The organism is Glutamicibacter sp. FR1 (assembly GCF_047300825.1).
In the GTDB taxonomy this organism is placed as follows: domain Bacteria; phylum Actinomycetota; class Actinomycetes; order Actinomycetales; family Micrococcaceae; genus Glutamicibacter; species Glutamicibacter nicotianae.
This window is the reverse complement of the sequence record NZ_CP178602.1, coordinates 279705-510390: the sequence shown is the minus strand read 5'-3', so window position 1 is coordinate 510390 and position 230686 is coordinate 279705. Positions and strand designations below refer to the sequence as shown.

202 protein-coding genes, 7 tRNA genes, 3 rRNA genes, 1 other RNA gene and 4 pseudogenes (2 of these 217 only partly in view) are annotated in these 230686 nt (G+C 61.4%); 110 read left to right on the top strand and 107 right to left on the bottom strand.

What is annotated here, in order from left to right; all coding sequences use genetic code 11:
- The 8 genes and pseudogenes from ACLQ8T_RS02495 to ACLQ8T_RS02460 all read right to left on the bottom strand — a co-directional run.
- Positions 1–751, bottom strand: a pseudogene (locus ACLQ8T_RS02495) (amino acid permease) (it extends 563 nt beyond the left edge of the window).
- 1071 nt (positions 752–1822) lie between these two features.
- A 5S ribosomal RNA gene (rrf, locus tag ACLQ8T_RS02490) occupies positions 1823–1939 on the bottom strand.
- Positions 1940–2102: 163 nt separating this feature from the next.
- Positions 2103–5237, bottom strand: a 23S ribosomal RNA gene (locus tag ACLQ8T_RS02485).
- A 596-nt stretch (positions 5238–5833) separates the two neighbouring features.
- A 16S ribosomal RNA gene (locus ACLQ8T_RS02480) occupies positions 5834–7359 on the bottom strand.
- The 16S, 23S and 5S rRNA genes sit together here, the layout of an rRNA operon.
- A 560-nt stretch (positions 7360–7919) precedes the next feature.
- The gene (gene rlmB, locus ACLQ8T_RS02475; RefSeq protein WP_128471618.1) at positions 7920–8867 is read right to left on the bottom strand and encodes a 23S rRNA (guanosine(2251)-2'-O)-methyltransferase RlmB; all 948 of its coding nucleotides are present in this window, start codon (positions 8865–8867) and stop codon (positions 7920–7922) included.
- Positions 8868–8918: 51 nt separating this feature from the next.
- Positions 8919–10370, bottom strand: coding sequence for a cysteine--tRNA ligase (cysS, locus tag ACLQ8T_RS02470; RefSeq protein WP_413455586.1), 1452 nt, complete (start codon positions 10368–10370; stop codon positions 8919–8921).
- 87 nt (positions 10371–10457) lie between these two features.
- Positions 10458–11726: a 2-C-methyl-D-erythritol 4-phosphate cytidylyltransferase gene (ispD, locus tag ACLQ8T_RS02465; RefSeq protein ID WP_413455585.1), complete on the bottom strand. Its 1269-nt coding sequence runs from the start codon at positions 11724–11726 to the stop codon at positions 10458–10460.
- A gap of 77 nt (positions 11727–11803) precedes the next feature.
- Positions 11804–12289 (bottom strand): CarD family transcriptional regulator, encoded by a 486-nt coding sequence (locus ACLQ8T_RS02460; RefSeq protein ID WP_038993823.1) that lies wholly within the window; start codon positions 12287–12289, stop codon positions 11804–11806.
- Between the two features lie 353 nt (positions 12290–12642).
- Between ACLQ8T_RS02460 and ACLQ8T_RS02455 the strand changes: the two genes are divergently transcribed.
- Positions 12643–13182, top strand: a complete 540-nt coding sequence (locus ACLQ8T_RS02455) for a hypothetical protein (RefSeq protein WP_413455584.1) — start codon at positions 12643–12645, stop codon at positions 13180–13182.
- 80 nt (positions 13183–13262) lie between these two features.
- Here ACLQ8T_RS02455 and ACLQ8T_RS02450 read toward each other — a convergent pair whose 3' ends face one another.
- Together ACLQ8T_RS02450 and ACLQ8T_RS02445 are read right to left on the bottom strand one after the other, a co-directional pair.
- Positions 13263–13943, bottom strand: coding sequence for a response regulator transcription factor (locus tag ACLQ8T_RS02450; protein WP_204720544.1), 681 nt, complete (start codon positions 13941–13943; stop codon positions 13263–13265).
- Positions 13940–15154 (bottom strand): sensor histidine kinase, encoded by a 1215-nt coding sequence (locus tag ACLQ8T_RS02445; protein ID WP_338085740.1) that lies wholly within the window; start codon positions 15152–15154, stop codon positions 13940–13942. Before ACLQ8T_RS02445 ends, ACLQ8T_RS02450 begins: the two co-directional genes overlap by 4 nt.
- Positions 15155–15382: 228 nt before the next feature.
- Here ACLQ8T_RS02445 and phoU point away from each other — a divergent pair, with 228 nt between their 5' ends.
- A complete protein-coding gene (gene phoU / locus ACLQ8T_RS02440) occupies positions 15383–16036 on the top strand; it encodes a phosphate signaling complex protein PhoU (protein ID WP_038993819.1) in 654 nt (217 codons plus the stop codon).
- 281 nt (positions 16037–16317) lie between these two features.
- On the opposite strand, the gene ACLQ8T_RS02435 is transcribed toward phoU, so the two are convergent.
- The 4 genes from ACLQ8T_RS02435 to ACLQ8T_RS02420 form a co-directional block, all read right to left on the bottom strand.
- Complete coding sequence (locus ACLQ8T_RS02435) at positions 16318–16620, bottom strand: DUF4193 domain-containing protein (protein ID WP_022877094.1); 303 nt, start codon at positions 16618–16620, stop codon at positions 16318–16320.
- 197 nt (positions 16621–16817) lie between these two features.
- Positions 16818–17564: a phosphoglyceromutase gene (locus tag ACLQ8T_RS02430; protein WP_413455583.1), complete on the bottom strand. Its 747-nt coding sequence runs from the start codon at positions 17562–17564 to the stop codon at positions 16818–16820.
- A gap of 130 nt (positions 17565–17694) precedes the next feature.
- Entirely contained in the window at positions 17695–18012 is a 318-nt protein-coding gene (locus ACLQ8T_RS02425; protein ID WP_128471623.1) for a DUF2516 family protein, read from the bottom strand.
- Positions 18013–18081: 69 nt separating this feature from the next.
- Positions 18082–19239 carry a trans-sulfuration enzyme family protein gene (locus tag ACLQ8T_RS02420; RefSeq protein WP_204720542.1) on the bottom strand — a complete coding sequence of 386 codons (1158 nt, stop codon included), beginning with the start codon at positions 19237–19239 and terminating at the stop codon, positions 18082–18084.
- 147 nt (positions 19240–19386) lie between these two features.
- On the opposite strand from ACLQ8T_RS02420, the gene tmk reads away from it, so the two are divergent.
- The 4 genes from tmk to ACLQ8T_RS02400 all read left to right on the top strand — a co-directional run bounded on the left by tmk (position 19387) and on the right by ACLQ8T_RS02400 (position 22907).
- Positions 19387–20040, top strand: coding sequence for a dTMP kinase (gene tmk, locus ACLQ8T_RS02415; protein WP_413455582.1), 654 nt, complete (start codon positions 19387–19389; stop codon positions 20038–20040).
- Complete coding sequence (locus ACLQ8T_RS02410; protein WP_413455581.1) at positions 20037–21191, top strand: DNA polymerase III subunit delta'; 1155 nt, start codon at positions 20037–20039, stop codon at positions 21189–21191. The genes tmk and ACLQ8T_RS02410 overlap by 4 nt, the downstream gene beginning before the upstream one ends.
- Positions 21192–21214: 23 nt before the next feature.
- Complete coding sequence (locus ACLQ8T_RS02405) at positions 21215–22750, top strand: alpha/beta hydrolase (protein WP_413455580.1); 1536 nt, start codon at positions 21215–21217, stop codon at positions 22748–22750.
- Between the two features lie 82 nt (positions 22751–22832).
- A tRNA-Thr gene (locus ACLQ8T_RS02400) sits at positions 22833–22907 on the top strand.
- 202 nt (positions 22908–23109) lie between these two features.
- Here ACLQ8T_RS02400 and ACLQ8T_RS02395 read toward each other — a convergent pair.
- The 5 genes from ACLQ8T_RS02395 to ACLQ8T_RS02375 form a co-directional block, all read right to left on the bottom strand.
- Positions 23110–23952, bottom strand: coding sequence for an aldo/keto reductase (locus ACLQ8T_RS02395; protein ID WP_204720536.1), 843 nt, complete (start codon positions 23950–23952; stop codon positions 23110–23112).
- 68 nt (positions 23953–24020) lie between these two features.
- Positions 24021–24470 (bottom strand): hypothetical protein, encoded by a 450-nt coding sequence (locus ACLQ8T_RS02390; RefSeq protein WP_066144082.1) that lies wholly within the window; start codon positions 24468–24470, stop codon positions 24021–24023.
- Positions 24471–24623: 153 nt separating this feature from the next.
- Positions 24624–24815: a YbdD/YjiX family protein gene (locus ACLQ8T_RS02385; RefSeq protein WP_413455579.1), complete on the bottom strand. Its 192-nt coding sequence runs from the start codon at positions 24813–24815 to the stop codon at positions 24624–24626.
- 2 nt (positions 24816–24817) lie between these two features.
- Complete coding sequence (locus ACLQ8T_RS02380; protein WP_246857115.1) at positions 24818–27052, bottom strand: carbon starvation CstA family protein; 2235 nt, start codon at positions 27050–27052, stop codon at positions 24818–24820.
- Positions 27053–27162: 110 nt separating this feature from the next.
- Complete coding sequence (locus tag ACLQ8T_RS02375; RefSeq protein WP_413456364.1) at positions 27163–28140, bottom strand: NAD(P)H-quinone oxidoreductase; 978 nt, start codon at positions 28138–28140, stop codon at positions 27163–27165.
- Between the two features lie 62 nt (positions 28141–28202).
- On the opposite strand from ACLQ8T_RS02375, the gene ACLQ8T_RS02370 reads away from it, so the two are divergent.
- Positions 28203–28290: transfer RNA gene (locus tag ACLQ8T_RS02370), tRNA-Ser, on the top strand.
- Positions 28291–28338: 48 nt separating this feature from the next.
- On the opposite strand, the gene ACLQ8T_RS02365 is transcribed toward ACLQ8T_RS02370, so the two are convergent.
- A complete protein-coding gene (locus ACLQ8T_RS02365) occupies positions 28339–30354 on the bottom strand; it encodes an FAD/NAD(P)-binding protein (RefSeq protein WP_413455578.1) in 2016 nt (671 codons plus the stop codon).
- 56 nt (positions 30355–30410) lie between these two features.
- On the opposite strand from ACLQ8T_RS02365, the gene ACLQ8T_RS02360 reads away from it, so the two are divergent.
- Positions 30411–32498 carry a prolyl oligopeptidase family serine peptidase gene (locus ACLQ8T_RS02360; RefSeq protein WP_204720529.1) on the top strand — a complete coding sequence of 696 codons (2088 nt, stop codon included), beginning with the start codon at positions 30411–30413 and terminating at the stop codon, positions 32496–32498.
- Positions 32499–32561: 63 nt separating this feature from the next.
- Positions 32562–32653 (top strand) — tRNA-Ser (locus ACLQ8T_RS02355).
- Positions 32654–33608: 955 nt separating this feature from the next.
- On the opposite strand, the gene ACLQ8T_RS02350 is transcribed toward ACLQ8T_RS02355, so the two are convergent.
- Positions 33609–34523, bottom strand: a complete 915-nt coding sequence (locus ACLQ8T_RS02350) for a hypothetical protein (RefSeq protein WP_038993809.1) — start codon at positions 34521–34523, stop codon at positions 33609–33611.
- A gap of 30 nt (positions 34524–34553) precedes the next feature.
- The gene (locus ACLQ8T_RS02345) at positions 34554–36674 is read right to left on the bottom strand and encodes a RecQ family ATP-dependent DNA helicase (protein ID WP_413455577.1); all 2121 of its coding nucleotides are present in this window, start codon (positions 36672–36674) and stop codon (positions 34554–34556) included.
- 176 nt (positions 36675–36850) lie between these two features.
- Between ACLQ8T_RS02345 and ACLQ8T_RS02340 the strand changes: the two genes are divergently transcribed.
- From ACLQ8T_RS02340 to ACLQ8T_RS02325, 4 genes are all read left to right on the top strand, one after another.
- The gene (locus ACLQ8T_RS02340; RefSeq protein ID WP_413455576.1) at positions 36851–38275 is read left to right on the top strand and encodes a phosphomannomutase/phosphoglucomutase; all 1425 of its coding nucleotides are present in this window, start codon (positions 36851–36853) and stop codon (positions 38273–38275) included.
- 12 nt (positions 38276–38287) lie between these two features.
- On the top strand, positions 38288–38758 hold the full coding sequence (locus tag ACLQ8T_RS02335) for a hypothetical protein (protein ID WP_038993806.1): 471 nt from the start codon (positions 38288–38290) through the stop codon (positions 38756–38758).
- A gap of 77 nt (positions 38759–38835) precedes the next feature.
- Positions 38836–39294 (top strand): RrF2 family transcriptional regulator, encoded by a 459-nt coding sequence (locus tag ACLQ8T_RS02330; protein WP_413455575.1) that lies wholly within the window; start codon positions 38836–38838, stop codon positions 39292–39294.
- A gap of 144 nt (positions 39295–39438) precedes the next feature.
- On the top strand, positions 39439–40614 hold the full coding sequence (locus tag ACLQ8T_RS02325) for a globin domain-containing protein (protein WP_204720411.1): 1176 nt from the start codon (positions 39439–39441) through the stop codon (positions 40612–40614).
- A gap of 67 nt (positions 40615–40681) precedes the next feature.
- Here ACLQ8T_RS02325 and ACLQ8T_RS02320 read toward each other — a convergent pair whose 3' ends face one another.
- The 3 genes from ACLQ8T_RS02320 to ACLQ8T_RS02310 all read right to left on the bottom strand — a co-directional run bounded on the left by ACLQ8T_RS02320 (position 40682) and on the right by ACLQ8T_RS02310 (position 44289).
- On the bottom strand, positions 40682–41764 hold the full coding sequence (locus tag ACLQ8T_RS02320) for an alpha/beta fold hydrolase (protein WP_413455574.1): 1083 nt from the start codon (positions 41762–41764) through the stop codon (positions 40682–40684).
- Complete coding sequence (locus ACLQ8T_RS02315; RefSeq protein WP_038993803.1) at positions 41761–42288, bottom strand: PadR family transcriptional regulator; 528 nt, start codon at positions 42286–42288, stop codon at positions 41761–41763. The genes ACLQ8T_RS02320 and ACLQ8T_RS02315 overlap by 4 nt, the downstream gene beginning before the upstream one ends.
- Before the next feature lie 168 nt (positions 42289–42456).
- The gene (locus ACLQ8T_RS02310; protein WP_204720407.1) at positions 42457–44289 is read right to left on the bottom strand and encodes a phosphoenolpyruvate carboxykinase (GTP); all 1833 of its coding nucleotides are present in this window, start codon (positions 44287–44289) and stop codon (positions 42457–42459) included.
- Between the two features lie 317 nt (positions 44290–44606).
- Here ACLQ8T_RS02310 and ACLQ8T_RS02305 point away from each other — a divergent pair.
- The 3 genes from ACLQ8T_RS02305 to ACLQ8T_RS02295 all read left to right on the top strand — a co-directional run bounded on the left by ACLQ8T_RS02305 (position 44607) and on the right by ACLQ8T_RS02295 (position 45491).
- Positions 44607–44680, top strand: a tRNA-Arg gene (locus ACLQ8T_RS02305).
- 60 nt (positions 44681–44740) lie between these two features.
- Entirely contained in the window at positions 44741–45280 is a 540-nt protein-coding gene (locus ACLQ8T_RS02300; protein ID WP_413455573.1) for a GNAT family N-acetyltransferase, read from the top strand.
- Positions 45281–45417: 137 nt separating this feature from the next.
- Positions 45418–45491, top strand: a tRNA-Arg gene (locus tag ACLQ8T_RS02295).
- Positions 45492–45567: 76 nt separating this feature from the next.
- Here ACLQ8T_RS02295 and ACLQ8T_RS02290 read toward each other — a convergent pair.
- The 6 genes from ACLQ8T_RS02290 to ACLQ8T_RS02265 all read right to left on the bottom strand — a co-directional run bounded on the left by ACLQ8T_RS02290 (position 45568) and on the right by ACLQ8T_RS02265 (position 53526).
- On the bottom strand, positions 45568–46587 hold the full coding sequence (locus tag ACLQ8T_RS02290) for a LacI family DNA-binding transcriptional regulator (protein ID WP_413455572.1): 1020 nt from the start codon (positions 46585–46587) through the stop codon (positions 45568–45570).
- A gap of 94 nt (positions 46588–46681) precedes the next feature.
- Complete coding sequence (locus tag ACLQ8T_RS02285; RefSeq protein WP_413455571.1) at positions 46682–48100, bottom strand: GH1 family beta-glucosidase; 1419 nt, start codon at positions 48098–48100, stop codon at positions 46682–46684.
- Complete coding sequence (locus tag ACLQ8T_RS02280) at positions 48100–48945, bottom strand: carbohydrate ABC transporter permease (RefSeq protein WP_073707469.1); 846 nt, start codon at positions 48943–48945, stop codon at positions 48100–48102. The genes ACLQ8T_RS02285 and ACLQ8T_RS02280 overlap by 1 nt, the downstream gene beginning before the upstream one ends.
- A gap of 34 nt (positions 48946–48979) precedes the next feature.
- A complete protein-coding gene (locus tag ACLQ8T_RS02275; protein ID WP_121866123.1) occupies positions 48980–50080 on the bottom strand; it encodes a carbohydrate ABC transporter permease in 1101 nt (366 codons plus the stop codon).
- Between the two features lie 90 nt (positions 50081–50170).
- Entirely contained in the window at positions 50171–51502 is a 1332-nt protein-coding gene (locus ACLQ8T_RS02270; RefSeq protein WP_413455570.1) for an ABC transporter substrate-binding protein, read from the bottom strand.
- A 269-nt stretch (positions 51503–51771) separates the two neighbouring features.
- Positions 51772–53526 carry an ExeM/NucH family extracellular endonuclease gene (locus ACLQ8T_RS02265; RefSeq protein ID WP_413455569.1) on the bottom strand — a complete coding sequence of 585 codons (1755 nt, stop codon included), beginning with the start codon at positions 53524–53526 and terminating at the stop codon, positions 51772–51774.
- Positions 53527–54057: 531 nt separating this feature from the next.
- Here ACLQ8T_RS02265 and ACLQ8T_RS02260 point away from each other — a divergent pair.
- The 3 genes from ACLQ8T_RS02260 to ACLQ8T_RS02250 are packed head-to-tail and all read left to right on the top strand — an operon-like array spanning position 54058 to position 57766.
- Positions 54058–54831, top strand: coding sequence for an ABC transporter ATP-binding protein (locus ACLQ8T_RS02260; RefSeq protein ID WP_413455568.1), 774 nt, complete (start codon positions 54058–54060; stop codon positions 54829–54831).
- Positions 54828–57158 (top strand): YhgE/Pip family protein, encoded by a 2331-nt coding sequence (locus ACLQ8T_RS02255; RefSeq protein WP_413455567.1) that lies wholly within the window; start codon positions 54828–54830, stop codon positions 57156–57158. The genes ACLQ8T_RS02260 and ACLQ8T_RS02255 overlap by 4 nt, the downstream gene beginning before the upstream one ends.
- Positions 57155–57766 carry a TetR/AcrR family transcriptional regulator gene (locus tag ACLQ8T_RS02250; RefSeq protein ID WP_413455566.1) on the top strand — a complete coding sequence of 204 codons (612 nt, stop codon included), beginning with the start codon at positions 57155–57157 and terminating at the stop codon, positions 57764–57766. Before ACLQ8T_RS02255 ends, ACLQ8T_RS02250 begins: the two co-directional genes overlap by 4 nt.
- Here ACLQ8T_RS02250 and ACLQ8T_RS02245 read toward each other — a convergent pair.
- The 4 genes from ACLQ8T_RS02245 to ACLQ8T_RS02230 all read right to left on the bottom strand — a co-directional run bounded on the left by ACLQ8T_RS02245 (position 57763) and on the right by ACLQ8T_RS02230 (position 62122).
- Entirely contained in the window at positions 57763–59376 is a 1614-nt protein-coding gene (locus tag ACLQ8T_RS02245) for an ABC transporter transmembrane domain-containing protein (protein ID WP_413455565.1), read from the bottom strand. The genes ACLQ8T_RS02250 and ACLQ8T_RS02245 overlap by 4 nt on opposite strands.
- An 8-nt stretch (positions 59377–59384) precedes the next feature.
- On the bottom strand, positions 59385–60512 hold the full coding sequence (locus ACLQ8T_RS02240; protein WP_413455564.1) for a DUF1611 domain-containing protein: 1128 nt from the start codon (positions 60510–60512) through the stop codon (positions 59385–59387).
- 227 nt (positions 60513–60739) lie between these two features.
- On the bottom strand, positions 60740–61267 hold the full coding sequence (locus ACLQ8T_RS02235) for a SixA phosphatase family protein (protein WP_141358849.1): 528 nt from the start codon (positions 61265–61267) through the stop codon (positions 60740–60742).
- A gap of 69 nt (positions 61268–61336) precedes the next feature.
- The gene (locus tag ACLQ8T_RS02230; RefSeq protein ID WP_204720385.1) at positions 61337–62122 is read right to left on the bottom strand and encodes a winged helix-turn-helix domain-containing protein; all 786 of its coding nucleotides are present in this window, start codon (positions 62120–62122) and stop codon (positions 61337–61339) included.
- Positions 62123–62738: 616 nt separating this feature from the next.
- Between ACLQ8T_RS02230 and ACLQ8T_RS02225 the strand changes: the two genes are divergently transcribed.
- Both ACLQ8T_RS02225 and ACLQ8T_RS02220 read left to right on the top strand, forming a co-directional pair.
- The gene (locus ACLQ8T_RS02225) at positions 62739–63479 is read left to right on the top strand and encodes a response regulator transcription factor (RefSeq protein ID WP_038992352.1); all 741 of its coding nucleotides are present in this window, start codon (positions 62739–62741) and stop codon (positions 63477–63479) included.
- Positions 63476–64987, top strand: a complete 1512-nt coding sequence (locus tag ACLQ8T_RS02220; RefSeq protein WP_413455563.1) for a sensor histidine kinase — start codon at positions 63476–63478, stop codon at positions 64985–64987. Before ACLQ8T_RS02225 ends, ACLQ8T_RS02220 begins: the two co-directional genes overlap by 4 nt.
- Before the next feature lie 34 nt (positions 64988–65021).
- Here the strand turns inward: ACLQ8T_RS02220 and upp are convergent, their stop codons facing one another.
- Positions 65022–65669, bottom strand: a complete 648-nt coding sequence (gene upp, locus ACLQ8T_RS02215; RefSeq protein WP_066144007.1) for a uracil phosphoribosyltransferase — start codon at positions 65667–65669, stop codon at positions 65022–65024.
- A 169-nt stretch (positions 65670–65838) separates the two neighbouring features.
- Here upp and tadA point away from each other — a divergent pair, with 169 nt between their 5' ends.
- Together tadA and ACLQ8T_RS02205 are read left to right on the top strand one after the other, a co-directional pair.
- Positions 65839–66315 carry a tRNA adenosine(34) deaminase TadA gene (tadA, locus tag ACLQ8T_RS02210; protein WP_413455562.1) on the top strand — a complete coding sequence of 159 codons (477 nt, stop codon included), beginning with the start codon at positions 65839–65841 and terminating at the stop codon, positions 66313–66315.
- Positions 66316–66409: 94 nt separating this feature from the next.
- A tRNA-Ser gene (locus tag ACLQ8T_RS02205) sits at positions 66410–66500 on the top strand.
- Between the two features lie 330 nt (positions 66501–66830).
- Here the strand turns inward: ACLQ8T_RS02205 and ACLQ8T_RS02200 are convergent.
- Positions 66831–70391 (bottom strand): SIR2 family protein, encoded by a 3561-nt coding sequence (locus tag ACLQ8T_RS02200; protein ID WP_413455561.1) that lies wholly within the window; start codon positions 70389–70391, stop codon positions 66831–66833.
- 752 nt (positions 70392–71143) lie between these two features.
- Between ACLQ8T_RS02200 and ACLQ8T_RS02195 the strand changes: the two genes are divergently transcribed.
- Positions 71144–72053 (top strand): IS5 family transposase gene (locus tag ACLQ8T_RS02195; protein WP_239464072.1). Its coding sequence is split into 2 segments (ribosomal slippage): positions 71144–71512 and positions 71514–72053, totalling 909 coding nucleotides; the frame shifts between segments, so codons are not numbered across the junction.
- A gap of 10 nt (positions 72054–72063) precedes the next feature.
- Here ACLQ8T_RS02195 and ACLQ8T_RS02190 read toward each other — a convergent pair.
- The 5 genes from ACLQ8T_RS02190 to ACLQ8T_RS02170 all read right to left on the bottom strand — a co-directional run bounded on the left by ACLQ8T_RS02190 (position 72064) and on the right by ACLQ8T_RS02170 (position 75908).
- On the bottom strand, positions 72064–73266 hold the full coding sequence (locus ACLQ8T_RS02190) for a glycerophosphodiester phosphodiesterase family protein (RefSeq protein WP_413455560.1): 1203 nt from the start codon (positions 73264–73266) through the stop codon (positions 72064–72066).
- Between the two features lie 97 nt (positions 73267–73363).
- Positions 73364–73906 carry a YaeQ family protein gene (locus ACLQ8T_RS02185; protein WP_413456363.1) on the bottom strand — a complete coding sequence of 181 codons (543 nt, stop codon included), beginning with the start codon at positions 73904–73906 and terminating at the stop codon, positions 73364–73366.
- Positions 73907–73959: 53 nt separating this feature from the next.
- A complete protein-coding gene (locus tag ACLQ8T_RS02180; RefSeq protein WP_158024695.1) occupies positions 73960–74115 on the bottom strand; it encodes a hypothetical protein in 156 nt (51 codons plus the stop codon).
- A gap of 38 nt (positions 74116–74153) precedes the next feature.
- Positions 74154–74672, bottom strand: a complete 519-nt coding sequence (locus tag ACLQ8T_RS02175) for an NUDIX domain-containing protein (protein WP_413455559.1) — start codon at positions 74670–74672, stop codon at positions 74154–74156.
- 3 nt (positions 74673–74675) lie between these two features.
- On the bottom strand, positions 74676–75908 hold the full coding sequence (locus ACLQ8T_RS02170) for an MFS transporter (protein WP_083586853.1): 1233 nt from the start codon (positions 75906–75908) through the stop codon (positions 74676–74678).
- A gap of 215 nt (positions 75909–76123) precedes the next feature.
- On the opposite strand from ACLQ8T_RS02170, the gene ACLQ8T_RS02165 reads away from it, so the two are divergent.
- Genes ACLQ8T_RS02165 through narI form a run of 4 tightly spaced genes read left to right on the top strand, consistent with a single transcriptional unit; the run spans position 76124 to position 82939 of the window.
- Entirely contained in the window at positions 76124–79843 is a 3720-nt protein-coding gene (locus ACLQ8T_RS02165) for a nitrate reductase subunit alpha (RefSeq protein WP_413455558.1), read from the top strand.
- Positions 79840–81477 carry a nitrate reductase subunit beta gene (narH, locus tag ACLQ8T_RS02160; RefSeq protein ID WP_413455557.1) on the top strand — a complete coding sequence of 546 codons (1638 nt, stop codon included), beginning with the start codon at positions 79840–79842 and terminating at the stop codon, positions 81475–81477. Before ACLQ8T_RS02165 ends, narH begins: the two co-directional genes overlap by 4 nt.
- Entirely contained in the window at positions 81474–82172 is a 699-nt protein-coding gene (narJ, locus tag ACLQ8T_RS02155; protein WP_193057927.1) for a nitrate reductase molybdenum cofactor assembly chaperone, read from the top strand. Before narH ends, narJ begins: the two co-directional genes overlap by 4 nt.
- A complete protein-coding gene (gene narI / locus ACLQ8T_RS02150) occupies positions 82169–82939 on the top strand; it encodes a respiratory nitrate reductase subunit gamma (RefSeq protein ID WP_013347857.1) in 771 nt (256 codons plus the stop codon). The genes narJ and narI overlap by 4 nt, the downstream gene beginning before the upstream one ends.
- A 173-nt stretch (positions 82940–83112) precedes the next feature.
- Here narI and ACLQ8T_RS02145 read toward each other — a convergent pair whose 3' ends face one another.
- The gene (locus ACLQ8T_RS02145) at positions 83113–84006 is read right to left on the bottom strand and encodes a LysR family transcriptional regulator (RefSeq protein WP_413455556.1); all 894 of its coding nucleotides are present in this window, start codon (positions 84004–84006) and stop codon (positions 83113–83115) included.
- Positions 84007–84170: 164 nt separating this feature from the next.
- Between ACLQ8T_RS02145 and ACLQ8T_RS02140 the strand changes: the two genes are divergently transcribed.
- The 3 genes from ACLQ8T_RS02140 (at position 84171) to ACLQ8T_RS02130 (ending at position 87161) form a co-directional block, all read left to right on the top strand.
- Complete coding sequence (locus ACLQ8T_RS02140) at positions 84171–85184, top strand: TDT family transporter (protein WP_413455555.1); 1014 nt, start codon at positions 84171–84173, stop codon at positions 85182–85184.
- Between the two features lie 328 nt (positions 85185–85512).
- On the top strand, positions 85513–86262 hold the full coding sequence (locus ACLQ8T_RS02135; protein ID WP_013347854.1) for a DsbA family protein: 750 nt from the start codon (positions 85513–85515) through the stop codon (positions 86260–86262).
- Complete coding sequence (locus ACLQ8T_RS02130) at positions 86262–87161, top strand: cytochrome c biogenesis CcdA family protein (protein WP_013347853.1); 900 nt, start codon at positions 86262–86264, stop codon at positions 87159–87161. Before ACLQ8T_RS02135 ends, ACLQ8T_RS02130 begins: the two co-directional genes overlap by 1 nt.
- Before the next feature lie 88 nt (positions 87162–87249).
- On the opposite strand, the gene ACLQ8T_RS02125 is transcribed toward ACLQ8T_RS02130, so the two are convergent.
- The 5 genes from ACLQ8T_RS02125 to modA are packed head-to-tail and all read right to left on the bottom strand — an operon-like array spanning position 87250 to position 91696.
- The gene (locus tag ACLQ8T_RS02125) at positions 87250–88128 is read right to left on the bottom strand and encodes an NTP transferase domain-containing protein (RefSeq protein WP_413455554.1); all 879 of its coding nucleotides are present in this window, start codon (positions 88126–88128) and stop codon (positions 87250–87252) included.
- The gene (gene glp, locus ACLQ8T_RS02120; protein ID WP_413455553.1) at positions 88125–89372 is read right to left on the bottom strand and encodes a gephyrin-like molybdotransferase Glp; all 1248 of its coding nucleotides are present in this window, start codon (positions 89370–89372) and stop codon (positions 88125–88127) included. The genes ACLQ8T_RS02125 and glp (ACLQ8T_RS02120) overlap by 4 nt, the downstream gene beginning before the upstream one ends.
- Positions 89369–90121 carry an ATP-binding cassette domain-containing protein gene (locus tag ACLQ8T_RS02115; protein WP_413455552.1) on the bottom strand — a complete coding sequence of 251 codons (753 nt, stop codon included), beginning with the start codon at positions 90119–90121 and terminating at the stop codon, positions 89369–89371. Before ACLQ8T_RS02115 ends, glp (ACLQ8T_RS02120) begins: the two co-directional genes overlap by 4 nt.
- The gene (locus ACLQ8T_RS02110) at positions 90118–90924 is read right to left on the bottom strand and encodes an ABC transporter permease (protein ID WP_413455551.1); all 807 of its coding nucleotides are present in this window, start codon (positions 90922–90924) and stop codon (positions 90118–90120) included. The genes ACLQ8T_RS02115 and ACLQ8T_RS02110 overlap by 4 nt, the downstream gene beginning before the upstream one ends.
- Positions 90917–91696 carry a molybdate ABC transporter substrate-binding protein gene (gene modA / locus ACLQ8T_RS02105; RefSeq protein ID WP_413455550.1) on the bottom strand — a complete coding sequence of 260 codons (780 nt, stop codon included), beginning with the start codon at positions 91694–91696 and terminating at the stop codon, positions 90917–90919. Before modA ends, ACLQ8T_RS02110 begins: the two co-directional genes overlap by 8 nt.
- Before the next feature lie 137 nt (positions 91697–91833).
- Between modA and moaA the strand changes: the two genes are divergently transcribed.
- Entirely contained in the window at positions 91834–92874 is a 1041-nt protein-coding gene (moaA, locus tag ACLQ8T_RS02100) for a GTP 3',8-cyclase MoaA (RefSeq protein WP_413455549.1), read from the top strand.
- Here moaA and ACLQ8T_RS02095 read toward each other — a convergent pair.
- On the bottom strand, positions 92871–93416 hold the full coding sequence (locus ACLQ8T_RS02095) for a DinB family protein (RefSeq protein ID WP_413455548.1): 546 nt from the start codon (positions 93414–93416) through the stop codon (positions 92871–92873). The genes moaA and ACLQ8T_RS02095 overlap by 4 nt on opposite strands.
- A 104-nt stretch (positions 93417–93520) precedes the next feature.
- Between ACLQ8T_RS02095 and ACLQ8T_RS02090 the strand changes: the two genes are divergently transcribed.
- Positions 93521–94477, top strand: coding sequence for a helix-turn-helix transcriptional regulator (locus ACLQ8T_RS02090; RefSeq protein WP_413455547.1), 957 nt, complete (start codon positions 93521–93523; stop codon positions 94475–94477).
- 263 nt (positions 94478–94740) lie between these two features.
- Here ACLQ8T_RS02090 and ACLQ8T_RS02085 read toward each other — a convergent pair whose 3' ends face one another.
- Positions 94741–95148 carry a molybdenum cofactor biosynthesis protein MoaE gene (locus tag ACLQ8T_RS02085; RefSeq protein ID WP_223308871.1) on the bottom strand — a complete coding sequence of 136 codons (408 nt, stop codon included), beginning with the start codon at positions 95146–95148 and terminating at the stop codon, positions 94741–94743.
- 2 nt (positions 95149–95150) lie between these two features.
- Positions 95151–96323 carry a ThiF family adenylyltransferase gene (locus tag ACLQ8T_RS02080; protein WP_413455546.1) on the bottom strand — a complete coding sequence of 391 codons (1173 nt, stop codon included), beginning with the start codon at positions 96321–96323 and terminating at the stop codon, positions 95151–95153.
- Between the two features lie 39 nt (positions 96324–96362).
- Between ACLQ8T_RS02080 and ACLQ8T_RS02075 the strand changes: the two genes are divergently transcribed.
- From ACLQ8T_RS02075 to ACLQ8T_RS02055, 5 genes are read left to right on the top strand one after another with little or no spacing between them, the layout of a single operon-like run.
- Positions 96363–96614 carry a MoaD/ThiS family protein gene (locus tag ACLQ8T_RS02075; protein ID WP_073707444.1) on the top strand — a complete coding sequence of 84 codons (252 nt, stop codon included), beginning with the start codon at positions 96363–96365 and terminating at the stop codon, positions 96612–96614.
- Between the two features lie 3 nt (positions 96615–96617).
- On the top strand, positions 96618–97850 hold the full coding sequence (gene glp, locus ACLQ8T_RS02070; protein ID WP_413455545.1) for a gephyrin-like molybdotransferase Glp: 1233 nt from the start codon (positions 96618–96620) through the stop codon (positions 97848–97850).
- Positions 97843–98319, top strand: a complete 477-nt coding sequence (moaC, locus tag ACLQ8T_RS02065; protein WP_038992427.1) for a cyclic pyranopterin monophosphate synthase MoaC — start codon at positions 97843–97845, stop codon at positions 98317–98319. Before glp (ACLQ8T_RS02070) ends, moaC begins: the two co-directional genes overlap by 8 nt.
- Positions 98309–98800 (top strand): MogA/MoaB family molybdenum cofactor biosynthesis protein, encoded by a 492-nt coding sequence (locus ACLQ8T_RS02060; RefSeq protein ID WP_413455544.1) that lies wholly within the window; start codon positions 98309–98311, stop codon positions 98798–98800. Before moaC ends, ACLQ8T_RS02060 begins: the two co-directional genes overlap by 11 nt.
- Positions 98801–98839: 39 nt before the next feature.
- The gene (locus tag ACLQ8T_RS02055) at positions 98840–99049 is read left to right on the top strand and encodes a DUF1653 domain-containing protein (protein ID WP_038992430.1); all 210 of its coding nucleotides are present in this window, start codon (positions 98840–98842) and stop codon (positions 99047–99049) included.
- A gap of 24 nt (positions 99050–99073) precedes the next feature.
- Here the strand turns inward: ACLQ8T_RS02055 and ACLQ8T_RS02050 are convergent, their stop codons facing one another.
- On the bottom strand, positions 99074–99505 hold the full coding sequence (locus ACLQ8T_RS02050) for a MarR family winged helix-turn-helix transcriptional regulator (protein ID WP_013347837.1): 432 nt from the start codon (positions 99503–99505) through the stop codon (positions 99074–99076).
- 72 nt (positions 99506–99577) lie between these two features.
- On the opposite strand from ACLQ8T_RS02050, the gene ACLQ8T_RS02045 reads away from it, so the two are divergent.
- Positions 99578–100684 (top strand): hypothetical protein, encoded by a 1107-nt coding sequence (locus tag ACLQ8T_RS02045; protein ID WP_413455543.1) that lies wholly within the window; start codon positions 99578–99580, stop codon positions 100682–100684.
- A 41-nt stretch (positions 100685–100725) separates the two neighbouring features.
- Here ACLQ8T_RS02045 and ACLQ8T_RS02040 read toward each other — a convergent pair whose 3' ends face one another.
- Positions 100726–101019 (bottom strand): DUF6966 domain-containing protein, encoded by a 294-nt coding sequence (locus ACLQ8T_RS02040; RefSeq protein ID WP_413455542.1) that lies wholly within the window; start codon positions 101017–101019, stop codon positions 100726–100728.
- 49 nt (positions 101020–101068) lie between these two features.
- On the bottom strand, positions 101069–101719 hold the full coding sequence (locus tag ACLQ8T_RS02035) for an alpha/beta hydrolase (RefSeq protein ID WP_413455541.1): 651 nt from the start codon (positions 101717–101719) through the stop codon (positions 101069–101071).
- A 464-nt stretch (positions 101720–102183) separates the two neighbouring features.
- Here ACLQ8T_RS02035 and ACLQ8T_RS02030 point away from each other — a divergent pair, with 464 nt between their 5' ends.
- From ACLQ8T_RS02030 to ACLQ8T_RS02020, 3 genes are all read left to right on the top strand, one after another.
- A complete protein-coding gene (locus tag ACLQ8T_RS02030) occupies positions 102184–103065 on the top strand; it encodes a lipase family alpha/beta hydrolase (RefSeq protein ID WP_413455540.1) in 882 nt (293 codons plus the stop codon).
- Between the two features lie 95 nt (positions 103066–103160).
- Positions 103161–103559, top strand: a complete 399-nt coding sequence (locus ACLQ8T_RS02025) for a VOC family protein (protein ID WP_038992538.1) — start codon at positions 103161–103163, stop codon at positions 103557–103559.
- 84 nt (positions 103560–103643) lie between these two features.
- Complete coding sequence (locus ACLQ8T_RS02020) at positions 103644–104234, top strand: cysteine hydrolase family protein (protein WP_413455539.1); 591 nt, start codon at positions 103644–103646, stop codon at positions 104232–104234.
- 13 nt (positions 104235–104247) lie between these two features.
- Here the strand turns inward: ACLQ8T_RS02020 and ACLQ8T_RS02015 are convergent, their stop codons facing one another.
- From ACLQ8T_RS02015 to ACLQ8T_RS02000, 4 genes are all read right to left on the bottom strand, one after another.
- On the bottom strand, positions 104248–105030 hold the full coding sequence (locus tag ACLQ8T_RS02015) for an IclR family transcriptional regulator C-terminal domain-containing protein (protein WP_413455538.1): 783 nt from the start codon (positions 105028–105030) through the stop codon (positions 104248–104250).
- Between the two features lie 82 nt (positions 105031–105112).
- The gene (locus ACLQ8T_RS02010) at positions 105113–105769 is read right to left on the bottom strand and encodes a 3-oxoacid CoA-transferase subunit B (protein WP_204720318.1); all 657 of its coding nucleotides are present in this window, start codon (positions 105767–105769) and stop codon (positions 105113–105115) included.
- Positions 105769–106440, bottom strand: a complete 672-nt coding sequence (locus ACLQ8T_RS02005; RefSeq protein ID WP_413455537.1) for a 3-oxoacid CoA-transferase subunit A — start codon at positions 106438–106440, stop codon at positions 105769–105771. The genes ACLQ8T_RS02010 and ACLQ8T_RS02005 overlap by 1 nt, the downstream gene beginning before the upstream one ends.
- 19 nt (positions 106441–106459) lie before the next feature.
- On the bottom strand, positions 106460–107671 hold the full coding sequence (locus ACLQ8T_RS02000; RefSeq protein ID WP_413455536.1) for a thiolase family protein: 1212 nt from the start codon (positions 107669–107671) through the stop codon (positions 106460–106462).
- Positions 107672–107889: 218 nt separating this feature from the next.
- On the opposite strand from ACLQ8T_RS02000, the gene ACLQ8T_RS01995 reads away from it, so the two are divergent.
- The gene (locus ACLQ8T_RS01995) at positions 107890–109077 is read left to right on the top strand and encodes an MFS transporter (RefSeq protein WP_413455535.1); all 1188 of its coding nucleotides are present in this window, start codon (positions 107890–107892) and stop codon (positions 109075–109077) included.
- A 101-nt stretch (positions 109078–109178) separates the two neighbouring features.
- Here ACLQ8T_RS01995 and ACLQ8T_RS01990 read toward each other — a convergent pair whose 3' ends face one another.
- The 3 genes and pseudogenes from ACLQ8T_RS01990 to ACLQ8T_RS01980 all read right to left on the bottom strand — a co-directional run.
- Positions 109179–109847 (bottom strand): DUF6318 family protein, encoded by a 669-nt coding sequence (locus tag ACLQ8T_RS01990; protein ID WP_413455534.1) that lies wholly within the window; start codon positions 109845–109847, stop codon positions 109179–109181.
- Between the two features lie 346 nt (positions 109848–110193).
- Positions 110194–110919: pseudogene (locus ACLQ8T_RS01985) on the bottom strand (BCCT family transporter); the annotation flags it as partial.
- A gap of 73 nt (positions 110920–110992) precedes the next feature.
- Positions 110993–111900, bottom strand: a pseudogene (locus ACLQ8T_RS01980) (BCCT family transporter); the annotation flags it as partial.
- Between the two features lie 470 nt (positions 111901–112370).
- On the opposite strand from ACLQ8T_RS01980, the gene ACLQ8T_RS01975 reads away from it, so the two are divergent.
- From ACLQ8T_RS01975 to pcaC, 7 genes are all read left to right on the top strand, one after another.
- Positions 112371–113117 carry an IclR family transcriptional regulator gene (locus ACLQ8T_RS01975; RefSeq protein ID WP_413455533.1) on the top strand — a complete coding sequence of 249 codons (747 nt, stop codon included), beginning with the start codon at positions 112371–112373 and terminating at the stop codon, positions 113115–113117.
- A 218-nt stretch (positions 113118–113335) separates the two neighbouring features.
- On the top strand, positions 113336–114532 hold the full coding sequence (locus ACLQ8T_RS01970) for a 4-hydroxybenzoate 3-monooxygenase (RefSeq protein ID WP_413455532.1): 1197 nt from the start codon (positions 113336–113338) through the stop codon (positions 114530–114532).
- Between the two features lie 40 nt (positions 114533–114572).
- Positions 114573–115421, top strand: coding sequence for a protocatechuate 3,4-dioxygenase subunit beta (pcaH, locus tag ACLQ8T_RS01965; protein ID WP_413455531.1), 849 nt, complete (start codon positions 114573–114575; stop codon positions 115419–115421).
- Positions 115422–116000 (top strand): protocatechuate 3,4-dioxygenase subunit alpha, encoded by a 579-nt coding sequence (gene pcaG, locus ACLQ8T_RS01960; RefSeq protein WP_128471338.1) that lies wholly within the window; start codon positions 115422–115424, stop codon positions 115998–116000.
- A 144-nt stretch (positions 116001–116144) separates the two neighbouring features.
- Positions 116145–117551, top strand: a complete 1407-nt coding sequence (locus ACLQ8T_RS01955; RefSeq protein WP_413455530.1) for a lyase family protein — start codon at positions 116145–116147, stop codon at positions 117549–117551.
- Complete coding sequence (locus ACLQ8T_RS01950) at positions 117533–118330, top strand: alpha/beta fold hydrolase (protein WP_413455529.1); 798 nt, start codon at positions 117533–117535, stop codon at positions 118328–118330. The genes ACLQ8T_RS01955 and ACLQ8T_RS01950 overlap by 19 nt, the downstream gene beginning before the upstream one ends.
- Before the next feature lie 20 nt (positions 118331–118350).
- Positions 118351–118758: a 4-carboxymuconolactone decarboxylase gene (gene pcaC, locus ACLQ8T_RS01945; protein ID WP_128471336.1), complete on the top strand. Its 408-nt coding sequence runs from the start codon at positions 118351–118353 to the stop codon at positions 118756–118758.
- A gap of 3 nt (positions 118759–118761) precedes the next feature.
- Here the strand turns inward: pcaC and ACLQ8T_RS01940 are convergent, their stop codons facing one another.
- The 3 genes from ACLQ8T_RS01940 to ACLQ8T_RS01930 all read right to left on the bottom strand — a co-directional run bounded on the left by ACLQ8T_RS01940 (position 118762) and on the right by ACLQ8T_RS01930 (position 120980).
- Entirely contained in the window at positions 118762–119097 is a 336-nt protein-coding gene (locus ACLQ8T_RS01940; RefSeq protein ID WP_413455528.1) for an aspartate dehydrogenase domain-containing protein, read from the bottom strand.
- A 6-nt stretch (positions 119098–119103) separates the two neighbouring features.
- Entirely contained in the window at positions 119104–119553 is a 450-nt protein-coding gene (locus ACLQ8T_RS01935) for a hypothetical protein (protein ID WP_413455527.1), read from the bottom strand.
- Positions 119554–119654: 101 nt separating this feature from the next.
- Positions 119655–120980 carry a benzoate/H(+) symporter BenE family transporter gene (locus tag ACLQ8T_RS01930; protein WP_413455526.1) on the bottom strand — a complete coding sequence of 442 codons (1326 nt, stop codon included), beginning with the start codon at positions 120978–120980 and terminating at the stop codon, positions 119655–119657.
- Positions 120981–121140: 160 nt separating this feature from the next.
- On the opposite strand from ACLQ8T_RS01930, the gene ACLQ8T_RS01925 reads away from it, so the two are divergent.
- Both ACLQ8T_RS01925 and ACLQ8T_RS01920 read left to right on the top strand, forming a co-directional pair.
- Positions 121141–121284 (top strand): hypothetical protein, encoded by a 144-nt coding sequence (locus ACLQ8T_RS01925; RefSeq protein WP_413455525.1) that lies wholly within the window; start codon positions 121141–121143, stop codon positions 121282–121284.
- Between the two features lie 45 nt (positions 121285–121329).
- The gene (locus ACLQ8T_RS01920; protein WP_413455524.1) at positions 121330–122019 is read left to right on the top strand and encodes a transcriptional regulator; all 690 of its coding nucleotides are present in this window, start codon (positions 121330–121332) and stop codon (positions 122017–122019) included.
- Here the strand turns inward: ACLQ8T_RS01920 and ACLQ8T_RS01915 are convergent.
- Together ACLQ8T_RS01915 and ACLQ8T_RS01910 are read right to left on the bottom strand one after the other, a co-directional pair.
- Entirely contained in the window at positions 121988–122419 is a 432-nt protein-coding gene (locus ACLQ8T_RS01915; protein WP_413455523.1) for an acyl-CoA thioesterase, read from the bottom strand. The genes ACLQ8T_RS01920 and ACLQ8T_RS01915 overlap by 32 nt on opposite strands.
- A gap of 49 nt (positions 122420–122468) precedes the next feature.
- Positions 122469–123596, bottom strand: coding sequence for a hypothetical protein (locus ACLQ8T_RS01910; RefSeq protein WP_413455522.1), 1128 nt, complete (start codon positions 123594–123596; stop codon positions 122469–122471).
- Between the two features lie 179 nt (positions 123597–123775).
- Here ACLQ8T_RS01910 and ACLQ8T_RS01905 point away from each other — a divergent pair, with 179 nt between their 5' ends.
- Entirely contained in the window at positions 123776–125623 is a 1848-nt protein-coding gene (locus tag ACLQ8T_RS01905; protein ID WP_413455521.1) for a calcineurin-like phosphoesterase C-terminal domain-containing protein, read from the top strand.
- Between the two features lie 98 nt (positions 125624–125721).
- Entirely contained in the window at positions 125722–126693 is a 972-nt protein-coding gene (locus ACLQ8T_RS01900) for a D-2-hydroxyacid dehydrogenase family protein (protein ID WP_413455520.1), read from the top strand.
- Here ACLQ8T_RS01900 and ACLQ8T_RS01895 read toward each other — a convergent pair.
- A complete protein-coding gene (locus tag ACLQ8T_RS01895) occupies positions 126662–127375 on the bottom strand; it encodes a phosphatase PAP2 family protein (RefSeq protein WP_413455519.1) in 714 nt (237 codons plus the stop codon). The two genes, ACLQ8T_RS01900 and ACLQ8T_RS01895, sit on opposite strands and share 32 nt — an antisense overlap.
- 63 nt (positions 127376–127438) lie before the next feature.
- Here ACLQ8T_RS01895 and ACLQ8T_RS01890 point away from each other — a divergent pair, with 63 nt between their 5' ends.
- From ACLQ8T_RS01890 to ACLQ8T_RS01880, 3 genes are all read left to right on the top strand, one after another.
- Positions 127439–127897, top strand: a complete 459-nt coding sequence (locus tag ACLQ8T_RS01890; protein ID WP_413455518.1) for a 23S rRNA (pseudouridine(1915)-N(3))-methyltransferase RlmH — start codon at positions 127439–127441, stop codon at positions 127895–127897.
- A gap of 63 nt (positions 127898–127960) precedes the next feature.
- The gene (locus ACLQ8T_RS01885) at positions 127961–128434 is read left to right on the top strand and encodes a hypothetical protein (protein ID WP_413455517.1); all 474 of its coding nucleotides are present in this window, start codon (positions 127961–127963) and stop codon (positions 128432–128434) included.
- Positions 128418–128717 (top strand): transcriptional regulator, encoded by a 300-nt coding sequence (locus ACLQ8T_RS01880; protein WP_413455516.1) that lies wholly within the window; start codon positions 128418–128420, stop codon positions 128715–128717. Before ACLQ8T_RS01885 ends, ACLQ8T_RS01880 begins: the two co-directional genes overlap by 17 nt.
- Before the next feature lie 813 nt (positions 128718–129530).
- Here ACLQ8T_RS01880 and ACLQ8T_RS01875 read toward each other — a convergent pair.
- Together ACLQ8T_RS01875 and ACLQ8T_RS01870 are read right to left on the bottom strand one after the other, a co-directional pair.
- Positions 129531–129962 (bottom strand): hypothetical protein, encoded by a 432-nt coding sequence (locus ACLQ8T_RS01875; RefSeq protein ID WP_204720276.1) that lies wholly within the window; start codon positions 129960–129962, stop codon positions 129531–129533.
- A 5-nt stretch (positions 129963–129967) separates the two neighbouring features.
- On the bottom strand, positions 129968–130612 hold the full coding sequence (locus ACLQ8T_RS01870; RefSeq protein WP_413455515.1) for a hypothetical protein: 645 nt from the start codon (positions 130610–130612) through the stop codon (positions 129968–129970).
- A 379-nt stretch (positions 130613–130991) separates the two neighbouring features.
- Between ACLQ8T_RS01870 and ACLQ8T_RS01865 the strand changes: the two genes are divergently transcribed.
- Entirely contained in the window at positions 130992–135659 is a 4668-nt protein-coding gene (locus tag ACLQ8T_RS01865; RefSeq protein ID WP_413455514.1) for an ATP-dependent helicase, read from the top strand.
- Here the strand turns inward: ACLQ8T_RS01865 and ACLQ8T_RS01860 are convergent.
- Complete coding sequence (locus ACLQ8T_RS01860) at positions 135656–136051, bottom strand: MaoC/PaaZ C-terminal domain-containing protein (RefSeq protein WP_413456362.1); 396 nt, start codon at positions 136049–136051, stop codon at positions 135656–135658. The two genes, ACLQ8T_RS01865 and ACLQ8T_RS01860, sit on opposite strands and share 4 nt — an antisense overlap.
- On the opposite strand from ACLQ8T_RS01860, the gene ACLQ8T_RS01855 reads away from it, so the two are divergent.
- From ACLQ8T_RS01855 to ACLQ8T_RS01840, 4 genes are all read left to right on the top strand, one after another.
- Positions 135950–136177 (top strand): hypothetical protein, encoded by a 228-nt coding sequence (locus tag ACLQ8T_RS01855; RefSeq protein WP_413456434.1) that lies wholly within the window; start codon positions 135950–135952, stop codon positions 136175–136177. The two genes, ACLQ8T_RS01860 and ACLQ8T_RS01855, sit on opposite strands and share 102 nt — an antisense overlap.
- A 77-nt stretch (positions 136178–136254) precedes the next feature.
- Complete coding sequence (locus ACLQ8T_RS01850; protein ID WP_413455513.1) at positions 136255–137085, top strand: DNA-formamidopyrimidine glycosylase family protein; 831 nt, start codon at positions 136255–136257, stop codon at positions 137083–137085.
- Between the two features lie 52 nt (positions 137086–137137).
- Complete coding sequence (locus ACLQ8T_RS01845; protein WP_413456361.1) at positions 137138–138154, top strand: pseudouridine synthase; 1017 nt, start codon at positions 137138–137140, stop codon at positions 138152–138154.
- Positions 138155–138226: 72 nt separating this feature from the next.
- Positions 138227–139126 (top strand): hypothetical protein, encoded by a 900-nt coding sequence (locus tag ACLQ8T_RS01840; protein WP_413455512.1) that lies wholly within the window; start codon positions 138227–138229, stop codon positions 139124–139126.
- A gap of 25 nt (positions 139127–139151) precedes the next feature.
- Here ACLQ8T_RS01840 and ACLQ8T_RS01835 read toward each other — a convergent pair whose 3' ends face one another.
- Both ACLQ8T_RS01835 and ACLQ8T_RS01830 read right to left on the bottom strand, forming a co-directional pair.
- Positions 139152–139928 (bottom strand): 3-hydroxyacyl-CoA dehydrogenase, encoded by a 777-nt coding sequence (locus ACLQ8T_RS01835; RefSeq protein WP_413455511.1) that lies wholly within the window; start codon positions 139926–139928, stop codon positions 139152–139154.
- 138 nt (positions 139929–140066) lie between these two features.
- Positions 140067–141560, bottom strand: coding sequence for an MDR family MFS transporter (locus ACLQ8T_RS01830; protein WP_413455510.1), 1494 nt, complete (start codon positions 141558–141560; stop codon positions 140067–140069).
- Positions 141561–141724: 164 nt separating this feature from the next.
- On the opposite strand from ACLQ8T_RS01830, the gene ACLQ8T_RS01825 reads away from it, so the two are divergent.
- Positions 141725–142264 carry an NUDIX hydrolase family protein gene (locus ACLQ8T_RS01825; protein WP_038992495.1) on the top strand — a complete coding sequence of 180 codons (540 nt, stop codon included), beginning with the start codon at positions 141725–141727 and terminating at the stop codon, positions 142262–142264.
- Here the strand turns inward: ACLQ8T_RS01825 and ACLQ8T_RS01820 are convergent.
- Positions 142261–143358 (bottom strand): FUSC family protein, encoded by a 1098-nt coding sequence (locus ACLQ8T_RS01820; protein ID WP_413455509.1) that lies wholly within the window; start codon positions 143356–143358, stop codon positions 142261–142263. The two genes, ACLQ8T_RS01825 and ACLQ8T_RS01820, sit on opposite strands and share 4 nt — an antisense overlap.
- Positions 143359–143491: 133 nt before the next feature.
- Here ACLQ8T_RS01820 and tgt point away from each other — a divergent pair, with 133 nt between their 5' ends.
- On the top strand, positions 143492–144790 hold the full coding sequence (gene tgt / locus ACLQ8T_RS01815; RefSeq protein WP_038992496.1) for a tRNA guanosine(34) transglycosylase Tgt: 1299 nt from the start codon (positions 143492–143494) through the stop codon (positions 144788–144790).
- Between the two features lie 79 nt (positions 144791–144869).
- Here the strand turns inward: tgt and ACLQ8T_RS01810 are convergent, their stop codons facing one another.
- The 4 genes from ACLQ8T_RS01810 to ACLQ8T_RS01795 form a co-directional block, all read right to left on the bottom strand.
- Positions 144870–145325, bottom strand: coding sequence for a GNAT family N-acetyltransferase (locus tag ACLQ8T_RS01810; RefSeq protein WP_204720258.1), 456 nt, complete (start codon positions 145323–145325; stop codon positions 144870–144872).
- 13 nt (positions 145326–145338) lie between these two features.
- Complete coding sequence (locus ACLQ8T_RS01805; protein WP_413455508.1) at positions 145339–146937, bottom strand: DUF6297 family protein; 1599 nt, start codon at positions 146935–146937, stop codon at positions 145339–145341.
- Positions 146927–147622, bottom strand: a complete 696-nt coding sequence (locus ACLQ8T_RS01800; RefSeq protein WP_204720254.1) for an ABC transporter ATP-binding protein — start codon at positions 147620–147622, stop codon at positions 146927–146929. The genes ACLQ8T_RS01805 and ACLQ8T_RS01800 overlap by 11 nt, the downstream gene beginning before the upstream one ends.
- A gap of 66 nt (positions 147623–147688) precedes the next feature.
- A complete protein-coding gene (locus tag ACLQ8T_RS01795; protein ID WP_149596214.1) occupies positions 147689–148399 on the bottom strand; it encodes a queuosine precursor transporter in 711 nt (236 codons plus the stop codon).
- Between the two features lie 356 nt (positions 148400–148755).
- Between ACLQ8T_RS01795 and ACLQ8T_RS01790 the strand changes: the two genes are divergently transcribed.
- The 5 genes from ACLQ8T_RS01790 (at position 148756) to ACLQ8T_RS01770 (ending at position 155547) form a co-directional block, all read left to right on the top strand.
- The gene (locus ACLQ8T_RS01790) at positions 148756–149463 is read left to right on the top strand and encodes a TetR/AcrR family transcriptional regulator (RefSeq protein WP_413455507.1); all 708 of its coding nucleotides are present in this window, start codon (positions 148756–148758) and stop codon (positions 149461–149463) included.
- A 124-nt stretch (positions 149464–149587) separates the two neighbouring features.
- Positions 149588–150202 carry a hypothetical protein gene (locus ACLQ8T_RS01785; protein ID WP_149596212.1) on the top strand — a complete coding sequence of 205 codons (615 nt, stop codon included), beginning with the start codon at positions 149588–149590 and terminating at the stop codon, positions 150200–150202.
- A gap of 36 nt (positions 150203–150238) precedes the next feature.
- Complete coding sequence (locus ACLQ8T_RS01780) at positions 150239–151060, top strand: hydroxymethylpyrimidine/phosphomethylpyrimidine kinase (protein ID WP_413455506.1); 822 nt, start codon at positions 150239–150241, stop codon at positions 151058–151060.
- 362 nt (positions 151061–151422) lie between these two features.
- Positions 151423–151911: an FBP domain-containing protein gene (locus ACLQ8T_RS01775; protein WP_038992504.1), complete on the top strand. Its 489-nt coding sequence runs from the start codon at positions 151423–151425 to the stop codon at positions 151909–151911.
- A 564-nt stretch (positions 151912–152475) separates the two neighbouring features.
- A complete protein-coding gene (locus tag ACLQ8T_RS01770) occupies positions 152476–155547 on the top strand; it encodes a S8 family serine peptidase (RefSeq protein ID WP_413455505.1) in 3072 nt (1023 codons plus the stop codon).
- 91 nt (positions 155548–155638) lie between these two features.
- Here the strand turns inward: ACLQ8T_RS01770 and ACLQ8T_RS01765 are convergent, their stop codons facing one another.
- From ACLQ8T_RS01765 to ACLQ8T_RS01730, 8 genes and pseudogenes are all read right to left on the bottom strand, one after another.
- Positions 155639–156889, bottom strand: a complete 1251-nt coding sequence (locus ACLQ8T_RS01765) for a glycoside hydrolase family 3 N-terminal domain-containing protein (RefSeq protein WP_413455504.1) — start codon at positions 156887–156889, stop codon at positions 155639–155641.
- 81 nt (positions 156890–156970) lie between these two features.
- Positions 156971–157963 (bottom strand): DUF4113 domain-containing protein, encoded by a 993-nt coding sequence (locus tag ACLQ8T_RS01760; protein WP_413455503.1) that lies wholly within the window; start codon positions 157961–157963, stop codon positions 156971–156973.
- A gap of 209 nt (positions 157964–158172) precedes the next feature.
- Entirely contained in the window at positions 158173–159582 is a 1410-nt protein-coding gene (locus tag ACLQ8T_RS01755) for an MFS transporter (protein WP_413455502.1), read from the bottom strand.
- Positions 159583–161747: 2165 nt separating this feature from the next.
- The gene (locus ACLQ8T_RS01750) at positions 161748–162077 is read right to left on the bottom strand and encodes a helix-turn-helix domain-containing protein (protein WP_413455501.1); all 330 of its coding nucleotides are present in this window, start codon (positions 162075–162077) and stop codon (positions 161748–161750) included.
- The gene (locus tag ACLQ8T_RS01745) at positions 162074–163225 is read right to left on the bottom strand and encodes a tyrosine-type recombinase/integrase (RefSeq protein WP_413455500.1); all 1152 of its coding nucleotides are present in this window, start codon (positions 163223–163225) and stop codon (positions 162074–162076) included. Before ACLQ8T_RS01745 ends, ACLQ8T_RS01750 begins: the two co-directional genes overlap by 4 nt.
- A gap of 119 nt (positions 163226–163344) precedes the next feature.
- A pseudogene (locus ACLQ8T_RS01740) lies at positions 163345–163611 on the bottom strand (DNA polymerase V subunit UmuC); the annotation flags it as partial.
- The gene (locus ACLQ8T_RS01735; RefSeq protein WP_204720241.1) at positions 163601–164017 is read right to left on the bottom strand and encodes a translesion error-prone DNA polymerase V autoproteolytic subunit; all 417 of its coding nucleotides are present in this window, start codon (positions 164015–164017) and stop codon (positions 163601–163603) included. The pseudogene ACLQ8T_RS01740 and the gene ACLQ8T_RS01735, both read right to left, overlap by 11 nt.
- Before the next feature lie 78 nt (positions 164018–164095).
- Complete coding sequence (locus ACLQ8T_RS01730; RefSeq protein ID WP_413455499.1) at positions 164096–165322, bottom strand: MFS transporter; 1227 nt, start codon at positions 165320–165322, stop codon at positions 164096–164098.
- 90 nt (positions 165323–165412) lie between these two features.
- Here ACLQ8T_RS01730 and ACLQ8T_RS01725 point away from each other — a divergent pair, with 90 nt between their 5' ends.
- Entirely contained in the window at positions 165413–166267 is an 855-nt protein-coding gene (locus tag ACLQ8T_RS01725; RefSeq protein ID WP_413455498.1) for an NAD-dependent epimerase/dehydratase family protein, read from the top strand.
- A 104-nt stretch (positions 166268–166371) separates the two neighbouring features.
- Here ACLQ8T_RS01725 and ACLQ8T_RS01720 read toward each other — a convergent pair whose 3' ends face one another.
- On the bottom strand, positions 166372–167649 hold the full coding sequence (locus ACLQ8T_RS01720; protein WP_413455497.1) for an NAD(P)/FAD-dependent oxidoreductase: 1278 nt from the start codon (positions 167647–167649) through the stop codon (positions 166372–166374).
- 323 nt (positions 167650–167972) lie between these two features.
- On the opposite strand from ACLQ8T_RS01720, the gene ACLQ8T_RS01715 reads away from it, so the two are divergent.
- Positions 167973–169178, top strand: a complete 1206-nt coding sequence (locus ACLQ8T_RS01715) for a hypothetical protein (RefSeq protein ID WP_413455496.1) — start codon at positions 167973–167975, stop codon at positions 169176–169178.
- A 66-nt stretch (positions 169179–169244) separates the two neighbouring features.
- Here ACLQ8T_RS01715 and ACLQ8T_RS01710 read toward each other — a convergent pair whose 3' ends face one another.
- Positions 169245–169865 (bottom strand): malonic semialdehyde reductase, encoded by a 621-nt coding sequence (locus tag ACLQ8T_RS01710; RefSeq protein WP_204720229.1) that lies wholly within the window; start codon positions 169863–169865, stop codon positions 169245–169247.
- A 350-nt stretch (positions 169866–170215) separates the two neighbouring features.
- Positions 170216–171400 (bottom strand): sensor histidine kinase, encoded by a 1185-nt coding sequence (locus ACLQ8T_RS01705; RefSeq protein WP_413455495.1) that lies wholly within the window; start codon positions 171398–171400, stop codon positions 170216–170218.
- 312 nt (positions 171401–171712) lie between these two features.
- Here ACLQ8T_RS01705 and ACLQ8T_RS01700 point away from each other — a divergent pair, with 312 nt between their 5' ends.
- From ACLQ8T_RS01700 to ACLQ8T_RS01670, 7 genes are all read left to right on the top strand, one after another.
- On the top strand, positions 171713–172387 hold the full coding sequence (locus tag ACLQ8T_RS01700) for a response regulator (RefSeq protein WP_204720226.1): 675 nt from the start codon (positions 171713–171715) through the stop codon (positions 172385–172387).
- Between the two features lie 129 nt (positions 172388–172516).
- Positions 172517–175075: an ATP-dependent Clp protease ATP-binding subunit gene (locus tag ACLQ8T_RS01695; protein WP_413455494.1), complete on the top strand. Its 2559-nt coding sequence runs from the start codon at positions 172517–172519 to the stop codon at positions 175073–175075.
- A gap of 164 nt (positions 175076–175239) precedes the next feature.
- Positions 175240–175581, top strand: coding sequence for a VOC family protein (locus ACLQ8T_RS01690; protein ID WP_052253912.1), 342 nt, complete (start codon positions 175240–175242; stop codon positions 175579–175581).
- 4 nt (positions 175582–175585) lie between these two features.
- Entirely contained in the window at positions 175586–176173 is a 588-nt protein-coding gene (locus ACLQ8T_RS01685; protein WP_413455493.1) for a hypothetical protein, read from the top strand.
- Between the two features lie 9 nt (positions 176174–176182).
- Positions 176183–176599 (top strand): GNAT family N-acetyltransferase, encoded by a 417-nt coding sequence (locus ACLQ8T_RS01680; RefSeq protein ID WP_413455492.1) that lies wholly within the window; start codon positions 176183–176185, stop codon positions 176597–176599.
- A 63-nt stretch (positions 176600–176662) separates the two neighbouring features.
- The gene (locus tag ACLQ8T_RS01675) at positions 176663–177577 is read left to right on the top strand and encodes a hypothetical protein (RefSeq protein WP_413455491.1); all 915 of its coding nucleotides are present in this window, start codon (positions 176663–176665) and stop codon (positions 177575–177577) included.
- A gap of 56 nt (positions 177578–177633) precedes the next feature.
- Positions 177634–178296, top strand: a complete 663-nt coding sequence (locus ACLQ8T_RS01670) for an alpha/beta family hydrolase (protein ID WP_413455490.1) — start codon at positions 177634–177636, stop codon at positions 178294–178296.
- 10 nt (positions 178297–178306) lie between these two features.
- Here ACLQ8T_RS01670 and ACLQ8T_RS01665 read toward each other — a convergent pair whose 3' ends face one another.
- Complete coding sequence (locus tag ACLQ8T_RS01665) at positions 178307–179770, bottom strand: helix-turn-helix domain-containing protein (RefSeq protein WP_413455489.1); 1464 nt, start codon at positions 179768–179770, stop codon at positions 178307–178309.
- Between the two features lie 236 nt (positions 179771–180006).
- On the opposite strand from ACLQ8T_RS01665, the gene ACLQ8T_RS01660 reads away from it, so the two are divergent.
- The 5 genes from ACLQ8T_RS01660 to ACLQ8T_RS01640 all read left to right on the top strand — a co-directional run bounded on the left by ACLQ8T_RS01660 (position 180007) and on the right by ACLQ8T_RS01640 (position 185999).
- Positions 180007–180627 carry an AAA family ATPase gene (locus tag ACLQ8T_RS01660; RefSeq protein WP_204720217.1) on the top strand — a complete coding sequence of 207 codons (621 nt, stop codon included), beginning with the start codon at positions 180007–180009 and terminating at the stop codon, positions 180625–180627.
- Positions 180628–180636: 9 nt separating this feature from the next.
- Positions 180637–181239, top strand: coding sequence for a HutD family protein (locus ACLQ8T_RS01655; RefSeq protein ID WP_413455488.1), 603 nt, complete (start codon positions 180637–180639; stop codon positions 181237–181239).
- Positions 181240–181769: 530 nt separating this feature from the next.
- Complete coding sequence (aceA, locus tag ACLQ8T_RS01650) at positions 181770–183083, top strand: isocitrate lyase (protein ID WP_413455487.1); 1314 nt, start codon at positions 181770–181772, stop codon at positions 183081–183083.
- Between the two features lie 80 nt (positions 183084–183163).
- Positions 183164–184801: a malate synthase A gene (aceB, locus tag ACLQ8T_RS01645; protein ID WP_413455486.1), complete on the top strand. Its 1638-nt coding sequence runs from the start codon at positions 183164–183166 to the stop codon at positions 184799–184801.
- A gap of 133 nt (positions 184802–184934) precedes the next feature.
- Entirely contained in the window at positions 184935–185999 is a 1065-nt protein-coding gene (locus tag ACLQ8T_RS01640; protein WP_204720213.1) for an alpha/beta hydrolase, read from the top strand.
- 6 nt (positions 186000–186005) lie between these two features.
- Here ACLQ8T_RS01640 and ACLQ8T_RS01635 read toward each other — a convergent pair whose 3' ends face one another.
- Positions 186006–186572 (bottom strand): histidine phosphatase family protein, encoded by a 567-nt coding sequence (locus tag ACLQ8T_RS01635; protein ID WP_413455485.1) that lies wholly within the window; start codon positions 186570–186572, stop codon positions 186006–186008.
- A 186-nt stretch (positions 186573–186758) separates the two neighbouring features.
- Between ACLQ8T_RS01635 and ACLQ8T_RS01630 the strand changes: the two genes are divergently transcribed.
- Positions 186759–188165, top strand: a complete 1407-nt coding sequence (locus ACLQ8T_RS01630) for an amino acid permease (protein ID WP_413455484.1) — start codon at positions 186759–186761, stop codon at positions 188163–188165.
- A 62-nt stretch (positions 188166–188227) separates the two neighbouring features.
- Here the strand turns inward: ACLQ8T_RS01630 and ACLQ8T_RS01625 are convergent, their stop codons facing one another.
- Positions 188228–188950 (bottom strand): YoaK family protein, encoded by a 723-nt coding sequence (locus ACLQ8T_RS01625; RefSeq protein ID WP_413455483.1) that lies wholly within the window; start codon positions 188948–188950, stop codon positions 188228–188230.
- A 123-nt stretch (positions 188951–189073) separates the two neighbouring features.
- On the opposite strand from ACLQ8T_RS01625, the gene ACLQ8T_RS01620 reads away from it, so the two are divergent.
- Complete coding sequence (locus tag ACLQ8T_RS01620; protein WP_413455482.1) at positions 189074–189763, top strand: DsbA family protein; 690 nt, start codon at positions 189074–189076, stop codon at positions 189761–189763.
- Positions 189764–189767: 4 nt separating this feature from the next.
- Here the strand turns inward: ACLQ8T_RS01620 and ACLQ8T_RS01615 are convergent, their stop codons facing one another.
- Together ACLQ8T_RS01615 and ACLQ8T_RS01610 are read right to left on the bottom strand one after the other, a co-directional pair.
- Positions 189768–190391, bottom strand: coding sequence for a LytR C-terminal domain-containing protein (locus ACLQ8T_RS01615; protein ID WP_413455481.1), 624 nt, complete (start codon positions 190389–190391; stop codon positions 189768–189770).
- 78 nt (positions 190392–190469) lie between these two features.
- Positions 190470–190772, bottom strand: coding sequence for a type II toxin-antitoxin system VapB family antitoxin (locus ACLQ8T_RS01610; RefSeq protein WP_413455480.1), 303 nt, complete (start codon positions 190770–190772; stop codon positions 190470–190472).
- A gap of 271 nt (positions 190773–191043) precedes the next feature.
- On the opposite strand from ACLQ8T_RS01610, the gene ACLQ8T_RS01605 reads away from it, so the two are divergent.
- Complete coding sequence (locus ACLQ8T_RS01605; protein ID WP_413455479.1) at positions 191044–192084, top strand: isopenicillin N synthase family dioxygenase; 1041 nt, start codon at positions 191044–191046, stop codon at positions 192082–192084.
- Positions 192085–192188: 104 nt separating this feature from the next.
- Here the strand turns inward: ACLQ8T_RS01605 and ACLQ8T_RS01600 are convergent, their stop codons facing one another.
- On the bottom strand, positions 192189–192554 hold the full coding sequence (locus ACLQ8T_RS01600) for a VOC family protein (protein WP_413455478.1): 366 nt from the start codon (positions 192552–192554) through the stop codon (positions 192189–192191).
- Positions 192555–192684: 130 nt separating this feature from the next.
- A tRNA-Ser gene (locus ACLQ8T_RS01595) sits at positions 192685–192772 on the bottom strand.
- Between the two features lie 188 nt (positions 192773–192960).
- Between ACLQ8T_RS01595 and ACLQ8T_RS01590 the strand changes: the two genes are divergently transcribed.
- The 10 genes from ACLQ8T_RS01590 to ACLQ8T_RS01545 all read left to right on the top strand — a co-directional run bounded on the left by ACLQ8T_RS01590 (position 192961) and on the right by ACLQ8T_RS01545 (position 204792).
- Positions 192961–194502 (top strand): DUF222 domain-containing protein, encoded by a 1542-nt coding sequence (locus ACLQ8T_RS01590; protein ID WP_413455477.1) that lies wholly within the window; start codon positions 192961–192963, stop codon positions 194500–194502.
- 92 nt (positions 194503–194594) lie between these two features.
- Positions 194595–194691: signal recognition particle sRNA small type (gene ffs, locus ACLQ8T_RS01585), an RNA gene on the top strand.
- A gap of 28 nt (positions 194692–194719) precedes the next feature.
- On the top strand, positions 194720–195637 hold the full coding sequence (gene gluQRS / locus ACLQ8T_RS01580; RefSeq protein ID WP_413455476.1) for a tRNA glutamyl-Q(34) synthetase GluQRS: 918 nt from the start codon (positions 194720–194722) through the stop codon (positions 195635–195637).
- Between the two features lie 12 nt (positions 195638–195649).
- A complete protein-coding gene (locus ACLQ8T_RS01575) occupies positions 195650–199210 on the top strand; it encodes a DNA polymerase III subunit gamma and tau (protein WP_413455475.1) in 3561 nt (1186 codons plus the stop codon).
- Positions 199211–199300: 90 nt separating this feature from the next.
- Positions 199301–200104, top strand: a complete 804-nt coding sequence (recR, locus tag ACLQ8T_RS01570) for a recombination mediator RecR (RefSeq protein WP_413455474.1) — start codon at positions 199301–199303, stop codon at positions 200102–200104.
- 186 nt (positions 200105–200290) lie between these two features.
- Complete coding sequence (locus tag ACLQ8T_RS01565; protein ID WP_413455473.1) at positions 200291–201913, top strand: MFS transporter; 1623 nt, start codon at positions 200291–200293, stop codon at positions 201911–201913.
- 8 nt (positions 201914–201921) lie between these two features.
- On the top strand, positions 201922–202398 hold the full coding sequence (locus ACLQ8T_RS01560) for a MarR family transcriptional regulator (RefSeq protein ID WP_204720186.1): 477 nt from the start codon (positions 201922–201924) through the stop codon (positions 202396–202398).
- Between the two features lie 156 nt (positions 202399–202554).
- On the top strand, positions 202555–202752 hold the full coding sequence (locus tag ACLQ8T_RS01555) for a hypothetical protein (RefSeq protein WP_413455472.1): 198 nt from the start codon (positions 202555–202557) through the stop codon (positions 202750–202752).
- A gap of 20 nt (positions 202753–202772) precedes the next feature.
- Positions 202773–203324, top strand: a complete 552-nt coding sequence (locus ACLQ8T_RS01550; RefSeq protein ID WP_413455471.1) for a hypothetical protein — start codon at positions 202773–202775, stop codon at positions 203322–203324.
- A gap of 181 nt (positions 203325–203505) precedes the next feature.
- Positions 203506–204792 carry an aspartate kinase gene (locus ACLQ8T_RS01545; RefSeq protein ID WP_204720180.1) on the top strand — a complete coding sequence of 429 codons (1287 nt, stop codon included), beginning with the start codon at positions 203506–203508 and terminating at the stop codon, positions 204790–204792.
- A gap of 70 nt (positions 204793–204862) precedes the next feature.
- On the opposite strand, the gene ACLQ8T_RS01540 is transcribed toward ACLQ8T_RS01545, so the two are convergent.
- The gene (locus ACLQ8T_RS01540) at positions 204863–206470 is read right to left on the bottom strand and encodes an alkaline phosphatase D family protein (protein ID WP_413455470.1); all 1608 of its coding nucleotides are present in this window, start codon (positions 206468–206470) and stop codon (positions 204863–204865) included.
- A gap of 178 nt (positions 206471–206648) precedes the next feature.
- On the opposite strand from ACLQ8T_RS01540, the gene ACLQ8T_RS01535 reads away from it, so the two are divergent.
- On the top strand, positions 206649–207404 hold the full coding sequence (locus ACLQ8T_RS01535) for a phosphotransferase (RefSeq protein WP_413455469.1): 756 nt from the start codon (positions 206649–206651) through the stop codon (positions 207402–207404).
- 10 nt (positions 207405–207414) lie between these two features.
- Here ACLQ8T_RS01535 and ACLQ8T_RS01530 read toward each other — a convergent pair whose 3' ends face one another.
- Together ACLQ8T_RS01530 and ACLQ8T_RS01525 are read right to left on the bottom strand one after the other, a co-directional pair.
- Positions 207415–208086 (bottom strand): response regulator, encoded by a 672-nt coding sequence (locus ACLQ8T_RS01530; protein ID WP_413455468.1) that lies wholly within the window; start codon positions 208084–208086, stop codon positions 207415–207417.
- Entirely contained in the window at positions 208083–209789 is a 1707-nt protein-coding gene (locus ACLQ8T_RS01525; RefSeq protein WP_413455467.1) for an ATP-binding protein, read from the bottom strand. The genes ACLQ8T_RS01530 and ACLQ8T_RS01525 overlap by 4 nt, the downstream gene beginning before the upstream one ends.
- Before the next feature lie 174 nt (positions 209790–209963).
- Here ACLQ8T_RS01525 and ACLQ8T_RS01520 point away from each other — a divergent pair, with 174 nt between their 5' ends.
- The 3 genes from ACLQ8T_RS01520 (at position 209964) to ACLQ8T_RS01510 (ending at position 212574) form a co-directional block, all read left to right on the top strand.
- Positions 209964–211388 (top strand): CitMHS family transporter, encoded by a 1425-nt coding sequence (locus tag ACLQ8T_RS01520; protein ID WP_413455466.1) that lies wholly within the window; start codon positions 209964–209966, stop codon positions 211386–211388.
- Positions 211369–212121 (top strand): LytR C-terminal domain-containing protein, encoded by a 753-nt coding sequence (locus tag ACLQ8T_RS01515; RefSeq protein ID WP_413455465.1) that lies wholly within the window; start codon positions 211369–211371, stop codon positions 212119–212121. The genes ACLQ8T_RS01520 and ACLQ8T_RS01515 overlap by 20 nt, the downstream gene beginning before the upstream one ends.
- A 78-nt stretch (positions 212122–212199) precedes the next feature.
- On the top strand, positions 212200–212574 hold the full coding sequence (locus ACLQ8T_RS01510; protein WP_413455464.1) for a Sec-independent protein translocase TatB: 375 nt from the start codon (positions 212200–212202) through the stop codon (positions 212572–212574).
- Between the two features lie 228 nt (positions 212575–212802).
- Here ACLQ8T_RS01510 and ACLQ8T_RS01505 read toward each other — a convergent pair whose 3' ends face one another.
- The 3 genes from ACLQ8T_RS01505 to ACLQ8T_RS01495 all read right to left on the bottom strand — a co-directional run bounded on the left by ACLQ8T_RS01505 (position 212803) and on the right by ACLQ8T_RS01495 (position 216215).
- Positions 212803–213933, bottom strand: a complete 1131-nt coding sequence (locus tag ACLQ8T_RS01505; protein ID WP_204720164.1) for a ferrochelatase — start codon at positions 213931–213933, stop codon at positions 212803–212805.
- 223 nt (positions 213934–214156) lie between these two features.
- Positions 214157–215506 carry a TIGR01777 family oxidoreductase gene (locus tag ACLQ8T_RS01500; protein WP_413455463.1) on the bottom strand — a complete coding sequence of 450 codons (1350 nt, stop codon included), beginning with the start codon at positions 215504–215506 and terminating at the stop codon, positions 214157–214159.
- Between the two features lie 151 nt (positions 215507–215657).
- Positions 215658–216215, bottom strand: coding sequence for a DUF664 domain-containing protein (locus ACLQ8T_RS01495; protein WP_413455462.1), 558 nt, complete (start codon positions 216213–216215; stop codon positions 215658–215660).
- Positions 216216–216293: 78 nt separating this feature from the next.
- On the opposite strand from ACLQ8T_RS01495, the gene ACLQ8T_RS01490 reads away from it, so the two are divergent.
- From ACLQ8T_RS01490 to ACLQ8T_RS01480, 3 genes are read left to right on the top strand one after another with little or no spacing between them, the layout of a single operon-like run.
- Positions 216294–217193: a 3-methyladenine DNA glycosylase gene (locus tag ACLQ8T_RS01490; protein ID WP_413455461.1), complete on the top strand. Its 900-nt coding sequence runs from the start codon at positions 216294–216296 to the stop codon at positions 217191–217193.
- A 32-nt stretch (positions 217194–217225) separates the two neighbouring features.
- A complete protein-coding gene (locus ACLQ8T_RS01485; RefSeq protein WP_413455460.1) occupies positions 217226–217657 on the top strand; it encodes a hypothetical protein in 432 nt (143 codons plus the stop codon).
- 47 nt (positions 217658–217704) lie between these two features.
- Complete coding sequence (locus ACLQ8T_RS01480; RefSeq protein WP_413455459.1) at positions 217705–219282, top strand: cation:proton antiporter; 1578 nt, start codon at positions 217705–217707, stop codon at positions 219280–219282.
- On the opposite strand, the gene rlmC is transcribed toward ACLQ8T_RS01480, so the two are convergent.
- On the bottom strand, positions 219279–220409 hold the full coding sequence (rlmC, locus tag ACLQ8T_RS01475; protein ID WP_413455458.1) for a 23S rRNA (uracil(747)-C(5))-methyltransferase RlmC: 1131 nt from the start codon (positions 220407–220409) through the stop codon (positions 219279–219281). The genes ACLQ8T_RS01480 and rlmC overlap by 4 nt on opposite strands.
- Before the next feature lie 179 nt (positions 220410–220588).
- On the opposite strand from rlmC, the gene ACLQ8T_RS01470 reads away from it, so the two are divergent.
- On the top strand, positions 220589–221578 hold the full coding sequence (locus tag ACLQ8T_RS01470) for an ankyrin repeat domain-containing protein (RefSeq protein WP_413455457.1): 990 nt from the start codon (positions 220589–220591) through the stop codon (positions 221576–221578).
- Between the two features lie 18 nt (positions 221579–221596).
- On the opposite strand, the gene ACLQ8T_RS01465 is transcribed toward ACLQ8T_RS01470, so the two are convergent.
- The gene (locus tag ACLQ8T_RS01465) at positions 221597–222007 is read right to left on the bottom strand and encodes a YchJ family protein (RefSeq protein WP_413455456.1); all 411 of its coding nucleotides are present in this window, start codon (positions 222005–222007) and stop codon (positions 221597–221599) included.
- 220 nt (positions 222008–222227) lie between these two features.
- Between ACLQ8T_RS01465 and purS the strand changes: the two genes are divergently transcribed.
- From purS to purL, 3 genes are read left to right on the top strand one after another with little or no spacing between them, the layout of a single operon-like run.
- Positions 222228–222479, top strand: a complete 252-nt coding sequence (gene purS / locus ACLQ8T_RS01460; protein WP_038991933.1) for a phosphoribosylformylglycinamidine synthase subunit PurS — start codon at positions 222228–222230, stop codon at positions 222477–222479.
- On the top strand, positions 222479–223231 hold the full coding sequence (gene purQ / locus ACLQ8T_RS01455) for a phosphoribosylformylglycinamidine synthase subunit PurQ (RefSeq protein WP_038991934.1): 753 nt from the start codon (positions 222479–222481) through the stop codon (positions 223229–223231). Before purS ends, purQ begins: the two co-directional genes overlap by 1 nt.
- On the top strand, positions 223228–225543 hold the full coding sequence (gene purL / locus ACLQ8T_RS01450; protein WP_413455455.1) for a phosphoribosylformylglycinamidine synthase subunit PurL: 2316 nt from the start codon (positions 223228–223230) through the stop codon (positions 225541–225543). The genes purQ and purL overlap by 4 nt, the downstream gene beginning before the upstream one ends.
- 65 nt (positions 225544–225608) lie before the next feature.
- Here purL and ACLQ8T_RS01445 read toward each other — a convergent pair whose 3' ends face one another.
- Positions 225609–226229: a GerMN domain-containing protein gene (locus ACLQ8T_RS01445; protein ID WP_239543155.1), complete on the bottom strand. Its 621-nt coding sequence runs from the start codon at positions 226227–226229 to the stop codon at positions 225609–225611.
- A 209-nt stretch (positions 226230–226438) separates the two neighbouring features.
- Here ACLQ8T_RS01445 and ACLQ8T_RS01440 point away from each other — a divergent pair, with 209 nt between their 5' ends.
- Positions 226439–227482 (top strand): LLM class flavin-dependent oxidoreductase, encoded by a 1044-nt coding sequence (locus tag ACLQ8T_RS01440; RefSeq protein WP_413455454.1) that lies wholly within the window; start codon positions 226439–226441, stop codon positions 227480–227482.
- Positions 227483–227516: 34 nt separating this feature from the next.
- The gene (locus ACLQ8T_RS01435; protein WP_413455453.1) at positions 227517–228170 is read left to right on the top strand and encodes an NADPH-dependent F420 reductase; all 654 of its coding nucleotides are present in this window, start codon (positions 227517–227519) and stop codon (positions 228168–228170) included.
- On the opposite strand, the gene ACLQ8T_RS01430 is transcribed toward ACLQ8T_RS01435, so the two are convergent.
- From ACLQ8T_RS01430 to ACLQ8T_RS01420, 3 genes are all read right to left on the bottom strand, one after another.
- The gene (locus ACLQ8T_RS01430; protein ID WP_413455452.1) at positions 228162–229412 is read right to left on the bottom strand and encodes an FAD-dependent oxidoreductase; all 1251 of its coding nucleotides are present in this window, start codon (positions 229410–229412) and stop codon (positions 228162–228164) included. The two genes, ACLQ8T_RS01435 and ACLQ8T_RS01430, sit on opposite strands and share 9 nt — an antisense overlap.
- A complete protein-coding gene (locus tag ACLQ8T_RS01425; RefSeq protein ID WP_413455451.1) occupies positions 229357–229545 on the bottom strand; it encodes an FAD-binding protein in 189 nt (62 codons plus the stop codon). Before ACLQ8T_RS01425 ends, ACLQ8T_RS01430 begins: the two co-directional genes overlap by 56 nt.
- A gap of 201 nt (positions 229546–229746) precedes the next feature.
- Positions 229747–230094 (bottom strand): zinc ribbon domain-containing protein YjdM, encoded by a 348-nt coding sequence (locus tag ACLQ8T_RS01420; RefSeq protein ID WP_413455450.1) that lies wholly within the window; start codon positions 230092–230094, stop codon positions 229747–229749.
- A gap of 206 nt (positions 230095–230300) precedes the next feature.
- Here ACLQ8T_RS01420 and ACLQ8T_RS01415 point away from each other — a divergent pair, with 206 nt between their 5' ends.
- Positions 230301–230686, top strand: partial view of a siderophore-interacting protein gene (locus ACLQ8T_RS01415; RefSeq protein ID WP_413455449.1) — the start only. Its footprint extends 808 nt past the window's final position; only the first 386 of its 1194 coding nucleotides appear in the window; it begins with the start codon at positions 230301–230303; the stop codon falls past the right edge of the window.

The following is a 230686-nucleotide window of genomic DNA, read 5'->3' as shown; positions in this document are numbered from 1 at the left end:
AGAACAATAGGATGCGCACTGGAACAGAGTTGATCGCCTGCGGTATGACCTTTCGGGGGTTTTGTGCTTCGCCGGCAGTAATGCCGATTACCTCGGTACCACTGAGTGCAAACAAGACGATCGTCAGCGAGGCGATAACTCACCAAATGCCGTGCGGCATGAAACCCTCGTTAGCGAAGAGATTGGATAGACCAGCAGCGCCTTCGCTTTGATTTCCCAGACCGAAGACAATTACGAGAACTCCACCGGCGATCATTCCAACGATGGCGACGACCTTGACCAGCGAGAACCAGAACTCCAGTTCCCCGAAGACTTTGACCGAAAGCAGGTTCACGGCAGCGATGAAGAAAACAACCGCCAAGATCCAGATCCATCGTTCAACGTTAGGGAACCAGAAGCCCATATACACGCCAAAAGCTGTCACATCTGCCAGAGCCACCAGAAACATTTCGAAGGTGTAAGTCCACCCTGTGGCGAAGCCAGCGAAACGGCCGACAAATTCAGTGGCATAGTTGCCGAATGAGCCGGAGGTCGGATTGCGGACGGCCATTTCTCCCAACGCACGCATCACCATGAACACCACTGCGCCACCGAGTATGTAGGCCAGCAGCACGGCTGGACCAGCCATTTGAATGGCGCTTGCAGAACCGTAGAATAAGCCAGTGCTGATGGCAGGCCCTAGGGCGATAAATCTGATATGCCGTGTACTCAAGCCGCATTTCAAGTTTTGGCTTGTCTGGCTAGTTCGCATATTGCTCCTCCGAGATTCCTATATGCTCAGTGGGCTCCTACTCACCTTTGCTGGTGCGCTTCAACCCCCGCCACCTATGTAATGGCAGTCACAAGCATGTCGTATCAGCGAAATGGTCAAGAGAGTCCGGATCCTCAGACTAGTGATAATTTGAAGCTGAGATACCGGACTGCAATTCTTTCAAGGGCTTTAATGAATCGTCATGATAAGCCTCTTGGAGCTTCGCCCACTAGAGCTGGCATGGAAATGTTTATCTAGTCTGGCTCCGTGCGCATTGCTGCCGCAGTCTCCTGAACTAGCCAACCGACAAAGTGGTGCACTCCGGAAAACTGACAGCAGGAACACGCATCTGTGGACCACAGGCGATCTATTGGAGGCCGAGGCTTCTGCTGTGCGCCCATATCAGTGCTTTCGTAAAAAGAGGTGAGAAGCCTCGCAATTGCGGATTCGGTGCCCAGTCGTCGGAAAAACCGAACTAAGTGATTGCTCGTGGACTTGAGAACAGGTCAAAACAGCCAATGACGCTGGCGCTCAGTCGAGAGTCACGTGACTCAACGTGGCTGCTACTTTTGCTTGGACGTCGCGTCCTGCACTGCTCGACATGCCTCGATCTAGCAGTGTTATTTCGCCGGGCGATCGAACTCGGCGAAGAACTGGACGGAGCTAATCGATAGCGTCAAGCAGGATAACAAAGTTGAGAGTAGGGGAGCGTTTTAGCTTGGCGCGGGCAGTTTTCAATTGGCTATGACACCGTCTCATGCCTGGCAACCACCCGTCAGTGGAAACAATTGAAACTAGAAAACAATCCTCTGCTCCATACCCGGTTGCACTCGAACATCGGCTATCGGACTAAGTTGAAGTTCAATCCTTTAAGGTTGCCAGTCATCACAGCTGGCACCGCAACCCAATGCCGGCCTGATCCATTGCGGGCCGCGGCAGCGGCCAGCGACCGAATCCCCTTAAACAAAAACAGGCCAAGCACTCATGCCTGACCCCCAAGCCCTCCACGGGTTAAACAGGTGAGGCTCCAACCATCACTGGTTAGAGCCTCAAACCCATTATTTAGGTTAAGTCCGGCGGTGACCTACTCTCCCACACCCTCACGAGTGCAGTACCATCGGCGCAATGGGCCTTAGCTTCCGGGTTCGGTATGGGACCGGGCGTTTCCCCCACGCTATGACCGCCGTAACAATCACGAAGCACACAAACCCTACGGTTTGGTGTTGCCTTCGGTGGCATGCAGCAAAGCACGCACAAAGCCAAGTATTCTCGGTTTGAGGTTGTTGTCTCGTAACCGTATAGTGAACGCGAACAGCATTGAAATCATCAGTTCAAATCATTGTTTTATTGTGTGTTGTAAGTCATCGGCCTATTAGTACAGGTCAGCTGCACAAGTCTTCAGTTCTTGCTTCCACATCCTGCCTATCAACCCAGTGGTCTAGCTGGGGGCCTCTCACACACAATGGTGCATGGAAATCTCATCTCGAAGCAGGCTTCCCGCTTAGATGCTTTCAGCGGTTATCCCTTCCAAACGTAGCTAATCAGCGATGCACTTGGCAGTACAACTGACACACCAGAGGTTCGTCCGTCCCGGTCCTCTCGTACTAAGGACAGCCCTTCTCAAATTTCCAACGCGCGCAGCGGATAGGGACCGAACTGTCTCACGACGTTCTAAACCCAGCTCGCGTACCGCTTTAATGGGCGAACAGCCCAACCCTTGGGACCTACTCCAGCCCCAGGATGCGACGAGCCGACATCGAGGTGCCAAACCATGCCGTCGATATGGACTCTTGGGCAAGATCAGCCTGTTATCCCCGAGGTACCTTTTATCCGTTGAGCGACGGCCCTTCCACGAGGTGCCGCCGGATCACTAGTCCCGACTTTCGTCCCTGCTCGAGCTGTCACTCTCACAGTCAAGCTCCCTTGTGCACTTACACTCGACACCTGATTGCCAACCAGGCTGAGGGAACCTTTGGGCGCCTCCGTTACATTTTAGGAGGCAACCGCCCCAGTTAAACTACCCATCAGGCACTGTCCCTGAACCAGATCATGGTCCGAAGTTAGGTGACCGGTACAGCCAGAGTGGTATTTCAACGATGACTCCACCTGAACTAGCGTCCAAGCTTCACAGTCTCCCACCTATCCTACACAAGCTGCACCGAACACCAATACCAAACTATAGTAAAGGTCTCGGGGTCTTTCCGTCCTGCTGCGCGTAACGAGCATCTTTACTCGTACTGCAATTTCGCCGAGTTCATGGTTGAGACAGCGGGGAAGTCGTTACTCCATTCGTGCAGGTCGGAACTTACCCGACAAGGAATTTCGCTACCTTAGGATGGTTATAGTTACCACCGCCGTTTACTGGGGCTTAAATTCTCAGCTTCGCCACAAGGGCTAACCAGTCCTCTTAACCTTCCAGCACCGGGCAGGAGTCAGTCCGTATACATCGTCTTGCGACTTCGCACGGACCTGTGTTTTTAGTAAACAGTCGCTTCCCCCTGGTCTCTGCGGCCCACACCCGCCTCCGGAGAGCACGTCTCCATCACGGGGCAGGCCCCCCTTCTTCCGAAGTTACGGGGGCATTTTGCCGAGTTCCTTAACCATGATTCTCTCGATCGCCTTAGTATTCTCTACCTGATCACCTGTGTCGGTTTGGGGTACGGGCGGACTGGGACCTCGCGCCGATGCTTTTCTAGGCAGCATAGGATCACCGAATCACCCCATAAACGGGGCGCCTATCAGGTCTCAGAACATATGAGCGGCGGATTTGCCAACCACTCTTCCTACACCCTTGGACCAGGTCAATTCCATTGCCTGGCTCGGCTACCTTCCTGCGTCACACCTGTTAATACGCTGACCTCACTGCATCGGTTCCCACCACATCACACAACCAGCAACCCGAAGGCCGCAACAGCCATGATCCGTCATGGTTAGCATCCACAGCTTGGTATGGGCGGTCCTTCGCCGGTACGGGAATATCAACCCGTTGTCCATCGACTACGCCTGTCGGCCTCGCCTTAGGTCCCGACTAACCCAGGGCAGATTAGCTTAACCCTGGAACCCTTGATCATTCGGCGGACGGGTTTCTCACCCGTCATTCGCTACTCATGCCTGCATTCTCACTCGTGTGGCCTCCACCGCTGGTTTCCACCGCGACTTCACCGTCCACACGACGCTCCCCTACCCATCCAAGCACCCAATCGAAACCAGGCTAATACTTGAATGACGCAACTTCGGCGGTGTGCTTGAGCCCCGCTACATTATCGGCGCGGAATCACTTGACCAGTGAGCTATTACGCACTCTTTCAAGGGTGGCTGCTTCTAAGCCAACCTCCTGGTTGTCACAGCAACTCCACATCCTTTTCCACTTAGCACACGCTTAGGGGCCTTAGTTGGCGTTCTGGGCTGTTTCCCTCTCGACTATGAAGCTTATCCCCCACAGTCTCACTGCTGCGCTCTCACTTGCCGGCATTCGGAGTTTGGCTAAGGTCAGTAACCTTGTAGGGCCCATCGCCTATCCAGTAGCTCTACCTCCAGCAAGAAACACGCAACGCTGCACCTAAATGCATTTCGGGGAGAACCAGCTATCACGAAGTTTGATTGGCCTTTCACCCCTACCCACAGCTCATCCCCTCCATTTTCAACTGAAGTGGGTTCGGTCCTCCACACGCTCTTACACGCGCTTCAACCTGGCCATGGGTAGATCACTTCGCTTCGGGTCTAGATCACGCCACTCAAACGCCCTATTCAGACTCGCTTTCGCTACGGCTTCCCCACACGGGTTAACCTCGCGACGTAACACTAACTCGCAGGCTCATTCTTCAAAAGGCACGCCATCACCCAGGAACAAGTCCCAGGCTCTAACGGATTGTAAGCGCACGGTTTCAGGTACTATTTCACTCCCCTCCCGGGGTACTTTTCACCATTCCCTCACGGTACTGATTCACTATCGGTCATCAAGTAGTATTCAGGCTTACCAGGTGGTCCTGGCAGATTCACACAAGGTTTCACGGGCCCCGTGCTACTCGGGTATCAACACTAGAACGGCAGACACGCATTACACCTACGGGACTATCACCCTCTCTGGTCCGGCATTCCAACCGATTCACCTATACGCCTGCACCTCATCCCACCAGCAAGATAGCGCTGGTACATGTCAACCCCACAACCCCGGTGATGCAACGCCTATCCGCTATCACACACCAACCGGTTTAGCCCCATCCGCGTTCGCTCGCCACTACTAACGGAATCACTGTTGTTTTCTCTTCCTGCGGGTACTGAGATGTTTCACTTCCCCGCGTTCCCTCCACACAGCCTATACATTCAGCTGCAGGTCACACCACATAACATGGTGCGGGGTTCCCCCATTCGGAAATCCTGGTCTCAACGTCCGGTTATCGACTCCACCAGGCTTATCGCAGATTCCCACGTCCTTCATCGGCTCTTGATGCCAAGGCATCCACCGTGCGCCCTTAAAAACTTCAACACAAATCAAAGTCTCAGAATTGAGCAATAAAACAATCTAACAAAATCACGCAGACAAGACTCCAACACCAGGCAATCCCAGGAAAAGGACTACCCAGCTCATCTCATCTGCAAGATGCTCGCGTTCACTATACAGTTCCCAAACAACAACCCCGCACCCCCGCAACAACACCCCAAAACCAACACCAACCAAAGGCCAGCATCAATCCAACAGGACATCCTTGCAGCAAACACAGGACAAACACCGAAACACCAAGAACCCCTCACCCAAGCGAACACCACCAGGACCCTCCCCACAGGAAGAACCCCGGCAACCATTCACCAGGAAAGGAGGCTTGTTGCCTCAAAACCCAACAGCATGCCAAACCATACAAACCACACAACACCCACACACCGCATTCCAGCACCGCAAGAAGAAAACCCCCTGCAATGCGTACTAGCAGATGCCCAAGCACCACGCAGCCACAGCCAATACCCCGCACCAGCATCAGCCAGCACGTTTTCCAGTATTGAGTCCATTGATATTCCACCCATGAGCAACCCACCCGGACAACACTCGTGTCCAGCATGGGCAACCAATAATGGTTAGCTCCTTAGAAAGGAGGTGATCCAGCCGCACCTTCCGGTACGGCTACCTTGTTACGACTTAGTCCCAATCGCCAGTCCCACCTTCGACGACTCCCCCCACACAAGGTGGTTAGGCCATCGGCTTCGGGTGTTACCAACTTTCGTGACTTGACGGGCGGTGTGTACAAGGCCCGGGAACGTATTCACCGCAGCGTTGCTGATCTGCGATTACTAGCGACTCCGACTTCATGGGGTCGAGTTGCAGACCCCAATCCGAACTGAGACCGGCTTTTAGGGATTAGCTCCACCTCACAGTATCGCAACCCATTGTACCGGCCATTGTAGCATGCGTGAAGCCCAAGACATAAGGGGCATGATGATTTGACGTCATCCCCACCTTCCTCCGAGTTGACCCCGGCAGTCTCCCATGAGTCCCCACCACTACGTGCTGGCAACATGGAACGAGGGTTGCGCTCGTTGCGGGACTTAACCCAACATCTCACGACACGAGCTGACGACAACCATGCACCACCTGTGAACCAGCCCCGAAGGGAAACCCCATCTCTGGAGCGGTCTGGCACATGTCAAGCCTTGGTAAGGTTCTTCGCGTTGCATCGAATTAATCCGCATGCTCCGCCGCTTGTGCGGGCCCCCGTCAATTCCTTTGAGTTTTAGCCTTGCGGCCGTACTCCCCAGGCGGGGCACTTAATGCGTTAGCTACGGCGCGGAAAACGTGGAATGTCCCCCACACCTAGTGCCCAACGTTTACGGCATGGACTACCAGGGTATCTAATCCTGTTCGCTCCCCATGCTTTCGCTCCTCAGCGTCAGTAAATGCCCAGAGACCTGCCTTCGCCATCGGTGTTCCTCCTGATATCTGCGCATTTCACCGCTACACCAGGAATTCCAGTCTCCCCTACATCACTCTAGTCTGCCCGTACCCACCGCAGATCCGAGGTTGAGCCTCGGACTTTCACGGCAGACGCGACAAACCGCCTACGAGCTCTTTACGCCCAATAAATCCGGATAACGCTTGCGCCCTACGTATTACCGCGGCTGCTGGCACGTAGTTAGCCGGCGCTTCTTCTGCAGGTACCGTCACTTTCGCTTCTTCCCTACTGAAAGAGGTTTACAACCCGAAGGCCGTCATCCCTCACGCGGCGTCGCTGCATCAGGCTTTCGCCCATTGTGCAATATTCCCCACTGCTGCCTCCCGTAGGAGTCTGGGCCGTGTCTCAGTCCCAGTGTGGCCGGTCACCCTCTCAGGCCGGCTACCCGTCGTCGCCTTGGTGAGCCATTACCTCACCAACAAGCTGATAGGCCGCGAGTCCATCCCCCACCGATAAATCTTTCCACCACAAAACATGCGTTCCATGGTCATATCCGGTATTAGACCCAGTTTCCCGGGCTTATCCCAGAGTCGGGGGCAGGTTACTCACGTGTTACTCACCCGTTCGCCACTAATCCACCCAGCAAGCTGGGCTTCATCGTTCGACTTGCATGTGTTAAGCACGCCGCCAGCGTTCATCCTGAGCCAGGATCAAACTCTCCATAAAAAAATAAAAAGCCACCAGCAACCCCTTGGAAAAGAAGGGCGAAGCCGATGAAGTCCTGGCGAATAATAAAACACTCAAGAACACTGCACGGGGGTGCAATGCCTCAAGCAAATGTTATGTATTCACCAAATAAAAATATTCGGTATCAACAAACTTGGCACACTATTGAGTTCTCAAACAACAAACACTCTCGACAACACACCAGCCACTCTTGGTGGCCACTGCTTCGCTCCGGAGCAACTTTTCCAGCTTACCACCGCGTTGACCATTGTCAACTCGGCGTTTCAGGCTGGTTCACCCCGCTGTTTCCGACTCGCCTTTTCAGGCCCTCCGGATCAGCGGCGCGAGATAAAACTCTACACGCATCCCACCACGAAGCAAAATCGGCCAGTTTCCGGAAACTGCCGCCCAGAACGCCCGGAATCATGCGGATTCTGCGCGCTCCAAGATGAATAACAGCTGAAAACAACGGAAATTTGTTGTTATGAAGCGGATCACCTTAACGACAGTGGGCCATAACTTGCCTTGGCAAGTTATGGCCCACTTATGGTGCTTGGAAGCTACTTCGCCTTCTCGGCACGCAAACGCGATACCTCGTAGAGCGAGATGCCGACAGCCATCGAAGCGTTCAGCGATTCCATTGCAGAGTCGATTGGAATCGAAACGATGGCGTCGCAGTTTTCGCGAACCAGACGGGACAGGCCCTTGCCCTCGGAACCAACCACGATGCACAGCGGGCCGGTTGCCAATTCGAAGTTCGGCAGCTGCATATCGCCACCGGCGTCGAGGCCGATCACGAAGATGCCGGCAGCCTTGATTTCCTTCAGCGCGCTGGTCAGGTTGCTGCACTTGGCAACAGGTACGCGGACCGCTGCACCGGCGCTGGTCTTCCATGCCGAGGCGGTCATCCCGACGCTGCGGCGTTCTGGAATGATCACGCCGTCTGCGCCGAAGGCCGATGCCGAACGGACAATCGCGCCCAGGTTACGCGGGTCGGTGATGCCATCCAGTGCCAAGAACAGCGGCTGGGTCTTGGTGTAGCCCTTGTCGAAGTCCTTGATGGTCTTGGTAGCCAGCTGGACTGCGTCCTTGTACTCGTATGGCGGGATCTGCAGGGCCAGGCCCTGGTGGATCGCGTCATCGGTCATGCGGTCCAGCTCAGGCTTGGATGCTTCCATCAGCGGGATGCCCAGCTCGGCAGCCAGCTTCAGGGATTCGCGGACGCGGTCATCGACGTCGATGCGGATGGCAACATGCAGCGCCTTGGCAGGGATGCCGGCGCGCAGCGCCTCCACGACGGAGTTGCGTCCGGTGACGAATTCGGCGTTGACCTTGATGCGTTCGGTGCGGCGGCCGGTGCTGCGCTTGGCAGCCGAGCGCTCGGCAAGTTGCTTGGCACGGTACGCCTTGTGGTACGGGCGGTCCTCCGCCTTGGGGGTCGGGCCCTTGCCCTCGAGGGATCGACGTCCCTTGCCACCACTACCCTTGGTTGGGCCCTTTTTGCTCATTGGTAATTGTCCTTTGGTTTTTGAGTTCGTTGGCGTCGCGTTGATTCGCGACTAGTTGTCCAGAGTCCAGCGGGCGCCATCGGCCGAATCCACCACGGTAATTCCGGCGGATGCCAGCGCATCGCGGATCGCATCGGAGCGTGCCCAGTCCTTGGCCGCCCGCGCTTCAGCGCGTTCGGCCAGCTGCGCCTGGATCAGCTGGTCCAGGACCTCGTGCTCTGCGGAAGAATCAGACTCTTCATTGCTGCCGGCATCATCCAGGCCCAGCACCTGGGTCATGGCCAGGACCTGGCCCAGGGCCTTGGCGGCGGCAGCGTCATCACGCTGGTCCAGGGAAGCATTGCCGAGCCGAACGGTTTCATGCAGTGCGGCCAGCGCCATGGGAACGTTCAGGTCATCATCCATCGCGGTGCCGAAGGCTTCTGGCACCTCCGTGGCGGCGATGGCCTCGGCGGCGGCACCCAATCGGTAGCGCGCATTGGAGATGAAAGTGTCGACGCGATCCACCGCTGCCCCGGCCTCGGTCAGCGAGTCCGGACGGTAGTCGAGCATCGAACGGTAGTGCGCCTGGCCCAGGAAGTAGCGCACCACGCGGGCATCGGCCAGTGCGAGCATTTCTTCCGGAGAGATGGTGTTGCCGATGGACTTGGACATCTTCTCACCCTCGTAGGTGACCATGCCGTTGTGCATCCAGTAGTTGGCGAAGCCGTGGCCTGCAGCATTGGACTGGGCCATCTCGTTCTCGTGGTGCGGGAAGCGCAGATCCAGTCCGCCGCCGTGGATGTCGAATGCGCTGCCCAGGTACTTGCCGGCCATCGCCGAGCACTCGAGGTGCCAGCCTGGGCGGCCGCGTCCCCAGGGGCTCGGCCAGGAAGCGGTCAGCGGATCGGTGTCCTTGTGCCCCTTCCACAGCGCGAAGTCGCGTGGGTCCTTCTTGCCGCGCGGATCCGAATCCGGCGCATCCTGCATGTCGTCGACCTTCTGGCGGGTCAACGCGCCGTACTGCTCGTAGGAGCGCACGTCGAAGTAGACATCTCCGGAGCCGTCGGCTGCCGGGTAGGCGTGGCCGCGATCGATGAGCTGCTCAATCAGCTCATGCATTTCGGTGATGTGCCCGGTCGCGCGCGGCTCATAGGTCGGCCTGCGCACGCCCAGCGCCTCGTAGGCAAGCGAGAATTCCTGCTCGAAGCGGTACGCCAGGGCGAACCATTCTTCGCGCGGCTTGTAATGGGCATCGGCTTCGAAGTCCGCGGCGAAGGAGTTCGCCGACTTTTCCAGGATCTTGTCATCGATGTCGGTGACGTTGCGGACCGTCGTGACGGCGAAGCCGCGGTATTCGAGCCAGCGCACCAGGATGTCGAAGACAATGGCACTGCGAACATGGCCCACGTGCGGCATGCCCTGCACGGTGGCGCCGCAGTAGTACAGCTTCACTTCGCCTTCCGCCAGTGGCTGGAAGTCGCGTACGGATGCTGTTTTGGTGTCATAGAATCGCAGGCTCACGCCTTTAAGGTTATCCGATGGATGCACGCTTTGTGCTTCACTTGTGACGCTCTCGATGCGCGATGCCCCGCGGCAGCGCCGACGGGCCTAATGCGAAACCGGATAGACCAGTGCGGTGGCATAGGCGGTCACGCCCTTGCCCTCCCCCTCGTACCCCAGCCCGTCGCTGGTAGTCGCAATGACGCTGACTGGGGCGCCGATCGCCTCGCTGAGCACCGCGTTGGCCTCCTCGCGGCGCGCGGCGAAGCGCGGGCGGCGGCCAACGAACTGCACAGAGACGTTGCCGATCTCGAATCCTGCCTCGCGCACCAGGCGGGCGGCTTCTGCAATCAGGCTCACACCGCTGGCACCGGCGAATTCCGGGCGGTCCACCCCGAAGTGCGTGCCCAGATCGCCAATGCCCGCTGCGGAGAACAGCGCATCGCAGGCAGCGTGCGCTACCGCGTCGCCATCGGAGTGGCCGGACAGCCCGATGTCCTCCGGGAAGTGCAGTCCTGCCAGCCACATTTCGCGGGCCGGGTCGTCGCTGACCGCGTGGACATCGATGCCGTTGCCGACTCGTGGCAGGATCATGGCTTCTTCCTTTGCACTGGGGTTGCTGGCTGGGCGGCTTGCCGCGAGCTTGCCGGCGGCGTCGAGGTCTTCGGGGTAGGTGATCTTCAGTGCTTGCTGAGATCCGGGCAGCACCTGGACTTCGGCGCCGAAAGCCCGCACGATCGACGCGTCATCGGTGACCAGCTCCAGTTCGGCTTCGGTGCAGGAATCCAGCCGGGCGTGGGCCGCGCGCAGCAGTGCCGCGTCAAAGCCCTGCGGGGTCTGCACCGCGCGCAGGGTGGAACGCGCCGGGGTTTCCTTGATGATCTCCTGCTCGCCGGAGGCATCGGGCTGAACCACGCAGATGGTGTCGGTGACATCCAATGCCGGAATCACCGCGTTGCACTGCTCATCGGCGAGGGCGACCAGCACCCTTTCATGCAGCTCGGCCGGGGCGAAAGCGCGGGCTGCGTCATGGACCAGGATATTCGCGGCCTCGGAACTGGCGACGGCTAGTCCTGCGCGAACCGATGCGGCGCGGCTTGCGCCACCGGGCACGGTGCGGACCCGTTCCCCGTATTGGGCCATGGCCGCGGCCAGTCGCTCGTCCTTCGGCGGGGTCACCACAATGATTTCGGTGATCTGCTCAACCCCGAGGATCCGGTCCACTGCATGTTCTGCCAGGGACTTCCCTGCCACCTGAACCATCGCCTTGGGAATTCCTGCGCCGAGGCGGGTTCCCATTCCGCCGGCCACGAGGATCAGGCTTGAATTTTGCGCTTCGCTTTGCTTCACAGCGCCCAGCTTATCGTGCCGCGTCATCCTGATTCGGATGCTTTAACGCCAAAAGCCGTGAAACGCTTGGGAGCGTTTCACGGCGATGCGTTACCGGTACTGGGTTAGGCCGAAGCCAGAACCTCGTCCAAGAGGCCTTCCGCCTTGGCCTCGTCCAGATCCTTGGCCAAGGCCAATTCACTGATCAATACCTGGCGAGCCTTGGCCAGCATGCGCTTTTCGCCTGCCGACAGACCACGGTCGTTTTCTCGGCGCCACAGGTCGCGAACTACTTCTGCAACCTTGATGACATCGCCGGAAGCGAGCTTCTCGACATTTGCCTTGTAGCGGCGCGACCAGTTGGTCGGCTCTTCGGTAAATTCAGCACGAAGGACGTCGAACACATGGTCCAAGCCTTCCTGACCTACCACGTCACGTACGCCAACAAGATCAACGTTCTCGGCTGGAACCTCGATGGTCAGGTCGCCCTGAGCCACCTTGAGCTTGAGATACATTTTCTCTTCGCCCTTGATCTTGCGCATCTTGATCTCTTCGATCATTGCGGCACCGTGGTGCGGGTAGACAACAGTCTCGCCAACCTCAAAAACCATGTGGATAAACCCCTTTCCCACGTCCTAGTCTACCATGTTTGCTATTCATGGCCTCGCGACTGTGCCCCATATAACCGCGAATTCATGCGGAATTGCCTCTTCCACTTGCAAGAGAAACATGCTATGAAGAAGGTAGGGCAGTCGATTGCACACCACCCCCTTCCCAGAAACGGTTGTCTACAACTTGTCGAAAAGCGTGTGTTGCACGTCGCTAAATCGCGTCTTTGCGTGAAAAACAGCTAGGCTTAGAGGTAATCGTGGTCCTTTTCGCGGCTGCCCCTGCCCCAGGTGCAGCCGATTCAACCGGCCACGAACCCGAAGCAACTCATTATTCTCACCGAGGAGTTAGTGTCGTGATCACCGCACGCATGACCGCTGGACGTCGCATCGCCGCGTCCCTCGCTGTGGCTGCCCTGGCATTCGGTGTCACCAGCTGTGGCGCCATCAACGAGCAGGCCACCAACATGGACTACGCCGCCAGCGATGGCATCAACGTCGATGTCGCAGACGCCAAGGTTCGCAACCTGATGTTCGTCACCAACAGCGACGACACTGAAGCCCGCCTGATCGGCTCCGTAGTCAACGCCGGCGATTCCGCGCTGACCCTGTCGGTCAAGGCCGAGAACACTGCACCTGTCTCCATCCAGGTTCCTGCCGATGGCACTATCAAGCTTGAAGATGACAAGAACGAGCAGATCATCAAGAACTTGGGCATCCCTGCTGGCCAGCACGCATCTTCGGTCTTCACCGTCGCCGGCGAGAACGTGGAATTCAGCGTTCCAGTAGTCGATGGCACCCTTGCCGAATACCGCGACTTCGTCCCGGGCGGTGCCGATGCGTCGGTCACCGAGCACCTGACCCCGGAAGAGACCCAATCGACTTCGGGCCACTAAGCTCCGCAAGCCGAAACAGCAGCCCCGGACAGAATCACTGATTCTGTCCGGGGCTGCTGCCGTATCCGGGCTATTAGGCCCTAGACCACGAACTTGTAGCCCAGTCCGCGCACAGTCACCAGGCGTTCGGGGACTGCCGGGTCGACCTCGATCTTGGAACGCAGGCGCTTGACGTGCACATCCAAGGTCTTGGTGTCGCCCACATAGTCGCTGCCCCAGACGCGATCGATCAGCTGCCCGCGGGTGAGCACGCGTCCGGCATTGCGCAGCAGCATTTCCAGCAGTTCGAATTCCTTCAGCGGCATGGACACCTCGGTGTTGTCGACCGAAACCACATGGCGTTCCACGTCCATGCGCACCGGACCAGCGGTGACCACGTTGCTGATCAGCTCCTCGCCCTCGCCCTGGCGGCGCAGCACGGCGCGGATGCGGGCCAGCAATTCGCGGGAGGAATACGGCTTGGTGACGTAGTCGTCGGCGCCGAGTTCCAGGCCCACCACCTTGTCGATCTCCGAGTCCTTCGCCGTGAGCATGATGACCGGGACCTGGCTGTTCAGGCGGATCTGGCGGATCACCTCGGTGCCCGGCTGACCCGGAAGCATCAGGTCCAGCAGCACCAGGTCTGCGCCATGGCGTTCGAACTCGCTGACTGCCTTCAGGCCGTCGTCGGCGATCCGCACTTCGAAGCCTTCGCGTTCCAGCAGGAAGGACAACGGGTCGGAGAGCGACTCCTCGTCCTCAACGATCAATATGCGGGTCATCGGCGTCCTCCTTCACGATCGGACGCACTCGCCTCGATCGTTCGTTCCTTCATCGTCTGGCCGGCAAGCGCATTGCTGGTCGCCGGTTCTTCGTCCGCTAGGGGAAGTCTTAGGGTAAATGTTGATCCGTGGCCGGGCTGCGACCACAGCGACACTTCGCCGCCGTGGTTGGCCAGCACGTGCTTGACGATGCTCAGCCCCAGCCCGGTGCCGCCGGTCTGCCGCGAGCGTGCGGAGTCCACGCGGTAGAAGCGCTCGAACACGCGCTCCTGATCCTCGGGCGAGATGCCCGGTCCCTGGTCGGTCACCGAAATCTGGGCGTAGCCATCGCGCTGGCGGATCCCGACGCCGACCGTGGTGTGCTCCGGCGAATAGCGGATGGCATTGTCGATCAGGTTGCGAACGGCGGTCATCAGCAGGTCCGCGTCGCCCAGGATCGGCTCTTCGAGATGGCCGCCCACAGTAATGGTGATGCCCTTTTCCTCGGCAATCAGGTGGCTGCGGTCCACGGCTTCTGCCACGACGCTGTCGATATTCACTTCCTGGCCCTGCACGATCGCATCGGATGCCTGCAGCCGGGAGAGTTCGATGATGTCCTGCACCAGGGCCGCCAGGCGCCTCGATTCCTTGTCCATCCGGGTGGAGAAGCGGCGCACCGCCTTCGGGTCGTCGGCGGCTTCGGTGATGGCTTCGGCCAGCAGGCCGATGGCGCCGACCGGGGTCTTCAGCTCGTGGGAAACGTTGGCCACGAAATCGTTGCGCATCGCTTCGGTTCGGGTGATTTCGGTGCGGTCGTCGGCGAGCAGAAGGATGTATTCGTCTCCCAGCGGAGCGACGCGCACGTGGACAATCAGCTGCCCGGCGCCAAGCGTGGAGCGCTGCAGCTCGTACTGGCTTTCGGCGATCACGCCATCGGCGCGCACCTGGCGCACCAGCGAGAGCAGCTCGTTGTGGACCAGCGTGTGCCCGCGCACCAGCCCGTAGGCATAGGAGGCAGGGTTGGCCCGGACCACTCCGTCAACGTCGTCGAGGATCACGAAGGCTCGCCCGATAACCGACAGGACGGCGGCCGCCCCCTCGGGGAGCACTGGCTCGTCGACTTGCGGCAGCTTCGAAGAGCGGGCCTGGGAGAGCCGGAAGGCGATGACGCCAACGATCCCCAGAGCCAGGCCGAGGACGCCGGCTATAAGAGTCGAGATCACTTCGTTCACATCTTTAGACTAGCTTCACCTGTAAGCGGCTCCAGCCCTAAATGACGTGTTTTAGTCGATTTCGGCGCGCTGTTCACCAAACGTTCACTTTTCGTGGCATATTCGTTAATCACCCGCTGACAAGCTGGAGCAAGACCCTCCACCATGCCACAAAACTGTCTCGTGGCGGGTGGCTGCCACGGCAGTCCACCATCCGGCATGGATACCGAACACTCGAAAGGAACTGCTGTGCGTAAGGTATTTCAGGCAGACCTGCAGCAAATTGGCGAAGAACTCATTGAGATGGCCAACCAGGTAGCAACCGCAATGGACCGCGCTTGGGAATCGCTAGCCAACGTGGACGTCGATCTGGCACAGGAAGTCATTGCGGCTGACGCGAAGATCGACTTCCTGCAGAACCAGCTCGACGAACGGGCCATAGACACCTTGGCCCTGCAGGGGCCGGTAGCCAGCGACCTGCGCATGATTGTCGGTTCGCTGCGCATGAGCGCTTCGCTGGAGCGCATGGGCGATTTGGCCCGCCATCTGGCGCAGCTGACTCGTCTGCGTTTCCCCAACCCGGCGATCCCGGCCAAGATTTCCGACACCTTTGCCCAGATGGCAAAGATCGATATCGACATCGCCAAGGCCGTCGCGCGCCTGCTGGACACCCGCGATTTGAAGATCGCCACGGAAATCATCGAACTGAACCACGAACTGGATCGTTTGCACTCCAGCGTCTTCACCCAGGTCGCTGCCGAGGACTGGGACGCCAACGCGCCAACCACCGTGGATGTGTCGCTGACCAGCCGCTACCTCGAGCGCTTCGGCGATCACGGCGTGTCCGTAGCCCGCAAGGTCACCTACCTGGTGACCGGCGAATGGGATCCAACCGAAATCTAGCTTCTCGGAGCATCGGCGCGATTGCATGGCCATGGCGCCTGCCATCCGGTACCACCGGATGGCAGGCGCCATTTTTGTTCTTCAATTTTCTTTGAACGCAGACCGGGGCATCCGGCTGGGCGCTCCGGAGAGCACGCTGTGCGTCCTAGTTGGGCCCCGATGAGGAAGCTGGCCCAGCCAAGGATTCCAGCTCGTTAAATGGGCAGAGGGCGGCCCACCGCTCGGTGGGCTACCCTCTGCCGGTTTTCGGCGCACGAATGGCGCCAGCGTCTAGCGGGTTTCTAGCCTTCGCACTCGACGCAGAAGCCTACGTTGCCTTCTTCGCGCACCAGCTGCGAACGGTGGCGAATCAAGAAGCACGAGCCGCAAATGAACTCGTCGTCTTTCTGCGGAATGACCGTAACAGTCAATTCCTCGTTGGAGAGATCCGCGCCTGGCAGATCCATGCCATCGGTGTGATCGGCCTCGTCGAGCTCGCGCACCACCGACTTGGCATCCGGTGCGTTAGCGGACTTCACCGCATCCAGAGAAGCCTTGCGTGCCTCAGCAACGTCTGGGCGGACTTCATCGTAATCAGTTGCCACGAATTGCATTCCTAACGTGAGCCATTGAGCCTATTCGAAATAGGAGATTACAGCATACTAATGCCAAAAATACAATCGTGCGCAGTTGTTTCGCTCACAGCCGGATACCTGGCATTGTTCCGGCCTTAATAAGCAGATGGCGGCTTCGCGGTCACCGGCCCAAGGCCGGTGACCGCGAAGCCGCCGAAAAGCGTATCCTACTTGCGACCTTGGTTGGCGACGGCCTTGATGGCGTCGGCCGCGGCCTCTGGATCCAAGTAGGTTCCCCCCTTGGTGATTGGCTGGAAGTTGTCATCCAGTTCATAGACCAGCGGGATGCCGGTCGGGATGTTCAGGCCGGCGATGTCTTCATCGCTGATGCCATCCAGATGCTTGACCAGCGCACGCAGGGAGTTGCCGTGGGCAGTGACCATGACGGTCTTGCCTGCCGACAGGTCGGCCTTGATGTTGTTCTCCCAGTACGGAAGCATGCGCTCCAGCACGTCCTTGAGGCACTCGGTGCGTGGGGCGGAGTCGCCCAGTTCCGCGTAGCGCTCGTCATTGATCTGGCTGAATTCCGAGGAATCGTCGAGTGCTGGTGGCGGAGTATCGTAGCTGCGGCGCCATTCCATGAACTGCTCTTCGCCGAACTCGGCCAAGGTCTGTGCCTTGTCCTTGCCCTGCAGCGCACCGTAGTGGCGTTCGTTCAGGCGCCAGTCGCGGTTCACCGGGATCCAGGAGCGGCCGGCGGATTCCAGAGCCAGGTTCGCGGTGACAATCGCGCGGGTCAGCAGCGAGGTGTGCAGCACCTCCGGCTTGTAGCCTGCGTCGGCCAGCAGCTGGCCGCCGCGGGCTGCTTCAGCACGGCCCTTTTCGGTCAGCGAGACGTCGTACCAACCGGTGAACAGGTTCTTTTCGTTCCATTCGCTCTGTCCGTGGCGAAGCAAAATCAAAGTGTGGCTCATGGAATCTATCCTAACCAATGTGCAAGCCCATTCGCGCGAAAGTTAAGGCCCGTGGTTAAAATGCGAAGACCTGCGCTCCGCCTTCAAGCGGATACGGGTCTTCGTGAAAACTTGGGCGCCTTGGCGCCGCCTAGTAGTTGTACCAGCCGCCGCCCTTGCCGCTCACGGCAGGCTTGACGTCCGCCAGGTACACGCAGGCGATGCAGGCGCCGATCAGCTGCAGGAAGCCGATTCCGCCCTGGCTGAGCATGCCCAGCAAGGCTACAGCGGTGCTGGCAACGGTCAGGCCGAGCCAGAAGCCCTTGGTGCGCTTGCCCTCCTGGGCGAAGCGATCCGCGCCATGGCGCAGGCAATCAACCAGCGCCCAGACGGCGAGTGCCACGATGACAACGCTCAAGGCGATCATCATGTAGTACTCGATCAGTCGGGCCAAGTGCATCATGTTCATGCTTTCACTCTACCTTTGCGACGCATTTGATGGGTGGTGTGCCACGCGCGGACATCGGCACCTGCGGCATCAGAGCCGGTCCAGGGCCTGCTTCAGATCTGCCCAGAGGTCTTCGGCTTCTTCGATGCCTACCGACAGGCGGATCAGGCTGGCAGGGACGCTGGCCGGTTCGGAAGCGTGGCGCGCCCGCCGCTCGGCCAGAGACTCCACGCCTCCCAGCGAGGTGGCGCCGGTGATGAGCTTGAAGGCATCCAGCACCCGGTCGGCTTCTTCGGCAGAGCTGCCCGCTTCGAAGGCGATCACCGAGCCGAACCCGCCCATGAGTTCTGCGGCACGGGCGTGGCCCGGGTCATCAGGTAGTCCCGGGTAGCGTACTGCCTGCACCTTGGGATGCGCGGCAAGCCGTTCGGCCAGCAGCTGGCTGTTGGACTGCGAGCGCTCAAGGCGCACGGCCATGGTGCGCACCCCGCGCAGGGCGAGGAAGGTATCCATCGGCCCGGCGATCGCGCCATGCAAGGTCCGGTATCCGTGCAAGCGGCTGTGCAGCTGCTCGTCGCTGGTGACCAGCGCGCCCATGATCACATCCGAGTGGCCCGATAGGTATTTGGTCACCGAGTGCACGACAAGGTCGGCGCCGTGGACCAGCGGCTGCTGGAGCAGCGGGGTGGCAAAGGTGTTATCCACGATGCTCAGCACATTCTGCGTCTTCGCGGCAGCCAGCAGGGCTGGCAGGTCGGCGACTTCGAGCATGGGGTTGGTCGGTGATTCCACCCAGAGCGCGTCGGCCCCGTCCAACGCGGCAAGCACTTCGCCGGTGTTGGCGATGTCCACCGGGCGGATGGTCAGCCGGCCAGCTTCTTGCAGTTCCGCGCCCAGCGCCAGTGAACCGTTATAGGAATGCTTCGGCATTACCAGCACGCCGGCCTCTGGAACGAGGCTCAATGCCGCGGCAATGGCCGCCATGCCGGAGGAGAAGACCAGGGCCGGCAGGGTTGCCGCTTCGAGCTGGCCCAACACTTCCTCGAAGGGATCCCAGGTGGGGTTGGAGAACCGCGCATAGACGCGTTCGCCGGGCGCCGCCTGCCCCTTGGAATGGTAGGTGGAGGTGAAGGTGACCGGGTGGTTGACTGGAACGTCGTAGCCATGGGCCGGACGCCCGCCGGCAACGAGCAATGTCTTCGGGTCCCATGGCGGGTTGGAGCCTTGTTCTGCGGTGCGGGGGTTCATGGAAAAAACTCTACGCTTGATCCGGCACCGCCAGCCGGTGGATTTCACTACATTTCATGTGACTGATCCACCACACTGGGCGCATTTCCAATGCACAAGCAGCCGTCGCAGCGCGCATCTTTAAAAGTCCTTGGATAGGCTAGTGGGGTGAGTAGAGAATCGAGTTCCCCCACCCGTGGCTTGTTCATCGTTTTCGAAGGCGGCGACGGCGCCGGCAAGTCCACGCAGGTTGCGCTGGCCAAGCAGTGGCTGGAGTCCCGTGGAGCCAAGGTCACCACGACCCGCGAACCAGGTGGAACCCAGATCAGCGAAGAGCTGCGTTCCCTGGTGCTTGACCACGGCCACGGCGACATCGATGCGCGTACTGAGGCTCTGATCTACTCGGCTGCGCGTGCCGCCCATGTCCAGCAGGTCATCTCCCCCGCGCTGGAGGCCGGAACCCACATCATCTGCGACCGGTTCGTCGATTCCTCGCTGGCCTACCAGGGCATGGGCCGTGCCCTGGGATTCGATGCCGTCGCATCGATCAACGACTTCGCAACCGGCGGGTTGAAGCCGGATGCCACCATCATTCTCGACATCTCCGCCGAGCAGGGACGAGCCCGGCGCATTGCGGCCAGCGGCGGGGTGGAGCAGTCGGATCGCCTGGAATCCGAACCGGATGATTTCCATGAACGCATCCGCAACGCCTTCCTCGATTTGGCTGCCCGTGATCCGCGGCGCTACCTGGTCCTGGACGCCACCGCCAGCGTGGAGCAGCTGCACCAGTCGGTTGTGCAGCATCTGGCAGGCCTGCTGTGACCCGGCCGGTCTTCGCGGACCTCGCCGGGCAGGAACGCGTCATTGACACGTTGACCGCCGAGGTTGATCGCGGCAACCCCACCCATGCCTGGCTGGTAACCGGTCCGCCGGGTTCTGGCCGCACCACCGCGGCACGCGCTTTCGCGGCGGCATTGCAGTGCACCCAGACTCCGGCCGGCTGCGGCGAGTGCGCCAATTGCAAAATGGTGATGAATTCGGAGCACCCTGATGTGTCCTTCGTTTCCACCGACAAGTTCGAGTACCAGATTGCCGATGTCCGCCACCTGATTACCCGTGCGCAGGAAAGCGCTGGCACCGGCCGCTGGCGCATCATCATCATCGAAGATGCAGACCGCATGTCCGAGCGCAGCACCAACGTGCTGCTCAAGGCCATCGAAGAGCCTCCAGCCAAGATGATCTGGATCCTCAGCGCCCCATCCCCCGCCGATGTGCTGGTGACCATCCGGTCGCGTTGCCGGGCGGTAAACCTCTCCGTGCCTTCCACCCAGGACGTTGCAGATCTGCTGGTGCGCCGCGATGGGCTGGAACCGGATCAAGCGTTGTTCGCTGCCCGGGTTTCGCAGTCGCATATCGGTGTGGCCCGCTTGCTGGCCCGTGACGAGCAGGCACGAATCCAGCGCGAGAAAGTCGTTACGCTGCCGCTGCGCACCACGACCTTGCCGCAGGCGATGGCGGCGGCCGCAGAAATCTCCAAGCTGGCCAGCGAGCGTGCCGAAAACATCACCGGCACCGACCTGCAGAACAAGATTGCCCAGCTGCGCCATGCCAATGGCTTGGGTCCGGAAGAGAGCATCCCGCCTGGATTGCGCGGGCAGTTCAAGGCGCTGGAGGATGATGCCAAGCGATTTGCCCGGCGTGCGGCGTTCGACGCCCTGGACCGGACGCTGACGGATCTGACCACGTTCTTCCGGGATGTCTTGAGCATCCAGCTGAAAACCGGTACCGAGCTGATCAATGAGCACCTGCGCGAGAAGCTGGAGCGGTTCGCTGCGGAACAGTCTTGTGAGAAGTCCTTGGCCCAGCTTGATTCCATCAATGAAACCCGCAGCCGCCTGGCCGCCAACGTCAACCAGCTCATGGCGCTGGAAGCGCTCATGACCCGTCTGCTGCCACAGCCCGGACGCCGCTAACCCATCCCAAGGAGACACGAACAGTGCCTGCACGCTCACCGATGAAGCGCTTGGCCGCAGTAGGGACTGCTATGGCTTTGGGCCTGGCAGGTTGCTCTTCCCCCACAGCGGATTCGCCATCCAGCGCATCGAATGCCCCGCAGCCCGCGCCGAACACCAGTGCGCCTGATGGATTGGAATCCTTCTATACCCAAAGCCTCGACTGGGAAAAGTGCGGCAGCGTCATCGAATGCGCCACCATCCAGGTTCCGATGGATTACGACTATCCAGAAGGCGAGAGCATCGAGCTGGCCCTGAACCGCCGCGCCGTGGACGGGGCGACGCGCAATATCCTGGTCAACCCCGGTGGCCCCGGTGGATCTGGACTGGACATGGTGTCCTCCACCGTGCCGAGCATGTTCAGCGATGACCTGCAGCGGGCCTACAACGTCATCGGCTTCGACCCGCGAGGGGTGGGCGAAAGCTCCCCGATCACGTGCCAAAGCGCTGCCGAAACCGATAAGGGGCGCCAGGAAAACCTGCGGGCGTGGGTTCCCGAGGACCAGCACGAGATCATCGAGAGCGCCGAGGACTACGCGGCTGACTGCGCGTCCAATACCGGCGAGCTGCTGGATCATGTCGATACCGAATCGGCAGCCAGGGACATGGACGTGATCCGTGCTGTGCTCGGTGATGCGCAGCTGGACTACCTCGGTGTCTCCTACGGAACGTTCCTAGGCGCCACCTATGCTGACCTGTTCGCGCAGAATGTGGGGCGTTTCGTGCTGGACGGAGCCATGGACCCTTCGTTGCCAGCTGCCGAAGTGACCTTGGCCCAGGCTGTGGGGTTCGAGATGGAAATCGACGCTTGGCTCGCCAGCTGCCTTGAAAGCGGCAATTGCCCGTTCACCGGAACCGTTGAAGAGGCCAAGGTGCAGCTGCAGCAGTTCTTTGCGCAGGTGGAGAACGAGCCGATGACCGCCAGCGATGGGCGCGTCGTTCCGATCATCGATTTCGTCAACGGCTTCATTTTGCCGCTCTACGATGATGCCAGCTGGTCCTATTTGACCGACGCCATGAACGCCGCGGTCAACGACGGGAATGTAGACATCATCCTCAGCCTGGCGGATCTCTCGGCAGACCGCCAGAGCGACGGCACCTATGCATCGAATTCGAGCGACGCCTACGTAGCCATTGATTGCCTGGATCGTCCAACGGACAGCAGCCAAGAAGCCATGCAGTCCGAAGCGACCGAGCTGATGCGTGCGGCCCCGACGTTGGGCAAGTATCTGGCCTACAGCGGCATCGCCTGCGAGGCCCTGGACTTCGAATCCACTGGCAAGCCTGAGGTGCTCGACGCGGAAGGCTCGAATGAGATCCTCGTCATTGGCACCGTCGGTGATCCAGCCACCCCCTATAAGTGGTCCGAGGCCCTTGCCAAGCAGCTGGACAACGCCACCCTGCTGACCTATGAAGGCCATGGCCACACCGCCTATGGGCGTTCCAACGAGTGCATTACCAAGGCGGTGGATGAGTACCTGATCGCAGGCAAAGTCCCCGAAGCCGGCACCCGCTGCTGATTGGGCCTGATGATGTCATCGCCGTTTTGACGTTCAGACAATTCCTCGGATAAAGTGACGTGGTGTCTGTTTGCAGGCACAGGCCTCCTTAGCTCAGGGGTAGAGCAGCTCCCTCGTAAAGAGCAGGTCGCCGGTTCAAATCCGGCAGGGGGCTCCATGTGAAGAAAACCCCGGAATCGCGAGCAACTCGTGATTCCGGGGTTTTCGCTATCGTCAGCAGATCTTTTCAACTGGACCCACGGTCTCAGCACCTCACGGAGGTCATTCTTCTCCCATATGTTTCCCAACGACGCCTAGGGATATGCCAGCAGGCCCTTGGTTCAAGATGAAACCAAGGGCCCGTTGTCGGGGTCGGTGTTCTACTCGAAGTCGGCGGTGGCCGGGTCAGCCGAGATGCGGCCTTCCGCACCGCGATCCAGGGTAGCGATGGCTGCCAGATCTTCTTCGTCCAGCTTCACATTCAATGATTCGAAGTTCTCGACGATGCGCGATTCGGTGGTCGACTTCGGGATGACCACATTGCCTACGGCCAGATGCCAGGCGATGACTACCTGCGCCGCCGATGCGCCATGCTTCTTGGCGATGTCCGCCAGCACTGGGTCGCTCAGCAGTTCACCGCCGTGGCCCAGCGGGGACCACGACTCATGCAGGATACCGTGCTCGGCTTCGTAGGCGCGCAGCTCGGTCTGGGGGAAGTACGGGTGGGTTTCAACCTGGTTGATGACCGGGCGGACTCCGGTTTCGGTGTAGAGCTCTTCAAGTGCTTCCTTGGTGAAGTTGCAAACGCCAATGGACTTGGCCTTGCCGTCCTTCTGCAACTGGATCAGCGCCTTCCAGGTGTCCACGTAGGTGCCGCGCTTCGGCTGCAGCCAGTGGATCAGGTACAGGTCGACGTACTCCAGGCCAAGGCGCTGAAGCGAAGCATCCGCTGCGGCCATGGTCTTCTCATAACCTTGGTCCGAGTTCCAGACCTTGGTGGTGATGAACAGTTCTTCGCGCGGCACGCTGCTGGCGGCAACTGCACGGCCGACTCCAGCTTCGTTCCCGTAGATGCGCGCGGTGTCGATGTGGCGGTAGCCAGCGTCGATGGCCTTGCCAACGACCACTTCCGCGTCGGCGTCGGCGACCTTCCAGACGCCGTAGCCAAGCTGGTCGATGGTGTTTCCGTCAAGGAACTTCAGTTCAGGGATTGTTTGGGTCATGCAACTAATTTAGTTCACCCATGCGTCCTGCACGGCGAAAAACCACGCCAGCGATCGGGAAAACCCAATTATTCGCTGGAAGCGAGATTTTGCGCGGCCCGGCTGACGTCTTCTTCCACCAGCTTGGCCCGATGGCGCACCGCCTCGATGTCGATCGGCTGGCCGGCTTCCGCCTGCATCCGCATCATCGCGATCACCTGCGCGGTCGTCGCCAAATCGTTGGCCGCTTTGGTCAGCGAACGGTGCGCCGCCGAGGTCAACTGCGGGATCGTGTCGTCATTGCTCGGGGTGATCCGCTGTGCCGCGCAGCATAGCTGGCGCACGGTCGGCAGCAGCACTGCCATCTCGTTGGCTTCCTTCACGAGCTCGTTGTACACCTGGTCATCAGTGATGCCTTCAACCACCTGGAAGACCCGGTCCAATGACCGCTGGAAACGGTCATGTGCGCGACGCCAGACGCCCTCGCCAAGTTCGCGAGTAGCAGCACGCTCAGCGCGCAGTCGTGAAAAGAACGCCATTACACTTCTCTGCCGGTGGTTTCCGATGGATTACTGGTTCTAGCCTACCGGGATCCCCGCAGTGTTCCCGGCAACGCAGTCGACATAAAACGAAACCGGCTGCAAGTCCCATCCGCTGTCGCGGATGGCCCTTACGGCCGGTTCCAGTCCGGTTCAGCAGCAACGCCCCTCGGGGTTCTTTTCCTGCCAGTCGGTGTAGTCCTTCCAGAACTCACGCTCGGTCATCGACTTTGCGCCGGGATGATTGCGTTCGTGGTGTTCCAGGTAGTGCTGGTACTTGTCGGCACCGAGCACTCCGTCGACAAACTTCTTGGCTTGCCCCAGGCGTTCCCAAAGCGTAGCCACGGCTAGTGGCCTCCGCGTTGGACTTGGGCTTCGGCAGGGACCTGCTTCCAGGCCTTTTCAAGCTCCTTTTCAGCAGGCGAGGAGATCAAGCCGGCAGGTGCGTACATCTTCGATGGCACGGCCGGATCCTCGGTGCTGGTGCCGCCGCCGTTGCGCTTGGCCTTGATGGTTGCGACGACAGCCGAGACCAGCACGATTGCGGTCAGCAGCAGGAAGACCACGGACAGCCAGCCCTGGACACCGGTGTTGCGCACCACGGCCTCCATTGCTTCAACGCTGCCCGCCGAGCCGAGGGAAGTCTCGCCATTGGCCAACGCTTCCTTGTAGGCGTTGTGGTTCGCGAAGTAGCCGACTTTGGTGTCTGCGGAGAAGATCTTCTGCCAGCTGGCCACGAAAGTGATCACCACAGTGAAGGCCAGCGGCAGGGCGACAACCCACAGGTACTTGAAGTTGTTCTGCTTGGCGATGATGGTCATCACCACTGCCAGTGCGATCGCTGCCAGCAGCTGGTTGGCGATGCCGAACAGCGGGAAGAAGGTGTTGATGCCGCCCAGCGGATCGGTTACACCGAGGATCAGGATGTAGCCCCAGCCGGCGACCATGATCAACGTGCACAGCCACACGCCCGGACGCCACGAGGTGTCCTTGAACTTCGGGATGAAGTTGCCGATGGTGTCCTGCAGCATGAAGCGTGCAACACGGGTACCGGCGTCAACCGCGGTCAGGATGAACAGCGCTTCGAACATGATCGCGAAGTGGTACCAGAAGCCCATCATCGCGGTGCCGCCGAACCACTGGTGCATGATGTGAGCAATGCCCACAGCCAGGGTCGGTGCGCCACCGGTACGCGAGACCACCGAGTTCTCGCCGACGTTATTAGCCAGTTCGGTCAGCTGGTTCGGATCCAGGCTGACGCCGGCCAAGCCCAGCGAGTTCACGAACACCGCGGCGGTTTCCACCGTGCCGCCGGTGGCGGCAGCCGAGGAGTTCATCGCGAAGTAGATACCGCGGTCGATGGAGATCGCTGCAACCAGCGCCATGATGGCCACCATGGATTCCATCAGCATGCCGCCGTAGCCCAGGAAACGGGTCTGCTTTTCCTTCTCGACCAGCTTCGGGGTGGTGCCCGAGGAGATCAGCGCGTGGAAGCCGGAGAGCGCGCCGCAGGCGATGGTCACGAACAAGAACGGGAAGATATGCCCGGCAACGACCGGGCCATCAGCCCGTCCGGCGAACTCGGAGAAGGCAGGAACATCGATTTCCGGGCGAACGACGATGATCGCCACGGCCAGCAGGGCGATGACGCCGATCTTCATGAAGGTCGACAGGTAGTCGCGCGGAGCGAGCAGCAGCCAGACCGGAAGCACCGCGGCGATGATTCCGTAGATGATGATCGCCCAGGCTATGGTGGTGCGCTCGAGGTGGAAGAACTCGGCACCCCACGCGGATTCGGCAATCCAGCGGCCGGAGATGATTGCGAACATCAGCAGCACGAAACCGATGACGGAGATTTCCAGGACCTTGCCCGGGCGGATGAACCGCAGGTAGATGCCCATGAACAAGGCGATTGGAATAGTCAGGCCCACCGAGTAGACGCCCCAAGCGGACTCGCCCAGCGCATTGACGACCACCAGCGCCAAGATGGCGGTAATGATGATCATGATGGTCAGGGTGGCGATCAAAGCGGCGGTGCCGCCGATCAAGCCCAGTTCCTCGCGAGCCATCTGGCCCAGCGAGCGTCCACCGCGGCGCATGGAGAAGAACATGACCAGGTAGTCTTGGACCGCACCGGCCAGCACCACGCCCACGATGATCCAGATGGTTCCGGGCAGGTAGCCCATCTGGGCTGCGAGGATCGGGCCAACCAGCGGACCGGCGCCGGCGATGGCCGCGAAGTGGTGGCCGAAGAGGACCCGGCGGTCGGTAGGTACGAAGTCGCGGCCATTATTGACCGATTCTGCCGGGGTAGCGCGGAAATCATCCGGCTTGGCGATCTTGCGCTCGATGAACTTCGAATAGAAGCGGTAGGCAATCAGGTAGGTCGCGACAGCGGCAAAGACGAACCAGATGGCATTGATGGTTTCCCCGCGTGAGAAGGCGAGGATCGACCATGCGATGCCGCCGACCAGTGCAATGGCAACCCAGATGCCGATCTTGGCCGGAGTCCAGCGCTTTTCTTCGCGTTCGGCAACCTCAGGATCGACACCCGCTGGTGGCAAGGTATTTTGGGTCCTCAATTTGAGCAACCTCCTAGGAACGGTGCAAGTGATGTGAGTGACCAGTGGTTATTAAACAAGTCACGTATTTTATTACTACGCAGTCACCCTACAACCGGTTCCCCGTTGCATTAAACCTTTATGACAACTTTTCCGGTGTGTTCGCCAGAATCAAAGTATTCATGGGCGGCGGCCAGCTCCGCGAAGTCCATCGTCTTGGTGACGTTCAGGGCCAGTTTTCCCTGTTCCAGCAGCGGCAGCACCTTGGTGGTGGTCTGGCGAACGATTTCCGCCTTTTCGCCCAGCGGGCGGGAACGCAAAGTCGTGCCGATGATCCGCGCCCGCTTGTTCATCAGCAGGCCCAAATTCAGTTCCGCCTTGGCACCGCCTTGCAAACCGATGACTACCATCCGCCCGCCGACGGCGAGCGCCTTGACGTTCTCCCCCAGGTACTTGGCGCCGACAACATCCAGGATCAGGTCAATGCCCCTGCCATCGGTCAATTCCTTGATGCGGGCAGAAAAATCCTCGTCGCGGTAGTTGATCCCTTCATCGGCGCCGAGCGCACGGCAGTAGTCCAATTTTTCTGCCGACGAAGCGGTGACGATGACGCGTGCCCCGGCGGCCTTCGCGAGCTGTATGGCCATGGAGCCGATGCCGCCGGCACCGCCATGGATCAATAGCGTCTGGTCCTGGCCCAGTCCGCCTTCGATAAAGAGATTGGAAACCACCGTGGCAGCGACTTCCGGCAACCCGGCGGCGTCGATGGTCGAGACCGTCCCGGGGATTTCGATGAGCAGCTCTGCCGGAACATTGACGTACTGCGCATACCCGCCGCCAGCGAGCAGGGCTGCAACACGCGTTCCGGGTTTCCATCCGCTGACGCCTTCGCCGATGCCCACGATGGTGCCGGCAACTTCCAGCCCAGGGATGTCACTGGCACCGGGAGGTGGCGGATACACGCCCTTGCGCTGCTGCACATCCGCGCGGTTCAGGCCGAACGCCTCGATTTTGACCAGCACTTCTCCCGCCGTGGCGACCGGAATTGGCCGTTGCACCAGCTCGAGGACTTCTGGCCCACCGGCACCGTTGTAGATATAGGCATTCATAACGTCGTTCATGGCCTTCAATTCCTTTCGAGCGGTGTTCATGCCGTATACTTTTTCGGGTTGGATGGTTGTCCGAGCGGCCGAAGGAGCTGGTCTTGAAAACCAGTAGGCGGCAACCCCGTCTCATGGGTTCAAATCCCATACCATCCGCGTTCTACGGTTTGGCGGGCTGATCTTCGGATCAGCCCGCCAAACTGATTAATCCTGTTCTGCGCTCAACTTTCCGTTGCCGCTCAGCCCCGCAAGACGCGCCACTTCATTCACCACGTTGGCCGCGTCGTGCAAGGTCCGGGCCGCAGGCCTGCGCAGGTCTCCAGCTTGGGCGGCAATTGCCGTCCCCCACTGCGCAGATGACAATTGCAATCCCAGCACAAACAGCCCACGGTGCGCCAGCCCTTCGCTGTTGACCAGACGGTATGGCTCGCCGACCACGTCGAAACCTGATCCGGGCAGGCTTTCGCCTTCCGCGTTCTTCCACGTGTGCACGCGCGCCACATGATCACCCAACAGCTGCTTGATCAGCGCAGAGCTATTCTGCAAGACGCGGTTGCTCGGCATCATCGCCTCGCACATGGTCTTCGCGGTGTGCACCTCCGCGTCGACCCACGGCGAGGACGCAGTGAACTGCTCCGACACCTCATCGAAGCCGAACTCCGGATCCGGGCCGACGAAGGAGACGATTCCCGCACGCGACAGCGCCAGCAGCTGCTCAATGCGTTCCAGCGGTGGACCGGATGACAACCCTTCGACCAATGGCTCGAAGTGCGCCTGGATTTCCTCGATGCGCGACTGCTCGTCGATCACGCCCGAAGCGATCAGTTCCTTGATCAGCATGCGCCCGGCATTCATCGTCATGATCGCGCAGGACAACGGGTCGTCAAGTCCGCCGGTGCTGTGCCGGGCATTGCCGACGAGGTAGTCGCGTACGCTCTGCTGGTACTGCTCATCGGAGCTGAACCCGACTTCCTCGAATGGCTTGGCCAGCTTTGGAACGTCGAGCCACTGCAGCTGCGGGAACTGCTCGATGAATTTGCGCAGTTCGCCAAGCCACACCTGGCTTCCTTCATGATGCTCGGCAGAGAGAATCGCTTCGAGCCGCTCAACGAACTCGCGCTCGCCAAAGCCATCAGGGGCGCCATGCACGCGGGCACAGCTGCTGTAGTAGGCGAAAAGGATGTCGCGATGCAGTTGCGGCCAAATATGGCGTGAGAACACCAAGGACGCGGCAGGATTGCTCGCCCGGGCTTCAGCGAGGCGTCCAATCAATTCCGGCGCGTCGAAGTAGCGAAGCTCGATTTCATCTGGAATGAACTGATCCACCGCTGGTTTGCCCCAGTACGGGGTTCCTCGCCGCGAAGCCACGATCAGTGCCGGCTCCCGACCTGAGGCAATGTATTCAAGGCGGTGCCCCGGCTCGGTGCTGGACTCGCGGAAGATTCCGCCACGGCCCGCTGTCAGCTCGGCCATGCCGTCGAAGAAATTCAACCCCAACCCGCGGATCAATGCCGGCTGGCCTTCCTTGAAGCGGGAATAGTCGAGGTCTGCAGGGACGTTCGGCGGCATGTAGGTCGCCCCTACCTGCGCTGCTGCTTCCTCGAGCTGCTTCTGCCACGGGTTCAGCTCAGCCGGCTGGTGACCCAGGGCCAGCACCACGGCGTCTGCGTCGAGCTGACGGGTTTCAGCACTGTCCTGGGCACTGCTGAAATCGACCTGGTAGGCGTTGCCTACGGGGCGGACAGCGATCACTTCTGCGGCAACATGCTGGATGCTGAAATTCTCGTGGGCGGCGAGAATGGAGGCGCTGCGGTCATAGACATGCTCAAGGTACTCGCCGTAAATGGCGCGTGAGGGATAGGTGCCGGGTTCAATCCGCTCGATCAGGTTGGCGTGCTCGTCGGTGAGTTTTCGTCCGTCGCCGCGAAGCTCCACGAACTGGCGAAAGCTCAGCCCCGGTTCATCGCCTTCACGTTCGGGGGCAACCGTCGGAAATGACGACGGGGTGTTCATCAGAAAATTCTGGGACTGCTTCGGGTTCCACACGTGGCCCGAACCCGGAGGGAACGGATCGAAGACCGTCACTTTCAGGACGGTGCCTTGTTCAGGGAGGTTCAACGCCAAATTGGCGAGTCGTTCAACCACGCTGGTGCCGCGCGGGCCTGCCCCGACCAGGACCAGGCTGAACTCGTTCTTTGGTGCTGCTTTCTCGCTGTTCACTTCTCTAGGTTATTACCTTTGGACCACGTCATGGGCCAGACGCATAGACTATGGCCATGACTGAGCATGTTTCTGAGGTTGCAAGCACCGATCCATATTCCTGGCTTGAAGGGATCCACGACGAAACGGCACTCGAATGGGTGCGGAACCAGACCCAGCGCACCGAGTCCGAACTCTACGACGACACGTTCCACGCAAATGCGCAGCGGATCAAGACGGTTCTCGATGCCCAGGACCGCATTCCGATGGTGACCAAGCGAGGCGAGCACTACTACAACTTCTGGCGCGACTCGGCCCATCGCCTTGGGCTGTGGCGCCGCACCACCTGGGATTCCTACCTCAGCGACAACCCGCAGTGGGAAGTCCTGCTGGATCTTGACCTGCATGCGCGGCAGGAAGGCCACGAATGGCATTTCGCTGGTTCAGCACTGCTGCGGCCCGCCTCCGGTGATGCGTATGAGCGTGCGCTGCTTCGTTTGAGCCCTGATGGCGGCGACCAGGTTCGCATTCGCGAATTCGATCTGACGTCCAAGAGTTTTGTTCCCGACGGATTCGACCTTCCTGTTGCTAAGACCCAGGCCTCGTGGATTGACCGCGATACCTTGCTGGTCGGTTCCGCAAGCAGCGAGCAATACACCACCCGTTCAACCTACGCGAACACCTTGCGGCGGCTCAGCCGCGGCATGGAAATTGAACAAGCCCCAATTCTCTTCGAAGTCGACAAGGAACATGTCGCAGCATTCGGCTACTACGACTCGACTCCCGGATTCGAACGAATCGTCACCACCGACGCCATCGACTTCTACAATTCCACTGCCGGGGTCTTCATCGATGGGGAACACCATCGGATCGATGTACCAACCGATGTGCAGGTGAGCCTCCACCGGCAGTGGGTCCTTTTTGCCCCGCAAACCCAATGGGAACACCAAGGCCAGCAGATCGCTGCCGGTTCATTGGCCATCGCCCGGTTGGACGCATTCCTTGAGTCCGGCAGCATCGAGAAGATCCTATTCACCCCGGATGCGCACACGGCTCTGGAATCGCTGAGCTTCACCGCCAATTACCTGTTGCTCACCGTCTTGCACGACGTGGCTTCGCAGGTGCGCATCATCGATCTGGCAGACCAGTTCAGCCAGTCCAACATGCCGTTGGAGGATCCAATGCTCAGCGTCTCGGCGGGAGCCGTTGACGTTGAAGATCCACAGCACGGCGATGACTATTGGATGACCGTCACCGGTTTCATCACCCCGACGACCCTGTTGCGCGGCACTGTCGGCGCGCAGGCAGAAGTTGTGAAGAAATCACCGGATCGTTTCGATGCCGACGGTTTTGAAGTCACCCAGCACTTCGCGTCATCCGCGGACGGAACCAGGGTTCCCTATTTCCAGGTCGCGGCAGCTGATCTGGTGCACGACGGGAAGAACCCGGTACTGATGGATGGCTACGGCGGTTTCCAGCACAGCATGACTCCCGGCTACGCAGCGGCGATGGGCACCGGGTGGCTATCGCGCCGCACCGATGACGGCCGCAAGCCGGTATACGTCATGACGAACATCCGTGGTGGTGGCGAGTACGGCCCAGCTTGGCATCGTGCGGCGCTTCGTGAAAAGCGCCATCGCGCCTATGAAGACTTCGCCGCCATCGCCCAAGACCTTGTGGCCCGCGGGGTAACCTCCCGAGCGCATTTGGCTGCCACCGGCCGGTCCAATGGCGGATTGCTCATGGGCAACATGATCGCCGGCTACCCACACTTGTTCGGCGCAATCTCCTGCGGCGTTCCGCTTTTGGACATGCAGCGCTATACCCAGTTGGCGGCCGGCCACTCCTGGATTGCCGAGTATGGCGATCCGGAGGTTCCCGGGGACTGGGACTTCCTGCGGACCTTCTCCCCCGTCCATCGGCTCACCGATCAGCCTCATCGAGTCGATGACTATCCGGCCTCATTGATTTGGACCACGACGTCCGATGACCGTGTAGGTCCATCGCAGGCACGCATCATGGCAGCGAAGATGATGGATCTGGGCATTGGCAACGTCAGGTACCACGAGCCGCAGGACGGCGGCCATGCCGGCTCAACGGACAACGAGTCCACCGCGAAAATGCTGGCGACCAGCTACGAATTCCTGTGGCGACAGGTGCGTTAGCTCTCTCGTTTTGGAACACCCACCCATCTTCAGGTAGGCTAGATTCTGCTGGAAACAGCGGATGGACACGTGCCAGAGCGGCCGAATGGACTTCACTGCTAATGAAGGGTCGGGCTAAAACTCGACCGGGGGTTCAAATCCCCCCGTGTCCGCCAAAAAACCCCTAGTCAACTAGGGGTTTTTTCGTTTCCAGGTCAAGAATAAGACCCGTGGGTCAAAACAGTCGGAATACTTCTCCATGCTGTTTTCGCAGCGAACCTCGAGAAATACTCAACACTGCTTGGCCACACCCAATGCAGTGCCAGATGGAGAACAACCGGTGCAGTTCAATTCACCGTCATTCGACATCAACTAAATGCCATACGGAAGCCTATATTGGCCACAAGATTTGCTGTTTAAATTAGTCCAGCCCCCGCTGATGATGCATCAGCGGGGGCCAGGTGCGAGTTTTGCGCCAAGAAACAGAATCCCCATTCTGTTTCTTCAAGAACTTTCGATTCCCCAAAAACGATTGCCCAGCGTGAAACCTAAGCTTAGGATACGTCGTTAAACCTTTAACGCCTAGCAATTTTTCAAACTGGGAAAAGTATTTAATTTCTTCGTTCCACTTCTTATTTTGCTCTTCTGGTATTACAGTTGCCATTGGCTTATGCCAATCAAAGAATCACCAGTCAGGCATCGATTTCGTAGCCCCCAAACGCGACCTCGAAATGGTGAAGCCCGTCAGTCTCCCCCAAAACTGGCGGGTTGCCTGCTTAACGAAGAAAATTCCCGACTGGCGCATTGAAAGTTGACCAGCATTTCGTAAAGTGGTCCGTTTCGGGAAACATGCCCTGGGAATCGCTAACAGTCGTTTGGCGCACCTTAGGCACGTCCACGCGCCACCCGGGCACAAGTACACGTTGGGCATCCTAGGGCACTAGAAACAATCACCCGAAGCGCCGGCCTGATTGCGGTGACGTTCTTTTTCGCCGTCGCACTGACCTGCAGTGCCGGTAGCTTGCGAGCAGAAAACGCGAACGGGCGAGCACACCGCGTCGACTTCGGCCAGTTGCCGGTCCAGTCGGGGGCGCAAATGGCTGACCGTCCAACGTCACTGGATTGCCGCTGCTAATCCTCGCGCTTCACGAAAGTCCGCAGCATGTTCTGCACGATATCTTCCGGCAACGACGTATGGCGGACGATAATTTCCGACATCCGTTCCAGATCGGTATCTGCGATGGCATCGAAGAGCGCTTCGCGTTCAGCTTCCGGAAGCTCGGCAGCATCAAAATGCACAGGACCATCCGGTCCCTGGCCTTCAAAACGGAAGTCTGCGACATTCCCGTTGGCGTTCGCGCCAGACATTGGGGATGTGGAGATCATGCGTTCCAAATCCTCGACCGGCAGGTCCGTATAGCCGTGAAGAATCTTTGCCGCTGCTTCAAAGTTGGAATCCCGCAGCATCGAGAACAGCTGGTCGTATTCATTGGGCGGCAGCTGCTCGCTGGAAAACTCACGGCTCTCGCCGTCAAGCTCAAATGCCATCTTGAAATGCGTGGCACTGGGTTCCTGGAGGGAACTGAACTGCTCACTCCATTCCTGGGGAACAACCCAGGGATCATCGGCCGATGCTGGCGCTGACTCGGCAGCGGCAGTTGCCGCCGCTTCTCGATCTTCGCGCTCAACTTGGGCTTCGAGCTTGTCGCCCAGGGCCTTGAGCTCGGTATCATCGTTCGGTAATTCCTTGGCAGGGGCAGTCTGCGGGTACTTGTCGAGGCTGCGGACTGCGATCACGCAATTCTTGACCGAGTCGCCGGTAGCCTCGCGGAAGTCCTTGACCGCGCCCATGATGTCGCCCTTGGCCAAATTGCGGTACACCGAATTACGGGAAGCATCATCTAGTCTCGCGTTCGCGGCCTGTGCCGCCTCACGGGAAATCGCCTGCGCGATTTGCGCAGTGTTCTTCTTGCGAAGCGCTTGCAGACCGAAGTAGCCCAAGGCAATCACTGCAATGAGGACAACGAGCCAGATGAGAAATTCCATACTTCCAGACTACTTTGTTTAACTGTGCGATTACCCAGCTACGCCCAAAGTGAAAGGCATGACACCCGGAGCGCCGGCGATCCGCAAGGCCCGTCCAGCCATCGCGATAGACCACCGCGAATCGACCAGGTCGTCAACGAGCAGCACCGGCCCTGGTGCATTGGCAATGAGCTGTTCAAGCTGCGTTGGAAGCTCGAACGCATCAGCCACCGCGGCAACACGGAATGCCGAGTTTCCTCCCGGACCATTCTGCGGTCCGGTACCGCGATATTCGAGCTGGCCCAGATAGCGCAGCCGTCCCACCTCCGCCAGGCCTTGGGCCAGCGAGGTGATCAGCTGGGGGCGCTTATTCGATGGCATGGCCACCACACCCACCGGGCGTTCCTCCCAGTTCCATTCGGCAAGCACCTTGACGCAGGCCTCGAACATCGCCTTGTCGATCGGGTTGTCGGCAGGGTCGGCGAAGATCTGGCGCAAGCGGTTGCCCCAGCCGAGGTCAGTCAACCGGGCCAGCGCACGACCCATGGCCACCTGCTCGTCAACAGGGATCTTGCCTTTGAGCGCGTAGCCCAGCCGATCCAGTCCGGAGGGGTACAGCTTGCGCGGCTCGATAGGCACACCCACCCGGCCCAGGGCCACCTGCGCACTGTCCTTGGAGTCGTCGGGAATATGGTCGTCGAACCACACGCCGGCGCAGTTGTCGCACCGGCCGCACGGCGCGGACTGCGGGTCATCCAACGCATCGGTCAGGAACTGCATGCGGCAGCCACGCGTGTTCTCATAGCTGACCATGAGGTTCTGCTCATGGACCCGGCTCTGCGCCACCCGCTTGTAGCGATCGGCATCATAGGTCCACGGCATGTCCGTGCGCATCCAGCCGCCAGCCACGCGCTCCACTGCGCCGTCCACCGCCAGGACCTTCAGCAGCAGCTCAAGCGGCGAGCGCCGAAGGTTCACCGCGCTTTCCAACGCCGGGACACTCATCGCCCCGTCGGCCTTGGCCAGGGCCTCGAGCACCTGGGTGGCACGCTCCTGGTCCGGCATGGAGCTGGTGGCGAAGTATTCCCAGATTTCCGAGTCGTCGGGCCCGGGCAGCAGCAGCACATCCGCGTTGACGCTTCCACGTCCGGCACGGCCCACCTGCTGGTAGTAGGCCACCGGCGAGCTGGGCGCACCGACGTGCAGCACGAAGCCGAGGTCCGGCTTGTCGAAGCCCATGCCCAAGGCGCTGGTGGCGATCAGCGCTTTCACTTCATTGTTCTTCAACGCCTGCTCAAGGCGTTCGCGTTCTTCCAGATCTGTGCGTCCGGTGTACGCGGCAACTTCGTGCCCGGCGTCCTTGAGCAGTCGGGCAATATCCTCTGCCCCAGAAACCGTCAGGGTGTAGATGATCCCCGAGCCCTTGAAGTCCTCGATGTGGCTGAGCAGCCAGGCCAACTGCATCCGCGGCGAAGCCAGGCGCAGGACACCCAGGCGCAGCGAGTCGCGGGCCAGGGTGCCGCGCAGCGTGAAGACCTCTTCGGTGCCTCCGGCCAGCTGTTCGGCCACATCCTGGACGACTCGGCTGTTCGCGGTGGCGGTAGTCGCCAGCACCGGCAGGCCCTGGGGCAACCGGGCAATCAGATCCCGGATGCGGCGGTAGTCGGGACGGAAATCGTGGCCCCAGTCGGAAATGCAATGCGCTTCGTCGATCACCAGCAGGCCCAGGCGCTGCATCAGCATCGGCAACTGCTGCTCGCGGAAGGATGGATTGTTCAAGCGCTCCGGGGATACCAGCAGCACATCGAGCTCATTGCGCTGCAGCTTTTCGAGAATCTCGCGCCATTCGAGCACGTTGGCCGAGTCGATGGCCGCGGCGCGGACGCCGGCACGCTCCGCGGCCGCGACCTGGTCGCGCATCAGGGCCAGCAGCGGCGAAACGATCAGTGTTGGCCCGTAGCCCTGTTCGCGCAGCAGCAGGGAAGCGATGAAGTACACCGCGGATTTGCCCCAGCCGGTGCGCTGGACGACGAGTGCACGGCGCCGCTGGGCCACCAGCGCGCTGATCGCTTCAAACTGTCCGTCATGGAACTGCGCGTCCGGGTTTTGCACCAGGGCGCGCAGCTTCTGCAGTGCCAGCGTTTTCAGATCCACTTGCGTTGAGCCATCCATGCCTCCAGTATTTCAGTTCCCGCCTACGATTTGGCTCGCGGCGCCCGCTGATTGTGGATGGGCTCTGCCCGGCGGAGGTGCGGCCAGTATCCATCAGCAGAAATGTTAGGCATTTCCCACCTGGATTCGCTTGCATCTCAATGATTTGAATCGGCCTAGCCGGTAGGCTGAAAGGCGTGAGTGAACAGATTAACCTGAATCAGAGCTTTAAGGCCTACGACGTGCGTGGCGTGGTCGGCGAGACCCTGGATGCCGAAGCAATTGAAGCTATTGGCGCTGCCTTTGTCGACGTGCTGTCGCTGTCCGGCAAGGACGTGCTGGTTGGTGGCGATATGCGTCCGTCCTCCGCGGAATTCGCCCAGGCCTTCGCCCGCGGCGCCACCTACCGCGGTGCCAACGTGGTCATGCTCGGATTGATTTCCACCGATGAGCTGTATTTCGCCTCGGGCAAGTTCAATGCCGCCGGTGTCGTCTTCACCGCAAGCCACAATCCCGCCCAGTACAACGGCATCAAGATGTCCAAGGCCGGCGCCCGCCCGATTTCCTCGGCAACCGGCCTTTTCGACATTCGCGATCTGGCCCAGCAGTACCTGGACGAGGGCCTGCCGGTCTCCGGCGATGCCCCGCAGGGCAGCATCAGCGAACGCGATGTGCTGGCCGACTACGCAGCCTACCTGCGGGAATTAGTGGATTTGTCAGCCATTCGCCCGTTGAAGATCGTGGTGGACGCCGGCAATGGCATGGGCGGCATGACCACCCCTGCAGTCCTCGGGGGCACGGTGCTGGCCAAGTTGCCGCTGGAGATCATCCCGCTCTACTTCGAGCTGGACGGCACGTTCCCCAACCACCCCGCCAACCCGCTGGAACCGGAGAACCTCAAGGACCTGCAGGCAGCGGTGCTGGAGCACGGCGCCGACCTCGGCCTGGCGTTCGACGGCGATGCCGACCGCTGCTTCGTGATCGACGAGCGCGGCCTGCCGCTATCCCCCTCGGCCATCACCGCGCTGGTTGCGGTGCGCGAAATCGCGCGAGTGCAGGCCGCCGGCGAACAATCCCCGGTGGTCATCCACAACTTGATCACCTCCAAGGCGGTGCCGGAATTCGTCGCCAAGGCCGGCGGCACCCCGGTGATGACCCGCGTGGGCCACTCCTTCATCAAGGCCGAGATGGCCGCCCAGGGCGCGGTCTTCGGCGGCGAGCATTCGGCCCACTACTACTTCCGCGACTTCTACAATGCCGATACCGGGATGCTCGCCGCCATGCATGTGCTGGCCGCTTTGGGCGGGCAGCAGCTGCCGCTCTCCGAGCTGGGTGCCGAGTATGAGCCATACGTTGCCACCGGTGAAATCAATTCCGAGGTGGAGGACAAGGCCGGAGCCACCGCCCGCGTGGTGTCCCACTTCCAGGACCAGCCAGTGGACGTGACAACCATGGACGGCACGACCATTTCGGCAGCCGACGGAAGCTGGTGGATCAATCTGCGCCCGTCGAACACCGAACCGTACCTGCGTTTCAACGGCGAGGGCCGGACCGCGCAGATCATTGAGCCCATTCGCGATGCCGTGCTGGCTATCGTGCGTGAGAACACCGTCGCCAACTAGCAAAGGGAAGACATGAACCTCGAAGAACTGGATGAAGGCGTCAAGGACGCGCTGAACAAGGTCTTGGGCACCGCCCTGGGCGTAGCTCGCGAACAGCTCGAAGAGCAGGGCGTGTTCCTGCCTTTCGCCATCGCGCTGGAACCGCAGGAAGGCGAAGACGAGCCGGAGCTGCGCCTGATTGCGGTTCCGCCAACGGACGATCCCGAGGATCCGGAAGCCGACATCGACACCGAAGCCATGGTTGCCGACCTGATGCAGGTGCTGAACCAGCAGGGCACCCACTTCCAGGCCATCGCCGTCGCCTCCGACGTGCTACTCCAGGACAATGACCAGGACGCCATCCACATTGTTGCCGAGCACCGCATCGGTGCCGCGCTGGCCATCGTGCAGCCGTACACCATGCCTGCCGAGCCAGGCGGAGAATGGCACTTCGACGAGCCGGCGGCGGAGTCGGCGGAAGCCATCTGGGCCAACGCGCTCTAGCCCGCTTCGGGTGCTTTCGGGGTCGGCATAGTCACTATGCCGACCCCGAAGCGCTTTTCCCGCGTAGAGTGGGAAGCATGAAACTCAGTGCCTTCACCGACGTGTGCCTGCGGACCGTGATGGTCCTGGCAACTCCCGGCACCGGGCAACTGACCAGCCGCGAGATCGCCGATTCGGTCGGGGTTCCCTACAACCACGTTGCCAAGGCAGTGCTGGAACTGCGCACGCTGGGCATCCTGCAGGTCAGCCGCGGCCGCAACGGCGGCGCCGCCTTGAGCGGAGAAGCGCTGGATTTTTCCCTCGGCGGGCTGCTGCGCAAATTGGACAAGCGCACCGATATCGTGGACTGCACCGATCATGACGCGCAATCCAACTGCCCACTCTCGGGCAACTGCCGCCTGCGGGCGGTCTTCCGCCAGGCACGCGAAGCCTTCTACGCCTCGCTGGATCCGCTGACTATCAGGGATATCTGCCCGAAGTCAGCAGCGGAGCCCATCACGCTGCTCCCCTTCCCTACCGTGCGCAGCATTTCCTAGTTCCACTTCACCCATGAAGTGATACCGGTCACTTCTGTTGCGAAACCGGCCAATCGATTTGCAATCCTTTTCTACTGAGCGTAGAAATGAATCATAAATCTTGTATTTCAAATACAAGTAATCACCTACGCCCAAGGAGACCCGATGCTGTCCACCAAGTCCTTCCCGGTCATTGAAGCCACGCTGCCGATCATCGCAGAGCGCATTTCCAGCATTACCCCGAACTTCTACAACCGCCTGTTCGCCGCCCACCCTGAACTGCTCGACGGAATCTTCTCCCGCTCGAACCAGAAGAACGGCACCCAGCAGCAGGCCCTGGCAGGATCCATCGCGGTCTTCGCAACCTACCTGGTCAAGCACCCGGGCGTCACCCCGGAAACCATGCTCGCCCGCGTGGCCCACAAGCACACCTCCCTCGGTGTCGTCGAGGAGCAGTACCCGATCGTCTACAAGCACCTCTTCGATGCCATCGCCGAAGATCTGGGCGATGCACTGACCCCGGAGATCGCCGAGGCCTGGACCGAGGTGTACTGGCTGATGGCCCATGCGCTGATCAAGATCGAGAAGGGCTTGTACGCGCAGCAGGCCAACGCCGAGATCTACACCCCGTGGAAGCTTGTCGAACGCACCGAAACCGGTGTCGATTCGGTCAGCTTCAGCTTCGAACCAGCTGACGACACCCCGGCGACGGTCGCCAAGCCAGGGCAGTTCGTTTCGGTCCGCATGCCGATGGCCGACGGCATCCGCCAGGTTCGCCAGTACACCCTGAGCGGCGATATCGAGCAGACCAACCGCCGCACCATCACCGTCAAGCTGGATGTGAACGGCGAATTCTCCCCGGTCATCCACAACGACCTGAAGCTCGGCGACGTGCTCGAGCTGTCGAATCCGTATGGCGATCTGGTCATCGATGAGGATGGCTTGCCACTGGTGATCGCTACCGCTGGCATCGGCTGCACCCCGAGCGCCGCCGCGCTGCAGACACTGGCCGCACGCGGCTCCAACCGCAAGGTCACCGTGCTGCATGCAGACCAGGAAGTGGGCGCCTGGCCATTGCGCGAGCAGATGCTCGATTCCATCGCCAAGCTGCCCCAGGCCACCCTGGGCACTTGGTTCGAACGCGGCGAACTGCCGGAAGAGCTGAACGCCAAGGCCGGCTACATGGATCTGACCGATGCACTGGCCGAGGACGCCGAGGTGTACCTGTGCGGCCCGCTGCCATTCATGCACGCGGTGCGCAACCAGGCGCTGGAAGCCGGAATCCCAGCCGAGCGGATCCACTATGAGGTCTTCGGCCCGGATGTATGGCTGGCCGCCTAGCATCCAGGTCTTGCAACCGTGCTGCAGGTGGAATCATGGGGAATCCACCTGCAGCACTTTTTTGCCGCTATTTTCCGGTATCCGCGGCAGATTCCGGGTGATCACCCTGCAGCGGAGCCTTTTTCTTGAAGTCGAGTTTCTTCGGATCCAGCTTCGGCGGATAGATTTTGCCGCCGAGCTTTCCAGGCTTACTCGCCTCCGCTCCCTGGACTGGCGGTGCCGGCAGATCGGCATCGCGGTCTTCGGATTCCGGAGCTTCGGCAGGCTGCTCGACTGGCGCAGCCTTGGCGCCGCGTGCCGGTTTCTCGGCCTGCGGGTCCACCAGGATCTGGTGCAGCCCTTCCTCTGAGATCCACTTGCGCAGCACCGAGTTGAACAGGATTGGGTTCTCGATGTTCCATTGGTGGTGCATGCCAGGGACCACGCGCGTGATCACCTGCGGGAGCTTGGCGCGCAGCGCCACGAAGGATTTCTGCACCACCTTCGGCTCCTTGGCTCCGACTAGGGCCAGCACCGGACCCTGGTAGGAGTCGAGCTTCTCCGGAAGTCCCCCGGGCTCCATCTCGTCCATGATGGCCCGCAGGTTCTCGGCTTTCAGCTTCACCCCGTGTTCGGTGAACAGCTCCCGCTCGTCATCCACCAACCCGTAGGCTCCGGCCTGGAAACGCCAGTACCACTCGCTGCCGATGAGCTTGAGCTGCATCCGCTGGAAGGCCCTGGCCGCCTGGCCCACACCGGTCACCGGTGTTCCGGTGATCATCACGGATTCAACCAGTTCCGGATGCCGTGCCGCAACGTGCAGCGCGATGACGCCGCCGAGGGACATGCCCACCAGGTGCACGCCGCCTTCGGAAACTTCGTCGGCGATCAAGGCCGCGACGTCATCGGCGGCGGATTCCAGGCCTTCCCAGGTCTCCTCGAACCGGGCGCCAAAGGCCGGCAGATGGAGGGTGAGGATGTTGTAGTCGCCAAAGGCCAGCACCTGCGGGTCCCAGCTCCAGTTGCCGACGTTTCCGCCATGGAGGAACACCAGCGTCTGCATCGAGCGTTGGGCATCGTGATGCCGGCCGGGATGCACTTCCGGATAATCGGTGGCATCGCGTGCCGCACTGCTTGCAGGGGTCTTGTTCTGGTCTTTGGCTGCAGTCATGGCAAGTACTCCAATACCGCGTCGAGCCATTCCAGCTCCGCGGCTTGTTGTCGGATTGCATGGTCAAGTGTGGCAGCCATCAGGAAGCTGCGACGGTCCGCAGCGGCGCGCATGTCAATGCCTTCGCGCTGGGAAAGGTAGTCATCGAGGGTGTACTGCGTGGCTTGGCGGCGTTCCTCCAGCAGATTCTGGATCTCATCGCGCTCGAGTTCGGCGGCAAAGAACACCTGCCCCATGAAGGGGTCGCGTTCGGGAGACTGCACTGCCCCGGCAGAAAGCCACTGGGCCAAGGCCTCGCGTCCTGCTTCGGTGATGTGGTGCTCCTGGCGGTCCGGGTAGTTCGATTGCGCGACGGTGCGCACGGTGGCGTATCCCTTGTCCACCAGCTGCGCCAACGTGCGGTAGATCTGCGCCTTGTCTGCGTTCCAGAAGTGGTTGATAGAGGAGTCAAAGTGCTTCTTGAGCTCGTAGCCAGTCATGGGCGACAAGCACAGCAGCCCGAGAATCAATCGTGCCAAAACCATAGGGCAATCTTTTCACACATAGTTGATTTTGCACCCACTTCAACCCGGCGTGTGGAAACTGTACCCAGATTGTGACAATTCCTTGGCTGCGCATGGGAATGCCCCGGCCACTGGAAGTCCAGTGGCCGGGGCATTCTCGTGAGCGGATCTGCGGGAGATCCAGTTTTGCTAGGCGCTCAGGCGGGCCTTCAGGCCGTCGAGTTCTGCGCGCAGCGAGGACGGCAGGGCGTCGCCGAAGTTGGCGTACCATTCCTCGATGCCCTCGACTTCCACGGCCCATTCGTCCTTGTTGACAGCAACTGCTGCTTCGACGTCGGCTGGGGTGAAGCCTTCCAGGCCGGTCAGGTCCATGGACTCGCCGGTCGGGACGTTGCCGATGATGGTTTCGCGGGCGTCAGCGGTGCCTTCGATGCGCTCGATGGCCCACTTCAGCACGCGCGAGTTGTCGCCGAAGCCTGGCCATGCGAAGCCGCCGTCAGCGGTGCGGCGGAACCAGTTGACCAGGAAGATCTTCGGCATCTGCTCCGGGTTGAGCTTGTCCGAGATCTTGTCCCAGTGGTTCAGGTAGTCGCCTGCGTTGTAGCCGATGAATGGCAGCATCGCCATTGGGTCGCGGCGGATTACGCCGGTTGCGCCGGCAGCGGCCGCGGTGGTCTCCGAGGACAGGGTCGAACCCATGAAGATGCCGTTGGTCCAGCTGCGGGCTTCGGTCACCAGCGGGATGGTGGTCTTGCGGCGGCCACCGAACAGGATCGCGTCGATCTTCACGCCGTTTGGCGAGTAGTAATCGTCCGAGAGCATGTCGACCTGGCCGATCGGGGTGCAGAAGCGCGAGTTCGGGTGCGCTGCGGGACGGCCGGACTCCGGGGTCCAGTCGTTGCCCAGCCAGTCGGTCAGGTGCGCAGGGGCCTCGTCTGTCATGCCTTCCCACCAGACGCCGCCCTCATCGGTCAGCGCAACGTTTGTGAAGATGTTGTTGCCCTTGGAGATGGCGCGCATGGCGTTCGGGTTGGTGGACCAGCCGGTGCCTGGAGCCACGCCGAACAGGCCGTACTCAGGGTTGACGCCGCGAAGCTCGCCGTCCTTGCCGATGCGCATCCAGTTGATGTCATCACCCAGGGTTTCGGTCTTCCAGCCTTCGATGGTTGGATCCAGCAGCGCCAGGTTGGTCTTGCCGCAGGCCGATGGGAAAGCCGCGGCAATGTGGTACGACTTGTTCTGCGGGCTGGTCAGCTTCAGGATGAGCATGTGCTCTGCGAGCCAGCCTTCATCGCGGGCCATGGCCGAGGCGATGCGCAGCGAGTAGCACTTCTTGCCCAGCAGCGCGTTGCCGCCGTAGCCCGAACCGTATGACATGATGGCGCGCTCTTCGGGGAAGTGCACGATCCACTTGTCTTCGTTGCATGGCCATGGAACATCTTCCTGGCCTGGTTCCAGGGGTGCGCCGACCGAGTGCAGAGCCGGAACGAAGAAGGCGTTCTCGGATTCCATCTTGCGCAGCACTTCATTGCCGATCTTGGCCATGATGCGCATCGAGGCGACAACGTAGGCGGAATCGGTGATTTCCACGCCGTAGGCAGGTACTTCTGCATCCAGCGGGCCCATGACGAATGGGATGACGTACATGGTGCGTCCACGCATCGAGCCATCGAACAGGCCGTTGAGCATGGATTTCATCTTGGTCGGGTCTTCCCAGTTATTGGTGAAGCCCGCATCTTCTTCCTTTTCGGAGCAGATGAAGGTGCGCTCTTCAACTCGGGCCACGTCCTTGGGGTCCGAGAAACCGGCGTAGGAGTTGGGGAAGTTCGGATCGGTCAGCTTGACCAGGGTACCGGCTTCAACCAGTTCGGCAGTCAGGCGATCATTCTCTTCGACAGACCCATCAACCCAATAAACACGATCCGGCTTCGTCAGTGCGGCAACTTCCTCGACCCAGGATGCCAACTTCGCGTGCGAAGTAGGTGCTGCGTCGATAACGTTCTGATCCGAGCTCGTGCTCATTATCCATTCCCTCCATTGGGCTGAACTTGCAATAAATCAAGGCTAGGGTGTGCTCGACGCCCGCGCCGTGTGATCGAAACCTCATGAAAGTGAAACCCCGGGGGCCAAAAAGAGAAAATTCCCGCAATTCCGGAGGTTAGGCTAACCAGCGCACCCGCATTAAGTGACCAAGGTCACGTAGACCGGTACCCTTTCAATGTCTTCACATAACCTTCTGTTCACCCGCGCCGAGTAGCTTTGCCCGTCGATTTGTACAGCGCCAAATCGACCTGTATAGTTATTCGAGGTTCGTGAGAACGAGCTGGACAAAAGAATATGCGCCCATAGCTCAGCTGGATAGAGCGTCTGTCTACGGAACAGAAGGTCAGGGGTTCGAATCCCTTTGGGCGCACAAATTGAAATTCTCACTCGATCGAGTGGGAATTTTTTGTTTCCCGCAAGGAATGAGCCGATGAACCACGTCGTCTTGGATGGCCACCTCAGCCTGTGCCCGTTGGAAATTGCCGACGCGCGGCAACTCGCCGAGTCCTACCGGCGCAATCGGCAGCACCTTCAGCCCTGGGAACCGGCCCGTCCCGCCGAGTTCTTTACCGAATCCCATCAGGCGGCAAGCCTCGCCGCAGCCGCAGAAGCGCGGCGGAGCGGACTAGCCTTCCCTTTCGGGCTCTTCGAGCACAAGAAGCTCATCGGTCGCTTCAACATCAGCGGCGTGGTCCGCGGCGCATTCCAAAGCGCCAGTTTGGGCTACTGGATCGATCATGAGCACACAGGCCGCGGCCTGGCTTCCCGGGCCGTGGCCGCCTTGCGCACCGCTGCGCTCAACGACCTGGGGCTGCACCGGCTGGAAGCCAGCACGCTCCCCTACAATCACGGGTCGCAGCGCGTTCTCGAGAAGAACGGCTTCGTCCGCATAGGGATGGCACCGAACTACCTGAAGATCGCAGGACGCTGGCAGGATCAATACCTCTACCAGGCGATCTTGCACGATTAGCAGGCTTCCAGCTCCGTCGATTCCGAAGTCGACTAGTTATTTTGTGAAACACCGCACTTTTGGCCGTTTTGGTTATTGCTCCCGGAAAATCTCGTGTAAAGTTATTCAAGTCGTCAAGACGGCAAGCAATTGAATAAGCGCCCATAGCTCAGCTGGATAGAGCGTCTGTCTACGGAACAGAAGGTCAGGGGTTCGAATCCCTTTGGGCGCACAAATTGAAATTCCCACTCATTCGAGTGGGAATTTTTTTGTTATTCCTGCCGATTCAACGCAGGCACCGCGAGGGACTAGTGCGAGGCGCGCAGCACCAATCTCGTGTCCATGATGCTCCACTCGGGCACCTGTTCCCCGTTGATGCGCTTGATCAGCAGCTCCGCCATGATCTCGCCCTGGCGCTCCGGGTTCTGCGCAATAGTCGTCAACGGCGGGGTCGAGCTCAGCGCGAAGGAATCGTCATCAACCGAGGTGACCGAAATGTCCTCGGGAACTTTCACACCTGCTTCGGCCAGCGCCTGCAGGGCGCCGAAGCCCATCTGGGCGCTGGCGGCGAACAGGCCGTCGACCGCGAGATTAGCATCCAGCAGGTGCTGCATGATGCGCCGTCCGCTCGCCGGGGTGAAGTCGCCGAGCTCGATAGCTACAGGTTCCAGGCCAGCGTCTTCAACCGCCTGCCTGAATCCCACCAGCCGGTCCAGCCCCGCGCCCATGTCCTGCGGCCCGGCAATCGTTGCCAGCTTGGTGCGGCCCTGCCCAATGACGACCTCCGTCGCCTGCCTGGCGGCGGCAATGTTGTCGATATCGACAACATAGATGTCTTTCTGGTCGGCACTCATGGTGCGCCCGCCATAGACCATGGGCAGCACGTTTCCGAGATCAGCATAGGAGCGGTCATCTGCGTGGTGCGAGAGCACCAGTGCGCCATCCACGTTGCCGCCTTGCAGGTAGCGGGTGGTCTTTGCAGGATCCGCTTCGGTGGACAGCAGCAAGGTGAGCATGAATTCGGTGCCGGCCAAATACCGGGCCACGCCCTGGACCACCTTGGCGAAGTACGGGTCGGCAAAGAACTTCGCGGTGTTCTCGGGAACCACCAAGGCAACGGAATTGGTCCGGCCCTGTGCCAGGGAACGGGCAGCGCGGTTGGGCACATAATTCAATTCGCGGATCGCCAATTCGACAGCCTTGCGGGCTCCGGGCTTCACCCGATCCGAGCCGTTGACCACGCGGGAAACCGTGGCGCGCGAGACACCTGCGCGTTCTGCCACCAACTCGAGGGTCGGCTTCGGACTGCGCGCTTCGTGCATGCTCATGTTCTGTACCCAGGTGCCTTGCAGTAGTTCTTCGTGGAAACGCGATGGTGGCCCGCAGCACCGGGAGCGGGCTGCGGGCCACCATGCTCAGGTGTTATGCCATTGTACGATTCGCGGCAATCAACCCCGCGTAGGTCCGGCCGCTATTCTTGATCGTCCGTTCCTGCGTCTGGTAATCGACGTGGATGATTCCGAAGCGCTTGGCGTAGCCCCAGGCCCATTCGAAATTATCCAGCAAGGACCAGAGAAAGTAGCCGCGGACATCCACGCCATCGCCGATCGCGCGGGCGACGGCATCGAGGTGGTTGAGGATGTATTCCTCGCGTTCGGTATCTTCAATGGTTCCGGCCTCGGTGACCGTATCCGTGTAGGACGCGCCGTTCTCCGTGATGTACAGCGCCGGCATATTGCTGTAGTCGCGCTTCAGGCGGTTCAGCAGCACGCGCAGCCCCTCGGGATTCACCTCCCAGCCCATGGCCGTGCGCGGCAGGTCGCGGGCCGGGAAGCTCACGTACTCGCTGCCGACAAACGGCGAGGACTTCGGCGCATCGGTGGGCACGATGGCCGGCGGCTGGCCGGCTGGCAGCGGATGGCCCGAGACGTTGTCGTCGTGGTAGTGGTTCACACCCAGGAAATCGATTGGCTGCGCGATGATCTCCAGATCCCCGGGCTCGATGGATTCGGCCAGCCCCAGTCCTTTGACGTCCTCGAGCAGGTCTTCTGGGTATGCGCCGCGCAGGATCGGATCCAGGTACATCCGGTTCCACAGCGCGTCGATGCGGCGCGCGGCTTCCAGGTCCACAGGATCTTTCGGGTCGTTCGGCACCGCGTTGGTCAGGTTCAGCGTGATACCGATCTGCTCGGCGCCCAATTCGCGCAGCCGGGATGCGGCCAGCCCGTGGGCCAGGTGCTGGTGGTGCACCGCGGCCAGCGCGGCCTCGGGCTCCTGGCGTCCCGGGGCGTGCTCGCCGGCGGCGTAGCCGATGAGCGAGGAGCACAGCGGTTCATTGAAGGTCGTCCAGTGCTTCACCCGGTCGCCGAGTTTTCCATGCACCGCTTCGGCGTAGTCGAGGAACTTGTACGCGGTCTCGCGGTTGGCCCAGCCGCCGCGCTCTTCCAGGGCCTGCGGCAGATCCCAGTGGTAGAGGGTCAGCCACGGCAGGATGCCGTTCTCCAGCAGCTCGTCGACCAGCCGCGAGTAGAAGTCCAGGCCCTCGGGGTTCACCGTGCGCCCGCCCGGAACGATGCGGGCCCAGCTGGTGGAGAAGCGGTAGGAGTCCAGGCCCAATTCGCGCATCAGCTGCACATCTTCGCGGTAGCGGTGGTAGTGGTCCACCGCAACGTCGAGATTATCGCCGCCTGCGATGGCCCCCTGCTTGCGGGCGAAGGCGTCCCAGACGGAATCCTCCTTCCCGTAGGAGTGCGCCGCCCCTTCGATCTGGGCTGCCGCGGTGGCAGAGCCCCACAAGAAGTCCTTCGGCCATGCGAATTGCTGGGATAGGTGGTTCGTCATCAGCCCTTTACAGCTCCTGCCATAATTCCGGATACAAGTTGCTTGCCTGCAAGAATGAAAAGCACCAGCAGCGGGATCGTCGCCATCAAGGCTCCGCTCATCACGATGGTGTAGTCAACGTATCGTGCAGACTGCAGCTGGCTCAACGCCACCTGCAAGGTCGGGTTCTGCGGCGCCACCAGCATCGGCCACAGGTAGTCGGTCCACGCGGTCATGAAGGTGAACAGCGACAGGATCGCCATCGCGGGCCGGGCCGCTGGGACACCGACATGCCAGAAGGTGCCGATCATGGAGGCGCCGTCCACTCGGGCAGCCTCGATGAGCTCGTCGGGGATATTATCCACCAGATACTGGCGCATGAAGAAGACGCCAAAGGCTGTCACCAGGGTTGGAATCATGATCGCTCCCAAGGAACCGGTCCACCCCAGTTCCTTCATCATCATGAACATCGGGATAATCCCGAGCTGAGTCGGCACCGCCAGTGTTGCAATGACAAAAACCAGCAGTCCCTGGCGCCCGCGGAAGCGCAGCTTGGCGAAGGCGTAACCGGCAAGGGTAGAAAACATCACCACCGAGAAGGTAATAACTGAAGAAACAATCAAGCTGTTACCCAGCGCAGCCCAGAACTCCACCGAGTCAAAGACCTCAGCCACGTTAGTCCAGAACTGTCCGCCCGGAAGCAGCGGTGGCCATGCCGAAGAAAAGACTGCACCAGTAGAAGAACCAATCACAAAGGAATACCACAGCGGATAGGTACTTCCGATAAGGAAGGCCAGCAGGATGCCGTAGGTGAGAAATCCTGGACGCCGGTCGGCAGAAAAGTTCTTGTTTCGGGCCTGGCGCATCAACTTGGGTCTAGCAGTTGATTGCAAGGTAGCGTTACTCATCGTTGGCACTTTCTCTGAGTGAACCGGAAGGATGGGATTTGATACGTTTGGCTTTTCGGCCTGGAATCCGTCGAGGTCCGCGCTTATCTGAAGACGAGGCGATGGTGCCGGAGATCAAGAAGTTGATCACTCCGATCACGATGATGATCAAAAACAGCATCCAAGCCACGGCCGAGGCCCGCCCAAAGTCCCCGCGGTTGAAGGCCAGATCCCACAGATAAAGCACCGTGGTTTGATACTGCCGATCAGGTCCGCCCGGAACCGAACTACTGGGGTTAAAGAGTTTGGGCTCGGTAAAGATCTGTAAACCGCCGATGGTCGCTGTGATGATCACGAAGATCATGGTGGGACGGATACTTGGCAGGGTAATGGAGAAGAAACGGCGAATCATTCCTGCCCCATCGATCGCCGCCGATTCGTGTAATTCGCGAGGTACGGCCTGCATGGCCGCCAGCAAGATCAACGCGTTGTACCCAGTCCAACGCCAGTTCACCATGGTGGCAATAGCCATGTGGGAGGGGAACACATCGGTTTTCCAGGCAATCGTGTCCAGGTTCAGTGCACCGAGCAGGTTGTTGATCAGTCCGTATTTCTCGTCGAAGGCAGTGGAGAAGATCAGCGTGACTGCCACCGGAGTCACCACGTAGGGAACCAGCACGCTCATCCGCCAAAAAGTTTTGGCCCTGATATTTTGATCAAGCATCGCTGCGATGAAGGTGGCGACCACCAGCTGCGGGATCGCAGAGAGCAGGAAGATGCTGAAAGTGTTGAACAGCGAATTCCAGAACAGCGGTGAGGCTAGTTCTGCCTGGTAGTTTTTCAGCCCCACCCAGTCACCGGCTCCACCTAGCAGGTCCCAGTCGTTGATTGATACCACGAAGGTGTAGATCAGTGGGAAGAGCCCAACCAGCGCGAAGAGGATGAAAAAGGGCGAGATATAAAGGTATGGGGAGTACTTAAAATCCAGTCGGCCACGCAGGTGCTGGCGTCGCATTTTGCGTTCTGCCTTGGCTTCCTGCAGCCTTTCTGGGGTGGGCGTGCTGGGTTTTTCGGCCCGTAGTTTCGGCCGTGACATGGGTGTCGTGGTGCTCATCGGTGTCTTCTTTTCTGCTGCAGTTGCGCTCTGTGGGGCCAGGTCAGTGATGAACGCTGACCCCACAGGGCGCTATGTCGGCCAATCCGATTACTTGATTTCCAGTTCCTGCAGCGTTGACAGAGCCGTGTTCCACGCGGTGTACCCGTCAGTGCCCTTGTCAATGGCGATAGTTGCTGGACCGAAGACCTGCTCCTGAATCACCGAATCATCCGCGCCCTTGTACTGTGCCTTTACGCCCTCGGCACGGTTCGAGAGAATTTCACCGATCGGTGCACCATTGAAGAACTTGGTCAGGTCGTTCTCACCGGTCACAGCCTTGGACTTCTGTGCTTCGATGTTGCTTGGGAAGGCTCCTGCTTCTTCGAAGGAAGTCGCCTGCGAGGTGGCGTTGGTCAGGTACTGCGCGAGCTTGGCCGCCTCAGCGGGATGCTTGGAAGTGCTTGGCACCGTCAGGAATGCACCGCCCCAGTTGGCTGCGCCGCCAGGGAAGACATCGGCAAAGTCCCAACCGTCCGATGCGTCGCCACCGGCGCCTTCAACCTGACCCTTGACGTTGCCCAACATCCAGCCTGGGCATGGCATCACTGCGAAGGAGCCGTCGACAAATGCTTGTCCCTTGCCCCAGTCCCATTGGGTCTGCGCCGAGGACAGGCCCTTGGACGCTGCAGCCGACAGTTGATCCCACCGCTCACGCAGTGCGGTGTTTCCCTCAATGTTCAGTGAGCCATCAGCCTTGTAGTAGCCTTCATCGAGCTGGTTGACCATGGCGTTCCAGACGAAGCCGGACTGGTCATAGAAGGCCTTGTCGGTTTTCTTCACGTAGTCCTCGCCCACGGAGAAGAAGTCATCCCACGTCGAGTCGGCGCCGCCGAAGAGTTCGGCAACCTGTTCACGATCGCTGGGCAGACCGGCTGCCTTGAAGAGCTTGCTGTTGTAGCACAGGCCCATAGGTCCGATGTCGGTGCCGTAGCCGATGGTGCGACCATCGGCGTCGGTGGCCTGCTGTACTTTCCAGTCCACCCAGTCGCCGGCGATATCTTTGGCACCGTATTCGTTGAGGTCGGTGAAGCTATCTGAAACGGTCATGACTTGGCCGAGCCAGCCTTCTTCCACAGCTTGAACATCCGGCAGGCCTGCGCCCGCGGCTTGTTTGGTTTTCCAGTCGGTCAGTGCGTTGCCACCGGTGTCGATGTTGGTGGCTTCAATGGTGATGCCTGGGTTATCGGCTTCGTACTGCTTGTACAGAGGATCCAAACCCTGGGTGCCGAAGGTGGTGATGGTCAGGGTGACAGGATTATCCGCGGAGGCTGGCTGGGCGGCGTCCTTGCTATCGCCCGATGCGCAGCCTGCTGCGAGCAGGGCAATACTTGAGCTCAGGGCTACAACCTTGGCTAGCCGAGCTGTTCGTGAGGGGTTCACGGTGACTCCATTCAAGTCTTGTTTGTGCGAGTGAGGTGAGACCAACACATTTTGAGAGCGCTCTCAAAATGTGGCAAAAATATGAGGGTTCTTCCTGAACCCCATTTGCCATAGCAATGACAGCAACTCCGCTTAGCTATTTTGTGAGCGCTCTCACAAAACTTCTTCCATAATTTTCCACAATGGATTCTGCTTGTCAACCCTTAACGAAAGAATCGGCCAGACAACTACCCCATTGGGAGTTGCCTGGCCGATAAAACTAGCTGAAACTAGCCCTTCTTGTTCAACTGCAATCCAACCAGAACCGGATCATGATCCGATGAACGGTACTGGTTCGAGCTAAACAGGTTGGTGATGTTGTAGTTGTAGCGGCTGTATTCATAGCCGACGGATTCGATGGCGTTGATATTCCAGATATCCTGGCCGGTGACCTTGGAAGCCAGCTCTGGGGAAGCCAGAATATGATCCAAGGAACCGCTCAGCCCACCATAAACGTAGCTCTGCGAGTCAGCCTTGGCACCGAGATCAACGTAGCCCGCCTCGGCGAGCACTCGAATTGGATCTTCGGCAGCGTAGGAATTGAAGTCGCCAGCGAGCAAGACCTTCTGGGTGTTGCGTGACTTCTTCAGCTGATCAGCAAAACTGACCAGCGCCTTAGCCTGATCTACTCGATCGGCGTTCCAGGCACCCTGGCCATCGCCGGAGTCAGCGTTGCCCGAACCGTCTTTCGGGTCTGAGCCCTTCGACTTGAAGTGATTGGCTACGACCACAAAACGAGTCTTCTGATTTCCGCCGACCTTCTGGAAGGCTTGGCCCAGTGGTTCGCGCGCATTATCAAAGGCCTCGTCTTCGAGAATGACCGATTCGCCGATCGGCTTCACAGCTTTGTTGCGGTAGATGATCGCGGTGCGGATCACGTCTTCATCAGCCGGGGTAGCATCCGGGCTTGGGACAAATTTCCAGATCTTTGAACCGGCTGCCGAATTCAACTGATCAACCAGATTAGCTAGGGCAGCATCACGATCCTGACCAAAACGGGCCGAGTTTTCAATTTCTTCAAGCACCACGACATCCGCGGTAAATTTGCTCAACGCAGCAACAATTTTGGACTGCTGACGTTCAAAACTGGCCTGGTTGGCAGCTCCACGAGCGTCGCATCCTTGACGGACGGTCACTGGATTACCTTCGCGGTCCGAGTAGTAGCTGCAACCGGAAAGTTCATCGCCGGTAGTGGTGAAGTAGTTCAGTACGTTGAAGCTACCTACGGACACGTTGCCGCCGACATCCTGTGGGGCACTATTATCGATCTGCTCAAAGTGCAAGGCGATATCTGCGTCATCGGAGCCGATCACCTGCCCCTGAGGCTGTAGTCGCCACAGGTCATACCGGTAGTCCAGAATCATCGGTCCGGTGAAAGTGACTTCCGCTCCAACACTGACGCGATGGGCAGAATCAATATATGGCAGGGCAACGGTGGTGTTTCTGGCGGTGCTGAAATTCAAGGTGGCACCATCGTCCACCACGATCGAGCGCTGCTCGTTTTCTTTCCCTAGCTCAGCGGCCTGCGCACTGCCCGGAGCAAAGACGTCGGTGGGCTGACGCAGCAGCTTTTCGCCTGGGAGGATCGAGCTTGTTCCCATGGCTAGGGTCAGTTCACCATATTGGTTCAGCGAATAGTTATCCGAGACAGTGAACTCACCCTGAGGTTCAATGAGCATGGATTCGATCTGCTCGCGCCCGGCTTCGTCGCTAGGCAAGGTGATGGCCAATGGCTTAATGCTTTCGGCCGGCTCACTCAGGGACTTCACACTCTGGGCCTTGATCTGGGTGAGCCCGTAGTACTCACTGACCGTTCCAGAGACCTGCAGGTGGTCCCCGACCTCAACTGAAGCTACATCGTCCGGGGCGTAAATGAACACCGCCGAGCTTCCGTCTGTTGGAATCTGTGCCCCACTACCGGCGCTTTGTAGGTAGAATCCGCGAATTCCACCCTCTGCATAGGCGGCGGTCACCACGCCACGCACGGTGGTCTTTTGGCCGACCAATGGGGAGGTATCCCCCGTACCTTGCACCTGCTCGATGGGGGTGATCCCCACCGTGTCAGCCTGAGCTGCGGTGAAGGTGGATGCAACAACAGCCCCGGACAGCAGAACTGCCGCAATACTGGTAGTTCGTCTCTTGCTCATAGTTTCCCTCGGTTGATGATCGTTGGGCGGTAGTCAGAACCGCCAATGGCGACTAGGCTTCGAGGTAATCAGAGTTCAGTGAACTACTCGTGAACTCCACAGCGTTTATAAGGCTTAGCCAAGAACCATCCAAGAGCATCAAGCGGTTTACGTCTAGACGTGATTAAAGGAATGTTTTCCCTATTTGAACTGACCGGTCAGTTCAATTAGTCTTGTTTTGTGCTTATCGCAGATTCAGTTTCCGTCAAGGGACGCCACGATTTACTGGTGTCCCCCACCTCGCTTCAAGTAACTCGCGGAGAGGTACACCTTGTGGTGGCCGACCCGCAAATCTCACGTACCGCCTTGGCCCTAGCCCTGAGCGGACGCATGAAACCATCTACGGGGACCGTCTCGTGGGGTCACGCTGACTCCCTGAAAACCCTGCGCCAGCACACTGCCCTCCTGGATTCTCCACAGGTCAACGAACCTGAATCACATATGAAGGTCCGCGATCTCATCGCCGAAGATCTCGCCCTTCTGCCGGGCCCGATCTGGAAAAAACCACGCAATAAAAAGTGGACGGCACTGCACGGATTCGATGATGTGGCCAAGGATTGGGCAGATTCCCTAGATCCCGCCCGCCGGTTGGAACTGCAACTTTTACTGGCCGCAGAAGACTCCCGCATCGAACTTATAGTCCTTGACTCCCCTGATCGCCACGACATGCAAGATGATGTCTGGCTGGATCTCCTGCTTGAATTTGCTGGCTCGAACCGCGCATTCGCGATCGTCGCCATTGTCAGTAACGCCCCTTACGAGTGGGATGGACCGATCACTTACCTGGGATCCAACGAGTACGAAGAATTTGAATCACCGGAAGAAGCCACCGCGCTCATCTCCGGAGAACCTCTGGTTGAAGAGCCAGAAGAACCCGAAGAACTAGAAGAGCCAGAAGAGCCCGAAAATTCTGAAGCGCCTGCAGAACTAGAGGAACCCGATAAAACAGAGGTTTTGTCGCAAGAATCTGTTCAAGATGAGCTGGATCTAGACGTTCCAGAAACAGTGGAGCCCAAGTCCGCGGAGCAAGAATCCACACCGACAGAACACAGCGACGCAGTACCAACTGTCGCAGAGGATAGCGACGCGAAGGAAAAAGAATGACCACTTTGCAACTTGCGCTCTCCGAGCTAAAGCGCATGACTCGTGGCACCCTGCCAAAGCTGGCGCTCATCGCGGTGACCTGTGTGCCTCTGCTTTATGGTGCCCTCTACCTCTACGCCAACTGGGACCCCCAGGGAAACTTAGACAAGGTCACCGCGGCCGTCGTTAATCTCGATGACGGCGGGGAAAAGGACGGCAAATTCACCCGTGTCGCCGACGATGTCGTTGAGAACCTCGAAGACGATGGGACCTTCAGCTGGGCGCATCTCGATTCGAGAGACGAAGCCGCCGACGCGGTGGCCAGCGGCAAATACGCCTTCGCCCTCGTTCTACCCGATAATTTCACCGCTGCGCTGCTGTCCCCCGGCGACTTCAAAGATGCCAGCCAGGCCAATATTGAGTTGCTGACCAATGACGCGAATAACTTCATGGTCTCCAACTTCGCACGGACCCTGACCACCTCGGTGCGCACTTCGGTCTCCGAAGAAGTCGGCACCGAAACCGCGTCGGCGATGATCGCCGGCTTTGTAGACATTCACAGCTCTATGGATAAAGCCGCGGACGGCGCACAACAGCTCTACGACGGCACGATCACCCTAGGTGATGGCATCGTGACCCTGGCCGATGGCACCACCAAGCTTGTTGATGGCAGTAGTGAACTCTCCGACGGTGCTGTCCAGCTCAAGGATGGAACCAGCGAACTTTCCAGTGGCCTTTCTCAGCTGGTCACAGGTCAGAAGAAACTGCTCGATGGCAGCAATTCCCTGGCCGATGGCACCGGAGAGCTAGCCACCGGTGCAGATACGCTCAGGGATGGTTTGAGCACCATGAAGTCCAAGACCAAGACCCTGCCAAGCTCGGTCAAACAGCTCAATGACGGTGCCCAAAGCGCCAAGAGCGCTGCCGACCAGCTGGCCACCGGCGCACGCCAGGTCGCCGACGGAAATAAGCAGCTCTCCGACACCGCCGATGACGCCATCTCGGTGATCAACGAGCTGCAGGACGAAACCGACAAGCAGCTGCAGAACGTCAAGACCGATACGCAGGCCGAGCTGGACAAGCTGGTGACCGACGGAGTGTTGACCCAAGAGCAGGCAGACACCATCAAGTCCAAGGTCAGCGACAGCGTGGAGAACTCGACGCTGAGCAACACCCTGAAGAACAAGGTGGACGAGGTCAACACCGGCCTTGCAGGACTGCAAGATAATCTGCACACACTCTCGGATGGTGCCGACAAGGTCGCCGATGGTAACGAACAGCTCGCTACCGGCCTGGGCACCCTTGCCCAGGGCACCAAGACACTGAACGCTGCGGTACCAAGCCTCGTTGACGGAATTTCCTCGGCCGCTGACGGCTCAGCGAAACTTGCCACCGGCGCGAACAGCGCCCACGACGGTGCCAAGCAGTTGGCCGAAGGCCAGAAGTCCGCGCTGACCGGTGCGACCCAGGCCTCCGAGGGTGCCAAGAAGCTGGATTCCGGAGCCGGTTCCCTGGTGACCGGCGCCGACCAGCTCCACAGCGGTTTGGTCCAGCTTTCCGATGGTGTCGGCGATCTGTCCGACGGTACCACCAAGCTCCAAGATGGCTCCAACGAGCTGGCCACGGGCCTGGATGACGGCGTCAAGCAGGTTCCTAACCCCGATAAGAAGACCAGTGAAGAGCTCTCCGATGTGATCGGTAACCCGGTGACGGTAGAGAACACCAAGCAGTCCGAAGCCCAAGTCTATGGTGCGGGTCTAGCCCCATTCTTCATGACGCTGGCGACCTTCATCGGTGTACTGATCCTCACCCAGGTGATGCGCCCCATTACCAAGCGCGCACTGCTGTCCAACGGCAGCAACTGGAAGATCTCGCTCGGTGGTTGGATACCATTCGCGGCCGTTGCCGTGATCCAGACCAGCTTGCTCTACGCGGTCGTGCACTTCGGACTGGGTCTACACACCGCGCACCCATGGATGGCATGGTTCCTTCTGGTATTCGCCGCCCTGTGCTTCAGCGCCCTCATCCAAGGCTGCTTCGCCCTGCTAGGAACTGCCGGCAAGTTTGTGGTGCTCGTCTTGATGGTGCTTCAGCTGGTCACCGCCGGCGGTACCTTCCCGTGGGAGACCCTGCCAGCGCCATTGCACTTCCTGCACCAGATCTTGCCGATGGGTAATGTGGTCGTCGGACTGCGTCACCTGGTGTACGGAGCGGAATTGAATGTGCTCTCCGCGGTCGCAGGCTCCTTGCTCATCTACACCGCGATCGGGCTCTTGCTGAGCATGCTTGCGGTACGTAAGGGCAAGACCTGGACCCTGAAAACACTGCAGCCGGAGTTGAAGGAATGACAACGCTAACCGGCCAGCGCCGCCGCGTGCGCGCCACGGATTCGAAGGAAAAGCTCTTCGAAGCGGCCATGAGGCTGCTCGGTTCGCGCTCCCCCGAGTCCGTCTCGGTGGACGAGATCGCCGCGGCCGCCGGCGTTTCCAAGGGCACCGTCTACTACAATTTCGGTTCCAAGGACGAGCTGGTCAGCCAGCTGCTCAGCTACGGCGCGCAGAAGCTCATGGGCGAACTGGCACGCGTTGCTTCCGCGGAAGACCCCTACCTGGCGCTGCGCCAGATGCTGGAATTCGCCATGGATTTCGTGGTCAGCTACCCGGCCTTCGCCCATCTGTGGATGCAGGAGCAGCTGGATGCCGACACCGCCAATGCATTCGCCGGCACCCCGCTGAATACGCAGGTGACCGGGCTGATCATCGAGGTCCTCGAGCGCCTCGTGGTGCTCGCTCCGGAGCAGAAGCTGTCGGTAGCCACGAGCATTTTCGGCGCAGCCTTGTTCACCGCCCGCATGCGCGCCTCGGGACGGACTGATCTGGACCGCGAGCAGACGGTGCGCGCCGTGCTGCTCACCGTGGACGGGCTGCGTGCCACCCGTCCACCAGCCAGCAATTAGGCCCGCGCGTCCCAGCTGGCGGTTTCGCTGATGCCCGGCAATTCGCCGCTGAAGATCAGCACCCCGGGATAGTCGTTGAGCAATTCGGCCACCGTGGCATAGGCATCATCGGGCAGGCGGGCCAGCAGCGAATCGAGAACCAGCAGCGGCGGTTCTCGCAATAGCGCCCGCGCCACCAGCAGCGAGGCCTGCTGCGCGGAATTCAGGGGTTCTCCGCCCCGGCGCAAGCGGGTTTCCTCCGCATCGGGCAGGTGGGCCATCTGGAGCCCGCAGGTTTCGGCCAGAGCCACTGCCTTGCGCAGCGACGCGCCCGGATGGCGGTAGCGCAGCGCGCGGGCAACGCTGCCGCGCTCGGGAACCATGGACTCCAAGGCGGCGCCGATCAGCTTGCGGCGGCCGGTCGCGGGCAAATCCTCGCTGCGCCCCTCGGCGATCCACACCCCTGCCTGCGGGTCGGCGTCGTGCGCCAGGCTGCCGGTGGCGATGGCCGCGAGCAATGCGGCGCAGTCCCCCTGGTTTCCGCGCACCGCGATGCGCTGCCCGGGCTGGGCGCGCAGCGTGGGGAAATTCCCGGCCATCGATTCCGGAAGCTGGATGCGCACTGAGGACGACTGGAGCATCAGCTCCTTGGCATCGCGGGTGCTCACCGGCGATGCTTCGCTGGCCTGCCAGCGATCCTGCTCGGCCAGCAGCGGCGCGATGATGCGCCGGCCAGCCTTGTAATTCTGCCTGTACTCCACCACGCGGCCCCATTCGCCCAGGGTTCCCGCGCAGATTCCCATCAGCGTCAGCGCGGTCGCCACGGCGGCTGCCGGAAGCTGCGCCTGCGCGGCCGCGGCCACGAGAAGCGCAGTACCCAGCAGCGGAATGGCCAAAGCTCCGCCGCGCAGGGCTGCGGCGAACCGGGCGCGATGCACGGACGCGTCAACCACCTTCTGCGAGGTGTCCTGCACCCTTTGCACCTCCCGCTCGATGCCGCCGCCGGCGGCAATCGCGGTCCGTGCGGCCACGGTATCGGCAATGCGCGCGGCCAGGTTCCCGCGGTGCCGGCGCAGGGTCCGAGCGCTGAGGAACGTTCCGCCGGCCAGGCCCGCCAGCAAGATGCCTTCCAGCACCAGTGTCACGGCCAGGCTGACGGCCAGCAGCGGATGCAAGAACCACAGGCCCGCACCGCTGACCAGCAGCAGCGGCAGGCCGGCCACCAGGGGGACCATGCCCTGCACTATCCAGTTGCGGATCGAGGACAGGTCGTTGGTGGAACGGGCGATGGTGATGCCCATGGACGGTCCGCGGGCGCTGCGCAAAGCGTGGGCTACCAGCCCGCGGCGCAGCTGGGCCACATAGTGCTGGCCCAGCTTTTCGGCCAGCACCCGTTCAGCGTATTTGGCCAGGAAGAAACAGCCGACCAGGCCCAGCACCGCGGCTAGCGCCCCGGCGCTGAGGCTGGCCGAGAGCTGTCCGATCAGCCAGCCAATGGCGATCGAGAGCAGGCCTGCGAGAACCCCTAGGCTGAGCAATCCGGCCAGGAGCATCCGCCGTCCGGGCGCTACCAGTGGCGGCAGGCGCTCGGGCTGGGCCACCTGCGCGGCGGCGGTCTTCTGGTCCAGCATTACGGCTCCTAGCGGGTTGGCAGCAGCGCGGCGGCAACCTCGGCCTGGCACAGGTCGAAGGTACCGATAACCGGGGTGGCCAGCTGCGCCTGGGCTTCCTTCGCGGCCAGCGGGGAGGCGGTGAGCACTCCTGACACCGCGGCAACATCCAGGCCTGCTTCGCGCAGGATGCGTTCGCCGGCCAGTGCGCCCAGCGCGTCCTGGGCGCTGAACAGCACGCGGTCCACGTGCTCGGAGAAGACCGGGTCGAGCAGCAAGCGAGAGGTTTCGCCCTGGAACAGGCCGTCGGCGATCTCGATGACCACTGCGTCCGCTCCGGTGGCGCTCTGCTCGCGGATCATCGCCACCAGCAGGTCGCGGACGGTTTCGTAGTCCAGGCGGTAGGTGGTCGGGAAGCCGAAGTCGGTGAAGTCGCAGACGCTGAAGGCGCCGGCATCGGTGAACAGGTCCGGGTCGTTGCCGGCTCCGGTGCCGGTGGCCTTGCCGGCGGCAACTGCCATGCCGGAGTTGACCAGGCCGTTGACCAGGCATCCGAGCGTGGTGGACTTGCCGGAGTTCATCGAGGTGCCCAGCACCGCGATCACCGGCGGGCGCTGGGCGCCGGCCTGCACTGGACGCGGGGAATCGTCCTGGATGCCCAGCGGTGCGAAGTCCGCCAGGTTCACGACCTTGCCGTGGCGCATCAGCAGGCCGGTTGGCTGCAGCTGGGTCGCCATGTCGATCGAGGCGTGCTGCTCGATGACTTCGCTGGCGACGCCGCCGCCTGCCACCAGCTGGCAGGGGCCCAGGTTCTGCGGCACGTGGGCAAGGAACTGGTCCGGTGCGTAGCGGTCGCCGTAGGCGACCATGATCTCCTGGCCGACGAACATCAGCTGGCGGCGGGAGACCGGGGACTGCAGGCGCGTGTGCTTGCCCAGCTCGGTGACGGTGGCAATCACGACGTCGCCGGCACGAGGCGCCATGTTCGTGCGGCGCACGACCTGGAAATCCTGGGGGTTGCGTTGCAGCTCGGCTGCGACAAAGCGGGTGGTGTAGGCGGCGCGGATGGCGCGAGCACGCTGTGCATCGATCTGCTGCTGCACTTCATTGCGGGCTGCGGTGGTCTGCGTTGGAAGCGATTCTGCGATGATGGCCATTTGCCTGTTCCTCTTTCACTGTTTCCGGCCTGCGGTTTCCGTGTGCCGGTGCTGGCTGTGCTGCCAACGATTCCTAGTGAAACGAGCAATAGTGAACTCAAAATGAACGGTTCATGAGACGACGAGGTGGATTCGATGAGAGGGTTATCATCTGCTTCTCATACATCCAGATCATCACTTATTTACAGGCTGACTAGTGCGTTAGAAAAATCTTTATGAGACTTCCCTCATGCAGGCCGGGGTGCGGTGAAATGTGTGACGCGCGCATCACGGGCATCCAAATGCGAGTACGGGTGCGAAGTTTCCAGCACCGTGGTCCCCAGGGTCGGATAGTTCATTGCCAGCTCGTAGACGGCTTCTTCATCCGAGTCCATAGCGGCCAAGCGCAACGCCAATTCCTGCAGCACCGGCTGATGCCCGATCACCAGCAGGCAGCTGACCGTATCCGGCACCTCATTGATGATGGAGCACAACTGGGAGACGCCCGCGGTGAAGATGCGCGAGTCAATGTAGGGGGTTGGACCCTTTTCCCCAAGCTCGGACAGCACCCACGCGCAGGTGGCGCGCGCACGCAGCGCATCGGAGCAGATGATGTAGTCCGGGATCAGGTCATTCTCCACAAGCCAGGCTCCGGCAGCGGGAGCCTCGCGGTGGCCGCGGGCTGCCAGCGGCCGGTCGTGATCTGCGACGCCTAGCGGGTAGTCGGCTTTGGCGTGGCGCATCAGAATGAGCTTGCGGGAGTGAATGGTGTTCATTGTCCCAGCTTAAGACAGCAGTGGCGGGCAAACCGAACCCGGTTTGCCCGCCACTGCTGTCGGCAACTACTAGATGGAGTATTCCGGAGCAGCCCAGACAACTACTTCTGGGTGCTCGTAGAAGCGGTAGCCCTGGCCGCGCACGGTTCGCACGGTGTTGGCCAGGCGTCCCAGCTTCGAACGCAGGCGACGGATATGCACGTCGATGGTGCGTTCGTTGGGGACTTCTTCGGCGTTGCGCCACAGGTTTTCCAGCAGCTCTTCGCGGCCTACGGTGCGGGTGCCGTTTTCCACGAGGAAGTTCAGCAGCTCGAATTCCTTGAAGGTCAGGTTCAGAGTTTCGCCATCGAGGTAGACTTCGCGGCGCGAGAGGTCAATCAGCACACCCGATGGGCGCGGGGTGGATGGGCGGGCTTCAGCGCGAGGCCGGCGGGAAACCGTCGGGTCACCCAGTGCCTGGCGAACAACATCGATTGGCTCGCCCTGCGCACTGGTTGGTGCCAGCGCTACGGCAGCGTGGGTCTGCGCCTGCGGCGACAGGGTGGCCAGGAAGGCGCGCACCTGGGTGGCAAGCTTGCCCAGCGAGGTGCCCTGCGCCTGAGCTGCGGTTTCATCCAGGCCTACGTAGAGCACGAAGCCGCGCGCTGAGGTATCGGCGCTCGGCTGGCCGATTGGCTGCACTGGAGCCTGAGCTGGCTGATGCGATGGATCACGAGTTTCATGAACATTGGAAACTGCGCGCAGTGGGCGATAGCCCGCTGGTGCATAGTTGCCAGAAGCTGCACGCTGGGCAGCTGCTGCGCGGTTCTGCGCATTGCGAATTGAAACGTGGACGTATCCGGAACCAGCCGACATAATCTTTTTCCTCTTTTAGTGCGAAGGCCAAGTGGTTTGGCGCTCATGCTTCGGGTTTTGCTTGCGCTGTCCGCGGCCTTCGTCCACGTTCAGCAGTTGGGTTTCCCGTCAATAACACCCAGAATCCGGATTGCGAATCACTCGCAATTCGATCTGGACGCCAAGGACGCCGAGCATTCTTTGAGAACAATCGCGGGCAATTCGAGGTGGTTATTCGAGGTGCCTTTGCTGTTCTGCGCCGTACTCACATCTCTAGTTTCCTCGTAACATTGGCAACTTGCAAGTAACAATGGACACTCATGTCCACATAGTGAGACGAATGTTTCCAAACGTGACACACGCCACTTTAGGCAATTCTGGACTGCCTAAGCGCTTAACTAAACAATATGCTCAAGCCATCAGTTGATCTTCGTCATTTTGCCTAGCCCACTCAGAGGCCTGAATATCCATTCATCACTACGGCTTGTCCACGCTTCAATCATTCGTCGTTCTTAGGGGTTGACCAAATTAACCACTATCGGTTTCGGTTTTCTCCGCATAAAATTGACATACAGTCATAGCTCGCACACAGCAAAAACATATTCTCAGCCCATGGCAATAGGACAAGCTGATAAACATGAATGAATCTCGATTTTCACCTTCGCAATTGCCTCGGCTGACCCACCCTGACGGCACGGCAATCAAAGTTCTCGTGGTCGATGATGAACCTTCGCTGGCAGAATTGGTCGCCATGGGAACCCGCATGCTCGGCTGGGAAGCCACGATGGCCCACGATGGGCCGGAAGCCGTAGCAACCGCCCGCTCCTTGGCCCCTGACGTCCTGGTTCTCGACTGGATGCTGCCCGGATTCGACGGCCCGGAAGTGCTGCGCAAGGTGCGCACCCATTTCCCGGAGATCCCCGTTCTCTTCCTGACCGCCAAGGACGCGGTCGAGGATCGCATCGAAGGCCTGGGCGCCGGTGCAGACGACTATGTCGCCAAGCCCTTCAGCCTCGAAGAGGTCCTGATCCGGTTGCACCGGCTCGTGGAACGTTCAGGCGCGGCCACCGCGGATTCCGCTGAACTAGTAGTTGGCGACCTGGTGCTGAACATGGACTCGCACGATGTCTCGCGTGCAGGCCGCGAAATCTCGCTGACCGCCACCGAATTCGATCTGCTCAGCTACCTGATGAGCAATGCCCGCCGTGTGGTGTCCAAGTCGCAGATCCTGGACAACGTCTGGCACTACGATTTCGACGGGCAGGCGAACATCGTCGAGTTGTACATCTCGTACCTGCGCAAGAAGATCGATGTTGATGCCGAGCCGATGATCCATACCGTGCGTGGTGTCGGCTACGTGCTGAAGCCGGCTGCATGAGTTTCTTTTCCCCGAATACCAGGGTGAGCTCGCCGCACGCGCTGCAACGCAAGCTGCTGCTCATCCTGCTGACCTCGGTCACCGCAGTATCCGTATTGCTCGGCCTGCTCTACAACGCCGGCATGCGCCAGACGTTGATGGACCAGCTCAACAGCCAGCTGCGGCTCACCACCGAACGCGCGCTGAATTATTCGCAGGGCGCGCCAGCGGTGAACTCCCGGTTGGACGCCCCGGGCCAGGCGGCCGGCACGCTGACCGCCCGATTCGTCGACAAGTACGTCTTCAACGGTGGCGTGCTGGATGAACGCACCGGCGAACTGAAGCAGCTGAGCCAGGAAGACGCCATCCCGATGGTGGATCTCGAACTGAGCACGTTGCGTGCCGGAGGGCAGTTCAAGCCGGTACGCGCCCGCCTGACCGTGGGAGACTACTACCTGGTCGCCGTGAAGGACTCCGGCTCCAACGGCATCCTGATCGTCGGTTTGCCCCTGCACGGCACCGATCTGGCACTGCGCGGCATGGCGTGGCTGACGCTGTTCATTGCCTTGATCCTGATCGCCGGTGCAGGCCTGGCCGGCTCATGGCTCATCTCGCGTTCGCTGGCCTCGCTCAAGCGTGTGGCCGCCGTGGCAAGTTCGGTCGCCGCCGAAGATCTCGATTCGGGCAAAGTGGACCTGACCCAGCGTGTGCCCGCACGCGATGCCATCCCCGGCACCGAGGTGGGCAATGTCGGCAATGCGCTGAATGCGATGATCAGCAACGTCGCCACAGCCCTGACCGCCCGCGAGAAATCCCAGGCCCAGATGCGCCAGTTCGTCGCCGATGCCTCGCACGAGCTGCGCACGCCGCTCTCGGCGATCCGTGGCTACACCGAACTGCTCTCCGCTACCGAGCATTTCTCCCCAGACGGGCAGCGCTCGGTGGATCGGGTGCTGCAGCAAAGCAGCCGAATGAGCTCGCTGGTGGAGAATCTGCTGCTGCTGGCCCGCCTGGACGAAGAGAATGCTTTCAAGCGCAGCAAGATCGATTTGTGCTCGCTCACCGCGGATATCACCGAAGACTTCAAGCTCACCGCGAGCGACCACCATTGGGAGTTCGACTGCCAGGCGCCGCAGACCTTCGTCTACGGCGATTCGTCCTCGTTGCGGCGGGTGATTACCAATCTCCTGGCCAATGCACGCAAGCACACGACCGCCGGGAACACCGTCACCGTATCGGTGGACCGCGACGAGGACGCCGATGAAGCCGTCATCCGGGTGCACGACACCGGCGAAGGCATTGCCCCCGAATTCCTGCCCCGGGTATTCGAGCGCTTCACCCGAGCCGACAAGGCGCGCTCCGGCTCGGACGGCACCACCGGGCTGGGCCTGCCAATCGCCAAGAGCATCGTCGAAGCCCATGGCGGCAGCATTACGGTTGCGTCCACGCCGGGAGACACCGTCTTCGAGGTCCGCCTGCCGCTGGACGAACCCGAAACCGATGAAGAAACGCCGGAGGCTGCGGTGTAATCACCGCAGCCTCCGGCGCATGGCTTGGCTGATGCTAGGCAATCGGCGGGGTCACGCCATACAGGCGGTCACCGGCATCGCCCAAGCCTGGGATGATGTAGGACTTCTCGTTCAGCTTCTGGTCCATCGCCGCCAGCACGATGTGCACGCGGTCGTCGCCACCGTGGATTTCCTTCAGGCGCTCGACGCCCTCAGGGGCAGCGATCAGGCAGATGCAGGTGACGGATTCCGCGCCTCGCTCGAAAATGAACTTGATGGACTCGGCCAGGGTGCCGCCGGTGGCCAGCATCGGATCCAGCACGAAGACCTGGCGTCCGGTCAGGTCGTTTGGCACGCGGTCGGCGTAGGTGATGATGTCAAGGGTTTCCTCGTTGCGGGCCATGCCCAGGAAGCCGACTTCAGCGGTTGGGACCAGGCGGGTCATGCCTTCGAGCATGCCCAGGCCTGCACGCAGGATCGGGACAACCAGCGGGGTTGGCTTGGCAATCGAGGTGCCGGTGGTGGTGGCGACCGGGGTCTGCACCTCAACGTTTTCGGTTTTCACCTCGCGGGTGGCTTCATAAGCCAGCAGGGTGACCAGTTCGTCGGTCAGCTGGCGGAAAATCGAGGAGGGGGTGTTCTTATCACGAAGAACCGAAACCTTGTGTGCCACCAGTGGGTGGTCGACTACCTGTACGCGCATAAGTAGAAATCTATCAGCACCGTCTCGGCCAAATCGAGAGAAATCCTCGATTTCACGCTGTTAAAGGTCTTTGGTGTGCCCAAGGAAACAGCAAACTTCAGTGCAGTGCGCAGTGCACCACGCTCCCGGAGCCCGGCAGCCGTCGCAAAACACGTAAAGTGAAAGCACTATGGTGCACGAATTTGATGCTTGGATGGACCTCGCCTTGGCTGAAGCGCGCAAAGCGCTAGCCACCGATGACGTGCCCATCGGCGCCGTTATCCTCTCCCCCGAAGGCGAAGTGCTGGCCACCGGCCGCAATGAGCGCGAGGCGGTCAAGGACCCTACAGCGCACGCCGAGGTGGTCGCCATCCGCAATGCGGTCAAGGCCTTGGATGCCAGGGGGCAAGATGATGGCTGGCGCTTATCGGACTGCACGCTGATGGTGACGCTGGAGCCCTGCGCCATGTGCGCCGGGGCCATCGTCCTTTCGCGCATTCCCAAGCTGGTCTTCGGGGCCTGGGACGAGAAGGCCGGGGCCTGCGGCTCGGTTTTCGATATCGTCCGCGAACCGCGTTTGAACCATTGGGTCGAGGTGTACTCGAGGGTCAAGGAAGACGAATGCGCAGAGCTGCTGCGTGAATTCTTCCGCGGCAAGCGGAGCTAGAGGCCGGCACTGATGTGTTTCGGAACACTTCAGGCCAAAAATAGCGCTCTCGTTTTTGTTTTCACCTGATGTTCGTTATAGAGTTATCAGGTCTGGTGACGTGTCCGAGCGGCCGAAGGTGCAACACTCGAAATGTTGTGTACGGTAACCCCGTACCGTGGGTTCAAATCCCACCGTCACCGCCAAGGAAAAGACCTTGAAACCCCTAGTCAAATAGGAGCTTCAAGGTCTTTTTGATTCTCAAGCTTGTTTGGGCCTGTACTTGTGACTCCACGTCATTCAGGGCGGTGGCCTCCAATAAGTTCAGCCCGGCTTCAGAATCAGACCAGGCCGTGACAGCACGTCGTGCGTTGACCCGAGACAATCTCTCGTTCGCGTTCCTCGGCTCCGCCAACGCCGACAAGACAATTTGTCACGGTGGACACCGATATATCGAACCGGTCATAACACGGGGCGACATAGTCCCATTGCTTGCACTCCCAATGTCTACAGCTTGATTCTGCACTCAATCGGGGCTAGAGAAGTCCTTCCCGCGACGCAGCATCGATTAGCGGCTGCACAACGGATTCCTCGACCGCACCTGAAATCGTTTCAATCAGCTTCCGCACGCCATACCTCGTCATGTGGTCAATGTCGGGCGTATTTCGAACACGCTCGGCGAAAAAAGCTACGAGCTCGGATCCGTAGGCCACGAGGACGCCGTCCGGCAAGTCATGGTTGAAGAACCGTTGGCCCAAGCCGATTTCGTGCCCGCTGAAAAGCTTCACAGCGGCAGGAATGAACTCATCCAAAAAAGGAACTAAGTCCGCCCAACGTGCGATTTCCTCAGCGGATGCAACCCGCGGTTGCCCGCTAAGGCGGCGTTCCAGATGATCGCAGAGCCAACGGTGCCACACAGTGACCCCATCGACACCGTCCTCACGGAGGAACCGAACAGCCGACTCAGCGAAACCAACGGCATGCGACCCGTCAGACGCAAGCACTGTCTGATCGAGTAGTCGTTTTCTGTCGACACTCGTAATTCCAGCGTGTGACACCACTGAAGTTACGAGCGTCATGAAGATTCTTTGAAGTCTTTCTTGATCTGACAGATCGTCGAGACGGCTGAGTTCGGAGACCATGGCCTCAAACAAGCCAGCGGCAAGAAGTCGGTCATTCCACCTTGGGTGGTGTAGGAACGCGTACCAAGCGAATGCGTGTCGTTGCGAATCATTGAAGAGCGGGAGCAGGTGCGTCTCCGCAAAGTTAGAGTCCGCCGCGAAGTAGAAGTAGAGCTGTTCAGCGATAGCGGGCTGCGTAGCATTTATTGCATATTCATTGCCGCTTAATAGCGACACAAGCGCTTCTGACTCTACTTCGTTTAGGCCGGCCCAGTTTTCACGTGAATGACGCCAGCGGCGATCGATCTCGATGGTCCAATAATAGGCCACGAACCCAGGCCAGGAGTTCAGGTACAACGGTGCGACTGACAGGAGGGACGAGTCTTCCCCATGCGTAAAGTCTGCACTCTGCTCGCGCCAGAGTGCCCACGCCAGTTCGCGCATGGACGCGAGCACTGGCGACTCATCTTCATCGACATGCTGTCGAATCTGATCAAGCAGAAAACGTCCAATCGCATGGGCGGATTCCTTGTGTGCCAACAGTGTTTCGAGACGGCGGACGATATCAGGCCCGGACTGTCCCAGCTGGCCTTCCCCCCATCCTTCGGCGATTGCATGCCAGAGGTCAGCTTGTCTCTCTTCAAGATCGCCACGGTCGAGGATGGCGTCCCAAAGCCGAATACCTAGGCCCGGGTCTCGCTCTGCGGCCTGCTGGACCAGTCTGAGTGCATCTCTCCATTCAGGTTGTTCGAAGTGGCGTTCGGAGTAGTCGTAGGCCAATAGGTCCTCGAGTGCAACGGTCACATTCTGAGTGAGCGACCGCAGAAATTCCTCAATATCCATCGGCGGTTTCCCACCCGAGATCCCACTTGTCATCCACATATCGAAGTCAGCATGTTCTCGCACCTCGAAGCCCGGGTTATCAGCTTGGATAGCGTCTAGCGCAGTTTTCGCTTCCTGCCAGTCAGAGTCGGTTTGCGTTAGCCACGCGAGTAAATTAAAAATTGCATATGCAACATGGCGATTGCGGTCTGGATTATCTTCGGGATACTCGGGTCCTTCGCTGGTGACTTCCAAGACCTTTTGCTTAATCGGCGGTGTAGCACTACCTACAGCGGCGGTCAGTATCTGATAAGTCTCATGTTTCAGTCCCATTTCAAAGAGTCCAGTGCGATCAAGGAGCCACCGGAGTTTGTTATCGGCGCTCCGATTCTGATCGATGGCTATCAGGTGCAGGGCCAGCCGCCGCATGAGTGGTCGGTCGAGGTCCCACCATCGGTCGGGAAGGGTTTGGGATAAGGGCAGCGCTTTGATCCCGTAGTCGCGGAGGCCGTCGATGATCGCGTCGAGCGGTTCACGGAATTTGTCCTGGCTGTGCGGTTCTATTGCAGAGCGGTGAAAAGCAAGTCGATCCCATCCTCGTGCTCCGTCATAAGCATCGAGCAGGTCATACGCCGCGATGATGGCGTCCTCCAAGACACTGCCAAGCGATTGGTCTCCGGCCTCAGCCTCCTGCACGATGCGCTGAACGTGTTCGGTCAGCGCATAGTCCGCGGTGTTCCAAGCGACCTTTACTCCGGGATGGATCGTGCGCTCCGCAGACTCCTCTACCAACCAGCGCCGTTCCAGCCTAAGGAACGGCCGAAGCGCTGTCCTCAGGACAGCTAGGCTGGGTGCAGTCGATCCGGGTATGTACGGCATGAGGTCGGCCGTATTTAGAGGTGCTGAACGCCCGAAAATCGAAGTGGCGAGAATACATTGCCATCGTTCGCCAGCAGACTCGTCTTGCTTACGGAGCTCACTGGCAGCCCAGCAGGCGCTTCGGTAAAGCGATGCCGTCATCGCTTGCCCCAGTCGTTGGAGTGTCTGGAGCGCCGCACCATTTAATGTTGTCGACTCAATAAACGTCTTTGCGAACCAATTGCCTAGAATCGCGGTGGCTTCCGTCACATCTTGCGGTTCGAACAGGACCTTGAACTCAGGTAGATCTTCCATCCAGCTCAACCATTCGAGTTTGGATTCGTCGGGCAGTGATTCCGCCGCAAGAGCGAAGTCACGGGCACCTTCTTTGGTCCGAAGGCGGGAATGAAGGTAGTCACGGTCGGGCAGTGGCAGTGCGGGGCCGCCTACGGTGATCGCTTGTATACGCGACTGGTGGTCGGTTAGTCCCATTTTTGCTCGATCCACCCATGCGGTCAGTGCCGCCACGAGCGCTTGATGATTACCCTCGACAACCGGATATCCAATGGGTCGGATCCCAAGGTATCGCCATTTGCTGTCGTCGGGCTCGCTCGTGAACGCAAATCGTTTGGAGGCCGTGTCGTGGACACTGGAGGGTAGCCCAAGTGCCAAGTACCGCATGATTACATCGTCGTGGCTATAGCCGATGAACACGACTGTAAACCGTTCGAACATTGGCAGGAGGAATCGCGTTGCCCACGCATTGGTGATGTAAGCCTGGCCGAAGTCGCGGTCAGTGAGGATCAACTCATCTTTCGGCCGACTGACTGAACCATGCAAGTGCACAAGACCCTCGAAGGAGTGCCCGAGAGGCAACGCCGGCGTATACCAGGTGTCCGGGATAGCAATCGATACGCTTCGCGCAGCCGAAGCAAGGTGATCGTCGTAGTTAGTGGTCACCACACGAAATGCTCCTCCGATTCCCGCAAGGTCGGCAATTGCTCTGTGGAGCGTATTGAATCTTGACGTCGGATTGGATATCAGCCTGTGGGTGTGCTGATGGGCGTCGAATCTCTGAGGTAGCGATTCCAATTGACCGATGAAAAAGTCCAGTCCGCCTTCCTCGGAGAACGGGTGCGATGCCAGTTCCGCAAGCTTCTTCGCTAGGCCTTCAAAAAGTGGAAGGCTAGATGGTTCACTTAGCGAAGCCCCTGCGCCTATGAAAAATACCAGCTCGCCCCGCTCGTGGGCATCGAGGATCTCGTCCGGTAGCTCAACATCGCCGGTAATCCACATAAGTCCGCCATTTCTTCATAGTCACGTAGCTCACTCACCCACGGTCTAACTGGCCTACCTGAGATGTCCTCAACATCAATCTGGTTAAAGTCATAGACCACGTGCGCTGGTGATGCAATGTTGTCCATTGTCCCAGAGCATGCATACGAACCGAGAAATTGGACTGAAGTGCGGTATGGAGAGTCAGCCATAAACCAATCGCGTGGTTGGCCAGTCCCTTATGGTCTCGAATTTGGCCAGAATTAATGGTCCGAGTCCTTCTTGACTATAGTGGCTTTGGCGTCGGTATCAGCTCAGGTCCCGATGGAGATTCTCAGTTGGTCATGTATGGCAATAGTTGTCTGTCGAATACGTTCTTGAGCAGGAGTGCGAAGAACGTCTTCCTAGCACGTAGCCCCATCGAAAATCCGACAGAATTCGCAGTGTATGTAACGACAACACAGCGGTGAAGAAACTCTTGAGCCATCTAAGGTCAGAGGTATTTTATGAAGTATGCCTTCGGCATCTTGCCGAACTATCGGACGGAAATCGACACATATGTATACTGGCGCAACTCGAAGCTGCATTAGGAACCAGGAAGGGATGGCATGGATGACATCGATGCCATCCCCTTGTGGCTAAATGCGCGACTCATATCTAGCTAGCCCAAATTGCAGGGACCGGCTCGAATTGGAAAATCAGCGACCGGATGGAATATTGAAACTAGGGCGTGTCTCCTAAATCTAGTTGTGTGCACGCGCCATGATTGAGTCGTGGCACAAAGGTCTAGATTTACGCAGTTCACGAATGCGCAATGGGAACGAGTCGAACCACTCCTGCCATCGAACGAAGGCCGTAAAGGCCGTCCCTTCAGTGACAACCGCCGCGTCGTAGAAGGCATCATCTACCGTTACCGGACCGGAATCCCGTGGCGTGATCTCCCTGACCGGTATGGCCCTTGGCAGACCGTCTGGAAGCGGCATCGCCGCTACGCAACCGACGGCACCTGGGACCGCGTATTCGCGCACATCCTCGCCGAGGCCGATGCCGTAGGTGATATTGACTGGAACGTGTCGATTGACGCGACGATCAGCCGTGCTCACCAGCACGGCACGAACCTTCCGCGTCCGGACCAGGACACAGGGGGCTCTATCGAATTACAAGAATCTGCCGTTATGCGAGGTTGAACCGGAAGGTCATGGGATAGGGAGATCGCGCGGAGGGTTGAGCACGAAGGTGCATTTCGCGGTCGATGGGCATGGCCGCCCATTATCGATTGTGGTCACGGGTGGGCAACGTCACGACGGCGCGATGCTCCAGGAAGTAATCGGCGATATTCGAGTGCCAAGAACCGGGTCGGGGAACGCGCGGACGCGCCCCGAGTCGCTGCTTGCTGATCGTGGTTACACGTCACGAGTGAACCGCACGTACCTGCGTAAGCGGGGCATCACTGCTGTGATTCCGGAGAAATCTAACGAGATCGCTGCCAGGAAGCGTAGGGGTCGCGCGGGTGGGCGCCCGCCGGGGTTCGATGCTGAGAAGTATAAAGATCGCAACGTGGTCGAGCGGGCGTTTGGATTGATGAAGCAGTGGCGGGGGCTTGCGACTCGTTATGACAAGCTTGCGGTCACGTATCGTGCGGGAGTGGTGTTGGCAGCGATTCTGGTCTGGCTACGGATATAAGAGACACGCCCTAGTTCGCGAAGGTATCGGTGAGTTTGCCCTTGGCATCCCACAGTGCCAGCGAATCGCCGGCATTGTTCAAGATGCCCGGACCATCCATGTAGAAGGCTTCTTCGCTATTGGTGCCTGGGCCCGAGTACACGCGCAGCTGCTCGCCTGGCTCTAGCTCGTAGCCCTTGCCGATTTCCAGTATGTTGTTGGCGGCATCGCGAATGATGTAGCCGCTGACATCGATGGTGCGCTTGCCGGAGTTCTCCAGAATCACGTGTTCGCCATTTTCCGGAGCGACGTCATTTCCAGGCACGTCATTGACCGCGTCGGCAATCACCACGCCGTTGTTGGCCGGGAAGTCCTTCTGGCCATCGAGGTGGCGGTTCACCTGTGTTGGGAAGTCGCCGGTGATCCGCTCGACACCCAAAGCCACTGCATCGTCAGCAGCTTCGGCGGCGTTGACCGTGTAGACGCCCAGGCCCAAGCCTGCGTCCTTCACGCGCTGGGCACCGGCGGCATCTAGCGTGCGGTAGTTGGTGCCGAAGGTGTCAGCATAGGTCGCGTAGTTTGCCAGTTCCGCGGCAGTTGGCACGGTTCCGGTCAGCTGCTGCAACGGAACTTCCGGAGCCAGTTGGGCGAAGATCTGGTTGGATGCCGCGTCGAAGCTGAGCACCTCGATCTTGTTCTCGTCGGCGAGCGCCTTCCACTGCGGATCCTCGGCCAGCGCGTCCGCTACCAGCTTCTCCACGCCTGGGGACTTGGCCGGATCCTTGATTTCGATGAAGACGCCGGTACCGCCGGTCAGTGCACCTGGGACCTCATCGAAATGGGGAATCTTGGTTCCCTTGAACTCGTCCGAGAAGTAGGAACCGGCATCGAGCTGCTGCAGTTCGTCCCAGGTGAATGACGTGATGGGGTCATGGACGCGGTCAGGGAATACCTCTGCCACGTTCGTGGTGCGCGAAGGAGTTCCGTCATGGAAGATGAACGGCACCCCGTCCTTGGACAGCTGCACGTCGATCTCGATGAATTCGGCGCCAGACCGGCTGCCTGCCTTGATGGCTGGCAAGGTGTTCTCTGGAGCCACACCGGCTGCTCCGCGGTGGCCGATGATCAGTGGATCGGAACCAGTCGGTTCAATCGGTGCGGCGCCTGCAGGAGCGGCCAAGGTGACGGCCAAAGCCAGGGTTGCTGTGCCGAGGGTGATTTTGCGCAGTTTCATGGAGCTCTTCCGTTGGTGTCATTGATGTACACCGGCCATGCTTCCGCGCGCTGATGACAGCGACGGCACACTGAGCTAAATCAGAGATTAACCTTTGCTACTCAATCTCATGCGAGCTGATCTGTGTTTCCAGATTCGTTCCGTTCAATTCAAGATAGATTTGCCCCTCGGTCACCGAGACGGACATGGTGTTGCGGCGGGTTAATGCCTGGGTTGCCGCATCGATGAATTTGGGGTCGAAGGAACGCACCATGATCTGCTCCGACTGGTGGATCGTCTTTCCACGCCAGGATGCCAGAAGCTTGGCCGGATCGCGGTGCGTGTAGACGGCGGTGCGCTCTGCCCGCTTGCTTCCCGTATGCAGCCGCTGGGCATCAGGAGCTCCCACTTCAATCCATGCGGTGAACAGGCCGGTCAGGTCCTTGACCAAAATGGTAGGCTCTTCCCCGGTGGAAACTCCGCCGGCCGAGAAGGCGATGCCTTCCTCGTATTCGAGGCAGTAGGCCAGCACGCGTGTAACCAGGTAGGCATCGGTTTCGGAAGGGTGCTGCGCAACCCGCAGGGAAAGATCCTCGTAAACACCGCGATCCACATCAGCAAGCTGGATTTCAAAGGTGTGCATAGTCGCGCCGATAGCCATAGTCATCGAGTTTACCGCGAATGCCATGGCCCGTCCGACGATCAGCCGGTTTTCTAGGCTTTCGCCCCGCGGCTTCGAACTACGAAGAAACCTGCCAGCGAAGACAAGCTGGCCACGGCTGCAACTATGCCAACCAGCAGATTCCCGCCAATTGATAGTATTGAAAACGCAGCAAAAAGGATCGCGGAAACAATGAACAGGGTTTTCATAACTAGACCCTAACTGACCCAGCGCGCAAATGATTGATCTATCCAGCCGGTGGGAACTTTCCATCCAGGTCTTTGAGCCATTGGCCAAAGAGCTCAACAGCATCGGGCATATAGCTGCCGGGGTTCCGCTCAATATCTGCCAGCAGCTCACGATGCTCCATCCAGCGTCCGCTAGCGACTTCCTCAGCTTGCAGCCTGAGCTGCCCGCGGGCAACCGTCCAATACCGAAAAGCCCGGTACTGGGTATGCGCATCTGCGTAGTTCGCTGGTTCCAAACGCACGAGCTCGCTGTCGATGCCCAATTCTTCCTGGGCTTCGCGTATTGCTGATTCATCGGGATCTTCGCCTGCTTGAATCACACCGCCAGCGGTGAAGTCGAGGAGTTCGGGGTACACGTCTTTGCTCATCGTGCGCTGATGCACAAAGACCTCGCCCTGCGGGTTGAACACCAGAATCCCGGTAGCGCCATGGCGCAGATTTTCCGCTCTGACGCGTGAGCGCGGGGCTTGCCCGATTACCTGCCCGTGCTCATCGAATAACGCTGCTTGTTCTTCCACGATTCATTTTCCATCACGGGCCCTGGTGCCGCGCAGCATGCCGGCAACCACCAAGGCGAAAGTTCCCACGAGCACCAGCAGCCAGAGACCTAAAGCGTAGGAGTTGGATTCGGCATGGTAGGTGGCGCCCATGGCCAGCGGCGGGAAGTAACCGCCCAGGCCACCGGCAGCCGCCACGACACCGGAAACGGCGCCAACCTTTTCCGGAGGTGTCGACGGGCCTATCCAAGCAAAGACCGCGCCCATTCCAAGGCCCATGGCCGAAGCCATCAAGATGAAGGTAACACCGGTCAGGATGCCTTCAGCAGGTTGCTGTCCAACAATATAGGCGAGCGAAACGATGCCGGCCAGCGAGATCAGCGCAATGACTTTCGGACCGAATTTGTCGGCCAGCACGCCGCCGACAGGTCGAGCAATCACTGCGGCCACAGCGAACAACGCCGTACGGGTACCGGCACCGATCGGGTCGACATTCTCCGGGTAGATGGTCATCAGGTATTTGGGCAAGAAGGTCGAAAATGCGACAAAACCGCCAAAGACTATTCCGTAGAGGAAGGACATTTCCCACGTAATAGCCAGCTTCAATGCACCGAAAACCTTCGGGAACAGCGGTTGGCTGCTCGGCTTCCATGCCGGAGACTCGCGCATCAAGAACCACACCAGGATCGCGGCGGCGAGCAGAAGACCGGCCAGAAACAGGTGGGTTCCCCAGTAGCCGAAATCTTGCAGCAGACGAGGTGTCTGGAAGGCCGAAATGGCGGTGCCAATCATTCCCATGCCAAAGATGCCGTTGGCGAAGCCGCGCCTATTGGCCGGATACCAGGCACTGGCGAAGGGGACGCCCACTGCAAAGATCGAACCGCCAACACCAAGGTAGGTTCCTGCGATAATCAGCAGCGCAAAACTGCCTATGCTGCCGGCGAGCGCCACCAGCAGCACCGCCGGAATCGTCGCCAGCAGCACGGCGGTGAACATTTTCCGGGCACCAAAGCGGTCGGTCAGCGCACCGGTGAAAATGCGTCCGATAGCACCTACGAGCACCGGTGTTGCCAGCATCAGGGACACCTGTCCCTCGCTCAGATCCATCCCCTCGGCATAGAAACGCTGGATCGGTGAAATCAGCATCCATGCCCAGAAGCCCACGGCGCTTGCGAAGGTGGCCAGCAGCAGTTGGAAGAATCCTCCCCGCAAATCGGGCTCATTCACAGTGGTGTTTGCGTCAGATCCTGCGCTCATTGGACCCCCTGGTCGCACGGTTCAAGTAACGTCGAAGAGCCTTTTAAGCCAGTAGTCTATTCCTCTCCATCACGGAATTGGAAGAGTTGATCCGGTTAATTATTTACCGAATGACAGGGAAAAACATTAACGGATAATTCTGGAAAATACTCTTGAAACTCGCGATCCAAAAGACGAAGCTAGGGATACTAGCCACAGTTGGAGGAGATCCGGCAATGAGCGATAGTCCAAACCACACACAGCCTGCCACTGATGGACCGGTTGCTGATTCACTGCTTTCGATGGGAAAGTTCCTGCGCCGCGGTGACACCAGTGACGACCTGCGTGCCATGTTCCTCCAGGGAGGGCGCAAGGGCGATGTCTTCTACCGGGACCGATGGTCCCATGACAAGGTGGTGCGCTCGACCCACGGGGTGAACTGCACCGGCTCCTGCTCCTGGAAGGTCTACGTTAAGGACGGGATCATCACCTGGGAAACGCAGCAGACCGATTATCCCTCGGTTGGCCCGGACTCCCCCGAATACGAGCCGCGCGGCTGCCCGCGTGGCGCGGCGTTCAGCTGGTACACCTACTCCCCGACCCGCGTGCGCTTCCCCTACATCCGCGATGTGCTCGCCGAGCTGTACCGCAGCGCGAAGCAGGAGCACCCGGATCCGGTCGATGCCTGGGCATCGATTGTCGAGGACCCTGCCAAGGCCAAGCGCTACAAGAAGGCCCGCGGCAAGGGCGGGCTGATCCGCACCACCTGGGATGAAGCACTGGAAATCGCCAGTGCGGCGCAGGTCTATTCGGTGAAGAAGTACGGGCCGGACCGCATTGCAGGCTTCTCCCCCATCCCAGCCATGTCGATGGTCTCCCATGGGGCCGGCTCGCGCTACATGAATCTGGTCGGCGGCACCATGCTCTCCTTCTACGATTGGTACGCAGATCTTCCGGTCGCCAGCCCGCAGGTCTTCGGCGACCAGACCGACGTGCCCGAATCGGCCGACTGGTGGAACTCGCAGTACCTGATCATGTGGGGCTCCAATGTGCCGGTGACCCGCACCCCGGATGCGCACTTCATGGCCGAGGCTCGCTACAAGGGCACCAAGGTGGTCACGGTATCACCGGACTACACGGACAACACCAAGTTCGCCGACGAATGGGTGGCCCTGCAGCCCGGCACCGATGCGGCGTTGGGCTTGTCCATGGGGCATGTGATCCTCAAGGAGCACTACGTCGACAAGCGCACCAAGGCCTTCGAGGACTACATGCTGCGCTTCACCGATTCCCCGTTCCTGGTGGAAATCGATGCGGCCACCGGCACCCCGGTGCCTGGCAAGTTCCTCACCGCCACCGACCTCGGGATGTCCGAGGAACAGAACGCAGACTTCAAGCCTGCCCTGCTTGATCTCGATGGCACCGCCCGGGTTCCGCGCGGCACCCTGGGCCACCGCTACTCCGAACAGGACAAGGGGCAGTGGAATCTGGACCTGGGCGATATCACCCCTGCCCTGTCGGTCATGGACCTGGACAGCTGGGATGGCGCAACGGCAGAAATCAGCCTGCCGCGCTTCGATCTGGCCCCGGAGGCCGGGCAGGAGCATGCCGGAGGCTCGGGCGTCGTGCAGCGTGGTGTCCCGGTGGTGCAGCTTGCCGGCAAGACGCTGACCACGGTCTTCGACTTGATGCTCGCCCAGTACGGTGTGGGCCGCGAATCCCTTCCCGGCCAGTGGCCAACTGATTTCATGGATGCCTCCACCGTCGGCACCCCTGCCTGGCAAGAAGAGCACACCGGGGTCCCGCCAGAGCAGGCCATCCGCATTGCCCGCGAATTCGCCGATACCGCAGAGAAATCCGGCGGCCGTTCGATGATCCTGATGGGTGCCGGCACCAACCACTGGTTCCATTCGGACACGATCTACCGCACCTTCCTGGCGCTGACCATGATGACCGGCTGCCAGGGCGTGAACGGCGGCGGCTGGGCGCACTATGTGGGCCAGGAAAAGGTTCGCCCGCTCACCGGCTACCAGCAATATGCTTCGGCCGGAGACTGGAACCGCCCGCCGCGCCACACCATCGGCACCGCTTTCTGGTACCTGGCAACCGACCAGTGGCGCTACGACGGCCTGCCGGCCAACCAGCTGGCCTCGCCGCTGGCCAAGGGCCAATTCGACGGGCGCACCACCGCGGACTGCCTGGTCGAGTCGATCAAGCGCGGCTGGATGCCGGACTACCCGACCTTCAACCGCAATCCGCTGGACCTGGTGGATGAGGCCGAAGCGGCCGGCAAGGATCCGGCGGCGCATGTGGTCGATTCGCTGAACGACGGCTCGCTGTCCTTCGCCTGCGAGGACCCCGACGCCCCGGAGAACTTCCCGCGGGTCGTGCTGATCTGGCGGGCCAACATCCTCGGCTCCTCCGGCAAGGGCAATGAGTACTTCCTCAAGCACCTGTTGGGCACCGATGCGTCGGTACGCGCCCCGGAAGCTGCCGTTGGCCACCGCCCGGCGGACATCGCCTGGCACGATGAGGCGCCGGAAGGCAAGCTGGATCTGCTGGCCACCGCGGATTTCCGGATGACCAGCACGACGCTGTTCTCCGACCTGGTCTTCCCGGCGGCCACCTGGTACGAGAAATACGACCTGTCCTCCACGGACATGCATCCGTTCATCCACTCCTTCAACCCGGCCATTGCCCCTCCATGGCAGACGAAGACCGACTTCGAGCTGTTCGGGTCCATGGCCAAGCGCTTCGGCGAGTACTCCGCCAAGCACCTGGGCGTGCGCAAGGACCTGGTGGCGTCCCCGCTGCAGCATGACACCCCCGATGCCATGGCCACCGTCAAGGGCAAGGTGGCGCAGGACGCCCCGCTGGTTCCGGGACTGAGCATGCCCAAGCTGAAGGTCGTGGAACGCGACTACCCGAACCTCTACCGGCAGTGGAGCACCTTAGGTCCCCTGACGCAGGAACTGGGCATGGTCACCAAGGGCATCAATTACCGCGTGGGGCCTGAGATCGAGGCGCTCAAGCACGCCAACGGGGTTTCCACCTCCGGCGCGGTGCTGCTGGATACCGACAAGAAGGCCTGCGAAATGATCCTCGCCTTCTCCGGCACCTCCAACGGGCGCCTGGCCACCGCGGGCTTCAAGCAGCTCGAAGAGCATACCGGGCAGAAGCTGGCTTTCCTGGCCGAGGAGCATGAGGGCTCGCGGATTTCCTTCCACGATGTGCAGGTCCAGCCGCGCAGCGTCATCACCTCACCGGAGTGGTCCGGCTCGGAGCACGGCGGCCGGCGCTACACCGCGTTCGCGATCAACGTCGAGCAGCTCAAGCCCTTCCACACGCTGACCGGGCGGATGCACTTCTACCTGGACCACGACTGGATGCAGGAACTGGGCGAGTCGCTGCCGGTCTACCGGCCGCCGCTGGACATGCACCGGCTGTTCAACGACGCCAAGCTGGGCGCCACCGGCCAGCATGAGTCGGGCAATGCCGAGGTCGCCGTGCGCTACCTGACCCCGCACTCGAAGTGGTCCATCCACTCCGAGTACCAGGACAACCTGTTCATGCTCTCGCTCTCCCGCGGAGGGCCCACCATCTGGATGTCCCCGCAGGACGCGGCGAAGATCGGGGTGAAGGACAACGAGTGGATCGAGTCCTACAACCGCAACGGCGTGGTGGTGGCCCGTGCGATCGTCTCGCACCGCATGCCCGAGGGCACGGTGTACATGTACCACGCCAAGGACCGCACGGTGGATGTGCCGATCGCGGAGACCAGCGGCAAGCGCGGCGGCATCCATAACTCGCTGACCCGCATCCTGATGAAGCCCAGCCACCTGATTGGCGGCTACGGCCAGCTGGCCTGGGCGTTCAACTATCTCGGACCCACCGGAAACCAGCGCGACGAGGTCACCACGATCCGCCGCCGCAACCAGGAGGTGCAGTACCGATGAAGGTCATGGCCCAGATGTCCATGGTGATGAACCTGGACAAGTGCATCGGCTGCCATACGTGCTCCGTCACGTGCAAGCAGGCATGGACCAACCGCACCGGCGTGGAATACGTCTGGTTCAACAATGTCGAGACGCGTCCAGGCGTGGGCTACCCGCGCACCTACGAGGACCAGGAGAAATGGCGCGGCGGCTGGACGCTGAACAAGCGCGGCCGGCTGACCCTGCGCGATGGCGGGCGCTTCAAGAAGATCAGCCGCATCTTCTCCAACCCGAAGCTGCCCGAGATCCACGACTACTACGAGCCGTGGACCTACGACTACGACATGCTGCTGAACTCGCCCTCCGGCGAGCACACCCCGGTAGCCACCCCGAAGTCGCTGCTCACCGGCAAGGACATGAAGATCGGCTGGTCCGCCAATTGGGATGACAACCTGGGCGGTTCGCTGGAGACCATGGACCAGGACCCGCTGCTGGCCAAGATGAGCGAAGAGGTGAAGGCCGAGTACGAGAAGGCCTTCATGTTCTACCTGCCGCGCATCTGCGAGCACTGCCTGAACCCTTCCTGCGTCGCTTCTTGCCCTTCGGGTGCGATGTACAAGCGCGCCGAGGACGGCATCGTGCTGGTGGACCAGGACGCCTGCCGCGGCTGGCGCATGTGCGTCTCGGGCTGCCCGTACAAGAAGGTCTATTTCAACCACCGCACGGGCAAAGCCGAGAAGTGCACGTTCTGCTACCCGCGCGTGGAAGTCGGGCTGCCGACCGTCTGCGCCGAAACCTGCGTAGGCCGCCTGCGCTACCTCGGACTGGTGCTCTACGATGCCGACGCGGTCGCCGCCGCGGCCAGCGTCAAGAACGAGCACGAGCTGCTCGACGCCCAGCGCGGCGTGCTGCTTGATCCGCACGATCCTGCGGTCATCGAGGCGGCACGGGCCGGTGGCATTCCCGAGGACTGGATAGAGTCGGCCCAGGCCAGCCCCATCTGGAAGCTGATCCGCGATTACGAGATCGCGCTGCCGCTGCACCCCGAATACCGCACCATGCCCATGGTCTGGTACATCCCGCCGCTGTCCCCGGTGGTGGACGTAGTCACCAATACCGGCAATGACGGCGAAGATGCCGATAACCTCTTTGCCGCCATCGACAAGCTGCGCATCCCGATCGGCTACCTGGCCGAGCTGTTCTCCGCGGGCGACACCGCCCCGGTGGACCTCTCGCTGCGCAAGCTGGCCGCCATGCGCTCCTACATGCGCGGGGTGTCCATGTCCGATCACCGCGACGAGTCGATCACCGAAGCGGTGGGCATGAGCGGGCCGCAGATGGAGGAGATGTACCGGCTGCTGGCCATCGCCAAGTACGAGGAACGCTATGTCATTCCGCCGGCCCACGCCGAGCAGGCCCACGACCTTGAGGAAATGGGCTGCTCGCTGGACTTCGAGGGCGGTCCTGGCATGGGCGGGGCCGGCCCGTTCGGCTCCTCTTCGGGCGAGTCGGTTCCGGTGGCGGTGGAGAACTTCCAGTCGTTGAAGAACCGCCAGACTTCGGACCGTCCCTCCACCCCGGGCCGGGTCAACCTGCTGAACTGGGATGGCAATGGCACCCCTGAAGGCCTGTTCCCACCAGAGGATGGCAAATGATCCCGCGACTGTTCAACCGCGCAACCCCGCGCCGCAAGCTTGCCGGCACCTTGGAGCCGGTGGCCATGAAGCGTGCTGAGCGCGCCCGGGTGCACATGCTCGCCTCGCTGCTACTCGATTACCCCGACCAGAAGTGGTTCGCGCGGCTCGATGAGCTCGAAACCCACCTGGGCAGTGTTCCGGCGCCGATCGCCCAGCTGTTGGCCGACTTCATTGAAGTCTCCCGGTCGCTGGGATCTACGCAGGTGCAGCGCCTGTACGTGCAGACCTTCGATTTGAAGCGCAAATGCAGCCTGTACCTGAGCTACTTCGCCACCGGGGACACCCGCAAGCGCGGCACGGCCCTGGTCACCTTCCTGGAGGCTTACCGGGCCACCGGGTGGGAATTCAATGCCGATGAATTGCCGGACTACCTGCCGGCGGTACTGGAGTTCTCGGCGCGCTGCGATGACCCGATTGCCGAGGCGTTGCTGTCCTCGCATATCGAGGGCATCGAAGTGCTGCGCACGGCACTGGAATCCATGGGCAGCCACTGGGCTGGATTGATCCGCAGCATCACGCTGTCGCTGCCGCCAGTGGATCAGGAAACCCAGGAGCGGGTGCTGGCCTTGGTCAGCGAGGGCCCTCCGACTGAAACGGTCGGATTGTCATTCTTAGGAAATCTACCGCCATTCAGCCCGAGGGGGAACGGATGAGTACATCAGCGATTCTGCTGTGGGTGGTGCTGCCCTATGCCGCGGCGGTGGTATTCATCGTCGGGCATATCTGGCGCTACCGCTACGACAAGTTCGGCTGGACCACGCGGTCCAGCCAGACCTATGAGAACCGCCTGCTGCGCTGGGGGTCGCCGATGTTCCACTTCGGCATCCTGATGGTGATCGCCGGACACGTGGTGGGCCTGCTGATTCCCCGCGAATGGCTCTACGCCATTGGCGTCAATGAGCACATCTACCACCTCGGGGCTACCTGGATGGGTACGGCAGCGGCGATCCTGACCGTGGCGGGCCTGATCATCCTGATCTACCGCCGCCGTACCGTCGGCCCGGTCTTCCTGGCCACCACGGTCATGGACAAGGTCATGTACGTCTTCCTCGGAGCCACCTTGGGCTTCGGCACGCTGGCCACGCTGGTCTACCAGGTCTTCGGGCCGGGCTATTCCTACCGCGAATCCATTTCGCCATGGATCCGCCAGATGATCATCTTCCAGCCCCATCCGGAAATGATGGTGGAGGTTCCGCTGTTCTTCCAGCTGCATGTGGCGACCGCGTGCGTGCTGTTCGCGCTGTGGCCTTTCACCCGGCTGGTCCACGTGTTCTCTGCGCCGATCCCGTACTTTTTCCGCCCGTATATCGTCTACCGCTCGCGTGATGAATCGCGCGGCGCCGGCTCGCGTCCGGTGCGCCGCGGCTGGGATCCGGTTGCCGCTCCGCAGCCGCGAGGCAAGCGCGGCTCCAACCGCTAATGCGCCTGAAGAAAGCGGCACTGCGGTGCACAAGGGCCTCGGCTCATATCCGTGGTTTTGGAATAGGCCTTGCCTGGTTGCCTGCAGCGGCAATGCTGGCGCCGGGGCTATAGGCCTATTCCAGGTTTGCCGGGAAACAGGCCCATGGCGAAAGCTTGGCGTTGCGGCACCAATTAGATGGTGCGCGAACTGGCTATGGCGATGCCAACTAGTTTTTCAGCGGCCCCGGTCAGCTGCCGAGGTCCGGTCCATACCGCTCTGAGCCGGCGTTGGAGCTGAACCCCGTCAATGGGCAGCTCGACAAGCGTGCCTGCTGCCACCGCATCGCTTACCGCAAAGCGGCTTAGCACAGCCGGACCGGCTCCCGAAAGCACGGCAACTCGCACCGCGGCATTGCTTTCCAACACAATGCGCGGGACAACCGGTGCCTTCAGCGCCTCGTCCAGGACTTTCCGGGTCCCCGAGCCTGATTCCCTGGCAATGAGGCAGGAATCCATGATTTCTTTAGGCTGGACCGAGTCCCTGTCCGCCCACGGATGCGAGGAAGCCACCACGAGCACCAGCCGGTCTTCTCCCACAAATGCCGAATGCGTTGATTCTTTGGCAACCGGGCCTTCGACAAATCCGAGACCGCATACGTCTGTGTGCAATTCGTTCAGGACATCGGTTGTGTTGCTTACCCGCAAACTGATCTGAGTATTCGGCAGGGCAACACGCAATGATGAAAGCCACCGTGGCAGCAAATACTCGGCAATGGTCTGGCTGGCAGAAATTTTCAACTCGCCAAAGTTGTCATTGCCCAAAGCCCGCGCGTTGCGCATCAGCGAGTCCGCAGAGCTAAGCAATTCACGCGCCCACTCGACAAATAGCAAACCCTCAGGCGTCAAGCGCGAGCCCGTAGTCGAGCGACGCAGCAATGCCAGGTTCAGCCGCCGTTCAAGACGTGAGATGGAACGGCTGACATTGGGTTGCTCCATGTGCAGCTCGCGCGCAGCAGCGGACAAGCTTCCATGCTCAGCAACTGCCACTAGCACTTCAAGGGAACTGAGCTCAGGCCAATCCGACATATCCACAGCATATGCCATCCTGCAAGATTGGCGTCTACCGGGATGTTATTGGCCGGAGAATACTGGGAAACATGAACCCCACGATAGAAGAAACAAAGCTCATTGTTCCCACAACCAACCCTTCGCCACGCTTCCCTTTGGGACCTGCCTGGTGGGGAGCGGTCATGGGCACGGGAATTGCCAGCACGCTAACCCAGCTGCATGCCGGCCAAACAACTCTCGGCGCCGATCTGGCCCGTTTTTTTCTCGTGGCAGGCTGGGCGTTTGCGGTAATTTTCACGATCGGCTTCGCCATCCGCTGCTTGCGCACCACCGGCGCATGGGCAGCTTCGATGCATGGTGTGGGAGCTTCCGCGTGGGGCATGGTTTCGATGGGCATCCTCTCCATTGGATCCGCCACCGCCACGGTGCTTGCTGACTGGGCACCACAGTTCACCACCGTCTCATGGGGAGTCGACGGCGCGCTTTGGGTTATCGGTACGGCCCTTGGCCTAATCACCACCTTCGGTTTCAGCTTGGCGCTGATACGGCGCCGGAATGCTGAGCCGCGCCCGGCGTGGGGCCTGGCAGTTGTTCCGCTCATGGTCTCGGCTACCTGTGGCGCACCGTTTATTGCAAAGCTCGACTCGCCGGTTCTCGCAGCAACTCTGCTGGCCGTCCTGATCTTCTGCTTCGTAACTTCCCTGATGCTCGGGATCATCATTTTCGCCGCGGCCTACTGCCACCATGCACGCGTGGATCGCATTCCCGCCGCGTTGTCAGCGTCTTCTTGGATTCCGCTGGGAGTAGTCGGCCAGTCCACCGCAGCAGCGCAAGCAATTAGCTCGCAGATGCACCGATTCATCCTGCCAGAAGCAATGCCTGGCATCCAGGCAGTCGCCAACGTCTACGGCATCGTGATGCTCTGCGCAGCGATCCCAGTAGTAATCTTCGCCGTCTCCACAACAACTTTCGGGATAGCCAACAAGATGTCGTTCTCCCCTGGATGGTGGGCTCTTACCTTCCCAGTGGGAACCTTGTCCCTTGGCGCGCTGAACCTCGGACACAGCCTGCAGAGCAACGGATACTCGGCAGTAGGAATTGGAGCCTGGATTCTGCTGCTCTCAACTTGGACCGTCTGCGCCATCGCCTCGTTGCGCCACCCATTCCTTGCGAAATCACCAGCACCGGCTAACTGAATCCCCTGCTGGCACTAGCGCTGATCCGGAGCCAAGGCTCCGGATGCGTGGTCCCGGCAAAGACCGGGTTCCTGGCAGGGCCATTTCATATGAAAATCCTGTACGGGAAAAGCCCGTTCCGCCGCGATCCACCGCCGAGGCCAGTTCCACTGAGACCTCATGTAAAACACATAGAACCAACATATACAATGATCGTCAACTGGGCATTAAGTTCTATGAAAACGCCCATCACCAATAGCTATTAAATGTGCAATCAAGACCAATTGCCGGTTCAAAGAAGATTGCGGCAGGCGCAGGCTCCGCAGAGTCTGGACACCAGGGAGAACACATGGAGAACAGCAGCACAGCGAAGCCGAAACGGCGTTGGATCGGCTTGGCCATGGCCTTGGCGGCCATCGCCGCACTGGTATTTGTTGCCTTGAACCTGGGCGATATCAACTCCGATGGGCCGGCCACGCCGAAGGACCAGCCAATCAGCCAGCAGACTGAAACCCCGGCGGACGCTACGGAGCAAGCCCCTGATCTTTCTCAGTTCGAGCTGCGCTCACCCGATGATTTGCTGGCCGCCGGTCCGGTTGATGCACCAGTGGGAGTCGTGGTCTTCTCTGACTACCAGTGCAAGTTCTGCGCAAAGTGGTCTAGCGAAACCCTGCCACTGATTCTTGACTACGCCAAAGAAGGCAAGGTCCGAGTAGAATGGCGCGATGTGAACATCTTCGGCGATGATTCGGAGCGGGCCGCGCTGGCTTCCTACGCGGCGGCAAAGCAAGGCAAGTTCTGGGAATACCATGACGAGCTCTTTGCCGACGGCAAAAGCCGCAAGGGTTCGGGCTTGAGCGAAAAATCGCTGGCCAAGCTCGCTGCCGATCTCGGTTTGGATACCAAGCAGTTCACCACCGACGTGAAGTCCGAGGAAGCCGCAAAGATGATCGATTCCAATGCGCAGCTCGGCCTGCAGCTGGGAGTCTATTCGACCCCGGCATTCCTGGTTGATGGCGAACCTGTGATGGGCGCCCAGCCCAAGAGCGTATTCATCGACAAGATCGAGGCCGCCTTGGCTGCCAAGGACGCAAGCTAATGGATATCGGCCTGCTCTCAGCGTTCCTCGGAGGCATGCTGGCGCTGCTCAGCCCGTGCAGTGCGCTGCTGCTGCCGGCATTCTTCGCCTCCACTGTGGGAAGTGGGCCCCGCCTGTATCTCCACGGGCTGGTTTTCTACCTCGGCCTCGCCCTGGTCCTGGTGCCGGCAGGCTTGGGCGTGGGAGCAGTGGGGCTGTTCCTTGCTACCGAGCGGGAGCTGATCGTCTTGATCGCTTCGCTGATGCTCATTGCCATGGGCATCATATACTTCGCTGGATTCGGATTCGACCTTTCGCGTTGGATTCCCGGATTCTCCAAGCTGCAACATCGCGCCAGCGGAGGCAAGGGCCTGCTCAAGACCTTGGCTTTGGGTGCTGTCGGCGGCGTCTCGGGCTTCTGTGCTGGACCGATCCTCGGCGCAATGCTCACCTTGGCCGCTGTCCAGGGCGACGCGGTGTCCGGGGGCGTGCTGCTGGCTGTATACGGCGCTGGCATGGTGGTGCCGATGTTCGTCCTGGCGCGCATCTGGAATCGACTCGGCGCGAACGGCCGCAGCAACCTGCGCGGCCGCACCACGAAGGTTTTCGGCCGCGAGCTGCACGTCGTTTCAATACTCACCGGCAGCTTGCTCATCGTGGTTGGCGTGATCTTCTGGCTGACCAACGGCCTGATTTCAGCACCGCAGCTGGTGCCAATTGGAGTGCAGGATTGGCTGCAGCGAAACAGCGCTGCGCTATCGAGCCCCATGGTTGATGTTGCAGCGCTTGTAGTTCTCGCCGTGATCGTGTTCTGGGGCTGGATGCGGCGCGGCAGAAAATCCGCGCAAAAGCCAACCATGCCCGAAGAATTGGCCCCTGGCCAGGCTCAGTCCAAGGACGAAGACCGCCAGGAATCCTAGCCGGGAATGCGGCCGCTATCGCGCCGGCATCGTTGCAACCAGTTGCAGACAGCTTTCAAAGCTGCACTTGGATAACCTGGAGCGTGACTTAGGCAATGCCTTCAGGATGCTCGTCCGCCCAGCGGTGGGCTCGCGAGACCAGCTGCTGCGAGAGCCCGTCCAGGTCGCCCTTGCCGTTGCCCATGGCCAGCCCAAGCAGGAAGGTGCTCAACGGCGCAGCAGGGCGGGCAACCTCATGGGCTACATGTTTAGCAACATCCAGCACGGTGGCGATATCTACGCCACCGGCATCTAGGCCCAGTTCTTTGGCTGCGGCTTCCAGCCATTCGTTCAATGCTTCGGGTGGCAGGTGCTGTGCCATGCGCGTCCTTTCGTTGCGGCGGGCACTTTCCAGCGCCTGCGGGGTATCAATATCACTGCTGGTTTCATCATCCACCGGAACTTGTGCCAGGTGAAGCTGGTTCAATGCGCGCCGTACCGGCGCGTCGACGAGGTTCTCGCCGAGTGCTTCGCATGCCAAAGCCAAAGCCGCGGTTCGGTAGATCCCGGCCAGCCATTGGGTGTGGCCTTGGGCATCAACCAGCAGCAGGCCATCAGTGTCCCGCTGCTCGAAGTTCTTGGTCAATGCGGTGGAGACCGCGACCGGGCGTTGCAAATCGCAGGCCAGGACCATGGTCCATTCGCTCGCGGTTTCACTGCTGAGTTCCTTCAACCCCGCGGCAATGCCCGCCAAGGGACCGGCAAATGGTGGGTCTTCACGCACTACCCAGTCGGCTTTGGTTCCCGCAGTATCCGGGCCAACCACGATAACTCGGGCGGCTCCCGCCTTGCGGGTCGCTGCCACCACACGGTCCACCAGGCGCTGGCCATACAATTGCAGTTCCGCCTTGCCCGCACCGCCCAAGCGGGTGCCTCGTCCCCCGGCAAGGACCAGGGCGTCGAAGCCGATGGCGTTCGAATTGCTCATGGAACCATCCTCAGGACTTCGACCTCATCGCCGGGATTGACCTGGGTGATCCCTGCCGGGACCAGGGCATAGCCCTGGGCCGCACCGAAGCCGCCTACCGAGTGGGAAATGCTCTGCGCTTGGACTGCGGGGGCACAACGCAACTGCTCTCCATGTTCGAATACGACCGGGATGACCTGGACACGTTCTGCGGCGGCTCGCCAACCTACCGCGGCCACTGCTCGCAAGGTGGGACGCAGCACGTCGCGGTGGCCCTGCATGGCACGCAGGCATGGTCGCACGAACAGCTCGAAGCTCACCGCGGCGCTGACCGGGTTGCCCGGCAGGGCGAAGACCATCGCGCCGGCTGCCAGCCGTCCGGCGCACTGCGGCTGGCCCGGACGGATCTTCACCCGCACCGCCTGCACTTGGGGTTCTGCTTCCAGCGCTTGGCGCATGACGTCATAGGCGCCCGGTCCCACTCCTCCGGTACTGAGCACGGCATCGTGGGTGGCGCCAAGGATCGCCAGCTGCTCGCGCACTGCTTCAATGTCATCGACGCAGTGCACTACGGTAGTGGCCTGGATTCCTGATTCTGCCAGCAGCCCCGCCATCAGCAAGGAGTTGGTTTCCGGGATCTGCCCGCGCGTCAGCGCTTGGCCGGGAGTACGCAATTCTGCTCCGGTGATCAGTACCGCCACCTTGGGCATGGTGCGCACCTCCAGCGTGCTGGATCCGGCTGCGGCCAAGGCTGAGAGCCGGGCCGCGGTTAGTTCCTCGCCGGCGTAGGCCATCGGTTCCCCGGCATTCTTGTCTTCCCCGCTGCGGCGGATGTCCTTGCCAGCAGGAACCTGCACATTGACCTGCACGGTCTTCACATCCCAGCCATCAACCGCGGCCGAGGTGTCCTCGATGCGCACCACTGCGTCAGCATCCGAAGGGATCGGGGCACCGGTCATGATTTTCACGCACTGGCCTGCCTCCAGCACCGGATTCCAGCCGCTTCCAGCCGGCACTTCACCGATCACATCCAGCGCCGCCGGAGCAGTTGCGGTATCGGCCGAGCGCACCGCGTAGCCATCCATGGCCGAGTTGTCCCACAGCGGCAGCGGGTGCGCTGAGGCAACATCCTGGGCCAGCACTGCACCATGCAATGCGGTGAAACCGCCGGCCACCGCAATCCGTTGCGGGGCAACGGGCACCACCTGCGAGAGCAGCCGCGAACGGTGCACTTCAAGTTCTATGGGGTCATTTCCGGTGCTCATGATTGCTCTTCCTGAATGCTTATCGGGTGCTGCGCGGGCAGCGTGGCCACCACGGCGCGCACAAAGCGATTGGCCGGGGCGGCAAAGACCTCGGCCACGGTGCCCTGCTGGATGATCTGTCCGCGCTCAAGCACCAGCAGGTCATCGGCGAGCGCCAAGGTATCGGCGGCCGAATGCGAGACCACGATGGCGCTGGTTGCGGTGCGCGCCAGCTCTTCGCGCACCAGGGCGCGCATGTCCATGGCGGCCTCGACATCCAGCGAAGCGAAGGGTTCGTCGATGAGCAGGATCTTCGGCTTGGCGGCCAGGGCGCGCGCCAGCGCGATGCGCTGCCGCTGTCCTCCAGACAGTGCCTCGGGCCGGTGGCTGGCGATTTCTTCCAGTCCCAGTCTCGCGAGCCATTCGCTGGCGGCGGCCGTGGCCGCGGACTTCTCCAGTCCCCCGGCCCGGGCGCCAAAGGCAATGTTCTTCAAGGCGTCCAGGTGCGGAAACAGGTGCGGGTCCTGGCCCAGCAGCCCGACTTCGCGCAGGTGCGGCGGACGGTGCAGCTTCGCATCGGCCAGCACAGTGCCGGACAGTTCGATGCGCCCCCGGGTGATCTTCTGGATCCCGGCGATGGCGTGGACGATGGTGGACTTGCCCGAACCGCTGGGGCCCATCATTGCCAGCGTGCTGCCGGCGGGCACCTCGAATTCAACGTCCACGTCGAATCCGGTGCGCGGCACCTGCAGGTTTACCTTGAGCGTCATTTCAGTGCTCCCGGGCGCCAGGCACGCACCAGCAGCAGCACCAGAACTGCGGTGGCCAGTAGCAGCAGCGAGAGTGCGACAGCCGAGTCTCGTCCGGCCCCGGCACCGTTGAATGCGGTGTAGATGGCCAGCGGCATGGTCTGGGTGACACCCGGCGCATTGCCGGCAAATAGCGCGGTGGCTCCGAACTCGCCGATGGCCCGCGCGAAGCACAGGATGATGCCGGCGACCAGGCCCGGGGCGGCCAGCGGCAGGGTGATGCGGGTGAGCACCATCCAGCGCCCTGCGCCCAAGGTGGCGGCTGCCTGCTCATAGCCTTGGCCGGCGGCACGCAAGGAGCCTTCGACGGAGAGCACGAGGAATGGCAGTGCAACGAAACTTTGTGCAATCACCACCGCGGCGGTGGAGAACGGCAGGGAGATCCCCCACATGGAATCAATGAACTGGCCAATGGGGCTGGTGCGCCCGAACAGGAAGAGCAGTGCGACGCCGCCTACCATCGGCGGCAGCACCAGCGGGACGGCGATCAGGGCCCGCAATAGCTGGGCTACGCGGGTGGAGCTGCGGGCCATCAATACCGCCAGCGGCACGCCGAGCAGCACGCACAGCGCGGTGGCGGCCACCCCGGTGCGCAAGCTCAGCCACAGCGCGGCGAGCGCTTCTTCACTGGTGGCATCGGCCACCAGCGTGGACCAGCTGGCCCGCGAAATCAGTGCGAGCAGCGGAAGCACCAGCAGTGCCACGCCCAGCAACGCCGGTGCAATGGCGAAGCCTGGAACCCGTACCCCGGTATCGCTAGCCATTAGCCTGCGCGGCCCCGGTACCAAAGCCGTGCTCCTCCAGAATCTGCTGGCCGCGCTCGCTGCTCACGAAATCCACGAAGGCCTGCGCTCCAGGATTTTCACCCAGTGCTGCGATCGGGTAGGTGTTCACAATGTCTTCTGCCCCATCGGGCACGATCGCCGCAACGTTCCCGTCATCGAGTACGTCGGTGGCGTAGACCAGCCCGGCATCTGCTTCACCGGCGGCCACCTTCTGCAGCACCGCGGTGACATTCTGTTCCTGGCTGGCCGGGGTGACTTGCACGCCGCTGGCTTCAAGCAACCGCTGCGAAGCCGCGCCGCAGGGTACCTGTGGTGCGCACAGCACCATAGTGGCCTGTGAAAGGTCCTGCAGCGATTCGATATCTGCAGGGTTATCTTGAGGCACCGCGATCACCATGGTGTTGCTGGCGAAGATCACCGGCTCGTGGCCGAACCCGGCCTCGGTCACCTCCAGCATGTTGCGTTCATCGGCCGAGGCGAACACATCCACGTTTGCGCCTTCAAGGATCTGTGTGGCCAGGGTCGAAGAGCCGTCATAGGAGATGCTGGCAATGCGCACCTCCGGGTGTTGTGCGGTGAACTCCTCGGAGATCTGCTCGAAGGCACTCTGCAGGGAGGCTGCCGCGGAGATGGTGATGGGTTCGGAAGCGGACTGATCAGAAGAGCCGCTGGCCGAACAGCCCGCCAAAGCCAGCACGGCCGCCGCGAGCCCGGCAAGGGCTCGGAGCCGTGGAAACGGGCGGTGCTGCATGGGTTCTCCTTGTATTCGGGGGCTGGTGCCAATGCTACCGTCGCACCCACCGGGGCCGATCCATTTTGCGTACTTGATTTGTTACTTTCAGGTTAACCGTCTTCCACGCAACGGTGCCGGAGGCTACTGTGGAGTGTATGAAAGCACAAGCGGCCGGCACCCTGGGCGATGCCCGTGGACGGCCCCTGCACGACCTGCGGATTTCGGTGACAGACCGCTGCAATTTCCGCTGCGTGTATTGCATGCCCAAGGAGATCTTCGGCCGCGACTTCGTTTTCCGCGAGCGCTCCGAGCTGCTCAGCTTCGAGGAAATCGAGCGGCTGGCTCGTATCAGCGTTTCGCTGGGGGTCACCAAGCTGCGCCTGACCGGAGGCGAGCCGCTGCTGCGCCGCGGAATCGTGGACCTGGTTAGCATGCTTTCGAAGCTGAAGACCCCCGAGGGACAGCCGGTGGATTTGGCAATGACCACCAACGGCTCGGCACTGCCGGTGATGGCCCAGAAGCTCAAGGACGCGGGGCTGCGCCGTGTCACCATCTCGCTGGATTCTCTGGATGACGAGAAGTTCAAGGCGATCAATGACGTGGATTTCCCTGTGTCCCGGGTGCTGCACGCCATTGATGTGGCTCAAGAGGTGGGCCTGGGCCCGGTGAAGATCAATACGGTGGTCAAGCGCGGGGTCAACGATTCGGAGATCCTGTCGCTGGCCGAGCATTTCCGCGGCACCGGTGCGATCCTGCGCTTCATTGAATACATGGATGTGGGCACCACCAACGGCTGGAAGCTGGACGAGGTGCTGCCCTCTTCCGAGGTTGTGGCCATGGTCAATAAGCGCTGGGCGCTGGAACCGGTCAGCAAGACCGAGCCGGGTGAAACCGCCAACCGCTGGCGCTACACCGACGGCGCCGGGGAAATCGGCGTGATCTCCAGTGTCACCAATGCCTTCTGCGGCAATTGCTCGCGCGCCCGGGTCTCGGCCGAAGGCCAGCTATACACCTGCCTGTTCGCCGGCTCCGGTTATGACCTGCGCGCCCTGATGCGCGACGGCATCAGCGATGAGGAGTTGGCCAACGCGCTGGCAGGGCACTGGCGCAAGCGCAACGACAATTACTCCGAGCTGAGGGCCGCGCTGACCCCGGGGAACCGCAAGCGCATCGAAATGTCCTACATCGGGGGCTAGCCCATCGTTTTCTGCCCGTCCAGGGATTCGCGGATGATGTCCGCATGCCCGGCGTGCTGGGTGGTTTCCGCAATGATGTGCAGCAAAGTGCGGCGCACCGACCAGTGCGTGTCGGTGAACCACGGGGCAGAGGGCAATTCGTAAACCGTGTCCAGATCGATTTCTGCCAGCAGGGCATCGGTGCGCTCGGCTATCAGGGCGTAGTTTTCCAGGAGCTCGTCCAACGTCTCGTGTGGCTGCATGTTGAATTCGTTCTGGAAGGCTTCGATCATCTCCGAGGTCGGTTCGGAGAAGTCAATGCCGTCCCAGGCCATGGCGGCCCGCCCTTTGACCATGAATTCCTGCCATTGCTGCTCGACTCCGGTCACATGCTTGATCAGCCCGCCGAGGGTCAGCTCGCTGACGGTGGTTCGAGTGGCTGCCTGCTCATCGGTGAGGTTCTGGGTGGTGAACCGCAGGAAATGCCGGGCATTGGCCAGGGCCTGGAACAGGTCGGCGCGTTCCCCGGTGAGGGTGGTGTTGGTGTTGGCCATGGTGCTCATGGTTTCCTCCTGGCATAAGCTGCAGCGGGTATTTCCAGCTGGTGGTAACCAGAGTAGAAGCCAAAAGTGCCATTTTTTGTCCTAAATCAAGGCAGACTTGTTGCATGAGTACCAGCACCAGATTCCTGCGTTTGCTGTCCCTGCTGCAGACCCACCGCTACTGGTCCGGGGACGAGCTGGCTGAACGCTTGGACGTCAGCCTGCGCACCGTTCGCCGCGACATCGACCGGTTGCGCGACTTGGGCTACCCGGTGCAGGCGGATCGCGGTGTGGGCGGCGGCTACCAGCTGTCTTCTGGCGCCGCACTGCCTCCGTTGGTGCTTGACGACGAGGAAGCGGTCGCGCTGGTTGTCGGACTGCAGTCGACGGTCCACGGCGGCGAGGATGCGCTTGCGGAGGCGGGGCTGCGTGCCCTGTCCAAGGTGGTCCCGGTGCTGCCGTCCAAGCTCCGGCAGCGGGTGCAAGCGCTGGCTTCCAGCACCGTCCCGCTGAACTCCCCGACTTCCTCACCTGATTCCGTGGACCCGGCAGTTCTGGTGGCTTTTGCCCAGGCATGCCGCGACCATGAACGAATCGCCTTTGACTACAAGGATGCCAAGGGAGTTGCGAGCTCACGCAGGGTCGAGCCGGCCCAGTTGGTGAATGTCGGCAACCGCTACTACCTGGTGGCCTTTGATCTGGATCGCGATGATTGGCGCAGCTTCCGCGTGGACCGCGCCGAGAACGCAGATCCGCGGGCGTTGCGCTTTGCACCGCGGCAGATCCCCGGCGGCGATGCAGCCCAGTTTGTTCGCAATGGGCTGCGCGGCTCCGGAGTGCAACCAGTCAGCGCACGGGTGCACTCCAGCGCGAAAGCGCTGGCACCCCTCATTGGCCGGTGGTTCGAGATCGATCCGATCGATGACCGCAGTTGCATGGTGCGCACGGAGAATGCCGACTTGCGGTGGGCGGCTTTCGGGCTGGCGCTGAGCGAAGCACCGGTCAGCGAGGTGCAGCCAAAGGAATTGCGGGAGTTGCTGTCGGAGTGGTCGGCCAGACTTGCACAAGAGCCTGGCACGTAGAATTCCAGCTGTCGAAACCAGCTACCTGCTGTGCTCGCCGAAAAATGCCGTACGATTGCTCGCTGGCCTGAAAGTCGCGCGCAATGAACAGACCATGAAACGTGGGCTTGTTGAACCGTGAAGCGTCAAGCTGGTGACTTGGCTCGGCTGCTGGTCGATTCAATTGCGCCGTTGCCAAGATTAATTGCTTTCGAAGCTGGCCATGGCCACGCCCCCGCGAAGTCCGGATCTCCACGTGCTAGCGCACGGAACCAACCGAATTGTTAAAGCCCCACCCATTCGGAGCTGCCGGAAGTGAAGTGCTGCTTTTTCCAGATCGGCACCTCGGCCTTGATGCGTTCCACCAGGTTCTCGATGGCATCGAAGGCTTCCTTGCGGTGCGCTGCAGCCGAGGCCGCCACCAGCGCCGCATCTCCGATGGCCAAAGGTCCTACGCGGTGCACTGCTGAGAGCTTCAGGCCAGTGCGTTCCTCTTCCTCGGCGATGATCTTTTCCAGGAACTCTTGTGCCTGCGGGTGGTGGGAGTAATCCAAGGAATTCACCGACTGGCCGCCATCATGGTTGCGGATGATGCCATGGAACATCACCAAGGCTCCCGAAGTATCGGATTCCACCGCAGCCTTCACCGCAGCTTCATCGATCGGTTCTTCGGTAATCAGTGCGTAGCTCATGCTCAAGCTCCTTCAATGTCTGCTGGTTCTGCCAGCAAGTTCGGGGCAACTTCGGCCAAAGCCGGCAACCCGCCGTCAAGATAGTTTGCCTTGATGCCTCGTGTGGCGAGCAAGGATACCGCGCGTTGCGAACGCGGTCCGCGCGCGCAATACACGGTGACGTGCTCCGGGATCTCTTCCAGCTCCGCTCCGGACTCTATCGCCGCTTCCAGCTGGGGCAAGGGCAGATGCACGGATCCGGCGATATGCTGCTGTGCGCGTTCGTCCTCGTTGCGCACATCCAGCAGCACCGGCGCATCCGCACCGACCAGTGCTTCGGCGAGCGCCTCGGCGCCAATGGCCTCAGCCTCAGGCAGCGAACCGGCGCAGAAGAGCACGTAGTCGATTAGTCCGGTGATCTCAGGGGCTTGCGGGTCGCGGGAGTACTCTAGGGTGCGGGTGCTTGCAGCCAGCGCATCATAGATCAGCACCTTGCCCACCAGTGGCTGGCCCAGCCCAGCGATGAGCTTCAGTGCTTCGGTGGCCAGCAGCGAACCGATGGTTCCGCATAATCCGGGCAGCACTCCCCCGGCCGCGCAATCCGGGACGGTGCCCGGGGCTGGAGGAACCGGGAAGAGATCGCGGTAGCCCGGACCTTGCTCTTGCCAGGCCACGGAGACCTGGCCGTGGTGCTGCAGGATGGATCCCCAGATCAGCGGGATGCCGGTGAGCTGCGCAGCATCATTGGACAGGTAACGGGTCGGGAAGTTGTCGCTGCCGTCGATCACGAGGTCATAATTCGCAAAGATCTCCAGCGCATTGGAGGAATCCAGGCGCAGGTTGTGCTCGATGATCTTTACGTTCGGATCCAGCGCGGTGGCCGCCTGGGCCAGCGAAGCGGTCTTGGATTTGCCGATATTCGCGGTGGTGTGGGTGATTTGGCGGTGCAGGTTGGACAGTTCCACCACGTCGTCATCCACGATGCCAATGGTGCCTACCCCTGCCCCGACCAGATACGGGATGCAGGCGCTGCCCAGGCCTCCGGCGCCGATCACCAGCACGCGGGCGGCGGCCAAGCGGCGCTGGGATACCTCATCGAATCCGGGCAACGAGAGCTGGCGTGCGGCCCGCTGCGCCTGTTCGCCGCTGAGTTCCGCACCGGGTGCGACTAGGGCTGGGAAGTAGCCTTCGCTCATCATCGTGTCCTGTTCGCTCTAGCGCGATAGCATGAAGTCATGTCGAAGATCACGATACGCTACTTCGCTGCCGCCGCGGCGGCGGCGGGCACCGAGCAGGAAACCTGGGATCGGCCGGAAACCCTGGCGCAGCTGCGCACGCAGCTCATCGACACCCACGGGACCGAGATGGCCCAGGTGCTGCGTGCCGGAAGCTTCCTGGTCAACGGTGTGGTGCGCCGCGATGCCGGCGAGCTGGGTCCGACCGGGGAGCTCACCGTGGACGTGCTGCCGCCTTTTGCAGGCGGATAGCCAATGACCTGCACCCTTGAAAACCATCGCGCCGAGCTGGCCGGATTGCTGAAACCTGTCTTCGATTCGCTGGGCACGCAATGGCTGCCCGTAACCAGCGCGCAGCTGTGCGACCGGATCACCAGCGAGGACACCTTCGCTGTGCTGCCCATCCCCGCGTTCACGAATTCCCAGATGGACGGCTACGCCGTACGCAGCGCAGATCTGTTGTCCGCGGCACCCGATGCCCCGGTCTCCCTGCCCTTGGGCTTCACCGCCGCAGCCGGGGACCCGCAGCTGGAGCTGCAGCCGGGCACCGCCAGCCCGGTGATGACCGGCGCAATGATCCCGGCCGGAGCCGACACCGTCATTCCCGTGGAGGAAAGCGCCGCCGGAACCTTTCCCGAACTCGTGCGTTGCGGCCACGGCACTCCCAGCGGCCAGGCAGCATTCACCGCGCCGAGTCCCGAAGGGCGCTTCATCCGCCCGGCCGGCGTGGATCTGGCAGCAGGCGCCCTCGTGGCACCGGCCGGCACCCGCTTGGCCCCTGCAATGATCGCGGCCCTGGCTTCCAGCGGGCTGACCGAAATCCCAGTGCGCCGCGCCCTGAAGGTGGCGCTGTGCACCACCGGCGATGAGCTGAGCAATGGCCAGCTGGCCGAAGGGCAGATCCCGGATGCCAATTCGCCGATGCTCGCGGCCCTGCTGCGCCGGCACCAGGTCGAGGTCCGCACCATCCAGCTGCCCGATGATCCGCAAGGCTTCGCCACCGCAATCGACAAGCTGCAGTCAGAAGTGGACCTGATCCTGACCGTCGGCGGCATCAGCGCCGGCGCCTACGAGGTGGTCCGCCAGGCCCTGGCCGATCGCGGCGGCAACTTCCACCACGTGGCCATCCAGCCTGGCGGACCGCAGGGCTATGCGCAACTGGAAGACGCAACGGTGCTGTGCTTCCCGGGCAACCCGGTCAGCGCGCTGCTCTCTGCCGAGCTGTTCCTGGTCCCGTTGCTGCGGGAATTCAATGGCCTGCCCGAGCCCCGGCCCGAACATTGCCTGCTGGCAGCCGATGCCAGCTCCCCCGAGCACAAGCACCAGGTGCGCAGGGCAGTGATCCGCGATGGACAGGTCACCATCCTGGATCCGGGGTCCCATCTGGTCCACGACCTGGCCCGCGCCGATGCGCTGGTGCACATCCCGGTAGGCGTCAGCCAGCTGGCGGCCGGCCAAAGCATTGAAACTTGGAGCATGAATGTCTGAAAAACTTACCCACCTGCGCGAAGATGGCAGCGCCCATATGGTCGACGTCAGCGACAAGGCGGTCACCAAGCGCGTGGCTACCGCCGAGGCCATCTTTGCCACCCGCCCGGATGTCATCCCGATGCTGATGACCGGAGACCTGCCCAAGGGCGAGGCGCTGGGCACCGCACGCATCGCCGGCATCATGGCGGCCAAGCGGACCTGGGAACTGGTCCCGCTGTGCCATCCGCTGCCGATTTCCAAGGTGTCCATTGATTTCACCGCCGAGGAATCCGCAGTGCGCGTCACCGCCCAGGTGACCACCAAGGGTGTCACCGGAGTGGAGATGGAAGCGTTGACCGCCGCCAGTGTCGCCGCGCTGACCCTCTACGACATGGTCAAGGCCGTGGACAAGCACGCCGAGGTCCGCTCGGTGAAGGTGCTGTCCAAGTCCGGAGGCAAGAGCGGGGACTGGGTTCGTGGAGACTAGCCGCACAGCGGCGGTGGTGGTCGCCTCGACCAGCGCCGCGGCCGGCAAAGCAGAAGACAAGACCGGCCCGCTGATCACCCGGTGGCTGTCCGAGCGCGGTTTCGACACCGGGCAACCGACGGTGGTAGCCGACGGGCAGCCGGTGCGTTTCGCCGTGGATGAGCTGCTGGCCAATGGCAACCAGGTAGTGATCGTCACCGGCGGGACCGGGGTCTCGCCCGATGACCAATCCCCCGAAATGGTTGCCCCGCTGCTCGATGTCCAGCTGCCCGGTATCATCGAGGCCATCCGCCGGCGCGGAGAGGCCTCAACCCCGATGTCCATCATTACCCGCGGGGTCGCAGGATTCGCCGGCAGCAGCTTCGTGATCACGTTGCCCGGATCCACCGGCGGAGTGAAGGACGGGCTGGACGTCCTGGATCCGATCCTGGAGCACCTGCTGGCCCAGCGCGGCGGCGGTGCCGGGCACGGCCCGCGCTAAAGTTTTCCTGCATCTCAATTGACCAGAAAGGCCGCCACGTTGAGCATCGAACCCGGCATCTACCAGCATTTCAAGGGACAGCGCTATGAGGTGCTGGCCGTGGGAAAGCACAGCGAGACCGAAGAGCCGCTGGTCTTCTACCGCAAGCTCTACGATGACTACAGCTTCTGGGCCCGGCCGCTTCAAATGTTCGCGGAACACGTTGAACGCGACGGCTACAGCGGACCGCGGTTCGCCAGGATTGCCTAGGGCAAGTTGCAGATTTCCCTGCGCCTACTGCGAGTCGGCAACGTTATAGCGTTCCAACGCCTCGGCAAAGGCCGAGATCTGCTCTTCGCTCCAGCCATCTAGACGATCGGTTACCGCGGCGCGGTGCACTGCGGCGGAAGCCTGAAGCCGCTCCCGGCCCACCTCAGTCAATTCCAATACGCGGCCGCGCCCGGATTCCGCATCGTCATAGGCGATATATCCCAAGTCCAGCAGAGTGCCTACCTGCCGGGAGACTGTCGAGCGGTTCAGCGAGAACGCCTCGGCAATGTCGGTGGCCCGGGTTCCGGGAGTATCGGCAATGAAGCGCAGCAGCGAATGCTCCACGAGTGTCAGTGGCTCGGCCAGCTGGCGGGAGCGCGTATTGGCACGTCGGGTAATCATTTGCATGTGGTGGAAGATCGATTGGATGTCGGCTTCCCGCTGTTCCTTGCCCATGTTCCGAGTCTAGTACGCAGGGCTTTGCCGGGCACCTAATGTTGCATGATGCAACATTAGGAGTATTCTTTAATGCTGATGACTCTCACCGACAACGCCCCGCGCCAATCCCCCGCTTCCAAGGATGCCGTGAATCCGGCCAAGAAGAAGTCCCCCATATCCAAGCCGGCACCGCTGGGCTGGGGAAAGCTGGTCCTGACCATGCTGATCCCGTTCTTCCTGTGCGCAATCATGGGATTGTTCTACTTGGGGGCCTTCCATGCACCCAGTCCGCACAACGTGCAGGTGGCAGTGGTGGGCGATTCCGCGCAGGTCAAGGTTTTCGCCCAGACCCTGCAGGATGGGTCCGAGGGGGCATTGAACGTGCGCACCGTCGCCGATGCGAACCAAGCCCGGGAACTGGTCGAACAGCGCAAGCTCGTGGCCGCCTACGAATCCAGCGGCGGCACGGCAACGCTTTACAGCTCCAGCGCCGCGTCGGAAACTTCGGCGAATATCGCCCAGAAAATCTTCCTGGACGTGGCCTACGAACAAGGCCTGCCATTGCGCATCGAAGATGTCGTGCCCACCGGCGAGCAGGACACCACCGGGCAGGGCCTGTTCTTCCTACTGGTCGCCATGAGCATTGGCGGCTACGCCAGCGCCGTGCCGCTTGCCGGGTTCATGGGCAAGGTCAAGCTGCCCGTGCGCTTCGCCCTGGCAGCGGTTGCCGCCGCGGTGGTTGCCACGATCGCAGTGCTGGTCGCAGGCCCGGTCTACCAGATCGTCGAGGATCACTACGCGGGCATCTGGCTGATCTCCTGGGTTTACGCCGCCGGCATCACCCTGCTGGGCCTGGGCCTGCATCCACTGCTGCGACACTGGACCACCCCGGCGCTGACCCTGTGCTTCGTCGCACTGAACTTCACCAGTTCCGGCGGGATCTTCCAGCCCCAAATGCAGCCCGGATTCTACGGTGCGCTGAATACCTTCTGGAATGGCGCCGGGTGGCTGCACGCGGTGCAGACCCTGGTCTACTTCCCCGAGCAGTCCATCGGCATGGATATCCTGCGGCTAATCCTCTGGCTGGTCCCCGGCATCCTGCTGGTAATCCTGACCCACGCCTGGAGCGTGCGCAGAACCCGCGTAGCCGACGAAAATGCCAAGATCCGGGACGTCGAGGAAACCGTCGCCGCGTAGCGGCACGCGCCGCGGGAATTGCTCCCCGCCGGATGCCGCTCCTAGCTGCGCAAGAACCAGGAGCGCGCGGAGCCCAAGGCTCGGCGCAGTCCGCTCACCGCGTCATCCATGACCGCGGTTCCCACATCCTGGAAGGACCCCATGCCGCCGCGGTAGAGTTCCAAGGCCTTCCGGGCAGCCTCTCGCAGCTGCTCTCGGCTTTCAATACTCTCGAAGAGGCCATCAAGCCAGCGCGCCGCATGGGCGCGTTGCGCGTCATGGTCCTGGGCCGCCGCGAGATGCAGCTTCTCGATTGCCGCGCGGATTCTGCTCAGTGACTGCTCGACATTGTCCATGGCACAAGGTTATCCCGGCCGGCGGGCACCGCTGCCCGCCAGTCGCGCTTCAGGACTTGCCCAGTGGCATCAGGTCAAGTTGCGCGGAAATATGGCTGCGCACGTCGTACAGCTCATCCATGTTGATGCCGTGGGTCAGCCCCGGGTAGGTCCGTTCATTCAGGGTCGAGTGCTCGGGCAGGAACCCGGCGGTCCGTTCGATGGCGACCGGGGCAATGACTCGGTCTTCGGTGCCGCGGCCCCAGAAGACAGCGGGTCGCTGGGCGGCGATGATTTCATCGGCTGGCTGGGTGCCGCCAAGCACGAAACCGCCGAGGATCGTGGTGGCCAGGACGCGCTCGGGACGGGTGCGCAGCAGCTGGCTGGCCATCAGCCCGCCCTGGGAGAAACCGACCGGAATGATCTTGGTGGAGGCGTCCGTATTTGAATCGATCCAGGCCCAGATGGCCGCGGTAGCCGCTTGAACCGGGGCCGCATCGGGGACGCCCGGGGTGGTGATCTGGAACCAGGCGGCCCCGCCGTGGCCCAATTCCAGCGGTGCGCGCAGCGAAGCCCACGGCAATTCCAGGCCCAGAGGCTCGGCCAGCGAGGCCAGGTCGTGCTCATTGGAGCCGAAACCATGCAGGAAGACCAGCACGGCGCCGGATTCAGTGGCATCCCTCCAGTTGGAAGAACGCACATCGCTCAACAGGTTGCTCATGGCAGGTCAGCTCCTCATCAGTTGCCGGGGGCAGTGCCGGAGGCGGAAGTTCAGCTTTCACGGCAGCCTTCCCGGCAAAGTTCATAGTCCAAGCATAGTGGAATTGATTGAAGATACAAGTAAATTTTTTCAATCCAACTCGTCACATACACCCGACCAGGCTCATTCGGAATTTCTGAAGCGAGCTACACTGCGATCCAGTTCACCCTCTGCCAAGAGCCGCGCAGCAGCAGTACGAACCTGCTGGTCAACAAAGATAATCCCGGCACGGAATCGGTCCGAAGCGAATGCGAAAACTCGGGGATTCGCCTTGGCGGAATCATTGAATCCGGAGGTATCCCATCCCACTTCACGCAAGAATTCGGCGGCAGAAAACTCTGGACAGCGATCAAAATTACTGTGATCATTTCGTTTTACTACTGGCCGGTAGCAAGTTTCTTCCAACTTTTACCCGAAGGACAACCATGCAACGACGCATACTCTCCGGTCTGGGCGCACTGTGCCTGGCCGCCGCAGCACTCGCCGCTCCGGCCGTCGCGCCAAGCCCGGCAAGCACCGCGCAAGCCGGCACGGTTTCCACTCTTGGCATCAGCCCAGTGGGAGCCAACGATTGGGACTGCACGCCCGATGCAGAACACCCCTACCCCGTAGTCCTGGTTCACGGCACCTTTGAAACGATGGACCTCAACTGGATCTCCCTGTCTCCCAAGCTCAAGCGCAACGGCTATTGCGTTTTCGCACTGAACTACGGCTTTGAAAACGGGCTTTCCGGGGCCGCGCATGTCCCCGACTCGGCGGCCGAACTGGGCGATTTCATTGACCGCGTCCGCCAGGCCACCGGTGCCAAGAAAGTGGACATCGTCGGGCACAGCCAAGGCGGAATGATGCCACGCTGGTACATGGGCCACATGGGCGGTGCGAAGTACGTCAACGACCTGGTGTCGATCGCCCCATCCAGCCACGGCACCCAGGGCATCCTGGTCCCGACCGCCACTGGTGTGGCAATTGCCAACAGCATTGACACCTGGATCTGCGATTCCTGCGCCGACCAGGTGTCCGGCAGCGACTTCATGACCGAGCTGAATGCCATCGGCGACACCGTTGCAGGCCCGGACTATACGGTAATTGCCACCAAGTACGACGAGATCGTCATGCCCTACAAATCGCAGTTCCTGAAGGGAGACAGCGCGCAGGTGACCAACGTCCTGCTGCAGGACAAGTGCCCGCTGAACATCTCGGGACACCTCGGCGTGAACGTTGATCCGGTGGTTCATCGCTGGGTGCTCAACGCCCTGGCCACCGATGGCCCGGCAGACCCCGGCTACCGCCCATCCTGCTACCTGTAAGCAGGCCAGTACGCGTCCCGGCATCGGCTCCCGGCGCCGGGACGCACCCGGAGCACACCTAGGCAGTGCGCCGGCCAGCTACTAGATTGGTGGCCATGGACGTACTTTCCAGCAGGGTGCTGCTGCGGCCGGTGGATCTGGCCGCAACCCAGCGGTTCTACCGCGAAGTGCTGCAGCTGGCCGTGGCCCGGGAATTCGGTCCGGCCGAGCAACCAGGCATGGTGTTCTTCCTGGGCAATGGCCAGCTGGAAGTCTCCGGGCGCAGGGCGCCTGGCACGCCCTCCACCTTGGTGCTGTGGATGCAGGTGCGGGATGTGCGCGCGGAACTGGAACAACTGTCCGCCCGCGGCGCGAAGGTGCTCCGCGAGGCATGCCAGGAGGACTGGGGCCTGGTCGAGGCATGGATCGAGGATCCCGACGGAACCAGGATCGTGCTGGTGCAGGTGCCGGCAGATCATCCGCTGCGCCGGGACGTGCGCGGGCCGCGAAAATAAAAGCTGGCGTGCGTGCCGTGCCCGTGGCCAGCTGAAACCGAGCGCCGCTGAAGTGGTCGGCGGCCCGCGGAAAAGGGGCATGCCATGCGTTTCGACCCGTCCAGGGCTGCAGTGGTGTCCATCCACAATCAAAGGGACATCGTCGGACCCGATGGCGCCTTTGCGAACTTGTTTTACGAGCAGATCACCGCCCGGAACGTGGTGGGCAAACTGTCCGGGCTGCTGGACCAGGCCCGCACGGCCGGCGCCACCATCATCTACACCCGCATCGCCTTCGCCCCGGACTACAGCGATCTGGTGCCCAATTCTTTGCTGCTGCAGCAGGCAGGCGCCCTGGTGGACGGCACCGAATCGGGGGCCATCATCCAGCCGCTGCTGTCTGGCCCCGGCGACGCGGTGATCACCAACCAGCAGGTCGGCGGCTTCGGCACCGAACTAGCTGGGCTGCTCGAATCCGGTGGCATCGGCACCCTGCTGCTTGCCGGGGTGGCGACGAATATCTCGGTGGAAAGCACCGCCCGGGCGGCTGTGGACCACGGCTGCCGGGTAGTGATCGTGGAAGATGCCTGCTCGGCGGCCGCCGAGGCCGCCCATGCGGCGAGCATCGGATCGCTCGGGCTGCTCGCCACGATCACCGGCTGCGCCGACATCCAATGGGATCCGGCCGCTGGCTGATCCGCAGCGGCCGCTAGCGGCTGGCGGCCAGCGCCTCGCGCACCTGCTGCGCGGCTCCGAGAAGCCGCGGCAGCACCGCCTGGGCGGCATCCTGCGCAGTATCAGCGGTATTCGGATGCACGCTCATCGACACGTTCATCGCGGCCACTACGGTGCCATCGGCGCTGAATACCGGCACCGCCACGGAGCGCAGCCCGATTTCCAGTTCCTGGTCCACCACCGCATAGCCCTGGGCGCGGATCTTCTCCAGTTCCTCGCGCAGCGCAGCCGCATCTCCAATGCCCAATCCGGTCATCGACTGCACCCCGGCGGACAGCACCTCCTGCTGGATTTCCGCCGGCTGGTGGGCCAGCAGCACCCTGCCCATGGAGGTATTGGCCGCAGGGAAGCGGGTGCCCACCGAAATGCCTACCCGCATGATCGAACGGGTATGCACGCGGGCGATGTAGACGATATCCGAACCGTCAAGGATGGAAGCGGAAGCCGATTCGTGCACGGCGGCCGAGAGTTCCTCGAGCACCGGCTCGATCAGCTGCGGCAAGGTGGCGCTGGACAGGTAGGCATAGCCCAGCTGCAGGACCTTGGAAGTCAGCTCGAAGTGCTTGCCGTCGGTTCGCACATAGCCCAGCTCCACCAGGGTCAGCAGGAACCGCCGTGCGGTGGCCCGGGACAGGTTTGTCCGGGCGGCGACCTCGGAGAGGGTCATCGACGCGTGTTCTGCGTCGAAGCTGCTGATGACCGCCAAGCCCCGGGCCAGTGACTGGACCGATGCGGTTGGTGCTGACTGCTCGCTCACCGTGCTCCTTGCGCGTGCTCAAATGATTGCGGGGTGCGCGCCCAGGTTCACCGATGCGCACCCCACTAATCTACTGTGTCTGCTATGCCTTGGTCAGTTCCACCGGGACCTTGTCTGCCAGCTGATCGAAGCTGATGCCATGGGTGGAGCGCACGAAGACCTTCGAATCACACAGCTCGAAGACCGCAACTTCGGTGTAGATCCGCGAGACGCAGCCCAGCCCGGTGACCGGGTAGCTCAGCGCCTCGACGAGCTTGGATTCACCGGCCTTGGTGAACAGGCTCATCATTACCCAGGTCGCCTTGGCGCCGATGGCCAGGTCCATGGCACCGCCCACTGCGGGGATGGCGCCTTCGGCACCGGTGTGCCAGTTCGCCAGGTCGCCGTCCTTGGAGACCTGGAAGGCACCTAGCACGCACACGTCCAGGTGCCCGCCGCGCATCATCGCGAAGGAATCAGCGTGGTGGAAGAAGGAGGCGCCGGGCAGCTCGGTGACAGGGATCTTGCCTGCATTGATCAGGTCCTCGTCGATGTCCTCGCCGGTGGCGACCGGGCCCATGCCCAGCATGCCGTTCTCGGTGTGCAGGGTGACGCCCTGCTCCTTGGTGAGGTAGTTCGAGACGTTGGTCGGCTGGCCGATGCCCAGGTTCACGAAGGCGCCAGCCGGGATGTCGGCGGCCACCAGCTGCGCCATTTCATCGCGGGTGAGCTTCGCCTCGGTGATGCTGAATGCGCTCATTACTTTTCCCCTCCCAGTTCCACCACGGTATCCACGAAGATGCCCGGGGTGATGACGTTTTCCGGATCGATGGCACCGGCCGGCACGACCTCCTCCACCTGGACGATGGCCTGCTTGGCGGCGGTAGCCATGATCGGGCCGAAGTTGCGTGCGGTCTTGCGGTAGACCAGATTGCCCAGCGTGTCGGCCTTCAGCGCCTTGATCAGCGCGAAGTCCGCATGGATCGGGGTTTCCAGCACATAGCCCTTGCCATCGATGATGCGGGTTTCCTTGCCCTCGGCCAGCAGCGTGCCGTAGCCGGTGGGGGTGAAGAACCCGCCAATGCCGGCCCCGGCGGCGCGGATGCGCTCGGCCAGGTTGCCCTGCGGCACCAGTTCCAGCTCGATTTCCCCGGCCCGGTAGGCCTCATCGAAGTGCCAGGAGTCGGACTGGCGCGGGAAGGAGCAAATGATCTTCCTCACCCGGCGCTCCTTGATCAGCAGGGCCAGGCCGGCATCGGCCTGCCCGGCATTGTTGTTGACCACCGTCAGGTCGGTGGCGCCGCACTCCATGAGCGCGTCGATCAGTTCCATCGGCTGGCCGGCGTTGCCGAAGCCACCGATCAGCACGGTGGATCCGTCGGTGATCTCGGCGACGGCGTCCGCAGCCGAGGTGGCAATACGTGGTGCCATGATGCTGCCTTTCTACAAGCTACTTGGTAGCGTTCACGTTCTCGACGACGACTGCCAGCCCCTGGCCCACGCCGATGCAGATCGCGGCCATGCCGTATCGCTCACCGGATTCCTGCAGCCGGCGGGCGACGGTGCCCAGGATGCGCAGGCCCGACGCGCCCAGCGGGTGGCCGATGGAGATGGCCCCGCCCCAGGCGTTGACGATCGCCGGGTCGATATCCCAGGCGCGGATGCAGGCCAGCGACTGGGCGGCGAAGGCCTCGTTCAGTTCCACCGCGGCGATGTCCGACCACTTCAGGCCGGCCTTGGCCAGCGCCTTGTTGGCCGCCTCGACCGGCGCGAAGCCGAAGAACTGCGGGTCCAGGGCGGCAGCGCCGTTGGAGACAATGCGGGCAATCGGGTCTGCACCCAGCAGCGCCCCGCCGCGCTCGGAGCCGAGGAAGGCGGCCGAGGCGCCGTCGCTCATCGGCGAGGCGTTGCCGGCGGTGACCGTGGCGTTCTCGCCGGTGCGGAAGACGGTCCGCAGCTTGGAGAGGGTTTCGGTGGTGGAATCGGCACGGACGGTCTCGTCGCGGGTGACTTCCACCCCGCGCTTGGTTGCCGGCGGCACCGGAACCACCAGGTTCTCGTACTTGCCGGCCTCCCAGGCGGCGGCTGCTTGCTGGTGCGAGCGGGCCGAGAACTCGTCCTGGTCCTCGCGGGAGATGTTGTGCTTCTCGCGCAGCTGCTCGGTGGCCTCGCCCAGCGACACCGTCCACTGACCCGGCATGGCCGGGTTGACCAGGCGCCAGCCCAGGGTGGTGTTGGCCAGTTCCAGGTTGCTCATCGGGAACGGGCGCTCGGTCTTGGGCAGCACCCAGGGGGCGCGGGACATGGATTCAACGCCGCCAACCAGAACCAGGTCCGCGTCGCCGGTGGCGATCTGCCGGGAGGCGGCGATGGAGGCATCCAGCGAGGAACCGCACAGGCGGTTCATCGTGGCGCCCGGCAGCGAGGTGGGCAACCCGGCGAGCAAGGTGGCCATGCGGGCCACATTGCGGTTTTCCTCGCCGGCGCCATTGGCGTTGCCGAAGATCGACTCGTCGATTTGCGCACTATCCAGCTGCGGAGCACGGGCTACCAGTTCACGCACCACGTGGGCGGCCAGGTCGTCGGGGCGGTGGCTGGACAGGGAGCCGCCGATTTTGCCGAATGGCGTGCGGATTGCGTCGTATAGGTAGGCCTGCTGCATCGTTTCACTGCTCCATCGCTAAAAGATGTTCACATCGTGAACTTATGTTCGTATATTGAACTTTATCAGTTTCTGCCCATCGGGCACAAGGGTTTAATTGCCTCCAGCTGTTCGCTGTGCGAACTTTTGGTCACGATGCGAATGAGGTGCTAGTCTCACTTGGTCATGAGCTGCATCACTGCCATGGCCTCGCACCTTCGAAAGGATTGAGATTGTCCGTGCCTACCACTACCACCTCCCCACAACGGCTCGGTGGCTGGATTGCTGTCCTCTGTTTCTTCATCGTGGTCTTCGAGGGCTACGACATCGTCGCGCTGGGTGCCACAATCCCGATGCTCACCGACCCGGATGTCGGCGGCTTCAGCGTCGGGGCCATGAACTGGGTCAACACCTTTTCGCTGATCGGCGTGGGCGTGGGTGCCGCATTCATGGGCCGTTTGGCCGACCACTTCGGACGGCGCCGTCCACTGCTTGTCGCAGTGCTCATCTTCTCGATCTTCACGCTGGTCTTCCCGCTCATGCCCTCGGCGTTCCTGATGGGCTTGGTGCGCTTCATCGCGGGCCTCGGGCTGGGCGGCTGCATGCCGGTAGCGCTGGCGCTGATGCAGGAGAACGCGCCGGTGGGACGCCGCGCGCTGGCTAACAACTTGCCGATGGTCGGCTACCACCTCGGCGCGGTGCTGGCCTCGCTGGCCGGAAAGGCCGCCGGGGTGCACTGGTCGCTGCTCTACTACCTGGGCGGCGGCCTGGGCCTGGCGCTGCTGGCGTTGCTGTGGTTCAAGCTGCCGGATAGCGAACTGGCTGCCGCGGATGAGCGGACCTCGGCAATGGATGTGCTCAAGCCAAAGTACCTGCGCAGCTCCATCGGACTGTGGATTGCCGCCTTCATGGGCCTGGTCTTGGTCTACGGCCTGAATGCCTGGCTGCCGAAGATCATGGGCGCTGCCGGCTACCCGGTGGCCGATTCGCTGACCATGCTCTTCGTGCTGAACCTCGGCGCGATTGCCGGCCTGATCATCAGCGCCTACGCGGCGGATGCCAAAGGCATCAAGCTCATCTCGCTGCTCTGGTTCGCCGCGTCCGCGGTGTTCCTGCTGCTGCTGGCAGTGCCATTCGGCAGCCAGGTGCTGCTCACCGCGGTCCTGTTCGTCACCGGCATCTTCGTGTTCAGCGCCCAGTGCCTGATGTATGTGTATGCCGGGCACGTGTACCCGCGCGACATGGTGGCCACCGGCATCGGCCTGGCCTCGGGCATCGGCCGCTTCGGCGCCATCATCGGCCCCTACGTCACTGGCCTGATGGTCGCCGCGGGTACCGCCTACCCGGGCGCGTTCTTCCTCTATGGCGGAGCGGCGCTGATCGCAGTCCTGGTCATCGCTCAGATCCCGAAGCCGAAGAGCGCGTAGCCGCGAGCAACAGCTGTTCCCTGCAAGCAACGCCGAGCCCCTTCCAGAAGGGGCCCGGCGTTCTTCATGCGGCGACCGAGGCGCCTTTCACCTGTGCACTGCTATTGGGCGTTGAATGCGACATCCAGCGGCCGCCACCCGGTGGTTTCCTCGAACTCCGGTTCTTGCACAGCCAGCCGGCAGATCGATCCGATGAAGTTCCCTTCCTTGTCGTAGGCGACTTCGTCCCAGGTGCTGTCGATGCCCTGGCAGGACACCGACTCAATCTGGCTGCTCGCCTTCCCCTCGGAGTCGAGCACCTCGCCGGCGGCGCGTTCCATCCCGAAGTTGGCAAAGGCCACCTTGCCACCGCCATCTTCTCCCCGGAACTGGTCCATGCTGCTGGAGATCTCGACGATGCTGAACTGCCCGTCGGCGATGCTCCCGCCCTGGGCGTACACCCGGTCGATTGCGGCGATGCGCTCCTGGCACAGCGAGCAGCCCGCAGCGGAGAATTCCTTGAGCGACGCAGTGTCCCCGGTGGCCACCGCATGGTTCAGCAGGGCTACCCAGTAGTCGACGGCAGCTTCAAGGCCTTCCTCGGTTTCCTCCTCTAGGCCTGCAGGCGGTTGCGGCGCCTCGGCAGCCTGCTGCGCGGAATCCGAGCCAGATGCCGCCGTGGCGTCCGGCTGATTGCCGGCGCCCTCCTCGGACACTCCGACGCAACCGCTGGCGGCCAGCGCCATGGCAGCCGACAGCGCAACCAGTTCCACTTTACGAATTCGAACCATGTCCACCCGCCCCTCAATAGATACGCCCCCATCCGCGATCGACAATACATCAATCGGCTGGAAAATAGGATGGACGGGAGGTTAATTCATTCTCCGCTTCTTCGGCCTACTGGCCGCGGCCTGGAGTGGGCGGTGTAGGAGGCTGCTGATCGGGCGGATTGCCGGGGCCCGGGTCGGGCTCCGATCCCAGCTCGGGGACGCGCGGCACCATGCCCGTGGCGGGGCGAAGCGGGGCGAGCACCGAGGCATAGTCGTGCTCGTCCGAATACCGCAGGAAGGACAGATGCGCTTCGCAGCGGTCCAGCACATCGTTGATGACCTAGTCGCGTTCCAGGCCCATCAGGTCCTAGCCTTCAGAGCCGAGCAGGGTGAAGACCTCGAGCCTGGAATACACGTCGATTTCGCGGGACATCGAACGCGCGCCGAACATCGGCGCAGGAGCTTCCACCGCGGCCACCTGGTAATGGAAATCCCGGTGGTCCGGGATGCGGATGACCAGCGCATGCTCGGGGGTCTTCGTCTGGTCGTTGGGCGTGGTGGACAGTTCGGCATGGTAGCCGAGTCCCTCGAATTCCTTCGCCACTTCCACCAGCGCCGGGTGGATGGCCTTCTCCACGTAGCGGGCCACCTGCTTGTTCGACGGGTAGGAGCGCAGCTGGGCCAGCCGCTGGCGCCAGGTCTTGTCCGGGGCCGCGCCGCCATGCGCGGCGGTGGCCTTGCGCCGGTTCATCCGGCCCTCGCGTTCGGCGCGCTCCATGCGCAGCACCTTGGGGAAGGAGGCCATCACCAGGTAGGCGATGATGGTCACCGGCAGCGCGAAGATCAGCGTGGCGTGCTCCATGGTGGTCACCCCGCCGGCCACCAGCATGGCAATGGTCAGCATCGCGGTGGCCAAAGCGCAGAAGATGCGCAGCCACTTCGGCCCGTCCTGCGAAGGGTCGGGGACGGTCGACGAGAAGTTGGACATCACCATCGCGCCGGAGTTCGCGCTGGTCACGTAGAACAGCAGGCCGGAGAGGGTGGCCAGGGCGATGAGGAACGGGACGCCAGGGAACATTTCCAGCAGCGCATACCATCCGTGCTCCGGCTTCCGTCATGTCCCGCTCGGCGACGCCTGTATTGCCGTCCATGACCACCTTCAGCGCGCTGTGGCCGAAGATCGAAACGATGAAGTAGTCGCAGAGCGCCGCGGCCGTGATCGCCGTGATGACGAATTCGCGCAGGGTGCGCTCGCGCGAGATGCGCGCCAGGAACATGCCGACGAACGGCCCCAAGCCAGCCAGAAGGCCCAGGAGAACAGCGTCCAGCTGGCCATCCAGTCAGGTCCGTCGGCCTCGTAGGCGAAGGTCTGCAAGGTGCGTTCGGGCAGGGTGAAGATGAACCGGCCGATGCTCCCCACCAGCGCGCTGAGCAGGAAGGAAGTCTTGCCGGTGACCAGGATGTAGAGCATCATGGCATCCGCGGACCACAGGTTCAGCTCGGAGATGATGCGGATGCCCTTGTCCACCCCGATCAGTGCGGTCTGCAGGGCCAGCCCCTCGGGCAGCCCGAAGATCATCGAGAAGCCCACATTCAGCAGCACGACGCCGATGCCCATGGAGGTCGCGACGCCGAAGACGGTGCCGACCAGGGCGAAGATGTCGATGACGTCGCCGGTGCCGCCGCGCACGCGTTTGCCCAGCAGCGAGTACATGGACCAGCCGGCGATGCCGTAGTGAAACATCGTCCAGACCACCGCATCCTGGGCGGCCGCGGCGGACTCGGGATCAGCGGCCGGCGGGGCGATGTACTGGGTGATCGGCCCGGTGACCGAATAGAAGAGCATGTCGATGCCCACGCCGGCGGCGAAGAGCATCGCCACCCAGGTGACCAGGTTGTATTGCGACCGCGAATGGTCCGGGCCCAGCCGGACGCTGCCTTCCTTGGAGAAGGCCACACAGAGCACGAACAACACCATCACGGTCACCGTCAGCACGTAGACCCAGCCCAGGTTCGTGGAGAACCACGATACCGCCGAGCGCATCGTCGAGGCCGCGGCGTCCGGGGCGAGCATCGCCCACAGGGAGAATCCAAGAATGACCGCGGCGGCAACGACGAATACCCGCCAGTTGACCTTGGGACCGGGGTGCTCGAAGAGTTCCCCGGGCCCCTTGCTCAGTTCAGTATTGGTGATCGGCGCCCTGAATTCCTCGGCTTCGGGGTTCCTCGGCTTCTTGCTGACGCCGAACTTGCTGCGTCCAACGGTAGGATTCGGCTTCTCCTTTGGATCCGGCGACGTGCCGCTGCGCTCTGCCACCATGATCTCCCTGAAGTCCAGGTCCAATCACGGCTCCGGATCCCCTCGCCCGCCTATACTGCGCCACTCGCCCGGCGGGCGCGTGGCCCCCTCCGCAAGGCCGTGGTCATCGGTGTACCTGTGCTCAGCCTAGGCACGTTGCGGTTCGCGGGTCGAGCATCCCGGGAGTTGAATCACTCTCTTTCGCCTGGCCTCAGGCCGTTGGCCTGCTGGTCTAAAGTAGTGCCATGGCCAATTCGCCCAGCGGGGATTCGATGCTGGACCGCCTGGTGCGGATCCTTGATGCCTTCGACGCGCATAACCCGCAGCTGACTGTCAGCGCACTGTCCCGCCGGGCCGATATTCCCAAAGCCACCATGTACCGCTTGCTGGATGAATTGGTCTCCCACGACTTGCTGGCCCGTGACAATACCGGCCAGGTGCGCCTCGGGTTGCGCCTGTGGGAACTGACCAATCGAAGTGCTGCCACGTACGATCTCCGTACCGCAGCGCTGCCCTTCATGGAGGACATCAACCAGCTGCTGGGGCAGAACACCCAGCTATCTGTTTTGAATCAGGACGAAGTGCTGATCATCGAACGGCTCTCCCGGCCCGGCTCCGTGGTGAACCAGGCGAATGTCGCAGGGCGCATGCCTGTGCACCGTACGTCGATGGGCATGGCCCTCCTGGCTTTTTCCCGGCCCGAGATCATTCGCGGTTTCCTTGAACGCCACCGCGAGCTGATGATCGCGGCACATCCTGATTTCCACGCGGAAATAGCAGAAATCCGGCGCATCGGGTTCGCCTCATTGGACGGATTCATCGACTCGGAAACCACTGGTGTGGCTGCCCCGATCCTCGACGAAGCCGGATACCAGGTTGCTGTCATTTCGGTGGTGGTCCCCCGGGATTCGGGAGCCTTGCAACCAGCGGCTTTGGCCTTGCGCACCGCGGCCCGTGGCATTGCCCGCGCACTGCATATCAGGGACAGCTAGCGGCGAGGCCAGGACGGACAGCTGTCCACCGTGCGAGACCGCCGCTGCATGGATATGCGGCCCATTATTCTCATTCATTGAGAACGTCGCTGTCGTCCAGGTCACCCGCATCGCATGCTTGTGGAAGTTCCCCAGTACTTCCCTCGGCCAGATGACCCGGCCCGGCAACGCAGCCGGCCTCACGGCTCACGGCCCAGACGACAGCAAGGCAAGGTCCCATGGTCCAGAATCCACGCATCCTCAAGACCAATGTCGGCATCATCGGCGGCGGTCCGGCCGGGCTCATGCTTTCGCATCTGCTGGCCAAGACCGGCATCGATAACATCGTCGTGGAAATGCGCGACCACGAAACCATCCGCAACACCCACCGCGCCGGAATCCTCGAAGCCCAGGCGGTGCAGATGCTCACCGAGTCCGGCGTCGACGGCCGCGTGCTCACCGAAGGCGACGAGCACGCAGGCATCGACCTGCGCTTCAACGGCGAATCCCACCCGCTGAACTTCCGCGACCTGGTGGACGCCACCGTCACCCTCTACGCGCAGAACGAGGTGTTCGTGGACCTGTCCGCTGCCCGCCAGCGTGACCAGGGCGACGTGCGCTACTCCTGCGAGGTCACCGAGATCATGGACATGCAGACCACCACCCCGAAGTTCCGCTTCACCGACGCCGAGGGCACCGAGTTCGAGGTGCACGCCGATGTGATCGTCGGTGCCGACGGCTCGCGCTCCTTCGCCCGCCGCCAGATGCCTGAGACCGTGAAGCAGGACTTCAAGGTCACCTACCCCTATGCCTGGTTCGGCATCCTCACCGAAGCGCCGAAGTCCGCACCCGAGCTGATCTACGCCAACTCCCCGCATGGCTTCGCGCTGATCTCCCAGCGCAGCGAAACCGTGCAGCGCATGTACTTCCAGTGCGACCCGAACGAAGACGTGAACGCCTGGAGCGATGACCGCATCTGGGCCGAACTGCAAAGGCGCGTGGACGGGCCGGATAACTTCCAGCTGAAGACCGGGCCGATCTTCGACAAGACCGTGCTGGGCTTCCGCTCCTTCGTTCGCGAACCGCTCTCCCACGGGCGCCTGTTCCTGATCGGCGACGCCGGGCACACCGTCCCGCCCACCGGCGCCAAGGGCCTGAACCTGGCCTTCGCCGATGTGAAGGTGCTCTTCGAGGCCCTGGATTCCTACTTCTCCACCGGCAGCGACCAGCTGCTGGAAGGCTACTCCGACCTCGCGCTGAAGCGGGTGTGGAAGGCGCAGAACTTCTCCTACTGGATGACCTCCATGCTGCACACCCCGGTAGGCGGCGACCCGTTCATGGCCAAGCGCGCCCTGGGCGAGCTGGAAACCGTCACTTCCTCGCGGTTCGGCCAGCAGTACCTGGCCGAGTCCTACACCGGCTGGCCTCGCGCCTGAACTCCCTGACCTGCCACAGCACCTTTGAAAGGAGCTCGCATTGAGCACCGGCACCACGCACCAGGACGGCACCGAAGCCGAATCCTTCGCCAACTCGCATCTGCTGGACCCGGCGGCAACCACCGCCAGCCAGGATGAGATCAGCGGCGAAATCGCAGACATCCACGAGGCCTACCGCCAGGAAGTCCTGGCCGGCAAGAAGGCCGAAACCCAGCCGCGCATCGATTTCGCACCCTACCGCTCCTCGCTGTTGCGCCACCCGACCAAGAACCTGCACCACGCAGACCCGGAAACCATTGAGCTGCACTCCCCTGCTTTCGGCCAGCGCGACGTGCATGCGCTGGAATCGGATCTGACCATCCAGCACAACGGCGAGCCGATCGGCGAGCGCATTGTCGTTGCCGGCCGCGTGCTCGATGGCGATGGCCGCCCGGTGGCCGGCCAGCTGGTGGAAATCTGGCAGGCCAACGCCGCCGGACGCTACATCCACAAGCGCGACCAGCATCCGGCCCCGATCGACCCGAACTTCACCGGCGTGGGCCGTGCGATCACCGGACCGAACGGCGAATACTCCTTCACCACCATCAAGCCGGCACCGTACCCGTGGAAGAACCACCACAACGCCTGGCGCCCGGCGCACATCCATTTCTCGCTGTTCGGCACCGATTTCACCCAGCGCATGATCACCCAGATGTACTTCCCGGGCGATCCGCTGTTCTCGCTGGATCCGATCTACCAGTCGATCACCGATGCGAAGGCCCGCGACCGGCTGGTCGCCACCTACGACCATTCGCTGACCAGCCACGAATGGGCCACCGGCTACAACTGGGACATCGTGCTCACCGGCAGCAACCGCACCTGGATGGAAGACGAAGAGGGAGAGCACTAAATGGCACAGGCACCTGGACTGAAACTCGTCCCGACCCCGGGACAGACCATCGGCCCGTTCTACGGCTATGCATTGCCCTTCGAGAAGGACAACGAGCTGGCCAGCCAGGCCAACCCGAACTCGGTGCGCCTGCACGGGGTCATCACCGATGGCAACGGCGAGGTCATCCCGGACGCGCTGCTGGAAATCTGGCAGGCCGACGAGCACGGCAAGGTCGTCTCGCGCGACGGCTCGCTGGTCCGCGACGGCTACACCTTCACCGGGTGGGGCCGCGTGGCCGTGGACAATGTCGGGCACTACACCTTCACCACAGTGAACCCTGGCCCCACCGAAGCAGGCAAGGCGCCGTTCATCATGCTCACGGTCTTCGCCCGCGGCCTGCTCAACCGGCTGTTCACCCGCATCTACCTGCCGGAGGACACCGAGGCGCTGGCCAATGACCCGCTGCTGGCATCGCTGAGCGAAGCAGAACGCTCCACGCTGATCGCCACCCGCGAACAGGACGGCTCGCTGCGCTTCGATATCCGGTTGCAGGGCGAGAACGAGACGGTGTTCCTCTCCTACCCGCGCGAAAGCTAGAACCCATCGCGCCACCCCGCCAGGCTGCCCCGGCGCCCGTACTGTTACGGGCGTTGAAGCACCCGGCGGGGTTTCGCCCGTTGCCGGGCACTAGAGTTCTAGAAGAACGGCGTGCACGCTTAAAGCTAAGAATCGAGGGACTGAATGGAAGGCGCAGACTACGGCGTACTGGCCCCTGCCTGGGCTGGCACCGCGGCCTCGGCGCTGGCCAGCGACGCGGCTTTCGTCCAGGGGATGCTGGATGCCGAAGCCGCCTGGGTGCAGGTCCAGGCGGATGCCGGCCTGTGCAGCATGGAGGATGCGCAGGCGGTGCGCGAGGTGGCCAGCGTGGACCGCTACGACCTGGCGCTGCTGGCGTCCAAGACACCGGATGGCGCCAATGCGCTGATCCCGCTGCTGGGCATGATGCGCGAGCTGCTCACGCATGATGGCTCGGCGAAAACTGCCAGCACCGCCTTGCACCGCGGGGCGACCAGCCAGGACATCATCGACACCGCGCTGATGCTGGTGCTGTCCAAGACGATCACGCTCACGCTGGCCGATCTGCGCAGCACCGCCGGCGGGTTGGCGGATCTGGCGCGCGAGCACCGGTCCACCGTGTGCATTGCCCGTTCGCTGACCCAGCATGCCCTGCCCACTACCCTGGGCTGGAAGGCGGCCAGCTGGTTATCTGCCGTGCTGGATGCCGAACGGCAGCTGGACGCCGCGGCCGGGCAGCTGCGCCTGCAGTGGGGCGGCGCGGTGGGAACGCTCGCATCCTTGGAACAGCTGCTCTCCAGCCACACGGAAACAACAGCCACGAGCAAGTCGCTGGCCTCGCAGCTGGCGGATCTGCTGGGCCTGGCGGATCCGGGAACGCCATGGCACACCAACCGCATGCCGATTCTCCAGCTCGGCTCCGCGCTGGGTTCGGCCATTGCCGCGCTGGGGACCTTCGGCGCGGATGTGCTCACCGCCTCCCGCCCGGAAATCGGCGAGCTGTCCGAACCGCGCGAGGCTGGCAAGGGCGGCTCCTCTGCCATGCCGCAAAAGCAGAATCCGGTGCGCTCGGTGCTGCTGCGCAATGCGGCATTCAGCGCCCCCGGCCTGCTCTCCACCCTCTTCACTGCTGCCGGCATCGCAGTGGATGAACGCCCCGATGGCGGCTGGCATGCCGAATGGAGCGCCCTGCGCGAACTGGCACGGCTGGCTTCCGGCGCCGCCTTCCACGCCGCATTCCTGGCCAACGGCCTGGGCGTGAACCTTGCAGCCATCGAACGCAACCTCGCCCTGGGTGGAGATGCCGTGCTCTCCGAGCGCCTCGCGGCCGTCCTGGCGCCACTGGTGGCCGGCGGAAAACCTGCCATCCAAGCGCTGGTGCGCCGCAGCCTCGACGAGGACGTATCCCTGCGCGAACTGCTGCGCCTGGAAATCCCCACCCATGATCTAAGCGACAAGGACCTCGACGAATTACTAGATCCAGCCGGCTACCTCGGCGCCGCTGATCGATTCACCGAAACAGTACTCGCCGATTACTCGGCACGGAAGGAACTATGGCAGTCCCGCAACTAACTCCATCCCTGCTGCATACCAGCAAGGAACTTCCCACCCTCATTGCCGGCCCCTCGCTGGGCACCGCCGCCCTGCCGCTGTGGGCACCGGCCTTGCCGTACCTCAAGGAGCACTTCCAGGTCATCGCCTGGGATCTCCCGGGGCATGGCGAAAGCAAGCCATCCACCGAGGAATTCACGCTGGCCGAACTGGCCACCGGTGTCACCGAGGTTGTCCAGGCACTGCGTGCCGACGGCGTCATCGCCGAGGGGTCCAAGCTGTACTACGCGGGAGTCTCGGTTGGTGGGGCCACCGCACTGCAGCTGGCGGCAGACCACCCAGGCTTCTTCAACGGGTTGTCCTCCATCTGCTCGGCGGCGAAGATCGGCACCCCGGAAGCGTGGACCGACCGTGCCGAGCTGGTCGCCAAGGCAGGCACCCCGACCATGGTCGCCGGCTCCGCCGAGCGCTGGTTCGCGCCCGGTTTCATCGAGAAGCAGCCGGTGATCAGCACCGAGCTGCTGCACAGCCTGCAGGACGCCGACCGTTTCGCCTACGCCCACGTCTGCGGCGCCCTGGCAGGCTTCGACGTGCGCGAGCAGCTGGCCTCCACCAGCGACCCGATCATCGCGATCAACGGCGCGCAGGACCAGGTCTGCCCTCCGGCCGACGCGGAATTCGTTGCCGAGCATGCACCGCACGGAACCATGGCGATCATCGATTCGGCAGCCCACTTGGCCCCGGCCGAAGCACCGGAAGAGACTGCAGCCTTGCTGGCCGGGTTCTTCCTGTCCAACTAAGCAGAGAGGATTAGCAGACAATGGCTGAATCATCGCGCCTTCCCGGCGACACCTATGATGCCGGCATGGCGGTGCGCCGCCAGGTCCTGGGCAATGAGCACGTGGATCGTTCCACCAAGAACTCGAACGAGTTCACCGACGAGTTCCAGGAAATGATCACCCGCTACGCCTGGGGCACCATCTGGACCCGCGAAGGCCTGCCACGCACCACCCGCAGCGCCATCACGCTGACCGCAATGATTGCCGGCGGATACTGGGAAGAGCTGGAAATGCATGTGCACGCCGCCCTGCGCAACGGCATGACCCCGGAAGAGATCAAGGAAGTCTTCTTGCAGTGCGCCATCTACTGCTCCGTTCCGGCAGCGAACGTGGCGTTCAAGATCGGCAAGAAGGTGCTGGACGAGTACGCGGCAGCCGAAGGCAACTAGCCGCTAGCGCCGCGCATCCGCGGCTTGCTGGATCGAGTGCAGCAAGGCCCACGGGACGATGCCGCTGGTGCGCGGGTTGCGCGGCGATGGATAGTTCTTGACCGAGAAGCTGTACTCGCCGGCTGGCCCGTGCGCTGCGATGAGGTGCTCGGTCAGCTCTGCCGCCGGATCGGCGAGCAGCCTGACCTGCACCGCGTCCCAATCCCCCACTGTCAAGGCCACTGCCGCGGCGACATTCAGCGACTTCTGGAATTCGCGGGCCGCCACCGCAGCCGGACCGTTGAATACCTCTACCGGGCCGCTGGCCTGCTCCAGTTCGCGGCGCCGCCGCGCATCCATCCACGGCTACACCAAGGTGGCCGGCAGCTTGCGCGTAGTTACCAGCACCTGCTCGATGCCGCCCATTCGTGCCGCCGCACCAAGCAGGTCCAATCCGCCAATGGCCCCGGCGGTGCTGATCAGCCGGCCTGGCCCGGCGGCCTGCACCTGCGCGGCGAGCACCGGGTCGGCCAGCGCTCCCATGGAACTGGCCAGCAGGTCGACCCCTGCCTCCAGGATGCGCACCGCATGCTCCCGCACAGCTTGCTGGCCCGCGCATTCGACCACCAGGTCGCAGCGCTCCAGCGCCTGCTGGATACCCAGCTGCTCATGTTCCGGACCCGGATGCTGCCGGCGCACGATCACCCCTTCGAGCTGGGCGCCCTCAACGCTCCCGACAGACAATTGATCCGCCACCAAGGAACCGATGGCCCCGTGGCCCAGTACTCCCACCCGATACATGTTGCCCGCGGCCATGCCCATCCTGTCCGAAGTCTTTGATGCCAGCTACCGCCAGCTTAGGCCAGCTTGCTAGCTCATCACGAACCGGCACGGCCCCGGATCAACTGTGGTCCGCGCTATTGCCCGGCGACGGGTGCATGGTCGCCGCGCTCCATGAGCCGGGAGGCGGCATAGCCGAAGAGGATGCCCCAGAACGCCGTATGGATGTTGAACAGGTCCAGGCCGGAAATTGTCACGACAAATGTCACCAGCGCGCCAAAGGTGAACTTCGTGGCGAAGGCGGTCACGAATGCCTGTTGCAGGGCCTTAAGCATGGCGATCCCTCCCAAGGCCAGCACGAACGCCTCGGGGGTGGCCAGCATGAAGCGGGTCAGCGTCGGAGCCAGCAGGGCGAAGACAAAGGACAGGAATCCATAGACCACCGCCGACGTGTAGTGGCGGTGCTTCTCCCCCGATGAGGTGAGCAGAGCGTTGGTCGGCCCGGTGACGCAGGCTGACACCGCGCCGAAGCAGGCGTTGAGGATCGAGAAACCGCCGGAGGCCAGCGCGGAGGCATTGACCGGAGGCTGGTGCTCGGCGGCACGCAGCACCGCAACGCCCTGGCCGTTCTGCACGATCAGCACGGTGATGGCCAGCGGCACCACCAGTTCAAGCTGCGCGGCCCAGGTGAATTCCGGTGCGGTGAACACCGGGGTGGCAAGTACCGGACCGCTCGCGGTATCCAGCGCGAACTGCCGGCTGGCTGCCACGGCAATGACGCCGGCGATCAGCGTGCCCAGCACCGGGGGCAGTTTTCGGCCCAGCGCAGGCACCGCGGAAAGCAGCACGAAGACTAGCACCAGGGGAGCGGCCACCACCGGGTTGGCTTGGGTGGATGAGACGATGTCGGTGCCAAAGCGCAGAAAGACCGCCGCCACCATGGCCATCACAATCGGCATCGGGATGGCCGCCATGATCCGGCGTACTACCCCGGTGGCTCCCAGTGCCAGGGCCAGCACCCCCGAGACGAAGAACGCCCCGACCACTTCGGCGAAGGACAGGTGCTGCAGCGAAGGGCCCAGCAGCACCGTGCCGGGGATGGACCAGGCGAATCCGAGCGGCTGGCGGTACAGCAGCGACATCACGATGGTCGTCAACCCCGCGGAGAGGAAGATCCCGTAGACCCTGGAAGCCATCTCGGCCTGGGACAATCCGCCGGCGGCCCCCACGGCAAGGGTGACCGCGATGGGGCCCGAAGCGGAGAAGACCAGGCCGATTACCCCATTGCTGGCATAGGCTCCGCCCAGATCGCGCAGCAGCGCGCGGATCCCGGCAGGACGCGTCGCGGGCCGTTCCAGCAGCGGGTCGCGCGGTGCTCGCGCGGTTGCTGGGTCGATTCGCGGGTAGTCAGGTTGCTGGATGGCTTGGGCATGCGCGCTCCTGGATGACGGTGGCAGTGGCACTAATAGTCCATCACCAATGCAGCGCTTAGGGTGCCGTGGGAAGTGGCGCGTTGATCCGGGGTATGCCAGTCCTAGGATAGTTCTGGCCTCGGACCAGCACCGCAGGCAGAACTAGGATGAAACCGGGGCAATGCGGCCCGCGGATGAAAGGACAGCACCGATGAATTCCAATACCGAGCTCGGCGAGTTCCTCAAGGCCCGGCGGGCTCTGGTCAGTCCGGCAGGCGATGGCGGTCCCCGGCGCCGCGTGCCCGGGCTGCGCCGCGAAAAGGTCGCGGTCCTGTCCGGGGTGAGCACCGACTAATACACCCGGCTGGAACAGGGCCGGCACAAGCGCCCCTCCGAATCCGTGGTCGGAGCGTTGGCCAGGGCCCTGCAACTGGATGAGGCGGCGACCGGGCACTTATTCAATCTGGCCCGCTCGGTCTCCGGCTCCGGGCGCAACAGCCCGTCGAGCAGCGTCCAGCGGGTGCGCCCATCCCTGCATAAGCTGCTGGATTCCTTCACCGCCCATCCGGCCTTCATCCGCGGCCGGCGCACCGAGGTGCTGGGCATGAATCCGCTGGCCGCCAGCCTGCTCACCAATTTCCTCGCCAAGCCGGTGCGCCACCGCAGCCTGATCCGCTGGGCCTTCCTCGATCCCGAAGCCAGGCAGCGCTATGCCGACTGGGAACAGGTCGCCGCGTCGATGGTCGGCACCTTGCGCCTGGATGCCGGGCGCCATCCGCACGATCCGCTGCTCGCGCAGCTCGTCGGAGAGCTGTCCATGAACAGCGAAGAATTCCGTACCTGGTGGGCAGACCACCGGGTGGTGGAGCGGCGGGATGGTATCAAGAGGTTCACCCACCCCGACGTGGGTTATCTGGAGGTCAACTACGAGGCGCTGGACGTGACCGGGCAACTGACCAGACCCTGTTCATCTACACCACCGAGCAGGGCTCGGAATCCGAAGCGAAGCTGCGTGATCTGGCGGCGCGCCTCAAGAGCCCGGGCGCGGCGCCGAGAGTCTAGCCGCGTGCAGGGATCAGCGATTCGCTGAGCCAGCTGCGCTCCAGCTCGTTCAATGGGCGGGACGAAACGCCATCGGCTGCCAGCGGAACCATGACCGTGGTCGAGTCGAATACCGGCTGCCCATCCTGGTAGCCGATGCCGCGCACGGTGAATGACTTGTTGCCCAGCCGGCTGATGCCCATGCGGATGAGCATCTCGGGCTGGTAGTGCAGCGGGCGCAGGTAGTCGATCTGGATGGATGCGACCACTGTGCCGAATTCGAAACGGCCTGTGGTTCCGTCTTCGCGCGTCCAGCGGATGCGCGCTTCTTCCATCAAGGTCACGACGCGCGCATTGTTCACATGGCCCAGGGCATCCTGATCCGACCAGCGCAATTGCAAAATGACCTCGGTTGCGGCGGCCAGTTCATCGTTTTTCGCGTCATTCATGAAACCCATTGCACCAGAAACCGGGGCTGGCCACTGCGCCCGTGACAGCTCATGAACTTGGAACATTGCCAGCAGGCACCCACCGTGCTTCCTCGTTGCTGGCGTCCAGGCAAATCCATTCCTGCGCTGGCCCGTAGCAGCGAAGCTCACCGGTGAACCAGAACGTCTGGTCCGGATCCCACCCGGCAATCACGCTGGCGTACTTTTCATCGATCTCCAGGCATTGTCCGGCGAGCGCCAGATAGGCACCGATGCCCAAATGCACGCCATCATAGTCGCGCGCCACAGCCAGCCAATCGGGGATCTTCCATGCGCCGTCGCGCCCGGTAGCCAGATACCAGTCGTGGCGCTTCTGCGCGGACACCTCGAGGCCGTGTTCGCGGCAGAGACGGATCCAGTCCTCCGCCGTGGCGATCTCCAGCATGTTCGCTGCGGGAGGCACACTAGCGTGCCTGACGCTGGCCTGTTCCCACCCGAATCCGTCTTCCACGCAGCTCAGGCCCACAGGCTCGCCGTCAGGGAAGATACCGGTGCTGGCGGGCAGGCGGCTGCTGGGCTTGGACCACCATTCGCCACTGAAGCTGCCCAGCTGGCTGTTATGCAGTTCCGCGGCATCGCGGGCTTCCGTCGCCAGAACCGCGCCCCTCCAGTCCTGCAAAATGCCAAGGGCATCGTCATCGGGAGCTTGCGACTTACCCACGGGATCATGCTGGTCGAACTCCACCTTGAACTGGTTGCGCAGATCCACGGGATCCATCCACCAGTCCGCTAGCCCGCTGTCCGCCAGATGCCGGGCGACCCGCTCAAGAGGCGCGGCGAAAGCCGGCAACGCCAGCAGGGTGTCTTCCCCATCCGGTTCCTGCCAATAGCGCGCGTAGTCCACCGAACGAACTAGCGCGTGTTGCAGGAGCGCCGCGGTGGGCGTCACCAGGCTGGCGACATCAAGGAGCCGTGCAATCTCCTCGACACTGATATCGGGCACGCCTGACTCGTCCATGCCAAACAGGCCAACGCTCTCGCCACGTTCGACCGCGACCCGATGCGCGGCATAGAACATCGCCGACCGCAGTGGATGCTCCGCGAATTCCGGTTGCAGCTGCTCTTCGCTGGCAATTGCGAATTCCCACAGCAGCCTGCGTCCCCGCGCGCCTGCCATCAGCGCCTGCACCAGTTCCATCGCCACCACTTCATTTCATTAGCTGGAGATACCTAAATCCTGCCAAGACAGTCGATAAGTATTTACGGGATCGATGAATCGCCATTACCTGCGCATCGGTTGCAATTCACCTGCCCTTGGCACCGTGGAATACGGTCGGCCAAGGGGCCGGCAGATTGTCCCCACCCGGAGGAACGTACGTGAAATTCTTCGCTCGACCCGGCAAAACCAATCATCTCACCCCACTGCATCTGACCGCCGGAAGCCTAGTTGCCATTGCCGCTTCCACCGCTTTGATCAGCGCCAGCCCAGAAGTCGACGCGGTGCCTGCCGCCAAGACCACCGCGGATTGGAGCTCCTCGGCCTACCGCGGGTCCGTCGAGGTCATCCCTGCTAAAAATAGCGGCAACGCCGCCGATCAACAGACGCTGGACGGCGTGGTCTTCGAAGACCGCAACAAGAACTCCAAGCAGGATGCCGGTGAACCCGGCCTGCCGAACGTCACGGTGTCCAACGGCCGCAACGTTGTGTCCACCGACGGACAGGGCCGCTACGAACTGCCGGCCTACAACAACATGACCGCATTCGTCACCCAGCCGCGCGGCTTCCAGGTACCGGTTGACGAGGACAACGTCGCCCAGTTCTTCTACATCCACCTGCCCGGAGGCTCCCCGGAATTGAAGTACGACGGCATCGCGCCGACCGGCCCGCTGCCCGAGGCGGTCAACTTCCCGCTGGTGCGCAGCAGCGCCACCCAATCGCCGGAGCAGAGCTGCGTCATCGGCGCGGACGTGCAGACCTACACCCAGCAGGAAGTCGAATATGCCAGGGACGGCGCCTTCGCCGATCTGGCGGCACGCACCGACTACATCGGGTGCGGCGCCTTGTTCATCGGTGACCTCGTGGGCGATGACCTGACCTTCTTCCACCAGACCCGCGAGCTTTCTTCCATGCTCAACGGCCCGGCCCGCTTCCTGCCGGGCAACCACGACATCGACTACGATTCGCTGGATGGACAGCATGAGTTCGATTCCTTCCGCGCCCAGTTCGGCCCGGAATACTACTCCTACGACACCGGCAAAACGCACGTCATCGCACTGAGCACCATCGAGTACCCCACTGCGGTTCCAGCTAAGAAGAGCGACTACACCTATAATTTGGGCCAGCGCCAGCTGCAGTGGCTGCGCGAGGATCTGGCCAAGGTTCCCAAGAACAAGGCCATCGTGCTGGCCGGGCACAGCCCGATGCTCGAGTTCTTCTACAGCGACGAGCATTCCACCAAGCAGGTCAAGGAGATCTACGAGCTGCTTGAGGGACGCGAGGCCGTTTCCCTGGGCGGGCACACCCACATGTCGGAGAACCTGCGCGCCGGGGACCTGATGGACGGCTGGCGCGATGAGGTCGGCGAAGCAGGCTTGCCCTTCACCCACCTGACGGTCCCGGCAATTTCCGGGCAATGGTATGACGGCCGGGTCTCCGAGAACGGCTACCCGACCTCCATCCAGCGCGACGGCACCCCGCCGGGCGTGCTCACCTTGGACATCAAGAACACCGACATCGTGGAGCGCTTCACCGCCACCGGCCAGGATCCCAGCAAGCAGATGTCGCTAGGCCTGAATACCCCTGAGTACCGGCAGTGGTACGAAGAGAATCTGGACAAGGAACGCGGCACCGTCCAGCCCCTGGCCGACCCGCTGGCAGTGAGCCGGCAGGGATTGTCCCAGGACACCTGGCTGACCACGAACTTCTGGATGGGCAGCACCGGTTCCACCGTCGAGGTCTCCATCGATGGCCAGGCCCCGGTGGCCGCCGAGCGGACCCAGCAGATGGCCGGCGAGCGCCCGCTGACCGGAGCAGAGTACTCGGACCCGTCCGCCATCGCCGAGCAGTTCGTCCACGGCGGCGGCCTCGCCGAGAAGACCAGCCACCTGTGGCGCCTGGAACTGCCTGATGACCTCTCGGTTGGTGAGCACACCGCGACGGCGACCGCCACCGACGTGCATGGTCGTTCCTACACCGAGCAGCTGGAATTCACCGTCGTCCAGTAGCATCGCTGCTTTGAGCTGGTGCCTGCATGATGCAGGCGCCAGCTTTTTGTTACGCCAGTGACAGGACAGCAGCGGCCGCAGATGCCTAGGATGAAGCCATGCGCATTGCAATCCTTGATGATTACCACAGCGTGGCCCGCTCGCTGGCCGATTTCGATGGCCTCGCCGCCGAGCTGGACGCCGAGATCACCGTCTTCACCGAGCACCTGGGCCATGAGGACCACACTGTCATCGAGGCATTGCTGCCCTTCGACGCCATTGTCGCCATGCGCGAGCGCACGCCCTTTCCGGCCGCCCGGCTCAACGCTTTGCCCAACCTGAAGCTGCTGGTCACCACCGGTCGCCGCAACGGATCCATTGACCTGCAGGCTGCACAGGACCGGGGTATCGTGGTCAGCCACACCGGCTATGTGGCCACCGATGCCGCCGAGCACACCTGGGCGCTGATTCTTTCCGCCGCGCGCCGACTGGATGTGGAACTGTTTTCCGCGGACCGCCCGCTGGCGGCCGACTCGGGCTGGCAGACCACGTTGGGGATGGGCCTGTCCGGCAAGACCCTGGGCGTCTACGGCCTGGGAAATCTGGGGTCGAGGGTGGCGAAGGTGGGCTTGGCCTTCGGCATGCGGGTCATCGCCTACAGCCAGAACCTCACCAAGGAGCGCGCCGCCGAAGCGGGCGTGGAGCTGGTCTCGGAGGCCGAACTGTTTTCCACCAGCGACATCGTGACCGTGCACCTGAAGCTCTCCGAGCGCAGCACCGGGGTCATCGGCCCGAAGCAGCTGGCTTGGATGCGGCCCGATGCCATCCTGGTCAACACCTCGCGCAGCCGGATCGTGCAGACCGGCGCGCTCATCGACGCGCTGGAAAGCCGGCGGCTGCATCTGGCCGCGGTGGATGTCTTCGATGTGGAACCGCTGCCGGCCCAGGACCGGCTGGCGAACACCAGGGGCGTGATTGCCACCCCGCATATCGGCTACGTGACCATCGAGCAGTTCGAGATGTTCTACCGCGATGCGGTGGAAGATCTCCGCGCATGGGCTAGCGGCGCGCCGATCCGCGTGCTGGCTTAGTAGCTGCGGGCCGCGGCACGAAGAAGTAGTGCAGGATTGCCACCACGGCGGCCCAGGCGGCCCCGATCAGCAGTCCCACCAGCACATCCGAAACCCAATGGTGCCCGATGTAGATGCGCGAGGCGCCCATCGCCAGCACGAATAGCGCCGCGATGATGGCGATAAGGTACGCGTAGCGGCGCAGCCCGTAGATGATTGCCAGGTAGCTGGCGATGCCGATCAGCGCCGCCGAGTTCAGCGTGTGCCCACTGGGGAATGAATAGGATTCAGGCGGCGCAGGTCCCCCGGGGATGCCTTGGGGACGCGGCACCTGGAGGTTGGCCTTGAGGATGACGGTCAGCAGCACCGAGACCAATGCCGTGAACGCGACAGCCGCCAGCGGCCACGCGCTGCGCGTTTTCCAGCACAGCAACCCGGTGATCACCAGCATGATCATGGTCATTCCCGGGGTGGATCCCCAGAAGTATAGGAAGTCGGAGACCGCGAACAGGAACGGCGACTGGTGCTCCAGCGCCCATTGGTATGCCGGGGCGTCCAGGTCCTTGGCCCATCCGCCCGCATGCAGGGACACCAGCACCCTGCGGGTGAAGTAGAACATGGCGACGACCAGCCCGAAAATGATCCACAGCACCTGTGCGCCGCCAGGACGCTGGCCGTGCCGGAAGTACCAAGAGGATCTCATGGTTTCCATCGTATCGGGATGGGCGCGAAGCACTGAACCCGACGGATGCGGAACAATGGAAGCATGACGATCAAGGTGCTGGCAGTTGGCAAGAAACACGAGTCCTGGGTGGACGAGGGAATTTCCCGCTATGAGAAGCGGCTGAAGAAGCCCTTCGACCTGTCCTGGCTGCTGCTGAGCCACTCCTCGCGCGAGAACGACGCGGCCCGCAGCGAGGAATCCGGACGCATCCTGGCCAAGATCGATGACCGCGACTTCGTGGTGCTGCTCGATGAACGAGGGAAGAACGTGGACTCCCCCGCGCTGGCCAACACCCTGCGCACACCGATCGATTCCTCGCGCAATGTGGTGATCATCATCGGCGGCGCCTACGGCGTGGATCCCACGGTGCATGCCCGCGCCAACTTCACCTGGTCGCTGTCCAAGCTGGTCTTTCCGCACCAGCTGGTGCGCTTGATCCTCACCGAGCAGCTCTACCGGGCGCAGGACATCCTGGCCGGCGGCAAGTACCACCACATTTAAGCCAATCCCTTGATTTTCTGACATGGAAATGCGAGACTTTCCGTGACGGAAAGTGAGTAATTCATGGCTTCATCAGGCGATTTCATGGACGGACAGCACGCGGCCAAGCTGCTGCAATCTGCCGAGCAGGACTCACAGCAGATGGTCCAGACTTCCGGGAGTCCGCGCGGCTTCACCACCACCTTGGTCGCAGTCTCGGCCGTAGTCCTTACGTTGTTCCAGGCTTACCCACCCCAGGCTTTTTGGACAGCACTGCTGTATATACCGTTGATCCTTTGGTACGTGCTGGCCCGGCGCCGTCGCGCAAAGCCACGGACATTGGCCGATACCCCGAGCCTGCTGGCGGGCGCCTATGCAGGATATTTCTTCCTCGGCATCCTGTTGGTCAATTGCCTGAGGCTTTGGGAAGCGGCACAGGCAGAGGAAGTTGTGGCGAAGATTCTTGTCACCTTTATATCCTGCATGTTCTTGGTGGCCAAGATGCAAGCTGCCTACAACATGGCGCGCTTGGAGGACGGCAATGACCAAGTCGTCTAGCGACGCCCGGTTCGACGAATTAATCCACGCTCCATTGCGGCTTCGCATCTGTGCCAGCCTGGCTCCGGTTCAGTGGGCTGAATTCGCACACCTTCGCGGTCTCCTCGATATCGCCGACTCGGTTCTGAGCAAGCACCTCAAGCAGCTCGCCGATGCCGAATATGTCGCCATCGAGCGGTTCACCAAGCTGGGCCGCAGCCACGTGCGCGTTTCGCTGACGAAGACGGGCCGTCGCGCATATGTTGGCCACGTCGCCGCCCTTCGTGAAATTACCGCAGGATAAGAATTCTCGCGCGCTGCGCATGTGAAACGACACCGTCGCACCCGGGCCATAGCTATGGCTTCGACAATCGTTGGCAAAGATTCTCCATACCAATGCTTATTCCAATAACCATTGGTATGGTGAAACCTTGTCAATGTTTGAGCAGGGTTTCATTGGGCCATCGCTCTCAAACGGATCACTCTTGGGAAGACAATACAGCCTTACGGCGCAACGGAGTTTGCAAAGTTTGTAATTTTGAACGGTTTGGGCATTCCAGCCTTAGCTGGATCCGCGGATATCATGTCGACTATCAAGACCGGGATCAGTCCGTGGAACTGGGGACTCGCTACAAAGACAATTGCTAGGAGCCTTCGGATCCTCCTGCGGATTTTGCACGCCTATTGATGCGGTCTATAAGTCGGGCAATCCCTCGCGAAATCACGCACGGAGATTTAGGCGAGCGCTAAACCGCTCATCTGGTCCGTGCTAAGCACCGCAAAATTTAGTAGTGCACCCGCGGTAGATTCTCATCGCTCAGGATCATATCGGCACTTTCTGGCGCTGTTCATCGATGGTATCCAGCTTGCCAAAGAGCGAGGGATCGTCATACAGCAATGCTAAGACGCCTTGCCCGATTGACAAGTCGAAGGAAAGACGCCTTTCGGGTCAGCCGTTTAATGAGTCACATCCAGGGATGGTGCGGCTGGTTCTTATCCTGCCAGCTAGTCCCAGACCAGCCATCTCAATACTCACAGCTGTTCAACTAATGAAAGAACAGCCTCGATACCCAGCAAGGGCACGAAGCTGCTCCTGGAAATTCTCGACGCGGCTGCTCTAATGGTTGGCACCCGGAATGGACAGTTGAGTAAGCAACAACGCAGTATCCTTCAGCTCTTGAACTTGTCGTTTGGACAAACCGGCATCGGGATTATCAGAAAGCACCGAAACGTCTTCGATCAAGCTCGCAAGGTAATCCTTGGCCTCCCGAACCGATTTCACCAGCAGGTCAGCTGCTTCGGCCTGGATTTCCAAGTACGCGAATTCACCCAATGCAATGTCGACAACCCATCTGGCAATGATGGGCTTATCGAGGCTTCCTGCAGCCGCGATCCAAGCTTTCGCAAATTCCCAATAGGGCTGCGCGTCGTTACTTATTCTCCTGTAATCGAGAGTCTCCAGCAGTGCATCGGGTTGCCACGAAACCGCAGTAGCGACTGTCTCATCGATTCGTCCGGCTTCTATCGCTTCCAGAAACTTTGCGTCCATTATTCTCACTTCACCCATCCGTCAGAGATCTGGCCGGTTTTCTTCGAAACTGTAGCCACGATTGTCTTTCCTTTGTACACCCAGCGATACTCTTGTACTTTCTTGTTATTTTTGTGGAGCTTCCCCCTAGCCGCGGCTTTCGAAAGCAGGTCAGCCGTTTTCGAACGATTGCCTTGGGCTCCCACCTTGCTCCATTTGTGCCTCGTGAGGAAAATGTGATGCCACCTATTATTGTTTTGCGCAAGTAGATCTTGTCGGAAAGCCTTTTGTAATGCTGTACGCCCCGCAAGTTTGATTGCGTATGGAATGCCTCTCTGGATTACCAGGCGAAGCACCCACGCAATGACGGGGGCAAGGGCTGGTTGCCCCAGATTCGATTCCTTCGTTCCGCTTGGTTTCCTCAGTTCAGACTTACCTGATTCGGAAATTAGCGTGCTTCTAGATGAAATATTTGCGACCGCACGAGCATCGAAAGCTGCACTAGAATAACTCTCTGAAGCTCGTGCGTTTAGATCCGTATTCCCTGAAGGCGCTTCTACACCCCCTTGAATAGCAGACGCATGAGCTGAGGCAACAGGTGCAATAGCTATTGCTAGGCTCATGCTCACGACTACCCCGAGCAGCATGCGGAAGAAGCGTCGTATCGACACAGAGGATCTCCAATTCATTCAGTTTAACTAGATGGGCGAATAAAATTACACTAGTCAAACCTTTGGAAAACTTTCGCCTAAATGGATGATTATGACGCAGAAACGATTCTAGACGCATGCTTCGATATCAGTCGATGAGTGGAAGGTTCTTTCATGGTGACGTGGACGATCGACCGTGGGATTCAGGCGAAGGAAGCAAAATTCAGCTTCATTCCGCGAAATGTCGCCGTTAACTTTCCGCACGATATCATTCAGGTGCGGGGCCAGTAAGACTACAAAATAACACTGTGCACATTCAGCCACACGGCGTACTTGCACCGTATTCCGTTGAACTATTGAAGTCCCCAAACTGTCGAGTCCAGAACGTAGTATCGATTCCATGAGTGATGTGCTTTCCCGGTTTGGTGCGGCCACCCGCAAGTGGTTCACCGACGTTTTCTCAGCGCCCACGGTGGCGCAGAGCGGCGCCTGGGAATCCATCTCCGACGGGAAGCACACCCTGGTCATCGCTCCCACCGGTTCTGGCAAGACCCTGGCCGCGTTCCTCTGGGCCCTGGACCGGCTGCATCATGCGGAACTCGACGCGCCAGCGCTGCCCGGAATGGAATCCGATGCGGACCACCCGGCAGGCACCGGAACCAAGGTCCTCTATATATCCCCGCTGAAAGCTCTGGGCGTGGACGTGGAGCGCAACCTGCGCTCCCCGCTGGCCGGTATCCGCTCCACCGCACACGAAATGGGGCTCTCCCAGCCATCGGTCACCGTGGGCGTGCGCTCCGGAGACACCCCGGCCAATGACCGGCGCAAGCTGCTCAAGGACCCACCCGACATCCTGATCACCACGCCCGAGTCGCTGTACCTGATGCTCACCAGCCAGGCCCGCAAAACCTTAGCCCAGGTGCATACGGTCATCATCGACGAGGTCCACGCCATCGCCAACACCAAGCGCGGCACCCACCTGGCCCTGTCTCTGGAGCGGCTCGACGCGATGCTTGCTGCCCCGGCCCAGCGCATCGGGCTCTCGGCCACGGTGGAACCGCCCGAAGAAGTCGCCCGGTTCCTGGCAGGCTCGGCACCGGTGAATATCGTGCGCCCGAAATCCACCAAGAAGTGGGAACTTGCGGTGCGGGTCCCGGTCGAGGACATGACCGACTTGCCGTCGGCGGCCGGCGCCCACGACCTGGGACCCGGTTCCTCCCCGGCGGCCTCGGCCAGCATCTGGCCGCACGTGGAAAACCAGCTGGTGGATCTGGTGCTGGAGAACCGCTCCACGATCATCTTCGCCAACTCCCGGCGTTTGGCCGAACGCCTGACCGGGCGGCTGAACGAGATCTATGCCGAACGCGAGGGGTTCAGCGCCGAGGATACTTCCACGTCCACCCCGGCAGTGCTGATGGCCCAGGCCGGGTCCACCGCCACTTCTAACCCAGAGGCGCCGCTGCTGGCCCGGGCCCACCACGGCTCGGTCTCCAAGGATGCCCGCGCCCAAATCGAAGAAGACCTGAAGCTGGGCAAGCTGCGCGCCGTGGTGGCCACCAGCTCGCTGGAACTGGGCATCGACATGGGCCTGGTGGATCTGGTGATCCAGGTCGAATCCCCCAACTCGGTCTCTTCCGGGCTGCAACGCGTGGGCCGTGCCGGGCACCAGGTCGGCTCGGTCTCCCAAGGAATCTTCTTCCCCAAGCACCGCGCGGACCTGCTCTCCACCGCGCTGGTGGTCACCCGCATGCGCGAAGGCAAGATCGAGAAAATGGTCATCCCGGCCAACCCGCTCGACGTCCTCGCCCAGCAGACCCTGGCCGCGGTGGCCATGGAGGACCTTGAGGTCGAAGCCTGGTACGACACCGTGCGCAGGGCCGCGCCCTACCAGCAGCTGCCGCGCAGCGTGTACCTGGCGACCTTGGACATGATGGCGGGCAAATACCCGTCGGACGAGTTCGCCACCCTCAAGCCGCGGCTGATCTGGGACCGCGATGCCGGAGTGCTCAGCGCCCGCCCCGGCGCCCAGCGCCTCGCGGTGATTTCCGGTGGCACCATCCCGGACCGCGGGCTGTTCGGCGTCTTCCTTGCGGGATCCGAGGATGACAAGGCCCCCAAGCGGGTGGGCGAACTGGACGAGGAAATGGTCTACGAGTCCCGCGTGGGCGACGTGTTCGCGCTGGGCGCCACCAGCTGGCGCATCGAGGACATCACCCACGACAGGGTGCTGGTCACCCCGGCCTTCGGCCAGCCCGGCAAGCTGCCCTTCTGGCACGGCGACGGTCTGGGCCGCCCGGTGGAACTCGGAGCGGCGCTGGGCGAATTCACTACCGGGCTGCTGGCCGGCGAGCGCAGCGAATCCGCCGCCGCGCTGCGCGAGCACGGGCTGGATCCCTTCGCGGCCGAAAACCTGCTCAACTACCTGGGCGAGCAGCGCCAGGCCACCGGGCAGGTGCCCAACCACCAGAACTTCGTAGTGGAACGCTTCCACGATGAGCTGGGCGACTGGCGGGTGATCCTGCATTCGCCCTTCGGCCTGGCGGTGCACGCCCCATGGGCGCTGGCCATCGGAGCCCGGGTGCGCGAACGCTGGGGCCTGGACGCCTCTGCGATGGCCGCCGATGACGGGATCGTGCTGCGCATCCCGGCCATGGACGACGAGCCGCCGGGCGCCGAGCTCTTCGCCTTCGAAGCCGACGAGATCGTGGACGTGGTCACCTCGCAGGTGGCCAACTCGGCGCTGTTCGCCGCGCGATTCCGCGAATGCGCCGCCCGCGCCCTACTGCTGCCGCGCATCAACCCGACCAAGCGCACCCCGCTGTGGCAGCAGCGCCAGCGGGCCAGCCAGCTGCTGGACGTGGCCCGCAACTACCCGGATTTCCCGATCATCCTGGAGACCGTGCGCGAGTGCCTTAACGACGTCTACGACCTGCCGGCGCTCACCGAGATCCTGGGCCAGGTCTCCTCCCGCGCCATCCGGCTGGTGGAAGTCACCACCGAGCTTCCCTCGCCCTTCGCCCAATCGTTGCTCTTCGGCTACGTGGCCCAGTTTCTCTATGAGACCGACGCCCCGCTGGCCGAACGCCGCGCCGCCGCGCTGAGCCTGGACCCGGTACTGCTCGGCGAACTGCTGGGCCGCAACGATGTGCGCGAAATCCTCGACCCGCAGGTCATCGCCGCCCTTGAACAGCAGCTGCAGCACCTGGCGCCGAACCGCCGGCTATCCGGGATGGAGGGCGCCGCGGACCTGTTGCGCCTGCTCGGTCCGCTGAGTGCAGAGCAACTGGCTCAGCGCCTGCGCTCAACGGAGGATGAGCAGGAAGCCCTTGATGCCGAGACCGCCCGGGCCCATGCCGAATCCCTGGTGGCCACCCGCCGCGCCTTCACCCTGCGGGTCGCCGGGCAGCTGGCCTATGCGGCCATCGAGGACGCGGGCAAGCTGCGCGATGCCCTGGGCACCCCGCTGCCCACCGGCATCCCCACCGCCTTCCTCGAACCGGCGGCCCAGCCAATTAAGGACCTGGTGTCCCGCTTCGCCCGCACCCACGCCCCGTTCACGCTCTCCGAGCTGTCCGCCGCACTGGGCCTGGGCGTCGCGGTGCTGCGCCCGGTGCTCGACCAGCTGGTGGCCGCCGGCCGCCTGTCGCTGGGCGCGTTCCGTCCGGTGGAGCTGATCCCGCCTGGAATCAGCGGGGATGAATACTGCGATGTTTCGGTGCTGCGCACCATCCGCACCCGTTCGCTGGCCGCGCTGCGCGCCGAGGTGGAGCCGGTGGACCAGCCAACGTTCGGACGGTTCCTGCCCGCCTGGCAGCAGGTGGGCTCCCGGCTGGAAGGCAGCGATGGGCTCTACGAGGTGCTGACCCAGCTGGCGGGGGTTGAAGTTCCTGCCTCGGCGCTGGAATCATTCATCCTGCCCGCCAGGCTGCACGGCTACCAGGCGTCGTGGCTTGATGAGCTGACCAGCAGCGGGGACGTGCTGATCTGCGGGGCCGGGGCCGCCGGCGGCAAGGACGGCTGGCTTTCGTTGCACACCGCCGAGTTCGCCTCGCTGAGCCTGCCAGCCCCTGACATGTCCCAGCTGGATTCGCTGGCCCGCCGGGTGCTTGATTCCTTCGATGCTACCGGGGCCTACTTCGTGCAGGAACTCGCCGCCCGGCTGCACCCGGAAGAAGGGCTGCCGCCCACCGAGCAGGAGATCACCGAGGCCTGCTGGCAGCTGTTCTGGGCGGGGTTCATCTCCCCCGACACCCTCGCTCCGGTGCGCGGCTACCTGGCTGGCGGCACCACCGCGCACAAGATCGCCAAGCCGGCGCCGCGTGCCCGTGCCGCCCGGCTGAATAGGCTCTCCGGGCTTACCCGACTAGCCCGGGAACAGGCGGCCGGACAGCTGGCACGCAACACCCGCGGCTCGGCCCGCTGGTCGCTGCTGCCCGCCCCTGCGCTGGACCCGACCATCGCAGCGCATGCAACCGCGGAAATCATGCTTGAACGCTACGGGGTGCTCACCCGCGGTTCGGTGGCCGCCGAATCCGTGCCCGGCGGCTTCGGCCAGCTCTACCGGGTGCTGTCCAAGCTGGAAGAGGCGGGCCATGCCCGCCGCGGCTACTTCATCGAGAAGCTCGGCGCCGCGCAGTTCTCCACCGCCAACACCATCGACCGGCTGCGCACCTTCACCCAGCCCGATGACCCGCAGCGCCAGCCGCAGGCTGTGGTGCTCGCCTCCACGGACCCGGCCAACCCCTACGGCGCGGCCCTGCCGTGGCCGGCCACGCAGACCGGGCACCGCCCGGGGCGCAAGGCCGGGGCGATCGTGGGTCTGCTGGACGGAGAACTGGCGCTCTATCTGGAGCGCGGCGGGCGCACCGTGCTCGCTTTCGGCGAGCCAAGCGATGAGTCATGGCGGCTGCTGGCAGGTAACTTGGTGGCCGTGCTGCGCACTGCGACGGTGGACAAGCTGGCCATTGCCACGGTCAACGGCGAGCCGGTCCTTGAGCACCCCCTCGCTCACGCGCTGCTGGCGGCCGGATTCTATTCCACCCCGCAGGGGATCCGCTTCCGGCGCTAAGCCGCAGCGCGGGCAAGCACCGGCGCTAATTGCGCGTCCTGCCCCAGATCCAGGCAGCATTGGTGACCTCGAAGAGAACCTGCCCATCGCAGCCGAGCGAGCCATGCAGAGTCACCCGGGCCCGGTCCTCGCGCTTGAACTGGATATCGGTGATTTCCAGTTGCCCGTGCAGTTCCATGCCGGGACGCACCGGAGCATGGAACTGGATCTTCTCCATCGCCCTTCCGGCCACTACCCACCAGTGCCGGTAGGCTCCCAGCACTGCCAGGCGCTGGAAGGATCGCCAACGAGTGGATGCCGCTGGCGATAATGCCGCCGAAGTGACCCTGCTGCGCACACTCCTCGTCGATGTGGAACCGCTGCGGATCCCACTGCACGGCGAATTCGTGCAGATCCTCCGCGGTCATCTTGTACGAGCTCAAATCGACTACGTCCCCGACTGCCAGATTCTCGGCATAGACGGTCGGTTCGGTTGGATTGATCTGCTCTTTTGCTGCACTGTCATGCGCCCAGCGTAGGCCACGGCCGCGACGAACTGCGCCTCGTTACGGCTGCACCGTACGATGGGTTCCTGGATTGATTCTAGGGAGGACGCATGCCAGAAGGAGATTCCGTCTACCGGGCCACCGCACGGCTGCACCGCGCGCTGGCCGGAAAAACCATCGTTCGCTCGGACTTCCGGGTTCCGTCGCTGTCCACCGTGGACCTGGCCGGGTACATGGTGTCCGAAGTGGTCCCGCGCGGCAAGCACCTGCTGGTGCGCCTGCATCCGCCCACGGACTCAGACCCTGCCTTCAACCATCCTCCACTGACCCTGCATTCGCACCTGCTGATGGAGGGACGCTGGGATCTCTACGGCGCTGGCGAACGCTTCAAGCGCGCCGCGCACACCGCCCGGGTGGTGCTGCACTTCGCCGAGATCACCGCGGTCGGCTTCGACATCGCCCAGGTCAAGCTCGTGCCCACGGCCGATGAGCAGGAACTGGTAGGCCATCTGGGTCCGGACCTGCTCGGCGCGGATTGGGATGCGCAGCAGGCGGCGGCGAACTTCCGCGCCCAGCCGCAGCGCGGGATCGGCGAGGCGCTGCTGGATCAGCGGCTGATGGCCGGAGTCGGCAACATCTACCGCAGCGAGGTCCTGTTCCTCACCCGGCTGCATCCGCTGACGCCGGTGGGGCAGGTAGTGGGCCTGGAAAGGGCCATCGAGATGTCCAGGCGCCTGCTGAAGGTCAACAAGGACCGTCCTCGCCGGGTCACCACCGGCCTGGCGCGCACCCGCGAACCCTATTGGGTGTATGGGCGGGCCGGCAAGCCCTGCCCGCGCTGCGGCACCACAATCCAGGTATTGAAGATCGCCGCCGACGACGCAGGGCTGGAACGCGACTGCTACGTTTGCCCGTCCTGCCAGCCGGCACCGCGCAGCTGAGGCCGCGGATCAGCGTGCTCCCGGCAAAGATGGGAGAATAGCCGATATGGCTATGGAATCCCCGCTTCCCGTTCGCAACGGCGTCAATGCAACTCGGCTTCGACTCCCGCGGACCGGTTCATGGGCAACTGTCGCCGATTATCTGCTCGAACGCTTTGGCCATGTCGATCCCGAGGGCATTCTGCGCCGCTTCGATGAGCAGCAGATCGTTGGCCTGGGCGGCACTCCGCTCACCCGCCAGACTCCCCTGGGCGAGCATGAATTCATTTGGTACTACCGCTCCTTGCCGGAAGAAACCCCGATCCCCTTCGAGGCCAGAATCCTGCACCAGGACGAGCACCTGCTGGTCGTGGACAAGCCGCACTTCCTCCCCACCACACCCGGTGGACGCTTCATCCAGGAATCCGCGCTGGTGCGCTTGCGCAACCAGACCGGCATCGACGACCTGGTGCCGATGCACCGGCTGGACCGCGCCACCGCCGGCGTCATTCTTTTCGCGGTGAATCCGCAGACCCGGGGTGCCTACCAGATGCTTTTCGAGCGCCGGGAGATTGCCAAACGCTACAAGGCGGTCGTCGCCCTGCAACCCGGTGAAGGCCTGGAAACCGGACGGGTGCTGCAACCCAACGGCGGGCATTCGCAGGTCAAAACCGAAACAGAACTGCGTGATCTGCTGCAGCGCATGCCGCTTGTCTTCGAGAACCGGATGTCCAAGGTCAAGGGCCAGCTGCGTTCAATTGTGGAAGAAGGCGAGCCGAACGCGCAGACACTGATCAACGTCGAGACCATTGGAACCAGCCATGGTTTCCATTCCGGGACCGAGGTTGCCTTGATGGATCTGGAACCGCATTCGGGCAAGACCCATCAGCTGCGGATCCACTTGGCTTCCTTGGGCCTGGGCATCATCAATGATGCGTTCTATCCACGGCTGTGGGATCTGGCTCCTGATGACTACCGGCGCCCGCTGCAGCTGCTGGCGCACACTATTTCCTTCACCGATCCGTTGACCGGCGCCGAACGCAGCTTCAGCAGTGAACAACGGCTGACGGAAGCCCCTTCATCTCAATAACCCCTTCTCATGTGGGAGGAACTGGCCTAAGCTGGTGCCCAATATCCCGTGACCCATAAGGATGAAGGCAAGATGGCCGAACAAGAGTCGACCCCGCAACTTGATTCCCTCGTGGCCTCGGCCCGTTCCGCCATGGCATCGGCCAGCGAACGGACCTCCTTCGAGTTGCCCTATGCACCACCGGATCATCGCCCCAACCCTGTGGTGGAGCCCTTCGACAAGATACGCGGATATCTGCTGGGCGCTTCGGGCCTGCTGCTGCTGCTGACCACGTTGGCGTTGTCTTCCGGTTTGCATGGACGAGCCCAAGCCAGCTTGCTGGATACCAGCCTGGTGCACTCGGTGCTGTGGCCGGCAATTGCCATCGCGCTGGTCCTCAGCGCAGCGTTCTCGCTGCGCAGCGACCAGCTGTCGGCCCGGCGCCAGCGGATCATTTCCATCTATTCGATCCCGGCAACAGCGTTGATGGCGTGCGCCATCACCCTGGCGTCCGGCTTCATGCCCGTCGGCGCTGCCATCCTGGCGACCATCGCTTCGCTGCTCTCCCTGTACGGCGTACTGCAGCTGAACAAGAATACTGCGCGCAACCGCTTAGAGCGTTGGGCCACCGACGCCCCGATCTGCTTCTTTGCAGGTGCGAGCATGGTTTACGCCCTGCAGCTGTGGTTTGCCGCGGCCGGCTGGCATGACGGCGAGCACGGAATCCAGGCCGCCCTGATAACGGCCGGAATCTCGGTGGCCGCCGGCGCTTTCGCCCATTCAGAGCGCGGCCGCCATGCGCTGGCCAGCAGCTACGGAATCTGCATGATTGCTGCCGCCATCCAGGGCTGGCTCAATGATTCAGCGCCGCTGTGGGTCTGCGCGATCTGGATCTTCATGGCCCTGCTGGTGTTCCTGATGGCCGAGAACCGCCGGTTCCAAATCAGCCATGCCGAGCACCGTGCGCAGCGCGGCAAAACCGTAGAATTCTAGGTTCTGCCACGCCCGCCACAAATGCTTAACGCGGTGCCATGCGGATGGCGCCATCAAGGCGAATGGTTTCGCCGTTGAGCATCGGATTGGCCACGATATGCTCCACCAAGGCCGCGTATTCTTCCGGACGTCCCAGGCGCGATGGATGCGGCACCTGGGCACCGAGCGAGTCCTGGGCTGCCTGCGGCAATCCTGCCATCATCGGCGTATGGAAAATGCCCGGGGCGATGGTCATGACGCGGATCTGGTGGCTTGCCAGCTCGCGAGCCAGGGGAAGGGTCATCGCGGCTACGGCTCCCTTGGATGCCGCGTAGGCGGGCTGTCCGATCTGCCCGTCAAACGCGGCCACCGACGCGGTGTTGATGATGACGCCGCGTTCGGTGGTTCCCTGCTCGTCGTGCAACGCTTCGCTATGCGCCATCGCTTCTGCGGCCAGGCGGATCACGTTGAAGGTGCCGTTGACATTGATGTCCAGCACCTTGGCGAAGCGTTCCAGCGGCAGCACCCCGTCACGGCCCAGCACCTTTCCCGGGGTGGCAACACCGGCGCAATTGACCAGCACGCGCAGGGTGCCCAGTTCCTTGGCACGTTCGATGCCGGCGGCCACCTGCTGCGCGTCGGTGACATCGGCAGGCACGAACCGGACATTCGACCCGACCTCAGCCGCAATTTCATCGCCGTCCTCGCGCGGCAGGTCGAGCACCACCACGTGCTTGGCCTGGGCGGCCAGCGTGTGCGCCGTGGCACGCCCCAATCCCGATAGGCCGCCGGTGACGAGAACGACTGAATCCTGCAACTGCATGCTTGCTCCTTCGTAGACAATGAACCTGTGATCTACATTACTGGCCAGTTGCGTCCAGGCGAAGAAGCTTGCCAGCAGGCATGGAAAAACCGCTGGATCCCTTGATGGGATCCAGCGGCTCTCGCACGCTTCTGATGCCTAGTGGCTCGGAACCTTTGCAGGTTCGGCTTCAGCGGCAACGGACTTGTTCTTCCCGCCGAGCAGGAAGCCGATGACCACGATGCCCACGCTGCAGGCGGCACCAACCAGGAAGCCAGGCTGGAAGCCTTCAACCGAAGCGGTTAGCGGGTCGACACCGTCCGCGATCTTCGAGGCGGTGGCCGCGGCGACAACGCCAACGAGCAGCGCGGTGCCCATGGCGCCAGCCAACTGCTGCAAGGTGGACAGCAGGGCCGAACCATGCGAGTGCAGGCTGTGCGGCAACGGGTTCAGCGCAGTGGTGAACGCCGGGGTGAAGATGAAGGCCAGGCCCAAGCTCATCACCAGGTGCATGACAACCAGCAGCCAAATCGGGGTATTCGCGTTCAGGATCATGGCGTACCCAAGCAGGGATACCAGCAGCACCACGGCGCCGGGAACGATCAGCGGACGGGCGCCGACCTTGTCGTAGAGCTTGCCGACCATCGGTGCCAGGATGCCCATCAGCAGGCCGCCCGGAAGCATGATCAGGCCGGTGGTCAGGGTCTCAATGCCCAGCACGCTGGTGAAGAACATCGGCAGCAGGATAATCACGCCGAACAGCGAAATCATCGAGAACATCATCAGCACCAGCGAAAGGGTGAAATCCTTGTAATTCAGCGGACGCAAATCCAGCAGCGCCTTGTCCTCCTTCTGCAGGTTCAGCTGCAGGAAGACGAAGGCGACCAGGCACAGGACCGCGCCGACCAGGATGCCCAGGTTCAGCGGGGTGATTCCTGCCGATAGGCCGCTCAGTCCGTAGACCAGTCCGCCGAATCCCGGGATCGCCAAGATCAAGGAAGGAACGGACAGCGGAGTCGAGGCGCCGTCGACGTCCTTGGAAAGTCGCGGAGTACCAATCAGCAGTGCCGCTACGGCGATCGGGATGATCACGATGAACATGAACCGCCACGAGAGGAACTGCAGGATCAGGCCGGAGAGCGTCGGGCCGATGGCCGGAGCTACGGAGATCACGATGGAGACGTTGCCCATCAGCACGCCGCGGCGCTCGGCCGGGACCAGATGCAAAATGGTGGTCATCAGCAGCGGCATCATGATGGCGGTACCGCTGGCCTGGATGACGCGGGCCAGCAGCAGGATGCCCAAGCCCGGGGCAGCGGCAGCCAGCAGGGTGCCGAGGGTGAACAGGCCCATAGCCAAGACGAAGACATTGCGTATGCTCATCCGCTGCAGCAAGAAGCCGGTCATTGGAATAACCACGGCCATGGTCAGCATGAAGATGGTTGACAGCCACTGAATTGCGTCAGCGGTGACATTGAATTCAACCATCAGCACAGGCAGGGCCACATTCATGATGGTTTCGTTCAGGATGACCACGAAGCTGGAAACAATCAGCACCGCAATCGTGGTGAAATTCTGTTTGCTCAGTCGTTCTGGAGCGTTCGTCACGGCAGGAATCTGCTTCCACGAGGATTCGGAAAAAGGAAATGCCATTTGATGCCTGCAGCTGTTCGCCGGACTAGAAATTCAAATAGCTCTACCGATTTTATCGCTTGGGAATGCGGCGCACTAGGGTTGCGGGAAATCCGCATCAGTGAGTTCAGCAACACAGATCCAGCTTCATGGAATGTCGGGGGTTTGTGTACCAAGATAGAACCATGAACGTGCGCACACCTGACCCATACCCTGGATGGCTCTCCGAGGAAGACCTCTACGAGGCACGCCAGCGCCTGCCGATGCTCTACGTCGAGGCCATTCCCGTGCGCCTGGATCCGCTGGGCTACGTCAATGAGGTCGGCCTGCTGCTGACCGGCGATGACGATGGCCGCATGCTGCGCACCTTCGTTTCGGGCCGGGTGATGTACCGCGAGACCATTCGCGCAGCGTTGATCCGCCACATCGAAAAGGATCTGGGCACCATGGTGCTGCCGCAGCTTCCGGCCTCACCGGTGCCATTCACCGTTGCCGAGTACTTCCCGGCACCGAGCGAAACCGGCCTGACCGATGATCGCCAGCACGCAGTGTCCATGTGCTACATCGTGCCGGTCCGCGGCGAGACCAGCCCGCGCTCCGACGCCTTGGAACTGACCTGGCTTTCGCCAACCGAAGCGCTCAGCTCGGATATTCAGGGCGAGTTCGCGGGCGGCCGTGAAAATATTCTCCGTCAGGCATTAGCCCACGTCGGAGTGAATATCTAGTTCTGTTTTCCGCCCTTGGGGACGATTCCCTGACGACGCTTTACGATCGATCCGACCCAGCTTCCCAAGAGCACGCCGAGCATGCCCACGATGCAGCCGATCAGTGTTTCGACCACGCGGTCGTACATCACCGAGCCGCTCAGGCCTGTGGCCAGCGAGACACCTACCAGTGCCATCGGGGTAATGAAGACCTGCGCCAAGAAGTAGTTGCGCATGACCAGCAGCTCGGCCATGAACTGGCAGAAGCCGATGAAGGCAAGCAGGATCCACACCTGCGGATTCAGGAAGATCAAGATCGCCATCAGGATCACGCCCACCAAGGTGCCGAGCATACGGTGCATGCCGCGCCGGATGCGCAGGCTAGTGGTGTGCCCAACCAGGGGAACCACCGCGGCCACCATCGCCCAGTAGTTGTGCCCGGCTTCCAGGCTGTTGCCCAAGGTATTGGCCAGGGCACCGGCGACGCCGGCCGTCAGGATATAGAACAGCCCTTCCCACCAGATGGCTTTGCGGACGTTATCCGACAGCGGCGGCAACGGGGTGCGCTTCCACAGGCTGGTCCACTGCCCGAGCGCCCCGGCAGCGCCGATGGCTATCGACAGCAAGATCGTCAAGCCCGCCACGAGCAGGGCCTCGCCAAAGGGCACGGGCCCAGGAATCGAGGCAATCGCCGCAAAGGCGAAGATGTGGAACAGCGAACCGCCAGGCCGCAACCGCATGAAACCGACCAGCACCGAACAGGCACCGGCAACGAGGGTCGTCGCGCCAACGACTTGCCACTGCTTGATCCCGGGGTCCGAATGGTCGATCCACCAGTGGGAAGCGGCCAGCGCCAAGGCAATCACCGCGAAGAACAAGGCACCGGAACGGACCTGCATCCGCAAGCGGTTCCAGTAGCCATCCACGCGCCCATACACGCCGGTGAAGGCACCGAAAACGGCAAAGACCACCAGGTCCAGCCGGTCAATCGCGAAAAGGGCAAGCAGTGGCGCAAAAACACCTACGCCAGTGCGCAAGCCGATCCAGTGGTCTTTGCGGGCCGGCCCCAGCGTCACCAGCGTCTTGGCGGACTCCTTCAGATTCTGCAGGGCCACATCTTCCTTCCGTCGCGTTGGACACAACACGTATGCCCCATTATTCGCGCTTTGCCTTGTGACACGTTAGGTTTTGGCGCACATTGACCCTGTCGTTTTCCTCACCGCGCGATTAATACGGCAAACTTGTTACGTGCCCGAAAAAAACTTTGACCCCAGTGCCCCGCATGCCCGCCAGAACGAATTCGGCTTTGAAGTCGGAACCCGGCTGACCGCTGAAGACGGTTCCCCGATGCTCGGGCGTACCGGCGTGATCCGTACCCCGCACGGCGAAATCAAGACGCCAGCGTTCATTGCTGTAGGCACCAAAGCCACCGTCAAGGCGGTCACCCCCGTTCAGGTGGAGGAGCTTGGCGCGCAGGCAGTGCTGTCCAATGCCTACCACCTGTACCTGCAGCCGGGGGCGGACATCCTCGATGAGGCCGGCGGCCTGGGCAAGTTCATGGGCTGGGAAGGTCCAACCTTCACCGATTCGGGCGGATTCCAGGTCATGAGCCTGGGTTCGGGCTTCAAGAAGGTCATCGACATGAAGTCCGTCGACCAGTCGGGTCCGGATGATGCTGTGGCTCCGGGCAAGGAACGCCTGGCCAATGTGGATGAGGACGGCGTCTGGTTCAAGTCCCACCTCGACGGCACCAAGCACCGCTTCTCCCCTGAGATCTCCATGGGCGTGCAGCACCAGATCGGCGCGGACATCATGTTCGCCTTCGACGAGCTGACCACCCTGCAGAATTCCCGCGGCTACCAGGTCGAGTCCCTGGAGCGCACCCGGCGCTGGGCCGAGCGCTGCATTGCCGAGCACTTCGCCCTGACAGATTCCCGGGCGGGCAAGGATTACCAGGCGCTGTTCGGAGTCATCCAGGGCGCCCAGTACGAAGACCTGCGCCGCAAGGCCTGCCAGGATCTGGGAGCCATGGCCTTCGACGGCTTCGGCATCGGCGGCGCCCTGGAAAAGGAGAACCTGGGAACCATCGTCGGCTGGTGCGCCGAAGAACTGCCCGAGAACAAGCCACGCCACCTGCTGGGCATTTCCGAGCCGGATGACATCTTCACCGCCATTGAGAACGGCGCTGACACCTTTGACTGCGTCTCGCCCACCCGCGTGGCCCGCAACTCGGCGTTCTACACCCCCTGGGGCCGCTTCAACCTTTCAGGTGCACGCTACAAGCGCGACTTCACCCCGCTGGTGGAAGGCTGCGAGTGCTATGCCTGCAGAAACTTCACCCGAGCCTACATCCACCACCTGTACAAGTCCAAGGAACTGCTCAGCCACACGTTGATTTCCATCCACAATGAGCAGTTCACTGTTTCGCTGGTCGAGTCCGCGCGCCAGGCCATCGAAGACGGAACCTTCTTCGAACTGAAGGACAAGGTGCTCTCCAGCTACTACGCTGGCAAGCCCGATCCGCAGGGCCAGCCAGTTACCCAGTAGACGAGGATTCCTAGAACAGCCAAGGCATCGGTTCTGAACGCGCCAGCCAGCGCGTGGAGAACCGATGCCTCGGTCTTTTCTAGGCTGGAATGCCCTGCCCTGCGCGGATCATCGGCAAATGCATGATCCCGTCGTCATCATAGTCTTCCCCGGAACGCTGGAACCCGAACTTGCCATACCAGCCCTCCAGCTGGGTCTGGGCGCTAAGCTGGATCTGCGCATCCGGGGCGCACAGGTCCACGGCACGTTGCATGAGTTCCCCTGCAAGGCCGCGGCCGCGGGCCTCCGCTGCCGTCGCAACGCGCCCAATGCGCGGAGCGCAGCTGTCGATATCCATGATTCGAACCGTGCTCAGCACTTTTCCGTCCTCGGCAACAATCAGGTGCACCGTGCCGGCATCCAGATCGCGGCCGTCAATGTCCGGATAGCACGAGCGCTGCTCGGCGATGAAGACGTCGGCCCGCAATTTCAAGATTGAGTAGAGCAAATCCATGGATAGCTCATCGGGCTTATAGATGGAAATCATGTCGTTCATCGTACAAGACCATCTACGCCGCATCTCCCAGTTTCCTGCCGGCAACGTGAATCAGCGAATTTGCGCCGAAGAGCATCGCGGCAACCCACAGCAATGGGGGAATGGGAGTAGCCGGGCTGAGCACCAGGCAGAAGATTGGCGCGAACGTGGCGGCCGCCCGAATAAACGTAGCGGTTTCCATGAAGAGCTGTGTGGCCATGGCCGCGTCATTGGTCGCTCCCCCGAGTACTGCGGACCAATCGCGTTCGGCTCTCCTTGCATGCGCAATGCTGGCAGCAGCGCATCCCAACGCGGCAACCACGATTGCAGCGATCCAGAGCCAAATACGCTCCGGCTGGATCATGCCAACCAGTCCCAGCCCTCCGGTCAACAGCAGCAGGCTGATGGCCGAGAAGAGCATCGCGTACAGCGTTGCTGCCCGCACCAGAACTGCTTCCGATATCCCAAGTGGCTGGGTCAGCTGTTTCTCCGAGACCAGCGGGGCAATTGTCGCGGAAATGCTGAAGGTCAGAATCAGGCAGAGCACCAGGTAGAAAGCCGCTGCACTCAGCGGATTGGCAATCCGCTGGACCGTGGCGGCCAGCGAAAAAGCCAGGAGCAGGAATCCGGCCACCGGATGCCAGCGGCCTGACCGCAGCAAGCGCAGGCAGAGGATGCGCCAGGCCACGGGCAATGCGGCGGTGAGCTTGCTGCCCAGGGTCATCCTGCGGCTGATGGCGGACTGCGCCGGAGCTGCGATGCCCCGCGAGTCGCCCTGCATCAACGTCCCCATGGCCAGTTGCTGGTGCTCTCCTGCCAAGCGCAAGGCCGGGCCCGGAATCCGTTCGACATGGCGATACGCCCAATACGTACTCACCGCGCCCAATGCCAGGACGACAAGCAAGGCGAACAGCCACGCCGCCGGATCCAATGTGGCGGCAGCCACTGCGCCAACCAGATCCTGCGCCCAAGGAATCTGGAACAGCAAGAGCAACCACAGCACCGCCACCGCGGTGAGCAGTCCGAGGCCCACCCCATCGCAGATCCGTCGTGCAGTAGCTTGGCGGTTCATTGCTTGGATCGCCGTGGCCGCGTTGGCAAGCCCTGCCCCGGCCGCCGCAAAGCAGGCGAGCCCCAGGACAGCGACTGGAAGCGGGAGCGATCCGGCCAGCCCCAGCATCACGATCAGCCACAGCGCGCCTGCGAAGCTGCTTGCGAAGAGCCCAGTGAGCATTGCATTTCGCCACGCCGGTCGGCGGATTGCCCGGAGCGTGACCGGCAGCGGCAGCCACCAGTCGGCCTTGGCCGCGCTAAGCCCGCACGGTCCCAGATAAATCATGAGCCTGAAGATTGCCAAAGCTGACAGCATCAAAAGCACGAGGGACAGATCCTGCATGCGCCAAACGGCGCTGGGCAGCTCTTGGTGGGCTACGCCTTCGCCCAGGAGCACGAACAGCATGCCGAAGAGCGCACTGAAGAGGTAGGCCAACGCAATCAACGCGGCCAGCACCCAGACATAGGCATCGGAAAAGCTGTCGAATTTTTCGGCGAAGTTCCTGCGCTTCCTGGCTCGATGAAGCAGTTCGCTCGGATCGAAGGCAACGCTTTGGCTGGTGGCTGGACTAGCGTTCAAGCCACTGCGCCCCTCGGTGCGGATCAAGCAACTCGCCCTCGTCGGCGTCCAGCAGCAGTACCCGGTCCATGCAGCTTCGCAGCATGAGCGGATCGTGGGTCACCGCCAGCAACGCTGTTCCGCCGCCGCGCAACCCGGCGAGCCGATGGTAGAGCTTGTGCCTGATGCGCAGATCCAGGCGCTGTTCCGGTTCGTCGAGAATCAGCAATTCTGCCGGGCGGATCAGGACCGCGGCCAGCAGCAGCTTGCGACGCTGGCCGGAAGACAGCTCGCCGGGCAGATGACCGGCAACGGCAGTGATTTCAAAGAAGTCGAGTTCCGCTTGGACAGCCTGGCCCCAGTCCTGAAGTCCGTGCCCGCGAGCGACCATTTCCAGATGCTCGCGCACCGTAAGTTCGTCGAAGAATGCGCCATCGGTGATCTGGACGGCGACGGTACGGCGAAAATGCGCCGAGCTTTCATCCACGGGAAGGCCTTGGAACGAGATGCTGCCTTCAAGTGGAATGAGATGCCCCAGGATTGTGCGGATCAGTGTCGATTTCCCGCTGCCATTGGCTCCGATAATTCCCACGCCAGCGCCCGGAGACAGCCTCAGGTTGATTGGCCCGCAGATTACCCGGCCGGGATAGCCGATAGCCAGGCCTCTGGTTTCCAGCTGGAATGTGTCGTCTTGACCTGTCTGCATATCCTCGACTCTAATGTCCGGATACAGCTGTGGGCATCGCCCTCACGGATGATGCCCACAGGATGATCAGCTTTCGACAGCCGCTTGGCTGTAGCCGGGCTCGCGCTTCTTGAACCATTTGATGACCATTGAGGTCACCGGAACGAACAGGATTTCCACTGCAGTCTTGTAGATGAAGCCCACCACCACATAATTGATGAAGCTCGGTACATCGGCGATGCCGATCACCGGCGCGGCAATGGCGCAGAAGATCAGGGTATCCAGGAATTCTCCAACACCGCTGGAACCGATAAGCCGGAGAATCAGTCCACGCTCGCCGGAACGTTCCTTGAGTTTGACCAGCACCCATGAATTGGCGAACTGGCCCACCAGGAAGCCGCAAGCCGAGGCGACGACGATCTGCCAGATCGGGCCCAGCGTGCGTTCAAGAGCTTCCTGCCCGTCGTAGAACTCGGCTGCAGGCAGCTGGATCATGATCCAGAAGCAGAACACCGCGAAGAATGCCAAGATGAACGTCACGAGGATCGAACGGCGGGCTGCCTTCAATCCATACACTTCCGAAATGACGTCGCCCAGGATGTAGGCCAGCGGGAAGAGGAAGAAGCCGCCATCGGTGATGAGCGGTCCGAAGCTGACGCCTTTGGAGGCGCCGATGTTCGAGAGAATCACGACAGCGCCCATCAACGTGAGCACCGTGGAGAAGTAGGGGGAACCTGAAGAAGCGAATACCGCGTTCTTGGTTCGGATCAAATTGTTGCCGGCGGTGGAATCGCCCATGAAATTTTCCTTGTCAAAGTGGTTCGCCAGAACATCGTCCTCATGGCACGGCCCGACCCATGAATCAAAAGGGTGGGGTTGCATGCCTACGCGCTGTCCCGCTGTATTAGCACTTACGCAACAAGTATCCCACGCATAGCTGGGGCCAAGTTCTCACCTGTTGCCGGCCAACCATGTTTCGAGAATCAGGATTTTCTGAAATTCATATCTCACTAGCCATTCTTCGGACTATGAATTCGAGGAAACAAATGGAGCAGTGACCGCTCTCCCGTAGTTGAGCGTTAAATTTTTCTTTTTTTGAGCGCGTTCAAATAATTGCTAGAATCGAATCCACCCGCTTTCCGTTCAAAGGCCCTATGACAACGCAACCCCGCACCGAAAAAGGTCAGCAGACCCAAGCCAAGCTCTTGGCTACTGCTTTGGAGTGCTTTACCAAGGATGGGTATAAGGCCTCGAGCATGCGTGCCATTGCCGCGAAGGCAGGGGTCTCCCTGTCACATGCCTACTACTACTTCAAGTCCAAAGAGGACATCGTTGCCCAACTGCTGCTCAACCTGCGCAGGGAGCAATATGAGCAATGTTCGGGAATGCTCAATGAAGGCAACACGCTCGAAGCTAATATCCGCGCCGTGCTCGATTCGGGCGTCGAAGCGTTGGCCCGGTATCACGATTTCGGGCCGGCATTCCTGCGCTTGATGCTCTCGCGCGACATGGGCAACGACGAGATCTGGCGCATCGAGTTGGAGCTCTGGGAGAAAGTCGTTGCCGGATCCCGCCCATTGCCGCCAATGGGCATCCGACGGGATCTGCCGAAGTTCCTGCTGCTCGTCTCCCGCCAGATCTTCTCCGCGTGGGCCTTCGACCAGTCGCCGCAGCAGCGCCGCTCCAGGCTGCTGATGAAGAATATGGCACCGGTTGCCGCCAAGTTTGCCGTGCTCTGCCGTTTGCCCGTGGTGCGCTCGCTCTTTGAAGATGTCCTCGCACTGATGGATCCCGGACCAGCAGAACTCGCCGAGGCAGCCGAGTCGACACCCGCCCAGCTAAGAAGGCCCAAGGCCTCCTGAAATGCTGCGCATCGCGCTAGCTGGCAAACACCCAGACACAGAGTTCCGTATCACCGCGGGTTAAGGCGTAAAGTCAAAGATGCCGATAGGTGATCCCTAGCGAACCAAAGGAGAGCGCAGCACTATGAGCGCAATGGCACGAGCACTGCCAAGCTGGACCCACGACTACGCCACGTTGCGTGATCGCATTGCTTCTTTCCCGAACCAGCATGAGATTCGCTCGGTCAACCAGGACGGCGAGGACGTGGAAATCCTCCGCTACTGGCCTGATGCTTCCTGGACAGTGCCAAAGGATGCGCAGCGCTTGATCCTCTTGGGCCCGCCCAACGACAGCACCGCTGCAGAACTCGCCAAGGCAGGCTGGCAGCAAAGCACGACCATGCACCTGCTGGCCGGCAAGCCTGACGATGTCGAGCAGGTAGTCAAGCTCGCCGACACATCCGGGCTTTTCGAAGCTCCCATGGACAACTACGACGTCGTCGAGGTGACCGACTTCGACCGCCCGGTAGCCCGAGGACGCATGCGCTACGGCGAGAACTACGGCTTGCTCACCGACCCGGACCTTTTCTCTCCTGCAGATCCCGATACGGCCCGCCGTGCAGTGCTGGCAAACTTCGCTGGCGCCGCGTTCGGCCATGGACTGCCTTGGCTGCTGCTGGTGGCCACCGCAGAACATGCCCAGCAGCTTCCCGAAGGCTGGTCCAAGGCAACAACGCTCAGCTTCTGGCAGCACGACTAAACCCATTCCCTACCCGCACTACCTGCAATTGAGACTATGACTAATACAAACACCGCCTCTCCGGCAATGACCCTGACCATCGCCGGTTCCGAAGCCACTGGCGGCGCTGGCGCCCAGGCCGACCTGAAGACCTTCCAGGAACTGGGAACCTACGGCATCGTGGCCTTGACCTGCATCGTCTCCTTCGACCCGAAGGATTCCTGGAACCACCGCTTCGTTCCAGTTGACCAGCAGGTCATTGCCGATCAGCTCGAAGCCATCCAGACCTGCTACGAGGGCAAGCTCGGCACGGTCAAGCTGGGCATGATGGGCTCTCCAGCAACGATCAACACCGTCGCCACCGCGCTGAAGTCCCAAGACTGGGAGAACGTGCTGCTGGATCCGGTGCTGATCTGCAAGGGCCAGGAACCAGGCCACGCACTGGACACCGACGAAGCGCTCAAGTCCACCCTGCTGCCGCTGGCTACGTTTGTCACCCCGAACCACTTCGAGGCCGAGCAGCTCTCGGGAATCAAGATCACCACCGAAGATGAACTGGTCGAAGCCGCCAAGAAGATCCACGAGGTCTCCGGCGCAGCGGTCCTGGCCAAGGGCGGTGTCCGCATCTCCGGCGAAGACGCCGTGGACGTGTTCTACGACGGCAGCACCCTTGAGGTCCTGCGCGAGAAGAAGATCGGCGAAGTCGCGGTCTCCGGCGCAGGCTGCTCGCTGGCCGCCGCCGTCACTGCAGAGCTGGCCAAGGGCGCGACCCCTCTGGAGGCTGCCCGCACCGCCAAGGCGTTTGTCACCGAAGGCATCCGCAACCGCGTTTCCGGCAAGACCCCGTTCGACGCACTGTGGCAGGGCGGCCGCCGCTAGGCCCCAGCTGCTGGACTCTTTGCTGGCCAGTGCCGTTCACGGCAGTGGCCAGCAAACTGCTTTAAGCTTGATCACAGTCGTTGGCCTAGGCCAACCGCACTTGCTATCGTTATTTCGGAAGTGCTCGAAATCAGTGCGTGGAGAACCACAGGAAGGGGCGGTCGGCTATGCAAGCCACTTTGACGCTCTGCCCGTTCGTCTGCGCATCGAACGGGGTTGTCAACGCATTTTCCGCTTAGGGCACCTGCCTTGGGCGTTGTTCTAGCGCCCCAATTTCTCGATGCCTCGCAGACCTCAAAACCTTTGACGATTAGAGACTCCGCGCGCCGGTAAAGTGCCCGCGGACCATTTGAGGATTTCCCATGCAGCCATTGACCGAAAAAACCATCCGCTCTTCCTTCATCAACGCCAGCCGCCAAGAAGCGAAGAAATTGACCTTGCCCGAAAACTTCGACTCCCTCGATTGGGATTCGCTCGATTACCTGGGCTGGCGCGACCCGAAAATGATGCAGCGCGGCTACCTGCTCCACACCGATGGAACGGGAAGGACCCGCGGCATCCTGCTGCGCCCCACCGACGGTGGCCGCAAGCCGAATAACGCCACTATGTGCGAGATGTGCCGCGATGTGAATATCCCCTGCGCAGTAGGCATGTGGACGACCAAGCGCGCAGGCCAGGCCGGGCGCGACGGCAACACCTTGGGGACCTTGATCTGCCTGAATTTCGAGTGCTCCCGCAACGTTCGGATTCCGCCTCCGAAGAATCCGATCTACCCGGATCCGATGGTCGTCGTTGCCGAGCGCATCCAGCTGCTCGACGAACGCGTGCATAGCTTCCTGAACCGCCTCTAGAAGGCAGGAGGAGCCAAGCCGATTCCGGCGCATCCCGCCCAGCAAGTAGTGAACTGATGAGTAACAAAGCGTCTAAAATTTTCTCAAAGATTAGCGCGCTCATCAGGCCTCGCTGGGCGGGTTTGTCGCAGTGGTTCGCGGATTTCATTATGAAATTCCCAAGCCAGCCCGATATCCGGCCAAAGGTCACTATTCAATAACCCCTTGATATATGAGCTGGGTCACCTAAGATTCCAGCTAGGGGTATACGCACTAGCGGACGTTTACCCCGGACGATCATCAAGGCTCACACTGCTTTAATGTCGCCCGCCCATGACGGGAGCAGTACCGCTATCCAGCCCAGCTAGGAGAATCATGGTCACTCGCCGCACGCAGAGAGTGCCGCGCCTGATTTTGGGATCAGCCACTGCACTTGCATTGGCCGTTACCCTCTCAGGACCGGCAAGCGCAGCAGGAATCCCCCAACCAGGCGACGGCGAAAACGCCGCTTCCCTGCCAATCACCAATTCATCAGCGCTCTCCAATTTGAAAGTCTCCGGACCGCTTGCCAAAGCTACTGGCGAGGTGTCGGTTTACGTTCAGCTCCAAGGCGATGGCGCCTTCGAGACGGTGAAGAAGTCCGGCAAGAAGAAGGATGCCGCCAAGGTCAAGAAGATGGACAAGGAGGTCAAGGCCAAGGGCAAGAAGCTGGCCGCCGAGTCCAACTCGAAGGTCATCTACACCACGCATAACGCACTGCAGGGTGTCGCCCTGACCGGCGATGCCGCAGACCTGCGCAAGCTGGCCGAGCGCAGCGACGTTGCCAAGATCAGCTCCATCGTTCCCAAGAAGCCTTCAAACCGCAGCTCGGTAGTTGACACCGGAGCCCTGGAATCCTGGAAGGCCCTGGACAAGACCGGCGAAGGCGTCAAGGTGGCCGTGCTGGACACCGGCGTGGACTACACCCACGCCAGCTTCGGCGGCCCGGGCACCCTGGAGGCCTACAAGGAAGCCCAGGCCTCTGAAGAGCTGCCCAGCGCAGACTCCGGCCTGATCGACCCCGACAAGTTCATTGGCGGCTGGGACCTGGTCGGCGATGACTACAACGCCAACTCCGACGACCCCACCTACCAGCCAATTCCCCGTCCGGACCCGAACCCGCTTGACTGCCAGGCCGCCGGGCACGGCTCCCACGTTGCCGGCACCACCGCAGGCTACGGCGTCAACGCCGATGGCTCGACCTTCACCGGGGACTACTCCTCGCTGGACGCCGACGCACTGGCAGAGATGAAGGTCGGCCCTGGCTCGGCTCCTGACGCACAGCTCATCGGCATCCGCGTCTTCGGTTGCCGCGGCTCCTCCGCCGTCGTCGGCCAGGCGCTGGACTACGTCCTCGACCCGAATGGCGACGGCGACTTCTCCGACCGTGCCGACGTGGTCAACATGTCCCTCGGGTCGGATCATTCCCCGGCCAATGACCCTGAAAACGACATTGTCGACGCCCTGAGCGCAGCCGGCATCCTCTCGGTTGTCGCTTCCGGCAACGCCGGCGATGTCACCGACGTGGGCGGCTCCCCGGGCAACTCCCGTTCCTCGCTGACCGTCGCCAACTCCGTCGGCTCGCACGTCACCCTGGACAAGATCCAGATTGACGCTCCAGAAGATGTTGCCGGCTCGGCCTCGGGCCAGTACTCGGCAAACTTCAACTACACCAACGCTGATCCGGCTGCCCTGTCCGGAGAAGCGGTGATGGCTCCGGCCGATAACGCATTCGGTTGCGAGGCGTTCGAAGAGGGTTCGCTGGAAGGCAAGTGGGTTTGGCTGCAGTGGAGCGAAGGCGGCGAGTTCCCTTGCGGTTCCGGCGTCCGCTTCAACAACGCTGAAGCCGCCGGTGCCACCGGCGTCCTCTTGGATGCAGAAAGCAACCTATTCGATGCGGGCATCGCCGGCAACGCGACCATCCCGGGTGCGCAGTTCACCTTGGACGAGTCGAATCGGCTGCGTCCAGCAGCTGAAGCGGGCACGCTGAAGGTGACCCTGTCCCCTGAATTCGTTGGCGGTTCCTCCAGCGAGTCCGGCGTTGGCGACACGTTGAATTCTTCCTCCTCGCGTGGCGTCCACGGTTCCAACGGCGTGGTCAAGCCGGATGTGGCTGCCCCAGGCACCCAGATCGGCTCGGTTGGCGTCGGCACCGGTACCGGCACTGCCGTGATGACCGGTACCTCGATGGCGACCCCGCTGGTCGCTGGCATCGCCGCACTGGTGCTGGAAGGCACCGACTACACCCCGTACGAAGCCAAGAGCATCATCATGAACACCGCGGCCACCGACATCAAGGACGCCGACGGCGAAGCCTACGGTCCTAACCGTGTTGGTTCCGGTCGCGTCATGGCCGATGCGGCACTGCAGACTCCTGCCTTCGCCTACGATTCCGAAGCAGCGGACCTGACCAGCGTGGTCTTCGGCGTCATGGAACTGGACGGCAAGAAGCCGTTCACCGCGAAGCGGGAAATCACCATCGAGAACACCAGCGGCAAGGCGCAGACCTACGATGCCAACTACGTGGCAGCTACCGAGATCCCGGGTGCAACCTTCACCCTGGATCGCAGCAGCGTCACCGTGCCGGCCGGTGGCAGCGCCAAGCTGAATGTCACCCTGAAGGTCGACCCGAAGCAGTGGGCCAAGACCATCGATCCGACCATGGCTACCAGCCAGTCCGGATTAGCCCGTGCCTGGGTCGCCGATGCAACCGGCCGTGTCGAGCTGACTGCCAACGATGCCCCAACCCTGCGCATTCCAGTCCAGGCAGCACCAAAGCTGGCTGCTGACATGGAAGGCAAGCTCAAGAAGCTGAAGAAGGGCGCGGATACCACCAGCCTGAGCCTGAAGGGCAAGGACATCACCGCAGGCGAGGGCGCTACCTCGGTCACCTCGCTGCTCGGCGCTTTCGAGCTCGGCGCTTCGAGCGAACGCGGCGATGACTCGCTGGACAGCATCCCAGCTGCCCGCTCGATGGACCTGCAGCACGTTGGCGCTTCGAGCACCGCGGGCCGCACCGGCATCGCTGACGGACTGTTGAATATCGGCATCTCCACCTGGGAAAACTGGGCCCACCTGGCCGGCGGCACCGAGCTGGATGTCGAGATCGATACCAATGGCGACGGCAAAGCCGACTTCGTGACCTTCAATGCGGCATTTGATGAAGTGGACCTGGACCTGGCGGCGACCTTCAATCTCGCCACCGGCGAGCAGGTTGACCTGCAGCCGGTGAACGGAGTGCTGGGCGATGTCGATACCAACACCTTCGACACCAACGCGGCGATCTTCCCGATCTCCTTGGCGGCACTGGGACTCGATGAGGATTCGGCAGAGATCTCCTACCGTGTTCTGGGCTACTCCTGGTACAACACCGATGAGAACGGTGCAATGATCCCGGTTGACCAGACCGACTGGATCGATTTCAACGTGGCGACGCCACAGGTTGATTTCGGTGCGGAGGGCACCCTGTTCACCGATCTATCCGGCACCAACATCCCGGTAACTGTTGCTGACAGCTCCAAGGCATCGAAGGCGCTGCTGCTGCACCTGCACAACGGCAGCGGCGACCGCGCCCAGGTTCTGGACGTGACTGACGGAAAGACGAAGGGCAAGAAGTAGGCCTTACGTCTCCCAAAACCAGGCCCGGGGCACTTCCTAGCGAGTAAGGAAGAGCTCCGGGCCTATCACTTTTAAGATTCCGTCCCATGGCCTATTGGCTGCGCAGCTTCTCTTCCAAGATCAGCGCTGCGGCTTCCCTGAGCTTGCCCGCGAATTTGCCGTCGGATTTCGCTTCGGCAGCCAGCGTTTTGGCCATGGTGATGGCCGGAGCCGAATTCACGCATAACGGAACAGTTCCGCCAGCGGCAATGAATTTCACTGCGCGCTCACCCACCGGCACGTGGCCGACCTGCTTGGCTTCGCAGAGATCATCGGAAATCACGATACCGTCGTAGCCCATTTGCCCACGCAGCAAACCGGTGATGATCTTCGAGGAGAACGGCGCATCATTCTTCGTATCGAGCCGCGCATAGCGGGCATTGGAGACCATGACCCAGGACTTGCCCTGCTCGATAGCCTGCTCGAATGGCTGCAGATCGCTGGAGTCCGCACCGATCTTCGTATCTGTCACCCCGGTATTGGTATCGGTATTCTCGGCAACCCTGCCCAATCCTGGGAAGTGCTTGACCACCGGTTGCACCCCTTGGGCGTGCAGCACTTCATTGACCGTTGCGACGGCTTTGGAAACACCCGCGGCGTCATGGGCGTACTCGCGGCCGAAGTAGCCGATGGGTGCGTTGCTGGTGCCGATGCTGGATGGAACTACGTCAGCCACCGGAGCCAGATTGACGTTGATACCGGCTTCAGCCAGCTGCTTTCCGGCGGTTCCCACTTCGCGTTCCAGCTTTGAGGTGGACCACTGGCCCTGTTTCAACGCCGTGGGCAGTTCGGCAAAGCCTGCTCCCTGGAGCACCCGGACAAAGCCTCCCTCCTGATCGGTGGCCACCCAGACCGGCAGCTGCCCGGGAATGCTGGATTCCAGGCTCTGGGTAATTTTTCGGACCTGAGCAGCAGTCTGCTGGACCGTGAGCTGGGAACGCCCACGCAGGAAGACATTTGAAATCCCCTGCTTCTTCATCGCTGAAATTTCCGCAGCGGATGCGCCTGTTGCCGCAACGCCTGCCATCACCAGGCTCGCTGCCTGCTCGCTGGCGCTCAGCTCGTCAACCAATTCTTCGGCTTGCTGGCGCAGCGAAGGTTCCTTGCTCTGGCTAGGGGTTGAACTCTCCTCCACGCCAGCAGTGCTCGACGGCCTTGAAGAGTCCGGCTGCGCGGGCGCACTCGTGCGGCTCGGGCTGCTGGCGCTGGGGGCGGGCGTGCTTGGAGCTGGTTCTCCGGCATTCGGCGCACTGCAGCTGGCGAGCATCGCTGTCATCAGGATTCCGGCTGACATGATCTGCATGGCACGGTTTATCATGAATTCATCTTCCCACCGGAAACTGCGAAGTTCCCGTAGAGCCGCGATTTTTGCCGTTGGCCGGCCTCAGGCGCGCACCACCAGCAGCTCGTCCCAGTCGGTGGTGTAGCGCTGCGAGATATGCTCACGTTTCATCGACCATTCGGGGCTCCTGGCCAATCCGGCATGCCCCAGGCCGATGGACTTGGCGCCGAATCGAAGCGAAATGTCCTGGACAACCGAGGAGACATTTTCCTGTTCCTGCGCAGCTGGGTCAACGTTCTGGCCAAAGAGATCCAGCTGCTGCTCGCCCGGGGTATCGCTGAGCCCGGAGAGGATCACTCCCCCGCGAACGTAGTCCATCCCCGGTTGCATCAGATCCCGCATCGCGGCAATGGCCAGCTTGCTGAGCAGGATCGGATCCCGGGTCGGCCGCGGCAGGCGCACCTGGGCGCTGGGGAATGACGCCTCTCCGCGCGCGAAGCGGCTGGTGCCTGCGGTGACCGTGAGCAGTGAAGCGTAGCGGCCTTCGCTTGCCAATCGGCTAGCGGCCTTCTGCGCATAGATGGACATGACTTCCTCCATCGCCTCATAGGTGCGCACCGGCGTGGAGAAGGAGCGTGTGAACATCACTTGGCCGCGGTCCGCGCGTTCTTCCACCGGACCGATGCAGCGTTGCCCATTGAGCTCGAATACCGTGCGCTGCAGGACGACTGAAAATTTCTTGCGGATCGCCAATGGGTCGGCCGCTTGGAGGTCAGCGATGGTTTCAATGCCCATGGCCGCAAGCTTGGCACCGGTTTTGCGCCCTACACCCCAGACATCGGTCACCGGGACCCGGTTCATGATGCTGCCCAGGACCTCGGGATCCATGAGCTGCTGGACGCAGACGCCTCCGAGCCCCGGATTGTGCTTGGCGATGTGGTTGGCCAGCTTCGCCAGGGTTTTGGTGGATGAAACACCGACGCAGACCGGAACGCCAATCGTCTTGTCGATGGCGGCACGGATCTGGGCGGCGGTGCTGCGCACCTGCTCCAGGTTGCCTTCCAGCCCGACGAACGATTCATCGATGGAATACACTTCATGCCAAGTCCCGAAGCGCCCGAGCAATTCTACTGGTACTGGCGAATATCAATTTGTTCACTATTGAATCGTGTCGATTGCGTTACAGCAGGATATACCCTGCTGGGCGCGTCGTGGGCCTGTCACTGCGCTGTGCCAAGGCGGAGAAAACGGTGTCACGATGCGCCCAGCATATGTCACGGGAGCTGACTCGGATGGTTTCGTTGCTACGCGTCTTCCTCAGCACCATGACGCGGCATGGATATACGCATGGCTATCAGTCCTGCCCCGATTAACCCGATGACGGCAAACGTACTACTGAGCAGAAATGGGTCTATTCCGAAGGAAGCTCCAGAAAAACCGACGCCGATGTAGAGGGTGATGCCTGCTGACCCGCCGAGCTGATCTGCTGCTCGCTGGACTCCAGAAGCTGTACCGGCATCCGATTCGGTCACTCCAGTAACAGCCGCGTATTGAAGCCCGACTAGCCCAAAACCCATCCCGACTGCGATGAGAACCATAGCTGGAATCATCGCAATAGCTGCAGCCTCCACGTACGTGACGATGGCGATAGCCACCATCCCGAGAGCCGTAAACCCGATGCCGGTCACGGCGCAAAATCGGGCACCCCATCGTCCGAGGAATCGAGGTACCAAGGTTGCGGCAGCAACAAGCGAGATCGCTAGTGGCACCAGCGTCAGTCCTGTGGTCAACGGACTGAGTCCTAGCCGGTTCTGCAGGTAGAAAGTGAACAGCAGGAACGATGTGGACAAAGCAGCGCTGAGCAGAGCAGTCGCAAGATTGGCCCACACCCGCGTTCGGTTTCGGAAGAACTCCAGGGGTATCAGCGGATTCGTGGCCCGTCGTTCAACAACAACAAACAAATATGCGGCTATCACAGCTCCGATTAGCACGACTACGGCCGCCCAACGGGGGATTCCGTCAGCCTCTCCTGCTTCGACGATCCCGAATACCAACAGAAGTGGCGCAGCTGTCAACAGGATCGAACCTGGAAGGTCGAGTTTCATGCGCCTTCTTGGCTGATCTGCCGGGATGAGAATGCACGTAGCGATGAGGACGAACACGATAAAGGGCACCGATACAAGGAAAATCCAGCGCCACCCTAAAAACTCAGTGATGACTCCGGAGAGAATGAAGCCAAGCACCAGCCCGCAGCTAGCAACTGCCGCCCACACACTCAGCGCGCGTGATCGTCCACGACCTTCAGGGAACAAGAGAACAATCACAGCCATTGCGGCTGGCAAAGCCAGCGCTTCGCCTGCCCCTTGAAGCAGCCTCGCGGCTACAAGAATAGGATACGTCGGGGCAAGCCCGGCCAGCAGTGAAGCGAGACCGAACACAGTTGTACCGATCAGTAACAACCGGCGCTGCCCGAGTAGGTCCCCGAGCCGGCCGCCAAGCATTAATAGACCGCCACCGGTGATCGTGTACCCGACGACAACCCATGTCAGTTGTCTAGCATTGGCACCAAACTCGGCACCGATGGACGGAAGGGCAACGTTCACTACGGTCACATCTACCGCGATCAAGAATTGCAACATGGAAAGACAGGCGAGCGTCACCCAAGCCCGCACCGCCGTGGTTTTAAATTGAGAAGAAAGATTAGTGGGAACCAAGTCGTGCTCCATCGTTCAGAAGAACTCCGGGCAGCACTAAGCGCCGCTCCGGACTGGCCGTAGAGCGGCGAAGCATCAAAAGATTAAAGGACTACGTGCTCCGCCGCTAGCGGAGCATCTTCGTCACAGCGGCCGCAGCCGCAGAGGAACCTGCCATACCCTGGATTATATCAGCTCCGTCTTGGATATCTTGCCGGTCAAGTCTTCATCCGTAAGACAGGGTATGTTAACCAGTCGCGGTTTGCTGCTGTTGCCCAGGCTGCAGCTGAGACGGTGGAGATACCGAGCAGATCCGATAAGAGCGGCACGGGTATTTCAGCGGCGAGTTCCAGGAGTGCAGCCGTTCGAGAGCGTTTTACAGGAATGCCTAAACGCCCCAATCGGCTTCCTAAGGCCCCTGCGGTGAGGTGTCTACCTGGCCATCGACCAGGGAATAACCATGTGTCATTTACGTCCCGGTGGGTTCTTGATGGGATCCGATGCAACAACATGACAGCATGCCCGAGTTGTTCAGGCAGCTCAATAGGATCATCGGCGAGGGTTATGGAAACACCCTTCTTGTTGTAGCGCACCGCAGATCGGGGAATGGCGACGATTCGGGATACCGGCTGTCCATATAGCAAGACGAAAAGCCCTGCGACACGGTCTTGTGCCTTTATGGTTTCGTCGCGGAGCAGCCAGCGTGCTAGACGCCATCGTTCATCTGGAGCTATAGCGCTTATGAATGTATTTCTTTGTCGGTATGACGAGACAGCTGTGGCGAGTCCGTTGTCTTTCAGCCATCGTGTGAAGTGACTTATATGATCATGACGATTAGCAGAGCCTGCAACGTAGGCGTCGAGCACTCCTTGGGGCAAGGTCAGGGTCGTATATCCCTGGTCCTCAACGAATTGAAGGTACTCAGCACAGGTCTGGAGTCGAGATCGGAGTCGATGGAACCGGTTATTGGGATCGGTAGGTCGTATCGCGTACCCTGCCCAGGGTTTAGTCGACAGTCCCCACTGCGCGTACCGGCGAAGCAGCAATCGATGGGCTGAGTTGGTCTGTTCCGATAGCCACGAGGTCAGCCAGAGGTAGTATCGTTCCTCGTTGATATCGATGTCTGTCAGCACGCCGGATGTCACGAGCATGCTGAGTAAGAACGTTGCGCCTTGTTTTCCTCCGCATCGGGTAAAGATTGCCTCGAATTCTAGGGGCAACTGCCCGGTGGCTAATTCTCGCAGCACCGCAGCACTGACACGGTTGGTACGTTGCCACCCCACAAGGGAGTCAGCTCGTGTTGTTCCTTCCAGCAAATACTTTTCTAACGGTCGAAGCTCAGGCCGCACAGACCCGTCGGCGTCTGCCAGTATCTTCTGGATAATCTCGGGGCGGTGACATTCGATACACAGGTGGAACTTCCGCATGTTCTCTACGGAACCGCACCCCGGACATGCCAAAACCTCGGGTTGACCTGCGCACGAAGCGCAGCACAACTGTTCGTCAATAATGTGCGTCAGGAATTTCTGTTCACCGCAGCCTGGGCAAGTGCGTGGGTAACGCATCCCGTAGTAACAATTGGGGCAGATCGTCTTGCCCTGAAGATGTAGCGCTATGGGTTTGAGTCGTTGGCAACCAAAGCACTGAGCTTTCGGGGGTTTGTAGCAACGGTTGCACACCAACGTCCCGTCTAAGGCATTCTTGACAGACGTCGTCTCCTGACAGCGATGACAGACCCCAAACGACCGCGGATCGAGCCTCCAACACGGTCTGCAAAAGTATTCTCCTTTGAGGTTTTTATGGATGGGTCGCCGTTGCCCACAGCCAACACAGGGTCTCGCTCGATAATTTCTTTCGCACCGAGAACAGTGGCGACCTCCTTGGGGTGCTCGATGCGGCAACTGCATCTTTCGGCCACAACTCTCACATCCCGGCACTACAATCGCAGCTGCCCCAGCCTCCCTGAGAGCAGCGGTCAAGGCTTGAACCGTCACGGGCACGTTTGCGTCGTCACCAGTCAGAATCCCGGGTCGCTTGCTGATCGCGATGAACAGCCTCCGACGCGTCCGATAGACCGGCGCAATAGAATCGATCATGGCGGCCAGAACACTCGGCGCAATTTCCGGAGCATAGGACTCCAGAATTGCGACAATGTCTTGTGTCACTGTATCCATGAGGAACTTTCGTTAGTGCTTGGGTCGTCTGATCCTGGCCCGCACCGGGCGCAGATCACCAATAGGAGCTTTACTGCCTTCTGCCACGGCTGTCTTCGGTGCTTCGACTTCACGCCGCTCTGTCACAATCAGCTCATCTTTAGAACACTCCAGCGCATCACACAGCGCAGACAACACTTCCAGACTGATGCGGCGAGGTGGCGTTGTGACCAACCGATACACTTGCTCCCGCGACAGCTCGACCCCTCGTTCTGCCAATAAGGGGCGAAGGTCAGTTGTGTGGAACAGACCTTTCGACGCCATAATGGCTCGAAGGTTCCACGTAGTATGCAGCTCAATCATTCCTGCCCCTCGTCCTCGGTAATTTTTCGCAATGCCTGGGCCAAAATTCTGTTCTTGAAATCTCCACTCACGGAGGTATAAATCGAGGTGGTGGAGGAATGCTGGTGGCCCACTTGTTCCTGCACGAAGCGGTCAGCATACCCATGCTCAATCAAATGCGTGACATACGAATGCCTCAAACCGTGCAACGTCAGCTCTTCCGGCAACCCAGCTTCGGCGCGAAGCTCGGCAAACCGGCGATCAAGATAACCCCCAGAGATGCGAGTCCGTCGCTCGGTAACCCAGATAGCATCGAGGTCTCCTGGATCAAACCGATCGCGAGCTTGCTCAACCCACTGCCGCATACCCGGTACCCACCACTCGAATTCTGGCACGAGCAAAACAGTACGACGTCGAGGTGCACCGCCGCCGGCGGCCTTGCCCCATCGCACATGCAAAGCCGCATAACGTCCCCACTGTTTAGTTTCGGGATTGTAGTGCAGATCCGCAAGATCCAACTGCGCCAGCTCATTTCGTCGCAGCCCAAAAGCATAAGCCGTCTTGAATATCTGAGAGTCTCGCAGCGCGGCCAGCGCGCCCTTCTTCCCTGACGCAGCGAGTTCTTCGACTTTGGCATCAGCCGTATCAAATAAGGTTTCCACCTCGTCAAAGGTCAGGGGACGACGTTTTCCAGACCCCTCGTATTGAGCCTTATGTGCCACCGTATTCCAGGGCAGACACACCTGCACCGGGTGGCTACCGAACTGATTTTCACAAATCGCCACCCAGTCATAATTCGGATCAATCAAATACGCACAGAACGTCTTAATCGCATTGTGATTGTGCCGCATAGTTGAAAGCGACTTGAGCCGTTGATCTGGTCCCGAGATAAACTCTTCGACGTCTTGAGCATTCCACTCCCACGGCATCCTTCCAGAAAACTCCTGCAACCGCAGGATCAGACGCCGCCGAGTCGCAATGGTCGTCGAACGCAGCCCCCGACTGCGCTGTTGGCTGTCCCAACCACCAAGCATGGCCTCAAACACCGTCGCTTCCGGCGTCGCAAACGCCACATTGGACGAGTCCGACACGGCGCGAAGAGTCCGCATTACATCATCTGAATATTGCACCACATACAACAATGTAAGGGTGAATGCATCATCGGTCAATAGCCGACCGAGCAAACCCGAGATATACTAGGTAAAGCGACAGCACTAGATGAGAATGATCGCTTATTCTGGGGTCATAGAATGATTGCGAGTTGCATTTCGCGCAACAGTCGATGGTTCATGACCCGGGCAGACATGTCCCCGTACAGCTCATAGTTGCTCGACCGCACCGCAAGGTTGTGCGAGTCCATGTAGCGCTGGACCTTGAAGAACGGCTCTCCGGTCGGAATGCCCAGGTCTTTGGCTTCCTGAGAACGCGCCACCACGCAGCCGTCATTGTTCGACAGCACCACCACCGGGCGATTGCGCAGCGAGTAGTCGAAGGCCCGCTCGCAAGAGACGTAGAAATTATTGACGTCCACCAGGGAGACGTGATCAGCGGACATGATGCAAGCACCTGGTGATGACGCCGAAGACGCTGACTTCATCGCCTTCGGCCAAGATGACCGGCAAGGGCGATTCATCGCTGAGCAAACCGACCTGCTGGCCGTCGATCTGCCAACGGCGCACCAGCATCTGCCCGTTCAGGTTGACGATGACTACCGAACCGTGGCGCACAGCAAGCGAACGGTCCACAATCACCTCATCGCCGTCGAAGATCCCGGCTGACTGCATCGCGTGGCCCGAAACGCGCATGATGAAGGTGGAGACCCGGTCGCGGACCAGCAACCGGTTCAGGTCCAGTCCGCCGTCGAAGTAATCGCGCGCTGGCGAAGGGAACCCCATCGCCGAAACCGCTTGCACCGGCCCTTGGGATGCTCCCGGAGGCATCAGCTCATGCTCTTCAGCCACACCCCACCACTTTCTAGTACAAATATTCGAATACTAGAATTGTAGCGCGTTAATCAGCTTCACGCTTCCGGCGAGCGCTTACCCCTCGGACTCGGCCACCGCGCGCTGCCCATGAACGCCGGCCTGCGCCGAGCCACCCAGGAGCACCGCGGACAGGACGATCACCAGCAACGTCGCGGCACCAGAGATCACGATGATCGTGCGGGCGGGGCCCACGAGCAGTCCCGGGGTGCCGGTCAGGTAGCCCAGGGCAACCATGATGTTGATGAGCATCCGCAGCTGGGCCCAGGCAGCGCCATGGCGGCTTTCCGGCACATGCTCGTAGATGGCAGTGCGCACACCGGTGTTGTGCAGCCCGTTGCCCAGACCGCCGGCCAGGAACACCATCGCCAAGCCGACCGCGTTGGCCCAGAGCCCTTCGATGAGGATCGCTGCACCCACTAGCCCGCCACCGAGCAAAATCGGCAGGGAACTTCTGGCACCGAAGCGCCGATTGCCTCCCAACAGGGAACCGAGCACCGCGCCGACGGACCATGCACCGAGCAACACCGCATATCCCGTGTCGCTATCGGTGATCTCGCGCAGGTAGAACACCCCCGCAACCCCTTCCGCTGCCGTAAACAGGACGATCGCCGCCACTGGCAGCAGCAGGATCCGCAGTCGCGGATTGCCCGTCAGTACGACTCCGCGATCCGCTATCGCGCCTTCGGGAACATGGTCAGGTCTTGGCCGTTCGTCCTGCCCGTCAGCTGCCAGCGAGCGCGACAGGACAACGGCTGCCATGGCCAATCCCAAAAATCCTGCAGCCGCGCACCACAGCACCGCACCGACCCCCGCCTTCGCGTGTGCGATCGACGCGAGCGCCGGCGCAATAATCCCGGCCAGGGAGGTAGCCACGACAAGGAAACTGCTGGCACGGGCAAGGGTGAAGCCTCCGCGGATGCGCGGAATGATCTTGAAGACCACCGCACCGTTAATCACCGCGCAAACGCTGGCCACGGACATCAGGGCAAGACTCAGGAGAATATTGGCGAAAATAGCCATCACCGCAAAAATCCCGATATGCACGCAGAGGTTCAGGATCCACACCCGGAACAGGGCAGCGCCGTCAACCCACCGCCCGATGGCCGGAGCGGCAAGGATCGGCGGAACCAGGCCAATCAGGAATAATGCTGTTACGCCCCAGGACCCCAGCTGGTCCGCGGATTCAAGGGTCAAGGCAAAGAGCGCCATCCCCTCACCGAGCATGGACAGCAGCGTAATCACGCAGAACAGGACGCAACGCACCGACGACCGCACCTGCACCCCCCCTCGCACATGCCGCATGGACCTGAAGGTTCTATCCTTTAGGTAGGAGGAACCACCTCCAAGGACATCGCACATCCAAGGAGTCTCGTGAAAATTTTACTGGTCAGTTGCGGAGATGTCGCCACCGAGGCAGGCCTGCGCTTCCAGCAGCAGGGCCATCGCGTCACCGCTTGGCGGCGCAACAGCAGCAAGCTGCCCGCCGGATTCGACGGGCACAGCGTGGATCTGCTCGATGCGTCCCAGTGGCCAAGCATTGATCCCGGCACCGAGATCGCCGTGCTCACCCCTGTACCAGCAACCCGCGATGCCGAGGGCTACACGCGCAGCTATCTGCAGGTCGCCCAGGAACTGGTTTCCCGGCTGGAAACCCAATGCCCCGCTCTTCGCCGGCTGATCTATATCTCCTCCACCGCGGTCATGGGCGGCGTCAACGGAGAACTCGTCGACGAATCAGCACCACTGGCACCATCCACCCCCACCGCGAAGGTTCTTGCGCAAACCGAGGAGGCGCTCGCCGGAAGCGGCCTGCCGGTCACCATCCTGCGGGCCTCCGGGATCTACGGTCCGGGCCGCACGCGCTTGATTGACCAAGTCCGCGCGGGCACCGCTCAACTGCCAACGCAGTCCCACTGGACCAACCGCATCCACCGCGATGATCTGGCAGCGGCGATTGTCCACGTCGCCGGGCTGGCCGAGCATGCTGCCGGCCTCTACCTTGCCAGCGACAGCACCCCCACCCAGTTGGGCGAGATCTACCAGTTCCTGGCCAAGGAACTTGATCTTCCGGAGCCGGACATGGCGGGGCAGGCCCCAGCTCGAAGGGCCGCCGACCGCAGGCTCGATAATGCCAGGTTGCTCGCCAGCGGGCTTGAACTGCAGTATCCGGGATATGCCGAGGGCTACCGCGCGATCCTTGCCGGGGCATCCACCCGGCACCCCTAGAGCGCGAAAAGGACAGCAATAAATGTAAACCGGCTTGCGGCGCATCCGAACGATGGGCCGCAAGCCGGTTCTCTTCATTTCATTCCGGGTGTGGACAGAAACGCCTAGAAACCCTTGCGCAACGGGTTGAAGTGCCGGGCAATGCCAGGAACCTGCTGGCCGGCAATCTGGGCGGCCAGGATCTTGCCAGTCAGCGGACCAAGGGCAACGCCCCACATGCCGTGGCCGCCACCGACCGAAACCCGCGACGATGCGGTCTGGCCGATCAAAGGCAGGCCGTCGGCGGTGCATGGGCGTCCACCCACCCATTCCTCCTTGCGGTTCTCCCAGTTGATGCCCTTGTAGACCGGGGTCGCGGCGGCAACGATGGCTTCGATGCGCTTCGGCTCCAGCTTGTGGTTGGCGTCGCGGAACTCCATGGTTCCGGCGATGCGGAAGCGATCGCCCAGCGGGGTGCAGGCAACGCGCTGGGTTGGGAAGTAGATCGGATGCGTTGGCATGTCCTCTGGCTCAACGGTGAACGAGTAGCCGCGGCCCGCCTGGACCACGACGTTCACGCCGAACTTGCTGGCCATGTCGGTCATCCACGCGCCGGTTGCCAGCACCACGTGATCGGCAGTGATTGCACGACCTTCGGAGCCGATGACGGTGACCGAGCCGCCGTTGTCGCGCACGTCGGTGACATTGAACGCGCCAATGATGTCGCCTCCGCGGGCAATCACGGACTCGGCCAGCGAATCCATGAACTTCGGCGGGTTGATGTAGCGCTGGTTCTTGATGGCCACACCGGCAGCGACCTTACTGGACAAGGTCGGTTCAATGCCGCGCAGCTCATCGCCGGTGAGCAATGCGTAGTCGACGTTGCCGCCGGCCTTCTCGATCATTTCAAATTCATGGAGCAGCGCATCACGGTCGCTGAGCGAGGTGAAACCGGTCAAGAATGGATCAGCGGGCTTAGTCAGCTCCTGCACGCCAGGTCCTGCTGTGGTCGACTGCGCGATTTCGTCAAAGGCATCCAGACCGGTTGCACCGATTTCCGAGAAGACCCGCATGGCTTCTTCCCACTTCTTCGGGGTCGAGTGCCATGCGAAGCCGATGAGGAAGCGCAGCAGTTTGGCATCGGCTTTCAGCGGGATGTAGAGCGGCGATGCAGGATCAAGCATCATCTTCAGGCCGTTCTTGAAAATCGACGGCTCGGCAATAGGCAGGGTCAGGGCCGGGGTCAACCAGCCGGCATTGCCCCAAGAGGATCCGGATGCGACTCCGCCACGGTCCACAACGGTGACTTTAATGCCCGCTTCCTGCAGATACCATGCGGTCGACAGTCCAACAAAGCCGGCGCCTACAACAACGACATGATCTGGCACGTTTCCTCCAGCCATGATCCACTCTCCTAGCATTTCGACGGGCTCTCCACACGAGCCCGCATTTGTTCACTGTCGCGCGATCCCCAGGGAAAATCAACGCGTGCTGACGATTCCACGGTGAGCGCCACCACAGTGGCGCCAGGTTCGCTCTTTTTGCGGAAAATTCCGGCTTATACCGAACTTCCAACAAAGTCTTGGCCGCGAATGACAACTTTCCCCATTGACCGCGTCACCAATGCCCATCTGGAACTTCTGTCGAATCACGTCCTGCGTAGACTGGAGGCAAGCGAATGACCAACCCTGACGATCAGCCATTTCTAAGGAACCGCACCACACTTATGGCCTCACGTAAACCAGCAAAGAAGAAGCCTGCCCAGGGCCACCCAGCCCGCCGTACCGGCGCCAGCAACGTGCCTTTCGAGTCGGAAGTGCGCCAAGCCCTTCAGCCATTCAAGTCCTCGCTCTTCCGCCACTTCCATGAAGAGGGCCAATCAGCCAGCGAGACCCGTGCAGCATTGGAAGGCCTGACCACCCTGCTGACCGTTCATGCCCAGCTGCGCAAAAGCGTTGACGTCAAAACCCTGGATCCGACGATTCTGGGCGAGCAGCTCGGCCACCTGACCTCGCTGGGCAAGGAAGTTTCGGAAGCCAGCGCTGCGATCCTCAAGCATTACCTGACCTTCCTGGGCACGACCGCTAATTTCGGCGGAAGCGTGGATGAGTTCAAGCAGACCTTCGAATTCCTCTCCCGCATGGCCGGGGATTCGCCAGTTGTGGCCCCTTACCTCGAAGATGATGAGGCCAACGGCAGCCTCGAAGCGATGCCTTTTGTTTTTGCGGCTCGCGAATTGATCGACTGGGTTGGCGAAGGCAAGCCAACGACCCCTGCTGGAGTGCTCACCGGCGAGACGCTGCAGGATGCAGCCGGCGCACTTGGCTTATTCGTCAAGGTAGATGAGTCAGCCGGCATTCCAGAGGATTCCCAGTGGGAGCCGGAAGACGGCACGATTGTTTCATCGCTGGCCGACGTTCCACGCCTGTCGGCATATTGGGATGCCTTGATCGGCACGGCCATGCTGCGCTACGAGGCACCGAACGCGACCCCCACGGAGTCGCTCAGCGATGCACTGCTGGCATCCAGCGGGCAAGGCGCACGCCTGGTCAAGGAGCTGATTGCCGAGGTTCTCTATTCGCATATCCTGATCAACACCTTGGAGGAGCCGGGCAAGGCGCAGATCGCCGAGATGGTAGCCGGCGTATTGAGCAATGCCGCATCATCAACCCCGCCGCGTGCCGAGTTTGCGTTGCAAGTTCCAACCGAAGAAGACCTGCCCGCCGAGCAGCATCACCTGATTGCCAGCCTCGAAGAGGTGGTCCCTCAGGTCGAGTCGCTGCTGCGGGTTTTCGAACGCGAAGGCCTTGTCGAGATCAACGACGAGATCACGGTTCCCGTTGTCTTGCGTTCTTCGCTGGAACGCGCGCTGGCCAAGGTTTCGGATCACGTATTGAAGGGCACTGAAGAAGCACCGGACCCTCAGGCTTAGGGCTCCAAAAAACGATGAAGGTGCGGGAACGATCACGTTCCCGCACCTTCATCGTTGAAGCATCGATCAGATGCTGCGCGTCGCCAACTCGGCATCGTGCCGTGGCAGGCGATCAAACCATGGGTTCTCGCCCGGCTTGCCAACATTGACGATCAGGAAGGACTTGTGGTTGTTGTCTGCGTTAATCGCGGCATCTACCGCGTTGCTGTCAAAGCCTCCCATCGGGCCAGCTGCCAGACCAACTGCGCGGACGGCCATGATGAAGTAGCCAGCCTGCAGCCACGCATTATTGCTACCCACTGCGGTGCGGACTCCAGCGTCCTGGAACATCTCCTTGCGTTCCGGAGCATGGGGGAAGAAATTCGCGAATTCCTCGTGCCACTCGGTATCGAAAGATAGGACAGCCAAGGCAGGTGCCGAAAGCGCCTTCGCGGCATTGCTTCCGGGCATGGTGCTCGCTACTGCCTGACGCGCTTCAGGACTCTTGATCCAGGTGATGCGCAACGGCTGATTGTTCATCATGGTCGGGCCCATTTTCATAGCCTCATAGATTGCGTCCAGCACGTCGTCGGTCACCGGTTCATCACTGAACGAATTGGCACTGCGGGCTTCGAAGAAAAGCTGATCTGCGGCTGCCTGGCCGATAGCCATCGATTCATAAAGGTTGGTTTCTGCCTGGACGCTCATGCGCACTCGCTTTCAAGACGGGAAGTTCTCTCCCTAGGCACAACGCCTCGTCATTCAAGCCAATTCCAAGCCAAGATGTGAGTCAGCGCACAGAACTGTGGGCTGGAGTTAAGTTATAAAAGGTACGTTGCATTACTGACAGACAGCGGCGTGCGATGGGGGCACAGCGCCGATGAAAGATCAGTCCGTTTACGCAATGCAACGTACCTTTTAATCACCCTTGGATCCTCAGTGATGCCACTCGCAAAACACCACCGAGTACCTTCTCGGTGATCGGTCTTCACCGATACATGTCTAACTTATCGCGTCCTGCAAAATTCCGAAATCATACTTTAGTAGGAGGGCAGGAGTCAGAATGGGATACTTGCGCGCAGCGCCCAAACGCCATTGTCGGAACTGGTTGCAAACTTTCCACCGAATGCCCGCATCCTGTCACCCATGCCAATCAGCCCTGTCCCGCCCTCCGGCAGCCCAGTCGACTTTTTGCCTGAATTCTCCATCTGATTAGTAATTTCCAGAACAGCTTCAGCTCCGACGACCGTGAGGTTGAAAGTGCACTTCGCGCCTAAAGCCCCGTGCTTTATCACATTCGTTGTACCTTCTTGCATGACCCGATAAATCGCAGCCTGGGCAGAACGAGGCAATTCGGAAATTTTCTCATCCGTGGTGGAGCTCACCTTGAATTTTGCATCCTTTAGCCTTTGGACAAAAAGTTCTACACCCTGAAGCGCATAAACAGTTGTAGCAGCCGGCTTGTCATTGCTGCGTGACAATGGATCAGCCATGGTTCCGTCAGCCCTCAGGACATTGAGCATTAGGCGCAGGTCATGCAAGGTTTCAGTACTCAGCTTGGCGATGATATCGAGCGCTTCGAGAGCCTTCTGCCCATCGTTGGCGAATTTCGCAGCTTTCGACTGCATGGCCACTACCGTAATGTCATGCGCGACAATGTCGTGCAGGTCGCGTGCGATATTCTTTCGCTCCCGGTCGACAGCAAGACGAGTCTGCTCTTCGACGGTTTGCATTTGCTGTTGCGCAACGGCATTCTTCTCTCGCAGCAAGTAGATGCTTCGCGTCACGACATAGGCCATGGCTGCCAAGGGCACAATCGCGATCAGAAGCACAGCGTCGTTATGCGCTTGGAAGGCGAATTGCACGGCCCACGCCAGGCAGAGGGTCAAGTAGGCGGCGCGGATGCTGCGCGCCGAAGCAGTGGCCGCCAATGCTGAAAACGCCATGAAGGACACGATGGCCCAGAAGAACATCACGCCATCAGCCAGGAAGAAGAATGCCACGGCAACGAACAGGCCCAGAGAGGCAGCGGTCCAGCGCAGTCCTAGGAAGAGGATGACGCAGAGCCCAAGGCCCACCAGGGTGCCTCGAACGGAACGGTCCGTCGAATCTGCCAGGCCATCTTGCAGTAGGGTGATGACCTCGCTGCTGGACACGGCCAGCAGCACTACGATCCCTACCCAGACAATGACACCCCGGCCAGCGAAAAGCCTGGCCAGGGTGCCTTTGAGTCGTTCATTCATATGCCGAATGATTCACGGCGATGTCAGTCAAGTCAAATGGCGATGCCTTAGGGGCAGGCCACTCCATAGTTCCGGCAGAACCAATCAGCAAAATCCGTGCCCCAACCAGCAGGCGTGGCAACCGAACCGCCGTTAATGGCCGATGCCGGAGCAGCGGAGGCCGGAGCAGCAACCACTGCTACAGGCGACAGTGCCAATGCGGCGATTGCCAGCATTTTAAGACCTTTCATAACAAACTCCCATCACGTCTGCTTATATACTTTCAGGTGAGCAGGACGTTGCAGGGACTTCGCCATCGATCAAAGGAATCAAATGGAAAAGATCAAGGTTCTTATCGTCGATGATGAACCCCTTATTCGTCATGCGTTGGGCACAATCCTAGCAACAGATAGCGGAATTGTAACGGTTAATTCTGTTGAAAATGGGCGGGCCGCCGTTGAGTATTGCAAGGACCATCAAATAGACGTTGTGCTCATGGATTTGCAGATGCCAATTATGGATGGAGTTAGTGCTACTAAAGCCATCAAATCCGTTGAAGACAGCCCATCAGTGCTTGCTATTACAGCCTTTTCTTCGGATGAGTATCTGGTTCCTGTTCTGACCGCTGGGGCCAGTGGGTACTTGGTCAAGGATTCTGAACCGGATGAAATTATCCGCGCGGTTCATGCCGTTCATCAAGGAACGGCAGCCATTTCCCCGTCGGTTTCTTCCGATCTCGTTTCTGCCGTTCGCGAGGCTTACCGCGACAATTCCCAGGACATTCAAGACCTTGCTTACGACCTGGGAATCACCAATCGGGAATTCGAAATTTTAAAGCTCTTGGCCCGAGGGCTAAACAACACCGAGATTTCAAGAACTCTGGCTATTTCCGAGACAACAGTTAAAACCCACATGGCCAAGATTTTCGTTAAGCTGGATGTTCGCGACAGGGTCCAGGCATTGGTTGCCGCCGCCCGCATGGGTCTCATCGAAATCCCGAAGGACTAGCCGCTGGCTGCCTGCTATTTGTGTGAGGTCAACGACTTTGGCACCTCGCCCGCTTGGTCCGGGAATATTTGCGCGCCGTATGCGTTGAACATGAGCATAGACCGCTCAAGTTTCTATTAGGAGGCTCACTTGCCAGCATTCTTCGGCGCACCGTCAGATGGCTCGTTTGAGGAATTCCTCTCTCGGTTCCTGTCGTCGCGAGCTCAAGCTGCGCGCCCCATCGACATCACGCGACTGCTCTCTGCCCGTACCCACGAAGCGGTAGCCACCGCGGCAGCGATTTCCCAAGAGCACGGCCATGACGAGATCGATTCGCTGCATCTGCTGATGGCTCTGCTGCGCACCGAACCAGTTGGCGAGCACCTGACCGCCATGGGAATCGACATCGAGGCTTTGAGTGCCGACGCCATCGCACGCATGCCCAAGGCACAGGAGCGGGACGAGAAGCCGTCCCGCCTCTCGTCGGCAGCCCAGCGCAGCCTCTTTGACGCCTATCAGGTTGCCCGCAACTACGGCTCGACCTACATCGACCCGGATCACCTTTTCCTGGCCTTCGTCTTCAATCCGGAATCGCCGGTCAGCCAGCTCTTGGCCCAGCATGGCGTCACCGGACAGTCGCTGCAGCAAGCTGCCATGGAGCAGGCCCAGCGGGGCAGCAATGATGCCCAGAACCAGAACGATGCCGAGTCCGACGTGTCCATGCTCGAACGCTACGGAACCGATCTGACCTTGCTGGCAGCAGACGGCCAGATCGATCCGGTGATCGGCCGCAAAGAGGAACTGGACCAGGTAATCGAGATCCTGGCCCGCCGCACTAAGAACAACCCAGTGCTGATCGGCGAGGCCGGCGTGGGCAAGACCGCCATTGCCGAAGGCCTGGCCCGAGCCATCATCGACGACGAGGTTCCAGCGCAGCTGCGCAATGCGGCCCTGATCTCGGTGGACCTTCCGGGCATGCTCGCCGGCACCCGCTACCGCGGCGATTTCGAACAGCGACTGACCGGCCTGCTCGACGAAGTAGCCGCTGCCGAAGGCCAGGTGCTGCTGTTCATCGATGAGATGCACCTGCTGGTCGGTGCTGGTTCCGGCGAGTCCGGAAACATGGATGCCGCGAATATCCTCAAGCCGCGCCTGGCGCGCGGCGAGTTGCACATGATCGGCGCCACCACGCTGGATGAGTTCCGCAAGGTGGAGAAGGACAGCGCGCTGGCACGGCGCTTCGGCAAGGTCACTGTCGCCGAGCCCTCGGAGGAAACCGCGTTGGCCATCTTGGAAGGGCTGCGCGAATCCTACGAGGAGCACCACCAGGTGCAGTACACCCCCGAAGCGCTCAAGGCCGCAGTGACGCTCTCTGCCCGCTACCTGAGCGACCGGCAGCTTCCGGACAAGGCTATCGACCTGATCGACATCGCCGGCGCCCGCCGCTCCATCGCCGCTGGAGATGCCGAGGACGTTCAGTCCTTGCGCGCCGAATTGGTGGATGCCGAACGCGAGAAGTCGCGCGCCATCGGCGAGGAGCGTTTCGAGGAAGCTGGCGCATGGCGCGACCACATCGCGGAAATGACCGCGCGGATCAAGGCCGCCGAGGAATCCGGCGATGCCGAAGTGACCCGTGTGGTGGACGAAATGCAGATTTCGCAAGTGATCTCCCGCTCCACCGGCATTCCCACCTCGCGCATCTCGGGCGACGACAAGGCGCGGCTGGCATCGCTGGAAGATTCGCTGCATGCCTCGGTCATCGGCCAGCACGATGCCGTTGCCGCTGTGGCACGCGCCGTACGCCGAAACCGCACCGGCATGTCCCCGGCCGGCCGGCCGATCGGCTCGTTCCTGTTCCTGGGCCCAACCGGCGTTGGCAAGACCGAACTGGCCAAGGCCCTGGCCGCAAACCTGTTCGGCTCGGCTGATTCGCTGGTGCGCATCGACATGAGCGAATACGGGGAGAAGCACACCGTGGCACGCCTGATCGGTGCGCCTCCGGGCTACGTTGGCCACGACGAGCCCGGCCAGCTCACCGAGAAGATCCGCCGCAACCCGTACTCGGTCGTCCTGCTCGATGAAATCGAGAAGGCCCACCCGGACGTGTTCAATGTGCTGCTGCAGGTGCTCGATGACGGCCGGTTGACCGATTCGGCCGGCCGCACCGTCGATTTCTCCAACACGCTGATCCTCATGACCAGCAACCTCGGCGGAGAGTACCTGGCCAACAAGGCAGGGAACTTCGGCTTCACTTCTGCGAATGCGGCCAGCGAAAACGGCGAGATCCGCGCCAAGGTCATGGGCAAGGTCCGCGAGTTCATGCGTCCGGAGTTCCTGAACCGCCTGGACGAGGTGCTGCTGTTCTCCAAGCTCTCGCCATCGGAAATCGGCCAGATCGTCAAGCTGGTCATCGCTGAGACCGAGGCGCGGCTGGCAGAGCAGGAGCTGAAGCTGGAGGTGAGCGACGCTGCCGTGCAGTGGCTGGCTGGCGAAGGCTACGATCCCGAGTTTGGCGCCCGCCCGCTGCGCCGGCTGGTGCAGCGCAAGGTACAAGATGCCATTGCGGACCTGCTGATCAGCGATGCGCTTGCCGCTGGCGATACTGTGTCGGTGGACTATGTCGCGGACAAGCTGAAGGTGCAGAAGAAAGTCGACCTGCCGACGCCACCTGCCCACAGCGAGCATGCGCCAAGCTACTTCGATAGCTGAGTCGGCGTCGCCAGTTCAGGCGCTGGTTTGGCTGGGACTGGAATCCCAGCCAAACCAGCGCCTTTTGCTTTTCCGCATTTGGCCTCGTCGACCCGCGGATTGCAGGCGGCCTCTAGCTAAGCGGAGAGACTGGCGGTACCTTTGTCAGCATGGCGAACATTGGAATGATTACCCTCGATGCCCTTGATGAACGGTCAGCGTCTGCCTGGTGGAGGGCGGTCTTGGGCGGGCAATATCTGGGCCAGTACCCGGGATTCACGATGATCAGCGTCCCTGGCTTCAGCGCGCGACTGGGGTTCCAGAAAGTCGATGAGGTAACCGCAGGCAAGAATCGCGTCCATCTGGATTTGGAAGCCGGCTCGAGCCGTGAACAGGAAGTCGCCCGTTTCGTTGCCGCCGGCGCAACCCGCGTTGAGGACCACACCGACGATCCCTCTTTCGGCTGGACCATACTGCGTGATCCCTACGGCATCGTCTTTTGCGTTTCAGACCCGCACGAGGATTGACGCCATGTCGCTGTTCGCCAGAAAAACATCAGAAGCCTCAACGCACCGGGTGCACAGCCATTTTGCCCAGCCAATGTTCGAACGGCTGCGCAAAGACCATGAGGCGGGCCTGATCGATACGCTGCTGCCCGCATGCAATTCTTCCTGGTCCATCACCAACGCCAAGTCCACGCTGGACGCTGCCGAAGAACCGATCTCCAGCGACATTGAACTCGAAGTGACCACTTCCGATCCGAAGAAGGTGTTTGCCAAGATGCTCTCTTCGCTCACCGAGAGCGGGCTGGGGCGGGGATCCTGGTTCGTCATCGATGACCAGTGCACCGACGTAGGCGACAGCGAGTACGTTTTGCTGAGAACCAGGCTCGCAGACGAATCGGATGCGCATCTGGAGCCAACCGTCAGGGCCCTGCAGCATGCCTTGGGCCACGGCAGCATCGGTTGGCACGAGGATGTCTACTACCGTCACGATGGCCCGGTATTCGTCTATAACGGCAACTCCGCCCAGGCCATTATCCATACATTGGAAGCAGAACTGGTCAAGCATCCGTTGCTTAGCAAGGCCGAAATCGTTCCGGTTTCCCCTCAGCAGTAAAAGGACTCGATGGAACTCTCTACCACCAAGGTGCCTTCCGGAGAAGAAGTGCTCTCGCTCTACAACTCGGTCGGCTGGAGCGCTTACACAGACCAGCCAGAGGTGCTTTTCGAAGGCCTGAAGAATTCAGCCTGCGCGATCTATGCCTACGATGACGAACACCAGCTCGTCGGTCTTGTGCGTGTGGTCTCCGATAACGCCACCATCTGCTATGTCCAGGACATCCTGGTGCGCCCGTCTGCGCATCGCTCCGGCGTAGGCCGCGCTTTGTTCTCCGCCGTTCAAGCGAAGTATGAGCATGTTCGCCAGCTGGTCCTGATCACCGATGACAAACCCGGGCAACGGGCTTTCTACGAATCCATGGGACTCACCGAGGGGTCGGACTTCCGTCCCGGCGTCATCCGGCTCTTCGCCAAATTCTCTTAACAGATCGCTCCTCGTGGCCTGGCCTATATAGACTGGCCGTTCATCACTTGTGTGGAGTTATTCATGCGCGCCAGGTCGGTGATTGCCCTATCATCGTTGGCTTTGCTTGCAGCAGGGTGCAGCGCCGCTCCTGAGCAAGCAGCGCCCGCTGATTCGACGGTATCTGCGGTCGCTGAATCCAGTCCAGCTGCGAAACCCACGGCAGCATTTAGTGAAACTGCTGAATCTGCTGAAACCAGTCCTGCTACCGTCGCTGAAGCCGACGCCAACGTTAATTCAGGACAAGCCTGGGCAGATTCCAAGATTGAGATGTGGAAAGAAAACTCCGGTATCAAGTCCACAAAAGGGTTTTTGTATCCCTACAATCTAATGGCTTCTTGGGAGTCTCCATCCCCCGGCGTCATCAATATCTTCTTGGACAACAGCATGGAATTTGGCACTCAAATGCCGCAAAGCTACGAAACCAATGAGGATGAGTTGCGCACAATGGGACTCATCATGTTCGAGAGCGTCGGCGAGGCTTCGCCAGAGCTCGAGTCCGTCACTTTCGCGACAGAGAATGGCAAGCATTCCGGAACTTACACGCGTGCACGAACCGGGGCTGATCCCAAGGATCGAAAAGCATGGGCCGAGGAAAAGTATGTGCAGTGGCTCGACTCCATGAATGATACGTACGAATCCTTCTGCCACAGCGAAATCACCGAACTCGAGGGGTATCGCAATTGCTTGCCAACCGATCCGCATGGCTACGTTGAGAAGGTAGAGTCTCCTGCTTTCGGTGAACTCGTCGTCACCCTTGAAGACGGTCCATGGATCGATGGTGAATACGACATTCCCGCTTCAGTGTTCGTAGGTTCAAATATGAGTATCAGAATCAACCAAAAGGCCGCTCAAGGCGAGAAGGTCGAGAAACTGACCGTCATCGCCAGAAACGGTGCTGATACTCATACAGAGACGATCTCGAGGGCCATTAATTAGTACCTCTGGTTTCCCGACAATCATCCGCCACCTATCGAGCCGATAGGCTGGAAACCATGACGCAGGAATTTTCCATCCCCTTTGACGAGATCGAGCTCAGTGCCCTCTGGGACCGCGCACAGAATGCGAAAGCTGTTGTGGTGCTCGCTCACGGTTCCGGTGCCGGCAAGGATCACGACTTCATGGCTGGCTTTGCGCTAGCCGTTGCGAATCTCGGTGCCAGCGTCCTGCGTTTCAACTTCCCCTACATGGATGCCGGAAAGAAGTTTCCGGACAAGGCTCCCGTTGCGGTTGCAGTTTGGCACCAAGTCCACCGTTGGGTGGAAGAAGACCTTGCTGAGGGCCTGCCCATCTTCACTGCAGGAAAGTCCTTCGGCGGACGCATCGCCTCGCTTGCAGTTGCCGAGGGCATGCCATCGGCAGGCTTGATCTTCCTGGGTTACCCGTTGCATGCGCCGAAGAAGGAAGAGAAGCTGCGCGATGAGCACCTTTACCCGCTTGAAGTGCCGATGCTCTTCCTCGAAGGCACCCGTGATCCGTTTGCCAACCCCGAAAAGATGGAGAACGTGGTCAGCAAGCTGAACTCGCACAGCGAACTTTCATGGTTCGAAGGTGGCAACCATTCCTTCAAGGTCGCCCGTTCCGGCCGCACTGTCGCCCAGGACGGCGCATGGCTAGCCGAGGCTGCTCTCGACTTCATCGCCAAGCACGCCGCTTAGCCCAGCAGACCTAGTCCACCTGCTTTTCCAGGAATCGATAGACCTCGGTTTCATCCACGCCGGGAAAGGCACCGGTCGGCATGGCCGCCAGCAGGTGCGTATTGGCACGCGTTGCAGGCCACGCATTGCCGAACCATTGGCTGGACAGGTCGGCAGGTGGTCGGCGGCAGCAATTCTCGTCTGGGCAGGTGGACTGGCAGCGTTCCTTGGTATCGCGTCCCCGGAACCACTTCACGTGTTCAAAAGGCACGCCAATGGATAATGAATACAGTCCCGAAGAGTGGCGCTCGGTGCGTGCGGTGCACCAGAAGGTTCCATTGACGGTATCGGTGTACTGCTCGAAGGAGCGGAACTTGTCCATCTGCTCGAACACCACTCGGCTTGTCCAATAGCGGCAGATGGTCTGCCCTTCAATGGCACCGGTGTGGTCGGCCGGGAAATTCACCCGATCATTTTCATAGGCCTTATGCAGAATGCCTGATTCGTGGACTTTCTGGAAGTGACAAGTCATTCCCAGATGCTCGGTGGCAAGGTTGGTGAAGCGGTGGGCCGCGGACTCATAGGACACGGCGAAGGCATCGCGCAGATCCTCGACGGCCAATTCACGATTGTCTTTGGCGCGCCGCAGGTACTCCACCGTGGACTTCTCCGGCATCATCAATGCCGCTGCAAAATAATTGGTCGCCACGCGCTGCGAGAGGAAATCGAAATAATCGGTTGGCGGCTTATGCCCCAATACATGATGCCCTAGCGCCTGCAACAGCACCGAGCGGGGATCATGTTCCGAGCGGTTGGTCTGGGTCAGGTAGATGCGCTTGTTCTTCTGATCAGTCACCGAACGCGTGGAATGCGGAAGATTGCCCACGAAACGCAGGCTGAATCCCAGATGCTCGGCAATATCCGCTGCTCGATGATGCGAGAGCGGGCCTGCATCGTGCCCAACTGCCGCGAGGACCTTGGCGGCTTCCTGCTCAATGTCCTTGTAGTAGTTATTGCGCTGGCGCATCTCATGGCGCAACGCGGTATTGGCCCGCCGCGCTTCCTCAGGGGTAGCGGCCTGCTCATTCAAACGGCGTTCCAATTCATTCTGCAAACCCACCAACGACTCGAGAACATCCATCGGCAGGCGTGCGCCAACGCGCACAGTCGGCAATCCCAAGGAAGCGTACAAGGGGCCGCGCTGGGCACGTTCCAATTCGATCTCCAAGGCAGCGCGTCGCGATGGCGGTTCGGTCCCCAGAAGATCATCGACACCGACTCCCAAAGCGCCTGCCAAGGATTTGAGCAAAGAGAGCTTCGGTTCGCGCTTTCCGTTTTCAATCAACGACAGTTGGCTCGGCGCGGTATCGACCAGGGCCGAAACATCATCCAAGGTCAGTTGCTTGCTTTTGCGCAGAAAACGGATTCTCCGGCCTAGGGCGATGGAGTCGAGTTCCGTATCTTCGCTGCCAGCGTCGTTGCCCGCTGATTTCACTGAGCGATTCCATGTGGTTGCAGTCACATATCAAGATTAGGCCAAGGACCAGGAAATTTACCAGATCTTCCTGCTTTTGACGGTAATTCTTTGACCCATCCTGAGTTCGGCATCAAAACTTTCCAGTTCTTCTTTTATGCCGGGACGAGCTTCTCTCATCAAACACACAGCCGTTCTGCGGAATCATCGTTGCCGCACACACGTTGAAACTTCAAAGACGCTTTCCGAGGAGCAGCATGCACGCAATTTCCACCAGCCCGCTACCCGTCACGAGCCCTGCCCACGACCCACCCCAAACATTGGTCATCGTCGGAACCGATGGCGCAGGCAAGAGCACCAGCATCGACGCCCTGGTGCATCAGTTGCGCAACGAACGCATTCAAGCACGCAAGCTCGCAAACGTCGCCGCCCGAAGCTGGCTGACCAAATTCTCCCGCGCGGCGGGAATCACCTTCCCGACGTTCACCCAGGATTTCCTCGAAACGTCCATCCGCTGCTTCAACGTTGCACGCAACACGTTCATTGCCGCGCATTCCCCCGGGCTCAGTGTGATGGACCGCCACCTTTATTGCCAGCTGGTGCTGCGGCGCCTGCGTGGACATCCTGACGGATTGCTCCTGCCCTGGCTTGCCCGGAAAAGTACCGAGGAGGCGAGAATTGTCCTGCTCGATGTGGATCCCCACCTTGCCTTCAAGCGAATCAATACCCGCGGCACAGATGAAGAAAGCTTGGAGTACCTTGAAGCGAGCCGAGCTGAATACCTCCGCCTGGCGCAACATCACGGCTGGATCATCCTTGATGCCTCGATACCCACACCTCAATTGGTTGAACAGCTTCGCATGATCGCCGGCAAGTAGACTCATCCTATGAGCGAAGCACAGGCATCTCTAGCACCAGGTTCCATCCTCGAATTGGCGCAGAGCACCAAGAAGCAGTGGGAGCTGGGCCAGGTCCGGCTCATTGCCAGCGGCACCTTGGCGCAGGACGGAACTTTGCAGCCCAGCAGCCTGCACGAAGCCACCTGGCAGCTGTCGATTCGTTCCATAGAGAAAGCCGCAAGCTTCACACCGGCGCTTTCGGCTCAAGTATTCACCTTGATCGCCGGCGACTTCGCGCAACTGGAAGTTGATGGGCACCAGCACGGACTAGAACCGCTGCGTCCCCTGAAGTTCGACACCGGCAATCCCGTCGAGACGAGCCAGCCCACCGAGGAATTGCTCATCGTCCACGTGGCTGCCGAACCGGCGCAGGTGCGGGCCACCGTTCGCATTGTGGAACTGTCCAAGAAACGCGAGCAGTACCTCTTTGACGGGCAGCTGGGCATCTTGGTTCAAGGTTCCGCCAAGCTCTTGCTCGGCGACAACGAACAGCAGCTGAATCTGCGCGACACCGTCGTAGGCTCCGATGCCGCTGAACCACGCATCTCTGGCCGCGGTTTCATGGCCGTAGCCTCTTTCGACCAGCCTTAGCCTATTCCGGCGCTCGCCTCCGTTTTCGCAAGATCCGTAGATCTTCGCGCCCCGCCATTCGCAGTTCCGGCCAGCGATGCCCGTGCATAACAGCAATCCCGGTCGTTCACCTGGCAGCGACCGCGACCCGTCCGAAACTCGGACATTTCACGTTTCCTGGCTCGTTTCACGGCGACCCAATGGGCGAGCCAGCACCTGCGGATTACCGGAAATGCCAGCTCAGCGGCGATTCGCGGGCTTCTGCGAAGGTCCGTTTTGAGAGGCCCTTCACCCTTCAGCTGCCCGAGGTTTGAGTTAAATTTCATTCTTCTTCGCAGCCGAATCGGTCACTTTCACTAATTTTCCATGTTTTGGCTCACAAGCACCGCAAGAACACAAAAATTTTCATTTTCGCGAAGAACCGCAAATCTTAATTCAAAAAACCTCTGGTGAACCCCTTGCCCCTGCGGAAAAGTAGTTGTCACGAAGAAGTTCACAAGATCACCTTCCGATCAACATGAACCCGCAGCTTGTGCGAAGGAGCCAAGGCAATGACTACCGAGAACACCAACGAAACCTCGATCGACAACCGCATCGCAGCCATCGAAACCGACTGGGAAAACAACCCCCGCTGGGCCGGCGTCACCCGCGATTACAGCGCCGCAGACGTTGTAAAGCTCCAGGGCCGGGTCCAGGAAGAGCACACCCTGGCCAAGCGCGGATCCGAGAAGCTGTGGAAGCAGCTCACCGAGGAAACCCCTACCGGCGGCTACACCAACGCATTGGGCGCACTGACCGGCAACCAGGCAGTGCAGCAGGTCAAAGCCGGCCTGCGAGCCATCTATCTTTCGGGCTGGCAGGTGGCAGCAGATGCCAACCTCTCGGGCCAGACCTACCCGGACCAGTCGCTGTACCCGGCGAACTCGGTGCCGCAGGTTGTCCGCCGCATCAACAACGCCTTGCAGCGTGCCGACCAGATCGAATTCTCCGAAGGCATCCAGACCGTCGAGGACTGGATGGTCCCGATCGTCGCCGACGCGGAAGCCGGCTTCGGCGGCCCGCTGAACGCCTACGAGCTGATGAAATCCATGATCACCGCCGGCGCCTCGGGCGTCCACTGGGAAGACCAGCTGGCATCCGAAAAGAAGTGCGGCCACCTCGGCGGCAAGGTGCTGATCCCGACCCAGCAGCACATCCGCACCCTGAACGCAGCCCGCCTGGCTGCCGATGTGGCTGGCACCCCTTCGGTGGTCATCGCCCGCACCGACGCCGAAGCGGCAACACTGATCACCTCGGATGTCGACGAGCGCGACCAGAAATTCATCACCGGCGAGCGCACCCCCGAAGGCTTCTACAAGGTCCGCAACGGCATCGAGCCATGCATCGCCCGCGCCAAGGCCTACGCACCGTATTCGGATCTGATCTGGATGGAAACCGGCACCCCTGACCTGGAGCTGGCCCGCAAGTTCGCCGAAGCGGTCAAGAAGGACTTCCCGGACCAGATGCTTTCCTACAACTGCTCGCCATCGTTCAACTGGAAGAAGCACCTGGACGACGCAACCATCGCCAAGTTCCAGCGCGAACTCGGTGCCATGGGCTTCAGCTTCCAGTTCATCACCCTGGCCGGCTTCCACGCATTGAACCACTCGATGTTCGACCTGGCCCAGGGCTACGCGAAGGACGGCATGAGCGCCTATGTCGAGCTGCAGGAACGCGAATTCGCCTCCGAGGCCGCCGGCTACACCGCCACCAAGCACCAGCGCGAAGTCGGCACCGGCTACTTCGATGCAATCTCCACGGCGCTGAATCCCAACGCCTCCACCCTGGCCCTAGTGGGATCCACCGAAGAAGGCCAATTCCATTAGACCCTGATGGGTCGATGGTGCTAGCCGGCAAAGGCGCCGGCTAGCACCAACACCATTTACAAGTTTTTAAGGACGCTGCCATGAACTCCCCCATCACCCTGAACAACATCACCATTACCGCTACCCCCGTTCGCTACCAGGAGCAGATCCTGACCAGCGAAGCCCTGGACTTCCTTTCGGCCCTGCACACCGCATTCGAACCGCGCCGTGCCGAACTGATGCAGCGCCGCCAGGTCAACCGGGCCCGCATTGCCAACGGCCGCGATCCGAAATTCCTGGACGAGACCCGCGCAATCCGCGATGATGAATCATGGCAGGTGGCCCCGATTGCACCGGGGCTGGAAGACCGCCGGGTGGAAATCACCGGCCCGATCGAACGCAAGATGGTCATCAACGCGCTGAACTCCGGCGCCAAGGTCTGGCTGGCCGACATGGAGGACGCATCCTCGCCGACCTGGCAAAACGTCATCAAGAACCAGGTCAACCTGATCCGCGTGCTGGATCAGGAACTGGACTTCACCGCACCTGATGGCCGCGAGTACAAGCTGAACACCTACGACTTGAAGCAGCTCCCGACCATCGTCGTCCGCCCTCGCGGCTGGCACCTGCCGGAGAAGCACCTGCTGGTTGCCGGCACCCCGATGTCCGGTGCGCTGGTGGACTTCGGACTGCACTTCTTCCACAACGCCAAGCGCCTGCTGGCCGCCGGACGCGGTCCGTACTACTACCTGCCGAAGCTGGAGAACCACCTGGAGGCGCGGTTGTGGAACGACGTGTTCAACCTGGCCCAGGACCTGATGGATATCGATCGCGGCACCATCCGTGCCACCGTGCTGATCGAGACCATCACCGCAGCCTTCGAGATGGAGGAAATCCTCTACGAGCTGCGCGAGCACTCCTCGGGGCTGAATGCAGGACGCTGGGACTACATCTTCTCGATCATCAAGAACTTCCGTTCCCGCGGACCGCGCTTCGTCTTCCCGGATCGCGACACCGTCACCATGACCGCACCGTTCATGCGGGCCTACACCGAGCAGCTGGTGCGTGCATGCCACCGCCGCGGCGCTTCGGCCATTGGCGGGATGAGCGCTTTCGTTCCGAACCGCAAGGACGCCTCGATCAACGAGATGGCCTTCGGCAAGGTCCGCGAGGACAAGGCCCGCGAAGCCGCTGACGGCTTCGACGGCTCCTGGGTGGCCCATCCGGACCTGGTGCCGGTGGCCCGCGAGGTGTACGACGAGGTGCTGGGCGAGAACCCCAACCAGTTGCAGCGCACCCGCGAAGATGTGGAGGTGTCGGGTGCTGCCCTGCTGAACGTGGAAAGCGTGACCGGCAAGATCACCGAACGCGGCATCCGCGACAATATCGAGATCGGCATCCGCTACATCGAGTCCTGGCTGCGCGGCAATGGCGCGGTGGCCCTGCGCAACCTGATGGAAGATGCCGCCACCGCGGAGATCTCCCGTTCGCAGCTGTGGCAGTGGATCCACCAGTCGGCAATCACCGACGAGGGCGAGATCATCACCCGCCGCTGGGTGCAGGAACTGACGGAGGAAACCATGGATTCCTTGGAGCGCTTCGAAGGCGACCGTTTCGAGGAAGCCGTGGAGATCTTCGAGGCTTGCGCACTGCGCGACGACTTCCCGACCTTCCTGACCAAGAACGCCTACCTGCGCTACCTGGACGCACCAGCGCGCACCTTGGAAATGGCAGGCTAGGCAACCGCCAGACCTGGCCGGCAAGAAACAGTCGTCCCTGAACACCGGCCGCGGGAAACGGCATTCATCAGTTGGTAGCCACTCCAACTGGTGAATGCCGTTTTTCGTGCGCAAAAGTGGATACGCTTTACCCATGGCCTTCCAGTTCAAGAACCCGGCCGAGGACCTGTGGCAGCCAGACCTGCTTGGCGAGGATTTCTCGCAACGGCCGCTGCCGATGTCCGATGGTTCCACCGCGACTCTGGTCAGGCACCGTCCGCGCAGATCGCTGCGCTGGCCGCCTCCGTTGCGCGGAATCGCGGTGCTCTATGTGCATGGCTGGTCCGACTACTTCTTCCAGTCCGAGCTGGCCAAGTTCCTTTCCGAAGCCGGCGCGGATTTCTACGCCCTGGACCTGCGCCACTATGGGCGGAACCTGCCCGTGGACCGGGCCACGGGCATCGCCGAGCACAGCAGCCCCGGCTTCACCACCGATCTGGAAGAGTACTTCGAGGAGTTCGACGCGGCCCATCGGATCATTTCCAGCGCGCATCCGGGAACCCGCTTCGTGTTGCTCGCTCATTCCACCGGCGGGCTCAGCGCATCGCTGTATGCGGCAGCCAACCCGCAGAAGGTCGATGCGCTGGCGTTGAACAGCCCGTGGCTGGAATTCCAGGCCAGCGAGATCGGGCGCACCGCGTTGGCCCGGATCGTCCAGGCTGCCAGCAACCGGAACCCGCACCGCCTGTTGCCCACCGTGGACCCCGGATTCTACACCCGCACCGTCTCCAGCCAGTTCTCCGGGGAATGGGACTACGACCTGGGCTGGCGTCCAGCCAACGGCTTCAAGCTCACCGCAGGTTTCATTTCTGCGGTCTTCGCAGCGCAAGCCAAGGTGAAGAAGGGCTTGGACCTGCAAATCCCCACGCTGGTGATGCTCTCGGCGGAAGACTACCTGCTGCCCCGCTGGCATGACACCGCTACCCGTGCCGATGTGGCACTGAATGTGCAGGTCGTCGCCCAGCGCAGCATTGACCTGGGCCGGGAACTGCATCTGGTGCGCCTGCCCGGCGCGCTACACGACGTGTTCCTCTCGTCGCCGAAGATCCGCTCCAAGGCCTACATGGCGCTGGGTTCATGGCTGGCGGTGGTCAAGAACCGCCAACGGGATTCGCAGCTGGCCTCCGCAATCCGCCGGATCCTTCCTTCCGGCAGCTAGCATGGCCTAGCCCGCTACCCGGTTGGGCACCTGGTCGTTGACCAGTTCCAGCTGCCAGGACCCGGACTCATTGCCAATGATTGCTACCGAGCCATTGCGGATGGTGTCCAGCTTGTAGCCGGCGAAGTGCGAGAGCGTGTAGCGGATAATGGTGCCGTGGCAGATCACCGCGACGTTCTTGCCAGGGTAGTCGGCGGCAATCTGCTCGATGGCGCGCAATCCGCGTTCGACCACCGAATCCAGCGGCTCGATTCCGCCGCCGTGCTTATCCGGCCAAAGAGCCAGCGCCTCGGTTTCCACCATGCCCTCGCCCTGCGCGTAGTCGCGCTCGATCAGCAAGTCATAGCCCGGGCCCAATTCAAGACCAAGCCCGTCGGCGATGATCTGCGCGGTCTCGCGCGCACGGGACAGCGGCGAGGAGACAATGGCATCCCACTGGCCTGGCTCCAGCACGGAGACGGCCTCGCGGGCCTGGGCGCGCCCGGTGTCGTTCAAGGGGATGTCACTGGAACCCTGCAAGCGGCCTTCGAGATTCCATTGCGTCTGTCCGTGGCGGACGAATCCAAGTTTCATGAGCTCCATTCTTCCACCCTGTCCAGTGGCCCGTGTACTGGCTGGTGGCAAAGCTCACGATAGATCTGAAACACTTAAGTGCGTCAAAAATCCTGGGAACACATAAGATTTTCACGGTTGCGCCCTGCCATTTGCACGGGCTCGCCCCATCGAACGCACCCCTTACAGGATCCGAGCATTACTATCGTGAACGAAATAAAGGCGTCTCTCGCCCGCGGGCTGACTGCCCGCCATATCCGCTTCATGGCCCTCGGCTCAGCTATCGGAACGGGTCTTTTCTACGGCTCCTCTTCTGCCATCCAGGCTGCTGGCCCTGCCGTTCTCTTCGCGTACATGATTGGCGGCGCTGCCGTTTTCATCGTGATGCGCGCCATGGGCGAGATGGCTGTCAAGCATCCGGTGTCCGGATCCTTCGCTCACTACGCTTCGCGCTACCTTGGCCGCTTCGCAGGCTTTGTCACCGGGTGGACCTTCGCCTTCGAGATGGCCATTGTCGCAATTGCTGATGTTACCGCGTTCGGCATCTACATGGGATTCTGGTTCCCGCAGGTCGCGCAGTGGATCTGGGTCCTGGCCATCGTCTTGCTGATCGCCGCGATCAACCTGATGAAGGTGAAGGTCTTCGGCGAAACCGAATTCTGGCTGGCCATCGTCAAGGTGACCGCGATTATCGCGATGATCATTGGCGGCGCGGCGCTGATCATCTTCGGCTTCAATTCTCCTGAGACCGAAACCGCTACCGGCCTCGCCACCCTGATGAGCGCCGGCACCCTGTTCCCCAATGGCTTCGTGGGCCTGCTGCTGTCCTTCTCCGTGGTGATGTTCGCCTTCGGCGGCATTGAAACCATCGGCATCACCGCGGGCGAGGCTGACGATCCGGCCAAGTCGGTTCCGGCTGCCATCAACACCGTACCGTGGCGCATCCTGCTCTTCTACGTAGCTTCGCTGGCAGTGGTCATGATGCTTTTCGACTGGCGCCAGATCGACGGCTCGGCATCTCCATTCGTGCAGATTTTCGACGGACTGGGCATCCCCGCAGCGGCCCACGTGCTCAATGCCGTCGTGATCACCGCGGCCGTCTCGGCGATCAACGCCGATACCTTTGGCGCTGGACGCATGCTCTTCGCCATGTCCGAAATCGGCCACGCCCCGAAGTCCTTCGGCCGAATTTCCCGCAACGGCGTGCCGTGGATGACGGTCGTCATCATGGCTATCGTGCTGCTGGTCGGCGTGGTGCTGAACGCCTTGCTGCCCGAAGCGCTCTTCACCATCATCGCTTCCATCGCAACCTTCGCCACCGTCTGGGTGTGGATCATGATCCTGACCTCGTACCTGTCGATGCGGCGCAAGGAAGCCTCTGCGGGCCGCGGACCGGATGTAGCCCGCGAATATGCTGTGCCAGGCGGCACCATAGCCGCATGGATCGCATTGGTCTTCATGGTCTTCGTCGTTGTGCTCCTGGCTCTGAGCCCGGCTACACGCGTAGCCCTGTACACCGGTATCGCCTGGCTCGTGCTCCTGGCCGTGCTTTTCAAGCTGCTGGTTCGCCCAGCCGCGCCGGTCAAGCAGGACAGCGACTCACTGCTGGGCTAACCACCGAGTAATAAAATATGCTTGGCTTCGCATATAGCGAAGCCAAGCACTTTTTTGTCTTCTTATTCGATCTCGGTCAAGGAACCGTTCCGGGGTTCTGGAGAAGCATCCCGGCCTTTGGAAATGCGTAGCTCCTGGATTAGCGCCAGGCTGGCCCAAGCAAGCATGCCGCCGGCAACGATCCACAAGCTGCCTAGGCCCAGCCGGAGATAGGCCAGGACGCCACCCAGGGAACCCACGGTGATCATCAGCCACAGCAATGCGTAACGTATCCAGAGCAGACGGTAGCCGCCACGATCCGATCCGGTGGCCAACCCGATGATTGCTCCGCCCAACGCCTGGCCGAGCTTGACCAATGTTCCGGTCATATATGTCAGGCCCAAGGCAACCTCGCCCGAACGGGTGTAGGAAACATTGACCACACCCATGGCGGCAGCCAGCAGCAACGCCGTCAGCTGTGGCAGGCTATGACTCGAAACGGCCGCAGCGAGCAGCAGTACCGCACTGAAATACATGGCCACCGGACGGCGCAGCCTCTCCAGCCTGAAGGTCATCAAGGTTGCAAGGATGACGCCTCCAACGAAGCAGCCGACCAGAGACATCGCAAGAGCCCATCCGGCAAAATCCCCTGTCATCAGAGCCACGGAGGAACGTGTGGAGTTGCCTGACATGAAGTACAGGAAGTAGCCGCCGAAGTGCACGAATCCGACACCATCGACGAACCCTGCCATCGCTGTAATCGTCCCGGCGAAAAGGATTCCCCGCCAACGAAGATTCTTTGCCAACTGTCTCGCTTTCTCTCGCCACCGCAGTTATCCCGGTTCCATAGGAGCGTTCTAATTATCTCTCCCCCGGGTCGGCGACCCCGGATGCGGAATGCCCGGGGAGCAAAAGTTGTTACCTCAAGCATGAGCGAAAATACTGCTGCCCCATCCCTGGAAGACAAGCGCATCCGCGTGGATATTTTCTCCGACATTGCCTGCCCATGGTGCTTCATCGGCAAGCGCCGCTTCGAGCGGGGCGTCGAAGCGTTCGAATACTCCCAGAACGTGGATGTCTACTGGCATTCGTACCAGCTGGATCCAAGCCTGCCAGAGAACTATGACGGCAGCGAGGCCGAATACCTCTCCAAGATGAAGGGCTTGGGGCAGGAACAGGTGTCCCAAATGCTTGATCATGTCACCGATCAGGCAGCTGGCGAAGGCCTGGACTACGACTTCGCCAATCTGAAGGTCGCTAATTCCTTCACCGCGCTACGCGTCCTGGAATACGCCAAGCAGCATGGCGCTGGAGGTGAAATGAAGGAATCGCTGCTGTCCGCGCACTTCGAAAAAGGCCTGGACACCGGGGATGAGGAAACCCTTATCCAACTGGCTGGATCGCTAGGCTTGGATACCGCCGAGCTTCGCGCAGATCTGGCTTCCGGCGCCTATGCCGAGGAAGTCAACGCAGATATCGCCCAGGCCCGCGAGCTGGGAATCAGTGGCGTCCCCTTCTTCATCATCGATGGGAAGTACGGCATTTCCGGCGCGCAGCCAGCCGAGGTCTTCGCGAATGCGCTGACCCAGGTCCACTCCGGAAACGTACAGACCCGGTAGCGGGCTATTCAGCGCAGACGAGCTTGCCAGCCGAAGTATCGAGCTTGCGTTCTTTTTCCAGTCCTTCGAACTTCTCCCCCAGTGCCAGATCCACCCGGCTTCCCCACTTCGTCTCGTCGTAGATGAATACGATGCCGGGGATCTGGCGCTGCACAGTGTATGCCTGGGCATAGCCATCAGGTCCGGCAATGACCGCGCCGGCGGTATCAGAGAGCGACTTCCACCCGGAAGTCAGCGAGGAAATCTTGAAGCCGCGCTTTTCCAGCGCCTCTGCGGTGTCGCCGGCAAGCCCCGGAATGCTGGTCGTATTCAGCACGCGTATTTCTACTTCTGCAGGCTTCTGGTACTTGAAATCGATGGCCGGGCAGCTGGGGTTTTCGATTTTTCCCGCGCTTGGCTCCGGGCTTTCGACCGCGGCGGGCTCGGCACCCAGTTTCAGCGTTCCATTGAAAACCAGCATGGCGCAGACCAGTACCGCGATCACCAGCAGGGCCATCACGGAGAAAACAATATTCTGGCGCCTGCGGGCACGCTTCTTTGCCTGTCCATCCGAGCTGAAACTCAATTCCTGCTCGTCGACAATATGCGCACCGTGCCATTGCCCCGGATCATCGCGATCACGCATCATTCCACCTTGCTCTGGTCAGCCTTCGGCAGCCGCTGGCCTGAAGGAAACCTCATCGTCATCCTCGTGGCGCTAGCTTATCTAACTGGCGTCCAGATCCAATACGCGCGCGTGTATTACGGAGCGATGATGAAGCGCCGAACGCAGCGCACGGTGCATCCCGTCTTCCAGATACAACACGCCCCGATAGCGCACCACGTGCGGGAACAGGTCGCCGTAGAAGGTGGAATCCTCGGAGAGCAATGTTTCAAGATCCAGGGTCGCTTTGGTGGTGACCAGCTCGGCCAACTTCACCTGCTGAGGCGGAAGCCCGCTCCAAGCACGCGTCGACGAATAGCCGTGGTCTGGGTATGGCCGACCCTCACCGACCGCTCGAAAAATCACTATTCAAGCATACGGACAAACTCTTGCGAGCCACATATTTACAGATCAGCGAGTGGTTCGAGGTTGCCGGAGACACCGGTTCCGAAGACGGTGCGGGCTGGCCGGGAGTACCCGGGCTCGGCTCGCGAATGCCGGGAATATAATACAAGCGAATGCGTATAATCGGGCACGCAATGGGAAAATGCAAGGATTGTTACGCTGCGGGAAACGTGGGGGAACCGGGCGTAACTTTAGCTAGTAACAATCGCGTCATAAGGTGCACTCTAGGTTTATGAAAAACGTAGTCACCGAGATCCCACTGCTCGATATTTCTACCGCGCGCAATGCTGACGGCTCCTTCAACGAGGAATTCGTAACCGCGCTTCGCGATGCGGCACACCGCGTCGGATTCTTCCAGATCGTCGGCTACGGCGCGTACGCCGGACAGGACCAGGAACTGCTCGATACCATCGCAGAATTCTTCCGCAAGCCGGTCGAGCAGAAGATCAACCTCGATAACCGCAACAGCGCCCAGTTCCGCGGCTACACCCGCATGGGCACGGAAATCACCCGCGGCCGCGCCGACGCCCGCGAGCAGATTGACTACGGACCGGAACGCGAGACGCTGAGCGTCGTTCCCGAGGACAAGCCGTATTTGAACCTACAGGGCCCTAACCAGTTCCCTACAGACTTCCCCCAGCTCGAAGAGCGCGCCATGGCATGGGCTGAACTGATGAACAAGACCGGCCACGAGCTGCTTTCAGCCATCGCCGTAGGCCTGGGTCTGCCCGAAGACCACTTTGACGAGCCATTTGCCGATACCCCGTCATGGATGGGCAAGCTGGTGCACTACGTTTCGGGCGACGTTGTCCCGGAGTCGGGCAACCAGGGCGTTGGACTGCACGCGGACTACGGCTTCGTCACTCTGCTGCTGCAGGACCAGGTTGGAGGCCTGCAGGTGCAGCCCTACGGCCAGGAAGAATGGATCGAGGTGCCGCCTACCCCAGGTGCTCTGGTAGTGAACCTCGGGGAAATGCTTGAAGTGGCCACCAATGGCTACCTGATGGCCACCATCCACCGCGTCATTGCTCCTCCGGCCGGTGTAGACCGCTATTCGGTGCCATTCTTCTACTCTCCTCGCCTGGATGCAGTGATCGACAAAGTCGAGCTGCCCGCCGAGCTGGCTGCCGACGCCCGTGGCATTTCCGATGATCCAGAGAATCCAATGCTGGCTTCCTATGGCGCAAACGTGCTCAAGGGCTGGCTGCGAGCCCACCCGCAGACCGCGGCCATCCACTACCCGGAGCTGGCCAAGGGGCGCAAGAGCGCCTAGGCATCGAGCTCCTGCGGGGATCAGGAGCCCAACTTCGAATCCTGTTGGCGTCGAGCCGGTGAGAAATTGCCGGCCCGGCGCCACAGGTTTTTAAAGCGGCTTACTCATTCGAGGCTTGAAAGCACGCAGAATTCATTTCCCTCAGGATCAGCCATCACGATCCAGCTCTCGTCCTCTTGCTGGCTCACGTCGGCATAGCTGGCCCCCAAGGCAAGGAGACGGTCGACCTCTTCTAGCTGACTGGAGCCTTGAGGACGCAAATCCAGATGGAGGCGATTCTTGATGCTCTTGGCTTCAGGCACTTGAGCGAACGTCAGCTTCAGCCCGTGCTCGCCTTGAGCTTCGGATCCAATGCTGACCAATCCGGCTTCTTCTTTCAGCACCTCGAAGTCCAGTGCTTCGCACCAGAACTTGGCCACCAGCATCGGGGTGGCGCAGTCGACAGCGATTTCGCTCAATACACTTGCCATAGTCATACCTTGTCGAGAGATTGCTGAACAGTTGCCACGGATACTACCCCTCAGATTCTGGCAATGCCGGCAAGCTAAAAAAAATAATGTCTCGGGACATCGTTCGTACGATGTCCCGAGACATTAAAATTGGCGGAGGATAGGGGATTTGAACCCCTGAGGGCGTTAACCCAACACGCGTTCCAGGCGTGCGCCATAGGCCGCTAGGCGAATCCTCCTCAGTTTGCTCCGAGGAGCAGGATCCAGCATATCTAAATTCTCGCTCAATCACGAATCGAGCACTGCCCCGACGATTCCCGGCGCATCTCCAGGGTGCCAAACCCCAGAAATTCGGTGGTTTTTCACCTTTTCACCACCTCGGTTCTTTCTTTGAAAACCGCAGTTTGAACAGATCAATACTGTAAGCATGAGTAAAAGAGAGGCATTTCACAGGGAAGATGATCCTCGGCGGCTGCCCATTAGCCCTCCGGGGACAAGGTACATCCCCGGAATTGACGGGCTTTGGGCAGCGAATCTGGATAAGGACAATCTCTTTACCCAGATTGCCGCCACCGCCACACGACTTTACGAGCAGCCACCGGTCTCAAGTTCCGCCCAAGGGCTGGAACGACTGAAGGCCATTGCACGGTTGCACAGCATGCTCGATGCTGCCGAGGCAGCAATATTGGCCGATAGCTACGAATATTTGGTTGCCGAGACAGTCAGCCAGGGGTCCCAAGAATCTCTGCTGGGTGATCCTGAGGACATTGAAGAGCCAGTTGAAGATCAATCCGCATGTTTCTACGGTGTCAATCGTTCCGATGAATCACTGATCCGTTCATCTTTTGTCGCCGAGGCAGCGGTGGCCCTGCGATCCTCAGAAAGGAAAGTCCAGGACAAATTATTCTTTGCCGAAGGACTGCGCCACCTTTGCCCAGATATCCTGGACGCGCTGAGCGTCGGCGAGATCACGACTAGATCCGCGCAAGAGATCGTCAAGCACTCCCAAGATCTTGCACCCGAGGATGTGCAGCTAATGCAGCAAACCTTGCTGCCGATAGCTCGGCAGGCCACCGACTGCGCAGTTGCCCAACGCGCTCGGAAAATGCATGAACGCCTGCACCCCAAGCCGATCGAAGAACGCCACAAGAAAAGTGCAGAGGACCGCAAGGTCATCTATTGGCACGAGGCCAATGGCATGAGCGTCATCCAACTCCACCTGCCAGCAGAAAAAGCATTGGCCATCATCAATACCGTCAATTGGCATGCAGTACGCAACGCTGATCCAGATGATCACCGGACCGAACAGCAACGACGGCTGGATATTATTTGCGATGCCTTGCTCGATGGCTGGCCGGCAACCGAAGGGACCCCGCTGAAAGCCCGTGTCGCTGTCACGATTCCTGCCTTGGAAATGCTCGCTGATCCTAAACGCGCATTGGCGGATCTCGAAGGCTACGGACCCATCCCCGTGGGGACGGCACTGCTGATTGCCAAGGATGCACCGTCTTTCATCAAGGTGCTCACCGATCCCTGGTCCGGGGCGGCCATAGACGTCGGCCGCGAAAAGTACCGTCCGTCGAAGGCACTGCGTGATCTGCTGCGGAGCCGGGATGTGGTTTGCAGATTCCCAGGATGCAATCGGCCAGCCGAATCAGCTGAGATAGACCATATCGAGGCATGGGCCAAGGGCGGGCATACCACCCGGAGCAACACTCATCTATTGTGCAAGCGGCATCAGATGTTCAAGCATGTGCTGGGGTGGCAGGCGACATACCTTCCGGACGGTTCGGTGAACTGGCGCTCCCCCAACGGCATGATCTGCGTCGAGCTTCCCGGCAGCGTCACCAGCGTGCAGAACTTCGATTTCGAGAAAGAGCAAACGCCCATGCTGCCAACCATCGAACTCAATGACCGTGTTCGCCGCGTGCTTGGCTGGCTAGAACCGCCTGAAGAAAGCACCGCCTGAGAACTAACAGCAATCCTGCTCAGGATTGGCCAGTTGAGATCAAGCGCACGCCTTCCGATTTTATCCAAGCGCCAACCTCAGGTAGTATTTTGGGTGACCCCTCGTGTGGTGTCATCCTGTTGAACTCCCCCAGGACCGGAAGGTAGCAAGGGTAGATGGGCTCTGGCAGGTGCATGAGGGGTCTTTTACTTTCTTACGCAAGCCGAATGGAGTCCACGTGGGCGCTGGCCGTTTCGCCCCTAGCCCTTCGGGGCCGCTCCATCTTGGCAATTTGCGCACGGCAATTCTCGCCTGGCTTTTCGCCCGCTCCACGCAACGCGAATTCCTATTGCGCATTGAGGACCTGGACCGTGTTCGTTCCGGCGCCGAAGCCACCCAGATTGCCGAGCTAGCGTCCTTAGGCATTGACTTCGACGGTGACATGCTCCGCCAGTCCGACCGCCTTCCGATATATCTTGAAGCCGTTGAGCGGCTCAAAGCGCGCGGTCTGGTCTACGAATGCTACTGCTCGCGCAAGGATATTGCCGAAGCCGGAAGCGCTCCGCATGCTGCGCCCGGTGCCTACCCGGGAACCTGCCGCAATCTGAGCGCCAGCGAGCGCTCGGCCAAAGCGCAGAACCGTCCGGCCGCCTTGCGCCTGCGTTCAGAAGTGAACGAATTTTCTGTTCACGATGAACTATTCGGCGACTACACCGGCGCGGTTGATGATTTTGTCCTGGTGCGCAACGACGGCGCACCAGCCTACAATCTTGCGGTTGTCGTCGATGATGATTTCTCAGGCATCGACCAGGTCGTACGCGGAGATGATTTACTCTCTTCTGCGCCACGTCAGGCCTACCTGGCAACGCTTCTGGGCCACGCAATCCCATCCTATGCACACGTCCCGCTTGCACTGAATGCCAAGGGACAGCGCCTGGCCAAGCGCGATGGCGCGGTAACACTCGAAGAGATCACCGAACAAGGTGTGCATCCAGCCAACGTTGTGGCGGTTTTGCTAGAGTCATTGGGCTTGCCCAGCACAAATTTGCAGGCAGCCTTGGAAGCTTTCGATCCGGCGAATCTGCCACGCGAGCCGTGGATCGTCGAACCAGAGAATATTGTCCAACAGCTGATGCTCAGAGCATCAGGCAACTGATAGGGAACCGGTGTGAGTACAGCGCTTTATCGCAGATATCGTCCCGATACGTTTGGCGACGTCATCGGGCAGGAGCACGTTACTGCGCCCTTGATGACGGCTCTGGAGAAGAACCGCGTCAACCATGCGTACTTGTTCTCCGGCCCGCGCGGCTGTGGCAAGACGACCTCTGCCCGCATCCTTGCCCGTTGCCTGAACTGCGAGCAGGGTCCGACTCCGGTTCCTTGCGGCACCTGCCCAAGCTGCGTGGACCTGGCCAATGGCGGACCAGGTTCGCTGGACGTCATCGAGATCGATGCGGCCAGCCATGGTGGCGTCGATGATGCCCGCGACCTGCGCGAGCGCGCAACGTTCGCGCCTACCCGCGACCGCTACAAGATCTTCATCATCGATGAGGCCCATATGGTCACCGCGGCAGGCTTCAACGCCCTGCTGAAGATCGTTGAAGAACCACCGGCGCATATCAAGTTCATCTTCGCGACGACCGAGCCGGAAAAGGTCATTGGCACCATCCGCTCGCGTACCCACCACTACCCATTCCGCCTGGTTCCACCCGAGGCGCTGCTGGCGTACCTGCAGGTGCTCTGCGAACGCGAAAGCGTCGCGGTAGCCGAAGGCGTACTGCCACTGGTGATCCGTGCTGGCGGCGGTTCGGTTCGCGATACCCTCTCGGTGCTGGATCAGCTGATCGCTGGCGCCCGCGATGGCAACCTTGACTACGAGACCGCGGTTGCGCTGCTGGGCTATACCCACTCGACGCTGCTCGACGAGGTCACCTTGTCATTGCACGAATCCGATGGCGCCGGGCTGTTCGGTGCGATCGACCGCATCATCCAGACCGGTCTGGACCCTCGGCGCTTCGTTGAAGATGTGCTAGAGCGCTTCCGCGATCTGATCATTGCCAAGGCGATGCCCGAAGGCCTTGAGAAGATCTTGCGCGGCGTGCCAGAAGACCAGCTCGAAGCCCTGCACTTGCAGGCGGGCCTGGTCGGCGCAGGCGAACTGTCGCGATGGGCCGATGTCACCAACAAGGCTCTGAGCGAGATGACCGGCGCTACCTCGCCTCGGCTGCACTTGGAATTGCTGGCGGCGCGCTTGATGCTGCCAGGCTCGCAGAACTCCGACAGCTCGTTCGCCGCGCGACTGGATCGCCTGGAGCGCCATGCGATGACCGGTGGAGCACTGCCTGCGCTTAATGAAGACGATGCCGCGGGTGCCGCACCCTCAACGAATGCTGCCCCGAATCCTGGCGCCGCGCGTCAGGGCGCTGCCGCAGTACGCGAGGCCTTGGCCGCTGCCAAGTCCCGTCGCGGAGGGGCCCCGGAACCGGCTGAAGAGCAGGCACCACAGGTCCAGTCGGCTCATGCTCAGCCGCAGGAGCAGGATTCCCCTGCTCCAACACCGATGCAGCAGCCTGCGCAGCACACAGAACCAGTTCAGGCTCAGCGCACCGAGCAGCCGCAGCAGGCTTCAAGGCCGGTTCCTGCCCCACAGGAAGCGCAGCCGCAGCAGACCATGCCGTCGCAGCCACAGCCACAGTCACAGCCGGCTGATGATGACCCAAATGCCCCGCTGGATCCTGGTGCGGCAGCTTCCCTGAACACCGGTGAAGCCGCTGACTGGGGCGCAACTTGGGGGCCAAAGGGCGAAAACCGCTCGGTGACTACCGAGGTGCAACCTGGTCCGAGCATTCCGGCAGCCCGTCCGGAAGGCGTGGCACCATTCAGCTTGGTTCCTGATCCGTCCAGCGGTGAAGATTTGTCCTTCGGCACCGGTGTTTCCATCGATGACGTGAAGCAGAATCCTGCCATGGCCGAATTCGCACGTCGAGCTGCCGCCAACCGCGCAGCCCAAGCACCGCAGCCTGCCCAGCCGCAGCACTCGCAACAAGCGCCGGAGGCCAGCCAGACTGGCACGGATGCCCAGCGCAACACTGCCCATCCGACGCAGGAACAAGCCCAGCGCGAGCAGGATGAACGCGAAGCACAACAGCGTGCTACGCAAGAACAAGCACAACGCGAGCAAGCAGAACGCGAAGCACAACAGCGCGCCGCACAAGAACAAGCACAACGCGAGCAAGCAGAACGCGAAGCACAACAGCGCGCCGCACAAGAACAAGCACAACGCGAGCAAGCACAACAGCAACAACGGCCGCAGTCTCCCCAGCAGCCTCAGCACGGCGCGCCCGGCGGAACCCCGCAGGGCCAGCAGCCAGCATCACAGGGCGCCGGCTCGCCGGTGGCGATGTTTCAGCAGGCCTGGCCTACGATCCTGCAGCAGTTGCAGGGCAGTTCGCGTGTCCTGCATTCCATGGTCGCCACCTATGGCTCCGTGGCAGGCTTCGATGGCCGTACCCTTACCTTGGCGTTCAGCAACACTGGCCCCATCGTGAATCTGCGCAACCGGCCCGACATGATGAATATATTGACCGGAGTCCTCTCCCAGGTCGCAGGTTCACCAATCGAAGTGGTCCTGACCGAAGGCGGATCCAACCCCAATGGTGGTGGTTCCCCAAAAGGTGAGCGCCGGCCAATCCCGGCGCCAACCCCAGCACCAACTAAGTTCACCAAGGCTGTAAGTTCTGCTGGGGCTGCTGCGCGCGCCGCAGCACGGGCCCAAGCTGCCGCTCCGGCACCGCAGCAGCGTCCTGCCTCGGCGGTGCAGAGCTCGGCACCAGCCGCACCTGCACCACGCGCCCATGACGGGTACGCCAGCTCCTACGATGACGTTCCGCCACCCGCGGAAGAGCCGTATTTCGACGAGCCGCCGCTCTCGGATGACCCGTACTATTCGCCGGATGGCCCCGCCCCGGCGGCACCGCAGGTTCAGCCGCAGCAGCAGTCCCCGGCCCCGGCTTCCCAGCCAGAGCCGGTGGCGCCCGCCCCGGCAACCAGTGCGCCACGCAGTTTCGACGGGCCTCCGGTAGCCCCCAAGCCCCGGATGACTGCCGGCATGGCAGCGCGCCAGGCCGAAGGCGGATTTCCGAATATTGCGCGCCCGGTGTCTTCGACTCCGTTGCACCCGGACAGCACCACCGATTCCTTCGAGAATCTGGCGGTTGCTGCACCAGAGCAGCCGGCTCCGCAAGCTCCAGAGCGATCGGTTCCGGAGCCTGCGCCCGCCCCTGCACAGCCTCAGGTTCGCCCACGCGAGCAGGAGCAGCCCCGCCCGGAGCCGGTTGCACCGGCGCCTTCGCCAGCAGCCCCGGCACCCGCTCCGGAGACGGCACCGCGCTGGGGTGCTCCGCAGGCGGATCCTGAACCAGCCCCCGCTGCATCGGCACCGGCAAGCACGGGCCGCATGAGCCGGTACCAGCAGCTGATGAACCAGGCGAAGAACGCACCAAGCGCGCCAGCGCCTGCCCAGTCGGCACGCGGCTGGGGCGGCCCGGCATCGGCTCCCGATCCTGCCCCGGTGCAGGATCCGGAGGAGTTCGTCCCCAGCGACGATGACATCGAGGTCGAGGACTCTGCACTGATCGGCGTTCCAGCCGTGGAGCGCCTGCTTGGCGGGATGGTCATCGAGCAGCGCGACGTGAACGGGAATGTAGTGGAAATCAAACGCAGCTTGTAGCCGGCACCACGGCGAGCTGTCGGAGTGAGACACTAAGGTGTACCACGGAACAATTTCAAGGTAGTGAAGCAAGCTAGAAAGTAGGCGCACGTGTACGAAGGTGCTGTACAGGAATTGATCGACGAGCTCGGTCGCTTGCCTGGCATCGGCCCGAAGTCGGCTCAGCGCATTGCTTTCCACATTCTCGATGCCGATGCCGAGGACATGACCCGGCTCGCCGCCTCGATCCAGCTGGTCAAGGACAAGGTGAAATTCTGCGAGATCTGCTTCAACATCTCGGAGCAGGACACCTGCGCCATTTGCCGCGATGAGCGCCGCGATGGCACCATGATCTGCATCGTGGAGGAGTCCAAGGACGTCCTGGCCATTGAACGTACCCGGGCGTTCTCCGGCAAGTACCACGTGCTCGGCGGTTCTATCAATCCGCTGGCAGGGATTGGCCCGGAACAGCTGCACATCCGTGAGCTGGTAACCCGCTTGGCCGATGACTCGATCACCGAGCTGATCCTGGCCACCGACCCGAATCTCGAAGGCGAAGCCACCGCCGTGTACCTGGTGCGCGCGCTGGCTCCCCTGGGCATCCGCATTACCCGTCTGGCTTCCGGCCTGCCGGTGGGCGGCGATCTGGAATACGCCGATGAAGTGACCTTGGCCCGCGCCTTCGAAGGACGCCGGGCTGCCGGTCGCACCGCACCCGGCCCGGCCCGGCTCAAGGCAGAGAAGCAGGAATCCGAGCAGGAAGCACCGCAGGCAGAAGCTGGGGATGCCGCAGAAAAGCCGAAGGCGCAGCTTTCCGAGCCGCGCCTGCTGCGCGTTGCCAGCGACACGGGCGACACCGGCGACGCGCCGTCGCATCCAGTTGTTCCCGAGATGGACAGCCGCCGCAGCCACTAATTCCCGCAGTTTTTGAACGCCCTGCATTCGACCGGTTTACCGGCATGAGTGCAGGGCATTTTTCTATTCCTGCAGCGCGATGTGCGGCGAAACACGCTTAGTTGATAAAGATCAACTATCGTCGTATAGTTGACATCAATCAACCATTCAGGCTTTCCACGCCTGACCCTATTTTTTGGAGCTTTCATGACCGCAACCGCACCGGTCGCCAAGCCCAAGATGACTCACCGCGAAATCCTCACTGCCCTCACGGGCATTTTGATGGGCATGTTCGTCTCCATCTTGGCCAACACCGTTGTTTCCAGCTCGCTGCCGCTGATCGTTTCGGATCTCAACGGCAGCCAGACCTCCTACACCTGGGTCGTCACCGCCACGCTGCTGGCGACCACCATCGCCACCCCAATCTGGGGCAAGCTCGCCGACCTCGGCAACCGCAAGCTGCTGCTGCAGATCTCGCTATCCATCTTCGTCCTGGCCTCGGCCGCGGCGGGCTTCTCGCAGGACACCAGCTTCCTGATCGCCATGCGCGTGGTCCAGGGACTGGCCGGCGGTGGCGTTGGCGCCCTGGCACAGATTGTCATGGCCGACTTCCTCTCCCCTCGCGAACGCGGCAAGTACATGGGCCTGTTCGGCGCTGTGATGGCCGTTGCCACCGTGGGCGGCCCGTTGATCGGCGGCTTCGTTACCGACGCCATCAACTGGCGCTGGAACTTCTTCATCGCTTTGCCTTTCGCCATCGCTGCGGTCATCCTGATCCAGCGCACCTTGCATCTGCCCGCCATTGCCAAGCGCAAGGTCAAGATCGACTACTGGGGCATCGTCCTGCTTTCCGCCGGCGTCTCGCTGCTGCTGATCTGGATGTCGCTGGGCGGCTCCCAGTTCGAGTGGGCCTCGGCGACCAGCTACATGATGATCGCCGGTGCGGTAGTCCTGCTGGCATTGTTCATCCTGGTTGAGACCAAGGCCTCGGAGCCGTTGCTGAGCCTGGGCCTGTTCAAGAACCGCACCTTCACCTTCGCTGTCATCGCCTCGTTGGCCATTGGTGTTTCGATGTTCGGCACCTCGGTGTTCCTCAGCCAGTACATGATCATGGCCCGCGGCGCGAGCGCGACCATGGCCGGCCTGATGACCTTCCCGCTGATGGGCGGCTTGCTGGTCATCTCCACCATCGGCGGTGCGGTGATCTCGCGCACCGGCAAGTGGAAGGCGCTGGTCGTCACCGGTTCTGTGCTGGTTGTCATCGGCTTGTTCCTGCTGGGAACCATCCACTACGACACCAACTATGCGCTGGTCGCTGCCTACATGTTCATCCTCGGCGCCGGCATGGGCCTGGTCATGCAGAACATGGTGCTGGTGGTGCAGAACTCGGTCCACGTCAAGGAACTGGGCGTAGCTTCCTCGGCCGTGAACTTCTTCCGCACCCTCGGCGGAACTGCAGGTACCGCGGGACTGGGCGCCGTACTGGCGACTACCGTGCCGAGCATGATCGCCGACCGCCAGTCCGATTTGGCCGCCGCCCTGGCCTCCCTGGGCGACCAGGCCAAGGAACTGACCGCGGCTCTGGGATCCGGAAACCTGCCTTCGGTGGCAGCGATGCCTGAACCGGTCCGCGTGATCTTCGAGTCCATCTACGGCAATGCAGTGCCTTCGCTGTTCGCCATTGCCGCTCCGCTGTCGCTGATTGTCGTCGTGGCTGTCTGCCTGATCCCCAACCAGTCACTGAAGACCCAGACCGCAAGCGAGCGCATGCAGGATCTGGACGCTGAGGACAACGGTGCAGGCAAGGCAGAAGAGCCAGCTGGCAGCTAGGAGATCCAGTGCAGGTTCCTAGCAAAGCTGGCGACGCCCCGGTGGCAGAACGCCCCGATCTGTCCGCAAGTGCCGAACAAGAGCTGTTCTCGCTGATCGCGCTGACGGCGCGGGCCAAGCGGGAACTGGCCACCCGGCTCGAAAGCCGTCTCACCCCGGGCCACCTTCCGGTTCTGGGCATGATTCTGCGCAGCCAGCGCATCACCCAGTCCGAAATCTGCGAAAGGCTGCTGGTTGACAAAGCCTCGCTGTCGCGCATGATCACGAAGCTGGAACAACTGGAATTGGTCAAGCGTGAAGTCGATCCGGAAGACCGTCGGGTGTCCCACCTCCTGCCTACCGATCTTGCGGAAGAACGGTGGCATGAAACCTTCCAAGGATGGCGCACGGAACTGCGCGCGCGGATGACCGGTTGGGACGACGAGGATCTGTCGAAACTCATCGATCTACTCAGTCGCTTGAACTTGGAAATCCAGTCCCTGTAGTTCGCTTCGCCCTCTGGCCGGTCTTCTCGGAAATACCGAGAAGACCGGCCAGAGAAGCTTATACTCCCTTGCTTGCAGGGGCATTCCTCCGCGCTGAAGTGTGCAGCAGCCATCCTGTCGTTTCGGGTTGCTACGTTCATGCACATGAGCGAATCCTTGAGCAGAGCAGAGAAAATCGAAGACCACACCGGTTCAAGCATGGGCGAATGGGCAGGCATGATGGACGCCGCCGGCCTGCGCGACTTGAAGCAGAGCGAACAGGTGCAGATGCTGCTTCCACTGATGAAGGACCGTGATGAAAGCCAGAGGCTTCTCTGGGCCCGGCGCATTGCCTCCGAGTACCGGCAGCTCTAAGCGGGTCGTAGACTGAGCTCATGGCAATCAAAAGCAGCAACACGTCAGCCATCGCCAATGCCACCGGCATCGAGTGGGACCAGTGGTGCGCCAAACTGCGTGCCGGCGGAGCCGACGAGATGACGCATAAGGAGATGGCCGAACTGGCCATCACCGGCATTCCCGCAGCAGTCGAAAATCCAGAATGGTGGGCCCAATCCGTCGCGGTGGCCTATGAGCAGCACATCGGAAGGCGCGTACCTGGCCAAGCCCAGGACGGCACCTTCCAGGGCTCGGTCAGCAGCACCATCGATGCCGATTTGGATACGGCACTGGAGCGCTGGGTCGCCTGCGTGAAAGACCGCAAGGAATTCAACGGGAACGAACTATCCGAACCTGCACGCACCAGCGGTTCCGAGCGCTGGCGCTACTGGCGGGCGGACTTCAGCGATGGCACCAAGGCACAGGTAGACATTGGGCTCAAGGGAGAAAAATCCTCGGTAGCCATAAACATCACTAAGGCTGAAACACCTGAGCAGGTGTCTGAATGGAAGAGCTTTTGGCGACAAATTTTGGCTGAATTCAAGGGATAGCCAGCGCTTTTCGACAACTCACACTGGGGTTTCTAGGCAATATGACCAATGGTTACCGCCCCAACTAGGACATGGCACCTCGTAGCTGTCACAATATTTATCTGGTAGATGCCTCACGCCAAAGTTCTATCAGCAACCACCGGCGGCGAGGCACAGCTTTCAACAGGTGGAGTGAGTGCCCATGGGCCTAATTGTTCAAAAATTTGGCGGTTCTTCCGTTTCAGATGCCGACGGCATCAAGCGTGTAGCGCGCCGAATTATTGATACCAAGTCCAAGGGCCATGACGTCGTCGTCGTTGTTTCCGCAATGGGCGACACCACCGATGACCTGCTGGATCTGGCAGGCCAGCTCACCGATGATGCACCTGCCCGCGAAATGGACATGCTGCTCTCCGCCGGTGAACGCATCTCGATGTCGCTGCTGGCAATGGCCATCAACCAGTTCGGCGAGCAGGCCGCATCATTCACCGGCTCGCAGGCAGGCCTGATCACCGATTCAACCCACGGCAAGGCCCGCATCATGGAGGTCTCCCCGCAGCGGGTGCGCCGGGCCATCGACCGCGGATTCGTTGCCATCGTCGCTGGATTCCAGGGCATGAGCAAGGAATCCAAGAACATCACCACCATGGGCCGTGGCGGCTCGGACACCACTGCCGTGGCACTGGCCGCGGCTCTGGGCGCCGATGTCTGCGAGATCTACACCGATGTGGACGGCGTCTACACCGCCGACCCACGCGTGGTCTCCTCGGCAAAGAAGATCGAGAAGATCACCAGCGAGGAAATGCTGGAAATGGCCGCCAGCGGCTCGAAGATCTTGCACCTGCGCTGCGTTGAATACGCCCGCCGCTTCGGCGTGCCGCTGCACGTGCGCTCCTCATTCAGCACCAACGAGGGCACCTGGGTGCTCCCGGATCCCGAAGACAAAATCAAAATTCAAGAGGGAGAACCCTTGGAACAGCCAATCATCTCAGGTGTCGCCCACGACCACTCCGAAGCCAAGGTCACCATCATTGGCGTACCTGACATTCCGGGCAAGGCCGCACAGATTTTCGGTGTGATCGCCGCTGCGCAAGCCAATATCGACATGATTGTGCAGAACATCTCGACCCGCGGCTCTGGTGCCACCGATATCTCCTTCACCCTGCCGATGACCGAAACCAAGCATGTGCTCGAAGCGCTGAACACCGCAAAGCCGGAAATCGGCTTCGAGGATATCGAGCACAATGACGAGGTAGGCAAGCTCTCGCTGATCGGTGCAGGCATGCGCTCGAACCCAGGCGTGTCCTTCACCTTCTTCGAAGCGCTGCACCGCGCAGGCGTGAACGTGGACATGATCTCGACCTCCGAAATCCGCATCTCGGTGGTCACCGATGCCGACAAGCTCAATGACGCAGTACGCGCAATCCACACCGCATTCGACCTCGATACCGATGTGGAAGCCACCGTCTACGGCGGCACCGGACGCTAAGCGCTGATTAGCCAAGCGAAGAACGCCTGCGAAACAATTCCTGTTTCGCAGGCGTTCTTCATTTTGGTTTCTATTTGGCCGGTTCCAGCGTCTTGGTGTAGACGATGTCGCCCAGCCCATTGCGCAGCGTGACGGTGAACAGGTCCTGCTCGTCAAGATCGACGTGGCCGAAGAACTGGCCCTTGCCATCGCGCGGCGACTGGTTCGTGGTGCCTGCGAGCGAGAAGTCCACACGCGGCCCGAAAGTGCCGTCCATCTGGTTCGGCCCGAAGGAACCGGCATTCACTGGCCCGGCCACGAATTCCCAGAACTCATTGAACTCGCGGAATGCCGCGCGTTCGGGCGAGTAGTGGTGGGCTGCGCAGTAGTGGACATCGGCAGTCAGGAAAACGACGTTCTTGATGCCGCGGTCCTTGATCGCCTTGAGCAACCGGGCCAATTCCAGCTCGCGGCCCAGCGGTGCCCCGTGGTCAGCGTTGGAAATTGATTCCTGGGCTTTGCCATCTGGAACGATGATGCCCAGCGGAAGGTCATTGAGAATGACCTTCCAGGTGGCCTTGGAATTGGCCAGGGAATCCACCAGCCAATTCAGCTGTTCTTCGCCGAGAATGGATGTGGACTTCACTTCCATTCCAGCGGTGTTCTCCGACTTGTAGCTGCGCATGTCCAACGCGAACAGGTCAAGCGCAGGGCCGCGGGAGATCTTGCGGTAAATTCGAGCCGCCTCGAAACCAGTGCCTGAGCGCATGGCGCGCGGGTCGGCGATGGGCTGGTATTCCTGCCAGGCCTGGCGTCCGCGAGCTGCCAAGGTATTGACATCGCGCACGGTGTAGCGCTCATCTTCGATGATTTCGCCGGGCCACCAGTTGTTGTGGGTCTCGTGGTCATCCCACTGGGCAATCACCGGAACTTCGGAATACATGGCCCGCACGTTGCGGTCCATCAGGTTGTAGCGGTGCCGTCCGCGGTACTCGTCCAAGGTTTCGGCCACCTTGGAGACTTCCTCGGTGACCAGGTTGCGCCAGATCTGGCCATCAGGTTCCACGACCTCTGCGGCGATCGGGCCATCGGCGTAGATGGTGTCGCCGCTGTGCACAAAGAAATCCGGCTTGGTCGCATGCATGGCCGCGTAGGCGCGCATGCCGCCGATCTCTTCATTGATGCCCCAGCCCTGGCCAGCGGTGTCGCCGGACCAGACGAAGCTTTGGGCTCGGGAGGCGTCATGATTACGGCGACCGGTCAGTACAGGTGCGGTGCTGAACCAGCCATCCTGCGTCTCGCCAAGGGTTCCGTTGTCGTCCTCAAAACCGATGGTGACTGCGAAGCGGGTTCCGGCAGGCAGATGCTGGGCATTGATCTTTGCGGTGAAGTCGGTGGCCTCGCGGGCGTAGGCGCCGCGCAGAGTCCTGGCGAATGATCCACGGCCACGGATGATTTCTCCGGTCTCGTCTACCGCGCGCAGTTGAGCACGCAAGCGGCCTTCGCCCGAGCTGCGGGCCCAGAGCACGGCATTGCTGGTGGAGACATCACCCATGGAAAACCCGCTGGTCAGGCCAAGTCGGGAACGCACGAGGCGGGGGCTGCCGGAAGCCAGCGCTGCTCCCGTCGGCCCGACCAAGGTCAGGGCGCTGGCACCGAGAGCACCGGTGAGCAATTTGCGACGCGAAATATCAGTCATGCGCCTCAGTGTTCACGACTTGATCAGCCGTTTCCTTGAGACAAGATGAACACAAGAAGAAATTAATTCCTGGCAATCCAATGGCTGTGCACGAGCGAGCGCGCCTGCGCGAATTTGCAAGCCGCTTGGCGTTCCTCCCGCCTGCCACCGGAACGCCAATTGCTGGCAGACTTGGACAATGAGTTCAACGCGAGTGATTTCTGGCCCGCCCTCGGCGGATCATCCTGTTCCCCCAGCGGTGCGCGCAGCAGCTGGTCCTGCAGAAATCGAGGGTATCTGGCAAAATGCGCTTGGCGGAGTCACCTACCGCATCGGCTCGGGCGAACAGATACGCTTCGCCAAGTGGTCACCGGGATGCCCTCCGGAAGCGGAAGGCGATCTGAGGGCTGAAGCCCAGCGCATGAAATGGGCAGGTAAATTCATTCGAGTCCCAGAAGTGCTCTCCTGCGAAGAACAGGCTGACGGCCAGCTGCTCATCACCGCCGCATTGCACGGGCACAGCGCAGCCAGCAGCCTGGGCAAAAGCGACCCTGCGCGTTCAGCCCAAGCTGTCGGCCACGGACTGCGGCAAATGCACGATGCCTTGCCCATTGGAGCATGCCCTTTCGACTGGGATCTGGAATCCCGTATTCAGCATCTGCCAGCCGATCAGCAGGCCGAGTTTCTCGACAACGCCCCGGAACTGGATCTTGTGGTGTGCCATGGCGATGCGTGCCTGCCAAACACGATCATCACCGACGACCATGAATTCAGCGCGCATGTGGATTTGGGCATGCTGGGACTCGCAGACCGCTGGGCAGATCTGGCCATTGCCGCGTGGAGCACCGAGTGGAACTACGGGCCTGGTTTCGAACAGTACGTCTACGCGGGCTACGGCATCGAACCGGATGAGCGGAAGATCTCTTTCTATCGCCGGGTCTGGGACGCCACCTAGGGTGCCTTCGCTAACGTGCCACGTATCGGTGTTCAGGTCGGCCACGGGTTCCGTATCCAAGCTGGAGCTCCAGGGATTCGTTGGCCACCAGCGCCGCCAAATAGCGTTGCGCTGTCGCACGGGCAACCCCCACCGCTTCTGCAACCTCGGCAACGCTCATCGGTTCGGCCGCTTCCTTCACGCAGGAAAGCACTGCATGCTCGGTCGGGGCGGCGGCCACTGACGCACTGGATTCCTCGCCGCCTTGGAGCGACCGGTACAACCGGTCCACGCCCTGCTGGTTGAACTCCGCGGTCCCGGCCAATTGGCGGCGGTAGCGCGCCCAGCCTTTGAGCTTGGAAGCCAGGGTCTTGGCATCGAAAGGCTTGATGATGAAGGCCAGCGCGCCTGAGCGCAGCGCCTTGTCGATGTTCTTCGGCTCAATCGCCGCGGAGATCATGATCGCATCGACATCGAGTTCTCTCAGCAGCTCGATTCCGCTCACATGCGGCAGGTAGAGGTCCAGCAGGACCAAATCGGGTTTCAGGCTCTGCACCAGTTTGGGGACCACGCGCGGATCCTGCACAGGTTCCAAAGCCTGGAACCCGGGGATGGCATTGACCATTTCCGCATGCAGCTCGCCGACCCGGAAATCGTCATCAACGATCAGCACCCGAAAATGTCCGCTGCTGTTCTCGCTCAAAGTTGCGCTCCTTCACTGTAGTGGTTGACTGAACTGGCCGGCTCAACCAGAACCGCCGGCAATCGTGCTGCAAAAACTGCACCGGATCCATCTGTTCCGCGGTCGGCGATCCAGACATCCCCGCTGCGGGCTTGGGCCAGCCGCTTGATCAGCGGCAGCCCTACGCCTTGACCATGCTCATTGCCCAGGTGGGATCCGGTGCTGACGTCCCGTGCGAAGATATCCTCGTCAGTGGTGATGCCGGGTCCTGAATCGGCCACGGCAATGTGCAAGGTGCTCCCCTCCGACAGCAGGTCTATCTCCACCCAGGGTTCTGCGTCCGTGCGAAGAGCCGCAGTGAAGGCGTTGTCCAGCAGATTGCCCAGGACTGCAGTGGCATCCTGGGCGTCGTGGGCCGAGGCAATATGGCCGAAGATCATGGATTGCCCAGACACCCGCAGTTCGATGCCCAGCTCGTGGGCGCGCACGGCCTTCACCGAGATGAACGCCGCGAGGTAGGCATCCTGGATAGCCTCCAGCCCGGGGACCTGGGCGATCTTCGGCCCGGCTTCCATCACCTCGCGCAGGTAGTCTTCGGCCTGTTCAATCTTGCCCAGGTTTATCAGGCCGAGAACCGCATGCATGCGGTTGGCGAATTCATGGCGCTGCGCGCGCAGGGCATCTGCCATGTCCTGGACCGCGTCGAGCTTGGTTCCCAGCGCTTCGAGCGTGGTGACATCATGCAGCAGCACGACCAGCCCGAGATCCACTCCGTCACGGTCGACCTTGGTCACGCGGGCAATGAGCGAGTTGCCATTCGCTCCGAAACGGACAGGTGCCGGGTCGCATTCCTTGATCGCCTTGACCAGCCGGTGGTCCAAGCCAGCGGATTCGAAGTGGCGGCCCACCACATCTTCCAATTCGGTGCGGTGCGGCAGCCCCAGCAACTGCCTGGCGGCCTTGTTGCGCACGGTAATCCGCTTGTCTGCGCCAATGCCCATGACGCCTTCGGTGACACCGTAGAGCACTGCCTGCTGATCCCTGACCAGCTGGGCAATTTCGGCCGGTTCCAGCCCCAGCGTCTGGCGTTTCAAGCGTCGAACGGTCACCCGCCCGGCAAATACCGCCAGGGCCGCGGAGAGCGCCGCGAACAAGACAATCCAGGCGAAGGATCCGAGCAGTGCCCCGGTCAAGGAGTCAGTGGTCACGCCCACGGAAACCTCGCCGACAACGGCACCAGCGCTGCTGTAGACCGGGACCTTGGCGCGAACCGATTCCCCCAGGGTTCCGTGTTCCCGGGAAACATCTTCGATGCCCTTCAAAGCGACCGGGTCGGTGGAGACCATCTTGCCCAGTTCCTCGGGGTTCGGATGGCTCAGGCGCAGTCCGCGGTCTTCGGTGATCACTACGAAATAGGCTTGCTCCTGCTCGATGACGGCATCAGCAAGACGTTGCAGATCGCCGTCGGCGAGTGCCTGCGGATCCAGCTTGTCCTGCTGGGCGTAGCGTGAAACCCGCTCGACGACTTCCGGCAGCACCGCAACGGTGCGGGCGATGGTCAGCGAAGTGTCCTCCGCTTTCGAATACACCCGGTTATAGCTGGCGAAAAGCGTTCCTGCGGTAACCAGGACAATCAAGACGCCTACGACAAGGAATTGCAGTCGCATGATGCGGGAGGCGAAATGCCGGGTGCCGGCGCCAGAACGGAACATGCCACCCAGCATAAACCCATCCTCGCACGCTCATGATTTTAATGAGCAAAAAGACGGCAAAGAACATAACCGTTCAACAATAAGCACAAGACGCGCAAAGTGAGCACCGCCACGTACCTTGGATTAGTGCCTCGCCCGGCTTGCGGGGCCAAAGGATTCACTCACACTGAAATGGAGGTCGGGTCAATGCTTGTTGCACTCGGATTCCTCATGGTCGCCACCTTCATGGTGCTGATCATGACAAAGCGCATGACGCCCTTGCTGGCATTGATTCTGGTACCGACCATCTTCGGCCTGTTCACCGGTGCCGGATTCGGCCTGGGCGATATGGTCATGGACGCAGTCAAGGACATGTCCGGCACCGCTGCCCTGCTGATGTTCGCGATCATGTATTTCGGCATCATGATCGATGTCGGATTGTTCGACCGCCTGGTCTCCGGCATCCAGAAACTGGTTGGCAACGACCCGGCCAAGGTCGTCATGGGCACCGCGCTGCTCACCGCGGTCATCTCGCTGGATGGCGATGGATCGACCACCTTCATCGTGGTCACCGCCGCCATGCTGCCGATCTACCAGCGCCTGGGCATGAGCCCAGTGGTCCTGACCTGTGTGGCCGGCCTGACCAACGGCACCCTGAACATCGTTCCGTGGGGCGGCCCAACGGCCCGCGCCGCCGCGGCGCTGGGTGTGGACGCTTCGGAAATCTTCGTGCCGATGCTGCCTTCGCTGGGCATTGCCCTGATCGTCATTGCCCTGTTCGCATGGCAGATGGGTGTTTCCGAGCGCCGCCGCCTGCAGCGCGAGCGTCCGGAAATCTGGGGCACCGAGCTCGGTGGCGGCAACGTTGCCACCCCGACCGGAGGAAAGACCCCGGGCGGCACCTCCCCTGCCGGTGGCAACCTGGCAGTTCTGGAATCCGTGGCCCGCAAGGGCGATGGCACCGAATTCTCCACCATGGACGGCACCGTGCTGGATCCGGATCGCGAGACCCTGCGCCCCAAGGTGTTCTACTTCAACCTTGCGTTGACCGTCGCCATCATGGTGCTGCTGGTCGTCGATGTCATGCCGCTGCCATACCTGTTCATGGTGGGTACCGCGATCGCGCTGATTGCCAACTTCCCGAAGGTCTCCGACCAGGTGAAGATGATTGCCTCGCACTCCAGCGAAATCATTGCAGTGGTCTCCATGGTGCTCGCTGCGGCAGTGCTCACCGGCGTGCTCTCCGGCACCGGCATGGTTGATGCCATGAGCCAGTGGCTGGTGGATGTCATTCCTTCCTCCATGGGCCCCTACATGGCGGTGCTGACCGGCCTGATCTCGATTCCTGCCACCTTCCTGATGAGCAACGACGCCTTCTACTTCGGTGTCTTGCCAGTTCTCGCTGAAGCCGGCGCGCACTTCGGTGTTCCAGCGGTGGATATGGCTCGTGCCTCCATCACCGGTCAGCCAGTGCACATGCAGTCTCCGCTCGTTCCAGCCATCCTGCTGCTGGTGTCGCTCTCTCGTGTGGACTTGGGCGATCACCACAAGAAGGTGCTGTGGCGCGCGTTGGTGGTCTCCTTGGTCATGCTTGCTTCAGGCATGCTCCTCGGTGTCATCCACATGGGCTAATGCCCCAAGGACCGATGGTCCGTCGTCAGCCTGGCTCCGCGCCACCCGGATTTATCGACTCGGGCAGCGCGGAGCCCGGTGTTTAAGCTGGGCCCATCACTTTGAGCCGGACACCCATGGCGGCTCGCCGGAAACCGCCACCACCTCTTCGATGACCGTCGACCCGCAGCTCAGTTCGCTGCAGGACCTTGGGCCACTGGCAGCAAGGATCAAAGAGGTCCCCACTGACAAGATCGTCTTCATGACCATGCCGAACCAGCCCGCGCCATCAAACGCCAACCGGCTGGTCCCGGCCCCTGACGCAACCCTCATCTTCGAACGCATCAAGCAAGGCATCCCAGTTAATCCCGATTCCGATTCCGCGACCGGAACATCTGCTGCTGAGCAATCCGCCAACCGGAAGCTGCCTCTGAGCATCGTCAACGGCGCGCACGTGAGCGGTCTTGCCGGACAGTTCGCGAACGACGCCACGAAGCAGGGCTACACGGTCATCTCGATAGCAACCGCCGCGACTTTGCAGGCGCAGTCCAAGCTGCTGATTCCGGACACCGATGACACCAGGAGAACGGCCGCTGCTTTCGCAAAAGCAATGAATCTCGATATCAAGGCCTCGGTCGCCGAGGTCGAAAGCATCGAATTAATCCTGGGCCAGGACTACCAGGCTCTGAAGCGGCCCGAGAAGAAGCCCATCCAGCTGGACAGCCGCAACGCCGACCAGGATCGTTGCGGCTAGCCCGGCGCCAAGGCGGGCAACGTCGGGAATCCCGGCTGCTTTCGTCTGTCCAAGCTCTACATTGCGAGGTGGTTCCCCGTGAGCATTAGAGGCATCAACGGCAATGAATTCATCGTCCTGGCTATCTTGGCGGCCGTTCTGCTCGGGCCCGAGAAACTGCCAGACTACGCGCGGAAAACTGCCACGCTGATTCGGCAGCTGCGCCGTCTCGCCGCTGATGCCGAAGAACAGCTCCGCGAGGATCTCGGTGATGAATTCGAGAATCTGGATCTGAAAAGGCTCGACCCTCGGCAATATGATCCTCGCAGGATCATCAACGACGCGCTACGCGAGAACCTCGATGAACTGACAGGCCAGGCGCTGTCGGATTCCGCTACTGCGAGGAAGCCGGCGCCGCCTCGCTCACCGCCAGCGCCTTCCGGCCCGGCTCCCTTTGACGACGAAAGCACCTAGTTGGCTTCGCTCTCAGGTGCCCGAGCGTCCGCGGGCCACGCAGGGTCGGCAAAGCCAGGTTCGATCCAGCAGAAACCAATCATCGATGATTCGGAAGGCCGGCCCTGTTTCGTAGCCCGCGGCACTCGGGATCATCATCCCGGGCACACGATTTCCGGACCCAACGGGGACCGTTGCAGTTCCGGAGGCTTGCCAGCCAACCGTGATCGCTGGCAAGCAACCGCCTGCCTAGCTTGCGGGCTTATCGACGTTCCAATTCGGAACAGTATTTTTTCCCCTGGTGCCTTCGCAGCAATTCCGGGAGCAGGCACCGCTGCCCGGGCCCAGCGCCTTGCTGCCGGAGATGGTTCTTTGCTCCGGGTGCTCTCCACGCACTTGAGCTGCGCGTTCCAGGACCAAATCGACCAAGCCGCTGACAAAGGCGGGCAAAATACCGACGCTATCGGCACGGAGAAACGCCATCCCCAACTCACGCGCTGTCTGCGCCGCTTCGGTATCCAAATCGAATTTCACCTCCATGTGGTCGGAGACGAAACCTAGCGGAACCACCAGTACCGCTTCAGTTCCAGATTCCGAAAGCTCGCGCATGCGGTCATTGATGTCCGGTTCCAGCCAAGGGGTGTGCGCAGATCCGGATCGGGAGCAGAACACCAGCTCGGCATCCAATTGTTCATCTCCATGCAATTCCCCGCTAAGCCACGCCATGAGCTCTTCATGCTGCCCCTGGTAGCCAGCGGTGAACTTCTCCGATGATTTCTGCATCGCCGTCGGAATTGAATGGGTTACGAAGAGGATCTTGTGGCGACTGCGATCCAGGCTGCCGACAAGCCGCTTGAGATCTGCCAGCCCTCGCCGGAGGCATTCGAGCTGGGCCTGGGCGAATCCCGGGTGGTTATAGTACTGGCGGACTTTGTCAATCATCACCTCGATGCCTTCTGCTTCCAGTGCGGCCACGGCACCTGCAAAATCCTCCCGGTATTGCCGGCAAGAGGAATACGAGGAGTATGCCGAAGTATCAATAGCCAGGAACCTGCGCGAGCCGTGCATGCGCGCATGGTTACCGACCACTTCAGCGAGATACGGTTCCCAGTTCCGGTTGCCCCAGAGCAGCGGCGCATCAATGCCGCGGCTCGCGAATTCATCTTGGAGCGCCCGCAGCAAAGCCTGGTTCTGCTCGTTGATCGGTGATTTTCCACCGAACATGTAGTAATGCTCGCCCACCTCTTCGAGACGTTCATCTGGAATCCCTCGTCCCCTAGTGACGTTCTGCAGGAAGGGAAGGACATCAGCTGGCTTCTCCGGTCCGCCAAACGACATCAACAGGATTGCATCGAACGGGGCTACCGACATGTTTCCCATCAGGATCCTCCACACTTTCTCCTGGAACAACTGCCAGCATGGGCAAGCTCCTCCCGGAGCCGGCAGATGTAAAAACTTATCTAGATTGGCTATTATCTAGCTAAGCTAATGATAATCTGTTGGCTGGCTTATCTCCAATTCGCCTGCACCCGGCTGGGCGAGCCCGGTTGCCTGCAGCTACCTAGCGCTGGAGCATTCGAAGCGTGGCAGGCGGTTCCAGCACCTATCTCGTGCCGAGGCTATGGGCCAGTTCGAGGTCTATCCGCTCGTTGCGGAATTGATGCCCGGAATCAAGCAGCTTGCGCGGGACGATCCGCTGATCGGCCATGGCCAGCAGTTGCGATCCTTCGGCGCCAAGCACCAATTTCGGGGCAGCACCGGGGACTGGTATTACGGCGGGCCGGTGCACCGCGCGCGCCAGAGCCCGGGTGAATTCGGCGTTGCTGACTGGCTGCGGCGCTACCGCATTGACGGGGCCAGCCAATTGCGAATCCCAGAGCGCGCGATGGTAGATGTCCAGCAGGTCATCAAGGCCGATCCACGACAGCATCTGCTGTCCACCGCCCAAGGGTCCGCCCAGGCCTGCGGAGAATATCGGGCGCAGAACAGCGAGCATCCCGCCCTTGGGGCTGAGCACGACACCGGTGCGGATCTGCACCCGGCGCATTGAACCGCCGCCTTCTTCGGCGGCTTGCTCCCATCGCTGCACGACGCCGGAGAGGAAGTCCGGGGTGCCGGCCGGCGGGGAATCGAACTCGTCCAGCGGGTCCGCTCCGGCTGAAGCGCCATAGAACCCGATGGCCGAGGCGCTGATGAAGGTACGGACATCTGAACGTGCCGCCAGCAGGGCGAGGGAGCGGGTGGGCTCGATGCGGCTCGAGGCGATCGCCTGGCGATGGGCCTGGCTGAATCGTCCGAAGATGCTCGCCCCAGCCAGATGGATGACCGCATCGCACCCTTCGAGCAGGCTTTCGTCGGGGTCCGCTGGGTCCCAGCGCCGTTCGCTAGCGGTGTTCGGCGCGTGCCGCACGAGCTTGATGACCCGGTGCCCTCCGGTGGACAAGAAGGCGCAGAGGGCCTGGCCGACCAGTCCGCTTGAGCCGGTTACGGCGATCACCTGCGGTTCCAGCCCGGACTGCGCTGCGCGATGGTGGGCGGCAAAGTCGTCCGCCAACTGGCGGTGCCGGTAGGCGAGCATCGATTCGATCTGCCGCCCGGGCATATTCGACTCGATGCAGTCGCGCACAGTGGTGGACTGCGGCCCAGCGGGCTCGAAGTAATGCTCGTGCCGCCACCGCACGGCACGTGCAGGAAGGCCGCGCAGCCCAACCGGTTCGAGCTGGTCGACGAAACTGCGGTTCTCCGAGAAGCCATCGGGCTGGTGCTTGGCATTCCACAGCAATCCGCCGGGAAGACCCAAGACGGCTGTTCCGTCCTTCAGCGAGCCCGCTTCCTCGATGACCTTCAGCGGAAGCCACGGTGGCAGGAGCCGCTGGATGGCACCGGGTTGCGAGAACCAGTCGAAAACGACGGGAGCGGATGTCGGCAGCTGGCTGGAGCGCACAATGTTCATGGCACAATCGTAGGGGCAGGGACATGTTTTCCCCACGGGCTTTCAGGTTTCTTCCATAAGTCGCGCTGAACCGGCACCGGCTCAAAGGCCCGCCAAGGTTCCAGGCCTCTGGAAACTCCAGCGGAGGAAGGGAAGTTCCGCCTTCCAGGCGCTACTCCCGGTACCACGCGGGCAGATAATCCCACGGAGCATCTTCGCCCACTCGCCCGTCAACTGCTTCCCGCAGGAGATCTGCATGCCCTGCATGCCGGCCGTACTCTTCGATCAGATCGCAGATGATTCTGCGTATCGACGCATGCTTGCCTTCGAATTCCAATCCCGAGTCCGCATCCAGCGTCCCTTCCTCGATGATCGACTGCTGGATTTTCCGGCTCTTGGCCACCGCATGGTCGTAGCGTTGGTAAAGGACCTCCGGATCTTCGTCCAGATCCACAACGAACTGCTCACGCCCGTCGGCTGTGAGCTCAAGGAGCACCTCGGGGCGTTGCCCGGCGATGAAGTAGGTGAATTTCTCGTCTTCGACCAGGGCAAGGTGCTGCAGCAATCCGCCCAGGCTCAGCTGGCTGCTGGGCAGCTTCGTGGCCAGCTGGCCGATGTCCAGCCCGTCGGCCTTGTACCGAAAAGTGGTGCGCAGCCTGTCGAGCATCCCGAACAGATGCTGCTGCTCGGTACCGCCCATGGGCGGTTCCCAGACAGGAAAGTCTTGCATCGCGTCCCCCTTTTCCAGGAAGTGTGAGTTGGCGTACCAAACTGGTTTCATCGGCCCATGAATTGAATAATTAGAAGTATGCCTCTGACCGCCACCATTTTGGAACCCTCGCAGTGGATGCCTGATGCCGCCGAGCATGAAGCACGGGCGCGGGCCTTTGGCGAACCTTTCGTGGATCGGCGCATGAAAGGCAAGAAGCACCCTATCGAGGATTTCCTGTTCACCTACTACACGCAAAAGCCTGGCCAGCTCTACCGATGGCATCCCGGAATGGACGTGGTTCTCACCGGAGAGGCCGCCCAAGAACGCCGCGACTGGAAGTTCTACCGCGTTGTCCAGGGCAGCCACGGCACGGGCTACCAATTCGATGCGCCGGCGTTCGGCAAGGCGCGCGCACGCGCCATCGAGTTCGCCCGAATCATCCTGGCCGGCACCTCTCAGCGTCCAGGCAATTTCTCCTGCTTCGGCCTCCACGAGTGGGCGATGGCCTACAAGTCGGAGGAAAACGGCATCCGCCATGAATACCTCCCGCTGCGCCTGGGCGCGCAGGGAACCGATGAAGTGGTGGAAACCCACAAGATCCGTTGCACCCACTTCGATGCCTTCCGCTTCTACGCACCCCAGGCCATCGAGCTCAACGAGCTGCAGCCAACCAGGGAAACCCAGCGCGATCTGGAACAGCCCGGCTGCTTGCACGCCAACATGGACCTGTACAAATGGGCCTACAAGCTCTCCCCGGCGGTACCCAGCGAACTGGTCATGGACTGCTTCGAGCTTGCTTGGGACATCCGCACCATGGACATGCAGGCCTCCCCTTATGATTTGGGCGATTGGGGCCACGAACCCATCCGGATTGAAACTCCCGAGGGCAAGGCCGAGTATGTGCGGTTGCAAAAGGAATTTGCGCAGCGCGCCGATGCGCTGCGCAAGCAATTGCTGGACGTCGCCAACAACCTGCCAATCTCCCCTGAAGACTAGAACTCTGGTTAGGGCCGGGGCATCATGGATGCATGGGCGCAGCACGCGGAAACCACCTGCTGCTGGCCGGCATCGCGGCCAGCGCCGTGGGCCTCTTGCTGGCTTCTTGCGCCGTCAGCAGCGGCCATGAAACGCGCACCCGACTGGAAATCACCATCCGCGATGACGGCACCGAAATCTCGCAGCAGTACACCTTGGAATGCTCTGGCGAGCAAGCCGCTGATTCCAGCACCCTTCCTGACGCGTCCAAGGCCTGCTTGCAGCTCGAGCTTGAACCCGGCGTCATCACCGGAAAGCCCGGTCCGGACGAGATCTGCACCGAAATCTATGGCGGGCCGCAGCGGGCCGAAGTCAATGGAACGCTGCAAGGCGATCCGGTCGATGCGAGTTTCTCGCGGCATAACGGCTGCGCCATCGAGCGCTGGGACACCGCGGCATTTCTCCTCGGTCCAGTGAAACGATAAGTCAATAATCCCGATTAGGGACGTGGAAAAACTAGAATAGTTAGACTATGGAGTTTTTCCTGCTGATCATCGCACTGCTATTCGCCACGATTCTGATTGTCGGCGTCGGGGAACGCATTAAATTGCCCTACCCGATCTTGATGCTGATTTTCGCGACGTTGGCGGGCTTCTTGCCGTTCATGCCCGAAATGCACATCGAGCCGGAACTGATCCTTCCGATCTTCTTGCCCCCTTTGCTTTTCGCTACGGCCCAGCGCAGCAGCTGGTCGGTGTTCCGCTTCCGATGGAAGGCCCTGATCAGGCTGGCTGTGGTGCTGGTCGTGGTGACAGCAGGCACGGTGGCCGCCACCGCGCTGGCCTTCTCCCCGATCGTTTCCGTTCCGCTGGCGCTGGCCCTGGGTGCCGTTGTCGCCCCGCCCGACCCGGTGGCAGTGGATGCCATTGCCACCAAGGTGAAGATGCCGCGGCGCCTGACCTCCCTGTTGGAAACCGAGGGCCTGTTCAACGACGCCATGGCCATCGTGATCTTCCAGCTGGCAGTGCAGGCAACCCTGAATGGCTCGGAGGTCGGGCTCGAGATCATTCCGCAATTCCTGCTTGGCGCCGCAGGCGCCGTAGTCCTGGGCCTGGCCATGGGCTGGGCCATCGGCGCTCTGAACCGCTTCGTTCCCAACCTGGCGGCACGTTGCGCAGCGACCTTGGTGGCACCCTATGCGGTCTACATGATTGCCGAGGAGCTGCATATTTCCGGCGTCATCGCGGTCGTGGTCACGGCCCTTGAAATGGTACGCCGCGACCGTCCCCAGGACTCGGCCGAACGCCTGACCCGGCAGTCCTTCTGGGAAGTGCTCGAGCTGCTGGCCACCGGCTTGGCCTTCGGCTTGATGGGCATCGAGATGAACCAGGTGATCCAGGAGGAAGGCAGCAACCTGATCGGTTTCATCCCAGGCATTGCCGCGATCTGCTTCGTGGTCATCGCCGTGCGTGCGCTGTGGATGCTGGGAACCTACTACCTGCCCAACCGCGCCAAGCCCGCGATTCCTGCACGCAAGGACGCGCTGGTGCTCACCTGGTGCGGCATGCGCGGCCTGGCAACACTGGCCCTGGCACTGGCGCTGCCCAAGGTCACGGCCGATGGCACTGCCATCGAGGGCCGCAACTTCGTGGTGGTGGCCGCCTGCTCTGTCTTGCTGTGCACGCTGGTACTGCCGGGCCTGACCCTGCCGGCGCTGATGCGCGTGCTGAAGCTGCACAATAACGAGCAGGACACCAAGCGCGCCCGCCGCGCCCTGGCCCGCCGTGCCGAAGCCGTCGCCTTGTCGGCGCTGCGCAAGAACGTCGAGCTGGAAGAGCTGCCGGAGAACTACCAGCAGGCGGTGCGCCGGCGCATGAACTCGCTGCACACCATTCTGGCCAAGGACCCGGATCCGCATGATGCGATCTCGGACGAGAAGTACACGCGGATCCGTGCGGTGATCGCCAAGGCGGATTCGATCCAGGCCATCGCGCTGGAAGCCGCCCGCGACGAGCTGCTCAAGGCCCGCCGCGAACCGAATATCGACCCGCACCTTGTTGATGAGATTGTCGGGCGCCTTGACCGGCGCACCGCAACCCTGGATCGCTAGGCGGCCTTGCGCTCCAGCTTCACGATGACCTCGTAGTGGCTGGTCTGCGGGAACATGTCCATCACGCGGGCCAGTTGCGGGGTGTAGTTATCCAGCCGCTCCAGGTCCCTGGCCAGCGACTTCGCGTTGCAGCTGGAGTAGATGACGTGCTGGACATCCGACTCGTTCAGCCACGCCGCCAGCTGCGCGGAAATGCCGCGGCGCGGCGGATTCACGATGACCGCGTCCGGCGCCCAACCGGCATTCAGCGCGAATTCGGTGGCGTCCTGGGCCTTGAAGTGGATGTCTTCCAGTTCCATGGCTTTCGCGCTGGTCTTGGCCGCTTCGACAGCTTCCGCGCTGGTCTCGATCCCGTACACGGTGCGGTCCTCGGCGGCGCAGTGCAGCGCGAAACCTCCCACCCCGCTGTACAAATCCCACACGCTTTCCGGGTTGGCATCGTTGATCCATTGGCGGGCCTGGCGGTACAACGCGGCGGCGATCTCGCTATTAGTCTGGAAGAAGCCCTGGGGACGCAGATGCATCGGAACGCCGTTCAGCCCGAATTCCAAGGTGCTGCGGCGGGTCAGGATGATTTCCTCTTCGCCTTCAAGCACCGCCTTGTGCTCGGGCAGGAAGTTCACCGACACCACGCTGTGGCGCGGAAGCTGCTCGAGGAACTGCGGCAGCGAATCGCGCAGCGCGACAAAGTGCTTCTTGGTGCGCAGCACCCAGCGGACCATCACCGAGCCGGTGTCCGACAGGGTGAGAATCACATGCTTCAGTTCGCCCTTGCGCTTGGGAACATCGTAGGGAATGAGCTTCAGATCATGGATGAACTGCTCGATGACCGGGAACACCGCACGCAACGGCGCGGCGATGACACCGCAGTTGCGCAGATCGACGCCGTGGCCGTCGGCATCCAGGATCCCGATGGTCGGCCGCTCGGTGGTCCCGGAAATGACCATCTTGGCCTTGTTGCGGAAACCCTGCTCGTTGCTGGCCTGGGGCGGAAGGAATTCCAGGGACTGGAAGCCGGAGAGCAGCTGCTGGCAATCCTCGACTTTTGATTGCAGTTGCCGGGTGTAGGGCACCGTCATCAAGGTGCACGAGCGGCAACGGGAGGCAGAAAAGTAAAGGCATTCCATGGTGCTAATGATTTTAGCGAAGATCGGCAGGGGCCGGGCACAGAGCAATCTCGACGCCGATTGACCGCAAATTTTCAGCTTTGGCCGCTAAGCTCGCAAGTGATCAAAAGCTACTGAGCAGAGTCTCTGGATGGTGCGAAAACCATTCCGGGATGGGTTGTTGAACCGCGAAAGGACAGATGGCACTTCATACCGGTCCCACCACGAACCGCCGTGGATTGGCATTGCTGGCGCTACCGCTGGCCGCGATCATGGGCGCATGCTCCAGCTGTTCCGCTTCCTCGCCCCAGGCCCAAGAAGTTGCTTCCAACCCGGCTTCTGCCCCTGCCTCCAGCACATCAGCCGAAGCCTCCTTGCCTACCCCGGGCAAGGCCGCATCTGGCTCCAGCCTCCCGGCTCCGGCTTCCACTCGAAGCGGCACCACCGCACCGACCACGACGCCGGGCAATCCGGCTCAGGGGACCAGCAGCCCTGCCACCCCGGAAAGCTCCGAGACAACGCTCTCGCCGCTGGCTTCAGGTGCCAACACCGGCGCGTCCATCAAGGCCCTTCCCAGCGCATCGGCCGGCATGCCCAAGTCCACTACCCAGCTCTTCGCTGCGGTGAACGCGGGCAAGCTGAAGGACGTCAAGGCGGCATTGAAGAAGGGTGCCGACGTTGATGCGCAAGACCAGTCCGGTCGCACCGCGTTGATGCGTGCTGTCATCAACAAGAACCATGCCATTGCCAAGGAACTGTTCAAGGCCGGTTCGGATCCCAATAAGAAGGACGACTTTTACGAGACTCCGTTCCTGCGTGCCAGCGCTAATGGCCAGGTTGAAACGCTCAAGATGCTCATTGACGGCGGAGCGGACCTCGCCTCGGTCAATCGCATGGGCGGCACCGCGCTGGCAGTCGCAAGCGAGAATGGCCAGGTCCAGGCAGTACGCCACCTGCTGCGCACCGGGATCCCTGTCGACCAGGTCAATGACCTGGGCTGGACTGCCCTGCACGAAACCATTGTCCTGGGCCAAGGCACCACCAACGCCATCACTATCGCGCGCTTGCTGATTACCCACGGGGCCAACCCTCACCTGGAGGACCATTCCGGTTCCGACGCGTTCAAGCTGGCGCGTGAACGCCAGCAAACCCAGATGCTGACGATGCTGCAGGCCGCGGCGAATCGCTGAGCGGCAGAACCCCCGATCCTAGAGCGCGTCGAGGTAGTACCAGGCCCCGTCCTGCTTCACGAAGGTGCTCACCTCATGCTGCTGCGCTTCATGCCGTCCATCGAGGTAGTGCGCGGCGAATTCCACCACCCCGCGGGAGGCTGTTGCACCGCCGGCGCGGGTTGAAATGATCTCCAAACCCCTCCAGCGCAGCTGCGCATCCAATTCCAGCTCCTTGGGCCTGGTGCTCTCATGCCAGGTCGCCAGCAAATACTGTTCCAGCCCCAGCACGAACGCGCTGTAGCGCGAGCGCATCAGCTGCTCTGCGGTCTCAGGCAGCACCGAACCATCTTCCCGTCCGTCATGCAACGATTTGCAGCAGTTTTCGTAGGACAGTTTCGCGGCGTCCAGAACACGGCAGGCGCAGACGGCTTGACTAGCATTTTTCACAGTTTCAGCATACGCGCCAGGCGCTGCCCGGATTCGCGTGAGCCAAAGATCACATGACTTAAACCGCGAGATATCGGTGCTATCGCACACAGGCACGTTTTCCCTGTCACATTCACGGGTAGACTATGAGGGCAAGCTCGCGGAGCGCCAAATCCCCCTGGTGTGAGACGGCATCTCCGTGTGGCATTTAACTTAACCTCGCCAACAGGAGATATGCCGGATGCCCCGCATCGTTGTAGATGTCATGCTCAAGCCAGAAATCCTTGACCCACAGGGCAAGGCCATTGCGGGAGCGCTTCCCCGCCTAGGCTTCACCTCCTTCGAAGCTGTCCGCCAGGGCAAGCGCTTTGAACTGTCAGTGGATGGCGAGGTGACCGAAGAAATCCTCGCACAGGCTCGCGAGGCAGCAGAAACCCTGCTGTCCAACCCGGTGATCGAAGATGTCGTCAACGTCGAGGTAGTCGAAGACTAATGAGCGCCGAACTTCCCCTGATTGGCGATTATTCAACGCCAAGCACCGAAATTTCCGGAGCGCGCATCGGCGTGGTGACCTTCCCGGGCACCCTCGATGACCGCGACGCCGCGCGCGCAGTGCGCGCCGCCGGTGCCGAAGCCGTGTCCCTGTGGCACGCCGACACCGACCTGCAGGACGTCGACGCCGTGGTGATCCCCGGCGGCTTCTCCTACGGCGACTACCTGCGTGCCGGCGCGATCTCCCGCTTCGCACCGATGATGGCGAAGATCGCCGATGCCGCGAACTCCGATGCCAAGCTGCCCGTGCTGGGCATCTGCAACGGTTTCCAGATCCTCACCGAGTCGCACCTGCTGCCCGGTTCGATGATCAAGAACGATCACCTGAAGTTCATCTGCCGCGACCAGCTGCTGCGCGTGGAGAACAACCAGACCGCGTGGACCAACGGGTTCGAAGCGGGCCAGGAGATCACTATCGTGCTGAAGAACCAGGACGGCCAGTACGTCGCTGACGAGAAGGTGCTGGACGAGCTCGAAGCCGAGAACCGCATCGCGTTCTCCTACGTGGGCTGGAACCCGAACGGCTCGCGCCGCTCGATCGCCGGCGTGAGTAACAAGGCGGGCAACGTTGTCGGCCTGATGCCGCACCCGGAGCATGCCATCGAAGCCGGCTTCGGCCCGGATCACCGTGGCACCGACGGCCTGGCATTCTTCACCAGTGTTCTGACCCACCTTGTTGGAGGCAAAAAGTGAGCCAGGAAGCCACTAAGGAATTCAATATCGACACCGTCGATAACGCAGCGGGCACCCCGGATGTAGAACTGCCCTGGGCAGAGCTGGGCCTGAAGGAGAACGAGTTCGCCGAGATCGTCAAGATTCTCGGCCGCCGTCCGACCGCCGCTGAATTGGCCATGTACTCGGTCATGTGGTCCGAGCACTGCTCCTACAAGTCCACCAAGAACCACCTGCGCCAGTTCGGGGCGAAGGTCACCGAGGAGATGAAGAAGGACCTGATGGTCGGCATGGGCGAGAACGCCGGTGTCACCGACCTGGGCGACGGTTGGGCCGTGACCTTCAAGATCGAGTCCCACAACTCGCCTTCCTTCGTGGAGCCCTACCAGGGCGCCGCAACCGGCATCGGCGGCATCGTGCGCGACATCATCTCCATGGGCGCCCGCCCGATCGCCGTGATGGATCCGCTGCGCTTCGGCGCGATCGACCACGAGGACTCGCAGCGCGTGGTGCACGGCGTGGTCTCCGGCATCGGTGGCTACGGCAACTCGCTGGGCCTGCCGAACATCGGCGGCGAAACCGTATTCGACCCGATCTACCAGGGCAACCCGCTGGTCAACGCGCTGGCTGTCGGCGCGCTGCGCCACGAGGACCTGCGCCTGGCCAACGCCTCGGGCGTGGGCAACAAGGTAGTGCTCTTCGGCGCTCGCACCGGCGGCGACGGCATCGGCGGCGCCTCCGTGCTGGCCTCCGAGTCCTTCGACGACACCAAGCCATCCAAGCGGCCGGCCGTGCAGGTCGGCGACCCGTTCGCCGAGAAGGTGCTCATCGAGTGCTGCCTGGAGCTGTTCAAGGCTTCGCTGGTCGAGGGCATCCAGGACCTGGGTGCCGCGGGCATCTCCTGCGCCACTTCCGAACTGGCTTCCAACGGCGAAGGCGGCATGCAGGTCGAGCTGACCAACGTGCTGCTGCGCGACTCCACCCTGACCCCGGGCGAAATCCTGATGTCGGAGTCCCAGGAACGCATGATGGCCGTGGTGACCCCAGAGAACGTCGAGGCGTTCGAGGCAGTCATGGCCAAGTGGAACGTGGAGTACTCCTGGCTCGGCGAGGTCACCGACACCGACCGGCTGATCATCACCTGGGACGGCGAAGTCATCGTCGACGTGGACCCGAAGACCGTCGCCCACGACGGACCGGTCTACGACCGCCCGTACGCCCGCCCCCAGTGGCAGGACGCGCTGCAGGCCGACACCTTCAAGTCCTCGGCAGCCGGCGCCAACCTGCCGGCCACCGGCGAAGAACTGAAGGCCGCCACCCTGGAGCTGATCGCCAGCCCGAACCTGTGCGACAAGTCCTGGATCACCAGCCAGTACGACCGCTACGTCGGCGGCAACACCGCGCTGGCCGCCCCGGATGATGCCGGAGTGGTCCGCATCGACGAGTCCACCGGCCTCGGCGTGGCCATCGCAACCGATGCCAACGGCCGCTACACCTACCTGGATCCGTACGCCGGCGCGCAGCTGGCTCTGGCCGAGTCCTACCGCAACGTCGCCACTTCCGGCGCCGTTCCTGCTGCCGTCTCCGACTGCCTGAACTACGGCTCCCCCGAGGACCCGGATGTCATGTGGCAGCTGGCCGAGGGCATCCGCGGCCTGTCGGACGCCTGCATGGAGCTGGGCGTCCCGGTCACCGGCGGCAACGTCTCGCTGTACAACCAGACCGGCAACAAGGCCATCCACCCGACCCCGGTGGTTGCGACCCTGGGCAAGCTGGATGACGTCGCCCGCCGCACCCCATCGGGCTGGCGAGAAGAGGCCGACGGCCAGGCCATCTACCTGATCGGCACCACCACCGATGAGCTGGACGGCTCGGAGTACGCGAACCTGCGCGGCCACCTCGGCGGCCTGCCGCCGAAGGTCGATTTGGCAGCCGAAAAGGAACTGGGCGAGATCCTGATCAATGCCAGCCGCGACGGCATGATCGACGCGGCGCACGACCTGTCCGAGGGCGGCCTGGTTGCCGCGCTGTCCGAGATGGTCCTGCGCTACGGCGTCGGCGCCCGCGTGGCCCTGGACGAGATCAAGCAGCGTGACGGGCTTGATTCCTTCACCGCACTGTTCTCCGAGTCCCAGGCCCGCGCCCTGGTTGCGGTTCCACGCAGCGAAGAGGTCCGCTTCAACGACATGACCAGCGCCCGCGGCGTCACCGTGGCCCGCCTGGGCATTGTCGATGCGCAGTCCGGCGCCCTGGAAATCCAGGGCGAGTTCACCGTATCGGTGGACGAGCTGCGCGAAGCATCCGAAGGCACCATGAAGAAGTACTTCGGCTAGGCTCCAGCCAACCTGTCAACGGCGGCCCTCCTCATTGAGGAGGGCCGCCGTTTTGCCTAGGCTGGTTATTTGGCACTGAGCACTTCTTCGAGCTCTTTTCCGCCAACAAGGATCCGGGCCTCGCCGGTACCGGCCGCGGTCATCGCGGTGTACTGGAGCTGTCCGATAATGCGCGGATCATCGCAAGTGCCGCCGGAGCTCACGGTTCCGCTCAATTCGACGGTCACCACATCGCCATCCACTGCCGATGAAACGTAGTCGAGATCGGAGCCGGCCAACGCGTTGCGCAGCCCGGATTCTCCGAGCATTTCCTCCTCATCATCGAGAAGCGCGTCAATCGAGGCCTCAATTTGGCTGGTAAATTCCTCTGGCCCCGTTTCGGTCGCGACCAGCGAGTCGCCGCAGCCGATCTGCGGCCCCGACTTCCCTTCATCGCCCACGGCAACATAGAACAGCGTCAGGGCCGCTGTAGTTGGCTCCGCGACGCTTGCCGCCGGCTCCGTGCTCTGCGCCGGTGTCGATGCGGCAGGGCTAGTTGGCGACGCCGAGGTTTCGGCGCCAGCGCTGGTTGGCGGCGCCGGGCTTTCGGCCGTCTCGCCACCGGGGCCTTGGCTGCAGCCGGCAGCGAGCATGAGCACCGCAAGAACGAGCGCCAGTGGCGCTGGAGAGGGTCGTTGAATACGCATGGTGATTCCTCCTCGCCAGACTCGAACGAATGGTTTTCCTACCGTAGCCATGCGCGGTGAACCCAATCCAGCACGAATCCGTTGCAGTTTGGCTCCTTTGCAGCCCCCAATGAATCAGCTGGAGAAGGCCGAACTAAAGTGGTTGACACGTCAATGACATTGAGTGATAATTGATGCATCAACCGAGTATTTGAAATGGGGAACAGGCAATGACCGCCAGCGAGACTATCGAATTCGGCCTTGACACCTTCGGCGACGTGCCCAGCGACAAAACGGGCAAGCTGGCAACCCACGCGCAGGGTATCCGCGCCACCGTCCAGGAGGCCATCGTTGCCGACCAGGCAGGCGTGGACGTGATCGCCGTAGGCGAGCACCACCGCCCGGAATACGCCATCTCCAGCCCCGAAACGGTACTGGCCGGCATTGCCACGGCGACCGAGCGGATCCGCCTCGGATCCGGCGTGACCGTGCTGTCCTCAGATGATCCGGTCCGCGTCTTCCAGCGCTTCGCTACCGTGGATGCGCTATCCAACGGCCGTGCCGAGGTCATGCTGGGCCGAGGCTCTTTCACCGAATCATTCCCGTTGTTCGGCTACGACATGGCCGACTACGATCTGCTCTTCGACGAGAAGATCGACCTGTTCCACAAGCTGCTCGACGAGAAGCCCGTCACTTGGCAGGGCACCAAGCGTGCGGCGCTGGTGGACATGGATGTCTTCCCGAAGACCGAGTCAGGCCGCTTGAACACCTGGGTGGGCGTAGGCGGCTCCCCGCAGTCGGTCATCCGCACCGCGCACTACGGATTCCGCATGATGCTCGCGGTGATCGGCGGCTCGCCCGAACGCTTCGCCCCCTACATCGACCTGTACCGCCGGGCCAACGACCAGTTCGGCCACGAAACCCTGCCCGTGGGCCTGCACTCCCCCGGCTTCGTGGCAGAAACCGACGAGCTGGCCCGCGAGAACATGTTCGACGCCTACAAGGAGCAGCGCGACCGCATCGGTTCCAGCCGCGGCTGGAGCCCGATGAGCCGCGGAGAATTCGAGCATGAGATCAGCGAAGGCTCACTGTACGTCGGCTCGCCGGAAACCGTTGCGCGCAAGATCGCCAAGACCATCAAGTCCCTGGATATCGGCCGTTTCGATTTGATCTACTCCGGCGGCGCGGTGCAAGCCGGCGCCCGCCTGCGTGCCGTGGAGCTCTACGGCGAGAAGGTCATCCCGCTGGTGCGCGACATGCTCGCCCAGAGCTAGGAACGGATTCGCGAACATGCCTGAAGGAGAGAAAATGGCTCAGCAGACCATCGGCATCCTCGGTGCCGGGAAGATCGGCACGGTCCTTGCCCGCCGCGCGGTGCAAGCCGGCTACAAGGTGCTCATCGCCGGCTCCGGCGACCCCGGCCCCATTGCCCTGACCATCGAGATCCTCACTCCCGGAGCGGTGGCCGTGGACCCGGAAACCGCCGCACGGGACGCCGATATCGCCATCCTTGCCCTGCCGCTGGGCAAATACCGGAACCTTCCGGTTGTCGAGCTTCAGGGCAAGCTGGTGATCGATGCGATGAATTACTGGTGGGAAACCGACGGCATCCGCGAGGACCTGAACGATCCGGAGGTCTCCACCAGCACCCTGGTCCAGGACTTCCTGCCAGCCTCGCGGATCGTCAAGGCCTTCAACCACATGGGCTACCACGAGCTGGAGGACGAGGCCCGTCCGTCCGGCGCCGAGCGCCGCAAGGCCATAGCGGTGGCCGGGGATCTGTCCGAAGACGTTGAGCAGGTGGCACGGATTGTTGACGAGTTCGGCTTCGACCCGCTGCCCATCGGTTCCCTGGACGAAGGCTTGCGCCTGCAGCCTGGCCAGCCTGCCTTCGGTGCAAACAAGCCGCTGGCCGAGCTCGCCGAGCTGATCAGCTCCGCACAAATCCAGGCCTCAGCCTAGCTGCCCGAGCACCTCGTTCAGCGCTTCGGTGGACGAGGGGTGGGTGAAGATCTGGTCGCGCAGTTCGGCAGCGCCCATGCGCTGCCGTATGGCCAGTGCCACCAGGTTGATGACCTCCTGGGAGTCCACGTGCATCAACGCCGCGCCGAGGATCTCATCGCTGCGCGCATCGATGACGAACTTGATGATTCCCCGCGGATCACCAACGATCTTGGGGCGCGGCATTGCCGCAATCTCCGCAACTTTCTTCACTGCGATCCTGGTGTCCAGCCCTTGCTGCGCCGCCTGCTTTTCGCTCAAGCCGACGCGTGCCAGCGGCGGGGTGGTGAAGATGGTGTACGGAACGGCCGCCCGGTCCTTGGTGCTGCGCGATCCGTCGCCCAGCAGCCGGCTGGCCAGCACCCGGTAGTCATCGAGGGAAATGTAAGTGAACTGCGGGCCGCCGTTGGCATCCCCCACGGCATAGATGCCCGGGGCACTGGTGGCCAGGAACTCGTCCACCACGATTTCCCCACGGGAACCCGTTTGGACCCCGGCCGCTTCCAGGCCCAGGCCGGCAGTGTTCGGCACGCGCCCCAGGGCGATCAGCACCGCATCCACCTGCAACCGATGCACCTCGCCCTCGCGTTCATAGCTGACGGTGGCATTGTGCTCGTCCTGGCCGATCGAGTGCACCGAGGCCGAGCTGATGATCTCGGCTCCCGCATCTTCCAAGCACCCCTGGACCTCGGCAGCCACATCCGCATCTTCCTTGGACAGTGCACGGCTTCCGCGATCCAGCACCGTGACCTTTGATCCGAACTGGGCGAACATCGACGCGAACTCGATGCCGACATATCCGCCGCCCACCACGGCCAGGGTCTTGGGCAACGGGGCGTGCTGGATGGTGGTGGAATCATGCACCCGCCCGCCAATCTGCGCGCCGTCGATTTCCGGGACCGCCGGAAGGGCACCGGTGTTGACGATGATCGTTTCTGCGCTCAGTTCCAGCTCTTCTGAACCGGCATTGACCTTGATGCGCTTCGGCGCGGTGAATGCCGCCGTGCCGTTGACCACCAGCACCGAGTCCAGGTCGTCGAGCATGGCGAAGTTCTTGGCGCGCATCTTGGCGGTGAGTTTGTCCCGGCGATCGACTGCCGCATCGAAAATCTTCTGGTCATATCCGCTGCCATCCCGGTTTTCGGCATCATGGATCAGCGCTTTGGTGGGGACGCAACCGATATTGATGCAGGTGCCCGCCATACATCTGGGATGACTGCTCGATGATTGCCACCCGCTGGCCGGCCCGGGCCAGGGTTCCTGCCAAGGTCTTGCCGCCCTTGCCCCACCCGATGATTAACGCGTCGAGCTTTTCGTCCTCGCTTGCTGAATCCATGACGAACCCCTCGCTGCTGAAACCTTCCTTCCAGCACGAGTCTTGTTCCCGCGGCCTGCTTCCGTCAACACTTCACGGATATTCCCCAGCGTCAGACAGAAGCGATGGGCGTGCCACTTGCGGGATCTGCGATGAGCGTCTGAGTTCGGGATGCTTTCCCTCGGAGGATTTTGGCAGCTTATGGGACTCCGGATTGGAAAACTAGATCTTCTTGACGATGGAAGACTTCAACTCCATCTGCCCAAAGCCATCGATCTTGGCGACGATGTCATGATCGCCTGAACCCTGGACCAATCGGATGCCGCGGACCTTGGTTCCGGCCTTCAACGCACTTTGCGCGCCCTTGACCTTCATGGTCTTGGTGATACTGACGGTATCACCGTCCTGCAGCACATTGCCGACCGCATCCTTGATCACCGCTTCGGCGGTTTCGCTGTGTTCGGTCTCAGCATTCCATTCATGCGCGCACTCTGGGCAGACCAACAGGGCATCCATGGCGTAGGTGTATTCGCTGGAGCATTCAGGGCACGGTGGCAAGCTATCAGACATGGGGCTAATTTTAGTGACCGGATCTGCTCATTGTCGAATGAATCGAATATCGAATAATCCGCGGAATTCCGCGGTAGAAATGACCAAGGCACCAGGCCGAGAGCGCTTGGCGTTTGCAAATTATAATGACTTGTTTTCCATGCCCGATATCCCCCATACTCAGGCATACGGGCGGGTGCTCACACCGGCCGGGTTAGGGGCACACCATGTCTAAGCATCACAAGTACAAGAGCTACGGTCCGCAATACACGGTGACACCCAGGGAAGGGCTCACCTTGGAAGTCCTCGCTCAGGCAGAAAAGGCCGGAGCGAAGGCCGGATACGCGGTGGCCAAGGAGCAGTTGTACCGGAATATCGGCGACAACTCGATGCTCAACGAGCAGCAAACCGACGAACTGCTGGCAGCTGCCGAACGTGCCGGTGCCGCTGCGGCGCTTGCCGCTGCACGCAAGGTCCTGGACAAGACACTGCGCACCTCTTTCAAGCACTACCACCACGCACCGGCGCAGGCCTCGCCCGCCCCACTTGCGCCGCCACCCGCAGTCCCTACGGAAACGCGCAGCTACGCGGAAACCTATGAAGAGCCCATCGC

Coding starts and splice junctions, on each gene's coding strand:
- rlmB (WP_128471618.1), bottom strand. CDS start 8,867: ATGAGCAAAAAGGGCCCAACCAAGGGTAGTGGTGGCAAGGGACGTCGA.
- ispD (WP_413455585.1), bottom strand. CDS start 11,726: ATGACGCGGCACGATAAGCTGGGCGCTGTGAAGCAAAGCGAAGCGCAA.
- ACLQ8T_RS02460 (WP_038993823.1), bottom strand. CDS start 12,289: ATGGTTTTTGAGGTTGGCGAGACTGTTGTCTACCCGCACCACGGTGCC.
- ACLQ8T_RS02450 (WP_204720544.1), bottom strand. CDS start 13,943: ATGACCCGCATATTGATCGTTGAGGACGAGGAGTCGCTCTCCGACCCG.
- ACLQ8T_RS02430 (WP_413455583.1), bottom strand. CDS start 17,564: ATGAGCCACACTTTGATTTTGCTTCGCCACGGACAGAGCGAATGGAAC.
- ACLQ8T_RS02425 (WP_128471623.1), bottom strand. CDS start 18,012: ATGAACATGATGCACTTGGCCCGACTGATCGAGTACTACATGATGATC.
- ACLQ8T_RS02420 (WP_204720542.1), bottom strand. CDS start 19,239: ATGAACCCCCGCACCGCAGAACAAGGCTCCAACCCGCCATGGGACCCG.
- ACLQ8T_RS02395 (WP_204720536.1), bottom strand. CDS start 23,952: ATGACCCAAACAATCCCTGAACTGAAGTTCCTTGACGGAAACACCATC.
- ACLQ8T_RS02390 (WP_066144082.1), bottom strand. CDS start 24,470: ATGGCGTTCTTTTCACGACTGCGCGCTGAGCGTGCTGCTACTCGCGAA.
- ACLQ8T_RS02375 (WP_413456364.1), bottom strand. CDS start 28,140: ATGAATGCCTATATCTACAACGGTGCCGGTGGGCCAGAAGTCCTCGAG.
- ACLQ8T_RS02360 (WP_204720529.1), top strand. CDS start 30,411: ATGACTGAGCATGTTTCTGAGGTTGCAAGCACCGATCCATATTCCTGG.
- ACLQ8T_RS02350 (WP_038993809.1), bottom strand. CDS start 34,523: ATGGAATTTCTCATCTGGCTCGTTGTCCTCATTGCAGTGATTGCCTTG.
- ACLQ8T_RS02345 (WP_413455577.1), bottom strand. CDS start 36,674: ATGGATGGCTCAACGCAAGTGGATCTGAAAACGCTGGCACTGCAGAAG.
- ACLQ8T_RS02335 (WP_038993806.1), top strand. CDS start 38,288: ATGAACCTCGAAGAACTGGATGAAGGCGTCAAGGACGCGCTGAACAAG.
- ACLQ8T_RS02330 (WP_413455575.1), top strand. CDS start 38,836: ATGAAACTCAGTGCCTTCACCGACGTGTGCCTGCGGACCGTGATGGTC.
- ACLQ8T_RS02325 (WP_204720411.1), top strand. CDS start 39,439: ATGCTGTCCACCAAGTCCTTCCCGGTCATTGAAGCCACGCTGCCGATC.
- ACLQ8T_RS02320 (WP_413455574.1), bottom strand. CDS start 41,764: ATGACTGCAGCCAAAGACCAGAACAAGACCCCTGCAAGCAGTGCGGCA.
- ACLQ8T_RS02315 (WP_038993803.1), bottom strand. CDS start 42,288: ATGGTTTTGGCACGATTGATTCTCGGGCTGCTGTGCTTGTCGCCCATG.
- ACLQ8T_RS02310 (WP_204720407.1), bottom strand. CDS start 44,289: ATGAGCACGAGCTCGGATCAGAACGTTATCGACGCAGCACCTACTTCG.
- ACLQ8T_RS02300 (WP_413455573.1), top strand. CDS start 44,741: ATGAACCACGTCGTCTTGGATGGCCACCTCAGCCTGTGCCCGTTGGAA.
- ACLQ8T_RS02290 (WP_413455572.1), bottom strand. CDS start 46,587: ATGAGCATGCACGAAGCGCGCAGTCCGAAGCCGACCCTCGAGTTGGTG.
- ACLQ8T_RS02285 (WP_413455571.1), bottom strand. CDS start 48,100: ATGACGAACCACCTATCCCAGCAATTCGCATGGCCGAAGGACTTCTTG.
- ACLQ8T_RS02280 (WP_073707469.1), bottom strand. CDS start 48,945: ATGCGCCAGGCCCGAAACAAGAACTTTTCTGCCGACCGGCGTCCAGGA.
- ACLQ8T_RS02275 (WP_121866123.1), bottom strand. CDS start 50,080: ATGAGCACCACGACACCCATGTCACGGCCGAAACTACGGGCCGAAAAA.
- ACLQ8T_RS02260 (WP_413455568.1), top strand. CDS start 54,058: ATGAAACCATCTACGGGGACCGTCTCGTGGGGTCACGCTGACTCCCTG.
- ACLQ8T_RS02255 (WP_413455567.1), top strand. CDS start 54,828: ATGACCACTTTGCAACTTGCGCTCTCCGAGCTAAAGCGCATGACTCGT.
- ACLQ8T_RS02250 (WP_413455566.1), top strand. CDS start 57,155: ATGACAACGCTAACCGGCCAGCGCCGCCGCGTGCGCGCCACGGATTCG.
- ACLQ8T_RS02245 (WP_413455565.1), bottom strand. CDS start 59,376: ATGCTGGACCAGAAGACCGCCGCCGCGCAGGTGGCCCAGCCCGAGCGC.
- ACLQ8T_RS02240 (WP_413455564.1), bottom strand. CDS start 60,512: ATGGCCATCATCGCAGAATCGCTTCCAACGCAGACCACCGCAGCCCGC.
- ACLQ8T_RS02235 (WP_141358849.1), bottom strand. CDS start 61,267: ATGAACACCATTCACTCCCGCAAGCTCATTCTGATGCGCCACGCCAAA.
- ACLQ8T_RS02230 (WP_204720385.1), bottom strand. CDS start 62,122: ATGTCGGCTGGTTCCGGATACGTCCACGTTTCAATTCGCAATGCGCAG.
- ACLQ8T_RS02225 (WP_038992352.1), top strand. CDS start 62,739: ATGAATGAATCTCGATTTTCACCTTCGCAATTGCCTCGGCTGACCCAC.
- ACLQ8T_RS02220 (WP_413455563.1), top strand. CDS start 63,476: ATGAGTTTCTTTTCCCCGAATACCAGGGTGAGCTCGCCGCACGCGCTG.
- upp (WP_066144007.1), bottom strand. CDS start 65,669: ATGCGCGTACAGGTAGTCGACCACCCACTGGTGGCACACAAGGTTTCG.
- tadA (WP_413455562.1), top strand. CDS start 65,839: ATGGTGCACGAATTTGATGCTTGGATGGACCTCGCCTTGGCTGAAGCG.
- ACLQ8T_RS02200 (WP_413455561.1), bottom strand. CDS start 70,391: ATGTGGATTACCGGCGATGTTGAGCTACCGGACGAGATCCTCGATGCC.
- ACLQ8T_RS02190 (WP_413455560.1), bottom strand. CDS start 73,266: ATGAAACTGCGCAAAATCACCCTCGGCACAGCAACCCTGGCTTTGGCC.
- ACLQ8T_RS02185 (WP_413456363.1), bottom strand. CDS start 73,906: ATGGCTATCGGCGCGACTATGCACACCTTTGAAATCCAGCTTGCTGAT.
- ACLQ8T_RS02180 (WP_158024695.1), bottom strand. CDS start 74,115: ATGAAAACCCTGTTCATTGTTTCCGCGATCCTTTTTGCTGCGTTTTCA.
- ACLQ8T_RS02170 (WP_083586853.1), bottom strand. CDS start 75,908: ATGAGCGCAGGATCTGACGCAAACACCACTGTGAATGAGCCCGATTTG.
- ACLQ8T_RS02165 (WP_413455558.1), top strand. CDS start 76,124: ATGAGCGATAGTCCAAACCACACACAGCCTGCCACTGATGGACCGGTT.
- narH (WP_413455557.1), top strand. CDS start 79,840: ATGAAGGTCATGGCCCAGATGTCCATGGTGATGAACCTGGACAAGTGC.
- narJ (WP_193057927.1), top strand. CDS start 81,474: ATGATCCCGCGACTGTTCAACCGCGCAACCCCGCGCCGCAAGCTTGCC.
- narI (WP_013347857.1), top strand. CDS start 82,169: ATGAGTACATCAGCGATTCTGCTGTGGGTGGTGCTGCCCTATGCCGCG.
- ACLQ8T_RS02145 (WP_413455556.1), bottom strand. CDS start 84,006: ATGTCGGATTGGCCTGAGCTCAGTTCCCTTGAAGTGCTAGTGGCAGTT.
- ACLQ8T_RS02140 (WP_413455555.1), top strand. CDS start 84,171: ATGGGCACGGGAATTGCCAGCACGCTAACCCAGCTGCATGCCGGCCAA.
- ACLQ8T_RS02135 (WP_013347854.1), top strand. CDS start 85,513: ATGGAGAACAGCAGCACAGCGAAGCCGAAACGGCGTTGGATCGGCTTG.
- ACLQ8T_RS02130 (WP_013347853.1), top strand. CDS start 86,262: ATGGATATCGGCCTGCTCTCAGCGTTCCTCGGAGGCATGCTGGCGCTG.
- ACLQ8T_RS02125 (WP_413455554.1), bottom strand. CDS start 88,128: ATGAGCAATTCGAACGCCATCGGCTTCGACGCCCTGGTCCTTGCCGGG.
- glp (WP_413455553.1), bottom strand. CDS start 89,372: ATGAGCACCGGAAATGACCCCATAGAACTTGAAGTGCACCGTTCGCGG.
- ACLQ8T_RS02115 (WP_413455552.1), bottom strand. CDS start 90,121: ATGACGCTCAAGGTAAACCTGCAGGTGCCGCGCACCGGATTCGACGTG.
- ACLQ8T_RS02110 (WP_413455551.1), bottom strand. CDS start 90,924: ATGGCTAGCGATACCGGGGTACGGGTTCCAGGCTTCGCCATTGCACCG.
- modA (WP_413455550.1), bottom strand. CDS start 91,696: ATGCAGCACCGCCCGTTTCCACGGCTCCGAGCCCTTGCCGGGCTCGCG.
- moaA (WP_413455549.1), top strand. CDS start 91,834: ATGAAAGCACAAGCGGCCGGCACCCTGGGCGATGCCCGTGGACGGCCC.
- ACLQ8T_RS02095 (WP_413455548.1), bottom strand. CDS start 93,416: ATGAGCACCATGGCCAACACCAACACCACCCTCACCGGGGAACGCGCC.
- ACLQ8T_RS02090 (WP_413455547.1), top strand. CDS start 93,521: ATGAGTACCAGCACCAGATTCCTGCGTTTGCTGTCCCTGCTGCAGACC.
- ACLQ8T_RS02085 (WP_223308871.1), bottom strand. CDS start 95,148: ATGAGCTACGCACTGATTACCGAAGAACCGATCGATGAAGCTGCGGTG.
- ACLQ8T_RS02080 (WP_413455546.1), bottom strand. CDS start 96,323: ATGAGCGAAGGCTACTTCCCAGCCCTAGTCGCACCCGGTGCGGAACTC.
- ACLQ8T_RS02075 (WP_073707444.1), top strand. CDS start 96,363: ATGTCGAAGATCACGATACGCTACTTCGCTGCCGCCGCGGCGGCGGCG.
- glp (WP_413455545.1), top strand. CDS start 96,618: ATGACCTGCACCCTTGAAAACCATCGCGCCGAGCTGGCCGGATTGCTG.
- moaC (WP_038992427.1), top strand. CDS start 97,843: ATGTCTGAAAAACTTACCCACCTGCGCGAAGATGGCAGCGCCCATATG.
- ACLQ8T_RS02050 (WP_013347837.1), bottom strand. CDS start 99,505: ATGGGCAAGGAACAGCGGGAAGCCGACATCCAATCGATCTTCCACCAC.
- ACLQ8T_RS02045 (WP_413455543.1), top strand. CDS start 99,578: ATGCTGATGACTCTCACCGACAACGCCCCGCGCCAATCCCCCGCTTCC.
- ACLQ8T_RS02040 (WP_413455542.1), bottom strand. CDS start 101,019: ATGGACAATGTCGAGCAGTCACTGAGCAGAATCCGCGCGGCAATCGAG.
- ACLQ8T_RS02035 (WP_413455541.1), bottom strand. CDS start 101,719: ATGAGCAACCTGTTGAGCGATGTGCGTTCTTCCAACTGGAGGGATGCC.
- ACLQ8T_RS02030 (WP_413455540.1), top strand. CDS start 102,184: ATGCAACGACGCATACTCTCCGGTCTGGGCGCACTGTGCCTGGCCGCC.
- ACLQ8T_RS02025 (WP_038992538.1), top strand. CDS start 103,161: ATGGACGTACTTTCCAGCAGGGTGCTGCTGCGGCCGGTGGATCTGGCC.
- ACLQ8T_RS02020 (WP_413455539.1), top strand. CDS start 103,644: ATGCGTTTCGACCCGTCCAGGGCTGCAGTGGTGTCCATCCACAATCAA.
- ACLQ8T_RS02010 (WP_204720318.1), bottom strand. CDS start 105,769: ATGAGCGCATTCAGCATCACCGAGGCGAAGCTCACCCGCGATGAAATG.
- ACLQ8T_RS02005 (WP_413455537.1), bottom strand. CDS start 106,440: ATGGCACCACGTATTGCCACCTCGGCTGCGGACGCCGTCGCCGAGATC.
- ACLQ8T_RS02000 (WP_413455536.1), bottom strand. CDS start 107,671: ATGCAGCAGGCCTACCTATACGACGCAATCCGCACGCCATTCGGCAAA.
- ACLQ8T_RS01990 (WP_413455534.1), bottom strand. CDS start 109,847: ATGGTTCGAATTCGTAAAGTGGAACTGGTTGCGCTGTCGGCTGCCATG.
- ACLQ8T_RS01975 (WP_413455533.1), top strand. CDS start 112,371: ATGGCCAATTCGCCCAGCGGGGATTCGATGCTGGACCGCCTGGTGCGG.
- ACLQ8T_RS01970 (WP_413455532.1), top strand. CDS start 113,336: ATGGTCCAGAATCCACGCATCCTCAAGACCAATGTCGGCATCATCGGC.
- pcaG (WP_128471338.1), top strand. CDS start 115,422: ATGGCACAGGCACCTGGACTGAAACTCGTCCCGACCCCGGGACAGACC.
- ACLQ8T_RS01955 (WP_413455530.1), top strand. CDS start 116,145: ATGGAAGGCGCAGACTACGGCGTACTGGCCCCTGCCTGGGCTGGCACC.
- ACLQ8T_RS01950 (WP_413455529.1), top strand. CDS start 117,533: ATGGCAGTCCCGCAACTAACTCCATCCCTGCTGCATACCAGCAAGGAA.
- pcaC (WP_128471336.1), top strand. CDS start 118,351: ATGGCTGAATCATCGCGCCTTCCCGGCGACACCTATGATGCCGGCATG.
- ACLQ8T_RS01940 (WP_413455528.1), bottom strand. CDS start 119,097: ATGGATGCGCGGCGGCGCCGCGAACTGGAGCAGGCCAGCGGCCCGGTA.
- ACLQ8T_RS01935 (WP_413455527.1), bottom strand. CDS start 119,553: ATGGCCGCGGGCAACATGTATCGGGTGGGAGTACTGGGCCACGGGGCC.
- ACLQ8T_RS01925 (WP_413455525.1), top strand. CDS start 121,141: ATGAATTCCAATACCGAGCTCGGCGAGTTCCTCAAGGCCCGGCGGGCT.
- ACLQ8T_RS01915 (WP_413455523.1), bottom strand. CDS start 122,419: ATGAATGACGCGAAAAACGATGAACTGGCCGCCGCAACCGAGGTCATT.
- ACLQ8T_RS01910 (WP_413455522.1), bottom strand. CDS start 123,596: ATGGAACTGGTGCAGGCGCTGATGGCAGGCGCGCGGGGACGCAGGCTG.
- ACLQ8T_RS01900 (WP_413455520.1), top strand. CDS start 125,722: ATGCGCATTGCAATCCTTGATGATTACCACAGCGTGGCCCGCTCGCTG.
- ACLQ8T_RS01895 (WP_413455519.1), bottom strand. CDS start 127,375: ATGAGATCCTCTTGGTACTTCCGGCACGGCCAGCGTCCTGGCGGCGCA.
- ACLQ8T_RS01890 (WP_413455518.1), top strand. CDS start 127,439: ATGACGATCAAGGTGCTGGCAGTTGGCAAGAAACACGAGTCCTGGGTG.
- ACLQ8T_RS01885 (WP_413455517.1), top strand. CDS start 127,961: ATGGCTTCATCAGGCGATTTCATGGACGGACAGCACGCGGCCAAGCTG.
- ACLQ8T_RS01880 (WP_413455516.1), top strand. CDS start 128,418: ATGACCAAGTCGTCTAGCGACGCCCGGTTCGACGAATTAATCCACGCT.
- ACLQ8T_RS01875 (WP_204720276.1), bottom strand. CDS start 129,962: ATGGACGCAAAGTTTCTGGAAGCGATAGAAGCCGGACGAATCGATGAG.
- ACLQ8T_RS01865 (WP_413455514.1), top strand. CDS start 130,992: ATGAGTGATGTGCTTTCCCGGTTTGGTGCGGCCACCCGCAAGTGGTTC.
- ACLQ8T_RS01850 (WP_413455513.1), top strand. CDS start 136,255: ATGCCAGAAGGAGATTCCGTCTACCGGGCCACCGCACGGCTGCACCGC.
- ACLQ8T_RS01845 (WP_413456361.1), top strand. CDS start 137,138: ATGGAATCCCCGCTTCCCGTTCGCAACGGCGTCAATGCAACTCGGCTT.
- ACLQ8T_RS01840 (WP_413455512.1), top strand. CDS start 138,227: ATGGCCGAACAAGAGTCGACCCCGCAACTTGATTCCCTCGTGGCCTCG.
- ACLQ8T_RS01835 (WP_413455511.1), bottom strand. CDS start 139,928: ATGCAGTTGCAGGATTCAGTCGTTCTCGTCACCGGCGGCCTATCGGGA.
- ACLQ8T_RS01830 (WP_413455510.1), bottom strand. CDS start 141,560: ATGGCATTTCCTTTTTCCGAATCCTCGTGGAAGCAGATTCCTGCCGTG.
- ACLQ8T_RS01825 (WP_038992495.1), top strand. CDS start 141,725: ATGAACGTGCGCACACCTGACCCATACCCTGGATGGCTCTCCGAGGAA.
- ACLQ8T_RS01810 (WP_204720258.1), bottom strand. CDS start 145,325: ATGAACGACATGATTTCCATCTATAAGCCCGATGAGCTATCCATGGAT.
- ACLQ8T_RS01800 (WP_204720254.1), bottom strand. CDS start 147,622: ATGCAGACAGGTCAAGACGACACATTCCAGCTGGAAACCAGAGGCCTG.
- ACLQ8T_RS01795 (WP_149596214.1), bottom strand. CDS start 148,399: ATGGGCGATTCCACCGCCGGCAACAATTTGATCCGAACCAAGAACGCG.
- ACLQ8T_RS01790 (WP_413455507.1), top strand. CDS start 148,756: ATGACAACGCAACCCCGCACCGAAAAAGGTCAGCAGACCCAAGCCAAG.
- ACLQ8T_RS01785 (WP_149596212.1), top strand. CDS start 149,588: ATGAGCGCAATGGCACGAGCACTGCCAAGCTGGACCCACGACTACGCC.
- ACLQ8T_RS01780 (WP_413455506.1), top strand. CDS start 150,239: ATGACTAATACAAACACCGCCTCTCCGGCAATGACCCTGACCATCGCC.
- ACLQ8T_RS01775 (WP_038992504.1), top strand. CDS start 151,423: ATGCAGCCATTGACCGAAAAAACCATCCGCTCTTCCTTCATCAACGCC.
- ACLQ8T_RS01765 (WP_413455504.1), bottom strand. CDS start 156,889: ATGCAGATCATGTCAGCCGGAATCCTGATGACAGCGATGCTCGCCAGC.
- ACLQ8T_RS01750 (WP_413455501.1), bottom strand. CDS start 162,077: ATGATTGAGCTGCATACTACGTGGAACCTTCGAGCCATTATGGCGTCG.
- ACLQ8T_RS01720 (WP_413455497.1), bottom strand. CDS start 167,649: ATGGCTGGAGGAAACGTGCCAGATCATGTCGTTGTTGTAGGCGCCGGC.
- ACLQ8T_RS01715 (WP_413455496.1), top strand. CDS start 167,973: ATGGCCTCACGTAAACCAGCAAAGAAGAAGCCTGCCCAGGGCCACCCA.
- ACLQ8T_RS01710 (WP_204720229.1), bottom strand. CDS start 169,865: ATGAGCGTCCAGGCAGAAACCAACCTTTATGAATCGATGGCTATCGGC.
- ACLQ8T_RS01705 (WP_413455495.1), bottom strand. CDS start 171,400: ATGAATGAACGACTCAAAGGCACCCTGGCCAGGCTTTTCGCTGGCCGG.
- ACLQ8T_RS01700 (WP_204720226.1), top strand. CDS start 171,713: ATGGAAAAGATCAAGGTTCTTATCGTCGATGATGAACCCCTTATTCGT.
- ACLQ8T_RS01690 (WP_052253912.1), top strand. CDS start 175,240: ATGATTACCCTCGATGCCCTTGATGAACGGTCAGCGTCTGCCTGGTGG.
- ACLQ8T_RS01685 (WP_413455493.1), top strand. CDS start 175,586: ATGTCGCTGTTCGCCAGAAAAACATCAGAAGCCTCAACGCACCGGGTG.
- ACLQ8T_RS01680 (WP_413455492.1), top strand. CDS start 176,183: ATGGAACTCTCTACCACCAAGGTGCCTTCCGGAGAAGAAGTGCTCTCG.
- ACLQ8T_RS01675 (WP_413455491.1), top strand. CDS start 176,663: ATGCGCGCCAGGTCGGTGATTGCCCTATCATCGTTGGCTTTGCTTGCA.
- ACLQ8T_RS01670 (WP_413455490.1), top strand. CDS start 177,634: ATGACGCAGGAATTTTCCATCCCCTTTGACGAGATCGAGCTCAGTGCC.
- ACLQ8T_RS01660 (WP_204720217.1), top strand. CDS start 180,007: ATGCACGCAATTTCCACCAGCCCGCTACCCGTCACGAGCCCTGCCCAC.
- ACLQ8T_RS01655 (WP_413455488.1), top strand. CDS start 180,637: ATGAGCGAAGCACAGGCATCTCTAGCACCAGGTTCCATCCTCGAATTG.
- aceA (WP_413455487.1), top strand. CDS start 181,770: ATGACTACCGAGAACACCAACGAAACCTCGATCGACAACCGCATCGCA.
- aceB (WP_413455486.1), top strand. CDS start 183,164: ATGAACTCCCCCATCACCCTGAACAACATCACCATTACCGCTACCCCC.
- ACLQ8T_RS01640 (WP_204720213.1), top strand. CDS start 184,935: ATGGCCTTCCAGTTCAAGAACCCGGCCGAGGACCTGTGGCAGCCAGAC.
- ACLQ8T_RS01635 (WP_413455485.1), bottom strand. CDS start 186,572: ATGAAACTTGGATTCGTCCGCCACGGACAGACGCAATGGAATCTCGAA.
- ACLQ8T_RS01620 (WP_413455482.1), top strand. CDS start 189,074: ATGAGCGAAAATACTGCTGCCCCATCCCTGGAAGACAAGCGCATCCGC.
- ACLQ8T_RS01615 (WP_413455481.1), bottom strand. CDS start 190,391: ATGATGCGTGATCGCGATGATCCGGGGCAATGGCACGGTGCGCATATT.
- ACLQ8T_RS01605 (WP_413455479.1), top strand. CDS start 191,044: ATGAAAAACGTAGTCACCGAGATCCCACTGCTCGATATTTCTACCGCG.
- ACLQ8T_RS01600 (WP_413455478.1), bottom strand. CDS start 192,554: ATGGCAAGTGTATTGAGCGAAATCGCTGTCGACTGCGCCACCCCGATG.
- ACLQ8T_RS01590 (WP_413455477.1), top strand. CDS start 192,961: ATGAGTAAAAGAGAGGCATTTCACAGGGAAGATGATCCTCGGCGGCTG.
- ACLQ8T_RS01565 (WP_413455473.1), top strand. CDS start 200,291: ATGACCGCAACCGCACCGGTCGCCAAGCCCAAGATGACTCACCGCGAA.
- ACLQ8T_RS01550 (WP_413455471.1), top strand. CDS start 202,773: ATGGCAATCAAAAGCAGCAACACGTCAGCCATCGCCAATGCCACCGGC.
- ACLQ8T_RS01545 (WP_204720180.1), top strand. CDS start 203,506: ATGGGCCTAATTGTTCAAAAATTTGGCGGTTCTTCCGTTTCAGATGCC.
- ACLQ8T_RS01540 (WP_413455470.1), bottom strand. CDS start 206,470: ATGACTGATATTTCGCGTCGCAAATTGCTCACCGGTGCTCTCGGTGCC.
- ACLQ8T_RS01535 (WP_413455469.1), top strand. CDS start 206,649: ATGAGTTCAACGCGAGTGATTTCTGGCCCGCCCTCGGCGGATCATCCT.
- ACLQ8T_RS01525 (WP_413455467.1), bottom strand. CDS start 209,789: ATGCTGGGTGGCATGTTCCGTTCTGGCGCCGGCACCCGGCATTTCGCC.
- ACLQ8T_RS01520 (WP_413455466.1), top strand. CDS start 209,964: ATGCTTGTTGCACTCGGATTCCTCATGGTCGCCACCTTCATGGTGCTG.
- ACLQ8T_RS01505 (WP_204720164.1), bottom strand. CDS start 213,933: ATGGGAAACATGTCGGTAGCCCCGTTCGATGCAATCCTGTTGATGTCG.
- ACLQ8T_RS01500 (WP_413455463.1), bottom strand. CDS start 215,506: ATGAACATTGTGCGCTCCAGCCAGCTGCCGACATCCGCTCCCGTCGTT.
- ACLQ8T_RS01495 (WP_413455462.1), bottom strand. CDS start 216,215: ATGCAAGACTTTCCTGTCTGGGAACCGCCCATGGGCGGTACCGAGCAG.
- ACLQ8T_RS01490 (WP_413455461.1), top strand. CDS start 216,294: ATGCCTCTGACCGCCACCATTTTGGAACCCTCGCAGTGGATGCCTGAT.
- ACLQ8T_RS01485 (WP_413455460.1), top strand. CDS start 217,226: ATGGGCGCAGCACGCGGAAACCACCTGCTGCTGGCCGGCATCGCGGCC.
- ACLQ8T_RS01480 (WP_413455459.1), top strand. CDS start 217,705: ATGGAGTTTTTCCTGCTGATCATCGCACTGCTATTCGCCACGATTCTG.
- rlmC (WP_413455458.1), bottom strand. CDS start 220,409: ATGGAATGCCTTTACTTTTCTGCCTCCCGTTGCCGCTCGTGCACCTTG.
- ACLQ8T_RS01470 (WP_413455457.1), top strand. CDS start 220,589: ATGGCACTTCATACCGGTCCCACCACGAACCGCCGTGGATTGGCATTG.
- purS (WP_038991933.1), top strand. CDS start 222,228: ATGCCCCGCATCGTTGTAGATGTCATGCTCAAGCCAGAAATCCTTGAC.
- purQ (WP_038991934.1), top strand. CDS start 222,479: ATGAGCGCCGAACTTCCCCTGATTGGCGATTATTCAACGCCAAGCACC.
- ACLQ8T_RS01445 (WP_239543155.1), bottom strand. CDS start 226,229: ATGCGTATTCAACGACCCTCTCCAGCGCCACTGGCGCTCGTTCTTGCG.
- ACLQ8T_RS01440 (WP_413455454.1), top strand. CDS start 226,439: ATGACCGCCAGCGAGACTATCGAATTCGGCCTTGACACCTTCGGCGAC.
- ACLQ8T_RS01435 (WP_413455453.1), top strand. CDS start 227,517: ATGGCTCAGCAGACCATCGGCATCCTCGGTGCCGGGAAGATCGGCACG.
- ACLQ8T_RS01430 (WP_413455452.1), bottom strand. CDS start 229,412: ATGGCGGGCACCTGCATCAATATCGGTTGCGTCCCCACCAAAGCGCTG.
- ACLQ8T_RS01425 (WP_413455451.1), bottom strand. CDS start 229,545: ATGGATTCAGCAAGCGAGGACGAAAAGCTCGACGCGTTAATCATCGGG.
- ACLQ8T_RS01420 (WP_413455450.1), bottom strand. CDS start 230,094: ATGTCTGATAGCTTGCCACCGTGCCCTGAATGCTCCAGCGAATACACC.